Annotated in this window: 145 protein-coding genes, 1 other RNA gene, 1 pseudogene and 1 other annotated feature (1 of these 148 only partly in view); of the genes and pseudogenes, 98 read left to right on the top strand and 49 right to left on the bottom strand. The window is 45.3% G+C overall.

Annotated features, from left to right (window positions below):
* Positions 1-348, bottom strand: a 348-nt coding sequence (locus tag AAA952_RS01925; RefSeq protein WP_338253890.1) for a MutH/Sau3AI family endonuclease, incomplete at its 3' end; no start/stop codon positions are given.
* Between the two features lie 690 nt (positions 349-1,038).
* Between AAA952_RS01925 and rppH the strand changes: the two genes are divergently transcribed.
* The 10 genes from rppH (at position 1,039) to AAA952_RS01875 (ending at position 9,779) form a co-directional block, all read left to right on the top strand.
* Positions 1,039-1,563: an RNA pyrophosphohydrolase gene (gene rppH, locus AAA952_RS01920; protein ID WP_006080762.1), complete on the top strand. Its 525-nt coding sequence runs from the start codon at positions 1,039-1,041 to the stop codon at positions 1,561-1,563.
* 23 nt (positions 1,564-1,586) lie between these two features.
* Positions 1,587-3,821 (top strand): phosphoenolpyruvate--protein phosphotransferase, encoded by a 2,235-nt coding sequence (gene ptsP / locus AAA952_RS01915; protein WP_131523040.1) that lies wholly within the window; start codon positions 1,587-1,589, stop codon positions 3,819-3,821.
* A gap of 59 nt (positions 3,822-3,880) precedes the next feature.
* The gene (locus AAA952_RS01910) at positions 3,881-4,681 is read left to right on the top strand and encodes a sulfite exporter TauE/SafE family protein (RefSeq protein ID WP_028760835.1); all 801 of its coding nucleotides are present in this window, start codon (positions 3,881-3,883) and stop codon (positions 4,679-4,681) included.
* Between the two features lie 42 nt (positions 4,682-4,723).
* Complete coding sequence (lgt, locus tag AAA952_RS01905; protein WP_263196434.1) at positions 4,724-5,533, top strand: prolipoprotein diacylglyceryl transferase; 810 nt, start codon at positions 4,724-4,726, stop codon at positions 5,531-5,533.
* On the top strand, positions 5,530-6,324 hold the full coding sequence (gene thyA / locus AAA952_RS01900) for a thymidylate synthase (RefSeq protein WP_263205999.1): 795 nt from the start codon (positions 5,530-5,532) through the stop codon (positions 6,322-6,324). Before lgt ends, thyA begins: the two co-directional genes overlap by 4 nt.
* Before the next feature lie 117 nt (positions 6,325-6,441).
* Complete coding sequence (gene nhaA / locus AAA952_RS01895; protein ID WP_338253884.1) at positions 6,442-7,611, top strand: Na+/H+ antiporter NhaA; 1,170 nt, start codon at positions 6,442-6,444, stop codon at positions 7,609-7,611.
* A 2-nt stretch (positions 7,612-7,613) separates the two neighbouring features.
* Positions 7,614-8,000 carry a hypothetical protein gene (locus tag AAA952_RS01890; RefSeq protein ID WP_105249860.1) on the top strand — a complete coding sequence of 129 codons (387 nt, stop codon included), beginning with the start codon at positions 7,614-7,616 and terminating at the stop codon, positions 7,998-8,000.
* Positions 8,001-8,115: 115 nt separating this feature from the next.
* Complete coding sequence (nhaR, locus tag AAA952_RS01885; RefSeq protein ID WP_028760830.1) at positions 8,116-9,024, top strand: transcriptional activator NhaR; 909 nt, start codon at positions 8,116-8,118, stop codon at positions 9,022-9,024.
* A gap of 85 nt (positions 9,025-9,109) precedes the next feature.
* The gene (locus AAA952_RS01880; protein WP_028760829.1) at positions 9,110-9,358 is read left to right on the top strand and encodes an FAD assembly factor SdhE; all 249 of its coding nucleotides are present in this window, start codon (positions 9,110-9,112) and stop codon (positions 9,356-9,358) included.
* Entirely contained in the window at positions 9,339-9,779 is a 441-nt protein-coding gene (locus AAA952_RS01875; RefSeq protein ID WP_263180808.1) for a protein YgfX, read from the top strand. The genes AAA952_RS01880 and AAA952_RS01875 overlap by 20 nt, the downstream gene beginning before the upstream one ends.
* A 34-nt stretch (positions 9,780-9,813) precedes the next feature.
* Here the strand turns inward: AAA952_RS01875 and nadB are convergent, their stop codons facing one another.
* Positions 9,814-11,427: an L-aspartate oxidase gene (gene nadB, locus AAA952_RS01870; RefSeq protein ID WP_338253878.1), complete on the bottom strand. Its 1,614-nt coding sequence runs from the start codon at positions 11,425-11,427 to the stop codon at positions 9,814-9,816.
* A gap of 190 nt (positions 11,428-11,617) precedes the next feature.
* On the opposite strand from nadB, the gene rpoE reads away from it, so the two are divergent.
* The 12 genes from rpoE (at position 11,618) to AAA952_RS01810 (ending at position 21,709) form a co-directional block, all read left to right on the top strand.
* Positions 11,618-12,196 carry an RNA polymerase sigma factor RpoE gene (gene rpoE, locus AAA952_RS01865; protein WP_028760826.1) on the top strand — a complete coding sequence of 193 codons (579 nt, stop codon included), beginning with the start codon at positions 11,618-11,620 and terminating at the stop codon, positions 12,194-12,196.
* 41 nt (positions 12,197-12,237) lie between these two features.
* Positions 12,238-12,864, top strand: a complete 627-nt coding sequence (locus tag AAA952_RS01860) for a sigma-E factor negative regulatory protein (protein ID WP_338253876.1) — start codon at positions 12,238-12,240, stop codon at positions 12,862-12,864.
* A gap of 12 nt (positions 12,865-12,876) precedes the next feature.
* Positions 12,877-13,809: a MucB/RseB C-terminal domain-containing protein gene (locus AAA952_RS01855; RefSeq protein ID WP_306682788.1), complete on the top strand. Its 933-nt coding sequence runs from the start codon at positions 12,877-12,879 to the stop codon at positions 13,807-13,809.
* A gap of 10 nt (positions 13,810-13,819) precedes the next feature.
* A complete protein-coding gene (locus AAA952_RS01850) occupies positions 13,820-14,293 on the top strand; it encodes a SoxR reducing system RseC family protein (RefSeq protein ID WP_306682787.1) in 474 nt (157 codons plus the stop codon).
* Positions 14,294-14,459: 166 nt separating this feature from the next.
* The gene (gene lepA, locus AAA952_RS01845; protein WP_028760822.1) at positions 14,460-16,250 is read left to right on the top strand and encodes a translation elongation factor 4; all 1,791 of its coding nucleotides are present in this window, start codon (positions 14,460-14,462) and stop codon (positions 16,248-16,250) included.
* Positions 16,251-16,433: 183 nt separating this feature from the next.
* Complete coding sequence (lepB, locus tag AAA952_RS01840) at positions 16,434-17,351, top strand: signal peptidase I (protein WP_113940664.1); 918 nt, start codon at positions 16,434-16,436, stop codon at positions 17,349-17,351.
* A gap of 1 nt (position 17,352) precedes the next feature.
* A complete protein-coding gene (rnc, locus tag AAA952_RS01835) occupies positions 17,353-18,033 on the top strand; it encodes a ribonuclease III (RefSeq protein ID WP_012088603.1) in 681 nt (226 codons plus the stop codon).
* Positions 18,030-19,046 (top strand): GTPase Era, encoded by a 1,017-nt coding sequence (era, locus tag AAA952_RS01830; RefSeq protein WP_028760819.1) that lies wholly within the window; start codon positions 18,030-18,032, stop codon positions 19,044-19,046. Before rnc ends, era begins: the two co-directional genes overlap by 4 nt.
* A gap of 28 nt (positions 19,047-19,074) precedes the next feature.
* Entirely contained in the window at positions 19,075-19,785 is a 711-nt protein-coding gene (gene recO / locus AAA952_RS01825) for a DNA repair protein RecO (RefSeq protein WP_212599987.1), read from the top strand.
* A gap of 70 nt (positions 19,786-19,855) precedes the next feature.
* Positions 19,856-20,593 (top strand): pyridoxine 5'-phosphate synthase, encoded by a 738-nt coding sequence (gene pdxJ, locus AAA952_RS01820; protein WP_248084318.1) that lies wholly within the window; start codon positions 19,856-19,858, stop codon positions 20,591-20,593.
* Positions 20,593-20,976 carry a holo-ACP synthase gene (gene acpS, locus AAA952_RS01815; protein WP_028760816.1) on the top strand — a complete coding sequence of 128 codons (384 nt, stop codon included), beginning with the start codon at positions 20,593-20,595 and terminating at the stop codon, positions 20,974-20,976. The genes pdxJ and acpS overlap by 1 nt, the downstream gene beginning before the upstream one ends.
* A 208-nt stretch (positions 20,977-21,184) precedes the next feature.
* Positions 21,185-21,709 (top strand): Mpo1 family 2-hydroxy fatty acid dioxygenase, encoded by a 525-nt coding sequence (locus AAA952_RS01810; RefSeq protein WP_338253869.1) that lies wholly within the window; start codon positions 21,185-21,187, stop codon positions 21,707-21,709.
* A gap of 130 nt (positions 21,710-21,839) precedes the next feature.
* Here AAA952_RS01810 and AAA952_RS01805 read toward each other — a convergent pair whose 3' ends face one another.
* Both AAA952_RS01805 and AAA952_RS01800 read right to left on the bottom strand, forming a co-directional pair.
* Positions 21,840-23,114, bottom strand: a complete 1,275-nt coding sequence (locus AAA952_RS01805) for an HlyC/CorC family transporter (RefSeq protein ID WP_338253867.1) — start codon at positions 23,112-23,114, stop codon at positions 21,840-21,842.
* Between the two features lie 99 nt (positions 23,115-23,213).
* Complete coding sequence (locus AAA952_RS01800) at positions 23,214-24,002, bottom strand: cytochrome C assembly family protein (protein ID WP_028760813.1); 789 nt, start codon at positions 24,000-24,002, stop codon at positions 23,214-23,216.
* 289 nt (positions 24,003-24,291) lie between these two features.
* On the opposite strand from AAA952_RS01800, the gene ffh reads away from it, so the two are divergent.
* The 11 genes from ffh (at position 24,292) to AAA952_RS01745 (ending at position 35,295) form a co-directional block, all read left to right on the top strand.
* Positions 24,292-25,665 (top strand): signal recognition particle protein, encoded by a 1,374-nt coding sequence (gene ffh, locus AAA952_RS01795; protein WP_006080787.1) that lies wholly within the window; start codon positions 24,292-24,294, stop codon positions 25,663-25,665.
* A gap of 217 nt (positions 25,666-25,882) precedes the next feature.
* Complete coding sequence (gene rpsP / locus AAA952_RS01790; protein WP_006080788.1) at positions 25,883-26,134, top strand: 30S ribosomal protein S16; 252 nt, start codon at positions 25,883-25,885, stop codon at positions 26,132-26,134.
* Positions 26,135-26,154: 20 nt separating this feature from the next.
* Positions 26,155-26,685: a ribosome maturation factor RimM gene (gene rimM, locus AAA952_RS01785; protein WP_006080789.1), complete on the top strand. Its 531-nt coding sequence runs from the start codon at positions 26,155-26,157 to the stop codon at positions 26,683-26,685.
* A 15-nt stretch (positions 26,686-26,700) separates the two neighbouring features.
* Positions 26,701-27,447: a tRNA (guanosine(37)-N1)-methyltransferase TrmD gene (trmD, locus tag AAA952_RS01780; protein WP_028760810.1), complete on the top strand. Its 747-nt coding sequence runs from the start codon at positions 26,701-26,703 to the stop codon at positions 27,445-27,447.
* Between the two features lie 34 nt (positions 27,448-27,481).
* On the top strand, positions 27,482-27,835 hold the full coding sequence (gene rplS, locus AAA952_RS01775) for a 50S ribosomal protein L19 (RefSeq protein ID WP_006080791.1): 354 nt from the start codon (positions 27,482-27,484) through the stop codon (positions 27,833-27,835).
* A gap of 260 nt (positions 27,836-28,095) precedes the next feature.
* The gene (locus AAA952_RS01770) at positions 28,096-29,187 is read left to right on the top strand and encodes a 3-deoxy-7-phosphoheptulonate synthase (RefSeq protein ID WP_263146076.1); all 1,092 of its coding nucleotides are present in this window, start codon (positions 28,096-28,098) and stop codon (positions 29,185-29,187) included.
* A 27-nt stretch (positions 29,188-29,214) separates the two neighbouring features.
* Complete coding sequence (tyrA, locus tag AAA952_RS01765; protein ID WP_338253854.1) at positions 29,215-30,354, top strand: bifunctional chorismate mutase/prephenate dehydrogenase; 1,140 nt, start codon at positions 29,215-29,217, stop codon at positions 30,352-30,354.
* A gap of 216 nt (positions 30,355-30,570) precedes the next feature.
* Positions 30,571-32,235 (top strand): hydroxylamine reductase, encoded by a 1,665-nt coding sequence (hcp, locus tag AAA952_RS01760; protein WP_338253851.1) that lies wholly within the window; start codon positions 30,571-30,573, stop codon positions 32,233-32,235.
* Between the two features lie 74 nt (positions 32,236-32,309).
* Complete coding sequence (locus AAA952_RS01755; protein ID WP_263146081.1) at positions 32,310-33,485, top strand: hybrid-cluster NAD(P)-dependent oxidoreductase; 1,176 nt, start codon at positions 32,310-32,312, stop codon at positions 33,483-33,485.
* A gap of 156 nt (positions 33,486-33,641) precedes the next feature.
* Positions 33,642-33,977: a hypothetical protein gene (locus tag AAA952_RS01750; RefSeq protein WP_105249849.1), complete on the top strand. Its 336-nt coding sequence runs from the start codon at positions 33,642-33,644 to the stop codon at positions 33,975-33,977.
* A 43-nt stretch (positions 33,978-34,020) separates the two neighbouring features.
* The gene (locus tag AAA952_RS01745; RefSeq protein ID WP_338253847.1) at positions 34,021-35,295 is read left to right on the top strand and encodes a cation:proton antiporter; all 1,275 of its coding nucleotides are present in this window, start codon (positions 34,021-34,023) and stop codon (positions 35,293-35,295) included.
* Between the two features lie 174 nt (positions 35,296-35,469).
* Here the strand turns inward: AAA952_RS01745 and AAA952_RS01740 are convergent, their stop codons facing one another.
* Together AAA952_RS01740 and hpf (AAA952_RS01735) are read right to left on the bottom strand one after the other, a co-directional pair.
* A complete protein-coding gene (locus tag AAA952_RS01740; protein WP_338253845.1) occupies positions 35,470-37,464 on the bottom strand; it encodes a chorismate mutase in 1,995 nt (664 codons plus the stop codon).
* Positions 37,465-37,505: 41 nt separating this feature from the next.
* Positions 37,506-37,622, bottom strand: a sequence feature (Phe leader region).
* Between the two features lie 1,634 nt (positions 37,623-39,256).
* The gene (hpf, locus tag AAA952_RS01735) at positions 39,257-39,613 is read right to left on the bottom strand and encodes a ribosome hibernation-promoting factor, HPF/YfiA family (RefSeq protein ID WP_028760802.1); all 357 of its coding nucleotides are present in this window, start codon (positions 39,611-39,613) and stop codon (positions 39,257-39,259) included.
* Positions 39,614-39,912: 299 nt separating this feature from the next.
* Here hpf (AAA952_RS01735) and AAA952_RS01730 point away from each other — a divergent pair, with 299 nt between their 5' ends.
* Positions 39,913-40,605 carry a cytochrome b/b6 domain-containing protein gene (locus AAA952_RS01730; RefSeq protein ID WP_338253843.1) on the top strand — a complete coding sequence of 231 codons (693 nt, stop codon included), beginning with the start codon at positions 39,913-39,915 and terminating at the stop codon, positions 40,603-40,605.
* Between the two features lie 73 nt (positions 40,606-40,678).
* Here AAA952_RS01730 and AAA952_RS01725 read toward each other — a convergent pair whose 3' ends face one another.
* The gene (locus AAA952_RS01725; RefSeq protein WP_028760800.1) at positions 40,679-41,128 is read right to left on the bottom strand and encodes a c-type cytochrome; all 450 of its coding nucleotides are present in this window, start codon (positions 41,126-41,128) and stop codon (positions 40,679-40,681) included.
* A 190-nt stretch (positions 41,129-41,318) separates the two neighbouring features.
* Between AAA952_RS01725 and trpR the strand changes: the two genes are divergently transcribed.
* Positions 41,319-41,594, top strand: a complete 276-nt coding sequence (trpR, locus tag AAA952_RS01720; protein WP_028760799.1) for a trp operon repressor — start codon at positions 41,319-41,321, stop codon at positions 41,592-41,594.
* Positions 41,595-41,658: 64 nt separating this feature from the next.
* Here trpR and AAA952_RS01715 read toward each other — a convergent pair whose 3' ends face one another.
* Both AAA952_RS01715 and slyD read right to left on the bottom strand, forming a co-directional pair.
* Entirely contained in the window at positions 41,659-42,030 is a 372-nt protein-coding gene (locus AAA952_RS01715; protein WP_028760798.1) for a hypothetical protein, read from the bottom strand.
* A gap of 237 nt (positions 42,031-42,267) precedes the next feature.
* On the bottom strand, positions 42,268-42,924 hold the full coding sequence (slyD, locus tag AAA952_RS01710) for a peptidylprolyl isomerase (RefSeq protein WP_028760797.1): 657 nt from the start codon (positions 42,922-42,924) through the stop codon (positions 42,268-42,270).
* Between the two features lie 641 nt (positions 42,925-43,565).
* On the opposite strand from slyD, the gene thrA reads away from it, so the two are divergent.
* The 6 genes from thrA (at position 43,566) to AAA952_RS01680 (ending at position 53,681) form a co-directional block, all read left to right on the top strand.
* Positions 43,566-46,034, top strand: coding sequence for a bifunctional aspartate kinase/homoserine dehydrogenase I (gene thrA / locus AAA952_RS01705; protein ID WP_338253839.1), 2,469 nt, complete (start codon positions 43,566-43,568; stop codon positions 46,032-46,034).
* Positions 46,031-46,993: a homoserine kinase gene (thrB, locus tag AAA952_RS01700; RefSeq protein ID WP_338253836.1), complete on the top strand. Its 963-nt coding sequence runs from the start codon at positions 46,031-46,033 to the stop codon at positions 46,991-46,993. The genes thrA and thrB overlap by 4 nt, the downstream gene beginning before the upstream one ends.
* Before the next feature lie 70 nt (positions 46,994-47,063).
* Complete coding sequence (gene thrC / locus AAA952_RS01695) at positions 47,064-48,347, top strand: threonine synthase (protein ID WP_338253835.1); 1,284 nt, start codon at positions 47,064-47,066, stop codon at positions 48,345-48,347.
* 284 nt (positions 48,348-48,631) lie between these two features.
* Positions 48,632-48,925 carry a hypothetical protein gene (locus AAA952_RS01690; protein WP_028760793.1) on the top strand — a complete coding sequence of 98 codons (294 nt, stop codon included), beginning with the start codon at positions 48,632-48,634 and terminating at the stop codon, positions 48,923-48,925.
* A 280-nt stretch (positions 48,926-49,205) separates the two neighbouring features.
* Complete coding sequence (locus AAA952_RS01685) at positions 49,206-50,063, top strand: substrate-binding periplasmic protein (RefSeq protein ID WP_338253832.1); 858 nt, start codon at positions 49,206-49,208, stop codon at positions 50,061-50,063.
* A gap of 333 nt (positions 50,064-50,396) precedes the next feature.
* On the top strand, positions 50,397-53,681 hold the full coding sequence (locus tag AAA952_RS01680) for a S41 family peptidase (protein WP_338253830.1): 3,285 nt from the start codon (positions 50,397-50,399) through the stop codon (positions 53,679-53,681).
* 106 nt (positions 53,682-53,787) lie between these two features.
* On the opposite strand, the gene AAA952_RS01675 is transcribed toward AAA952_RS01680, so the two are convergent.
* The 5 genes from AAA952_RS01675 to AAA952_RS01655 form a co-directional block, all read right to left on the bottom strand.
* Positions 53,788-54,228 carry a hypothetical protein gene (locus AAA952_RS01675; RefSeq protein ID WP_113940647.1) on the bottom strand — a complete coding sequence of 147 codons (441 nt, stop codon included), beginning with the start codon at positions 54,226-54,228 and terminating at the stop codon, positions 53,788-53,790.
* 220 nt (positions 54,229-54,448) lie between these two features.
* On the bottom strand, positions 54,449-54,886 hold the full coding sequence (locus AAA952_RS01670; protein ID WP_131523019.1) for an OsmC family protein: 438 nt from the start codon (positions 54,884-54,886) through the stop codon (positions 54,449-54,451).
* 87 nt (positions 54,887-54,973) lie between these two features.
* Positions 54,974-55,324, bottom strand: a complete 351-nt coding sequence (locus tag AAA952_RS01665; RefSeq protein ID WP_113940646.1) for a DUF3325 domain-containing protein — start codon at positions 55,322-55,324, stop codon at positions 54,974-54,976.
* A complete protein-coding gene (locus tag AAA952_RS01660; RefSeq protein WP_263206039.1) occupies positions 55,321-56,991 on the bottom strand; it encodes a PepSY-associated TM helix domain-containing protein in 1,671 nt (556 codons plus the stop codon). The genes AAA952_RS01665 and AAA952_RS01660 overlap by 4 nt, the downstream gene beginning before the upstream one ends.
* Before the next feature lies 1 nt (position 56,992).
* Positions 56,993-57,367 carry a DUF3649 domain-containing protein gene (locus AAA952_RS01655; protein ID WP_131523016.1) on the bottom strand — a complete coding sequence of 125 codons (375 nt, stop codon included), beginning with the start codon at positions 57,365-57,367 and terminating at the stop codon, positions 56,993-56,995.
* A gap of 428 nt (positions 57,368-57,795) precedes the next feature.
* On the opposite strand from AAA952_RS01655, the gene AAA952_RS01650 reads away from it, so the two are divergent.
* Both AAA952_RS01650 and hpf (AAA952_RS01645) read left to right on the top strand, forming a co-directional pair.
* On the top strand, positions 57,796-59,364 hold the full coding sequence (locus tag AAA952_RS01650; protein ID WP_173497036.1) for a methyl-accepting chemotaxis protein: 1,569 nt from the start codon (positions 57,796-57,798) through the stop codon (positions 59,362-59,364).
* Positions 59,365-59,612: 248 nt separating this feature from the next.
* The gene (gene hpf, locus AAA952_RS01645; protein WP_028760784.1) at positions 59,613-59,969 is read left to right on the top strand and encodes a ribosome hibernation-promoting factor, HPF/YfiA family; all 357 of its coding nucleotides are present in this window, start codon (positions 59,613-59,615) and stop codon (positions 59,967-59,969) included.
* A gap of 93 nt (positions 59,970-60,062) precedes the next feature.
* On the opposite strand, the gene AAA952_RS01640 is transcribed toward hpf (AAA952_RS01645), so the two are convergent.
* Together AAA952_RS01640 and AAA952_RS01635 are read right to left on the bottom strand one after the other, a co-directional pair.
* A complete protein-coding gene (locus tag AAA952_RS01640; RefSeq protein ID WP_263140430.1) occupies positions 60,063-60,713 on the bottom strand; it encodes a response regulator transcription factor in 651 nt (216 codons plus the stop codon).
* A 29-nt stretch (positions 60,714-60,742) separates the two neighbouring features.
* Positions 60,743-61,936 (bottom strand): sensor histidine kinase, encoded by a 1,194-nt coding sequence (locus AAA952_RS01635; RefSeq protein WP_338253816.1) that lies wholly within the window; start codon positions 61,934-61,936, stop codon positions 60,743-60,745.
* A 183-nt stretch (positions 61,937-62,119) separates the two neighbouring features.
* Between AAA952_RS01635 and AAA952_RS01630 the strand changes: the two genes are divergently transcribed.
* Positions 62,120-62,626, top strand: a complete 507-nt coding sequence (locus AAA952_RS01630; RefSeq protein WP_338253814.1) for a DUF2141 domain-containing protein — start codon at positions 62,120-62,122, stop codon at positions 62,624-62,626.
* Positions 62,627-62,640: 14 nt separating this feature from the next.
* Positions 62,641-64,299 (top strand): carotenoid oxygenase family protein, encoded by a 1,659-nt coding sequence (locus AAA952_RS01625; protein WP_338253812.1) that lies wholly within the window; start codon positions 62,641-62,643, stop codon positions 64,297-64,299.
* Positions 64,300-64,364: 65 nt separating this feature from the next.
* Here the strand turns inward: AAA952_RS01625 and AAA952_RS01620 are convergent, their stop codons facing one another.
* The gene (locus tag AAA952_RS01620; protein WP_028760779.1) at positions 64,365-65,087 is read right to left on the bottom strand and encodes a YebC/PmpR family DNA-binding transcriptional regulator; all 723 of its coding nucleotides are present in this window, start codon (positions 65,085-65,087) and stop codon (positions 64,365-64,367) included.
* Between the two features lie 434 nt (positions 65,088-65,521).
* On the opposite strand from AAA952_RS01620, the gene AAA952_RS01615 reads away from it, so the two are divergent.
* Both AAA952_RS01615 and AAA952_RS01610 read left to right on the top strand, forming a co-directional pair.
* Entirely contained in the window at positions 65,522-67,090 is a 1,569-nt protein-coding gene (locus AAA952_RS01615; RefSeq protein WP_338253809.1) for a methyl-accepting chemotaxis protein, read from the top strand.
* A 332-nt stretch (positions 67,091-67,422) separates the two neighbouring features.
* On the top strand, positions 67,423-67,647 hold the full coding sequence (locus tag AAA952_RS01610) for a TIGR02922 family protein (protein WP_028760777.1): 225 nt from the start codon (positions 67,423-67,425) through the stop codon (positions 67,645-67,647).
* Between the two features lie 176 nt (positions 67,648-67,823).
* Here the strand turns inward: AAA952_RS01610 and AAA952_RS01605 are convergent, their stop codons facing one another.
* Positions 67,824-68,405: a TetR/AcrR family transcriptional regulator gene (locus AAA952_RS01605; RefSeq protein WP_028760776.1), complete on the bottom strand. Its 582-nt coding sequence runs from the start codon at positions 68,403-68,405 to the stop codon at positions 67,824-67,826.
* A gap of 133 nt (positions 68,406-68,538) precedes the next feature.
* Here AAA952_RS01605 and AAA952_RS01600 point away from each other — a divergent pair, with 133 nt between their 5' ends.
* On the top strand, positions 68,539-69,606 hold the full coding sequence (locus tag AAA952_RS01600; RefSeq protein WP_338253807.1) for an alkene reductase: 1,068 nt from the start codon (positions 68,539-68,541) through the stop codon (positions 69,604-69,606).
* A gap of 72 nt (positions 69,607-69,678) precedes the next feature.
* Here AAA952_RS01600 and AAA952_RS01595 read toward each other — a convergent pair whose 3' ends face one another.
* Positions 69,679-72,096: a Lon protease family protein gene (locus AAA952_RS01595; RefSeq protein WP_338253805.1), complete on the bottom strand. Its 2,418-nt coding sequence runs from the start codon at positions 72,094-72,096 to the stop codon at positions 69,679-69,681.
* 519 nt (positions 72,097-72,615) lie between these two features.
* Between AAA952_RS01595 and AAA952_RS01590 the strand changes: the two genes are divergently transcribed.
* Together AAA952_RS01590 and AAA952_RS01585 are read left to right on the top strand one after the other, a co-directional pair.
* Positions 72,616-75,336, top strand: a complete 2,721-nt coding sequence (locus tag AAA952_RS01590; RefSeq protein WP_338253803.1) for a putative bifunctional diguanylate cyclase/phosphodiesterase — start codon at positions 72,616-72,618, stop codon at positions 75,334-75,336.
* A 99-nt stretch (positions 75,337-75,435) separates the two neighbouring features.
* Entirely contained in the window at positions 75,436-76,674 is a 1,239-nt protein-coding gene (locus AAA952_RS01585) for a DEAD/DEAH box helicase (protein ID WP_113940634.1), read from the top strand.
* A 174-nt stretch (positions 76,675-76,848) separates the two neighbouring features.
* On the opposite strand, the gene ssrA is transcribed toward AAA952_RS01585, so the two are convergent.
* Positions 76,849-77,204: a transfer-messenger RNA gene (gene ssrA, locus AAA952_RS01580) on the bottom strand.
* A 71-nt stretch (positions 77,205-77,275) separates the two neighbouring features.
* Positions 77,276-77,767 (bottom strand): SsrA-binding protein SmpB, encoded by a 492-nt coding sequence (gene smpB, locus AAA952_RS01575; RefSeq protein WP_006080832.1) that lies wholly within the window; start codon positions 77,765-77,767, stop codon positions 77,276-77,278.
* 278 nt (positions 77,768-78,045) lie between these two features.
* Between smpB and AAA952_RS01570 the strand changes: the two genes are divergently transcribed.
* Positions 78,046-78,483, top strand: a complete 438-nt coding sequence (locus AAA952_RS01570) for an SRPBCC family protein (RefSeq protein WP_338253794.1) — start codon at positions 78,046-78,048, stop codon at positions 78,481-78,483.
* The gene (locus tag AAA952_RS01565; RefSeq protein WP_106651167.1) at positions 78,473-78,805 is read left to right on the top strand and encodes an RnfH family protein; all 333 of its coding nucleotides are present in this window, start codon (positions 78,473-78,475) and stop codon (positions 78,803-78,805) included. Before AAA952_RS01570 ends, AAA952_RS01565 begins: the two co-directional genes overlap by 11 nt.
* 89 nt (positions 78,806-78,894) lie before the next feature.
* Here AAA952_RS01565 and AAA952_RS01560 read toward each other — a convergent pair whose 3' ends face one another.
* Positions 78,895-79,386, bottom strand: coding sequence for an outer membrane protein assembly factor BamE (locus AAA952_RS01560; protein WP_028760727.1), 492 nt, complete (start codon positions 79,384-79,386; stop codon positions 78,895-78,897).
* Between the two features lie 430 nt (positions 79,387-79,816).
* Between AAA952_RS01560 and AAA952_RS01555 the strand changes: the two genes are divergently transcribed.
* From AAA952_RS01555 to AAA952_RS01540, 4 genes are all read left to right on the top strand, one after another.
* Positions 79,817-80,608 (top strand): SAM-dependent methyltransferase, encoded by a 792-nt coding sequence (locus tag AAA952_RS01555; protein WP_028760726.1) that lies wholly within the window; start codon positions 79,817-79,819, stop codon positions 80,606-80,608.
* A 58-nt stretch (positions 80,609-80,666) separates the two neighbouring features.
* Complete coding sequence (locus tag AAA952_RS01550) at positions 80,667-80,879, top strand: hypothetical protein (RefSeq protein ID WP_105249796.1); 213 nt, start codon at positions 80,667-80,669, stop codon at positions 80,877-80,879.
* Between the two features lie 63 nt (positions 80,880-80,942).
* Complete coding sequence (locus AAA952_RS01545; RefSeq protein WP_338253912.1) at positions 80,943-82,676, top strand: tetratricopeptide repeat-containing diguanylate cyclase; 1,734 nt, start codon at positions 80,943-80,945, stop codon at positions 82,674-82,676.
* A gap of 331 nt (positions 82,677-83,007) precedes the next feature.
* Positions 83,008-84,777 (top strand): monovalent cation:proton antiporter-2 (CPA2) family protein, encoded by a 1,770-nt coding sequence (locus AAA952_RS01540; protein ID WP_105249794.1) that lies wholly within the window; start codon positions 83,008-83,010, stop codon positions 84,775-84,777.
* A 92-nt stretch (positions 84,778-84,869) separates the two neighbouring features.
* Here AAA952_RS01540 and AAA952_RS01535 read toward each other — a convergent pair whose 3' ends face one another.
* Entirely contained in the window at positions 84,870-87,335 is a 2,466-nt protein-coding gene (locus tag AAA952_RS01535; RefSeq protein ID WP_338253787.1) for a TonB-dependent receptor, read from the bottom strand.
* A gap of 860 nt (positions 87,336-88,195) precedes the next feature.
* On the opposite strand from AAA952_RS01535, the gene aceB reads away from it, so the two are divergent.
* From aceB to AAA952_RS01520, 3 genes are all read left to right on the top strand, one after another.
* Positions 88,196-89,845 (top strand): malate synthase A, encoded by a 1,650-nt coding sequence (aceB, locus tag AAA952_RS01530; protein ID WP_338253784.1) that lies wholly within the window; start codon positions 88,196-88,198, stop codon positions 89,843-89,845.
* Between the two features lie 140 nt (positions 89,846-89,985).
* Positions 89,986-91,311: an isocitrate lyase gene (gene aceA / locus AAA952_RS01525; protein ID WP_198572101.1), complete on the top strand. Its 1,326-nt coding sequence runs from the start codon at positions 89,986-89,988 to the stop codon at positions 91,309-91,311.
* A gap of 529 nt (positions 91,312-91,840) precedes the next feature.
* On the top strand, positions 91,841-92,209 hold the full coding sequence (locus AAA952_RS01520; protein WP_006080843.1) for an acyl-CoA thioesterase: 369 nt from the start codon (positions 91,841-91,843) through the stop codon (positions 92,207-92,209).
* Positions 92,210-92,289: 80 nt separating this feature from the next.
* Here AAA952_RS01520 and AAA952_RS01515 read toward each other — a convergent pair whose 3' ends face one another.
* The 3 genes from AAA952_RS01515 to yiaY form a co-directional block, all read right to left on the bottom strand.
* Positions 92,290-92,496 (bottom strand): hypothetical protein, encoded by a 207-nt coding sequence (locus tag AAA952_RS01515; RefSeq protein ID WP_028760719.1) that lies wholly within the window; start codon positions 92,494-92,496, stop codon positions 92,290-92,292.
* Positions 92,497-92,784: 288 nt separating this feature from the next.
* Positions 92,785-93,150, bottom strand: a complete 366-nt coding sequence (locus AAA952_RS01510) for a hypothetical protein (RefSeq protein WP_028760718.1) — start codon at positions 93,148-93,150, stop codon at positions 92,785-92,787.
* 850 nt (positions 93,151-94,000) lie between these two features.
* Entirely contained in the window at positions 94,001-95,149 is a 1,149-nt protein-coding gene (gene yiaY / locus AAA952_RS01505) for an L-threonine dehydrogenase (protein WP_028760717.1), read from the bottom strand.
* A gap of 600 nt (positions 95,150-95,749) precedes the next feature.
* Between yiaY and betI the strand changes: the two genes are divergently transcribed.
* From betI to AAA952_RS01475, 6 genes are all read left to right on the top strand, one after another.
* Positions 95,750-96,361 (top strand): transcriptional regulator BetI, encoded by a 612-nt coding sequence (gene betI, locus AAA952_RS01500; RefSeq protein ID WP_338253778.1) that lies wholly within the window; start codon positions 95,750-95,752, stop codon positions 96,359-96,361.
* Positions 96,346-97,815 carry a betaine-aldehyde dehydrogenase gene (gene betB, locus AAA952_RS01495; RefSeq protein WP_338253776.1) on the top strand — a complete coding sequence of 490 codons (1,470 nt, stop codon included), beginning with the start codon at positions 96,346-96,348 and terminating at the stop codon, positions 97,813-97,815. Before betI ends, betB begins: the two co-directional genes overlap by 16 nt.
* Positions 97,816-97,824: 9 nt before the next feature.
* The gene (gene betA / locus AAA952_RS01490) at positions 97,825-99,510 is read left to right on the top strand and encodes a choline dehydrogenase (RefSeq protein ID WP_338253774.1); all 1,686 of its coding nucleotides are present in this window, start codon (positions 97,825-97,827) and stop codon (positions 99,508-99,510) included.
* Positions 99,511-99,895: 385 nt separating this feature from the next.
* The gene (locus AAA952_RS01485) at positions 99,896-101,113 is read left to right on the top strand and encodes a BCCT family transporter (RefSeq protein ID WP_338253773.1); all 1,218 of its coding nucleotides are present in this window, start codon (positions 99,896-99,898) and stop codon (positions 101,111-101,113) included.
* 14 nt (positions 101,114-101,127) lie between these two features.
* Positions 101,128-101,832, top strand: coding sequence for a TorF family putative porin (locus tag AAA952_RS01480; RefSeq protein WP_338253771.1), 705 nt, complete (start codon positions 101,128-101,130; stop codon positions 101,830-101,832).
* A gap of 101 nt (positions 101,833-101,933) precedes the next feature.
* Positions 101,934-102,410, top strand: a complete 477-nt coding sequence (locus AAA952_RS01475) for a MarR family winged helix-turn-helix transcriptional regulator (RefSeq protein ID WP_006080852.1) — start codon at positions 101,934-101,936, stop codon at positions 102,408-102,410.
* Positions 102,411-102,497: 87 nt separating this feature from the next.
* Here the strand turns inward: AAA952_RS01475 and AAA952_RS01470 are convergent, their stop codons facing one another.
* On the bottom strand, positions 102,498-103,127 hold the full coding sequence (locus tag AAA952_RS01470) for a peptidylprolyl isomerase (RefSeq protein ID WP_028760712.1): 630 nt from the start codon (positions 103,125-103,127) through the stop codon (positions 102,498-102,500).
* Positions 103,128-103,693: 566 nt separating this feature from the next.
* On the opposite strand from AAA952_RS01470, the gene malQ reads away from it, so the two are divergent.
* The 9 genes and pseudogenes from malQ (at position 103,694) to AAA952_RS01425 (ending at position 122,481) form a co-directional block, all read left to right on the top strand.
* Entirely contained in the window at positions 103,694-106,120 is a 2,427-nt protein-coding gene (gene malQ / locus AAA952_RS01465; protein WP_338253767.1) for a 4-alpha-glucanotransferase, read from the top strand.
* Between the two features lie 128 nt (positions 106,121-106,248).
* Complete coding sequence (gene glgB, locus AAA952_RS01460; RefSeq protein ID WP_338253765.1) at positions 106,249-108,480, top strand: 1,4-alpha-glucan branching protein GlgB; 2,232 nt, start codon at positions 106,249-106,251, stop codon at positions 108,478-108,480.
* 1 nt (position 108,481) lies between these two features.
* Positions 108,482-110,699 (top strand): annotated as a pseudogene (gene glgX, locus AAA952_RS01455) (glycogen debranching protein GlgX).
* Positions 110,692-113,226, top strand: coding sequence for a glycogen/starch/alpha-glucan phosphorylase (locus tag AAA952_RS01450; RefSeq protein WP_212600350.1), 2,535 nt, complete (start codon positions 110,692-110,694; stop codon positions 113,224-113,226). The pseudogene glgX and the gene AAA952_RS01450 overlap by 8 nt, the downstream one beginning before the upstream one ends.
* Positions 113,227-113,409: 183 nt before the next feature.
* Positions 113,410-114,672 carry a glucose-1-phosphate adenylyltransferase gene (gene glgC, locus AAA952_RS01445; RefSeq protein ID WP_006085131.1) on the top strand — a complete coding sequence of 421 codons (1,263 nt, stop codon included), beginning with the start codon at positions 113,410-113,412 and terminating at the stop codon, positions 114,670-114,672.
* A 103-nt stretch (positions 114,673-114,775) separates the two neighbouring features.
* Positions 114,776-116,395, top strand: coding sequence for a glycogen synthase (locus tag AAA952_RS01440; RefSeq protein WP_338253756.1), 1,620 nt, complete (start codon positions 114,776-114,778; stop codon positions 116,393-116,395).
* Between the two features lie 128 nt (positions 116,396-116,523).
* The gene (locus AAA952_RS01435; protein WP_338253754.1) at positions 116,524-119,571 is read left to right on the top strand and encodes an EAL domain-containing protein; all 3,048 of its coding nucleotides are present in this window, start codon (positions 116,524-116,526) and stop codon (positions 119,569-119,571) included.
* Between the two features lie 129 nt (positions 119,572-119,700).
* A complete protein-coding gene (locus tag AAA952_RS01430; protein ID WP_338253752.1) occupies positions 119,701-121,119 on the top strand; it encodes a DEAD/DEAH box helicase in 1,419 nt (472 codons plus the stop codon).
* Between the two features lie 255 nt (positions 121,120-121,374).
* A complete protein-coding gene (locus tag AAA952_RS01425; protein ID WP_338253749.1) occupies positions 121,375-122,481 on the top strand; it encodes a CobW family GTP-binding protein in 1,107 nt (368 codons plus the stop codon).
* A 78-nt stretch (positions 122,482-122,559) separates the two neighbouring features.
* On the opposite strand, the gene AAA952_RS01420 is transcribed toward AAA952_RS01425, so the two are convergent.
* Positions 122,560-123,321 (bottom strand): substrate-binding periplasmic protein, encoded by a 762-nt coding sequence (locus AAA952_RS01420; RefSeq protein WP_338253747.1) that lies wholly within the window; start codon positions 123,319-123,321, stop codon positions 122,560-122,562.
* 384 nt (positions 123,322-123,705) lie between these two features.
* Between AAA952_RS01420 and AAA952_RS01415 the strand changes: the two genes are divergently transcribed.
* On the top strand, positions 123,706-124,230 hold the full coding sequence (locus AAA952_RS01415) for a DUF3087 domain-containing protein (RefSeq protein ID WP_338253745.1): 525 nt from the start codon (positions 123,706-123,708) through the stop codon (positions 124,228-124,230).
* Between the two features lie 100 nt (positions 124,231-124,330).
* On the opposite strand, the gene AAA952_RS01410 is transcribed toward AAA952_RS01415, so the two are convergent.
* A complete protein-coding gene (locus tag AAA952_RS01410) occupies positions 124,331-125,872 on the bottom strand; it encodes an MFS transporter (RefSeq protein ID WP_028760700.1) in 1,542 nt (513 codons plus the stop codon).
* A gap of 400 nt (positions 125,873-126,272) precedes the next feature.
* Between AAA952_RS01410 and AAA952_RS01405 the strand changes: the two genes are divergently transcribed.
* The 4 genes from AAA952_RS01405 to AAA952_RS01390 all read left to right on the top strand — a co-directional run bounded on the left by AAA952_RS01405 (position 126,273) and on the right by AAA952_RS01390 (position 130,580).
* Positions 126,273-127,628 (top strand): MATE family efflux transporter, encoded by a 1,356-nt coding sequence (locus AAA952_RS01405; RefSeq protein WP_028760699.1) that lies wholly within the window; start codon positions 126,273-126,275, stop codon positions 127,626-127,628.
* A 388-nt stretch (positions 127,629-128,016) separates the two neighbouring features.
* The gene (gene bdpA, locus AAA952_RS01400; RefSeq protein ID WP_113941018.1) at positions 128,017-129,528 is read left to right on the top strand and encodes a BAR domain-like protein A BdpA; all 1,512 of its coding nucleotides are present in this window, start codon (positions 128,017-128,019) and stop codon (positions 129,526-129,528) included.
* Between the two features lie 121 nt (positions 129,529-129,649).
* Positions 129,650-130,117 carry a DUF6386 family protein gene (locus AAA952_RS01395; protein WP_242068337.1) on the top strand — a complete coding sequence of 156 codons (468 nt, stop codon included), beginning with the start codon at positions 129,650-129,652 and terminating at the stop codon, positions 130,115-130,117.
* A gap of 109 nt (positions 130,118-130,226) precedes the next feature.
* Positions 130,227-130,580: a hypothetical protein gene (locus tag AAA952_RS01390; protein ID WP_242068336.1), complete on the top strand. Its 354-nt coding sequence runs from the start codon at positions 130,227-130,229 to the stop codon at positions 130,578-130,580.
* 11 nt (positions 130,581-130,591) lie between these two features.
* On the opposite strand, the gene AAA952_RS01385 is transcribed toward AAA952_RS01390, so the two are convergent.
* From AAA952_RS01385 to nadK, 7 genes are all read right to left on the bottom strand, one after another.
* Entirely contained in the window at positions 130,592-131,770 is a 1,179-nt protein-coding gene (locus tag AAA952_RS01385; protein ID WP_338253737.1) for an AAA family ATPase, read from the bottom strand.
* Between the two features lie 634 nt (positions 131,771-132,404).
* On the bottom strand, positions 132,405-132,974 hold the full coding sequence (locus AAA952_RS01380) for a LutC/YkgG family protein (protein ID WP_263180905.1): 570 nt from the start codon (positions 132,972-132,974) through the stop codon (positions 132,405-132,407).
* 1 nt (position 132,975) lies between these two features.
* A complete protein-coding gene (locus AAA952_RS01375) occupies positions 132,976-134,370 on the bottom strand; it encodes a lactate utilization protein B (RefSeq protein WP_287479840.1) in 1,395 nt (464 codons plus the stop codon).
* A 10-nt stretch (positions 134,371-134,380) separates the two neighbouring features.
* Positions 134,381-135,124 carry a (Fe-S)-binding protein gene (locus AAA952_RS01370; RefSeq protein ID WP_338253729.1) on the bottom strand — a complete coding sequence of 248 codons (744 nt, stop codon included), beginning with the start codon at positions 135,122-135,124 and terminating at the stop codon, positions 134,381-134,383.
* A 310-nt stretch (positions 135,125-135,434) separates the two neighbouring features.
* On the bottom strand, positions 135,435-138,239 hold the full coding sequence (locus AAA952_RS01365; RefSeq protein WP_113941023.1) for an FAD-binding and (Fe-S)-binding domain-containing protein: 2,805 nt from the start codon (positions 138,237-138,239) through the stop codon (positions 135,435-135,437).
* A gap of 77 nt (positions 138,240-138,316) precedes the next feature.
* Positions 138,317-139,960 (bottom strand): L-lactate permease, encoded by a 1,644-nt coding sequence (locus AAA952_RS01360; RefSeq protein ID WP_049821741.1) that lies wholly within the window; start codon positions 139,958-139,960, stop codon positions 138,317-138,319.
* A 1,016-nt stretch (positions 139,961-140,976) separates the two neighbouring features.
* Positions 140,977-141,855: an NAD(+) kinase gene (nadK, locus tag AAA952_RS01355; protein ID WP_081729057.1), complete on the bottom strand. Its 879-nt coding sequence runs from the start codon at positions 141,853-141,855 to the stop codon at positions 140,977-140,979.
* A gap of 100 nt (positions 141,856-141,955) precedes the next feature.
* Here nadK and grpE point away from each other — a divergent pair, with 100 nt between their 5' ends.
* Positions 141,956-142,576, top strand: a complete 621-nt coding sequence (gene grpE, locus AAA952_RS01350) for a nucleotide exchange factor GrpE (protein WP_113941025.1) — start codon at positions 141,956-141,958, stop codon at positions 142,574-142,576.
* Positions 142,577-142,703: 127 nt separating this feature from the next.
* On the opposite strand, the gene dxs is transcribed toward grpE, so the two are convergent.
* From dxs to xseB, 3 genes are read right to left on the bottom strand one after another with little or no spacing between them, the layout of a single operon-like run.
* Positions 142,704-144,572 carry a 1-deoxy-D-xylulose-5-phosphate synthase gene (gene dxs / locus AAA952_RS01345; RefSeq protein ID WP_338253723.1) on the bottom strand — a complete coding sequence of 623 codons (1,869 nt, stop codon included), beginning with the start codon at positions 144,570-144,572 and terminating at the stop codon, positions 142,704-142,706.
* 21 nt (positions 144,573-144,593) lie between these two features.
* Entirely contained in the window at positions 144,594-145,475 is an 882-nt protein-coding gene (gene ispA, locus AAA952_RS01340; protein ID WP_212600336.1) for a (2E,6E)-farnesyl diphosphate synthase, read from the bottom strand.
* A 2-nt stretch (positions 145,476-145,477) separates the two neighbouring features.
* Positions 145,478-145,717, bottom strand: coding sequence for an exodeoxyribonuclease VII small subunit (gene xseB, locus AAA952_RS01335; protein WP_006080884.1), 240 nt, complete (start codon positions 145,715-145,717; stop codon positions 145,478-145,480).
* Positions 145,718-146,031: 314 nt separating this feature from the next.
* Here xseB and pomA point away from each other — a divergent pair, with 314 nt between their 5' ends.
* The 3 genes from pomA to thiI all read left to right on the top strand — a co-directional run bounded on the left by pomA (position 146,032) and on the right by thiI (position 149,634).
* Positions 146,032-146,799, top strand: a complete 768-nt coding sequence (gene pomA / locus AAA952_RS01330; RefSeq protein ID WP_263196241.1) for a flagellar motor protein PomA — start codon at positions 146,032-146,034, stop codon at positions 146,797-146,799.
* A 3-nt stretch (positions 146,800-146,802) separates the two neighbouring features.
* Positions 146,803-147,729 carry a flagellar motor protein MotB gene (locus AAA952_RS01325; protein WP_338253717.1) on the top strand — a complete coding sequence of 309 codons (927 nt, stop codon included), beginning with the start codon at positions 146,803-146,805 and terminating at the stop codon, positions 147,727-147,729.
* A 450-nt stretch (positions 147,730-148,179) separates the two neighbouring features.
* On the top strand, positions 148,180-149,634 hold the full coding sequence (gene thiI, locus AAA952_RS01320; RefSeq protein ID WP_028760687.1) for a tRNA uracil 4-sulfurtransferase ThiI: 1,455 nt from the start codon (positions 148,180-148,182) through the stop codon (positions 149,632-149,634).
* A gap of 135 nt (positions 149,635-149,769) precedes the next feature.
* On the opposite strand, the gene AAA952_RS01315 is transcribed toward thiI, so the two are convergent.
* Positions 149,770-150,006, bottom strand: a complete 237-nt coding sequence (locus AAA952_RS01315) for a hypothetical protein (protein WP_212600335.1) — start codon at positions 150,004-150,006, stop codon at positions 149,770-149,772.
* Between the two features lie 227 nt (positions 150,007-150,233).
* On the opposite strand from AAA952_RS01315, the gene AAA952_RS01310 reads away from it, so the two are divergent.
* From AAA952_RS01310 to rlmM, 4 genes are all read left to right on the top strand, one after another.
* Positions 150,234-151,145 carry a transcriptional regulator GcvA gene (locus AAA952_RS01310; RefSeq protein ID WP_105249769.1) on the top strand — a complete coding sequence of 304 codons (912 nt, stop codon included), beginning with the start codon at positions 150,234-150,236 and terminating at the stop codon, positions 151,143-151,145.
* Positions 151,126-151,800 carry an alpha/beta family hydrolase gene (locus AAA952_RS01305; protein WP_338253711.1) on the top strand — a complete coding sequence of 225 codons (675 nt, stop codon included), beginning with the start codon at positions 151,126-151,128 and terminating at the stop codon, positions 151,798-151,800. Before AAA952_RS01310 ends, AAA952_RS01305 begins: the two co-directional genes overlap by 20 nt.
* A 28-nt stretch (positions 151,801-151,828) precedes the next feature.
* Positions 151,829-152,221, top strand: coding sequence for a DUF423 domain-containing protein (locus AAA952_RS01300; protein WP_173497065.1), 393 nt, complete (start codon positions 151,829-151,831; stop codon positions 152,219-152,221).
* Between the two features lie 168 nt (positions 152,222-152,389).
* On the top strand, positions 152,390-153,475 hold the full coding sequence (rlmM, locus tag AAA952_RS01295; protein WP_011846285.1) for a 23S rRNA (cytidine(2498)-2'-O)-methyltransferase RlmM: 1,086 nt from the start codon (positions 152,390-152,392) through the stop codon (positions 153,473-153,475).
* A gap of 220 nt (positions 153,476-153,695) precedes the next feature.
* Here the strand turns inward: rlmM and AAA952_RS01290 are convergent, their stop codons facing one another.
* On the bottom strand, positions 153,696-154,703 hold the full coding sequence (locus AAA952_RS01290) for an isocitrate dehydrogenase (protein WP_113941031.1): 1,008 nt from the start codon (positions 154,701-154,703) through the stop codon (positions 153,696-153,698).
* Positions 154,704-154,957: 254 nt separating this feature from the next.
* Between AAA952_RS01290 and AAA952_RS01285 the strand changes: the two genes are divergently transcribed.
* Positions 154,958-157,792 carry a S9 family peptidase gene (locus AAA952_RS01285; protein ID WP_338253704.1) on the top strand — a complete coding sequence of 945 codons (2,835 nt, stop codon included), beginning with the start codon at positions 154,958-154,960 and terminating at the stop codon, positions 157,790-157,792.
* A gap of 99 nt (positions 157,793-157,891) precedes the next feature.
* Here AAA952_RS01285 and AAA952_RS01280 read toward each other — a convergent pair whose 3' ends face one another.
* The 5 genes from AAA952_RS01280 to AAA952_RS01260 all read right to left on the bottom strand — a co-directional run bounded on the left by AAA952_RS01280 (position 157,892) and on the right by AAA952_RS01260 (position 164,535).
* Positions 157,892-158,314: a DUF3192 domain-containing protein gene (locus AAA952_RS01280; protein WP_028760680.1), complete on the bottom strand. Its 423-nt coding sequence runs from the start codon at positions 158,312-158,314 to the stop codon at positions 157,892-157,894.
* A gap of 110 nt (positions 158,315-158,424) precedes the next feature.
* The gene (xni, locus tag AAA952_RS01275) at positions 158,425-159,231 is read right to left on the bottom strand and encodes a flap endonuclease Xni (protein WP_338253701.1); all 807 of its coding nucleotides are present in this window, start codon (positions 159,229-159,231) and stop codon (positions 158,425-158,427) included.
* A 21-nt stretch (positions 159,232-159,252) separates the two neighbouring features.
* The gene (gene ppnN / locus AAA952_RS01270) at positions 159,253-160,608 is read right to left on the bottom strand and encodes a nucleotide 5'-monophosphate nucleosidase PpnN (protein ID WP_338253699.1); all 1,356 of its coding nucleotides are present in this window, start codon (positions 160,606-160,608) and stop codon (positions 159,253-159,255) included.
* Positions 160,609-160,664: 56 nt separating this feature from the next.
* Positions 160,665-162,221: a GGDEF domain-containing protein gene (locus AAA952_RS01265; RefSeq protein ID WP_105249767.1), complete on the bottom strand. Its 1,557-nt coding sequence runs from the start codon at positions 162,219-162,221 to the stop codon at positions 160,665-160,667.
* A gap of 151 nt (positions 162,222-162,372) precedes the next feature.
* Positions 162,373-164,535: a tetratricopeptide repeat protein gene (locus AAA952_RS01260; protein WP_338253694.1), complete on the bottom strand. Its 2,163-nt coding sequence runs from the start codon at positions 164,533-164,535 to the stop codon at positions 162,373-162,375.
* A 134-nt stretch (positions 164,536-164,669) separates the two neighbouring features.
* Between AAA952_RS01260 and AAA952_RS01255 the strand changes: the two genes are divergently transcribed.
* Positions 164,670-166,481 (top strand): M61 family metallopeptidase, encoded by a 1,812-nt coding sequence (locus tag AAA952_RS01255; RefSeq protein ID WP_338253692.1) that lies wholly within the window; start codon positions 164,670-164,672, stop codon positions 166,479-166,481.
* A gap of 171 nt (positions 166,482-166,652) precedes the next feature.
* Here the strand turns inward: AAA952_RS01255 and rdgC are convergent, their stop codons facing one another.
* A complete protein-coding gene (rdgC, locus tag AAA952_RS01250) occupies positions 166,653-167,567 on the bottom strand; it encodes a recombination-associated protein RdgC (protein WP_338253688.1) in 915 nt (304 codons plus the stop codon).
* Between the two features lie 291 nt (positions 167,568-167,858).
* On the opposite strand from rdgC, the gene AAA952_RS01245 reads away from it, so the two are divergent.
* From AAA952_RS01245 to AAA952_RS01225, 5 genes are all read left to right on the top strand, one after another.
* Complete coding sequence (locus AAA952_RS01245) at positions 167,859-168,827, top strand: porin (RefSeq protein WP_168823290.1); 969 nt, start codon at positions 167,859-167,861, stop codon at positions 168,825-168,827.
* Positions 168,828-169,013: 186 nt separating this feature from the next.
* Positions 169,014-169,703 carry a phosphate regulon transcriptional regulator PhoB gene (phoB, locus tag AAA952_RS01240; RefSeq protein ID WP_006085167.1) on the top strand — a complete coding sequence of 230 codons (690 nt, stop codon included), beginning with the start codon at positions 169,014-169,016 and terminating at the stop codon, positions 169,701-169,703.
* A gap of 80 nt (positions 169,704-169,783) precedes the next feature.
* A complete protein-coding gene (gene phoR, locus AAA952_RS01235; protein WP_105249762.1) occupies positions 169,784-171,082 on the top strand; it encodes a phosphate regulon sensor histidine kinase PhoR in 1,299 nt (432 codons plus the stop codon).
* Positions 171,083-171,493: 411 nt separating this feature from the next.
* Entirely contained in the window at positions 171,494-172,465 is a 972-nt protein-coding gene (locus tag AAA952_RS01230) for a PstS family phosphate ABC transporter substrate-binding protein (RefSeq protein ID WP_113941039.1), read from the top strand.
* A 613-nt stretch (positions 172,466-173,078) separates the two neighbouring features.
* On the top strand, positions 173,079-174,932 hold the full coding sequence (locus AAA952_RS01225; protein WP_338253677.1) for a M1 family metallopeptidase: 1,854 nt from the start codon (positions 173,079-173,081) through the stop codon (positions 174,930-174,932).
* A gap of 1,000 nt (positions 174,933-175,932) precedes the next feature.
* Here AAA952_RS01225 and AAA952_RS01220 read toward each other — a convergent pair.
* Positions 175,933-176,418: a glutathione peroxidase gene (locus tag AAA952_RS01220; protein WP_028760673.1), complete on the bottom strand. Its 486-nt coding sequence runs from the start codon at positions 176,416-176,418 to the stop codon at positions 175,933-175,935.
* A 152-nt stretch (positions 176,419-176,570) separates the two neighbouring features.
* Between AAA952_RS01220 and AAA952_RS01215 the strand changes: the two genes are divergently transcribed.
* The 3 genes from AAA952_RS01215 to AAA952_RS01205 all read left to right on the top strand — a co-directional run bounded on the left by AAA952_RS01215 (position 176,571) and on the right by AAA952_RS01205 (position 179,257).
* A complete protein-coding gene (locus tag AAA952_RS01215; protein ID WP_028760672.1) occupies positions 176,571-177,941 on the top strand; it encodes a magnesium transporter in 1,371 nt (456 codons plus the stop codon).
* A gap of 91 nt (positions 177,942-178,032) precedes the next feature.
* On the top strand, positions 178,033-178,551 hold the full coding sequence (locus tag AAA952_RS01210; protein ID WP_338253674.1) for a GNAT family N-acetyltransferase: 519 nt from the start codon (positions 178,033-178,035) through the stop codon (positions 178,549-178,551).
* A gap of 166 nt (positions 178,552-178,717) precedes the next feature.
* Complete coding sequence (locus tag AAA952_RS01205; protein ID WP_028760670.1) at positions 178,718-179,257, top strand: YfaZ family outer membrane protein; 540 nt, start codon at positions 178,718-178,720, stop codon at positions 179,255-179,257.
* 62 nt (positions 179,258-179,319) lie between these two features.
* Here the strand turns inward: AAA952_RS01205 and AAA952_RS01200 are convergent, their stop codons facing one another.
* Positions 179,320-180,171 carry a DMT family transporter gene (locus AAA952_RS01200; protein WP_338253670.1) on the bottom strand — a complete coding sequence of 284 codons (852 nt, stop codon included), beginning with the start codon at positions 180,169-180,171 and terminating at the stop codon, positions 179,320-179,322.
* Positions 180,172-180,416: 245 nt separating this feature from the next.
* Between AAA952_RS01200 and AAA952_RS01195 the strand changes: the two genes are divergently transcribed.
* Positions 180,417-181,883, top strand: partial view of a diguanylate cyclase gene (locus AAA952_RS01195; protein WP_338253667.1) — the 5' portion only. 207 nt of this gene lie beyond the right edge of the window; 1,467 of the gene's 1,674 nt are visible here — the first part of the coding sequence; its start codon is at positions 180,417-180,419; its stop codon lies beyond the right edge, outside the window.

Here is a 181,883-nt window from a genome sequence, read left to right as displayed (position 1 = left end):
TACTCGCTGTAACTTATGGCAGACTAAGCTGTTTTGCCAGGTTAATCCTTGGATATTTGATAGCGGCGCCACGCAGACATAAGTGGTCTCCAGCGGTCGCCCTTGTGTATCAATGGGGATAGTTTTTAGCTCGACTCCTAAATGTAGAAAATCTTGCTCAGGTTTAGAACCCGCCGTTGCGCCTAATTCCATTTCGATTAGTTGACCGACCCAACCTTTATCGCGTTTAAGATCCTTGGGGACACGAATGCTTCTTTGGCTGGCTATCTGCGCCAAACTCACGCCCGCCATCATGTTGGCACGTTCGAGTAGTTCAGATAGATTTTCGGGGGGGATAATTCGATTCATGGCTGGATTTTACTTAAAAATAACCGCTTAGCAATGGTGGTTAAAAAACGAGCTCTACAGGGTGGGTTAACTTGTACCGAATGTTTTTATTCTAAGTGACTGATTTTCAATTTTATATCCGTGTTAACCCCCGTTTTGCAAAAAAGTGTTCAAAGTTACTCTCTGCTTTCCCTTGCGTTCCCCACATACTTATCCACAGATATTATGGATAACTCAGTAAAGTGAGCCTCTTAACCTAATAAAAATCCTAAGTCAATGCGAATAAAGTGCATTTATTCTGGCTTTTGTGGACAGTTGTGGACACTATTTGTGTATAAAGTTGAGTAATATCGCGAGAATGATAGAAATACTTCTTGCTGGTCAAATAATGAGCTTTATTGGTTTTTTAGTCTAAAATAAATCATGATTAATGTGCAAGCTTATGAATTTGTTTGCTATTAAGTTTTAACGCTAAATTTAAAAAACGATGGTAAATAGATGTTTTTTGAACGTTATAACAAGTTCACCTGAGTTTCAAACAGAGATATCCACAGAAAATGTGGATATCCCCGGATTCCATCTCCTAGCATTGTTGATAAATGTCTTTTAAGTCAGATGTTATCCAAAGCTTAGGATAAAATAGAGGTTTGCTGAGAGACTAGCTTTATGAAACAATCAGTTTATTAAAATTTAATGTGATTTGGAGTCCATGTGATTGATAGCGACGGCTTTCGCGCAAATGTGGGCATTATAATTTGTAACAGATATGGCCAAGTCATGTGGGCTAGACGTTTCGGTCAACACTCATGGCAATTTCCTCAAGGTGGCGTCGATGATGGCGAGACTGCAGAAGAGGCTATGTACCGTGAGTTGTATGAAGAAGTGGGCCTAAGACCTGAACACGTGCATATATTAACCTCGACCCGTTCTTGGTTGCGCTATCGTTTGCCAAAGCGTTTAGTGAGGCAAGACAGTAAACCTGTGTGTATCGGGCAAAAACAAAAGTGGTTTCTGTTACAACTGAAAAGCCAAGATAGTGCGATTAATTTGAGTTCTTCTGGGCATCCTGAATTTGACGATTGGCGCTGGGTAAGTTATTGGTATCCTGTGCGGCAAGTTGTGTCATTTAAGCGTGATGTTTATCGTAAGGTGATGAAAGAGTTTGCGGTAACGGCATTGTCATTCCAAACCCTAGAAATACCTAGGAAACGGGGAAGACAAAAAACAACGGGCTGATTTTCAAAAGAGGATTGAAAACAGTGTTAAATACGCTTAGGGATATTACTCAGGCTGTGGCATCTGCCCACAGTTTGGAAACCGCATTAGAAATCTTAGTTTCATCGACTAAAGCGGCGATGGAAACCCAATGTTGCTCCATCTATATCCTAGAAGAGCAAGAACTCGTGTTATCTGCAACCGATGGTCTTGAAAAAAGCGCCGTTGGTCGAGTACGTATGCCGCTGACTGAAGGTTTAGTTGGACTTGCTGCTCAGCGAGAAGAGGCCGTTAATTTAGCCGATGCTCGGCTTCATCCAAGGTTTAAGCTTTTTCCTGAAGTCGCCGAAGAAGAATACCGCGCTTTTTTAGCTGTACCTATTATCTACCAGAAGGCTGTGGTTGGGGTGATAGTGGTACAGCAGGCGAGTGCTCGCCAATTCAGTGAGGGCGAAGAAGCCTTTCTGATGACCCTCGCTGCACAGTTAGCGATGGCGGTGCGTGGGTTAAAACAAAAAGCTCAAGTCAGCTCCCATCATCAACAAATTCTGTTTCAAGGTACTTCAGCGTCAAACGGTATCGCCATTGCGTATGCCTTCGTACTTGGTGGGGAAATTCCCCTTGAACAGCCTGAGGTGCGTTCTGACGATATTGCCTATGAATCGAGTCGCTTAACCACGGCTATGGTGCGTTGTAAAGAAGCGATAGGTGCCTTATCTCAACGGTTTGATCGCGAGCAAGATGACGAAGTTGTCTCCATTTTCAATGCATTACAGTTACTGCTCGATGATGCTAGTTTAGGCGGCGAATATACCCGTGAAGTGCAATTAGGCTGGGTTGCTGAGTCGGCGGTGAGCCGAGTGTCTCTACGTTATATTCAACAGTTTTTAGCAATGGAAGACCCTTACCTTAAGGAGCGGGCTAGCGATATTCGCGACTTAGGTCAAAAAGTATTGCGCCAACTTATTGAGCCAGAACGTCTAGAGCTTGAGCCCGATAAACCTGTAATCCTCATTACCCGTGAAGCCGATGCGACTATGTTGGCTGAGTTCCCAAGGCAAAAGCTTGCGGGTATTGTCACTGAGCTTGGTGGCGTAAACTCCCATGCCGCCATTTTAGCCCGTGCCTTAGGTGTGCCTGCTATTACAGGTGTCGAGCAACTGTTATCCGCCAATATTGACCAAAAACTTTTAGTCGTAAACGCAAGCCGTGGTCAGTTATTGGTGTCGCCATCACCTGCGATTGTCGGTGAGTATCGTAGCCTGATTTCGGCACAAAAAGCCTTGCAACGCCAGTATGCCCAAGAATTAGCGCTGCCTTCTGTAACCTTAGATGGTTCACGTATTCGCTTGTATCTCAATGCGGGATTACTCAGTGGTGTGGCCTCTGAAATTGCAGAGGGCGCCGACGGTATTGGGCTTTATCGCACTGAAATTCCTTTTATGTTGCAACAGCGCTTCCCGAGTGAATCTGAGCAAGTCAAAGTCTATCAACAGGTCTTATCGGCCGCGTCCGGTCGACCTGTGGTGATGCGTACTTTAGATGTGGGAGGCGATAAACCTTTACCGTATTTCCCGATTAAAGAAGACAATCCTTTCCTTGGATGGCGCGGTATTCGCTTGTCTCTGGATCATCCTGAGCTTTTTTTGGTGCAGTTACGGGCCATGCTACAGGCTGGGGGAGACGGTAAACAGTTAAGTATTTTGCTGCCTATGGTCAGCAACTTAGATGAAATCGATCAATCCTTAGAATATTTGCAACAAGCCTATGTCGAATTAAAAAACGATGTTAACAGCGACATAGTGATGCCACGAATAGGCATTATGCTTGAAGTGCCCGCCATGCTATATCAGTTGGATGATGTGGCAAAACGAGTGGATTTTGTCTCTGTTGGTAGTAATGATTTAACCCAATATTTGCTGGCTGTTGACCGTAATAACCCGCGGGTGAGCTCGTTATTTGACAGTTATCATCCTGGAATATTGCGGGCTTTGCATCAGGCGCACCTAGATTGTCGATACCATAAACTCGATATTAGTATCTGTGGAGAGTTAGCGGGCGAACCTATGGGGGCCATTTTGCTGGTGGCTATGGGATACGATCAGTTGAGTATGAATCAGGGCAGTTTAGCGCGGATCAATTATCTATTGCGTCGTGTTGCGCGGGCTGATTTAGATCAATTACTTGCTAAAGCGCTGAGCCTATCAAACGGCTTCCAAGTGCGTGAGCTGGTTAAAGAATATTTGACCCAGCAGGGTCTCGCAACAATTCTTAATTAACTAATGCTGTGTTTTGCTTTAAGCTAAGGCCCTCAATTTATCACGCTGTAGGTACTCGTGTGGATAGTTTGTTGTTGGTGTTCTTTATTTGCTTGGCTTTAGGCGCATTTGTCGGCTTTATGGCAGGATTATTAGGTATCGGTGGCGGCTTGATTGTAGTGCCGGCACTGCTTTATATTTTGCCATCGGTCGGTATTAGCTCTACTCAGCTCCCCCATATTGCAATTGCCACTTCGCTAGCAGCCATTATTCTCACCTCTATTTCGTCGGCACGTGCCCACCATAAGCGTGGCAATGTGCCTTGGGATTTATTCAAATCAATGTTACCGGGCCTGATTATAGGCGCGCTGGCTTCAGGTTTTATTGCTGAGCGTATTCCCGCTGATAAGTTACAACAAGGTTTTGCCATCTTTGTGATTTTAATGACAATTCAAATGGCTTATCCCGTTAAGGCCGAATCAAATCGTCAATTACCTAATTCAGTAGTGCTTTTTGTTGTATCGGCTTTTGTTGCGGTTTTGGCAGGTTTGACCGGGATAGGTGGCGGTATACTGATAGTGCCATTTTTGACTTTTTATGGTTTACAGATGCGTCAAGCCGTGGGCTTTTCTGCGGCGATGGGCTTCTTAATCTCTCTTTCTGGCAGTTTCGGCTATATTATTGCAGGAATGAATGCCCCTGAGTTGCCCTATGGTACCTTAGGCTATATCTATTTACCTGCATTGTTTGGTTTAGTGATCACTTCTGTCTTGATGGCGCCTGTGGGGGTAAAAGCGGCGAGCACTTGGCCAACACCTGTACTTAAAAAGATATTTGCACTGTTACTTCTATGTGTCGGCCTTAAGTTAATTCTGACCTAGTTTTTATGTTTATCTCAGTTTGAGGCTGCTAATGGATGTGTTATGGCGTTGAGTTTCCCCAATATCGATCCCGTGATCGTTTCATTTGGACCGTTTAATCTTTTTGGACAAACCTTTGAACCGGCACTGCGTTGGTATGGTTTTACCTATTTAGTCGGATTTGTTGCGGCCATGTGGTTGTTGAACCGCCAAGCCGACCGTTCAAAGGGGATATGGACGCGGGAGCAAGTTTCAGATTTACTCTTTTATGGTTTTCTTGGGGTGATTTTAGGTGGCCGTATCGGTTACGTGCTTTTTTATCATTTCGATTATTTCCTCGCCAGTCCCCTCTATTTATTTAAAATCTCTGAAGGTGGCATGTCCTTCCACGGCGGTTTGATGGGCGTGATTACGGCGATGCTCTATATCGCGTGGAAACAAAAACGTACTTTTTTTGCTGTCGCCGATATGGTGGCACCTGTTGTGCCTATTGGTTTAGGCGCTGGTCGTATTGGTAACTTTATCAACGGCGAGCTTTGGGGACGAACCACTGATGTGCCTTGGGCTATGGTGTTTCCAACTGGTGGGCCTGACCCACGTCATCCATCCCAGTTGTATCAGTTCGCCCTTGAAGGCGTAGCATTATTCCTATTACTTTACTGGTTTAGCAAACGTACCGATAAAGTCGGTGCCGTCTCTGGTATGTTCTTAGTCGGTTACGGTATGTTCCGTATTATGGTTGAAACTGTGAGGCAACCCGACACACAGTTGGGGCTCTACTGGGGATTTATGACTATGGGGCAGATACTCTCTGTGCCTATGGTGTTAATCGGTTTGTATTTGATTTTTCGTAAGCAAGGTAAGCAGCAATGAAACAGTATTTAGACTTAATGAAGCACATATTAGCCGAAGGCGTGGATAAATCGGATCGCACAGGTACTGGGACTCGCTCGGTATTTGGCTATCAAATGCGCTTCAATTTGAGCAAAGGTTTTCCTTTGGTGAGCACCAAAAAATGCCATATGCGCTCTATCATCCATGAATTGCTGTGGTTTCTGAAGGGTGAAACTAACGTTGCCTATTTACGCGAAAACAAGGTCAGCATTTGGGACGAATGGGCCGATGATAATGGCGATTTGGGCCCAGTTTATGGTGCCCAGTGGCGCAGCTGGCCAACCCAGAGTGGTGATGCTATCGATCAGATTTCGCAAGTTATCGCCCAGATAAAATCTCAGCCAGATTCTCGCCGTCTTATCGTTTCTGCGTGGAACGTGGGCGAACTGGATAAAATGGCTTTGGCACCGTGCCACGCGTTTTTTCAGTTCTATGTAGCCGATGGTAAATTATCTTGTCAGCTGTATCAGCGTAGTTGTGATGTGTTTCTTGGTTTGCCATTTAATATTGCCAGTTATGCTTTGTTAACTATGATGGTCGCCCAGCAATGTGACTTGGCCTTAGGTGATTTTGTGTGGACGGGTGGCGATACCCATTTATATTCTAATCATATGGAACAGACGGCACTGCAGTTAAGTCGTGATCCAAAACCGTTGCCGACCATGACTATTGTACGCAGACCTGAGTCGATTTTTGACTATCAATTCGATGATTTTGAATTAACAAACTACGCTCCACACCCTCATATCAAAGCCCCTGTTGCTGTGTGATGTATGTTTTTTAACCTAACACTTCGGGATAACCGAGGTGTTAGGGAGAAACTTACGATTATATTTGTTATTACAATTCGTCTACACTCAATTCATTATGATTTTTAGGAGTGCAAGATGGAAAAAGCAATTAGAAATTTTCTAAGCCAAGAGTCGGCTGGCGGTATCCTGTTATTGGTTGCTGTTGCCTTAGCCATGCTGATGGCCAATTCCCCCTTATCTGGACTTTATCAAGGCTTTTTAGGCACTGACGTTCAAGTCAAAATTGGCGAGCTCAATATACACAAGCCACTCATCCTGTGGATAAACGATGGCTTGATGGCCATATTCTTTTTGCTGATTGGTTTAGAAGTGAAACGTGAGTTACTTGAAGGCGCCTTATCGAGTGTCGCTCAAGCTTCCCTGCCTACCTTTGCAGCCATTGGCGGCATGTTAGTCCCTGCTGGTGTGTACTTACTGTTTAACTACGGTGATCCTGTCACACAAGCGGGCTGGGCGATTCCTGCCGCGACCGATATTGCCTTTGCCTTAGGTATTATGGCGCTGCTCGGAAGCCGCGTTCCTGTTTCACTGAAAGTCTTCTTACTTGCTTTAGCTATCATCGATGATTTAGGCGTCATAGTGATTATCGCGCTATTTTACAGTACTGACCTATCAACCATCAGTTTAGTGGTTGCCAGTTTAGCGATTGCGGGCTTGGTTGGGTTAAACCGCAAAGGGGTTACTTCACTTTTACCCTATGGCATCTTAGGGTTAATTCTTTGGGTTGCCGTACTTAAGTCTGGAGTGCATGCGACTCTGGCTGGCGTCATCATTGCTTTTTGTATTCCATTGCGGGCAAAGGATGGCAGTTCACCCTCAGAAGGCTTAGAGCATAGTTTGCATCCTTGGAGTACTTTCCTCATTTTGCCAGTGTTTGCTTTTGCCAATGCGGGCGTTTATGTCGGCAATATGAATTTGGATACGTTAATTTCTCCTGTTCCTGTTGGTATTGCATTGGGCCTGATGTTAGGTAAGCCAATCGGTGTAATGTTATTTAGCTTTATTGCGGTGAAACTAAAATTAGCGCAATTGCCCGATGGCGTGGGTTGGAAGCAGATTGCCCCCGTCGCGGCCATGTGCGGCATTGGTTTTACTATGTCTATGTTTATTGCGTCGTTAGCCTTTGAACATGCAGACCCTATGTACGGTGACTTAGCACGCCTAGGAACCTTAATCGGTTCGATTATGGCAGCGTTAGTCGGGTATTTCTGGTTATCAAAAGTGTTACCTAATAAAGGAGTATAACTATGATAAAGTTGAAATTAATGGGAATAGCAACGCTCTTATGTTTATCGACAACCGCGACGGCATCGCAAATTTCGGCCTGTAATCAGGATGCAAACTCGCAGACTTGCCAAAGCTATCTTGAAGGGATAGTGGATGGTGCTTTGATGTTTAAATCTGATTCCTTAGGGGCGAGATTAGAAACTAATGGTTATGAATCGAGGGCACTTAAGTATCGCGGTGGTAAACGTTTCCAAGAAGCGAATCGAACCTATTGCGCCGAACGTATTCCTGAACGTAACGTTTTAGTTTCAGGAGTCACTGAAGCGGTAAGTCTGGGGAATGCTGCCGATTTGGAGCAGTTACAAGGCATAGTTACTAACTTACTCGACTGCCAGCGTTTAAAGTAACTTGACTGGTAATCATCAGGTTTTTAATCATCTGATTTTAAACTAATCGAGTTTAAAATAACACAGTAACCCCTCAGCGCTTTGGCGTTTGAGGGAGCATTAACAGCGGGTTAGCATGCTGCACTTGAATTATAACCACTTGTATTATTTTTGGATGATTAAGAAAAAGGGCTCAGTCGCGAAGGCGGCCGAAGCCCTATGTTTGACGCCGCAAACGATAACGGGGCAAATTCGTGCCTTAGAAGATAGGTTAAACGGCAGTCTGTTCAAGCGAGTCGGGCGGACATTGGAGGCGACAGAGTTAGGTGAATTGGTGTTTCGCTACGCCGATAAGATGTTTAGCCTTAGCTATGAAATGCTCGATTTACTTAACTATCAAAAAGCGGATGCCATGTTATTCGAGGTGGGTATTGCCGATGCCTTATCTAAAGCTTTAGTCAGCCGAGTTTTATTATCTGTAGTGCCTAATGACAATTCTATGCACTTAGCCTGCTATGAGGCGACTCACGAGAGCCTAATGGCGCGTTTACGTGAGCATAAACTGGATATGATCCTTTCGGATTGTGCCGGTGAGTCACTGAAATACCCTGAAATTTTATCTAAAAAATTGGGCGAGTGTGGCGTGAGTTTTTTCTCCGCTGAGACTTATAGCGCTGATTTTCCTGCTTGTTTAGAGCAAGGCCAGCTATTAATCCCCGGCCGCAGAACCTCACTTGGACAACAGCTATATCGCTGGTTTGACGAGCAAAACCTTAAAGTCAGTATTTTGGGCGAGTTCGATGATGCGGCCATGATGAAGGCCTTTGGTTACCTTAAACGAGGTATTTTTGTCACACCGTCGATTTATCGCCAAGAAGTGATTTCCCATGGTATGAATTTGCTCGGTGAAACTACCGATGTGAAAGAGGAATACCATGTGATGTTTGCCGAACGTATGATCCAACATCCTGCGGTAAAGCGATTATTGGATACAGATTTTAGCGATCTCTTTGAGGGGCTCGATACGCAAGTACAACAATGCTAATTTTGTAAGTCAATATGAAGGGTTAATCGACACTTTAGTCAGTGAACTGATAGACTAATGCCAAATCTGTGTTGGGAGAAATACCTTGGAATTAATGAACATCGCAAGGGTTCGCTGGGCATGTCGCCGTGGGATGCTGGAATTAGACGTCTTGCTTCAACCTTTTGTTGAAAACTTCTATCAAGAAATGTCCGATGAAGATAAAACCGTGTTTATCCGTTTGTTGGAATGTGAAGATCCAGAATTGTTTGCTTGGTTTATGGGCCATGAAGTGTGCCCTGATACTGAACTGGCTCGTATGATAGTAAAAGTCCGTGGAAGACCGGCACCATAGTTTCAGCGTAAAAGCTTCTTTCGACCAACGACTCTCGTTGGTCGTTTTTATTTGTGTCTGTTCTAGCTCATTTCTGCTTTGGCCCCAAAGCGACATTATCGCCTTATCTCTGCTTAAATATTTGTTTATCGTACTTGTCAGTATTTTTTTGCTGTCGCAGTTGTGGCGACTGCAGCATTGGCGTTTAGATTTTGTGCTGAGTGATAAAGGCGAGGGACGTTTGTCAACGGGGGAGCACTTTCAGGTACTAAAACGCACTTGGGTCACGCCCTTTGTTTGCTTGATTTATATCGAAGTGGATACTCAGCTACGGCTCTTGCTGGTTTGGGCTGATATGTTAGACGATACTGACTATCGACATTTATGTCGGCTGTTGCTGCGGGCTAAAATGCAACAGACTAAACCTCATTCTGAGATTTAGTCTGTTTATGATGAAGTCACCTATGCGTATGCGGTTACTTTTCTGGTAGTAAAATAGTCGGGCGAGGCGCGTCTAATTTCTCTGGATGATCGATATTAAAATGCAGCCCACGGCTTTCTTTACGCTCCATGGCACAGCGAATAATTAATTCGGCCACTTGCACTAAGTTACGTAATTCGAGCAAGTTATTGCTAACCCTGAAGTTACTGTAATATTCCTGAATTTCTTGCTGTAACATCAGGCATCGGCGCAGTGCTCGCTCCAGACGTTTATCAGAGCGTACAATTCCAACGTAGTCCCACATGAATAACCGCAGTTCGTGCCAGTTATGGGCGATGACCACTTCCTCATCCGAGTTCGACACTTTACTTTCATCCCATGCGGGTATTTGTCCCGGGATTTGAATTTTATGCAGTTGGCTTTCTATGTCCTGTGACGCCGCACGGGCAAACACTAAACATTCGAGTAGTGAGTTACTCGCCAGACGATTGGCGCCATGTAAGCCCGTATAGGCAACTTCACCAATAGCATAGAGACCATTGAGATCCGTCTGACCGTGAATATCTGTCATCACACCACCGCAGGTATAGTGAGCAGCAGGCACGACAGGGATAGCATCTTTAGTGATATCGATTCCCAGCTCTAAGCAACGGCTATAGATGGTCGGAAAATGCTTCATCACAAAGTCAGCATCTTTATGGCTGATATCTAGATAGACGCAATCGGCACCGAGACGTTTCATCTCATAGTCGATGGCGCGGGCAACGATGTCACGGGGAGCGAGTTCAGCGCGTTCATCAAAGTCCGGCATAAAGCGGCTGCCATCAGGACGACGCAGATAAGCCCCTTCACCACGCAGGGCTTCGGTGAGTAAGAAGTTGCGCGCATCTGCGTGGTACAAACACGTCGGATGGAATTGGTTGAACTCCATATTCGCCACTCGGCAACCTGCACGCCATGCCATGGCAATACCATCGCCGCTGGCGACATCAGGGTTTGAGGTATATTGATAAACCTTAGAGCTACCACCAGTCGCTAATGCGACAAACTTAGCCTTAACGGTTTCGACGTGTTCTTCATTGCGATTCCAGACATAAGCGCCTAACACACGATTACCTGGGCGATTTAATTTACGGGTGGTGATGAGGTCGATGGCGTTATAGCGTTCTAAAACTTGAATATTGGGGTGGGCGAGTGCGCGTTCTTGCAGTGTGGTTTGCACTTCTTTGCCTGTGGCATCGGCAGCGTGCAGAATACGTCTGTGGCTATGGCCGCCTTCACGGGTTAAATGGTAAGGTGCATCTTTTGCGTTCCCGTCGGTGGTTTCTTCTTTATCGAAGGCGACGCCACATTCGATAAGCCATTGCATCGCACTCTTGGCATTTTCAGCCGTGAAAGTGACAACGTCTTTGTCACATAAACCCGCCCCTGCGATTAAGGTGTCTGCAACATGGGATTCGATAGTGTCACTTTCGTCGAAGACGGAGGCGATACCGCCTTGGGCGTAGTAAGTCGACCCTTCCGAGAGTGGGCCTTTTGAAAGCAGAATTACTTTTGCTTTTTCAGCAAGATGCAAAGCTAGTGTCAGACCTGCGGCACCGCTACCTATGACTAATATGTCAGATTGGTGTTCAACTACTTGTTTCATCGGGTATCATGATGTGACTGAAGAGTGCCAACTATGGTAAACCAACTCACCGATTATGGGTACTTTCCTTTTTACCTTACTTTTTTTGTATAATTTTTAGAACTTTTTCAAAGCCCGCGAGTCTACATAAGTGAATATGATTCGAGCGACTGAGAAATCAGCATTTTAGATTTAGGAGAAGTCGGCTCGGATGAGTGGACAATTAAGTGATCAACAATTAGTTGAGCGCGTACAACAAGGTGATAAAAACGCTTTTAACCTGTTAGTGCTTAAATATCAAAGTAAAGTCATTAGCTTGATATCCCGTTATGTACGGAACCAAGCGGACGTTGCTGATGTGGCACAGGAAGCGTTTATCAAAGCTTACAGAGCTTTGCCAAACTTTCGCGGTGAAAGTGCATTTTATACTTGGTTGTACCGCATCGCAGTAAACACTGCGAAGAATTATCTCGTATCACAGGGGCGTAGAACGCCTGCGAATGATGTTGATGCAGAAGATGCCGAATATTACGAAGGCAGTGACGCGCTGAAGGAGTTTGCCTCCCCAGAACGGCTAATGTTATCGGATGAAATTAAAAAAGTGATTTTCGATACATTAGAGACCTTGCCTGAAGAATTACGAATGGCCATCTCATTGCGTGAACTCGATGGTATGAGTTACGAAGATATTGCCATAGTCATGGATTGTCCTGTCGGGACCGTAAGATCACGTATCTTCCGGGCACGAGAAGCAATCGATAAAAAGCTCCAGCCTTTGCTGGAAGCCTAAATTCTTATTTTAAGAAACCCTTATATTTAGACAGGTGAAAAATGGATAAATTAGGTCAAGAATGGGTATCTGCCGCAGTCGATGGAGAGACTGATGAACAGACCATGGCAGAGTTATCTGCTGATACACATTCACATGATAAATGGCATAACTATCATATGATAGGCGATGCCATGCGTGGCGAATTGCCGCAGACTATTGTGTTAGATCTCTCTGCTAGCATTGCTGCCGCCATTGAACTTGAGCCAGCGATAGTTGCGCCTAAGCATCATGCGTCTAACGTTGCTGCACCTGTAACGCTACAAATTGCCGCCAATTCGGAGCAAAGCCGCGTCATACCTTTATTTAAGCAATTTGGTCAATATGCCATTGCTGCGACGGTTGCTATGTTTGCGATTGTGGGTGTGCAGAATTACAATCAAACCGCCGATGATGCCGCGTCACCATCGCCCGTGTTAATTACAAGGCCGCTTATTGGTAGCGCATCACCTGTGAGCCTACAAACCGGTCCTGTACAACAGAATCAAGGCTATACCAATGATCAGGTGAATGAGCAACGTCGCCGAATTAATACTTATATCCAAGATCATATGTTGCAACAACGATTGAATACTGGTGCGGTTGTAGAGGACAATACCGAGGTCGTACCCGTTCCGGTCAATCAATAACGAGGAGTTAGCTTGCGTCTAATCCTGTTGGCTTTATTAGCCTTGGTCTTTCCTGCAACCGCGCAGGAGGACATGCCTGCCAAAGCTTGGCTCGAGAAAATGAGTCAGGCTTTACGAGAGAAAGAGTTTAAAGCATCGATTATTCAACTTCAGGCCGATCATATTCGGCCTTTGGTTTACCTGCATGGTAAGGTGAATAATCAAGAAGTTGCCTTTCTAGAATACCTTAACGGTCCACCTAAAAATGCAGTGCGTGTCGGTAATCGTGTCACCTTTATTGAGCACGATGAGCCTGCGTATAGTATCATTTCTAATCATATTCAAGGTGTCTGGCCCGCTGCTTTCTCTGCCAATATGGCGGACTTAGAAGTGGGTTATCAGTTTGTACTCGGTGGCCGTACCCGTATCGCTGGGCGTCCAGGGCAGATGATCCGTCTGTTGCCCAATGATGAATTCCGTTATGGCTTTCAAATTTGGCTTGATATGGAAACCTATCTGCCGCTGAGATACGACATGCTGACTCAAGATAAGCAATTACTTGAGCAGATCATGGTGATTGAACTCATTGAATTCAGCGAGCCGCCAGCCATTTTGCAAGAGGCTTATAAGCAAGAGTGGCCGGCAGTTATCGATCAAGCCGAGCGCCAAGACGGTCAAAACTGGCAATTTGCTTGGTTACCCGCAGGTTTTACTGTGGTAGTGCGCGACCACCATAGATTAATTGGCAGTCACGAAGCGGTGGAATACATAGCACTGACCGATGGACTAGCAAATATTTCTGTTTATGTGGCGCGTGCGGGCACGAGTCCATTGCCTGAAGAATTAATTACCCGTAATGGCTTGTCGTTAGTCTCAGAAAAAGTCGGTAATGCCGAAGTGGTTGCTGTGGGTAAAGTGCCGACAGAAACCCTAACGCGCATTGCTAAAAGTCTGACGCTAGAATAGGACGCCGATTATGATGGAAGAAATTGCCAGAGTCGTCTCCAGTGATAGTCAAGGCTGGTTGACGGTTGAAGTGGAACTTAAGAGTACTTGCAAGAGCTGCAGTAACAGTGAGTCTTGCGGGACCTCTGCTGTCGCTCAGGCTTTTTCCTCGAAAACCCAGCAATTTTCTATTCAGAGTGACCGCCGCTGTGAGGCTGGTGAATTACTCAAATTAGGCCTTCCCGAGAGCGTGATCCTCAAAGCCGCGGCATTAATCTATTTAATGCCGCTGTTTGGCCTGTTTGTCGGCGCAGCGTTAGGACAATTTTTAGGCCAGTTGCTTGAGTTTAATCCTAACCTAGGTGCCATGGGCTTTGCTGCCGTTTGTGCCTTGATTGCGTGGTCTTTTGGTAAGCAACAGGCTAAACGTTTAGAAGTTGATGCTCAGCCTGTGATTTTGGCCTATTTAGGTAGGAGCATCAATTTAAACGAATTAGCCCAATAATTTCAATGTGTTATTTTTTATCAAATAGCAGCTAACTGCGGTTTTGGGCGTTGTTTTATCGGCCTGTCTTAAGTAGGAGTGAATGTGATTGGTATTGAAACCGCAATCAGGTACAATTTCGCTCCTTTGAACCGTATCCATTTTCAGTATTAGTCATTGCAGCATAATGAAACAAATTAGAAACTTCTCAATTATTGCCCATATCGACCATGGTAAATCGACGCTATCAGATCGTCTTATTCAGGTTTGTGGCGGTTTAACCGACCGTGAAATGGATTCTCAAGTTTTAGATTCTATGGATCTAGAACGTGAGCGTGGTATTACGATTAAGGCACAAAGTGTCACTTTGGATTATAAAGCCAAAGATGGCCTTGTCTATCAACTCAACTTTATTGATACCCCTGGTCACGTTGACTTCTCCTACGAGGTCTCGCGCTCATTAGCTGCCTGTGAAGGTGCTTTGCTGGTGGTTGATGCGGGTCAGGGCGTTGAAGCTCAGACACTGGCAAACTGTTATACCGCGCTGGATATGAATCTAGATGTGGTACCCATTTTAAACAAGATTGACTTACCACAAGCCGATCCAGAACGTGTTGCTGCCGAGATTGAAGATATCGTCGGTATTGATGCGATGGATGCTGTGCGTTGTTCGGCTAAAACCGGTGTCGGTGTCGATGAGGTTTTAGAAGTCATTGTTGCCAAAATTCCACCGCCAGAAGGCGATCCTGACGCACCATTGCAAGCCTTGATCATCGATTCTTGGTTTGATAATTACTTAGGCGTAGTGTCGTTAGTGCGAATTAAACACGGTAGCCTGAAAAAAGGTGACAAGTTTAAGGTCATGTCTACAGGGCAAAACCACACTGCGGATCGCGTGGGTATTTTCACGCCAAAACAAACTGACAAAACCGAACTTAAAACCGGTGAAGTCGGCTTTGTGATTGCGGGTCTGAAGGAAATTCACGGCGCGCCCGTGGGCGATACGTTAACTTTAGCCAAAAATGGTGCTGAAAAGCCGTTACCTGGTTTTAAGAAAGTGAAGCCACAGGTATACGCTGGCGTATTCCCAATTTCGACCGACGAATATGAAAACTTCCGTGATGCGTTGAACAAACTCAGCCTGAACGATGCGTCATTATTCTTTGAACCTGAAAGTTCATCGGCACTCGGTTTTGGTTTCCGCATTGGCTATTTAGGCCTGCTCCACATGGAAATCGTACAAGAGCGTTTAGAGCGTGAATACAACCTAGAGTTGATCACCACTGCGCCAACCGTAGTGTACGAAGTTGTCATGACCAGCGGTGAAACGATTTACGTTGATAACCCGTCTGATCTGCCTGCGATTAACAACATTGAAGAAATGCGTGAGCCGATTGTTGAGGCCAACATTTTAGTGCCAAAAGAATACTTAGGTAACGTGATTACCCTGTGTATTGAAAAACGTGGCACCCAAGTGAACATGGTTTACCACGGTAACCAAGTGGCTGTAACTTACCATCTGCCAATGGCGGAAGTGGTCATGGATTTCTTCGACCGTTTGAAGTCCACTAGCCGTGGCTATGCATCCCTCGAATATAACTTTATTCGTTTCGATCCTGCAGACATGGTGCGTTTAGATATTCTCATCAACGGCGACCGAGTCGACGCCTTGGCTATGGTTATCCATAGATCAAACATTCGTCACCGTGGTTTAGCCTTAGTGGATAAGATGAAAGAACTTATTCCACGTCAGATGTTTGATATTGCGATTCAAGCGGCGGTGGGCAGTCAAATTATTGCACGTTCAACCGTGAAAGCCCTGCGTAAAGACGTAACGGCTAAGTGTTATGGCGGCGACGTTTCTCGTAAGAAAAAACTCTTAAATAAACAAAAAGAGGGTAAGAAACGGATGAAGCAAGTAGGTAACGTTGAGGTGCCACAAGAAGCATTCTTAGCGGTACTTAAGCTAAACGAGTAATCGTTAGTATAAGAAGTGACAATTTAGTTGACTATTGCGCCGCTGTTTGCGGCGCTTTAGTTAGGTTATCGCATTGGTTTATCACTTTGGTTTACCAAGGTCGAATACGGTAAGTTAACTAAAGTATAATATTCGCTGAGTTAGGCACCTTTAATTATTTTTAAGGCAGGAGTTCAATAAGCAATGGCAGCGTATTTTTCCATTATTCTAGTGCTAATCACCCTGATCTCAGGACTTATTTGGTTAGTCGATGTGCTCGTTTTCGCCCCAAAGCGTCGTGAGAGTTTAGCGTTAGCAAAGGCATCACAAGCGAATTTAACTGAAGAAGCTGAGTACCAAATCATTCGTGAGTCGACCATAGTCGAAACCGCGCATTCTATCTTCCCTGTGATTGCCTTTGTGTTGATCCTACGTTCATTCATTTATGAACCATTTCAAATCCCATCGGGTTCTATGATGCCAACCCTCTTAGTGGGCGACTTCATTCTGGTGGAAAAATTTAGTTATGGGCTTAAAGATCCCGTATGGCGCACTAAACTGGTTGAAACTGGCGAGCCCAAACGCGGTGATGTGGTGGTATTTAAATATCCTGAAAATCCGCAAATTGACTACATTAAGCGTGTTGTCGGTTTACCGGGTGATAGAATTATTTACCGTAACAAGCAGTTGATGATCCAGAAGGCCTGTGGCGTTGAGCAAACAGCTTGCCCAGAACCACAAGTTATCGCTCGCACAGAGATCAGTCGTGGTGATTACAGCCAAGATGGCGTGCCATTACTGCGTTACACGGAGCAACTGGGCGAGGTCGCCCACGATATTTTGATCAACCCAAGTCGTCCCGACATGCTGGGATATTTTAAGCGCGAAGGTAATTTACCCGCGGGTGAGTTTTTAGTGCCAGAAGGCCATTACTTTGCCATGGGCGATAACCGCGATAACAGTACCGACAGTCGTTTCTGGGGCTTTGTGCCAGAAGAGAACCTTGTTGGTAAAGCGGTAGCGATTTGGATTAGTTTTGAATTTGACCGTTCAAAAGCCGACTTCCTCCCAACTTGGGTGCCAAGCGGTGTACGTTTTGAGCGTGTAGGTGGAATTAAATAGCATGGAACCGATTAAAAATTTGCCACGTTTGTGTCGTACTTTAGGTTATGAGTTCAAGAATATTGAGCTTTTGACTCAAGCGCTGACCCACAGAAGTGCGGCAAATAAACACAATGAACGCTTAGAGTTTTTAGGTGATTCAATTTTATCTATTGTGATTTCTGATGCTTTATATCATCAGTTTCCGAAGGCAACCGAAGGCGATTTAAGCCGGATGCGTGCCACCTTAGTTCGCGGTGATACCTTAACTATCATCGCCCAAGAGTTTAAGCTCGGCGATTATTTATATCTCGGTCCTGGCGAGTTGAAAAGTGGCGGATTTAGACGCGAGTCGATTCTTGCCGATGCGGTTGAAGCCATTATTGGCGCCGTTTACCTTGATTCCGATCTCGAAGTTTGCCGTGCATTACTGTTGAAATGGTATGCCGAGCGTTTGGCCGAAATCCAACCTGGGATCAGTCAGAAAGACGCTAAGACATTACTGCAAGAACATTTACAAGGGTTTAAAAAGCCGCTGCCTGATTACCAAGTAATCAACATAGAAGGCGATGCCCACGATCAGACATTTACCGTTGAATGTCGTATTGAAGACTTGAGTCAAAGCGTCATTGGTGTGGCGAGTTCACGCCGTAAAGCCGAGCAAATCGCGGCCGCTCAAGTATTGGAGTTACTAAAGAAATGACCAAAAAAACAGACTTGTCAGGTATCGATGCTGCAAAAGCGGCAACTGAGCCGAGTTTAGATGAATTACTGGCAAGGATGAATGCGGCCGCGCCAACGCCGTCGGCCCAATACGATGTCACTTATTGCGGCATGGTGGCGATCATTGGTCGCCCTAACGTCGGTAAATCAACGTTAATCAACCGTTTGCTTGGTCAGAAGGTGAGTATTACTTCTAAAAAGCCACAAACAACGCGCCACCGTATCATGGGTATTCATACCGATGGTCCGAAGCAAATCGTGTTCATCGATACACCTGGTTTACACATAGAAGAGCAGCGGGCGATTAACCGCCTGATGAACCGCGCAGCAGCCAGTTCGCTTGCCGATGTGGCTATGGTGATTTTTGTGGTCGATGGCATGACGTGGACCGCCGATGATGAGATGGTGTTGAGTAAATTACGCCGTGGCGGTGAAGAGCGTCAGACAATTCTGGCGATCAATAAAGTCGACAATATCAAAGACAAAGAATCGCTGTTCCCGTATTTGGAAGAAGTCGCCAAAAAATATCCTTTCGATGAAATTTTGCCGATTTCAGCCAGTAAAGGTACCAACGTTAAGCGCATTTTAGAGCTAGCGGCGGCGTCGATTCCTGAAGGACCTTTCTTCTTCCCTGAAGACTATGTTACCGATCGTTCGCAACGTTTTATGGCGTCGGAAATTGTGCGTGAAAAACTGATGCGCTTCTTAGGTGATGAATTACCCTATGATGCGACAGTTGAGATTGAACAGTTCAAGATGATGGAAAATGGTGTTTATCAAATCAATGCCTTGATCCTTGTTGAGCGTGAAGGTCAAAAACGTATGGTGATTGGTAGCAAGGGCGAACGTATTCGTACTATCGCAACTCAAGCTCGCTTAGACATGGAGACCTTGTTTGATAATAAAGTTTTCCTCGAAGTGTGGGTGAAAGTGAAATCCGGTTGGGCCGATGATGAACGCGCCTTGCGTAGCTTAGGTTACGGCGACGATTAAGCATTAATTTCAGCGAGCGCGCTTACCGATGAAACGTGGTTACGTTTTACATCATCGCCCATATCGAGAGTCCAGTGTCTTAGTTAACCTGTTAGTTGACGGCATTGGACGGGTTGATGTGGTTGCCCGAACCGGCAGCGGTAAGCGCTCTATCAAGAGTATTCTCCAGCCCTTTCAACCGCTGATCTTCGAATTTAGCGGTAAGTCTGAATTAAAAACCTTAACTCAAGTCGAAGCCGCTGCGCCTGCTGTGCCTCTTTCTGGTCAAAGCTTGTTTGCTGGCATGTATATCAATGAGTTATTGGTTCGCACTTTGTCTGTACAGCACAATGCCGAAGAGTTGTTCCTCATTTATCATCAAGCTTTAGTCGGCCTTGCCGCGAAGTTTTGCCAATCCCAACTGCGTTATATTGAGCTTGCCTTGCTGCGGGAATTAGGTTTTATGCCTTCTCTTAGCCGCGATACTCAAGGTGAACCACTCGTGCCTGACGATTATTACCAGCTCGTGCCTGAGTTAGGTTTTCAATTTGTGCTTAACTCCCGTGCTCGCAACGCCTACCAAGGGGCAATGTTGACGGCGCTTAACGATAACCAGCTCACCGAAGCACATTTTTTGAGCGCGAAGTTGTTGATGCGCTCCCTGTTAACGCCATTACTCGGGACTAAACCTTTGTTGAGTCGACAATTGTTCGTCAGCACTGCCGTACCAACTAAGATTGATGGGAATAATTCGCCCTAGCTCCTGTTTTTTAGCGTGAGCCTAAGTACAATAGGCCGCAATATCAGCGTTAAACATTAAGGAGTTCCCGATGAGCCGTATCTTATTGGGCGTGAATATCGACCATATTGCTACTCTGCGCCAAGCCCGTGGCACCAGTTATCCTGATCCTGTGCATGCTGCTGCCGTTGCTGAACATGCTGGCGCCGATGGCATCACTATTCATTTGCGTGAAGACAGACGCCACATCATAGACCGCGATGTATATTTGTTGGCAAAAACCTTGAAAACCCGCATGAATTTTGAATGCGCTGTGACCGAAGAAATGCTTAACATCGCCTGTGAAATTAAGCCGACCTATGTCTGTTTAGTGCCAGAAAAACGTCAAGAAGTCACCACTGAAGGTGGCTTAGATGTGGCGGGACAATTAGATAAAATCACTGCTGCAGTTAGTCGTTTAGCTGCTGAGGGTATTCAAGTCTCCTTATTTATCGATGCCGATAAAACTCAAATTGATGCCGCTGTTGCCTCTGGCGCACCGCTTATTGAAATTCATACGGGCTGTTATGCCGATGCTAAAACGGAAGCAGAAGAAGCCACTGAGTTAGCGCGTATTAGCGAAATGGCAAAATACGCCCATGGCAAAGGTTTAGTGGTTAACGCAGGTCATGGTCTGCATTATCACAACGTGAAACCGATTGCGGCGATTCCTGAGTTATATGAACTCAATATCGGTCATGCGATTGTCGCACGTGCCGCCATTGACGGTTTAGCGACAGCAGTGAAAGACATGAAAGTGTTAATGCTTGAAGGTCGTCGAGGCGAATAATGGCGATTGTCGGCCTAGGCACAGATATCGTCGAGATTGAGCGTATTCAGGTCCATGTGGCACGCGCAGGTGACAAGCTGGCGAAACGTGTGCTGACCGAGTCTGAGTTAGCCATTTATACTGCCCATAGTCAGCCAAGTCGTTATCTTGCCAAGCGTTTTGCGGCAAAAGAAGCCGCAGCCAAAGCCCTCGGTACGGGTATTGGCCGCGGTGTGTCGTTTCAGCATATTCACATTGGCAACAATGAGGATGGTGCACCGACGATTCACTTTACCGAGGGTGCGCTGACGCGCTTACAGCAGCTTAAAGCGACGGTTGGGCATATCTCTATTGCCGATGAAAAATCCTATGCGATTGCGACGGTAATCATAGAGTCTCAATAAACCCGAGTTTGCGTCTGTTGGTGGTAAAAAAGGAACCTTAGGGTTCCTTTTTTCATTTCTGGATGGGTATCTAAATAAATGCAAAATCAGTGAATGCAACAATTTATTTACTTTTACTGTTCAGTTTAATTGTTTTACGTTAGTTTATGGCTTGCGCGTCGCTCAATTTGGCGCAGGTAAAGCAGGGGCAAATGAAGAGGAACCCAACATGAAATCCGCCGCAGAGCAGTTATCGACCTACAAAAGTGTGCATTTAAATCAGCGTAATATTCAGACCCATTTTATTGGCATCCCACTGATTATTTGGTCTGCTTTCCTGTTGCTGGCCACAGTGCGTATTCCGCTGGGGAGTATGGGGGAGACAAGTTTAGCAGTGATAGTCGGTATATTCGTGTTGGCCTATTATGTCCGTTTACACTTAAGGCTTTCAATGGGGCTCATCTTATTTATGGTACCTGTGCTGCTCACGACTGAGTGGGCGGCGCATATCGCCAGTGCCACTTGGCTTGCCCTAGGGGTATTTGTGGTGGGCTGGGTGTTCCAGCTAATCGGCCATCAATATGAAAAAGCCAAGCCAGCCTTTGTGGATGACTTAAATCAGCTATTAATTGGGCCATTTTTCTTAATGGCGGAAGTGTATTTTATGTTGGGCTTAGAAAAGGCGCTGAATGCCCAGATAACGCCAATGGCGCTTGAGAAGCGTCGTATACTTGAGGCGAAAAAGTCTGCATAGCTTGGCTAGATAGTGAATTAGAGTAGATAGATTTATAGCTTGGGGGAGCATCATCGCTTGGAGGAAATCGTCGGCCGGACCACATCTTAACTCGCGTGGTTCGGCCAATTTTTATGCTCAAAATTGAGGGTTAAACTCTGGGGGGATGATAATACAGCGGGATAATTTTCACTGTATTAATCATATTCTCTGACACATCAATTATCTCTAATGGATAACCTGCTAAACGTAAACTGGTATTCGCAGAAGGAATTTCCTCCAGATACTCCAGAATCAGACCATTGAGGGTTTTAGGGCCATCGGTGGGAAAGTTCCACTTCATTTCTTTATTCAAATCGCGGATCGTAATGCCCGCATCGACTAAGTAGCTGCCATCTTGCTGGACCTTAATGTCTTCACTCGGGGTGGTCAACATAGAAGTGGTAAAGTCACCGACAATTTCTTCGAGAATATCTTCGAGTGTTACTAGACCTTGAATATCACCATATTCATCAACGACTAAGCCGATGCGCTCTTTATTTTGTTGGAAGTTAGCTAGTTGCACATTGAGTGGCGTACCTTCTGGCACAAAGTAGAGTTCTTTCACTGCACGTAGCAAAGATGACTTGCTAAATTGCTCTTTAGATTGGAGGCGCAGGGCATCGCGTAGATGAATAAAGCCCACTGCATCGTCTATGGTGTCGCGATACACTAACACTCGGGTATGTGGACTTTGGATCACTTGACGATTGATAACCTTAAATTCGTCATTGACGTTAATTCCGTAGATATCTGAGCGTGGCACCATAATATCTTCAACGGTGACTTTCTCTAAATCCAAGATAGATAACAGCATTTCTTGGTGGCGTCGGGGGATGAGTGCCCCAGCCTCATGTACCACTGTGCGCAACTCTTCTTGGCTTAGTGCATCGCTACTATTAACTGTTTTTATCCCCATCAAACGTAAGATACCTGTGGTTATTAAATTAACGCTTGAGACAACATAGGCAAAGGTCGAGGAAAGTATAAGTAGCAGTATGCTAGAGGGAAAAGCAATACGCTCAGGATTTAGCGCGGCGATAGTTTTTGGCGTGACTTCAGCAAAAACGAGCACGACTAATGTAAGCACGCCAGTTGCAACAGCGACCCCTAAGTCGCCCCAAAGACGCATCCCAATGATAGTCGCAATAGCAGATGCGGAAATATTGACTAAGTTATTGCCAATTAAGATCAATCCAATCAAACGGTCAGGACGCTCAAGTAACTTCAAAGCTCTAATCGCCCCTTTATGGCCATTGTTGGCTAAGTGGCGTAGACGGTAACGGTTGAGAGTCATCATTGCGGTTTCTGAGCCTGAAAAATAGGCAGAGAATAGGATAAGCACTAGTAAAACGATCAGGAGTGCGCTTGTCGATATAGCGTCCAAAAAAGGCTCCAATGTGGCCAGTAAACTTAAGTAAATACCGACATTTAAAAAAAGTGTCAAGTCGGCCGCAGCAATAACTGCCCCAGCCGACTTAAATGTTTAGTTGAGGATTAACTCTTTGACAATGCGCGCGCCAAAATATGCGAGCGAAAGTAAGGATGCGCCAGTCAGAGTATAAATGACTGCGGTACGAATTTTACAACCGACCCAATACTGTTGCCACAGCATAGTAATGTATACAAACCAAGCCATTATCGACAGAATTGCCTTATGACCTTTACCATCGGCGAACATATCTTCAAGGAAGATAAAACCAGTCGCGAGCGACAAACTGAGCAAGATAACGCCGATAATCACTAGGTGATACAGTTGTTTTTCAACTGTCATCAGCGGCGGAATGCCAGGGCTCAGCATAAATTGTTTTTTCTTCAGTTTATTTTGGATCATCGCCAGTTGTATTGCATATAGGGCGGCAATCATCAGGGCGCTGTAGGCCATGAGTGACAATACGACGTGGGCTAATACTTCAGGATAAAGCTCAAAATGCGTGATGAATTTAGGCGGCAATAACCAGAGTAGGGCAACCGAAAGTACTGAGCAGGCGTAAACCACGGGCACGACGACGATGACTTTCAGCCTGAACATCAATATCGTAAAAGTAAAAGCGATAATCCAGTTCACTAAGGAAATCACATTCGTCAGGCTAAAGTTTTGGCCATCTGTGGTGAAAATCACTTGTGATAATGCTGCGGCATGTAAAATAACCGCAATAGCGGCAAAACCTGCGACAGCACGGCGATTCGGACCGTCTGGGTGAAACAATCTACTCGTCACTAGTACCAATGCAATGCAATAAAAAAACATGGCTGAGGCAGAAAAGATGACCATGGGTAATTAACCTATTTGTGTAGTTAAAGGTGCCTTAAAAACGGGGCATACAGATCAATATTTTCCCTAGAATAACATGAGCAGTCGGCAAATGGGCAGTGACATGAGTTGCAAAATTTAGCAGATTCTTATTGTTAGGGTTAAATAGTGTGTCGATGACAATAAAACATGACTCAGCGCAAGTAAAACACTTAACCACAATCAAGATGGGTGCAGCAGTAGCATAATGCGCATGCATCGTTATAATACAGCCCATCAATCGAGATTCTTAAAGGTATAGAACAGGACGATGTTTGAGAACCTAACCGACAGACTGTCACGCACACTGAAAAATATCAGTGGCCGTGGTCGCTTAACTGAAGAAAACGTTAAGGAAACCCTGCGCGAAGTGCGTATGGCACTGCTGGAGGCCGATGTTGCCCTGCCTGTGGTGCGCGAATTTGTTAATAACGTAAAAGAACGTGCCGTTGGACAAGAAGTCTCTAAAAGCTTAAGCCCAGGTCAAGCCTTTATTAAGATAGTTCAAAGTGAACTTGAAAAATCCATGGGCGAGGCGAATGAAGCCCTAGATTTAGCCACTCAGCCGCCAGCTGTGATTATGATGGCAGGTCTGCAAGGTGCGGGTAAAACCACCAGTGTGGCCAAACTGGGTAAATTTTTACGCGAACGCCATAAAAAATCGGTATTAGTCGTTAGTGCTGACGTTTATCGCCCCGCGGCGATTAAACAGCTTGAGACGTTAGCGCAAGAAGTGGCGGTGGAGTTTTTCCCATCGGACGTTAGCCAAAAGCCAATCGACATTGCGAAAGCGGCGATTGCCCACGCTAAATTAAAGTTTATCGATGTGGTGATCCTCGATACCGCGGGTCGTCTGCATGTCGACGAAGCCATGATGGACGAGATCAAAGGCTTACACGCAGCGGTTAAGCCTATCGAAACCTTGTTCGTTGTTGATGCTATGACAGGTCAAGATGCGGCAAACACCGCCAAGGCCTTTAATGAAGCTTTACCACTGACTGGGGTTATCTTAACTAAAGTCGATGGTGATGCGCGCGGTGGTGCGGCGTTATCGATTCGCCACATTACGGGCAAGCCGATTAAATTCCTTGGTGTAGGTGAAAAGACCGACGCGTTAGAGCCATTCCATCCAGACCGTATTGCCTCACGCATTTTGGGCATGGGCGATGTGTTATCGCTTATCGAAGAAGTTGAGCGTGGCGTCGATAAAGAAAAGGCCATGAAGCTGGCTTCGAAAGTGAAGCAAGGTGGCAGTTTCGATTTAGAAGATTTCCGTGAGCAGTTACAGCAAATGAAAAACATGGGCGGCATGATGAATATGCTGGAAAAACTGCCCGGTGTCGGTCAATTGCCCCCTGAAGCCTTAGCGCAAATCCAAGACGGCAAGATGACAGGCCAAATGGAAGCCATCATTAATTCGATGACTTCCAAGGAGCGTAAGAACCCTGATTTAATCAAGGGCTCACGCAAACGTCGCATCGCAGCTGGTTCTGGCACGCAAATTCAAGATGTAAACCGTTTATTGAAACAGTTTACTCAAATGCAAAAGATGATGAAAAAAATGTCTGCTAAGGGCGGCATGCAAAAAATGATGCGCGGAATGCGCGGCATGATGCCGCCAGGAATGAAGTTTCCGGGACGTTAATCGGGCATTTTTAGTTAAACTTAGCACTTTATCAGTCGGTTGACTCTGGCAACAATGAACCGCTTACTGAGGACACAGGCGTAATAATCGCCATCTTTGGTTGCATTCGTTGGAAAGTCAGGTAAAATCTTCCGGCTTTCTATCTGGGACTCTTCGCGAACACGGGGTTCCAGTTTTTATTTTTGCTTCAAGCAAATCATTAGAGGATTGAAAACGCATGGTTACCATTCGTTTAGCTCGTGGCGGCGCAAAAAAGCGTCCATTTTACAACATCGTTGTTGCTGATAGCCGTAACGCTCGTGACGGTCGTTTCATCGAGCGTGTTGGTTTCTTCAACCCATTGGCCCGTGGCCAAGAAGAAACTTTACGTTTAGACCTAGCTCGCGTTGAGCACTGGGTTTCTAACGGTGCAGCTGCTACAGAACGTGTAGCAAAACTGATCAAAGACGCTCGTAAAGCAACAGCTTAATAGCGTTAAGGTATAGATTGATGAGCAGTAACCAACAGCCAGTCGTACTGGGGAAATTAGGCTCCTGTCATGGCATTAAAGGTTGGCTGAAAATCACCGCCTATACCGATTCTGTTGAAGGTATCTTTGACTATTCACCTTGGCTTATTAAAGAAAATGGTGAGTGGCGCGAAATAAAGGTCACCCAGTGGCGTTATCAAGGCAAGGCCGTTGTTGCCTTACTTGATGGCGTAGAAACACGGGAGCAAGCGCAAATGCTCACAAATTGTGAGATTGCGATTTTGCCGGAACAGATGAACGATTTGCCAGCAGATGAATTCTACTGGCGTGATCTCATCGGTTGCGAAGTGGTCAATACAACAGGCTATAACATGGGGATTGTCGATCAGATCGTGGAAACAGGATCGAACGACGTATTACTCGTTAAAGCCAACGCTAAAGATAGTTTCGGCAAAGTGGAACGTATGATCCCCTTTGTCCCTGAGCAGTTCATCAAAACGGTGGATCTGCAAGGTAAACAGATTTTAGTGGATTGGGATCCTGACTTCTAAGTCGAGGTACAACAGATGTGGTTAGGGGTAATAACCCTGTTCCCAGAGATGTTCCGTGCCGTGACAGACTTTGGTGTTACGGGTCGAGCCGTGAAAAACGGCCTGCTCGAGTTGCACACGTGGAATCCCCGTGATTTCACCCATGATAGACACAATACGGTAGATGACAGGCCTTACGGCGGTGGTCCCGGAATGTTGATGATGGTGCAACCCTTGCGCGATGCCATCCATGCAGCGAAAGCCGCAGCGGGTGAAGGTGCGAAGGTGATTTACTTGTCACCTCAAGGACGCAAGCTGGATCAGCAAGGCGTCACTGAGTTGGCTCAATCATCACGTTTGATTTTGGTCTGTGGTCGATACGAAGGTATTGATGAACGCATCATTCAAACGGAAGTGGATGAAGAGTGGTCGATAGGGGATTACGTGCTTTCGGGCGGCGAATTACCGGCGATGACTCTGATAGATTCAGTATCGAGATTGGTTCCTGGCGTGCTAGGAAAACAAGCTTCGGCGGAGCAAGATTCTTTCTCCGACGGTTTACTGGATTGTCCACATTACACTCGCCCTGAAAGCCTTGATGGTCTTGACGTACCGGCAGTGCTGCTAAGTGGCAACCACGAACAAATTAGACTCTGGCGTTTACAGCAAAGCCTTGGTAGGACTTTACTTAGACGGCCAGAATTATTGCAAAATCTAGCTCTGACTGACGAACAAACGACTCTATTAGCGCAGTTCGTTGAAGCAATGAACAAGCATGCTTAGTCGTAGCTCAGTTAATTCTAGAACGGAGTAAGTTATGAACAACATCATTAAAATGCTCAACGATGAGCAAATGAAACAAGACGTACCTGCGTTTGGTGCTGGTGATACAGTAGTCGTTCAGGTTCGTGTTAAAGAAGGCGATAAAGAGCGTTTACAGGCTTTTGAAGGCGTTGTAATTGCTAAGCGTAACCGTGGTCTGCACTCTGCATTCACAGTACGTAAAATCTCTAATGGCGAAGGTGTTGAGCGTGCTTTCCAAACGCATAGCCCACTGATCGCTAGCATTGAAGTTAAGCGTCGTGGTCGCGTTCGTCGCGCCAAACTGTACTATCTGCGTGATCGTTCAGGTAAATCTGCACGTATCCGTGAGAAGCTGGCAACTAAGTAATAGTTACCGCTACAGAAAACAAGACGTAGTGTTCGCACAGAAAACCGCCCTAGTGGCGGTTTTTTGTTGCTGTTTTTTGAGTATTTATACTTGATCTAAAGAGAATGAACAGGCATAGTGGTCGCCTGCTTGTAATGGTGTAGCATTACAAAAGTACATCGCGATGGATTTACGCTATTTTATATCCGAAATGAATGCCCAAGCTGACTTGAAGTCCTGCTTCGACAACTGGGTTAAACACTAAGTCTTAGGTGGTAAGCATGCAACAAGATACGATTAACAACGTACACATCAGTTCAGAGAAAGTCTTAATCACGCCGCAAGAGCTTAAAAATGCCTTGCCACTCTCTGAGCATGCTTATCGCTATATCCTCAATGCCCGCAAAACCGTGGCTGATATTGTTCATAAGCGTGACAATCGAGTATTGATTGTCACTGGCCCTTGCTCCATCCATGATATCGCCGCCGCAAAAGAATACGCTTTAAGGCTTAAAACTCTGCACGATGAACTCAGTGATGAGTTTTATATCTTAATGCGAGTCTACTTTGAAAAGCCACGTACTACGGTAGGTTGGAAGGGCATGATCAACGATCCCGATATGGATGAATCCTTCGATGTCGAAAAAGGCCTGAAAATGGCCCGTGAGCTGATGATTTGGTTGGCTGAGTTAGGACTGCCTGTTGCCACCGAAGCACTCGATCCTATCAGTCCTCAGTACATTTCTGAGCTTGTCACTTGGTCTGCCATTGGCGCTCGCACCACTGAATCGCAAACCCATAGGGAAATGGCATCGGGTCTTTCTATGCCGGTGGGCTTTAAAAATGGCACCGATGGTAAGCTCGATGTAGCGATTAATGCGCTAAAATCGGCGGCCAGTAGCCACAGATTTATGGGCATAAACCAGCAGGGCCAAGTCGCATTATTGCAAACTGCGGGCAATCCCGATGGCCATGTGATTTTACGCGGTGGTGCAACGCCCAACTATGATGCGGCGAGTGTGGCAGAGTGTGAAACGCAGCTCCATAAAGCCAAACTCAATGCACGTTTGATCATCGATTGCAGCCATGGCAATTCATCCAAAGACTACAGCCGCCAAAAGCCTGTCTGTGAAAATGTGTTCGAGCAGATTTTTAACGGCAATAAGTCGATTATTGGCGTCATGCTAGAAAGTCATTTAAATGAAGGCAATCAAAGTTGTGATAGGCCATTAAGCGAGCTAGCTTACGGTGTTTCTGTAACAGATTCTTGTATTAGTTGGGAAAAAACAGAAACCATTTTACGGGAAGGCGCTGCGAAGTTATCTTCAATACTTCCAACGCGTTTCGATATGCTTAAAGTAGCTAACGCTTAAATTAGTTACAGCTTAATGGACTCAGGTATGAATGAAAAAACAACGGCCGAATTAGAACACCTTCGCGGCCTGATTGATGGTGTTGATCAGCAATTACTGCACTTACTGCGTAAGCGCTTGGATCTCGTGGCGCAAGTGGGCACGGTGAAACACGGCGCCGGTTTACCTATTTATGCACCTCAGCGTGAAGCAGCCATGCTGGCTAAACGCCGTGAAGAAGCAAAAACTATGGGAATCGAGCCGCAGTTGATCGAAGATATTTTACGCCGCTTGATGCGCGAGTCTTATCTCAATGAAAAAGATGTTGGCTTTAAGCAAGTTAAAAAAGATCTTGGCTCAGTGGTGATTGTCGGCGGTAAGGGGCAACTCGGTGGATTGTTTTCACAAATGCTGACCTTATCTGGCTACCAAGTGAATCTGCTCGATAAAGACGATTGGCAGCAAGCAGATAGCCTATTTGCCGATGCGGGCATGGTGTTAGTGACAGTGCCGATTGCGATTACTTGCGAGCTTATTCGCGAAAAGCTGGCCCAATTACCAGCCGACTGCATTCTGGCGGATTTGACCTCCATCAAGACAGAGCCGGTTAAAGCCATGCTTGAGGCGCATTCTGGTCCTGTGGTCGGTTTCCATCCTATGTTTGGTCCCGATGTGGGCAGTTTGGCGAAACAAGTTGTGGTGGTGTGCCACGGCCGCTCGCCGGAGAAATACCAATGGTTGCTTGAGCAGATCGCTATTTGGGGCGCACGGATTGTCGAAGCAGAGCCCGAACGTCACGACAGTGCAATGCAGTTAGTGCAGGCGATGCGCCACTTCTCGACCTTTGTGTATGGTTTGAATCTGTGCAAGGAAGAGGCAGATATTGATACTTTACTGCAATTTAGCTCGCCGATTTATCGCTTAGAATTGGCTATGGTAGGGCGTTTATTCGCCCAAAGCCCAGAGCTTTACGCCGATATTATTTTTGCCCAGCAAGAGAGCCAGCATGCTATTGGTGATTATTTAGATAACTACCGTGAAGCGTTAGAGCTACTAAAACGGGGTGACAGGAACGAGTTTATTAAGCAGTTCCAAAGTGTCGCCAAATGGTTTGGGGATTTTGCCCCTCAATTCCAACGCGAAAGCCGTATTATGCTGCAATCGGTAAATGATATGAAAACCAATTAATAAATAAACAGTTACTCTTTAAAACGCCCATCATTGATGGGCGTTTTTTTATGGATTTTTAACAGGTCACATTGTATTTATTAGTAATTGCTTAAGGTGATCTTTCTCTAACATTTAGCATCTCACTTTAGAAATGACTGTCGCTTATGGCACGTTTAGGTAGACTAGTTTTAAACATGCAAAAATAAAGCATGAATTTAAATTAGGAGTCTATCCATGTTCTGTATTCAGTGTGAGCAAACCATTCGTACACCCGCTGGCAATGGTTGTAGTTATTCCCAAGGTATGTGTGGCAAGTTGGCGGCAACGTCCGATCTGCAAGACTTGCTGATTTACATGCTGCAAGGCGTGTCTGTATATGCGGTTAAAGCTCGCGAGCTGGGCATTATCGATGCTGAAATTGATAGTTTTGTGCCTAAAGCCTTTTTCGCGACCCTCACCAACGTCAACTTCGATGATGAGCGCATTATGGCCTATATCCAGCAGGCGGCTAAGTATCGTGCTCAGTTAAAAGCTTCTTACGAAGCGGCTTGTGAACAAGCCGGTATTGCTGCTGAGCAAGTGCCGCAAGTCGCTCAGTTAGTGCTGGGGACCAGTAAGATTGAAATGCTAGCGCAGGCACCGATTGCATTGCTGAATAAAGATAAGCATGAAGTTCATGAAGACATCATGGGATTGAGGTTATTGTGTTTATATGGTCTTAAGGGCGCGGCTGCTTATATGGAGCATGCTCGCGTGTTGGGTCAGACTGATGCTGATGTGGCAGGGCGCTTCCATGAAATTATGTCTTTCTTAGGTGAGCCGAGTGTTGATGGCGATAAGCTGTTTACTACGGCTATGGACATAGGTCAGTTGAACTACCGCATAATGGCAATGCTGGATGCGGGTGAAACTCAAGCCTTTGGTCATCCTGAGCCAACTGTGGTCAACACTAAGTCAGTTAAGGGCAAAGCCATACTAGTTTCTGGCCATGACATGAAGGATTTAGAGCTTATTCTCGAGCAGACGGTAGGCAAGGGTATCAATGTGTTTACCCACGGTGAAATGCTTCCTGCACTGGCGTATCCTGCCTTTAAAAAATATGCACATCTTGTCGGAAATTACGGCAGTGCTTGGCAGAATCAACAGCAAGAATTTGCCAATTTCCCTGGCGCTGTAGTGATGACATCTAACTGTATTATCGATCCAAATGTGGGTAGTTATAGTGATCGTATCTTTACTCGCAGCATAGTGGGTTGGCCTGGTGTGGTGCATATCGAAGGAGATGATTTCTCGGCTGTCATTGATAAAGCGTCAGCCTTAGAAGGCTTTATCTATGATGAAATCCCACACACTATCACTATTGGTTTTGCCCGTAATGCCTTGATGGCCGCAGCGCCCGCCGTGGTTGAAAATGTGAAGAGTGGTGCGATTAAGCATTTCTTCCTTGTTGGCGGTTGCGATGGTGACAAAGCCGACAGAAGCTACTTCACTGAACTTGCTAAATCCACACCTAAGGATTCAATAATCCTGACGCTAGGCTGTGGTAAGTACAAATTCAATAAGCTCGAATTTGGTGACATTAACGGTATTCCACGTTTGCTCGATGTGGGCCAATGTAACGATGCCTATTCAGCGATTCAGTTATCGATTGCATTAGCTGAAGTGTTTGAATGTGATATCAATGAATTACCTCTGAGCTTAGTGCTTTCTTGGTTTGAGCAAAAAGCCATTGTAGTACTGCTGACGCTGTTGTCACTTGGCGTTAAAAATATTCGAACAGGCCCGACGCCACCTGCGTTCCTGACGGCCAATTTAGCCAAAATTTTGGAAGATAAGTTTGGCTTGCGTAATACCACGACAGTCGAAGCCGATTTAAAAAATATGTTAAACGTGGCTTAAATCAACCAAGAATTGTTGCTGAACTGCGGTTTTGGCTTGTTTACTGAGGCCGCAGTGTTTTGTGGGTAAATGCTATGAACATGAGTGTGATAGCGGGAGCGCGGGCATTATCGGTTTCGCCCCATAAACCCGGAAGTGTTAATCAATTAGTGTGCGTCGAACGCTGGAATGAAACCTCGGATGTCGTGAGTTTTCGTTTTCAAGCGGGCGAGCCGATGAAGTTTGACTATAAGCCCGGTCAGTTTATGACCTTTGTGCTTGAGATTAATGGCGAGCAAGTGTGCCGCAGTTATACCTTGTCATCATCGCCATCTAGGCCATATTCCTTGATGGTGACGATTAAGCGTGTTGCGGGTGGACTCGTATCTAATTATCTTATCGACAATCTATTACTCGGCCAGAGTGTGCGAGTGCTGCCGCCCGCGGGGCAATTTAATCTGTTTGATATTGCTCGGCTAAGCCATAAACAGCCAGAGACTGAAAAGTTAGATGCTAATCTGTTAGCTATAACGGCGCAGAAATACCTTTTTTTGAGTGCTGGTTGCGGCATTACCCCCATGTACTCTATGTCGCGTTATCTGACTGATACGCAAATTGATGCCGATATTGCCTTTGTGCACAGTGCGCGATCAGAGAATGATATTATTTTTAAGTCATCATTGGCGACTATGGCCAACCGTTTTAATGCATTTAAGCTCAGCTACGCACTTGAGACTGTCACTGAAACACTGGGGTGTTCACCAAAGATAGCATTCGATTTCGGGCGGTTAAGTGCACAGATGCTAAAAACCTTAGTACCTGATTTTGCAGAGCGTACTATCTACCTTTGTGGGCCAGAACCCTATATGCAAGCGGTAAAAATCTTATTGGTCGAACTCAATTTTGATATGAGTCGGTTATACCATGAGAGTTTTGCCACGGCCGAGAAAGTTGCCCGCAGTCAGCTTATGCAAGCAAACTCGTCAGATGGAACGAGTGAAAACCTACCTGAAGGGGCTTTTACCTTGTCTATTGGCGATCGAAGCACGACGCTAAATCAAGGACAAAGTCTGCTGGAGGGAATTGAGGCCGAAGGGTTGCCGATTATTGCAGCCTGTCGTTCGGGCGTTTGCGGCGCGTGTAAGTGTCAAGTCTTGGAGGGAGAAACGGTATCGACAAGCGTGATGACACTGACTGCTGCAGAAATTGAGGCCGGTTTTGTACTCGCTTGCTCCACAACATTAGCATCCGACGTGACACTTAAACTTTAACGTGCTGCTAATTAGCGTCATTTACTTGTGACTTATTTTTAAATGGATGGAAATATTTCTAATCCTTAGTTGCGCTTATCTCAGTGAGAACGTAAGGTTAATGGCAAGGGCGTATGATGTTTGCGCCCAGTCTATTAGTCTGGCTGGAGTCTCTCAATGACAATGACAACCACTTATGCCGCAAAAATTGAAGACCGTACTCTGGGACATTTGTTGTACGCCTTGATGTCGGGTTTTCCCTTATTATTACTTCCTGTGCTGCTAAGTTTGTTCATTAATGTTTCCCAACGCCAATTCCATGGTAATCCATTATTGGCGTCGCATTTACGTTGGCAACGGCATTCTAATCTCGCCTTTCTTGGCTTGCTAGTGCTCGGCTATTGCGTTCCACTGACTTGGCTCAGTCTTTCGATTTATCTCTTTGGGATCATTTGGTTTTGCCACAGGATCATTAAAGGGTGGTTAAGTCTATTGGATGGTTTAGAAATCTAAACTTGTGCTAGAGTCTCTAAATTGATGATTTTTAGAGGCTCTTATGTCCAGCTACCAAATTCTGTGTGTCCTCTGCGCGTTGGCGCTAGTGACTTCGGTTATTTCCTCTCGCGTCCATAAACTGCAGGAAACTGTGGCCATTACTGCTATTGCCCTAGGAATGAGTTTGTTGTTGCTCCTTGGGGGAAAGGCCTTAGGTGGGGACGTTTATGTGTATTTTGTCTCTGGCTTAGAGAAACTCGATTTTCAAGCTTTACTGCTCAATGGCATGCTCGGTTTTTTACTCTTTGCTGGCGCATTACAAATCCGCTTAAAAATACTGAGGCATCAAAAGTGGGAGATCCTAATCCTTGCTTTTATAAGCACCTTATTGTCGACATTTATTATAGGTGGGCTGTTATTTTGGTTCGCGCCTATGCTGGGTCTCCCGCTACAATTCAGCCACTGCTTACTGTTCGGCGCCTTGATTTCGCCCACCGATCCTATCGCTGTTTTGGCTATTTTAAAGAAAATGGGTGCGCCGGAAGATATTGCGATTCAAGTAGAAGGAGAATCTTTATTTAACGATGGCATAGGGTTAGTGATTTTTGTGGCAATATCGCAATTGGCTTTCTCCACCGAGCCACTGACGTTTATCCATATCTCTGAGTTATTTATTCGTGAGGCGGTAGGTGGGGTTATTTACGGTGGAGTGCTTGGTTTTCTGCTGCATCATTTTTTCCGCTACTGCGAGGAAGAAACGCAATTAATGCTGGTTACCCTGCTGATCCCAACCGCGGGATATGTCATGGCGGATGTACTTGGTGTTTCTGGTCCTTTAGCTATGGTGAGTGCGGGGATCATCATAGGAAATTTCAGCGTGCCTAAGTTTTTTGCTCGTAACGAGCGAGTGAAACTATTTACTTTTTGGTCGCTGATTGAATCCTTCTTTAATGCCTTACTCTTCCTATTGCTTGGTTTATTACTTTTGTTAGTCACTTTTAAAGCGCCATTATGGTGGTTTATGTTTGTGGCTATACCAATAGTGTTGTTGGCGCGTGCAATGAGTGTGTTATTACCTTATTTAGGCTTTCGATTGTTTAAGTCATACAACCCCTATGCTGAGACGATTCTGATTTGGGGTGGCTTAAGGGGAGGATTAGCCCTCGCTATGGCGATGAGTTTGCCTGAGGGGATCGTCATAGATGCTATTGGTGGTGTGGAGCTGCGGGAGTTGTTGTTAGTGATGACCTATGCCGTCGTCGTATTTTCGATTCTAGTGCAGGGCTCAACCATGACAGGGCTTATCCGTAGGAGTAATGTCGTTAGCTCTTCTTAAAATGCATAAAGGATCACTGCGCTGCAATACTAAACAATATTAAGCCTGCTAGTCATCACACTGGCTAGCAGGCTTGTCTGAGTCAATTAGGAATAAAAGAAGCCTCATTTATCCCTTAACACACTTCGAACTAACCACATTTCACTTTAAATTAAATCACTCAAGATCAAAGCTTTAGTTCGCCCGATATAATTCCCGTACCACAGCGCTTATTAAGTTAAGCGACTCATGGTCATCACTGCTAGCTAGTGGACAATTGAGTATCAATCCATCCACTTTAAGCTGTTTAATTCCTTGTGTTTGAACCAATAGGGCATCATCTGATACGGCATAACTTGGGTTGATCAAAATCGGCAAATGGCTCGTGGCTTTAATCTGGATCAGACTCGCTAAATCGAGTGAAGGTAGATTGGCGTTATTTAAGGTTCTAATGCCTGAGTCACACAGAACCAGTTGCTGATTGCCTTGGCTTAAAATGACTTCTGTTGCCGTGAGTAATTCTTCAAAACTTGCCATATTGTTACGCTCAAGTATTAAAGGTATCGGTAGGGTTCCTGCTTGAGTCAGTAAGGTTTGATTAAACATCTGCTTGCCAGCGAGGAATAACATATCGGCGTGCTGGACTGCTAATGGCATATCGGCTTCTTGTGCTATGGCAATAATGCATACTAGGCCATATTGATGCAGGATTTGGCGTAGTTTAGCGAGAGTAATTTCTGCCATAGTCAGTTGATTAACAGCGCTGAGCAAAACGGCTTGGAATCCCGCTTCTTTAAGCTGCTTCACTTGCTGCTCGAAAGCCGATAATGCTAAATGTGAAATGTCATTATTCAGTGTGATTTGGGCTATGGCACAGACATGCCCTGCACCGATTGTCATTGCGCCGCAGTTGATTTCACTGGCTTGCTCTTTATAGGCTTTGCTATATCGAACTGGACTGGCATTAGTACCATTTTCGCTGATGACTTGATCCTTAGAGGTGCTGGGCTCAATCAGTAGCTGGCTGTTGCTCAGCTGTGTGGGCTTGACTGTCTCACAAGGATAACAGCCTAATACTTTGATAAAACGGGTGATCCGCTCGAGTTGCTTTAAACCCGCCTGCATAGATTCACTGGAGATATTCGCGTCGATATCCAAATAGAACATCTCTTCCCAAGGAGTCCCTGGAATCGGGCGTGACTCTAATTTGCTCATGTTTAACTGATGCGCTTTTAGAACCAGTAAGGCTTCCACTAAAGCACCGGCTTTTTGGCCTGTTGCCATGATCAATGTAGTCTTAGCGGGTAACTGCTCTGGTACGGCAACGGCTTTGCGAGCAACAACGATAAAGCGACTTTGATTGATCTTCTGATTAGCTAAACCTGCTTCTATGGACTCAAGTTGATAGAGTGCACCACCTTCGGCGCTGCCAATCGCTGCTGCACTGTTATCTGGACTTTGGTTTACCTTTTCCATTGCTTCTGCGCTGCTTGAGCAGTATTCCAGTCTCAAGTCTTTGTGTTGAGTTAAATATCTGCTGCATTGGCTAATAGGCTGAGGGTGGGCATAGACAGTTTTGATCTCAGCTAATTTACTGCCAGCTTTTCCTAGTAGGCAATGGCTGACTTCAATCGTCGTTTCGCCAACAATCGACAGACTGGTGTGCTGCAGCACGTCGTAGACTTCGTTGATTGAACCTGAAGATGTGTTCTCAATCGGCAGGAAACCATAATCAGCATGTCCAGACTCAACGGCTTGCACTATTTCATCGAAACTTTGGCAACCTAAGTCCAGCATTTCAACTTGGCGACGTTGGCAATAGCGTGTAGCTGCGAGATAAGAGTATGAACCTCTAGCACCGAGGTAAGCGATACAATACTGTTGTTTTTGTGTCTCTGGATTGGCGCGGCCGTGAAGGTAAGCTTGTTGATTCAATACTGAATCTTCAATGATGCTCTGGTAAAGGGAGACAACATAGTGGGCATCTAATCCTTTCTCTCTGCCTTCTTTCACGAGTCGAGCGAGCAGTTCTTTTTCCCTTTGAGTATCTCTGATGGGCCTAACATCCACTTCTTTGCTACGGGCTACTTCTAAACTTAAGCGACGGCGCTCTGCGAGTAATGCCAGCAGTTCATTATCCAGATGGGTGATCTGCTCTCGGGTTTGATTTAAAGGCTGTGGTGTATGCATTCTGACCTCAATTGCCGCCATGTATTTTATCAATCGTTTAAGACAAAAAAGCCTCCCAGTTGGGAGGCTTTGGATTTTTACTTTCGTTTTTACACAGTAAATCCGCCTCCTAGAGTGGGGGTGTAAAAAAGAAAGTAAAAAAAGCTGCTGTTATCATTTTCATGGTCTTAAAACTAAAGGGCTAGGGCTTAGCTGTCAATCAAAACTTTCTTAAAGGTAATCTAAAAAGAAAGCGCACCCGAGGGTGCGCTGGTTTGGTTCAAGTATGTATATGGTCAAGCGAGTTTATCCTCCTTATGGTCAGTGTGGGACAAGGTAACACATTCGTTTATCTTACATTTACGTGTAACAGTAAAACGTTGACAACTCACTAGATAACGACTTGCATTTACAATGAACATTAACAAGTACTTTATGCGGCATAGCGTATAACCTTGAAACTATGCAGTTTGCAGTACCAGCGAGCTTACGTTGACATGTCTTGCACTTATATTTTAACAATTAACACTTGCATGGAGCTATAACATTAAAAACTAACACTAACAAAACGAACATTTAAAAATAAACGATTTACGGCTCATTGGTTGTACTAGGTACATTTTGCTGTAAGAACAGCTTAGCCTTGTCACGCGTTTAGGTGTTGCTACTTACATTATTACCATTATTACTTTTTACTTTAAAACCTAACATGTTAATACATGGAGCGTATAAAAAGCTCTCGTTTACTGTTATTACAATTTTCGTCAAGTCTAGATTTCCTCCTTTTTAGTTGATAAGTAAACATTATTTAAGGTGTCTATAAATATCAAAACTCAACTAATGGTAAACGTTAACACATTACATAAATAAACATTTATACGTTTTACAGTTTTTACTATACAAATAACACTAAGTAAACTAATGACTTTTAATCAAACCAACGTATTGCACTTACATTAAACACCTACATTAAATCTCACGCTAAAAACGCTAACTTATCATATCAGTGTAAATATGACTCTCTTTATATAAATAATCTACATCTCTACATCTAACTAAACGTGACAGTTGTTACCTCATTTATCTCAGTGTTTAGCACGCATTGGTGCTGGCCCATTTTACAATAAACGCTTTTATTCATGTAGCTTTTGTAAATGTGATTTTTGTTTATGTTTACCTGAGCCTCCATTGTGAATATAAACAATTTGATAGTTAAAGGTTTTGCTAATGTACTCGTTGTACTGTACTCGGCTCCTTATGTTAACTCTGGTATTCAGCAATGCCGCTTGTTTCTGGTGGTCATCCTGATATTGGGTCAAAATTGAGTACTGCTTTTAGTGAATGCCAACATACTTGATTGTTTCTAAAATCAAATTGTTCGCTCTTGTGTTGCCTCCTTTCCAAACTTGCTATTGTAAAGTGGAACCTAGTTGAAAATAAAAGTTGAACTTTTAAACGTAGAAATTATAAGTAAAATTAATCATTAACAGTAAACCTTAGTACTTAAAACTATATAGCTTAGATTAGTAGTGCTCCTTAGTTATATCCAGTAACGTTACTTAGAACTTAAGATCTGTTAATCAATATTTGTAAATCAAAATTTAAAGTAAATCAACATTTGAAACGATTTAAATCCGCACCACTTCGATTCTTGCTGTCACTTTGTAAAGTGTAGTAGGTATTTAGTCAAAAGAACTGTTTTTTTTATCATTAAAATGATTGCACTAAGCTTTTGTAAAAACTGTGATCTGATTAAATATTTCTACTTTATTGCTCTCAAAGTGATGCGTTTCTCGCACTCACCAGATTTAAATTATGCCGCATCTTCCTCCTCGTACTCATCGTCAATTTCAATAACATTATTAGTCGGTGTTAGTGATGTGGAGCGTTGAGCTTCAGGTTTGTGTGTTATGCGATTGAGCTGCTTCTCTAATTTTTGGCCCATAGCGTTAATCGCAGTATATAAATTTTCATGTTTTGCTTGAGCGAAGAGTTCTCCATTTGGGATGCCAACCGATGCTTCAATTTTGAAACCAGGTTTCTCCTCCGTAATGATTACATGGGGATTTATCATTTGCACATCATGCCTTGAAAGTTTTTCAAAACGGCTTTCAATACGTTCGCGAATAGGAGATGTGACTTCAAGTTGCTTGCTAGTAATCTTTAGCATATTTCGAACCTTCTGTTGTTTCCTTGGATTTCAGATTACCAAGGTTCGCACTATAAAACGAGATGTAGATCACGTTTTTATGTCCATTAGATACTGTTCGTTGGATATTTGATCACTTAGACAAATATCAATAATTCTTGGCCGAAAAGCCTTGTATTGCCAGCTAAATGGGCCCATATTCGATGGGATAACTCCGCAGTCTTTGCCCTTATTTACTTATATTTACTTTAAGTTTCATCCCGAATCCCGATAAAATACTTCTACTTATTCCATTCGGTCACTTTGAGTTTGCCCATTTTATGAATACTGAACACGTTAAAATTAAGGTCTGGGATTTACCCACGCGAATTTTCCATTGGGGTATGGTGTGTCTGTTGGCACTTTTATGGTGGAGTGCCGATGCGGGCGAAATGCAGTGGCATCAAATTTTTGCTTATAGTTTGCTGATCCTTATTGGATTTAGGATCCTCTGGGGGCTCATTGGTAGCGATACGGCAAGGTTTAGCCACTTTGTTCATCACCCCAAAGTTGTACTCGACTACTTGAGATCGATTCGAACTAAAGGGATGTCTGTGGTACTTGGACACAATCCTATCGGTGGCTATATGGTCATCGCGTTGATTGGGATCATTAGCCTTCAATTAGTTACAGGCCTTTTTGCGACCGATGATATTTTTACCGAAGGTCCGCTATATAGCTACGTCAATTCAGATATCAGTGGATTTTTGACTTGGTTACACAAAACGAACTTTAACCTTATTCTCTTGCTGAGTGCCATTCATGTACTGGCTGTGATTATTCATGCCATGAAAGGGGATAAGTTAGTTGGTGCTATGATCAGTGGTTACAAGAAAGTCTCGAAGGTTGCTTTTTCATCAAGTGCGAAGAGCGAGCTTCGATTCAAGTCTGAGTGGCTTGCTTTAGTGCTGTTCACAGTATGCGCCGCTGTGGTCTTTGGCTATTTAATGTGGCCAATAGTGCAAGTTCTGTAGATTTATACTTAGTTTGGGAACAACAAAAAGCCTGCTATTTAGCAGGCTTTTTGATGGGAAAAACAACGTCAAACTAATCTTTCTTATAAATGTCGTGACAACTTTTACAACTTTTTCCTGTGTCCATAAAGGCTTGTTTGATTTCAGCTTGATTACCTTTTTGAGCTACAGTAGCCAGAATGGCAGCATTTTCTTGGAAGGTTTTCATTTTTGCATCAAAATCAGCTCTGTCTTGCCAAACTTTGGCTAGGGCTTCGGTATCACCTTTGTCTGAGCCATCAATAAAACCTTCGAAAGGAATTTTGGATAATGCAGCAACATTCGTTGCGCGCATTGCGAAGGTTTCTGCTTCGAAAGGTTTTTTGCCTTTCATCATGGCAGCCATATCGCCGAAGTTATAAGCAATAAGACCAAATGCAGATTGGCGGTATTCAATTGCATCTTTAGAGTCTTCGAAATTGTGTGCTTGAGCAGTTGAAGCCAATAAGGTACTGGCAACGAGAGTAAGTAGTAATTTTTTCATCGTATTCTCACAAATTAGCGTCGAAGTGTGACATTGCACGTCTATTGTACACAAATTAACTTGATGTACTAGAAGCAATTTTGTCAGTTTTTGTCTGGATAAGACGACTAAACGTAACAATTTATTTGTAAGTAGGCTAAATCTGTTAGACTGCTAATGTAATGCTTGAACAGTACTTATGAGGGTGATTATGCGAGCTAACTGGGATCTAGTATTAGAAAAAATTTTGAGCCACAGCAATTATGAAGATCTTTCTGTGTTGTTTCATTTACTGTTAACCGAAGAAGAACGTAGTGCCGTTGCCGGACGTTTGAAGGTCTTTCAATTGCTGCTAGACGGGGAAATGAGTCAAAGGCATATCGCTGCGGAATATGAAGTCAGTATTGCAACGATTACACGTTGTTCTAATTATTTGAAGAATATGTCTTCTGAGCATAGGGCGAAAGTTCAAAAATTAATTGGTTAGTGTTCATGTGGATACAACTCTTGTGAATATCATCTGCTCCTACTGTGGTGAATAGAACTAAGCCTTAAGGCGTGATGGGAAGCTTATGACGACGATAGAGGGAACGACGAACCAGAATGTATAAGCCGTAGCTGAGTAAACAGATAGCCAGAATTGGGTAAAGATCCTTGGGAAGGAATTTAAAGATAGCCAGCGCCGCTAAGAGATAGATAAAAGGTAGAAAGTTATAAATTATCTCGGGAAGATAACCCGATTTACGCCGCTTAGCCGAGTCTGTTCGACGGTTTTGAGAACGCATAACGTAGATCCTCGCACCTAATACAAATACCACAGTTGCCGCTATCAAGGCATAGTTGATGTCGAGTGCAATAAAACTCGAACTACCGAGCGCCATGTAGCCAAAAGGCAAAATTTCGTAAAGTGGTTTGGTTAACATAAGCACTCCGTCGCTTAACTTAGGTTGATATCAATATCTAATTGAAAATATTCATATAAAATTTGAATACTTCAATTTACCAGTCAGTTATTTATCTATTACGAATATTATAAACGCTTGTGTATAAAAAATGCACGACCTTAAATTAAGGGCGTGCATTTTAAAAGGTTAAACCATGGCAGTTTAATCACTTACGGATAAACAACTTCTCGTTTAACTTCTGGTATCAGGCTTTGTTTAGCCGCGGCAACCACAGCCGCCATTGCCGTCACAGCCTGTTTTAGGTGTGTCACAGGCTTCGTGCTCTTCATGGTGGTGTCCATGATCGTGGTCTGAACCACCACAACAGCCGCCCGCTTCTTGTTTGCCTGAACCGCCACAGCATCCACCGCCGTGGTCGTGATCATGTCCATGGCTTCCACAACCACCTTGGGCATGAATGTGGCCATGAGCGATTTCTTCGGCTGAGGCTTCACGAACGTCAACGATTTCGACGCTGAAATTGAGCGATTGGCCCGCTAAAGGATGGTTGCCATCGACGATAACCACATCGTCTTTCACTTCCATGACTTGAACTGGGCGTTGACCCATTTCAGTTTCAGCGATGAAGCGCATACCTGGGACGATATCTTCGATATCACCAAAGGCTTCTAATGGCACGGCTTGACGTAGGCCATCGTGATAAGGCCCATAGGCTTCTTCGGCACTAATAGTGACATCGAGTTTTTCGCCTTTGCTTTTACCATCTAATGCGGCTTCTAAACCTGGGATCAGGTTTTCAGTGCCGTGTAGATATAGCATAGGTTCAGAGTCGAAAGAGTCTTCTAATAGTCTGCCTTCTTGATCTGATAAACGGTAATGAATGGTTACCGCGCTGTGTTGAGTGATCTTCATATCGCCTCCAATTCGTAATGTGCGCGCATAATAACGTGCTTTTTTAGTGCTGGCGATAATTTGAAGTGGCTTATGTTAGATATCGCACAGGTTTTTTTTAGGCAAATTTGTCGGTGCTTTACGGTAGAAAGGATGAGTAATGTGTTTTTTGCTCGTTAGCCTGTTAATTTAGCCTGAGTGATGAGGTAGAACAAATAACGCATTATTTTAAAATGCATTATAAATAATCAGATGTAAAACAAGTGATTATCTAATGTTTTTCGTACAGTGTTACGTTGACGTCAACAGTTATCTGTTGCGTAAATCGCATTTTTACCCCTAGAAAACTTCATATTAACGAATCTTGATGCAGTATTTTATCGAGCGTTAATATTTGCCTATAAATAATCCATTTTAGGGGTTGACAAGCGCGGGTAAAAAAAGCAATTCTGTTTATCAAGAAATTAACATGGATTAGCCCAAACACATGCATAGCCTAGGTTTCGTAGTAACTACCATTATTACAACCACCACTACAACAACAGTGGGGGCGGGCTGATACACCCTAAAGAATTTTAACGATGAGCCCGCTTCCCACAAAGAAGCGGGCTTTTTTGTTTCTAGCTCTTATTTCTAAGTCGGGCGCGGTACAGGAGAACAAGATGAAAGTAATGAAATTTGGTGGTACCTCGCTTGCAAATTGGCAGCGATTCTCGATGGCGGCGGATATCGTTGCTAAGTCATCTAAGCTTGAACCCATAGCCACTGTGCTATCGGCCCCGGCGACTGTGACAAATGCGTTACTAGAAATGGTTGATGTAGCAGTCAAAGGTGAAGATTATTCGCCTGTGCTGCAGCATGTTGAGCGGGTATTTACCTCGCTATACCAAGATGCTGTTACTTCAATGTTGTCGAGTGAGCAGAGTGAACAGCTCTTTTCTGGACTTAATGCACAGCTGGTGATTTGGCAGGATAGATTACGTGGCATTAGCTTACTGCAAGAGTGTCCCGATGGCATACGTGCTGAAATCGTGGTGGCAGGTGAGCGTTTATCTGCAGCCTTGATGGAACAAGTGATGCTATCTAAGGGGATCACGTCTGCTCAACTCGATCCGCGCGCCTTGTTTCTAGGTCGTGGTCGGCCGTTAGAATCCGTGGTCGATATCGCTGTGAGTAAGCCAAGGTTTCGTGCGTTGGCATTAGGTGAAAAGCGCGTATGGGTAATGCCGGGTTTCACCGCCGCCGATGAACAGGGCAAAGTGGTGACATTAGGCCGTAATGGTTCTGACTATTCTGCTGCAGTGCTCGCCGCCTGTTTAGATGCGTCAAGTTGTGAAATCTGGACCGATGTTGACGGCGTTTATAATACTGATCCCCGTGTGGTTGCCGATGCTAAGTTGTTGTCACAACTGAGCTATCAAGAGGCTATGGAGCTTTCCTATTTTGGTGCTAAGGTGTTGCATCCTAAGACTATTGCACCTATCGCCCAGTTCCATATTCCCTGTTATATCAAAAACAGTTTTAACCCTGATGCGCCCGGCACTCTGGTATCAAACCAAGCCGATGAAACCGGCTTACAGGTTAAAGCTATCTCCAATTTAGATAACCAGACCATGTTCGATATTTCAGGCCCAGGCATGAAAGGCATGGTTGGCATGGCGAGCCGCACTTTAGCGGCGATTTCCCGCAGCGGCGTGTCTGTGTCTTTAATCACCCAAAGCTCCTCTGAATACAGTATTAGCTTCTGTGTGGCGACGTCTGACTCGGCCAAAGTGAAGTGGGCTTTAGAGCAAGAGTTTGAATTAGAAATAAAAAGTGATTTGCTTGAACCTATCGCTATGCGTCATGAACTCGCTATCGTTTCTTTGATTGGTGATGGCATGCGCACCCATAAAGGGGTGGCGGCTCGTTTCTTCCAAGCGTTAGCGCAGGCGAGCGTGAACATTATCGCTATCGCCCAAGGATCGTCCGAGCGCTCAATTTCGACGGTGATCGAGCAGCGTAAGACTAAGCATGCGGTGGCGGCTTGTCATCAAGGCTTTTTCGATGTGCAGCAATATTTAGATGTGTTTTTAGTGGGATGCGGCAACGTGGGTGCTGGTCTGCTCGAGCAGATAAAACAACAGTCCGCCATGCTTAAAGAGCAGCACATCAGTATCCGTGTTTGCGGTATAGTGAATTCGAACAAGATGTTACTCGACAGTGCGGGTATCGATTTAAGCAACTGGTCTAGTTTGCTTTCCGATAGTCAGCAAGCCTGTGATATTCCAGCGTTACTTGCATGGGTGAAAGAGCAACAATTACTGAATCCTGTGCTGGTGGATTGCACTTCGAGCGAGCAAGTATCGGATCTGTATTTGGATGTGATGAACTCTGGTTTGCATGTGGTCACGCCCAATAAAAAGTCGAACACTCGCGATTATGCTTATTATCAAGCACTGCGCCAAACGGCATTAAAACAGCGTCGCCAATTCTTATACGAAACCACAGTCGGTGCGGGTTTACCTGTGATCGATAACCTGAAAAAACTGTTATTTGCGGGTGACAAACTGCATAAATTTAACGGTATTTTATCGGGCTCTTTATCCTTTATCTTCGGCATGCTCGATGAAGGTATGACGCTTTCTGAAGCGACTGGTCTGGCACGGGAAAAATGTTTTACTGAGCCCGATCCCCGTGATGATTTGAGTGGTATGGATGTGGCGCGTAAGGTGCTCATTCTTGCCCGTGAAGTGGGACTAAAGTTAGATCTCAGTGATGTGCAGGTTGAATCTGTATTGCCAGCCGAGTTTGATGATTCAGGTGATGTTGAAAGCTTTATGGCACGATTACCGCAAGTTGATGCTGCAATTGCCGCAAAAGTGGCGCAGGCCAAAGCTCAAGGTAAAGTGTTGCGTTATGTTGGGCAAATTGAGGATGGTGTGTGCCGTGTGCGTATCGCCGAAGTGGATGCACAGGATCCGCTTTATAGCGTTAAAGGCGGTGAAAATGCCTTGGCGTTCTATAGCCGCTATTATCAGCCTATTCCCTTTGTGCTACGCGGCTATGGAGCAGGGACTGAAGTGACCGCTGCTGGTGCCTTTGCCGATGTATTAAGAACCTTGAATTGGACTCGTGAGGTGAGTGTATGAGTTTGACCGTTTACGCTCCAGCCTCTATGGGTAACGTGGGCGTCGGATTTGATTTACTTGGCGCTGCTTTGGCGCCGATTGATGGTAGTTTACTGGGCGATAGAGTGACTATCGCCCCGGCAGCGTCGGGTGTGAGTTTGGCGCAGACTGGTGCTTGGGCCCATAAACTGCCTGAAAATCCGAAAGACAATATAGTGTACCAATGTGCCGAATTCTTCTTAACAGCCATGAGTAAGGAGTTTTTAACTGCGCAGGGTAAAGCAGATGAAGGCGTGGCACTCACACTGGAAAAGAACCTGCCCGTCGGTAGTGGCTTGGGGTCGAGTGCCAGCTCTGTCGTGGCGGCGTTATATGCCTTGAATGAACATTTTGATAGACCCTATAACGAGCAAGCACTGCTGGAACTGATGGGCGAGTTTGAAGGGAAGATCAGCGGCAGTGTGCATTATGACAACGTCGCTCCTTGTTACTTGGGCGGCATGCAATTGATGCTCAATGTGCCGGGTACAGTTTGCGAAGCAATACCCAGCTTTAAAGAATGGTATTGGGTTGTGGCCTATCCTGGGATTTCACTTTCAACGGCAATGATGCGCAAACTCATGCCAGATCAATATGATAAAAGTGTCACTATCGATTTTGGCCGTTATTTAAGCGCCTTTGTGCATGCGTCTTACCAGCAGAATGCCAAGCTTGCGATCAGCGTATTAAAGGATGTGTTAGCCGAGCCTTATCGCGCCGCCGCGATCCCGGGTTACGACAAGGCCAGAGCCGCTTTAGCCGATTTAGGCATGTTGACTACGGGGATTTCGGGCAGCGGCCCAACGCTGTTTTCAATAACCGATGATTTAGCCACGGCAAATACCGCTAAAGCTTGGTTAGAACTGCATTATCTCACTGAGGAGGGTGGCTTTGCCCACGTGTGTCGCCTCGATGAGCAAGGCACGCGTAGAGTCGATTAATAGTTAATTTAGCTACGACTAAGTACCCCAAATTAGCATTTAAGGTTTAGCATCAAAAGGTTGAGTGAGCATGGAACTATATAATTTAAAACACCCTTCGCAGAAAGTGAGCTTTAAAGAGGCGGTACAGCTGGGGTTAGGTAAAGACAGAGGTTTGTTCTTTCCTAGTCAAATACCCGTATTAGACGATATTGAAGGGCTGCTGGCGTTGCCATTCGTTGAGCGCAGTAAAAAAGTACTCGGCGCATGGCTTGCCTCTGAGTTAGGCCAAGATGCGGTCGATAAATTAGTTGAGCGTGCCTTTAACTTTGATTTACCTTTGGTTGCCGTCGATGAGCAGCGCGCTTGCCTCGAATTATTCCACGGTCCAACACTGGCATTTAAAGATTTTGGGGCGCGTTTTATGGCGCAATGCGTTAATGCCTTTGTGGGTGACACGCGCTTAACCATTTTGACTGCGACCTCGGGCGACACTGGCGCTGCGGTTGCCGATGCCTTCTATGGACTAGAGAAAGTCAATGTCGTGGTGCTCTATCCTAAGGGCAAGATCAGTGAACTACAGGAAAAGATGTTCACGACGTTGGGCAAAAATATCCATACAGTTGCCGTCTCGTCCGATTTCGATGCCTGCCAAGATCTCGTTAAACGCGCCTTTGATGATCCCGAAGTCCGCGATGGTTTGAGCTTAAACTCGGCAAATTCTATCAACATCAGCCGCTTACTCGCGCAAATTTGCTATTACTTTGAAGCGGTTGCCCAATCTAAACAACGCCATGAAGCCGATCCTGTGATTTCGGTGCCAAGTGGTAACTTTGGCAACCTCACCGCAGGTTTATTCGCTAAAGCGATGGGATTACCAGTTAAACGCTTTATTGCCGCGACCAATGCTAACGATACTGTGCCGCGTTATTTAGACAATGGCCAATGGCAGCCCAATCCGACTCAAGCGACTATGTCCAATGCCATGGATGTGAGTGAACCCAGTAACTGGCCGCGTGTGGAAGCCATTTGTGAGAAATTAGGCTGGCCACTGAGTAGCTTAGTGGGTATTCGCTTATCGGAGGAGCAAACGTCACAGGCATTAGCCGAGTTACACGCTCACGGTTATGTGTCTGAGCCCCACGCGGCGATTGCGGCTAAGGCCTTATCTTTAACCTTAGTGCCCGATGAAGTGGGTATATTTTTGGGGACGGCGCATCCCGCTAAATTTAAGGATGTTGTGGATAGAGAATTAACGCTTAACTTACCCTTGCCGCCTGAGCTTGAAGCTGTTGCGAGTAAGCCCATCTTATCCGCGGAATTAGCGGCAGATTTTGCTGCATTAAAAGTGCATTTATTCAAAATATTAGCTTAAGGGCTTTAGCCCTACTGATGTCTGCCTAGCAGTGGAATAACATGGCGTAAAAGCAGGAAGGGAGCTTGGCTCCCTTTTTTTACAAGTGTGAGTTTTATGGTGAGGAATTGATGAGCTTGTGTTACCAGTGAACATAAAACAACCCTTAGTTAACTACATGATATTTAATTAATATTTGTAACCTTCTGTATTATCCTTGGTTTCTTATATGTGACATTGTTCACAATTTTATCTATTGCAATTAGTTATGTTCACCCGCGTGTTTAATCTGTGGGTTAATTGATTTGTCTAAATTTTTTCTGTTAAGTACATGTTTTTGCGTTTTAATATCTGGATGTGCGACCAAGCAGCATGAACTATATCGTCGCATTAACGTGGCCTACGATTTTGAAGTCACCCACTGCGATAGTTTTGCTTTAGTTACTGGGGTGAGCCGCCATGAAAACCGGCTTGATGAAGCTAAAGAGTCCGCCACGGCTCAGGGGGAGGAATTGGGGGGGACACATATAGTTTGGTTACAAGTCGATATGGGGGATCCCACTAAAGTTGTTGCTATTATTTATAAGTGTCTGATTTAAATTTATAAAACTTTATTTTATTTCCTGCGTTCAGGCTTAGCCTTTATCGCAGTATAGTGAGTCGTTTAGATCTCACTCTTGGCTGTTGTGCTTTTTTGTTATTATCCCCCGTCCTTTTTTAGGCTAATTACTGTGATCTCGCCGGTGTTTATGGCGCGCTATCTAAGTGACAACTACGCTTACTGAGGTAGAACCCCCTCGCGGAAGTCTGACACTGAATCGTTATACTTCATCTTAATCAAGAGAGGATCATCAACTTAAGAGGCAAGTAACTTAGCCTATGCCATGGTTTAAATACGTTCCTGTCTTATTTATGTTTTTTTTAGTCTTGCCCGCTGTAAGTGCGTCGCAGGTCAATAGCCCTTTACCTTGTAAGAACACGATTAAAGTCGGTTACAACGATTGGCCTCCCTATGCTTGGCAAGATCCTCAAGGAGAAGCCCAAGGCTTAGATGTGGATCTGATGCGGGCATTTGCAGTGTATCTTGGTTGTGAAGTTCATTTTATTAATGTGCCCGCTAAGCGCTCGCATCAGATGTTGCGAGCAGGACAGTTAGATGTGTTGATGGGAGCGACTATGACGGATGAACGTCAAAACTATGCTCTTTTTTCAACCTATTACCGAGATGAAGAGCTACGCTTATTTGTACTTTATGAGCAAAAAGATCAGATTAATATCGATAAATGGGAGGACATTTTTACCAAAAAATTGCGTCTACTTGTCCCTTCTAGCGGTTGGTATGGTGCAGATTATCAAGAATCTCAATATCGATTAGAGCAGGAGCACTTGTTAGTATTAAGTCCAGACTCAAATAAGTCTGTGCAAATGCTTATCTACGGTAGGGGAGATATGATCGTCGGAGATACCTTAGCCATGCCCTATATCGCCAGCCAGCATCAACACATCAAGCTAGTGCCACTTAAGTTAGTGTTAGATCAAAACCATATTCATTTAATGTTCAGTAAAGCGAGTATCAAGACAAGCCAGTTAGAGCAGTTTAATCATGCGATTAAGGCATTGATGGATAACGGTGAAATTGCACGAGTGATCAATAAATGGCAACAAATGACACTGGCGAAACAGTCTAATATGAGCCGCCTAAACAGTCCGCTAAAGACGCTGTATGTCAGCCCTTAACATTAGCCACTCATGTCCGACTCTGGTATATTTTTATCCGAGTGCAATATGGTAACGCTATGATCTTTGATGTTTTCCTCTAAAGAATCTTGTCTTTTATTCAGTTGTTCCTCCGCGATTTAAGATGTGACACATTTGCTAAAACTTCTCTGACTTGAAGTTACTGAACTCTCTATCAAATTCTGCTAGCTTGTTGGGCTCAATTGCCATGCTTTGGACTTGATTGTGGTTTTTTACAAAAGCCCATGGCAAGAATTTCTTCGCTAAATCTGCTAGCAAAATCTCGTAGTAAAGAGTCTATTGCTAAAAATAACAATAGGATAGAGGTCATACATGAAACTTCGCCATTCTGTCGCCTGCTGTATGCTTGCCCTAGGCACATTAACAGCGTTCCAAACCATCGCTGCCGATGCGGTGAGCAATCAAGGGTATTACCGTGCGCCCGCGTTGCACGATCAAACCTTAGTCTTTACTGCAGAAGGGGATTTATGGACTCAGACCTTAGGTCAAAAAGCGGCGACTCGCTTAACGAGTTTACCTGCGGAAGAGCTAGGGGCGACTATTTCGGCCGACGGTAAGTGGGTTGCTTATGTTGCCAACTATGAAGGCGCGAGCGAAGTGTATGTGATCCCCATTACGGGCGGTGTTGCTAAACGGGTGACTTTTGAGAATAGCCGTGTACGAGTTCAGGGCTGGACTGCCAAAGGCGAGATTTTATATTCTACCGACACTGGTTTTGGTCCTGCTAATAATTGGATGCTGCGCAGCGTCGATCCTCAAACCCTCACCACTACAGATTTACCCTTAGCCGATGCGGTCGAAGGTGTGATTGATGATCGCAACGAATACGTGTACTTCACCCGCTTTGGTCTGCAAGTGACTGGCGATAATGCCAAAGTGTACCGTGGCGGTGCAAAAGGTGAATTATGGCGCTTTAAACTCGGCAGCAAAACCGAAGCACAGTTGCTCAGCGGCCAACACGACGGCTCAGTGCGCCAACCTATGCTATGGCAGGACAGACTCTATTTTATTAGCGACAGCGATGGCAACGACAACCTCTGGTCGAGTGCGCTCGATGGTTCAGATGCAAAACAGTTAACACAATTTAAAGATTGGCAGGTCCGCGGTGCGCGGATGGACCAAGGCAAAGTGGTATTCCAGTTAGGTGCGGATATCCATGTGTTTGATATTGCGGCCGCTAAAGACTCGTTACTCAATATTGAACTCATTTCCGATTTTGCCGAGCGCCGTGAGCATTGGGTGACAGAGCCTATGGATTACGCTTCTTCAACTAATTTGGCCCCCGCTGGCGATAAAGTGGTGATTACCGCCCGCAGCCACGTGGCGATCGCGGGTGTTGATGGATCGCGTTTAGTTCAAGTTGCACTGCCGGGGACTTATCGCGTTAGGGAAGCGGTGTTGAGCCAAGATGGCAAGTCGGTTTATACGATTAGCGACATGACAGGTCAGCAGGAAATTTGGCAATTCCCTGCAGATGGCAGCAGTGGCGCTAAACAGTTAACCAAAGACGGTCATACTTTAAGAATGAGTCTTAATTTGTCCAGTGACGGTCGATTTATCGCCCATGACGATAACGATGGTAACGTTTGGCTGCTCGACTTAAAGAAAAATACCAATCAAAAAATCATCACTAATGGCGAGGGACTTGGGCCTTACGCCGATATCCGCTGGTCCGGTGACAGCCGTTTTATTGCATTAACTAAGTCGGAAATCGGTAAACAACGTCCGCAAATCGTCCTGTATTCTGTGGATGAAAATAAGGCCGAGACGATCACCAGCGACAAATACGAGTCCTATTCGCCAACTTTTAGCAGTGACGGCCAGTGGCTATATTTCCTGTCAAACCGCCAATTCAGCGCAACACCAAGTTCACCTTGGGGCGATAGAAACATGGGCCCTGTGTTTGATAAACGCAGCCAAATTTTTGCCATCGCACTGGTCAAAAATGCCAAATTCCCCTTTAGTAAACCCAATGAACTCGAATCGAATCAAGTTGAAAAAACCGATGCTAAGGATAAACCGAGTCCAGTGAAAATCGATTGGGCAGGGATCTCCCAGCGTTTATGGCAAGTGCCTGTCGATTCAGGCAATTACAGTAAGCTGCGCGTCGTCGATGATAGACTTTATTTGTTAGATCAAGCTATTGGCGACGATGTCGCCCCTAATTTAATGACCATCAAATTTGACCGATTAAGCCCCAAAGCCGAGGTTTTTGCCGAGGACATTGGCCAATATGAGGTTTCTGTCGATGGTAAAAAGCTGATGCTACGTAAGCACAGTAATGAGAAATCACTCCTGATTGTTGATGGCGGCGATAAATTAGGTGATACGGATAATGCCAAAGTGCAAACGGAACAATGGCAGCTAGCGATTTCTCCCCAGCTTGAATGGCAGCAAATGTTTGAAGATGCGTGGTTGATGCACCGAGAATCTTTCTTCGACAAGAAGATGCGTGGCCTCGATTGGCAAGCCACTAAGGCTAAGTATCAGCCTTTGCTCGATCGTCTGACCGATCGTAACGAACTGAACGATATCTTCATGCAAATGATGGGCGAATTAGATTCATTGCACTCACAGGTGCGCGGTGGTGACATACCTCAAGATCCCGATGCGGCTAAAGCGGCAAGCCTTGGCGCGCGCCTACAACAAACTGCAGATGGCGTGAAAATCGCGCACATTTACAGTAACGATCCTGAGTTACCGGCTAATGCTTCACCGTTAAATCGTATCGAAGTCGATGCTAAAGAAGGTGATATGCTGCTGGCTATCAATGGCACGCCAGTGGCGAATGTGGCTGACGTCACGCGTCTTTTACGCAATCAACAGGATAAGCAAGTATTACTACAGCTTAAGCGTGGTAGCCAAACCCATAAAACTATCGTCATGCCCGTTAGCGCTGTGGTGGACAGTCAATTACGTTACTTAGATTGGGTGAGCCATAACGCGGCAGTGGTCGAGGATGCAAGTCAGGGCAAGATGGGTTATTTGCACTTATATGCCATGGGCGGTGGTGATATTGAAAGTTTCGCCCGTGAGTTTTATGCCAACTACGATAAAGAGGGTTTGATTATCGATGTTCGCCGTAACCGCGGTGGCAATATTGACAGTTGGATTATCGAGAAGTTACTACGCCGCGCTTGGGCGTTTTGGCAACCGACCCACGGTACGCCAAACACCAATATGCAACAAACCTTCCGCGGTCATTTAGTGGTGTTAACCGATGAACTGACCTATTCCGACGGCGAAACCTTCTCCGCAGGGATTAAAGCACTCGGTATTGCGCCCTTAATTGGTAAGCAAACGGCAGGGGCGGGCGTGTGGTTATCTGGGCGAAATGCGTTGACCGATAAAGGGATGGCGCGGGTGGCCGAGTATCCACAGTATGCAATGGATGGCCGCTGGGTGCTTGAAGGCCATGGCGTAACGCCGGATATTGAAGTCGATAACTTACCTTTTGCTACCTTTAATGGAAAAGATGCGCAGCTTGAAACTGCAATAAGTTATTTAAAGGATGAGTTGGTTAAACAGCCAATCCCAGCCTTAAAAGTGCAACCTTTGCCTGTAAAAGGTATGGCACAGGATATGAAAGCTAAGTAATTGATATTTAAATTCAGTATTTAACCGAAATTTAAGGTATCTCGGCTAGCATGTCCGCGTACAAAGTTAGGGTGTTGTCTCTTGGTTCCCGAGACAACACCCATTTTTATGCCCATTCATTAATACTTCTATTCCCATTTTTACTTGTTTCCGCATAGGTTTGCATAGTGTTCACTTGCTGTTGTTGGGCAAGGTGATTAACTGTCATTGCTCTCGCATCTTCGTTATGGCTTAGATAATAGGCCGTTGGCGCTGAAATCCCTTGGCTCGTTCCTGTCGCTAAATTGGTCATGTCGGCGATCACTTGATACTTCATCTTCGCGTGTTTCAATTCGACTAAGGTTTCTATGTTATCCCTCAGTGCTGGCATTTCTGCTGGTTTTTGCGCATTCGCCGCCAATTGTTTTGCATCGCTAGAAAGCGTTACTGTATCAGTTGATGCTGGTGCGCTGGTTTGAACTGGATTTTTAACCTGTGCAAATTCAGCAGTGGAGACATTTTTTTGTGGGCTGACAGACGGGGAATTTCGCAGTGGTTGAATGTGCATCTTTTAACTCCAACAGATGATACCAAGCATTGGCTTATATCGTACTGTTTAAAAGCTGGACCTGAGCTGAATAATGGTGAAAAATTAGACTCTGTGGATGGTTAGGTGGCGCGGATAATTCGGTGATAGCAATGATTCAGACAGGTATTGAGTTACGGTGCGGCAATAAAAAAGCCCGTTTAGGAAAACCATCTGCGGGCCATAAAGATCTGCTCAAATCCTAAAACTTGATTTGAATATCTGTTGCTAAACTATTAGCGATAAAGCAATTTGCATGTGCTTTCTCGTGAATTTTCTCAAGGGTTTCTTGGCTGACTTCGACCCCTTCAGCGAAAATGACCTTAGGATTGAGCACCATCTTAGTGACGGCCAACTTGCCCGCGTCGTTTTTACCCAGCTCTGCAGTGGCATTATCCACATAGGAGGTTACAGGTAAGCGCTTAAGATGCGCAATTGCTAGAAAGGTCAACATATGGCATGAGGATAATGCAGCCAACAGGCTTTCCTCTGGATTGACATTTTGCCCATTGCCTTTGTATTCCGGTGCCGACGAGGCTTGAATCGTCTGGCCGCTGCCAAAGGTAATACTGTGGTCTCGACAAAATTCGCCTTCTTCGGCGGGCGAGGTTTGCCAGTTAACCGTTAAGTTAAAGCCCATTATTTTCTCCTATCTGAAGGACATCAGGGCACTATAGCCTAGCGGTGCTCACTTAGCCATGATCGCCATGCCAGTGTTAGCTGGACATTAGATCCCAGCACTCAGTAATAGAGTGCCAGTGAGCACGCTGCCAGTGACGATTCCTATCGGTAAATGGCGCGGGCTGTAGCTTAACGTTAGGATGACCAGCATTGCCGCGAGGGAAATTATTCCCATAAACAAAATGCTCCCGTAGGCCCAGCCTTGATCGCTCGCGCAGGCACTTAAGCTAAATGCCAGTAGTAACCAAGCAAACAAGGTTAGCAAACGACTTTGCCATTGTGCTGGTGGACGATTGAACACATCCTTGAAGTGACCAAATTTAGCTAAGGCAAACAGGGCGAGGGAAAGATAACTCAAACCTAAGATCCCAAGTAGGGGAATAAATTCTGGCATCATGATTTGGCTTCCTCCAATGAAGATGACGAACTAAGGTCGCTGGCAAGGGATGTTTGGGATTCGTTTCTACGTGCATTTTTTGCTTTTGCTGGGCGTTTAACGGGGGCCTTAGCAATCAAAGTCACTCTTTTACTGGCAAATAGCATAGCGCCACCAAGTAGCACTGCGAGCACGTCAAATCCGACTAAAGCCCATTGATGGGATTGGATATTGTCGATGATATTGCTTGGTGATGTGAAGGCATTGAGCACGGGCAGCGCACAGCACAAAGTCCCTGTGAGTCGTAATGCGGTTTGCCACTGGCGACGTGAACGACCCAAGAAAGCCCAAACTCCCATTGCCGCTAACGCGATAAAGAAACTGTGAACTTCCCATTCAGAGCGGCTTGCAAAACTTGTCGATAAGAGACGATTGGCATAAAAGAAGGCTACAGTGCCTAAGGGGAGTCCTAAGATAAACATGAAGTTTAACCCTTCAACTAAACGTAATCCAAAGCTTGGTTTCTCGCCTTTATCGATCAATTTTTGCTGTTTTTGACGTAGACGAATGGCCCACATCAAAGTGCCTGTCGCGATCATAGCGCAGCCTAATAAACCGCAGAAAAAGAATAAAAATCTTAGCAGCGGTGCGGCAAAACGTGCCGTGTGCAGCGACATCATAGTATCGTAAGTCGCGGAGGCTCCAGAGGCTTCGTGCGGGCTGGCATATTTAAGCTCACCATTTACCCCGTTGAATATCAAAATATTGGCTTCATCGGTCACATCTTTACCTGTGTTTTGGTAAAAGGTCACTTGGCTATTTTGATCTTTAGGGTATGACACTATCACTTGCTTAATTGGCGCATCGCCCCATGCGGCTTTCACTTGAGGTAGTAATTGGCTCAGTTGCACCTGTGGCGCACTAATCCCTGCAGCTTTCTCGGTTTGTCTGGCGGGATTAAGTTCTTTTAAAAAAGCTTGGTTATCACCCGAATAGGCGGTATTAACCGTCCATGGGATATAGATAAGCATTAGGGTAATAAGCCCTGTATAAGTGATCATCAAATGATAGGGCAGGGCGATGACAGAGCTCACATTGTGCGCGTCTAGCCAAGAGCGAGCGCCTTTATCCCGTCTAAAACTGAACAAATCTTTGAAGATCCGTTTGTGGATCACTATGCCACTGATAAGGGCGATCAGCATAAACATAGTGCAAACGCCGACGATATAACGCGCTGTAATAGCGGACATATAGTGCAAGTCAAAGTGCAGACGATAGAAGAAATCACCGCCGCGACTCTCACGCACTTCAGAGATCATGCCGCTGCCATCTGCTAAGGCTACATGTTCTTCAGTCTTGCCACGACGCTGACCTTTTTCTGGTGGCAGTTGCCAGCTAACGCTTTGAAAGGGGGTTCGTTCAGTTGGAAAACCTATCATCCAGCGCTGCGCTGTTGCCGGCGAATGCGCTTCTATGTAACTTTGACCTTTATCTAATTGGTTTTCGAGTGTATCGGCTCGGTAGTCTTGATAAACCCCTTTGTGTAATTCGGGTTCATTCCAAAGGCTGATCTCATGGCGAAAATAACTCAAGCTACCCGCAAAAAAGATCAACAATAATACCCAACATACCAGCAAGCCTGCCCAGGTATGTAGCCAAGATAAAGTTCTAAAAAATGTCTCTTTCATCTTATTGCCCACATACCTTGATCAATCCAAAACATAACAAACTCACTAAGCCTAAATCTCGCCACGCATGCCAGGTTTTACGCACACAAAAGGCATAAATAATAGCAATGGCATAAAACAGGAAAGCTAACATATTGGCTGTTATCGTGCTTTCAAAGCGCGGCATAGGTAGCACTAATGTCAGCAGGCAAGCCAAGGTTGCTGCCGCAACATAACCCGCCAGTAGAGCGGCACTCGCACGCGCAAAGACTTTGAAGGCAAACTGCGATTGCTCTTGCTTAAACCATTGCACAATTCCCCGCGAAATCAGCGAGAACGAGCGCATTTGAGTTGTAGAAGATTGCGTTGAGGTTTCAAACGCGGGTGTATTAGACATAAGTGCCACTTCTCATTTCGAGCCAATATGGGTCTGTTATGGCTATCCGTTACTGTTGATTCTGCAAAGTGTGCTTGAGCTTTTTGGCTTAACGACGAATGCATTTCTATAGCAGTAGATAGCTAACCGCGAGAAGTATAACTTAGTTAATTCAAATGATAAACGATATCATTTAGATTCGAATGTGAATTTGTGATCTTAAGCTGATCTGCTTTAGCGAGTGTAGGGTGGCGAGTTTAACGTATGTAGCGTAACGAGCGCTCTGTCACAATTGTTTGTTTTTATTTGTTGATATGTGTTTAGTGGTTACTACTTGTTTAGCATTAGGTTAATTTTTATGCTGCCAATGTGAGCTTTATCAATTTTGATAGACGACGGTTTTGGCAGAATGCGTTATCTTTTTTACCGAGACCTAGCCTGATAACCCTATGCATAAAAATTCTACAAATGGTGAAACACACCTGTCAGATAATGCGATTTTACTATCAACGACGGATCTGAAGGGAAACATTAAATATGTGAATCAGACCTTTTCGCAGATCAGTGGGTTTAGTGTTGCTGAGTTGCAAGGGAATCCACATAACATAGTGCGCCATCAAGATATGCCTGCGGCTGCATTTAAGATCCTCTGGGAGCGAATTAAGCAGGGCAAGCCTTGGATGGGGATAGTTAAAAATCGCACCAAAACGGGCGGCTATTATTGGGTGAATGCCTACGTCGCGCCAGTGTATGAAGATGGTAAAGTTCATGAGTATCAATCTGTTCGTCGCCAAGCTACCCCTGAGCAGATTAAAGCCGCTGAGAGTATTTACCGTGATATTAATCAGGGCAAGCAACCTAAAGTGTTGCGTAAAGATAGGTTAGGTTTCAGTGGCAAAATACTACTGGCCATGTTGGTTTCGATTACGGCTACGGCGATAATTGCCAGTTATTCCCCCATAGTTGCCGCGATGGTGGGAATGAGTCTCGCGTGCCTAGCATGGTATTACCTGATGCAGCCGCTGCAAAAGCTTGTGTCTATGGCAACTAACATTATTGACGATCCCGTCGCTACGGGCGTGTACACCGGCCGCCAAGATGAGATCGGTAAATTAGACCTCGCCCTACGTTTTTTGATCACTGAAATTGGTGGCGTTGTTGGCCGTATGGCTGATTCTGCCAGTGAGATCCAAGCACAAAGTGTCAGCCTTAAACAAACCATTACAAACACTTGGGAGCACGCCGATAGTCAGAGTGAACAAACCACGCAAGCTGCGACTGCGATGGAGCAGATGAGTGCCAGTTTTGCTGAAGTAACGGGAAACATTCATCGCACTGCCTCGGAAATGGTGTCGAGCCATGAGGCGGCTCAACGCGGTCATTCACGTTTAGAAACAGTTATTGATGCGATACATCAGTTAAGTGTACAAGTGAGCCACTTTTCCGATGTTGTACAAGCTATTGAACAAGATAGCCGTGCGATTCACCAAGTGCTCGAAGTCATACGTGCTATTGCCGACCAAACAAACTTATTAGCCTTAAATGCGGCAATTGAAGCGGCGCGGGCAGGGGAGAGTGGTCGTGGTTTTGCCGTGGTGGCCGATGAGGTCAGGCAGTTATCGAGCCGTACTAGCCAATCCACCTCGCAAATCGAGTTAATTGTTAGCCGTTTTAGGGAAAGCACTCAAAGGGCGACCTCGACCATGATGGCAGGGCAGGAACAGGTAAAACGTTCGGTAAGCTTAGCGCAAGATGCGAGTGTGGCTTTTGGCGAGTTGCTTTCATCTATTTCGCGAATTAATTCTTTGAGTGATGATAATGCGGCGGCGATGACGCAGCAGACTTCGGTGGCCGCAGAAATTAGCCGAGCTATCCATGTGATCAGCGACTTGGCTCAGCAGAGTTTAGAGCAGACGCTCGATGCGGCGGCGCGGGGTGATCAAGTGTCGCGTTTATCGACCAAGACGCATCATTTGTCCCAACAGTTTTGGCAGCAGAGTGTGCAACGTAAATATTAAGCGTATTTACCTTATGTCGTATTGCATTTTGTGATTGATTTATTATTAATGCCTGTTTATAAATCAATCACTTAATCATGTTTTTCTCGCTGTTTTATTTTTGACTTCTTGATGGAGGTCACATTTAGGAGATGCTAATACCTGAGTTGACCGAAATATTTGCCAATAACCCTTGTGTTTTATCCTGCATGCCCCAAGCTCTATTAGTGAAGCAAAAATAAAAGTAATGACACTAAAAGGGACAACCTATGAAAATAAATATTTCTGGTCACCACGTCGATGTTACTGATTCTATTAGAGAAGATGTTAACGAAAAATTTGCAAAAATCGCCACCCATTTCCCCTCTCTGATCGCACTGGACATTATTATTGCGAAAGAGCATGGCGAGTATCAGGTTGAGCTTCGTACGAATTATGAAGGAAGCCGTATTTCTGCTTCAGGTACTGATGAGGTTATGTACCCAGCAATCAAAGCCGCATCGAAAAAATTAGATGCAGCACTTAAGCACCGTAAAGGTCAGCTAAAAGCGGATTTGCATGAAACCCCGAGCTGTACAACGCCAGCTATTGCCCATGAAATTATCCAAGAGATGGATCTTCGTTAGGTTTTAGTCATAACTCATCGCTTTAGATGAGCACAAAAAGGGCCTTAAATGGCCCTTTTTGTTGGCAATCGGGTTTGGTTTAATGCTAATGGGTTAAATCAATGCCAGTTGTAATCCCTTGAGCACAGCTTGGGTACGGTCTCGGCAATCGAGTTTAGTGAGTATGTTAGAGACATGATTCTTCACTGTGCCCTCGGCTAAAAATACCGCATTGGCGATTTCCTTGTTGGAGAAGCCGCCCGCCATAAAACTGAGAATTTCCCGCTCCCGTTCCGACAATAATTCATTTCTAGTTACCCCAACGCTAGGTGCAGGTTTAGGCTCACTCATCTGTTTGAGCACCGAAGGCTCTATCAAGTAGCCGCCTTTGGCGACGGTTTCGATGGCGTGCAGTAACTTGTCGAGTGACACGTCCTTGAGCAAAAAGCCGTTGGCTCCCGCCTGTAAACTATTGAGGAATAACTCACTGTCGTCGAAGGTGGTTAACATGATGACAGGTAAGCGATTGGCACTTTGCCGTATCTGTTTGAGCATGGCGATACCATCAAGATTTGGCATGCAGATATCACTGAGCAGTACATCGACGGGATTGCTGGCAAGCTTTTTGAGTGCATCTTGGCCGTCTTCGGCCTGCCATAACACGCGAATGTTGTCGGAAATGGCGAGCAGGCTGGCGATACCTTGGCGAACCAATTGTTGATCTTCTACTAAACCGACACTGATAATGTTGTTTTGCGTATCCATAGAGATCCCAAAGCGTTTTTAATAAAAAGTTAAGCGAGTGCAGGGAGTGTGAGGGTGAGTTGGCAACCGGACGCCGAGTCATTTGCCCTTAACTCCAAGGTGCCATTAAAGGGTTGTAGCCTTTCCTGCATGCCGCCGAGCCCAGTACCGAACTGCCTAGTGCCGAACTGTCCTGGACCGTTTAGCTCTGTGCCGCTTTTAGCTGATGCGTTTCGCGCGGCTCCCCGTGTTAGCCCCACGCCGTTGTCGCTTAGTTGCAATACCAGCGCGCTTTGGGAGTCTTGCATGCTCAATTGCAGTTGATTCGCCTTGCCGTGACGAACGGCGTTGCTGATGCCTTCTTGCAGCACTAACAGTAGTGCCTGAGTCAGTTCGGCTGATTGCAGTGGCTTCATCCCTTTGCAGTGAAGAGTCACGCTGGGTAAGCGGGTCATCAGTGCCTCTAAAGGTGGGACTAAATCCAATCCCACTTGCACTCTTTGAGCCCTGACGACGGCGCGAATACTTTCAAGTAGCTCTTTAGCTAAGGATTTACTTTGGTTAACTTGAGGTTTGAGCTCCTCGGGCGCGGTATGGCTTAGTACTTCCAATTGCAGGGAAAGCGCTGTGAGTTGGTGGCCGAGAATGTCGTGCAAATCGCGTGATATCCTTAATCTTTCTTGCTGTTCGCTGGCTTGGCTCAGTAGGGCGCGAGTGGCAATAAGCTGTTGGTTTAGCTGTTCTTGTATCAAACGTGATTTACGTTCAGAAAGCCTTGCTTGGCTACTGCTGTAGGCAAAGAATTGAAAGCCAAGATAAATCAAAATATTGAACACATTGCTTTGTTCATGCAATTGCCATTGCAGCAGCGCGTAATAAACAAGGTTGGCTAGCAGCAGCTGTGAAATGGCTTGGCGACGACTAAAAAACTCAGGCAACAGTGACGCCCAAATGACGAAGAGGATCGGCAGCAATGCATGGTTTGCCGTGAGTAATAAGCTCAGTACGATCAAGGGCATTGCTAGCGTGGTTATGCGGCGAAGTCGAATATTATTATGCGCAACTTTATCGGTAGCTATCAGTATAAATTGCACTACAAACAGCCCATACAGTACGGCATTTAGCATGCCTTGCCATGTATGCAATGCGGCTTGATTTATCCCAACCCAAGCGACTAATGCCCAAGTGAGCACTCCTGCAGCAATCAACATGTTTTCTTCTTTCGCTAATCGATTTTTTAGCACGAATGACGATTCCTTAATCCAATTCTGCCGACCATTCTAAGGTATCAGCGCCAGATGTCACTATGCCAAAAGTCATCTTGTTAAATTTTTGTTTCATGACTTTTGGCACCTGTTTTTCGTCCTGTGATTTTTTAAGCTAACTCCATCGCAGTCACTTATCAGCGCAAATAACAGGAGTAAGACATGAAACACGTGAACTCGGCTATGACAACACAGGTTCGCCAAGCTAATAAGACGAAAAGGACGTTATCGGCGATTTGGGGCGCAGGCTTAGCTTGCTTACTCTTGTCTGCAGGAAGTGTGTCGGCAGGAAGCATGTCGGCTGAGAGCCAGACACATACCCTGACTGTCAATATCGATAATATTCAAGTACAAACGGGCGCCTTAATGGTTGAGCTTTACGCCAATGCCGAGGATTACGCCGCAGGCCACAATCCCAGCGCATCTATGATAAAGCCCGTCACTAAGACAGAGCATAGGCTGGTATTTAGCGAACTCGTATATGGCCAATATGCGGTCAAGGTCTTTCACGATGAAAACGGTAATCACAGCTTAGATACCAATATGTTAGGTGTGCCGAGTGAAGGCTATGGCTTTAGCAATAACGCCGGCAGCTTTGGGCCTGCGAGCTTTAAAGACGCCAGCATTAGTTTGAAGGCCGATACTCAAATCACTATACATATTCGCTAAGGGAGGGCTGCACCATGGATAGACGTCAATTTTTAGCAGGCTCTACCGCCCTCATGACGAGTGCTGTTTGGGCAAGTTCGGTTGATAAATTATTGGCGCTGGATAGCGCACAAACGGTCGCACGTGAGCCATGGGCCATAGGTTTTAACGGGGCGCAAGGCGACTATCCGCCACTCACTATGCAGGTTTCGGGCGAGTGGCCAGCGCAGTTGAGTGGGAATCTATATCGTAATGGGCCAGCGAAAATGTCTCGGGCAGGTAAGGCATATCAGCATTGGTTCGATGGCGATGGCATGGTGCAGCAGTTTAGTGTGAGCAATAGGCAAATTCAGCATCAGGCTAAGTTTATCCAAACAAAGAAGTTTAAAGTCGAAGAGGCCGCTGGCGCGTTTAAGTACACCACTGCAGGCACTGTGATCCACAATGCTTTACCTATTCGAAATAACGATGACTTGAATGTGGCCAATACCAGTTTATTGCCGCGCCACGGCGAGTTGCTCGCTTTATGGGAGGCGGGTTCACCCTATCGACTTGATGCTCAGACCTTAACCACGCTTGGCGTGAAAAGCTTTGGTGACAAATTTAAGGGCTTGCCCTTTTCTGCTCACCCACTCGATGACGGACAAGGTGGACTGTGGAATTTTGGCGTTTGGTATGTCGGGGGGGAGAAGCAATTACTTGTGTATCAAGTGGCGCCCGATGACAGCATAGCCAGAATGGAAGTGATTGAATTACTACAGGCGAGTTATTTACATGCCTTCGCGCAGAGTGAGAATAAGCTGGTGTTTTACATTTCATCCTGCGTGTATGAAGAGGGCGAAACCTATGTTGATGCCTTTAAATGGCGCCCCGAATTGCCATCGCAATTACTGGTTATCGACAAAGCCGATTTTAGCGTGCGTCAGTTACACCAACTGCCTGCAGGATTTGTGTTTCACTTTGGTCAAGCCATTGAGAAGAATGACGAACTTTCTGTGCAGCTTTGCCTCTATCCCAATTCAGCTATTTTAACCCAAGGGATGAAGGGGTTACTGACGGGGGAGCGAAAAACTAAGACACCCCATGCAGAGTTAGTGACGATCACAGTACCGCTCACAGTAGCATTTACAGCAGCTAGCAAAGCGCAGTTTGCAAAGACCTTGTCTTTCTCTGCACGTATTAAGCGCAGCGGCGTGATGATGGAGTTCCCCCAGTTTTCGCAGCACATTATGAGTAAGAAACAAACTAGCGGTGAAAAAGCGTTTGCAGAGAAAACAGGCGGGGCTTCGGAGTTTGTTCCGTTATTTGGCGTTGGAGCAAGATCAGATTCAGCAGTTAACTCTGGCTCCAGCTCTAACTTTAAATATGAAGCAGAATCTGAATCAGGGCTAAGTAACACTTTGTATTGTATTCATAATGCAAAAGACAGTAGCAAGCACAGTGCGGATACACTTGGTGACGCGAGCTATAGCGCGTTTTATCTTGGCAAAGGCAAGGTTGCCGAAGAGCCGCTCTATATCCCCGCCACTGAGCAGCACGAAGCTTATTTACTGATGACTTGGCTCGATTACCATAATGCACAGTCTGGTTTGTCTTTGTTTCGTGCCAGTGATATCAGTGCGGGCCCCATCGCTTCGGCTCAAATGAACAGGGTATTGCCACTAGGGTTTCATGGCTGCTTTATTGAAGCTTAATATTTTGATCTATAAATAAAAAACGCAGCTATTAGCTGCGTTTTTGTTTCAGGCGAAAGAAACGTTTAGTCATCAATTTCCGCATTGTGATAGACGTTTTGTACGTCGTCACAATCTTCAAGTGCGGCAATAAACTTTTCAAACATAACGACATCTTCACCTTCAACTTTAGTCATGTCCTGCGGTACGAAGGTGATATTGTCAAATTCAAAGTTAACCTCTGGCATCGCTTCGGTCAGCGCAGTTTTGACTTTAAAGTATTCAGTGTGTGGTGCGTATACTGTGATTAAGCCATCTTCAAGCTCAACATCGCTTACATCAACGTCAGCCATCATCAGCAGTTCTAAAATCGCATCTTCGTCATCACCCGCAAACACGAACACGGCTTGATGATCAAACATGTGGCCAACTGTACCTGGGCCGCCGAGTTTGGCATCGTTTTTCACGAAGGCTTGACGCACTTCGGTGAAGGTACGTTTTACGTTATCGGTTAAGCAGTCAACAATGACCATGCAGTTGCCAGGACCAAAACCTTCGTAACGGGCTGTATCGTAATCTTCACCGCCGCCGCCTTTGGCTTTTTCAATTGCGCGTTCAATAACATGCGCAGGCACTTGGTCTTTCTTAGCGCGTTCAATTAAGCGACGCAGTGATAAGTTTCCATCGGGCTCAACGCCGCCTTGCTTAGCGACAACGTAAATCTCTTTACCGTAGCGTGAATAAATGCGGGTTTTTTGACCGGCTGTTTTCGCCATGGATTCTTTCTTGTTTTGATATGCTCTGCCCATCTTGATCTCGTTAGCTCAAAAAATTGCGCCGATATTAGCAGTTTTCTTGGCATAAGTGCAGTCGTCCCTATGTGATTTATTACCTAGAAGGCGACGGGGCACGCATTTCAGGGCAAAGTTAGTTTTTTCAAGGAAGATCCGCTTTTAGATAGGCTAGGACTATATCGCGATAGATTAATACTAATGTCTAATGCCATACGCTCGTGAGACTGTTGATGATAGCTAACTTCTACTTTGTTTATTTAGCGAGATAAATTATCTAGCTTATTCAGAGAAATAGACTAAAACTATAAATCTTGAGCGCTATCATAGTTAGTCCTCCCTCGTCAGTTGTAATAAATAGTCGCTGTAATTGATACTAACTGAACGAAGGCTAATGATCCGACTCTTAGCATTTCCCTTTCATTTTTACCTTGCGCAGTTACGGGAAGTATATGGAAATACAGCACAAAATTTTAATTTTCATCAGTTTTACGCTGGTCACTCTGGGGAGTTTATTACTTGAGGGACTGCATCTTCCGAGTATTGTGCAGGCGGTGATCTTGGGCGTTCTTGCCTGTGGCTTAGTGGTGAGGGTGTGTTTGCGCGCATCTAAGGCTAAGCTCGACACCGATGAGGCAAACATTAAGGCATTACAAGAGCAAAGCATCCCCGCCCACGACATTAGTGTGCAAACCAGCAAAATGGCTATCGGTTCGGCTGAGGTGTCGCATTTTATTGATTTATTGAATAAATCAATTGAATCAAATGGCGAGCATGCCAGCGCCATTGCGGTTGCCGCGGGGCAATTGAGCCACACTACGGCCCAACTTGGTGATAATGCAGCCGACATTTTAGGCCAAGCTCAAGAGGCTGAGCGCGTTAGCGTGCAGGGACGAAGTCAAGCTCAGAAAGGTGTTGCGGCCATTCGTTCACTGAGTACGGATATTGATACCGCCGCTGAGCAAGTGCAGGCGCTTAAATCAAGAGCCGAAGAAATCCAAAAAATTACCGAGGTGATTAACTCCGTTGCCGAGCAAACGAATCTGTTGGCGTTAAATGCGGCCATCGAAGCGGCTCGAGCGGGAGAGCAGGGTCGAGGTTTTGCGGTAGTAGCTGACGAAGTACGCAGCCTTGCGGGTAAAACCGCGGGTGCAACCCAAGATATTGGCAAAATGCTATTAGAAATCCGCAGTGAAACGGATAAAACTTCTGGGCTGATGGAGCGAGTCGTGACGCAAACCGCCGATGTGGTCGCCGCCATGGGCGAGTTAGACGCGCACTTCACTGAGATTTCGGCTTCTGTGACCCAATCGGCCCATGCCTTAGGTGATATGGAAGATTCACTCAAACAATATAACAACACTACTAACGACATTAGCCGCTCGGTGACTCAAATACGTGACTCGTTAAATTCGACGGGTAAACAGAGTCATAGCGTATCCGAGCAGGCCTTTACTTTATCCTTGACCACTGAGGGTATTTTTAAAGCGTTGTCTAAATGGGATACACAAACCTTCGATCAGCAGGTTCTGCAATTGGCGAATGTTGCCGCTAAAGCGTGCGGTGACAAGTTAGCACAAGGTTTAGCCAGTGGCAGTTTTAGCGAGGCTGATTTGTTTAATCCTAAATACCAACCTATTACCAATACTCAGCCGCAGAAATACAGCACGGCTTTCGATCGTTATACCGATCAGCATTTTCCAACAATTCAAGAGCCCATTCTGGCAAAACACAGCGAAATTATTTATGCGGGAGCCGTTGATAGGAAAGGTTATTTTCCGACCCATAATAAACGCTTTAGCCAAGCGCTGACAGGCAAAGTTGAGGTTGATATGGTGCACAATCGAACCAAACGCTTGTTTAATGATCCGACAGGGATCCGTTGCGGCGCCCATACTGAACCTGTGCTATTGCAAACTTATAAACGCGATACGGGCGAAGTGATGCACGACTTGTCGGTGCCCATTTTTGTAAACGGTAAACATTGGGGCGGATTTCGAGTGGGATTTAAAGCTAAGTAGATTACTGATAACTCAAATTTAGGTTATTTACTCTAAAAAATGCATAAAAACGCATCTTTATTTGTGTCTTATATGTGATCGATAGTAGGTAATCGATTAACATAATAGAAATAGATTGGCATCTTTTTGCCGAAGTGCTTAAATAGCCCAAGGTGTACAGTATAAGACAGTATTGTATCCAATAAAAAATCATAAAATTTGAATAAGACCTTAAGTAATTGATTTAAAATGTTTAAAATATCTTTCTGGATATTTTAAAATGTTGAGGACAGGGAGCTCTCTTGCGATGTAAATATAACGCAGTAGATGCTGCTTAATGTGAGTTAAATGTGATGCAAGCAAATCAAGCGACTGTAACTGTTTTATATTATGATGCGCCCGTAGGGTTAATTATGCACAACGCCGTATTAGGTAATTTACCAGTGAGTGAAGCTGGGCGTGTGATGATACCTGCAAGTTTCCGCAAGGGAAAATCTATCATTGCTGTACTTGAAGGTGAGTGTAAGATATTGAATTCATTAGGAGAGCGAGTGTTTGCTCAAGCTAATATAGGTTAACATTTTAAACTAATCGTCATTCTTGGGACGAATAATTCGCTTTGCTAAATTATCGTCCCGACATCTTCTGCAAAAATTCTATTCAATCCATCTATTTCTATTAATGTTAGCGTTTGTTCGCCTAATCATATTCGGTTAGTCATTCAGATATTTACTGTCCCACAAATTAACGCACTTTAATGGCAGACTTCTGCCAATAATTGGTCTGCAAGGTACTGTAAGGTTTCGGCATTAGGATGGGTGTGGGCGAAGGTTCTTAAACCATAAATTCCCATCATTAAATATTGGGCTCTTTGCTCGCTGCTGCGATTGCCTTGGAGGAGTCCTTGTAACGTTGCGGTGGCAAATTGTAGTGTGAGTGCTTGCTGCCAAGATTGTAGATACTGATTGATGATGTCTCGAATCTCAACATCTTGCTCTGCAATTTCATTTAACGCTTTTGTCAGTAAGCAAGCCTGGGCGCTATCGCAACTCAGACATTCAATAACGAGATGATCTAAGTAGGTTTTCAAATTAGTCAGCACATTCTCGCCATTGCCGAATAGATTGTTGAATTGCTCGTTTCTGTCGAGTTGATATTGCTCAATGGCCGCGATTAGTAATCCGCGTTTATTGGTGAAGGCACAGTAAATCGACCCCGGATGTAATCCCGTGGCTTGAGTAAGATCTTGCATGCTCGTTTTGGTGTAACCCTTGTGCATGAAGGCGGCCATAGCGCCGCGAAGTACCTGTTCTCGGTCGAACTCTGCATTACGCATCGAATTTAATTCACTTGTATAGAAACGCTTAGGCCAGATTCTACCTAAATTTGAACAAACATTCAAAAATGAACTTGAATGATCGTTCAAATAATAATATCTTGAATGCATATTCAAGAATGGAACTGAGAAAATGACCACACAAACCACGCCAAATTCATTGGTAAATCTGTTCGATACCTACTCACTTAATGACACTATTACCTTAAATAATCGTATCTTAATGGCACCTTTAACCCGTTGTATGGCGGATGCCGATTTAGTGCCGACCGATGATATGGTTGCCTATTATGCACGCCGCGCCGAAGCGGGTTTGATCATCACAGAGGCGACTATTATTCGTCCCGATGCTCAAGGTTACCCAAATACCCCTGGTATTTTTACTCAAGCGCAAATTGCTGGCTGGCGTAAAGTGACCGATGGGGTACATGCCAATGGCGGTAAGATTTTTGTGCAGTTATGGCATACGGGCCGTGTTGCTCATCCACACTTTTTCGGTGGTGGTGATGTGCTTGCGGCATCAGCACAGAAGATTGAAGGCAGCGTGCCAAGAATGCGCGAACTGACATATGTCACGCCAAAACCTGCCACACTTGAGGATATTCAAGGCCTAGTGCGTGATTACGCCAAAGCGGCGGAAAATGCCATTGAAGCGGGGTTCGATGGCGTCGAAATCCACGGTGCAAATGGTTATTTAATTGATACCTTCTTACACCATGACAGCAATCGCCGCACTGATGAATACGGTGGAACACCTGCCAATATGTCCCGTTTTGCGCTTGAGGTTGTCGATGCTGTTGTGGCTCGTATCGGCAAAGACAGAACCGGTTTACGGATTTCTCCAGGGGCTTATTTCAATATGGCGGCAGATAGTCGTGACCGCGAAGTATTCGATTACTTCTTGCCTGAGCTGGAATCCCGCGATATCGCTTTTGTGCATATTGGGATTTTCGATGACAGCATGGAATTCGATTATCTTGGTGGCAAAGCTTCAAGCTATGTGCGCGCCCACTATGGCAAAACCTTAGTGGGTGTTGGAAGCTACAGCGCTGAAACCGCCAGTGAAGCGATTGCGGCGAATAAGTTTGATTTGATTGCTATCGGTCGTCCATTCATTGCTAACCCTGACTATGTTGCTCGTGTGCGTGATGGCGTTGAACTTGTTCCTTACAGCGACGAAATGCTTGCAAGCTTAGTATAATTTCGCTTAATAGTTTTATAAAGAAAGGGTTAGCATGTGCTAACCCTTTTCGTTTGTCTCTCTCGTTTTTATTTAATCCGCTTTAACTAAGGATCTGAGTGCGGTGAGCTTTTGCTGAGCGATGCCAAAAATGCTCTCGGGAGAATATTGCCCTTGGCTAGGTGTGGCCGTTTGCGGCAAACTTCCTGCGGTTTTACCGAGCAGTAACTCCATTGCTTGAGTCACATGGGTAATAGCCCAAATATGGAATTCTCCCTGTGCCACTGCATCGACAATGTCTTTGCGCAGCATAAGGTTGGCCATGTTCGAGGCAGGAATAATCACCCCTTGTTCCGGCGTACGGCCTTTTATTTTGCAGACATCGAAGAAGCCTTCAATTTTTTCATTCACGCCGCCAATGGGCTGAGCCTCACCAAATTGGTTCATCGAACCTGTGATGGCAATATCTTGCCTAATTGCTTGCTCGCTAATAGCCGAGATAATGGCGCAGCATTCGGCCATCGACGCGCTGTCACCGTCCACACCGCTGTATGATTGCTCAAAGGTGAGGTAAGTGGTGAGCGGGATTTGCGCCGTCTTACCTAAAACTGAGGCTAAATAAGCGGTTAAGATCAACACGCCCTTAGAATGGATCCGGCCTCCAAGTTTGACTCTGTGCTCGATATCCATCACTTCACCCTTACCAAACGCTGTGGTTGCAGTGATGCGATTGGGCATACCAAACTGATGATCTGAGGTCGAGATGACGGATAAGGCATTGATTTGCCCAACCACTTTGCCCTGAGTGCTAATCAAGGTCGTGCCGTTGGTAAAGCTCTGCATTATGTTATCGTGCAGACGCGAGACTCTTTGTTCTTGATTTCGCAGTGCTTGCTCAACGTGCGGCACTAAAATTTGCTGACTGCCTGCCGATTTAGCGCAGTAGTTTGATTCCCGCAGCAGGTTGGCAATATTGGCCGAGTGTAGCGACAGTTTTTGCTGATCTTCGGCTTCCCGCGAGCTGTATTCGATGATGCGCGCTATGGCGGCGCGATCGCAGTGCAGCATATTGTTGTCGTGGACTATGCTCGAAATAAAGCGGGCATAGTGCGCCTCAGAGGCAGCGGTTCTGTCCATCACATCTTCAAAATCGGCGGTAACGCGGAACAACTCACTAAAATCAGGATCATAGTGCTGCAGCAGCTGATAGGTTTCATGATCGCCAAACAGAATAATTTTCACATCTAAGGGGATTGGCTCAGGCGCCAATGAAATAGTGCCCGACAGTGACACTTCCCGTTCGAGTGAGCTTAAATCCAGTTTGCGTGAACGCAGGGCGCGTTTTAACCCGTCCCACACGTAAGGGCGTTCTAACACTTTTACCGCATCCATCAATAACACGCCGCCGTTAGCTTTGTGCAGACTGCCAGAGCGGATAAGTGAGAAGTCGGTGAACACTGTCCCCCTGAAGGTGGCGTTTTCCACATAGCCAAATAGGCTGTGATAACTTGGGCTTTCTTCTACAACAATAGGGAATTTTTGAGTCCCTTGAGCGACCAAAACGTTAACTTGGTAGCGGCGGGGCATTTTCTTTTCAAGGGAAGCGTAGGCTAGGCCCAGTTGTTCTTCACTTTCTTCTAAAAAGATATCTAAATTGTCTAAGATATCCGCCTGCATACCGGTTAAGAAAGTCCGCGCTTCGGGCTGGTGCTTGAACTTATCTTTGAGTGGCTTAATAAAATGGATTAATACTTCTTTGGCGACTTGTTCGTCATGCTCTTGCTGCTTGTCGCTGAATTCTTCTTCCCATTCAGTGATTTGGCGAATAATACCGCGTAGTTTAACCTCTAGGCCATTGATATTACTTTCAAATTGACTACGTTCAGTCTCTGTCAATGCTTCGAATGAAGCTTCGTCGTGGGGTTCTTCACCATTGAGCGCTACCATTTGATAGTCGCCCTGCATGGTTAAACTGAGGCTGATGCCTTTTTGTTTTGCTTCTTCGGTTAATTCAGTGAGTGCGACTTCTTGTTTCTGTGATAATTGGCTTTTGAGCTTTTCAGTGCGGGCATAATACATTTCATTATCAAAGGCTAAAGGCATAGCTTTGACAAGTTTAAGCATCAACTTTTCGACGGCTTTTTTAAATTCAAGCCCAGTCCCTGCGCTCAGTTTGAGCACTTTAGGGCAACGGGTATCATCGAAATTAACCACATAGCACCAATCGTACAGGGTATGGTCGTTTGGCTCGTGACGGCTTAGGTAACGCAGCATCATAGTTCGTTTGCCGAGGCCGTTCTGACCTATGGCGTAGATGTTGTAACCCTTTTCTTTAATTCCCATTGCAAACTCTACTGCTTGCTGGGCGCGTTCTTGGCCGACAATATCATTGAGAGGTGTGAGTTCTGCTGTCGATTGGCAATCTGTGCTTAATTGGTCGAGTTCGCAAATGCGATATAATTGTTTACTGTTGAGCAGGGTAGCTTGGCTTGATACGACGTCAGTGGGCATAAATATCCTTGGTTTTTCAGCCTTATTATTTCCATTGTAGACAATAAGATAGCATTTTTGTCAATCAAAACTCTGTTATTGCTGATATATGTCTTTAGGGATGGTTTTCTCTCGCTAAGAAAGTGCTGAATTATCGGGGGAAGACTTAATTGATTAAGTCTAACTAATTGTTACTCAATAAACTTATCGCGATACTGACACTAAAATTTTGTGCTAAAGTAGCAAATGCAATGTTAGTTGGATTTACCCGTGCAAGCAGTCTGCTGAGTGTGAGTAAGTTAGTGTGAATTTTGATGGTTTGACCTCTACCACCCTAAAAGGTGGATATGATGGAGTAAGTTTTAGATCCAACCTTAGTGCCAATTGAGATGTATTGATTTGATGTTAAACGTAAAATTTTATGAGATTTTACTGCTTGGTTAACGTTTTCCCTCTGTAGCAATATTGGGCATGTGTTTAAGGTCTTACGGTATTCTCGCTGTAGGCCGATTGAGCAGTAACGAGATCTGAGTTGGCAAGATGATGATAGATGTACCTATTACGCAGCAACAGCTGGATAACTGGTTGAGTGACTTAAATTTAGTCGCTGAGATATCAAGCAGTAAAGCAATGTTATTAGCATGGAATGCTGCGGGTGAACTTAGCAGCATGTTAAGTTCAGACTCTGCGGCTGAAAGTGAAATACAGGCAATACTCAGCCACCTAAGTGGCAATCATTTGGCTAACCCCCAGCCTGTTATAAGCCAGTCCGTTGTGATGCCCTCAATGCTCACACCATTAGAAGTTGTTCCAAATCCCTTTGATATTATTGATAAATCTACTACGCCCTCGCTAAGCAATGCTAAGTTGTCCAGCCTGAGTGAGCCAATTTCAGCATTGCCCCGATTAGGCCGTCATCAAATCACGGCTGCATTATCTGTATCACAGCTAACTGAGCAGGTACGTGAGCCTCTGTTAATTATGGATACTCGGCAGCACTCAGATTGGCACACTTGTAGCGCAATCGGCAGCGTGATTTGTTTGTCTCTCGCTTGGCCATCTGGGGCTAATTTTGGCTTTTTATGCTTCTATCACAACGAGGCTCACGGCGTAGATTCAAAAACGCTACAATTTGCCAAGCTTATCAGCGATAGCATTCAACACCAGTTAGGCGAGATATTGAGCCAACATAATGCGGCTGAAACATTAAGCCGAGGTTCACCGAGTCGTGTCGAAACGGTCGATTTACAAACTTTTATCGATAGTTTTGACGAACATATTTGGATGAAAAATGCCGCTGGCATTTACACTCTTTGCAATCGTAGTGTTGAGAATGCGTGGGAAATGCCCCGTAGTGAGATTGTTGGTAAATCCGATGTCGAACTCTTTGGTGCTGATATTGCAGAGATTTTTCTAGAGGGTGATAGGCTCGCTATCGAGTCTGGTACACCTATCATTGTCGCTGAGTGTTTAGATGGCAGTGAAGCTAAAAATCATCTTTGGCTAGAAACGCTAAAACTCCCAACACTCAATGCCCTGGGTGAGCTCGTGGGCGTTATCGGTATGACTCGCAACATCTCCAAGCATAAAGCAGTTGAAGAACAACTGACACTGGCGACCAATGTGTTTAAAAACTCGGTTGAAGGTGTCGTTGTGACCGACCGGCATGGCAATATTACCGACGTTAACGGTGCATTTTTTGAGATCACAGGTTATGTGAGGGAAGAGTTACTCGGCCAGAATCCTCGGATTTTTAGTTCGGGTCGGCATGATAAAGATTTTTTCGATAAACTCTGGAATGCCTTGCTTACTCAAGGTAAATGGAATGGCGAAATTTGGAATCGGCGTAAAAATGGCACGATTTTTCCGCAAAATATCACCATAAGCACTATTTATGATGACGTTGGAGATGTGCGTTATTTTGTCGCTGTATTTGCCGATATTTCAGCCCAGAAAGAGAACGAAGCGCAACTCACGCACTTAGCGTATTTTGACCCGCTAACGCATTTGCCCAATCGCATGAAGTTCATGATGCAGCTTAAGCAAGAAGTGCGACAAGCTAAGCGGCTGAATTTGCAATTAGCGACTGTGATGATTGATGTCGATCTGTTCAAGCATATCAACGACAGTTTTGGCCACAGTATAGGCGATGAAATGTTAGTTGAGCTTGCCAAGCGTTTACGCAGCCAAGTAGGCGATCAGGATGTGTTATCACGGATTGGTGGCGATGAGTTTGTGGCATTGATTTCAGGGATTGACAATAGTGCCGATGCCGCCGTTGCCATAAATCAATTGCGCCAAGTGTTTGAGCAACCTTTTATTGTGAGCACGGGCGACCACTTACGTTTAACGGCGAGTATGGGCGTTTCTTTGTATCCAAATGATGGAACCGATGCGGACACTTTACTGCGTAACGCCGATGCGGCCATGTATCGCGCCAAAAATGATGGCCGCAATAATTATGCTTTTTATACAGAGTCCTTAACTCAACAGTCTTTTGAGCATCTTAAGCTGCAAAGTGCCCTCTATGGCGCGATTGAGCAAAATGCCTTGTACTTAATGTACCAGCCAAAACTTGATTTAGTGACTCGACAAACCGTGGGATTTGAAGCATTACTGCGTTGGCACGATCCTCAACTGGGTTTGATTTCGCCCGCGATATTTATTCCTGTGGCAGAAAAAATAGGTCTTATCCATGAAATTGGCTTATGGGTGTTAGAAACTGCTTGCCGTCAGGGAATGCGCTGGCTTAGTGAAGGCAAACACTTTGGCCGCATTGCCGTGAACGTGGCAGGACAACAGTTACAGCGCAGTTCCTTTGTGGATGATGTGAAACGTGTCTTAGCTGAAACGGGTTTGCCCGCCAAGCATTTAGAGCTTGAAGTGACCGAAAGTGTGATGATGCAGAATCCTGATCTTGCTATCCGTGACTTAAAGCGACTTGGCGATCTGGGTATCGAATTATCGGTTGATGATTTTGGTACTGGCTATTCATCGCTCAACTATTTGAAAAAACTGCCTATTCATAAATTGAAAATTGATCAATCTTTTGTGCGAGATATTCCCTTCGATACCAACAATACCGCTATCGCTAAGGCTGTGATTGCGCTTGGACATGCGTTGAAGCTGGAAATTATCGCCGAAGGGGTTGAAACTAAAGAGCAAGCTGATTTCCTACAACAAAACCAGTGCGATCAAGCCCAAGGTTACCTTTTTAGTCGTCCGCAACTAGCTGCAGATCTCGACGCATTTTTATCGTAAAACAAGTTTGCATATAACAATAGGACTAGCGCTATGCCGCTAGTCGCTTAGGGTTGTGTCTGCTAAAATTCTAGCCATTATTTTCAGTGGTTAACCGCAATGTCTTTTAGTGCCTTATCCTTAAACTCCACGTTAGTGAATACCTTAGCGGCTCTTGGCTATGAATCGCCAACGCCTATCCAGTTAGAAGCGATCCCTGCCATCTTAGCTAAACGGGATGTGATGGCTGGCGCCCAAACGGGTACAGGCAAAACCGCTGCGTTCGCCTTGCCTATCTTGCATCATTTGATGACACTCAGCCCTTCGCAAGAGTTAACGGCTGTGAGACCCGTACGTGGATTAGTCTTAGTGCCGACACGTGAACTGGCGGTGCAGGTACAGCAGAGTTTTGTTAAGTACGCTAAAGGGACTGATATTCGTATCGGTATCGCCTACGGCGGCGTGAGTATCGATGCGCAGGTCGCTGTGTTTAATGCAGGGATTGATGTGTTAATCGCAACACCGGGTCGCTTACTTGACCACCTTAGGCAAGGTGCATTAAATCTTAAGCAATTGAGTGTGCTTGTTTTTGATGAAGCCGACCGCATGCTCGACATGGGGTTTATGGATGAAATTCAAGCCGTGCTCAAGCAAGTACCGAGTGATAGGCAAACCCTGTTATTTTCTGCCACTTTAGATGCCGCTATCTTCAGCTTAAGTAAAACCTTACTGCGCGATCCCAAGTTGATTGAAGTTGCCAAGCGCAACACGACCGCTGCCGAAATTGAACAAGTGGTTTATGCCGTCGACGCCGACCGTAAAACCGAACTCGTCAGCCATCTGGTACGCAGTAAAAACTGGCATCAAGTGTTGATTTTTAGCCGCACTAAGCAAGGCGTCGATAAACTGGTTCAGCAACTCAATAAAGCCGATATTATCACTCAGGCGTTTCACGGTGACTTGTCTCAAGGCGCGCGCGAGAAAGTTTTGCAGGAATTTAAACAAGGCAAAATTCAAGTGCTAGTGGCAACGGATGTCGCCGCCAGAGGCCTAGATATCGTCGAGCTTAAATATGTGATCAACTTTGAGCTGCCTTTTATCGCTGAAGATTATATTCATCGTATTGGTCGCACAGGTCGAGCGGGTAGTGCAGGGCTTGCCATCACCCTCTTTAGTCAAGAGGACGCCCTATTATTGGAAGAAGTTGAAGTTGTGCTCGACAAGCGTCTACCACAACAATGGTTACTAGGCTTTGAACCCGACTTTAATAAGATGGATACCGAACCTAGACGTAACGGCAAAGCGGCTCAGAAGCAAAGAGCGAAGAAACGGGCTTTGGGTGGAAAGGGGAAAAGGTAGGTTTTTAGGTGCGGCGTCTGAATGGCTGAATCTAATAGAGATTAGATCAAGTGGTGACATAATTCATTTATCGACGCCAGTTCAGTTCCCGCCGCCGCATTTGAATCGTTAGCAATCATTTGAACACCCAAACAAAAAGGGCTTAACCTTGCGGTTAAGCCCTTCTGGTAAAATTGGTGGAGGCGGCGGGACTTGAACCCGCGTCCAGAACACCTACATCCAAGGCACTACATGCTTAGTCTCTCTTTTAATTAACCCGAATAAACTCCGAAAGACAGGATTTCATCGGGCGAGTCCGGTACTATTTCGCGGTTCACCCCCGGACGGAGTTCCCTCGCTATCAAATGTAAGATGACCATCTGTATACACCGCCCATTTGAGAGACCTGTGTCAGATGGCTAGCTAGCCTAAGCTGCTAGAGCGTAGTTATCGTCGTTTGCAACTATAACTGTGCGGCTTTTTACGAGGCCAACCGCCCCTCGGCATGCTCCCAGGGTTTCGTGAATCCTGTCGAATCCAGAATCGCCCCCAAGAATTTGATTGTAACCCGTAGCACTATGATCACCTAGCATCATTTGCTTCAAGTTCAATCGTTTGTTCATTATCCGTGCGTTTTTTCTTTTTTCATCACGCGGGCTTTTTCAACTTCCCATTCACGCGCTTTAGTATCTTCGCGCTTATCGTGATCTTTCTTACCTTTACCTAGGCCAATTTCCACTTTTACCCATGCACCTTTACGCCAGTACATTGAGATAGGAATAATAGAGTAGCCTTGGCGCTCAACTAAGCCCGCTAGTTTATCTAGCTCTTTACGGCTGAGTAGCAGTTTTTTCAAACGTAGGGGATCGCAGACAACGTGTGTCGATGCCGTATTCAAGGGAATAATGGTGCAGCCATGCATAAAGGCTTCGCCATTTTTCAGGAATACGTAACAGTCGGACAAGTTGACCTTACCCATACGGATAGATTTCACTTCCCATCCCATGAGGGATAGGCCGGCTTCCATTTTCTCTTCGAAACGGTATTCGAAGGTTGCGCGCTTATTACGTGCGATAGTCGCAGGCGCGGCTTTGCTTGAATTTTTCTTTACCATAGTGGCGCCATTATACGCACGGTGAATCAATTTGGTATTGATATAAGGGTTTATTTAGTTAATTTCAAGCCTCTATCGTGTTGTTGCTGTTTTTTTGAACGTGATTAGGGTGTTGAGTATCAGCTTAAGTGCACAAGGGGTGCGTTTTTTACGTATCGTGATAAAATCCGTGCAAATTTTGATTGCTGGCCTAAGTTGTTTATTGCACGTGCGTTCTTTTCGTGCGTTTGAGTTTGCTTAGGTCGCTGTGAATACGTTAGTGAAGAGTACTAAGTCCTATGCCGCAAATTTCTCGAAGTGTGTTAGTCCGTTTTAGTGCGATGCAAATGTATGACTTAGTGAATGATGTCGAGTCGTATAAGGAGTTTTTACCCGGTTGTGTGGGTGGCAAAGTCTTAGAATTTGATGGCAAGACTATGCTGGCATCTGTTGATGTGAGTAAAGCGGGGATCCGTAAGACATTTACGACTCGCAACCAAGTGCTTCCTGGTAAGAGTATTGATTTAACATTGGAAAATGGGCCCTTTAAGCATTTATTGGGGCAGTGGCGTTTTACTGAGCTGACTGAAGAGGCCTGCAAGGTAGAATTCGAGCTGAGTTTTGAGTTTTCAAGTTCGTTAGCCGATATGGCCTTTGGTAAAGTGTTTAATGATCTTATGGTATCAATGGTGACGGCATTTACGAGTCGCGCTAAGGTGATTTACAGTGACAAATGAGACAGATAAGTTTGTAGTTGATGTGGTTTACGCCTTGCCTACACAGCAAAAAGTGATTTCGGTGAATGTGAATCCCGGCACGTCGGCGATTGAGGTGGTGCGTTTAAGTAACATAGTGAGTTTTTTTCCTGAGATCGATTTAGAGACGGTTAAGCTCGGTGTGTTTAGTAATGTGGTTAAGCATGACCAAGTGATTTTACCGGGGCAAAGGGTTGAGATTTATCGTCCTTTGATTGCTGATCCTAAGGATGTGCGTCGTCGCCGAGCAGATAAAGCTAAAGATGAAGGCCGCGCGAATAAAGTGACGGGCGGACGGGCTTAAATATTGACATCATTGCTCAATAAAAAAGCGCCCTTGGGCGCTTTTTTGTATTTGATTGACTGAGAAGAGCATAAGCAAAGTTTAGGATATTACTTAATTGGTTTTTGAACTTGCGCTTCAGCTTGATTTTCTTTCACTAATGGCTTTTCATCGGCGCGCTGTGCTGGAATTTGTGGCACTAGCTCAGTTTTATTACCTGTTGGCAAGCTGCTTTGTTCTAGCGGCGTACTAAATTCTTTGCTCAGTTCATAATCGCCTTTCACTGAGGTAAGTTTATCGCCCGTAAAGTGCAGTATGAGTTCTTTATGCGTAATGCTGGCATCACGCCCACTCTTGTAGTGATACACATAGTACCAAGTATCGTCGGCAAAACTATCTCGTAATACCGGACGGCCGAGAATGTATTCGGCTTGTTCTTTGGTCATGTCAATGCGCAACTTTTCAACTTGTTGCGGTTCCATGTAGTTGCCCTGTGGAATGTCAGGCTTATAAATCAACCAATCGAACACGCTACAGGCACTGAGCGAAACAGAGAGCGCCACAGCGCCCAGTAGGGTAAGACTTTGCTTTTTATTGATCATTGTATGCGCTACTTCTGAAAATCTGGCGGCCATAATACCCAAGCATTCCCCCTCATGACAAGGGCAATCGGGCTTTGCAACCGTCATAGATCGAATTGTGTGACTTTTCGACCCAGTATGTTGGCTTTAGTTCTCAATCTTTAAGGATATTTATTCGCTAAAGTCATATGGGGCTATGAGTATGATTTTCGGCTTCTAGAGCCGTACAGGTTTACTGTTGGCTGGATTGGGAAAAGAGTAAATGTGAGCGATTTCTTCTTTAAAGCCAAGCAATTAGTTAGTAAGTCGATAGACAGTATGTGTGGCGATAAACATAGTAATCTCATTAAAATCAGATTAAAGTTACCGATATGTTTTTATTGTGTTCTTGTACTGTGGCTTTTTTGCCGTAAGTTTGCAGTGTTCGAAATAAAATAGTGGGATAGATGCATTGGGTTCTTTAGTTTGCGTAGGTACGGGTTTACAACTGGCCGGACAGATCAGTGTGATGAGTCGTAGTTATATTGAGCACGCTGATGTCGTGTTTTCACTCTTGCCCGATGGTTTTTCGCAGCGTTGGATCCAGAACATTAATCCCAATGTCATCAATTTACAGCCGTTTTATGCACAAAATGGTGAAGTTAAAAATCGCCGAGAAACCTACGAACAAATGGTTAATTCTATATTGGAGGCCGTAAGGGCTGGCAAAAAAACCGTTTGTGCGCTCTATGGTCATCCTGGAGTCTTTGCCTGTGTTTCCCATATGGCGATTACACGGGCGAGGGCAGAAGGGTTTTCAGCGAAGATGGAGCCGGGGATTTCGGCCGAGGCGTGTTTATGGGCTGATCTGGGTATTGACCCCGGCAGCTCTGGGCATCAAAGCTTTGAAGCTAGCCAGTTTATGTTTTTTAATCATGTGCCCGATCCGACAACCCATTTATTGTTATGGCAAATTGCGATTGCTGGTGAACATACCTTAACTCAGTTTCATACTACGAGTGACAGGCTGCAGATTTTGGTTGAACAACTGAATCAATGGTATCCGCGAGATCATCAAGTGGTGATCTACGAAGCTGCTAATCTGCCAGTTCAAGCCCCTAGAATTGAGTATTTGCCGTTGAGTAAGCTGCCCGAGGCAAACTTGTCTCCGATCAGTACTTTACTGATCCCGCCAGCAAAAAAACTCGAATACAACTATGCTATTTTAACTAAATTAGGCATTAGACCTGAAGATTTAGGCTAATTGTGAGTGCTGTACTTCTGAGCTGAATTCGGGAGTCATCATATAAATAAGGAAAGGTATGTCTGCATTATCGGATTTTTTTACCCAGTTAGGTCAAGATGCACAACTGATGGAAGCGTATCAACAGGACCCGGAGGCCGTAATGCGCGCCCATGGGTTAACTGATGAAGAAATTAGCGCTGTAATGACAGGGGATATGACAAAACTAAAAGTTTTGAGTGGCGACCAAAATTATCAAACATTTGTTTTAGTCAATCATGGTAATAATTAACTCATCTTGAAACGGTTACGTTGTGCCCTATTAGCCATCTTCGCCTTGTGTTCGACAGCTTTGATGGCTAACTCTCTCTATTTTGATCAGGCACTCAATGAGCTTGATGTATTACTGCAATCTGATCTTAGTGCTGCGCAGAAAAAACTTGCCGAATATGAGAAAGAATTCAGTCGTTTAACTACAATACAACAAGGACGACTGAGGATAGATAGAGCGATAGGTTATTTTTTCACTGGTGAATACACTAAAGCGTTAGATGATCTACACCAAGCCGAAACCTTAGTGCCAAATACTGATTTATTGGCGTCAGTTTATAGTTACAAAGCCACGGTATATATAGGTCTGCGTGACTATGACAAAGCCTTGGCTGCAGTCGCTCAAGCATTAGCCCTAGTGGTGAATATTGATGATGTCACGATTAAACGGCACTCATATTTAAGAATTGCCAATATTTATTCCGAAATGGATGCTTATAGCGATATGGGCCTTTATGCCAATAAGGTGCTACAACTCGCAAAGGAAACCGATGTCCGCGATATTTGCCATGCCAAATTGTTGCGCGCTATTTATTTACTCGGCGTGAAAAATCCCGACGCCTTCGATGCCTTCGAAGATAGCCGTCAATACTGTGATGCGAAGCAATTCCCCCTTCTGGCGACTATGTCGATGAAAGGCAAAGCTATGGTTTTGCAGGAGCGGGGCGACTTTTTAGGCGCGAGAGCGATTCTGCTATTAGCCTTAAAAGGGTATGAAGCTTTTCAATTTCAGTTAGAAATTAGCCATGTACATGCACTACTTGCCGAGAATTACTTTGCCATGGGTGAGCAGGTTCAAGCGAAAAGTCACGCCGTTAAAGTGCTTTCATTCCCCGATGATAATAGTTACATCGAACATAAGCATATTGCATATAAGGTATTTGCCGAACTGATGGTGGCGGATAAACAATTTGAGCAAGCCTATGAATATACAAGAAAAGAACAATATTATAATCAATTGATTTTTGACCAATCTAGAATGAAAACCCTCGCTTATCAGGCGGCTAAGTTTAATGCTGATGAACAGGCGCGTGAAATCAATTTACTCAATAAAGAGCGTGAACTTTACATCGCTCAGCAAATGGTAAAAGAGCGGGAATACACCAATATGCTGATGTTTATCACTATTCTAGTGGGTGGGCTGTTCTTCCTTGGGATTTTGTTAGCCGTAGGTCAGATGCAGAAACGTAAGTTTATGCGTATGGCGAGAATGGATGCCTTAACAGGCATATTGAATCGTGGTGCAGGGCAAGAGTTGGGAGAAAACCTTTTTGTGCAAGCCATGGCTCGTAGCGGGGATTTCTGTGTCATTTTATTCGATTTAGATTTCTTCAAACGTATCAACGATTCTTTTGGTCATGGAACTGGCGATTGGGCGCTTAAAAAGGTGGTTGACTCCCTTAAATCCCATATCCGAAATGGTGATGTTTTTGCTCGTATCGGCGGTGAGGAGTTTGCAATTTTATTACCTTATGCCGATGAAGAGAAAGGCATGGAAGTGGCGGAGCAATGTCGAGCTCGTATCGAGGCCATTGATACCCAACATTCAGGGCATAAGTTCGTCATAACGGCAAGTTTTGGTGTGAGCGGTTTAATGGCTGATGATCTGAGTTTAGATCCATTATTTCACCGAGCCGACATGGCGCTCTATGCCGCTAAGGCCAATGGCCGCAACACCGTAGTACGCTATTCTGACATATTAAAATGTGACAAGCAGGCAACTGATTTACGGCCTCATATCGCATCGCCCTCTGTGTAATGCAAGTCGAGTGAGCATTTAGTCTCATCCAGAGTTGGCAAGCCCTTACTGGTTTTATCCTTCCTTAGTTTATTGCTCGTTTTTTATTTTGCAGCCACTCACTAAAATGCAATAACAGTCTAAGGTGTCTCTAAGCGCTCTTTTACTCTGCTTTGTTGCTCCAGTTGATTTCCCCCACGCTTAAGTGTTTTTCGTATCAAAAATTTCTCATTTTTAATGAATTGCCTTGACCTTGTTAATAAATAAATGGGATATCATAGCTGATAATTGCCTAGCTATTGCTGGGGCCTTACATAGAACAATGCGCATTCCTTTTTCCGTTGGAGCCTTCATGGAACAGTCGAGTTTACTCACGTCGGTGCTGCTATTTTTATTGGCGGCGGTTATTTTTGTTCCCTTGGGTAAACGTTTTGGCGCGGGCCCTATTCTTTCCTATTTGGCCGCAGGGATTATTTTAGGCCCAGGTGGCATGGCGTTGGTTTCTGATCCTGCAGCCGTGTTGCATTTTGCCGAGTTAGGTGTGGTACTTATGCTGTTTGTACTTGGACTCGAATTGAATCCAAGTAAATTATGGGAACTTCGCAGTGCTATCTTTGGTTTAGGCAGTGGTCAGCTGTTGTTGTCATGGGCTGCGATTGGAGGTTTGGCTTGGGGCTTTGGCTTGTCTATTGAGGCGGCTTTAGTGGTTGGCGCCGCGCTATCTTTATCATCGACAGCCTTTGCCGTGCAGTTAATGAGTGAGCATAGGTTGCTTACAACCCCACTTGGACGTGATGCTTTTGGTGTCTTGTTAATGCAAGATCTTGCGGTTATCCCTATGTTGCTGCTGACAGCATATTTGGCGCCCAATTCTGCTCAGATTGAACATCATGCGGTGCCTTGGTACTGGACGTGTCTTGCGCTCGTTGGTTTTGTGTTAGTGGGAAAATATTTACTGCCTAAATTCCTTAAACTAGTGGCAAGCAGTGGGGTGCGTGAAGTGCTCACCGCTTTTGCATTATTGCTGGTCATGGGTAGCGCTGAGTTAATGGAGTGGTTGGGACTTTCTGCGGGCATGGGGGCATTTTTGGCGGGTATTATGCTCGCTAACTCAAGTTATCGGCACCAGCTCGAAACTGACATAGAACCTTTTAAAGGCTTATTGCTTGGGCTGTTTTTTATGGCTGTAGGTATGAGTATGGATTTGAAATTATTGATATCTGATCCGTTACTTATTCTGGGTATTTTAATGGCTATGTTGCTGATTAAAACCTTTGTGCTTATGGTGTTGGGTCGCATTCGGCACCACAAATGGCGGCCTAGTATTGCACTAGGTTTGATCCTTGCTGAAGGGGGCGAATTTGCCTTTGTGCTTTTATCTCAGGCGCAGCTATCTGGTATTGTCGGCGATAAAATTGCGCAAGTCCTTGTGCTTGCTATTGGTTTGTCTATGGCAGTAACGCCTCTATTGTTTACTTTGTTCCGAGCAACTAAAGCCAAAGTGGTGGATACTCGTCTGCCAGATACGATTAATGTCACCGAATCTGAAGTGGTGATTGCTGGATTTGGTCGAGTAGGCCAGATCACGGGTCGTATTTTGGCCTCATCAGGTATCCCTTTTGTCGCCTTGGATAAGGATGCGAGTCATGTGGATGTTATTCGTAAATACGGTGGTGAAGTGTATTTTGGTGATGCCAGACGCTTAGACATGTTGATGTCGGCGGGGATTGCTCGGTCTAGATTACTATTGCTTGCCGTGGACAGTGTTGAGGATTCCATTGAAATTGCTCAGCAAGTGAAAACGCATTTTCCCCATATCAACATAGTCGCGCGGGCGAGGGACCGTAACCATGCTTATCGTTTGATGAGCCTTGGGGTGACGGATGTGTTTCGTGAGACCTTTGGTTCGGCGCTATCGGCCAGTGAGAAGATTCTCCAAGGTCTAGGTTTATCGCAGGTACAAGCCAATGAGCGGGTAAAAATCTTTGCTGAGCATGATAAGAAACTGGTGATTGCGAGTGCGGCCCATCAAAATGATTTAGCGACGTTAATCAATCTATCGAATAAGGGTAAGGCAGAGTTGGAATCCCTCATGCGTGGCGATAGGGAGAATGTGAGTTAATGTTGTCGCTCTGATTTGGATATAAAAAAGAGAGCATAAATGCTCTCTTTTTATTGGTTTAGAACATCAAATTTAACGCTGATGTTTAGGTGTTAAAAGCTATAGCTGTATTGCAGTTTGACGTTGCGTTCTTCACCCGGCATACCTCCGAGGAACATGGCTTTACTGTAATAGTCTTTATTGAAAAGGTTATTGATGTTCAGCTGGATTTTCCAAGAATCCGCGTTGTAGCTCACTGCCGAGTCAACGACGGTATAGCTAGGCACGTAACCGTCTGGAATACCAAATGAGCTTGAGTGCGTACTGCGATCATCGACAAATTTTGCACCAAGGCTCAGCTCGATTGGGCTTGATAATCTAAACCAATCCGCGCCATAGGTAATCCAAGCACTGGCAGTGACATAAGGCACACCTTTTTGACGGCTGTCGTAATTTGCGACGTCATTCGGGTTTTGCTTATCCCTTGCATCTTGGTACATGCCATTAAGGTTAACGCGCCATTGATCATTCAGGTGGGCATTGAGATCGAGTTCGACCCCCTGAGTATCTTCGCTGCCATCGTAAAAATACACGGGAATATTAGGGGTTAATATGCCATTGGTATAATCAGGGTTGTTATAGGCGACATTAGTACGCGAGCTTTTAAAGAATACCAGTGAGCCAAGTAATTGATCCTCAAATGCTTTAAAGCGCATGCCTAGATCATTGCTAATTGATTCTGAATCATCTCGGTCGGTAGCATTATCTTTTACTGCATCAAGTACACTGTAAGCGGTGCGTCCTTTAGAATGGTTGATGAAAAATGATAAATCCTCAATCGGCATGTAGGTTAACCCTAGGTTATAGGTCATACCGTTATCTGTGGTATCGGCTTCTGGTGTCGCTTGGGATTGGCTAGTGCTATAGCGTGGATCAACACCAAAGTGCTCATAGGCTTGTTTAATCTCATTAAAGGCAACACCAATACGCGTGGTAAAGCCGTATGGTAGATAACTGACATGTTGTAAACCTACGCCCCAAGCACTGACTTTTTTGTCATAGTTAGCAGTTTTGAGTGGGTCATAGTCCTCGAATTTACCTGTGCCCCAGTTAGGATTGCGGATGTCGTATATATAAGGCAGAGATCCTTGGTAAATGATTTTGCCATCTTTGTTTTTATAGATTTGATCGGCATCGAAGATAGAATATTGCTGGAAGCGAATATTACGGTCTTCGTAGTTGGCATTGACCAATAATTCATTGTCTATATTGCCAATTTGGAAGTCATAACGTAAATCGGCAAAGTACTGCCACGAAGTCTCGTCGGCATCCACTTTACGGTATTCCTGACGTCTTGCAGCAAAAGGATAAAGTACGCCGTTTTCAACTAAAGGCGATCTAGGCTCTTCGTTAATCACGTCGGTAGGTACGTTTTTAATCTTGATGTTACGCTTCCAATAGACATAGTTATAGGCACCAGTTTGGCGGGCGAAACCTGACGTATAGTCGCGATACTGCAATTGTTGATTGAGGAACAAATTGTCGCTGAAATAGATATTATGGGTCAGTTTAAATCTTAACTCTTCACCCTCATTGTCCTTCGCCATTGGCGAAATCAGCCCTGCATCACCAAACGAATAAGGGGTTAAGCCGTCAGCGCCAGATAAAGAGGCCGCTAACTGCTGACGCTGTGCATCGGTGAGTTGTAGACCATTACCGTTGGGATCATTAACCAGATCTTGCCACGTGACCTCGCCCGCGCTCTTACCGCCGACTGAATCGGCATTGTAAATTCGAATCGGGTGGCCAATAGAGTCAACGGCGATAGCATCTTTAATGTAAGCACCTGAAAGCATTACATCTTGGCTATCACTTAATACCCATTTTAAGGCGCTATAGATTTCGTCTCTGTCTGTACCTATATCGCGATAGCCATCACTGCGGCCGGATTTTGCCACTAAACGGTAGGCGACATCATCGCTCAGACCGCCCGTGCTATCCAGAGCAAGGGAGTAGGTATCCCATTGTCCAACTTCGGCGGTAAATTTGTTTTTTGACTCGAATTGCGGTTTTTTCTCAATTAAATTGATGACGCCACCAGCACTCCCCATGCCATAGAGTCCAGTCGCTGGGCCTTTTAATACTTCTACGGATTCAACGTTGGTTAAAGAGCGCGTGGGGTTGAAAGTGTTACCAAGGCCAGCACCGCCATACATACCGTCATAGGTGTAATTTGCGCCTAAACCACGGATGACTATGTTGTCACCGATGCCATAGTTATTACCCGCTTGAGTCACACCACTAATGTTACGGATCAAGTCTTGCACATTATCTGTACCTTGGGTTTCGATCAGTTCTTGGTCAACAATTACAACTGCAGCGGGTGTTTCCATGAGAGACATATCGGATTTAGTCGCCAGCCCTGAATTCTTCACTACTGAGTTTTGTCTGCCATAAACCGTGATGCGCTCAACGTTGGCTTCAGCATTTGCTGATACCGAGTTAGCTTCGGCGGATGCAGTTTGCGATAAAACGGAAAGGCAGGCGAGTGCAGTTAGTGACAAACGAAATGATTTCATTAATGGTTCCCCCAAATAAATAGGTCGCGAATAGTAATGATTTGCATTTAAGTTGGCAACATATGTTTCAGATGTCGTGGTTGAAATGTGCAGTGCTGCGAATAAGTGTTACGAAAAGGCATGTATTTGAGGAAGTAAGATATGGGTTCTCGCAGGAGAAAAGCTTCATAAAAAGTCGCGTCTAAGCTCCATCCCGCTGTAATGTCAAATTTGTTTCATTTTTTTTATAAAAAAGTGATTTATTTTTTGAGTTAACCATCACATCCCACCTTGTTGATCGGGAAACGCAACCTGGCACTTAGTTTGAATCGCACACGACACTTATTTCGTTTACGTAAACGTCAAAATGAAACGGTCGTTTTAATTTGCAGCAATAGCAACAGTCTTTATCATTATGATTTATATGATTTTATCTGACTTACCTCTAGGTTAGTTCAAAACATTGAGCATTTTCTACTTAGGTCTAATAGAGTAAAAATGCTGTATTTATAAACTTACTATTGGTTATTTAATTACGTAATTAATTACTTTGCGTATTGATTGGTAAAGTTGTCTGACAAGTTTCATTTAACTGCAATTGTCATATGTGATTAAAATGTTTAATTGAATATTTATCAGTTATTTGTCGTTAATTTTCTTGCTTGGTCAGACCAATTTTAGCATGGTTTTTACCTAGGTTAATGCATGTTTTTGTCAATCTTGGACTGTTGCAAATACAAACGTTTGTCGGTAAGTTTTAGTTCGAAACAAACATTTGATGGTTTTTTGGTGAGTTTATAAGCTGTGGTGATTGGGGATGCTACTGCTTTATATGTCAGCGTTAAGCCTGTGATAGTGGAGCCTCTTGGGAGGGCATCAAGATGACGGAACACACTTTGAGTGAACAGCAATTGAATTCAACACTGGGTAAAGCTACAGCAAACGCCACGCTGAATATTGTGGGGCGTGACATTCCAGGCCAAGAAGTCATTTTTACCGAAGGGGCTGTCGCCTTACTCGAATCCCTTTGTCGTGAGTTTGCCGACGAAGTACCTGCCTTACTCGCTAAACGTAAAGATAAACAAGCACGTATTGATAAAGGATCATTACCTGACTTTCTGCCTGAAACCCGCGCTATCCGTGATGGTGCATGGCAGATTCGCGGTATTCCCGATGACTTGCTTGATCGCCGCGTGGAAATCACAGGTCCCGTTGAACGTAAAATGGTGATTAACGCACTCAACGCCAACGCCAAAGTGTTTATGGCCGACTTTGAAGATTCCTTAGCACCGAGCTGGGAAAAAGTCGTCGAAGGTCAAATCAATCTACGTGATGCCGTGCGTGGTGATATTGAGTACACAGCACCAGACACTGGTAAGCACTATAAATTAGGGCCAAATCCTGCAGTGCTTATTTGCCGCGTTCGTGGTCTGCACCTTAAAGAGAAACACGTGCAGTTTAATGGCAAAGCGATTCCTGGCTCACTGTTTGATTTCGCACTGTATTTCTACCACAACTATCGCCAACTTTTGGCCAAGGGCAGTGGTCCATATTTTTATATTCCTAAGTTAGAAAGTCATATTGAAGCGCGCTGGTGGGCAAAAGTATTCGCTTTTGTTGAGGACAGATTCTGTCTGCAAGCGGGCACGATCAAATGTACTTGCTTGATTGAGACTTTGCCTGCCGTGTTCGAAATGGACGAAATTCTCTATGAACTACGTTCCAATATCGTCGCACTGAACTGTGGTCGTTGGGATTACATCTTCAGCTATATCAAAACATTAAAACGTCATATCGACCGAGTCTTACCGGATCGCCAAGCCGTCACTATGGATACGCCTTTCTTAAGCGCTTATTCAAGACTCTTGATTAAGACCTGCCACAAACGCGGTGCCTTAGCGATGGGCGGCATGGCAGCCTTTATTCCTGCTAAAGATCCTGCTCAGAACGAAGCGGTATTGCAGCGAGTTCGTCGAGATAAAGAGCTTGAGGCGCGTAACGGTCACGATGGCACTTGGGTCGCGCACCCTGGCCTTGCCGACACCGCTATGGGGATTTTCAACGAATACATAGGCCAAGATCACTGTAATCAATTACATATTACCCGTGATGTAGACGCGCCGATCCTTGCCAGCGAGTTACTTAAAACCTGCGACGGTGAGCGCACCGAACAGGGGATGCGTCTGAACATTCGTATCGCACTGCAGTATTTAGAGGCGTGGATCAGCGGCAACGGTTGCGTACCTATTTACGGCTTAATGGAAGATGCGGCTACGGCTGAGATCTCTAGAGCCTCAATTTGGCAATGGATCCAACACGGTAAGTCGCTGTCAAACGGCAAACTCGTGACCAAGCAACTCTTTAAAGACATGTTGGTTGAAGAGCTGTCGAACGTGAAAAAAGAAGTGGGTAGCGACAGATTCACCCATGGCAAATTCACCCAAGCAGCCGTGTTGCTTGAAGACATTACCACTTCCGACGAGCTGGTCGATTTCTTAACCTTACCCGGTTACGAAATGCTGACAGCTTAGAATGAACTCATTTGCTTGAACCGTTTTAGGTAAACCAGATTTAGCTGTGGCGGGGCTACCGCCAACCAAACAATTTAGCAGAGTGAAACTGGGGGGCAGTTTCATGATAGCTACAACATCAAAGAGAAAGGAGCGACACTATGACTAAGGCAACGACTCAGACTTCACGTCAAGAGCAGATTGATGCAATCAAGCGAGATTGGGCAGAAAACCCACGTTGGAAACACGTGCGTCGTCCTTATACCGCAGAAGAAGTGGTTGCGCTTCGCGGTTCAATCGTGCCTGAGAATACTATCGCTAAGCGCGGTGCTGCTAAGTTATGGGAATTGGTTAACGGTGGCGCTAAAAAAGGCTATGTGAATTCATTGGGTGCGTTAACGGGTGGTCAAGCGGTACAACAGGCGAAAGCGGGTATCGAAGCGATTTACCTTTCAGGTTGGCAAGTGGCAGCCGATGCTAACTTAGCCGGCACTATGTACCCAGATCAATCTTTATACCCAGCCAACTCTGTGCCCGCTGTGGTATCACGTATCAATAACTCTTTCCGTCGTGCTGATCAAATTCAGTGGGGCAATGGCGTTAATCCAGAAGATGAAAAATTTGTTGATTACTTTCTGCCAATCATTGCTGACGCAGAAGCGGGTTTTGGCGGCGTATTAAATGCCTTCGAACTGATGAAGTCGATGATCGACGCGGGCGCTGCCGGTGTTCACTTTGAAGATCAGTTAGCTTCAGTGAAAAAATGTGGCCACATGGGTGGCAAAGTATTAGTGCCAACCCAAGAAGCGGTACAAAAGCTGGTTGCTGCACGTTTAGCGGCGGATGTGAGCGGTGTCGATACACTGGTTATCGCACGTACCGATGCTAACGCGGCCGATTTGTTAACTTCAGATTGCGACCCATACGATCGTGATTTCGTGACTGGCGAGCGCACCAATGAAGGTTTCTACCGTGTTAAAGCTGGTCTTGACCAAGCGATTTCTCGTGGTCTGGCTTATGCTCCGTATGCGGATTTGATTTGGTGTGAAACCGCTAAACCGGATCTTGAAGAAGCGCGTATTTTTGCTGAAGCGATTCATGCTCAGTACCCAGATCAACTGCTTGCTTATAACTGTTCGCCTTCGTTCAACTGGAAGAAAAATCTGGACGACGCCACTATCGCGCGCTTCCAACAAGCATTGTCAGACATGGGCTACAAGTACCAGTTCATCACTTTAGCCGGCATCCACAACATGTGGTACAACATGTTCGACCTCGCTTACGACTATGCGCGCGGCGAAGGTATGAAGCATTATGTCGAGAAAGTTCAAGAAGTTGAGTTTGCTGCAGCGAAGAAAGGTTACACCTTTGTGGCGCATCAACAGGAAGTGGGCACAGGTTATTTCGACCAAGTGACTACGGTTATTCAAGGTGGCCATTCTTCAGTGACTGCACTGACTGGGTCTACCGAAGAAGAGCAGTTTTAAGCAGTAAGCAGCGCTTAGGATGATCCATTGTGATTGTGGATCACTCCTTAGCACGCCTTATGCTGATGTTTGTGGTGAGGCGTGGTTAAAAACTCGAAATAGAGGGCAAGGCGGACTGTGATGAGTTACTGAGCTTGCAGCTTAAATCTCGAGTGTGAAAGAGTGTTACCTGTAAACCTGTGTTTAGCTGCTTTGCAGCTGTTGTCCCCGTACAGTTCTCCTACATGTGCTGTGCGGGTTTTTAAGTCAAACCTTGTGACTTAACTTCCTACCCAGTAAGTTTTTGCTTGCCTTAGCTTGGCGACTCTATGAGTCGCTATTTTTTTGCTTATTGGTTCACTATTGTGCTGATTAATATGGTGCAACTCTGATACGACTTGGTGCAATAATCGGATTATTTTACAGCAGCTTATTGCTATCTCATTGTTATTTAATGGCTATCAATAGTGGCCTGAAAAATGCTCTGAATAATGTGGAAAGTTATAGCGTATTAAAGCTGATTATTGGCATTCACATTGAGGTCACCGCCATGAAATATTACAGTCGCCGTTTAGTTAAACCTGAACATTTAAATCCAGCAAATACCCTGTTTGGCGGTCAGTTGCTCAGTTGGATAGATGAGGAGGCCGCCATCTTTGCAGCCTGTCAGATGAAGAGCACGAGCCATGTGACTAAGCTGATTTCTGAAATCAACTTTATGACGCCAGCGCATCAAGGGGATGTGATTGAGTTTGGTCTGGAGCTCGTGAGTCTCGGCCACAGTTCTATTACCGTGAGCTGTCAAGTTCGTAATAAGATGACGCAGGCGCCAGTGGTGAGTATAGATAAGATGGTGTTTGTGCATGTGAATGCCCAAGGATTGCCTGTGCCCCATGGTATTCGGGCGAATGCGGCTTAAGGGGCGTGGCGCTTAAAATGCGTGATGCTTAAATGTATAAGATGCTTAAAATGAGCAGTGACGCCTAGGCGTCACTGTCATTAGTCTTTGGTTAAATCTTCTTTTACCGATTTGACCGCATCCCGTGAAGCATGACCTATGGCTTTTGTCGTGTCTCGAGTCGCGTGGCCTATCTCAGTGGTGACTTCTTTAGTCGTTGTGCCGATGGCACGGCCTGCGTCCTTTAAATCCGCACAGGCGGATGTAGCGAGTAATAAAGGAATAATAATGAGCGTCGCTTTATTCATTGTGATGCCAATCCTCAATTTAAGTTCGTAACTCAATTTACTGGGCCTTGCCATTTTTACTGTGCAAAATGACATTCGGGACAATATAACAGATCTGGAGCTGAATCACGCTATGGCGACATTATCTGCTGAGCCGCTGTTGCAATGCTTCTGTTCGAGTATCAACCGAGTGAGTGAAACTAAGAGCATTAAATGACGTCGTGGATTGAGTTATCGAACTCGACAAATAAAAACGCCAGTGGCGTTTTGCGCACTGGCGTCTAAGGTCGCTAAATAATACTGCAAAGATTATTCGAGTTTGGCTAAGCGTTGTTGATAGTCTTCAATCAGGTGCTGCATGATTTCTTCTGGCGCCGCATCGTCACAGCAATCGTCTAAAAAGATTTTAAAGGTGACTAAGGCATGGCCGTCATTTTTGAGTCTGTCACTCTGCATTGAGAAGTAAGCATCTTCATTTTCGGCTTTACGAACCACAAACTTATTCGTTTCGAAGGTTTTTTCCCCAGAAAGCTCGTGCCATTTAGTGATGCGATTTAACGCGATCTCACAGGACTGGTTCATTTCAATATGATTTAACCAAGTAACGGGATGTTCAGGATCTTTGTAATGTGGACATCTAACTGTGTAGTTATATACATGGGTGATTGCAGTCATAGCGTACCTACCTGTTCGAGGATATTGTTGCCATCATAGGCATCGTTTTTGAATTCGGTCAATCATTAATTAAGTCTATATAGCCTTGATGTTTTTTGACGGAGAAGGATAGTTACTGCATGAAAATTAACCATTTACTTAATCTGTCATGTCTCTATTTAGCATGAGTTTTATGCCAATAACTTTGTGCTAGATCTCAGTTTTGGGTGAAGTTTCGCTTTTGCTGAATTACTGATTAATAAAGCAACAACTTGGTCGTCAGTAAGTCTTATTGATAAAAAGAGCGAACAGCGGAGTAAATAGGTTAATTAGGCTTTGGTGGGCGCAATACGATTAAGTGGCAGCATAAGTTGTTGCAGAGGAAACGCAGAAGGCAGAATGGACAGAGGCCCATTCGTTAGAACGGGCCTCTCAGCTGGCTTCATCTTTTGCAGGGAAAAAGCGAACTGGGGCCATCTTATCGGATCTGTAACAGTCTGTAACCCACAGAGATCACGTTTTTTATATCATTTTGCTATGAATATTTTAGGTTCAGATCCTTTCTTCTTGAATATGCTGATTTGTGAGTGTTTTGTCAGTGCAAAGGTGCATAGACACTGAGTTTTATGTTGGTTTTTGTTACTCAATTTTTAAGATAGCAACTTACCTCACCATCTTGTTGATACAGGTGTAAAAAAGGCCCCAATAGTGCAGCAATAATCTGTGCACTATTGGAGCCTAAAACGAATTCATTGGAGGATGAAGTCGTGTTTACGCACTAGCAGGACAATAAGTCGTTATCCAGCAAGTTAGCGCACAATTGCAGTGCGATAACTTGCGATTGGTAAGGTATGGCGATTACTGCGCACAATTACAGCGCATTAGTGAAGATCTGACAGATCTCCGCATGGGTCGCTTGTTTTGGATTCGTGAATCCACAGGCATCTTTTAACGCGTTATCCGCAAGTGTTGGAATATCTTCCGCTTTCACGCCTAACAAGGTCAGATTTTCAGGGATCTTAACCGCAACAGACAGCTTTTTGATTGCCGCTATCGCCGCACTGGCACCTTGCTCATCTGTCATCGCAGACACATCCACACCCATAGCCTTGGCAATGTCTTTTAAGCGTGCAGGGACGACCTGGGCGTTATATTCCTGCACATGGGGCAGCAGCAGGGCGTTACACACGCCGTGGGGCAGATCGTAGAAACCGCCTAATTGGTGCGCCATCGCATGCACATAACCTAAGCTGGCATTGTTAAACGCCATACCTGCTAAGAACTGGGCATAGGCCATTTGTTCACGGGCGTTGATGTCTTGACCGTTTTCAACTGCGTTGACTAAGTTAGCTTGAATCAATTCCATGGCCTTGATCGCACAGGCGTCGGTGATCGGGTTAGCTGCAATAGACACATAGGCTTCAACCGCGTGAGTCAGTGCATCCATACCGGTTGCGGCAGTTAGGCTCGCAGGCTTTTTCAGCATGAGCTCAGGGTCGTTGACCGACAGCAAAGGCGTGGTGTGTTTATCGACAATCGCCATTTTAATGTGTCGGGCTTCGTCGGTAATGATACAGAAGCGCGTCATTTCACTGGCTGTGCCTGCCGTTGTATTAATGGCCACTAACGGCAACTGAGGTTTTGCGGATTGATCTAACCCTTCGTAATCCTTAATGCTGCCGCCATTGGTGGCAACAAGGGCGATACCCTTGGCGCAATCATGGGGTGATCCGCCGCCGAGTGAAATCACAAAGTCACACTTGTTGGCTTTTAACAGGGCTAAACCCGCTTCGACGTTCGTCACGGTTGGGTTAGGTTGTACGCCATCATAGATGGTGGAGGTAATGCCATTTTGACCGAGTTTTTCGGCCACTTCACCCACTAAGCCAATCTTGACTAAGGGTTTATCTGTCACTATGAGTGCGTGTTTAAAGCCTAAGGTTTTGATGTCACCGATAGCATCATCCACTGCGCCTTGGCCTAATACGTTGACAGAAGGAATAAAAAATTTAGCAGCCATAAAATCCACCTATTTGCTTGTAAAGATTAAGTTGTGTTCTTTTCTGGTGATCAAGCTACCAATTTGGAGGTAGTGAAAGTGTGAGCTTGATCGAGTTCGGCGCTTATCTGAGGGTAATTTCCCACTAAAGTTGGAACTGGGTAACTAAATTTCGGACTTTTATGACGGGTATTAGTGTTGGCGTACGATATGGTTTTTTAGCGTTGTTAGCGCCCCTGGTGATGCATCATTTCTGTGCATTTTTCGTTTACTTTTTATCCCACTTTCTTATCCAGAGTTTGACGGCTCAATTGTTAAATCTAACAGAGGTTAAACCTCATGAATACTCTCATTTGTAGCATTAACTCCAATTAATTAGTTTGATATCTAATATTAATTTATGCGTGCTGCTGTGGTTGTGGTAGGGCCGTAAGTCAAAGAAATCTATACATTTAACTTGTTTTTACACATTAATTCTTTTTTACATAACTAACTTGTGAGCTTTGTCACTGTGCTATTTTAGGTTGATAGTTACATCACTAATCATTATCATGATTGTTAATTGAACGTTCAATTAACGTCGTTCAGAGTATTGAGAGAGTGGTTATTCCTTGAGTATTTATGCCTAAAGCCGCAATGAAATTGATACGCAGACAGCAGCTTATCGATGCGACATTAGCATCGGTTGCCTTGCATGGATTGCAGCACACGACCATCAACAGCATTAGTCAGTTGGCGGGGATGTCGTCGGGGATCATCAGTCATTATTTCAGTGGTAAGCAGGGCTTGATCCAAGCGACGCTGCGCCACTTGCTCGAACAGTTAAAGCAAGCGTTGCTCAATCGAATCCAAGGACAAGTGTTGGCGCCAACAGAGCGCTTAATGATGATAGTTGAAGCGAATTTTACCGAGTTACAGCGCTCACGAAATGTCACTCACACTTGGCTGAGTTTTTGGGCACAGGCCGTCCACGATCCCCAGTTAGCCCGTTTGCAGAATATCAATAGTCGCCGCTTATACAGCAACTTACATTTTTCCTTTCGGCACGTGTTGCCCCAAGAGTTTGCCCTGATGGCTGCTAAGCAAACGGCGGCGATGATCGATGGATTTTGGTTACGCAGCGCCTTAAGTGAAACCCCTGAGCAGGATTTTGTTCAGGCCGAAAAATTATGCAAAACCTTTATCCATAACGTGATAAAGCAGCATGGAGTTAATACATGTCAGTATCAGTAGAAGTTCAGTACAACTTTATTGCGGGTCAGTTGCTCGCTAACGACAGCGGCGAAACCTTCGACGTCGTCAATCCTGCCACCGGGCAATTGGCGTACCGAGTGCAAGTGGCCGATGAAAAAATTCAGCAAGCGGCCATCGAGAGCGCCAAAAAAGGCTTTGTGATTTGGTCTGCCATGAGTGCCACTGAACGCAGCCGTATTCTGTTAAACGCGGTCGCATTATTGCGCGCTCGTAATGATGAACTCGCGGCAATCGAAGTGTGCGACACCGGTAAACCTTGGCAAGAAGCCTCAGTGGTTGATGTGGTCACAGGCGCAGATGCTATCGAATTTTTCGCCCATATTGCCCCAGGGCTTGAAGGCGCGCAGCAGCAAGTCGGTGGGGATTTTTATTACACCCGCCGCGAGCCTTTAGGCATTTGTGCTGGCATTGGCGCGTGGAATTACCCATTACAAATCGCCTGTTGGAAGGCCGCACCTGCCTTAGCTAGCGGCAATGTGATGATTTTTAAACCTTCGGAAGAAACGCCGCTTGGCGCACTGAAATTAGCGCAACTCTTAAGTGAGGCGGGTTTGCCCGATGGTGTATTTAACGTCGTCATGGGCGATGGCAAGGTTGGCGCTTGGTTAACGGGACATCCGGATATTGCCAAAGTGTCCTTCACGGGCGAAGTCGGTACCGGTAAAAAAGTCATGGCCGCGGCGGCAAGTTCATTAAAAGACGTCACTATGGAACTCGGTGGTAAATCACCGCTTATCGTATTTGACGATGCCGATATCGATAATGCCGTTTCAGGTGCCATGCTCGGTAACTTCTATACCCAAGGTGAAGTCTGTACTAATGGGACGCGAGTGTTTGTTCATGAGTCGGTTTATTCACGCTTTATCGAAAAACTGCTCGCCCGTACCCAAGCCAACATTGTGGTGGGCGATCCTATGGCGCCAGAGACTAACTTTGGCGCCTTGATCTCCAAAGATCACCAGCAAAAAGTACTCGATTATATTCAGCAAGGTATCGACGATGGCGCAACTCTGCTCACCGGTGGCACAGCGTTAACACCTGAAAATGCTCCCAATGGTTACTTTGTCGCCCCAACGATTTTCACCCATTGCACCGACGAGATGCGCATCTGTAAAGAGGAAATCTTTGGCCCTGTAATGTCCGTGCTTACCTTTAAAGATGAAGCGGAAGTGATTGCTCGGGCAAATAATACCGCCATGGGCTTAGCCGCTGGGGTGTTCACCCAAGATATCAGCCGTGCTCATAGGGTCATTCATCAGTTACAGGCGGGTATTTGCTGGATTAATGCCTATGGCGCCTCGCCAGCCGAAATGCCAGTAGGTGGGTATAAGTTGTCGGGTATTGGCCGTGAAAACGGTAGCGAGACACTCAAGCATTACACCCAAGTTAAAGCCGTTTATGTGGGTCTGCAGCCCTTAGAAAGCCCATTTTAAGGAGGCATTTTGACTCAGTCATTAGAGCAAAAATATTATAACTACATCATAGTTGGTGCAGGAACAGCGGGTTGTGTGCTCGCCAATCGCTTGTCAAAGGATCCTAAAAACGAAGTGCTGTTATTAGAAACCGGTGGCAGCGATAAGAGCATCTTTATTCAGATGCCGACGGCGTTATCGATTCCGATGAACAGCCCTAAATATGCTTGGCAGTTTGAGACGCAGCCTGAGCCGCATTTAGATAATCGCAAGATGCATTGTCCTCGGGGCAAAGTGCTTGGCGGTTCATCGTCGATCAACGGCATGGTGTATGTCCGTGGTCATGCCAGGGACTTTGATGAGTGGCAGGCGCAAGGGGCGACCAACTGGGATTACAGCCATTGCTTGCCGTATTTTAAAAAGGCAGAAACCTGGGCCTTTGGTGGCGATGAGTATCGCGGCGAGTCTGGGCCGTTAGGCGTGAATAACGGCAACCAGATGCAAAATCCCTTATACCAAGCCTTTGTGGATGCGGGCATTGCGGCGGGGTATTTATCGACCGTCGATTATAATGCGGCGCAGCAAGAAGGTTTTGGCCCTATGCATATGACGGTCAAAAAAGGCGTACGCTGGTCAACCGCCAATGCCTATTTACGCCCAGCGATGGCTAGACGTAACCTCACGGTTGTGACCCACGCTTTAGTGCATAAAGTGTTATTGGAAGGACAAACGGCTGTTGGCGTTCGCATTGAACACAAAGGTAAAGTTGAAGATATTCGTTGTAACAAAGACGTGATTTTAGCTGCTGGCTCAATAGGTTCGCCGCATTTACTGCAATTATCAGGCATTGGCGATCCCCAAGTATTGGCCGATGCAGGGGTCGAGTTACAACATGAGTTGCCCGGTGTTGGTCAGAATTTACAGGATCATTTAGAGTTTTATTTCCAATTCAAATGCCTTAAACCGATTTCACTCAATGGCAAGTTAGATCCTTTCAGCAAGTTCTTAATCGGTGCTCGGTGGATTTTAGATAGATCCGGTTTAGGGGCCACGAATCACTTCGAGTCCTGTGGTTTTATTCGCTCAAAAGCGGGTCTGGAATGGCCAGATTTACAGTACCACTTTTTACCTGCGGCTATGCGTTACGATGGCAAAGAAGCCTTTGCGGGTCATGGGTTTCAGGTACATGTGGGCCATAACAAGCCTAAGAGTCGTGGTGCCGTGACCTTAGTGTCGGCAGATCCTAAAGCGCCGCCCAGAATTCAGTTCAATTATTTACAGCATCCCGATGATATTGAAGGCTTTAGGGCCTGCGTGCGCTTAACCCGTGAGATCATCAATCAAGTACCATTCGATGAGTATCGCGGTGAGGAAATTCAACCCGGCATACAAGTGCAAACCGATGCGCAAATCGATGCCTTTGTGCGTCAATCGGTTGAGAGTGCTTATCATCCTTCTTGCTCGTGTAAGATGGGCACGGATGCGATGGCGGTGGTGGATCCTGAAACCCGCGTGCACGGATTGCAGAATTTACGGGTAGTGGATTCTTCTATTTTCCCGACTATCCCGAACGGCAATTTGAACGCGCCGACCATAATGTTGGCCGAGCGCGCCGCGGATATGATTTTAGAGGCTGAGATGTTAGTGCCTGCAGATTCCGCCGTTGTGGTTGCCGACGCTTGGCAAACCACACAAAGAAGCACTGCTACACGTTAACGGCGCAAGTTAACGCCATAAGTTAACAACACTACTGCTTGGTCCGTCGTATCGACGGACTGGCGGCTTCAATTTTGAAGTGACTCATTAATTGATGACTCAAAACTCATTAATTGATTACTCAAAAGGGTCATGATTCATTTTATCTAAAGGGTCGGTCAGCCCGCAGTGAGTGTGCAAATGACCGCTTTCACGACTGATCATCTATCAGGGTTTAACTATCGCGGAGTGTTTTTAAGTAACGATATTTAAGGCTTGAGGGCAGAACGCTGCCTTTAAAAATGGATCAGTTTTTATTATTAAATAAAAACATGGAGTTACATTTTATGGATTTATATCCAGATGCCGACTTACACCCAGTATCGACTGGGACTGAGTGCTCATTATGACTTGGTTATTATCCGCAGGGATACTGTTCACTTTTACCGCGATTGCGTTTGTGATTTATCGCTGGGGCAATATTCGCTGTATCGGCGTGACGCCTGTGCGTACTTTTACCTTTATCGCGATTCTGTTTACCTCAGGACTTGATGTCGGCTTGATCATGTTTCCGCTCACCGAGTTTGCGGGTTACGCCAATGTGGCGGCGAGTCCTGAATACGGCTTTAGTAATCCGCTGGCGATTGAGTTTGGCTTCTGGGCCTTCTTGATTTGGAGCTTCTACTTTTTAACCTGTTTTTATTTTTGTGTCATCGAGCCTAGGGTGAGATTCTTCGATATTCCTTGGGTTAAGTTCATCAATAATATCGTGATTATTGGTACCTGTGCCTTTACCGCCTATTTGTTATTAAGCAATTTGCCCTGGTACTTACCCGAATTAGGTGATGGCGAAACCATAGTCGGTAGCTTTTATTTAATCGTATTTATGGTGATTGCCGCGGCGGTATATTCCAGCACTAGCATACGTTATGTGCGTATTTTGAGCTTAGCCAGCACTTGGTTATTTTTAGGCTTGATTGCCATGATGTGGGCCAATGCATTTTTATCGGCTGACTCGAGTGTCGGTGAGTTTTTTACGACCTTTGCCATGTTGGGCGACTACTTCGGCAATATTCAACATTTTGTGTTACCCATCAATGACTACCATGAGTTTTATCTGTTCTGGTGGTTTGCATGGAGCATTATGATAGGCCAATTTACCTCGCGCTTTGTTGGCGGGATGAAAACCTATCAAGTGCTGTTGGCCATGATGGTGTTTCCGTCTATCCCCATCGCGATTTGGTTCACCGTACTTTATTACTACAGCGCCAATGGCTTAGATACTTCGGGCTTCTATAATCTGGCGATGGTGATCGTGGGAATTACCTTTGTAATCAATTCCCTCGACTCATTGGTGCGCCTCTATACCGATAATCTTAATTTGACCATTGAGCGGTTAGGCAAGTTTAAATATGTCAGTTTTAACTTAGTCTTGCTCTGCAGTCTGACATTACTCTTTCAATTAGACTTTCTTCAAATTCAATGGATTGGTGCAATCGCACTGGGCCTGATCTTTAGCTGTTTTGGTTACATCATGATGACGCAATTGCAAACTGTTCGTGCCATTGAGCGCTCGCCAAAAGAGAACAAAATCGACTTTACTAAAATTGAGCTAGCCAACTAATGGAAAAATTAATAATGAAATCAAAATGTTTTTATCTTGTCGCCGGCGGATTATTATTGATGTCGACTGCGGCGAATGCCGGATTATCGGCCACTGTGACGGCGACGTCGGATTACACTTTTAACGGTGTCAGCCAAACGGACAACGGCCCAGCACTGCAAGGCAGTCTGGATTACGGTTTTGATTCGGGATGGTATGTGGGCGGCTTTACCTCGAACGTCGACTTTGGTGGCAGCGATGACACTTGGTTGGAGCTCGATGCCTATGCGGGTAAATACTATCAGTTGAATAAACAATTGAGTCTCGATGTCGGGTTGGCCTATTACACCTACCACGGCGATTCCTTCTCTGATGAGTACAACTATCCTGAGCTGTATAGCAAGCTAGGTTACGACACTTCCCTTGGCCACTCTGAAGCTAAGTTAACCTACACATGGGACTACTTTGGTTTTGGCGGCGGACATTACACTATGTTGCTCGGCCATACGATTAGCGTTGCCGAAGGCCATGATATTCGCTTCAGTGTTGACCGCTCGACGTCACTCGATGAAGACAAATGGTCATGGGATGGTGGCAAATCTTTTAATCATTTCCGTATCGCCTATCTGACCAGCTGGAGTGGCTTTGATTTTAGCCTTGCCGCTGAAGATACCAGCATGAACTTAGATACCAGTGACGAGCGTCTCGTGTTGTCGGTATCGCGTCAATTCATGTTGTAACATCAGGGATTTTGCCGTAAAAGCGCCTCCCGTGGGTGAGTTCAGTCGCGCTTTCTGGTAAGGTGCACTCGTTGCTTAGAATGGGGAGAATGAAAAGAACGATGGAAAAGTACGAACAATTGCTTATTTCGCTGCGCCGAGTGATACGCGCTATCGACATTCATTCTCGCCAGCTGAACAAACACTCAGGTTTAACTGGGCCGCAATTGATGGTGATGCAGAAAATCGCCCAATTGGATGCGCCATTGGCTAAAACCGTGGCGGAAGAAATTACGCTCAGCCCTGCGACTGTAACGACCATTATCGATCGACTCGAGGGCCGTGGTTTAGTGATCCGTCTGCGCAGTGAGACTGACAAACGTAAGGTGCATTTATACCTTAGCGATGCGGGACGAGCGCTGTTACAGGACTCTCCTAAACCGTTACAGGATCATTTTATTAAGCGTTATCAGAATCTTGAAGAATGGGAGCAGAGCCAATTGCTCTCAGCCGTTGAGCGTATTGCGACTATGATGGACGCCGATAAAATTGATGCGGCGCCTATGCTCTTGGTGGGGAAGATCCAAGGGGATGAGTAAGTTTCGTTTTTTCAACGACTAAAGTTATAAGATAAAAAAGCACTGAATTCTCAGTGCTTTTTTGCTTTTAGCCGATTAAGCGTTAGATCAGACAGCAGGGCAGCTTGTTTCTGTTACTGAATTGATGAGGATCTCTTGTACTGGTGTGTCTTGGAAGCCTTCGATATTTTTTGTTGGGACTATGCTGATTTGATCTGCCACCTCTATGCCGTCAACCACTTTGCCAAACACGGCATAACCATAACTACTCGCTGACGCGTCTAGATGTGGATTATCTAATACATTGATAAAGAACTGAGAGGCAGCGGTATCAGGTGCATTTGCTCTTGCCATCGCAATAGTGCCACGTTTGTTGCTAATACCGACTGCGGCTTCATTCTTGATTGAGGCACTGGTCGGTTTGCTTTTGAGACCAGTGGTAAAACCGCCGCCTTGGATCATAAAGTTATTGATGGTTCTATGGAATAAGGTGCCGTTATAGAAAGACTTATCAACATACTGCTTAAAGTTTTTACCTGTGATTGGCATGTTAGTTAAGTCAATGGCAAGTGTGATATCGCCTTTCGTCGTTTTCATTAAATAACACACATCCGCAGCTAAGGCTGGCGGAGTGGGATCGGGCGTCGGTGGCGTCGGCGTTAAATCACCATCTGTACTTCCTTCACAACCCGTCAAGGCAATGCAGCCGACAAATAGTAATCCTGATAACTTCTTCATTTCATATCCTTATTCTCAATCATCATTGGGGTGTTTTTGCTTTAGCATTCCATGGGAGCGAGCCACTGGCGTATATGCGAGGGCATATCAGGTTCCATGAATTTAATGTTGTTATTATGTTTCTATGCTGTAGCGAGACGAGATGTTGACAGAGGAGAGATAGGCTGTTCAAGTTATAAAACACAATTGATACAAAGTGTTGCACTGATATCTGTGGTTAATATGTCACCTGACGTATTTGTTAGTATTAGTCTGAACGCAATGACATAAAAATGACTTACGCTTGTCATGTTATTTCTATCCCTTTGCTCTTTACTTATTGCATGCTTTAGGAGCCATGCTTGCCCTCTTGCTGAACGCATGCCCCAATTTAGTGCATTCCACTCTTTATATCCTGATAGCTACTGAGCGCCAACTTAACTGAGTGCTTCTAGTAAGTTACTGATTTTTTGAAAAAGTTTTTTGTTATTTCTCTGAAATATTTATGTCATCTTCTTGTTACTTTTCGTTGGCATGGTTACTGTATATCTAAAGCTATGGATGAGCGGTCGCGGGGGCGACAAAATATGGGGCTGGAAAAGTTGCTGTATTTGCGGGGAGTTGGAGCAGAATTTACTGATTGTTTTGGCCAAAATATCCATATTTCCGAGGTAGACAGGCAAGGTATCTTGACCTGTATGTTACAGGAAAAAAACAGCGTGGCAGGGACTGCCATTGATGCTCCTGCTACAGAAGCGTTATCGAGTGATGCTGGGCTGACCTGTGTCGATGCGGTATTGACCGAAGCACTGATCGCGTCGCAAATTGATCTACTGGATGCCCGTCCTTGGACTCAGGTGCTACCTGAATTCCATTGGTGTTTTGTGGATGAACCTTGGATAAGCCTTTGTTTACCTGAAAGCTATACCTCAGATCTGAGTGTGGTGATTGAATGCGAACAGAGTGAGTCCATCGTATTTGATGTGCCGTTCTCGGCGCTTAAGTCCATTGGCGATTACCGCATTGAACAAACGCTTTATCTACGTTATCGCCTTGATCTTACGCAACTGGGATTCGCACGCCTCGATTTAGCTGAGGCCAAGCCCCAAGCTTTCCCTGACAACTTAATGCCCGCCGAGACTGAGGCGGTGAATTTAGCGTCCTATTTCCTGAGCAGCCAAGAGTTCACTAACAACCCTGCATTCACAAAAAACCAAGACTCATTTGCGCATGCAGCCGACAAAAATGCGAGTGATTTCTCTGTGTTAGGTTTGGGCTTTCATCGCATAGCCTTAAGCTTAAAACATACCCTATCGACAAGTACACAAGCGCCAAGCTCGGCGCTACAGAGCAGTGTGATGGCTGAGGCTGATACCAGCACTTTGTTTTCTGGCACCTTAATGGTGGCACCGCGGGCCGCTTATCAAGGCGTACTCACGGCTGTCACCCAAGGTAAACGCCATAAACCTTGGGGGATCAGCGTTCAACTCTACAGTTTGCGCAGTGAGAGCCAATGGGGCATTGGCGACTTTGGTGATTTAGAACAACTGATCGGACTGGTGGCGGCGCAGGGCGCGGATTTTATTCAACTCAATCCCTTGCATGCCCTCGATATCGCGGCGCCAGAGCATCCGAGTCCCTATAGTCCGTGCGATCGCCGCAGACTTAATCCTCTTTATATTCAATTACAAAGCGTTCCTGAATACCAAGCTCTTGCCACTGAATTTTTAAGCGCTACTTGGGTAGATGCTATCGCCTTACTGAATCGTGATAATTGGCTCGATTATCCAAAAGTCAGTGAGCTGAAATACCGTGCCTTTGAGCAGTTATATCGCGTTTTTTGTGATACGCATCTGGCGAACGACACGCCCAGAGCGCAAAGATTCCATGAGTTTGTACGTGAGCAGGGCAGTGGGCTACAAGAGTTTGCTCAAGCGGAATATTTACGTAGTCCTAAAGCGTTTGTGCAAGAGGAAGGTTTCTATCTTTACCTGCAATTTGTTGCTGAAAAGCAGTTACACCTCTGTCAGCTAAAAGCTAAAGAGGTGGGGATGGGGTTGGGATTGATCCGTGATTTGGCCGTTGGTGCAGCGCTGCACGGCAGTGAAGTGCAGGCCAATGCCGAGCAGTTTTGTTTGAATGCCAGCATAGGTGCACCGCCCGATCCCTTTGCACCCCAAGGACAAAATTGGGGTTTAACGCCACTCGATCCGGTGAAGTTAAAACAACATCATTTCAGCCATTTTATCGCCTTGATCCGAGCCAATATGGAAAGCTGTGGTGCCTTGCGTATCGATCATGTGATGGGCTTACTGCGACTCTGGTGGTGGCCGCTGGATAAGCAACTCGGTCACGGTGCCTATGTGTATTATCCCGTCGAAACCTTGCTTGCCATCGTTTGCCTTGAGAGCCAACGTGCTCGCTGTGTGGTGATTGGCGAAGATTTAGGACTGGTGCCACCTGACATTATTCATCGTCTCTACACTTCTGGCATTTATTCCAACGAGTTGTTCTATTTCTGCAAAGACCATCAAGGCTTTAAATCACCGGATCAATATAAGTCCCAAAGCTTAATGATGCTGGCGAACCACGATGTGCCGACTTTAGTCGCTTGGTGGTGTGGCAGTGATTTACACCTGCGTCGACAGTTATCCCTGTTTGAAACTGACGAGCAGCTAGGCGAGGCGCTCGCGGGGCGTGAACATGAAAAGCAGCAACTCATTTCACTGTTAGTCGCTCAAGGTCTGTTAGCCGAGGTGGCGATAGCCGAACTCGATATTCAAACCTTGCTCACGGCTTGGATGATCTTAGGAGCTCGCGGTAATAGTGCGCTATACAGCGTGCAACTGTGCGATCTATTAGCCGATCGCCATGCGGTGAACATTCCCGGTACTTGGCTCGAATATCCAAATTGGCAGCGTCGCCTGCCGCTGAATTTAATGCAAGTGTCGACTTCGCCAGAGATACTGCAGCGATTACAAAATATCGCTGTGGCGAGACAGCTACCGAGCTAAATCTAGCACCAGCGAAAGGCTGCCTAAGTCGCACCACATTATGCCATCCCTAAAGATTAGATTATTAGGGGGGATGTGGGTAAAGAGTGCCAATTTGCAAGTTTAATTGACTGATAAACGGAAGAAAAATGATGACTCAAGCCAATGCCTATTTCTACGATGGTGCCGACGTCGCCCTACTTAATGGTCAATACACTGATGTTTTTTCGCTCTTGGGTATGCACAGTGCCAACGAGGGTAAGGCATTAATTGTTCGTTGTTTTTTTCGCAATGCCCTCAGTGTGGATGTGATCAGCATTAAAGATGGCCGCAAAGTGGCGAGTCTGGACAAGGTCAACGAGCAGGGACTGTTCGCCGGCACTTTGGGACGACGCGTCAAACCGTTTCTCTATTTGCTGCGGGTAGAATATCCCCTGTGTCAGTTAGATATAGTCGACCCTTATCAGTTTGATTCATTGCTTAATAGTGACGATATTTACCTGTTTGGTGAAGGCAGCGCCGAGCGCGCCTATGAATTTTTAGGCGCCAACTGGCGTCAGACTCAAGGCGTTGAAGGTGTGCATTTTTGTGTGTGGGCACCCAATGCCAAACGGGTTTCTGTGGTGGGGGATTTCAACCATTGGGACGATACTCGCCATGTAATGCGCCAACATCTTGCCAATGGTTTGTGGGAGCTATTTCTGCCTAATGTGGTTGAAGGCGCCCACTATAAGTTTGATTTGGTTTATCAAAATGGTGAGCGCCATACTAAATCCGATCCTATGGCAACCCAAATGGAATGCGCGCCCCATAATGCTTCTATCGTGCCCCCAAAAGCCCATCACAGTTGGAATGATACCGCTTGGATGAGTAAACGCGCGGCGACTGCTTGGCATAAAGCGCCCATGTCGGCCTACGAAGTGCACTTAGGTTCGTGGCGTCGTAAGGGAGAGCAAGGCGAGCAATATCTTGATTATCAAGACTTGATTGAACAGCTTATTCCCTATGTGAAGGAGCAAGGTTTTACCCACATTGAACTGATGCCGATCAGCGAGTTTCCCTTTGATGGTTCGTGGGGATATCAGCCTGTGGGTCTCTATGCACCGACCCACAGATTTGGCGATGCCAATGGGTTAAAAGCCTTTGTGGATGCCTGCCATCAGGCGGGAATTGGAATCATCCTCGATTGGGTGTCGGCGCATTTTCCTAAGGATCCCCACGGCTTAGTGCGTTTCGATGGCACTTGTTTGTATGAGCATGAAGATCCTCGCAAGGGCACACATCCCGATTGGGATACCTTGATTTATAACTATGATCGCGGTGAAGTGCGCAGTTTCTTGTTGAGTAATGCCTGTTACTGGCTGCGGGAGTTTCATTTCGATGGCCTGCGTCTCGATGCCGTGTCTTCTATGTTGTACCTCGATTACAGCCGCGAGCCGGGCCAATGGCTGCCCAATGCCTATGGTGGACGGGAGAATCTTGAGGCCATTAGTTTCTTACAAATTTTGAATCAACGCCTGTACCAAGCTTTCCCCGGCATTTGCATGATTGCCGAAGAGTCCACCGCTTTTGCGGGGGTGACTAAGCCGACGGATCAGCAAGGTCTCGGCTTTGGCTTTAAATGGAATATGGGCTGGATGAACGACAGCTTAAGCTACTTAGGCCGAGATCCGCTTTACCGCCAATTCCACCATCATCAATTGACCTTCAGTTTGATGTACGCCTATACCGAGCAATTTATGTTGTCCGTGAGTCACGATGAAGTGGTCCACGGCAAGGGCTCGTTGCTACATAAAATTCCCGGTGACGATTGGCAGAAATTTGCGACCCTGCGTGCTTATTTCGGTTTTATGTGGGGGCATCCCGGTAAGAAATTACTCTTTATGGGCTGCGAGTTTGGTCAGCGAAATGAGTGGAACCATAACCAGAGTTTAGATTGGCACTTATTGGCCTATGAACCGCACCAAGGTGTGCAACGTTGGCTTAAAGATCTCAATCACTTGTATCAAGCCATGCCTGCTTTATCGGTTCAGGATTACGAGGGGGCAGGATTCAGTTGGCTAGATTGTGAAAATAGCCGCGATAGCATCTTTACCTTTGTGCGTTACGGGTTAGCGGGTGATGCGCCGTTAGTGTTTGTCATCAACATGACGCCCCAATTGCACACTGGATTCCGTATTGGTTTGCCCTTGGCGGGGGATTACCGCGAATACCTGAATAGCGATAGCCAGATTTATGGTGGCAGTAACCAAGGTAATGCGGGCACTGTCGTTGCTGAGTCGCTGCCGTGGCAGGGCATGGCGCAGAGCGCGCTGATCACTGTGCCGCCCTTGGGTTGCCTAGTGATAGGGCCTGCAACTGGATTGGCTGAGGCGAACTAGTATGCAAAAGCCCACAGCTGATGATATCAAGCTCAACCCTGACGTTAAACATAACCCTTCTCAAAGTGAAAAATGGGCCTTGGGCGCAGGTGAGCCTTTTCCGCTCGGTGCGAGTGTTGAGGGCGATGGCGTCAACTTTGCGTTATTTTCAGCTAACGCGACAGCGGTCGAGTTATGCCTATTTGACGACAATGGCGAGCAAGAAATCGCGCGGATTGCGTTAACTGAGCAAACCCAGCAAATCTGGCATGTGTTTGTGCATGGGCTCAAGGCGGGGCAACTCTACGGCTATCGCGTTTATGGCTCCTATGAGCCTCAGCTTGGCCATAGATTTAACCCCAATAAATTATTGCTCGACCCCTATGCCCGCCAGCTGGTCGGTGAATATCGCGACCATGAGTCTAACTATGGTTACGAGCTGAATCATAAGGATGAAGACTTATCTTTCAGTAAGTTAGATAACGCTGCCTATGTGCCAAAATGTAAAGTCGTAGACATTCGTCCATTAATCGACATCGCCGCTAAGCAGTCGATTCAGCCCCTTGCGACTAGGTTTCAGCCCAAACCTCTAGAGCGCAGTATCATTTATGAGATGCACGTTAAAGGCTTTACGGCGGTGCATCCTGAGATTGAACCCCATAAACGTGCCACCTTTGCGGGCTTAGCGACTCAGCCTGCTATCGATTATTTGGCCGAACTTGGGGTGACGTGTGTCGAGTTACTTCCTGTACAGGCCTTTTTCACTGAGCCCTTTTTGCTCGAGAAAAAGCTCACTAACTATTGGGGTTACAACAGTATCGGCTTTTTTGCCCCTGAGCCGAGTTATCTGTCATCCGACGATATTGGTGAGTTTCGGGCCATGGTGGATGCACTTCACGGCGCAGGTATCGAAGTGATCCTCGATGTGGTCTATAACCACAGCGCCGAGGGGAGTCGACTTGGGCCGACCTTTAGTTTTCGTGGCATAGATAATCTCAGTTATTACCGCCTGCATCCTAACGATAAGCGTTTTTATATTAATGATACGGGTTGTGGAAACACCTTAAATATCAATCATCCACGCATGTTACAGCTAGTGCTGGATTCGCTGCGTTACTGGGTAGAAATCATGGGTGTCGATGGGTTTCGCTTCGACTTGGCGGCTTGCTTAGGTCGCGAGGCTTATGGTTTTGATCCCGGCTCAGGTTTCTTCGATGCGCTGTTGCAAGACCCTGTTTTGTGCCGAGTGAAATTGATTGCTGAGCCTTGGGATATTGGCCCCGGTGGTTATCAATTGGGCAATTTTCCCGTGGCTTTTAGCGAATGGAATGACAGATATAGAGACACTATGCGCCGCTTTTGGCGCGGCGATCACAGCATGTTGCCCGAATTTGCTCGGCGTTTTCACGGCTCGGGGGATTTTTTTTGAGCACAGTGGCCGTCCACCTGCGACCAGTCTTAATTTTTTAACCAGTCACGACGGTTTTACTCTTAAAGACTTAGTGAGTTATACCCAGCGCCATAACTTGGCAAATGGGGAGGATAACCGCGATGGTCACCAAGAAAACTTCAGCCATCATTATGGGATTGAAGGGGAAACCGAAGATAGCTCAATTCTAGAACTTCGCAGTCGTCAACAACGTAACTTATTGACTACGCTATTTTTATCTCAAGGTGTGCCTATGTTGTTGAGCGGTGATGAGACAGGCCGCACTCAGCAAGGCAACAATAATGCCTATTGCCAAGACAATGAACTGAACTGGTTTGATTGGTCGGCAAAGGGCATGGACACTGAGCTGTTGGCCTTTACTCAACAGCTTATCGCCCTGCGCAAACGTTTCCCGCTGTTATGTGCTAAGCGCTTCATTCACGAACAGTTATTGGCTGAATCCTTAGCCGATATTGGTACTCGATTAGATTGGTTTAGTCGCCAAGGTGAACAAATGACCAAGAGCTTGTGGACCGAATCTATGTGCCGCAGTTTGTCTGTGGTGCTTTCCGGTGATTTAGAAGATCAAGGCAAGCAGCAAGCTTTGCTGTTGATGGTTAATGCCGACGACAATCCTCTCGCTTTTACCCTACCGACTTTCGAGCACTTGAGTCCGTGGCAATGCCTTATTCATACCCAAACTGAGCCGCCGGATGTTCAGATCTCTGCGACGCGATACTTACTGCAAGATCGTAGTCTCATGCTTTTTCATGCTGATTTTATAGGAAATGAAGGAATTAACTATGAGTGACAAAAGCGAGCTGAGCCCCAATACCAGCGAAAAACCAGTAACACTAGCTCAGTCAAAAGCCGCGAGCAAGAAAGCTCCCGCTAAACGTCAGACTAAGTCTAAAGCCGCTGAGCCCTGTGAACCCTGCGATGCTTTGCCCGCTTCTTTTGAGCGCCATTTACGTTATGGACTCAGCCGTGGCGAAGGCGTGAGCTGCGAATTATTTCAAGCGTTAGCATACAGCGTGAAAGAACAGATGCTAGATAATTGGCGTCAGACTCGAGTGGATGACAGCCATTTTAAGCGCAAGCAAGTGGCGTATTTATCCCTCGAATTTTTGATGGGCCGGGCGCTAGGTAATGCACTACTGAGTTTAGATTTGCAACAAGATAGCCGTGATGCCTTGAGCAACTATGCGGTATCGTTAGAAGAGTTAGAAGAGGCCGAACATGATGCTGGTTTAGGCAACGGCGGCCTAGGTCGATTAGCCGCGTGTTTCCTCGATAGCTGCGCCAGCATGGACTTATCAGTGACGGGTTATGGCATACGTTACGAATATGGCATGTTCGCCCAGAAGATAGTCGACGGTTACCAAGTTGAACGCCCTGACCGTTGGTTGCGCGAAGGTAATCCGTGGGAAGTGCGTGTCCCTACCCACAACGTAATAGTGCCATTTTTTGGCCATACCGAATCCTATGTCGATAAACAAGGCCGTAGGCACATTATTTGGGTTGAAACCCAAGATGTGCTCGCCGTCGCCTATGACATGCCAGTTCCTGGTTATCGCAATGGGCGGGTAAATACCTTGAGATTGTGGAAGGCTGAAGCGACCGATGATTTTGATTTAGCTGAGTTTAATCAAGGCGACTACACAGAAGCCGTGGCCCGTAAAAACTTGGCCGAGCAGATCACTATGGTACTCTATCCAAATGATGCGAGCGAGAACGGCAAAGAGCTGCGATTACGTCAGCAATACTTTTTATCCTCCGCTAGCTTGCAGGATTTACTCAAACGTTGGGTGAGTCGTCATGGTCATGATTTTACGCAGTTTGCCGCTAAAAATGTCATGCAGTTGAATGACACTCACCCTAGCATTGCCGTGCCTGAGTTGATGCGGTTATTGATCGACGAATACGGTTTGGAATGGGACAGTGCGTGGGCGATTACCAGCCAGACCATGGCTTACACTAACCATACCCTGTTGCCTGAAGCACTAGAGCGTTGGCCCGTGCGTATGATGGCGCAAATGTTGCCACGCATCTTAGAAATCATTTATGAAATCAACGCCCGTTACTTAGATATAGTCGCCCACCATTGGCCTGGAAATAGTGAGAAATTGGCGAGTATGTCAATTATTCAAGATGGCCCACATCCCCATGTACGTATGGCGTATTTGGCGATTGTGGCGAGTTTCTCGGTCAACGGTGTCGCGGGTTTACACACGCAACTACTCAAATCTGGGTTGTTTAAGGATTTCTATGAGTTGTGGCCGCATAAGTTTAATAACCGTACCAATGGTGTGACGCCAAGGCGTTGGCTTGCCCATTGTAACCCTGCCTTAGCTAAGTTACTGACTGCCCATTTAGGTCAAGAATGGGTGACAGACTTAAGCCAGTTAACGGCGCTCAATGCCCTCACACAGGACAATGCGTTTATCCAAAAATGGCGTGATGTGAAGCAAGCCAACAAGGCTTTGCTGGCTAAGATGATTGTTAAGGAATGTGGGGTTGAGTTCGATCCGGCGATGCTGTTTGACGTGCAAGTGAAGCGTATTCACGAATATAAACGTCAGTTACTCAATATCTTGCATGTGATTCATCTCTATCACCAGATCCAGCAAGGCCACACCGAAAACATGGTGCCACGTTGTGTATTGATCGGCGGTAAAGCGGCGCCCGGTTACTTTATGGCTAAGTTGATCATCAAGCTCGCCAGCAATGTTGCTCATATGGTCAATTCCGATCCTATGGTGACGCCTTACCTACGCTTTGCTTTCTTACCAAACTACAACGTCAGCGCCATGGAAAAAATCTGTCCGGGGACTGATTTGTCCGAGCAAATTTCAACCGCGGGCAAAGAGGCATCGGGCACGGGCAATATGAAGTTCATGATGAACGGCGCCCTGACAATCGGCACTATGGATGGCGCCAATATCGAGATGTTAGAGGAAGTAGGTTCAGAGAACTTCTTCCTGTTCGGACTCAATGCGGAGCAGGTCTCGCAGGTACGTAGTCACTATCATCCACGCAGCATTATTGACGATTCACCGGCGTTATCTGAGGTGATGAAGTTACTCAAAAGTGGTCATTTCAATCTGCTGGAGCCGGGGATTTTCGATCCCATTATTGCCGCCATCGAAAGCAGCGACGATCAATGGATGACGGCCGCCGACTTTGACAGTTACCGAGTCGTGCAAGAAGCCGTGGCGCGGGCCTATAAAGATCCGCAGGTGTGGACGCAGATGAGTATTCGCAATACCGCCGCCAGTGGACGTTTTTCGAGTGATGTGACGATCGCGGGTTATCGCGATGAAATTTGGAAACTGTAAGGGCTGGGCTCTGGGTTATAAGTCTTGTTATAGCGGTTGAGTATAAGTGTTTGAAAGGAGTGCAGTAATCAATGGAAGGAATGGGGAATGCAAGTGAGAAATACTCAGGGGAGTACGGCAGTATCTGCCGTATCGATAAGCCATTTATGGGCAATCAGTTTGCCGATTTCGGAGTAAGAGCCTATGTCTAATGTTCGTTATATCAGTAATTTAACTCGTGAAACCTATGCGTTGATTTTAGCTGGTGGGCGCGGGTCTCGCTTGCATGAACTCACGGATTGGCGTGCTAAACCTGCACTGTATTTCGGTGGTAAGTTTCGTATTATCGATTTCCCGCTCTCAAATTGTATTAACTCGGGTATTCGTCGTGTCGGGGTTGTGACTCAGTACAAGTCGCATTCCTTGATCCGCCATGTGATGCGCGGTTGGGGCCATTTTAAGAAAGAGTTAGGCGAGTCGGTGGAGATTTTACCCGCTTCACAACGCTATTCGGAAAACTGGTACCAAGGCACGGCCGATGCGGTATTTCAAAATATCGATATCATTCGCCACGAGCTGCCTAAATACGTGATGGTGTTGTCTGGCGATCACGTGTATCGCATGGATTATGCGGGGTTATTAGCCGCCCATGCCGAGTCGGGCGCAGACATGACAGTCTCATGCCTTGAAGTGCCGATTGCCGAAGCGGCGGGTTCGTTTGGGGTGATGGAAGTCGACGAAGAGATGCGCATTTTAGGCTTTGAAGAAAAGCCGCTGCAGCCTAAGCATTCTCCGGGTAATCCTGAAATGTGTTTAGCATCTATGGGCAACTATGTGTTTAACACAGAGTTTTTGTTTGACCAACTCAAGAAAGATGCCCTAAACGAAAGCTCAGACCGCGATTTTGGTAAGGATATTATTCCTGCGATCATCGAAAAACATAATGTGTTCGCCTATCCCTTTAAGAGCGCTTTCCCGAACGAGCAAGCCTATTGGCGCGATGTGGGGACGCTAGACTCTTTCTGGCAAGCGAATATGGAGCTGTTATCGCCCACGCCAGCACTGAATTTGTACGATGCCAAATGGCCAATTTGGACTTTCCAAGAACAATTGCCGCCCGCTAAATTTGTGTTTGATGACGATGACAGACGCGGTATGGCGTTGGACTCGATTGTTTCGGGCGGTTGTATTATTTCGGGTGCGACAGTGCGCCGTAGCGTATTGTTTAACGAAGTGCGCGTTTGTTCTTATTCGTTGGTTGAAGATTCAGTAGTGCTACCCGATGTAGTCGTGCTGCGCCATTGCAAAATCAAGAATGCGATACTTGACCGTGGCTGCATTATTCCCGAAGGCATGGTAATAGGTTATAACCATGATCACGACAGAGCTAAAGGCTTTAGGGTGTCGGAAAAAGGCGTGACTTTAGTGACCCGTGACATGCTAGGTTTGCCTGTAGGCTATGAATAGTGATTTGAGCATTAAAGTAAATTGATCATTAAAGTAAAAATGGCTTAGGTATAGGCAGCTTAATAAAAGCTGCACAGTTGAAGTAGCGGGAGTATCCAATTAATTGAAACAACGCATTTTGATGGTCGCGGCTGAAAACGGTGCCCTTGCGGGCGCCAAGGTTGGCGGTATGGCGGATGTCATCCGTGATTTACCCGCCGCTCTGGCGGGTGTTGATTTGTGCGCCGATGTGATCATGCCAAGCTATGGCTTTTTAACTGCGGTAGCGAATCAACCCCAAGATCTGGGTGAGTTAACTGTGGCCTTTGGTGGCCGATTGGAGCGGGTGCATGTGTTTTCCATGCCCCATCCCCATGTGCCAGAGGCGATGATTTATCTGCTCGAACATGCATTATGGCAATCCGTACCTGGGCAGATTTATAGCCAAGGCAGTGCCGAGCGTCCTTTCGCCGACGATGCGACTAAGTTTGCTTTTCTTTGCGCGAGCGTCGCGACAGCATTAGTTACTGGCCGAGTGCCTATGCCGGCTGTGCTGCATTTACATGACTGGCATGCTGGCTGCTTAGCCATGTTAAGAGCATTCGTGCCTGAGTTCAGTGCACTCAAAGACATTGAGTGTGTGTTCTCTATCCACAATCTTGCGCTGCAGGGGATACGTCCCTTAAGCCAAGATTCATCCTCTTTTGCGGCTTGGTTTCCCGAGCTGTTTGCCACTTTGACGCAGGGGCAAAAACAGCTGATCACCGATCCCCGTTATCCCTACTGTGTTAACCCTATGCGCATGGGCATAGTGCTGAGCGACAAAGTGCATTTAGTCTCACCCAGTTATGCCAAAGAAGTGTTGCAGCCCTCCAGACCCGAAGCGGGATTTTTTGGTGGTGAAGGGTTAGAGCAAGACTTACAGGCCAAGGCCAATGACGGCAAAGTGGTGGGGATTTTAAATGGCTGTGTATATTCGTCAGTATCGGATTTACCCGCTAAGCCACCTGCGCGTATTCAAGTACCCGAGTTCAAGCAATTGCTCAGTGCGATTGAAACTGCGTTAGTGCAATGGCAGGGGCATCAAACGCAAGTGAGTGGCGTGGACATGATCGCTTTTGCCCGCACCCAAGCCCATTGGCGTCAAGCAATGGCGGAGCAAGTACCGAGTCTGCTATTGACTTCGGTGGGCCGCTTGACCGATCAAAAAGTCTTACTGCTGCGCCATCAATTGTCCTCGGGTTTATCTGTGCTTGAGACCTTACTTAAAGCATTGAAGCAGACAAAACCGACGGCGCTGCTGATTTTACTCGGCAGTGGCGACGCATCGATTGCTAAGTCTTTTCAAGCGTTAGGGGCTAAATACGATAACCTATTATTTTTGCAAGGATACAACGAGGCGTTATCCGAAGCGCTGTATCAGCATGGCGATCTGTTTTTGATGCCAAGTTCCTTTGAGCCCTGTGGCATCAGTCAAATGTTGGCCATGCGCGAGGGACAGCCATGTTTAGTGCATAGTGTAGGCGGTTTAAAGGATACCGTTGAGGATGGCGTTAATGGTTTTGCTTTTAACGGCAATAGCTTAAATGAGCAAGCCGAAGCGTTTTTGCAAAGGTTGGTGCAAGCCATTGCTTGTTTCGAGGGAAAAACATGGCCACAAGTGCGTGCTGCGGCCATGGCACAGCGTTTTGACTGGCATTCTATTGCAGAGCAATATCGTCAACAACTCTATTGCAAAATGTAATGTGGTAAGTCCAAAGTGTGATGCGGCAAAGGGAATTAACGCATGATTTCTAAGTGATTCTGCTACACTTGTGGGGGAATGTTAAAATGGTATCAAGCCCCCTCATTTTTGGAGTCACTCTCTGAGTTATGGATAAAGGTATTCTCTTTCCGTTAGTACAAAATGCGGCTTTATTGCTGGCGTTGGTATTTTTGTACGACGTGATCCCTAAAAAACACCAGCGGCAGTATTTTTTACTGTGGCGCATCATTATTGGGATGCTGATTGGTGGCATTGGTATCACTATTATGAGTACGCCTTGGGTATATTTGCCTGGCGTTTTCTTTGATACCCGTTCGGTTATTCTCTGTATTTCTGGTCTATTTTTCGGTGGTTTACCGACCTTGGTTGCTGTCGTGATGACGGCGCTGTATCGCATCAGTATCGGTGGCGCTGGTATATGGATTGGCGTCGGCGTGATAGTGTCATCCGGTTTAATCGGGGTGATCTGGCGTCAATATCGTAAGTCTCTGTTAGCCAATATTTCAGGTGGAGAAATTTTTCTCTTCGCCTATGCAGTCCATATCGTGATGTTGTTGTGGTTCGTATTTTTACCCAATGGCATCGGAATGCCCTTACTTGAACAAGTCACCTTACCTGTGCTCACCATTTTCCCCATTGCGACTTGGCTACTGAGCCGCCTGTTGTCACGGCGTTTTGAGTTAGAACGTGATGAACAAATTCGCCTGCAGGACGATTTCCTATTTCGCAGCCAATTCAACGCGGGCAACATTGGTATTGCGATAACGGGGATTGACCAAAAGTGGATAAAGGTGAATCCACGTTTATGCCAAATGCTCAAATATTCAGAGGCTGAATTGCTGCGGATGACGTGGGCGCAAATCACCCATCCCGATGATTTAGAAACCGATGCGCTGAAATTTGAGCTCATGCTGCAAGGCGATATCGATAATTACGAGATGGATAAGCGTTTTATCGTTAAAGACGGCAGCGTGGTTTACACCCATATGACAGTCGCCTGCAAACGGGGGGGCAATAACGCCGTGTTGCTTGTTATTGCTGGATATTTAGATATTACTGCCCAAGCCTTTGCCGACCAAGAGGTACTTGCTAGTCGTGAGCAACTCGAACTGGTGCTGAGCAGTAGCGATCTTGGGGTATGGGATTGGGATATTCGTCATGATCGTATCGAACGTAACGCCCGCAGCGCCGATATTCTCGGCTGCGATGTGGATATGCTCAACGCCAACAGTCGCCAATGGATGGACGCGATTGTCGCCGAAGATAGGCCTAAAGTGTTGCATTCGATTGAGGCCCATATTCGCGGCGAAACGGCGCAGCATAAGATGGAATATCGTCTAAATACACTCAATCGCAAAGTACGCTGGATTTTAGACACGGGCAAAGTGGTGAGCCGTGACGCCAATGATAATGCTCTGCGGATGTGCGGAACCTATACCGATATTACCGACGCAAAACTAATCGAAGAATCATTGAAATTGTCGGCGCTGGTATACGACAACAGCTCAGAAGCTATGAGTGTACTCGATGAAAAGGGCGTGATCATTACCGTCAACGCCGCCTTTAGCGTGATGACCGGCTATCGCGAATTTGAAGTGCGGGACCAACATATTCGGCTGCTTTATTGTGACCTTAATGGCCGTGATTTTTACACCAAAATGAATAATGAAATCCGCGAGAAAGGCCAATGGCAGGGGGAAATGTGGCAGCGGCGCAAAAATGGCGAGGAATATGTCATCTGGTTAACCATCAATACGATTAATGATAAAGAAGGCCATCCCTATCGACGTGTTGCCCTGTTCTCAGACATTACCGATAAGAAGCAAAATGAACATCTGATTTGGAAACAGGCTAACTACGATACGCTGACGGGGTTGCCTAATCGGCGCATGTTGTTGGAGTATTTAAGCAGTGAAGTGAAAAATGCCGACCGCAATCGCAACCACTTTGCCTTATTGTTCTTGGATTTAGATTTCTTTAAAGAAGTGAATGACACCTTAGGCCATGCCATGGGCGATTTACTGCTGATAGAAACCGCGAGTCGTTTGAAATCCTGTGTGCGTGATGCCGACGTCGTGGCGCGTCTTGGCGGCGATGAATTTACTGTGGTGTTAAGTTCGATGGAAGACCATAAGGGGATTGAGCGCGTCGCCGAGAATATTTTGCGACGAATTGCCGAACCCTATGTGTTAGGGGAAGAAACCGCTTATATCAGCGTCAGTATTGGGATTACTTTATATCCCGATGATTCGACCAGTATTGAAGGGCTTCTCAAGCATGCGGATCAGGCGATGTATGCGGCGAAAGATCAAGGGCGTAATCGCTTCAACTATTTCACCCCATCGATGCAGGAATACGCCAAATACCGCATGCGCTTGATCCAAGACTTACGTCAAGCGGTCGTGAATAAAGAATTTGAACTGCATTATCAGCCGATTGTTGCCTTAGCAACGGGTGAAGTGACCAAGGCTGAAGCCTTGATCCGCTGGCATCATGCAGAGCGTGGTGCTGTGTCGCCTGCAGAGTTTATTCCTGTTGCGGAAGACACCGGCTTGATTGTTGAAATCGGCAATTGGGTGTTCGAGCAAGCCGCTCGCCAGAGTGCGGCGTGGCGTCATGAATTAGGGGTTGAAATCCAAATCAGCGTCAATAAATCCCCAATCCAATTTCGTGATGAAGGCACGCTGCTCAATGATTGGTTGAAGTTATTGCAAGATCTTAATATTACAGGCGCGGGCGTGTGCGTTGAAATTACCGAAGGCTTGTTATTGGATGCCAGTATGGGTGTAACCGAAAAACTACTGGCCTACCGCGATGCGGGTGTGCAAGTGTCGCTGGACGATTTTGGTACTGGCTATTCGTCACTTGCCTATTTGAAAAAGTTTGACATTGATTATCTTAAAATTGATCAATCTTTTACCCGCCATATCGATACCGATTCAAACGATCAAATTCTCTGCGAGGCGATTATCGTGATGGCCCACAAGTTGGGAATGAAGGTGATTGCCGAAGGTGTCGAAACCGATGCGCAGTGCCAAGTGTTGTTGGCTGCAGGCTGTGACTACGGCCAAGGTTACTTGTTCTCAAGACCTGTGCCTTCGGGTGAATTTAGCCAAAAATACTTACAGGATCCGCTTTTAGTCTCCCATGTCTGAGGAGATATTAACTTAGTGGCGATAATTGCCTATAAAAACGCCGCGGATTTTGCTAGACTCCGCGGCCCCGCGTTGGGGCATTGAGTATCACCTCGCATCAAAGTTTTACTACTTAGCTAAAGAGTCCCTATGAAATTTGAAACACTCGGTTTATCTTCTCCTATTTTGAATGCGATAACTGAGTGTGGCTATCAGCAACTCACTCAAGTGCAAGAGAAAGTGATCCCGCTTGCCTTTGAAGGCAAAGACATTATGGCCTGCGCCCAAACGGGTACAGGTAAGACGGCTTCCTTTGCTCTGCCTGTACTTGAAAAGTTGGCGGCTGATTCTTTAACAAGCGACAGCAATGATAAACCGATTTTACGCGCGTTGGTGATGACTCCAACCCGCGAACTTGCGATTCAAGTCTGCGAAAATATCCAAAAATACAGCCAGTTCCTACCACTGAAAACCTTAGCGGTTTACGGCGGCGCCAACATGAATCCCCAGCGTAAAGGGGTAGAGCAGGGCGTTGATATTTTGGTGGCAACTCCTGGTCGTTTATTCGATATTATCGGCCAATTCCAGTTAGATTTGTCGAGCGTTACCACATTAGTGATTGACGAAGCCGACCGTATGTTAGACATGGGTTTTGTGCGCGACATTGAAAAAGTGAAACGCTTAATTGCGCCGCAGCATCAAACCATGTTGTTTTCAGCCACATATAGCGATGCAGTCAAACAACTCGCCGAGAAAATGCTGAATGAACCTCAGTGGGTGAATGTTGCTGACACGACTACCGCATCCACAGTTGTGCAGGAAGTCTATCGCGTTGATAAACGTCGCAAAGCCGAGCTGTTGTCTGAATTGGTTGGCCGCAACAATTGGCGCCAAGTGCTGGTGTTTGCCAGCACGAAAGAAAGCGCCGAGCATTTATTACAAGAATTAAAGCTTGATGGCATAGCCGCAGGTGTATTCCACGGCGATAAAACACAAGGCGCCCGTAATCGGGTGTTGGAAGAGTTTAAAGCCGGTAAATTGCGGGTGCTGGTGGCGACCGATGTGGCTGCTCGTGGTTTAGACATTCATGCCTTGCCTATGGTGATCAACCTTGAATTACCTTTCCTTGCCGAAGATTATATCCATCGTATTGGTCGTACAGGCCGAGCTGGATTAACCGGCCGCGCGATTTCGTTTGTTTCACCTTCTGACGATGAAATGCTCGCTGAAATTGAAGCCTTGATTGAGCAGAAACTGCCCGTGTCGGTACAACCAGGTTATGAAGAAGGCACGCCTTTACCTGCCCGTTACCGTGATGCGCCCGCGGCACCGATTAAGCCGATTGGAAAGTGGAGCCATAAGGCGCCGCAGGATCGTACTATTGGTCAGTCTCGTCAGGGTAAGTACGCGAAAGGTAAAGCACAGGACAGCAAAGCAGGTGCAGATAAATCCTCTAGCCGTACTAAGCCAGCTTCTGGCTCAGGTAAGCCGTTTAATGCAACTAAACCTAAGTCGAATTTGGTGAGCAATAAGTCAGGTTTTGGCTCTCGCACCAATAAGTCAAAATAGGCTAAGTCAAAATAAGTTCAGTCAAAATAAGCTAAGCCCAACAATCAAGGCTAATAAGTGCAAAGTGCCTATTAGCTTAGCCGTTTAACGGTTGCCTAGTTTGTTGATTAGACTGTTGAATAGTCAGTTGCATATTTTGCTACATAGCCTGTCGCTATTCTAAAAGCGCATCCTCACCGATGCGCTTTTTGTTGAGCTTCAAAGCCAATACTTCTACACTCGAGCGCCAAGCTTTCTATTCGAGCGAGTTTCCTTATGATTATCAAAGCGATTCCTACCAATATCATTACAGGTTTTTTAGGTGTAGGTAAAACCTCTCTGATTAAGCAATTGCTGGCGACTAAACCCGCGGATGAAATTTGGGCAGTACTGGTCAATGAATTTGGTGAGGTTGGCATTGATGCGGGGTTACTTAATTCCTCCGATAACGGCATACAAATTCGTGAGGTTGCGGGTGGCTGTATGTGCTGCGCCGCGGGCGTTCCGACACAAGTGGCAATCAATCAGTTGATTGCGAAAGCGAAACCTGACCGCTTATTGATTGAACCGACTGGGCTTGGGCATCCTAATGAAATCATTAAAGTACTGAGTGCGCCCCATTATCAGAATGTGATTTCACTGCGTAGCACCCTATGTTTGGTGGACGCGCGTAAGATCCACGATCCTCGCTATCGCGAACATGCAAATTTTATCCAACAGTTGCAAGTGGCCGATGTGATCATCGCAACTAAGTCTGACTTGTATGATGCTGAAAATACTAAGTTACTCTATGAATTGCAGACTTATTTAAGCCATATTGAACGTACTGATATTCCTGTAGTGAGCCACTCTAATCAACAGCCTTTACCTAGCGCTTTGCTGGACTATCTTAACCAACCAAGGCGCGTGTCACTCAATATAAATGGGCATGCTAGCGCGGGCCTAAAGCTGGGCAGCCTACCGACGACGGCCCCAAGCTTGTTTCGTGCTGGTGGTTCTCGCTTGAGTGAGTTGAGCCTCTTTGCCGAAGGTGCAATCGAAGCCGCACTTGATTTTGATGATCGCGGTATAGTGCGAAAGCAGAATCAAGGTGAAGGTTGTTTTAGCTGCGGATGGGTGTTTGAACCGAGTCAAGAATTTGATTTTGATAAATTAATGGATTTTATTCAGCGGCAAGCTCAGTCATCCAATGTTGGGCAAGTGTTGCTTAGATTAAAGGCCGTGATGATCACTACTGATGGAATTGCGGGATTTAACTGGATTGACCATGAGTTTACTGTGGTTGAACTCGATGACATCCTAGATTCCAGACTAGAAATGATTACCATGGAGGAGGTTAATTGGGACGAGATTGAGCTGCAGTTGATTGCTTGTCTTAGCTAACTGAGTTCCCCATCACTCTTTATTACAGGTGTGAGCATCGCCAAGAGGGTCAGATTTAACGGGAATAATAAGGTTGGATCAGTAAGGCAAGGTCACGCGGTATTTTTGGCCGAGTGTCGTGAGTGTGCCATTTTGGATCATCTCCTCGAAGAAGCTGTCAAAACGAATTCTTAGCGGATCAAATTTAGCTTGTTTCGGAAAAGCCATAAAGCCGTCTCGCACATCGATTATCGGCATGATTGGCGTAATTGCTTTAGGGATTTTGATTTGGGCGAGCACAGCATTTGTATTGCGACTATTGGTGGCGAGTAAATCTAAATCACCCCGCGAAAGCCGTTCTATGCCACTTTTAATATCGACAAATTCATTGATATTTAATGATTTAGTTTGTTCAGTAAACCGTGTGCCATAACTCCAGCCCTGCATTTTTCCAATCCGTTGCGTTTTAATACTGGCATAGTCGCCATTCCACACTATTTCATTGTCTGCCCGAGCATAAAACACCATATCATCGCGGTAAAATGCCTTCGCCGCAAAAACCAAGTTGGTATTACGCTCTGGGGTATCGTAGGGACCAATAAGAATATCCGCTTGGCCACGTTCAACCATAGATATAGCGCGGCGCCATGGGGTAATTTGATAGTGAATGTTCACACTTTGCTGCTGGGCGAAGCGATTCAAAATATCGACACCTAAGCCTGTATATTCTCCATTGGCTTGTAGTTCGAAAATTTGACTGAAACTCGAACCCACTGCGAGCAGGTCTTTGGCCTGTGCAGTCAAGCAAAGGCTGCTGAGCGCCAAAAAGACGACCTGTGCAAAGCCTTTGCTGAGTATCATGGCATTCCTTGTGTGGTTTGAATGCGGGAGGTTAGAACACTGTCTCTCGTAAAAGCGGCGATATCGTTATGCAATTCACTAGGGTTAAGGTTAGCAAATTTTACTCAGATTTGATTGCACGTTAACATTTTAATGTTTTGAAATAAATGGAAGATTAATCGTAAGGGCATTAAGCCGTTGATCTTCAATCGATACATCATCCTATCCCTCAGCCTGCTTAGTTACGCCTAAAAGTTTCAATTTGTATCGTTTGTAAGTGAGAATGTGAAATGTATTTTTGTTATGCGTTTAAATCAGTTAAGGCCGAATAAAGGGGATTGGGGTATGCTCTGCCATTGATTGATTTATACGCCAATGCTGGGCGGTTTATTTGAGCGGGATGTTATGAAGCTGCAGGAAATAGATAAAACCTTGTATCGTAAAAATATGAATTTATTCATTGTGATTCTAGTTGTTAGCTTAGTCGTGTTATCGCTGATTTTTGGTACTGGACTCATTGCGCTGTTTGGGGCGACGCCTGTGCCAGGTGAGCCTACAGGTAATTTCCATTTGAATCTCTTAGGCGTGATTTTCAGCCTGGGTCTGTGTAGCGCAGTGATTTACAACTTGAAGGATAAATCCTTCTTCAGCGAAATTTATTATGTGTGGCAATTAAAGCAACTCCATAATCGTATCTATCGCAAGTTGATAAAGATTAAAGCCGCTGCGGCGCAAAATGACGTGAATGCTTTGATTATATTGCTGTTTTATTACACCAGTTTAAGACAAGTGTATGCACTCGATGATAATACGCTGACCTTACCGGCACTGACTCATGATCTCAATCGTTTGAATGCACAAATCGAGAGCTTAGGCCTATTGCTTTCGCCCGAACATTTTACGCCTGAACTGCTGACGCGTCCTTTCTGATACTGATGAGGCAAGATGAGGATCGCTCCTCACCTTGCCATCATCTAGCCCTTATCTTGTCTTTGTCGTCCTTGCCCTGAATGAGGTCAGCGAGTTTCACTTAGGCGGCTTGCTGGGCTCTTTGTAGTGTGAGCAACCACTTGCCATAGATGTAAATTCCTACCGCTGAGATAGTCCCTATGGCGGCGATGATGTACCACGCCATGCCAATGTTATGGCTGTGGTACAGCAATTGGGTGAGATCGTGTGCGTTTTCACCTGTGTAACTCACCAAGGTAGTAAAGGCTTCACCTTGAGGAATGGCGCTGACCTCAGTGCTGTTCATACCGCGCTCTAGCAATAAATCCCGCGAAAACAATTCCTTTGATGCATAAATCTCGTAGAGTTTAGGGCCAAAGTAGCCTTCTAATCCCCAGCCGATCCCTTGGGGCAACATCACAAATCCCAAGTACATGGCTTTTTTGCCTTCGGGAGCAATATTACCCATAAACTCGTTTTTCTTCGGGCTAATCATCATTTCGCCAATTGAGAACATGGCTATCGCGAATACGATAAACCATGCCGCATGGAAAGCACCGATAAACACAAAAGCTAAAATACTCAGCAAACAACCAATAAACATAGCGGTAGTAATACGGTATTTAGCCGTCAGCGCCGCGACGATAAAACAGCAGGTCATAATCAGGCCCGCATTAAGGTTGAGCATGCCTTCGGGCATCACCTTAGTGCCTTCGTTATTGAGGCCAAGCCAAAATTGCAGAATGCCGTTACTGGTGCCTTCGCTGCCAAAGAGGGAGGTGACGATTACGCTGGTATCGACCCATTCGGAAATATGGATAGGCAGCACATCGAATAAGGCATTGAACAAGAACCAAAATCCTGAAAAAACGAGCATATAGTAGATTACAATCGGCTTTTTCAACTCGCGCCAAGCATCACGCCACAGGGATTCTTGTTCGACTTCACCTGATTTTATTTGCTTATTGCGTTCCAGTCGCTCGGCTTTACCTGGCTCGGTATAGGTGAGTAAGAATAAGAAGTTGAGTGAGATAATCGCGGCGCAGGCGAAAAATACATTGTCCCACGACAATTGGCGCATATGCACGGCAACTAAGGGTCCGAGGAAACCGCCAATGTTTACAACTTGGTAAAAAATGCCCCAAGCCATTGAAGTGTTATTGCGATTAGTGGACAGCACTAAGGTGCCTTGAATGCCCGGTTTAAATATCCCTGTGCCTATGGCAAGGAGTAATGCACCGACAAGGAAGCCCCAAAAGCTGGGGAAGAATGCCATGACGAGATAGCCAAAGATTTTAATGATGGTGGAGCCGAAGATGGTTTCTTTGTAGCCCACTCGGTCAGACATGCCACCGGTGAACACGGGCACAAAGGTTTGCATGATCGCCCAGAGGGAAATAATAATGCCGTAGTCACTTAGGCTGATCCCAAGGCCGCCCGCAGACTCTGGCGCTTTAGCGTAAAGTCCTGCACTGGCTTTAACACCGTAGTAGGCGATACGCTCGACTAACTCCATACCGCCAACTAACCAAAACACATAACCTAAGCTAGTAATGGAGGCCCACATGCCGAGCTGTTTGACTTCTCGCAGATCGTTGCCTGCATTTGGACTATTCTGACTCATGTCCTTCCCTTATTATTGTTATTGAATTTATTTCTATTTAACCCATTAATTATCAAAAGCTTAAATTTATGAAGTTAATGATTTCATCTTGCTTAAATACGTTAATGGGCTTGCTTGAACGGATACTTTACCTAATTCGGCCTTAAACACCAAAAAAGTAGCAGAAAATGATGAATTAACCCACATCTGTTATTGAACTGTACTGAGTTTGTCATTTGGCTGAAATTGGACTGTTTCTGCTTAAGTCATTGTGATTATTAATCTTTATTGTTAATTATTCATAATGAACATGCTTTGAGTTCTCGCTATTTTTAGGTACAATCCATTGTCGCATTTTTGTTCACCCGATCATTTTTCTAGATAGATACGACTCTAGCCCCCCTTTTTGTGAGAAACGCTAATGACAGCAACAACATCTAATCATGCTCCTGCGGATATGAGCTTGCTCGAGGAGCCGATTGCGAAGCTTTTTTGGCGCTATACCATACCCACCATAGCCTCTATGTTGGTCACGGGCGTATATGTGACAATTGATGGCATCTTTGTTGGCCACTATTTAGGTGAAACAGGGCTGGCGGGGATGATGCTAGCTTACCCTGTGGGCGCGATTTTATACGCTATTGGCGCCATGATAGGTATGGGTAGCGCGGCATTAGTGTCAATCAATCTTGGCCAAGGTAATGTAGTCAAGGCCCGTAAACTACTGGGTAATGCCTTTACGTTATGTTTATTAACGGGATGCTTTTTTGCCCTTGTTGGTGGGATATTCTCGCGAGATATTTTGGTTGCCCTTGGGGCGCAAGGGGAGATGCTCGAAAATGCTAACGAATACTTATTCTGGTATTTTGCACTGTGTCATTTCCCCATAATTTCAATGACCTTCACCACACTGCTGCGTAATGATGGCAGGCCATCCATGGTGACTTGGGTGCTGATTTTGGGTGGTGTATTAAACACTTTCTTAGACTGGCTGTTTATTGTGGTTTTCCCCTTTGGTTTAGCAGGTGCAGCGATTGCGACTATGTTGTCGCAGGCGGTAACGGGGCTTTTGTGTTTACAGCATTTTTTCAGTCCGCGCACTCAGCTTAAAATCACTTTTGAGCAGATGAAGCTCAAGCTCGATAATTGCCTTAATATAGCCCGCGTTGGTTTCCCCAGCTTTTTGATGAATCTGTATTTGTCGATAGTGTTAACCCTGCATAATACGGCTTTTTTGTGGGTTGGCGGTCCATTACATGTGGCGGCCTATGGTGTGGTGAGTTACACAGAAGCGTTTTTCTATCTGATTTTTGAGGGCATTGCGCTTGGTACTCAACCCATTTATAGCTTTAACGCGGGAGCTGGGCGCTTTGACAGGGTAAAACAAGCGCGCAATATTGCCTTTGGTATGACGTTACTCACCGCAGCCTTAGGTTTAGCGCTGATTTATTCTCGCCCTGAATGGTTAGTGTATTTGTTTGCCGGTGATAATCCGAATTTAACACCAGTGGCGATTGAAGGTATGCGCTGGTATTTTTGGGGCTTGCCTATGGAAGGCTTAATCTTAGTTGGTGCGAGTTTCTTCCAAGCGATTAATTGTTCGAAACAAGCTTCTATGCTGACGGGCGCTAAGCTTATTCTTATCGCTGCGATCATCTACTGCTTTGCATGGGCGTTCGGCGTGATTGGTGTGTGGGTGTCGCTCGCGACCTGTAGCACTATCTTGACGATATGGATGTTTTACGCCATGAAGCGAGTCGAGGCACGTCTGCATTAATCCTTGCTTTGGTTTGTATTGGTTTCGCCTGATTTATTGACAAGACAAGGGGCGAGGCAAGTAACCTGTAGCCGGGGCATAAGTGTTTAGTTTTACGTAAATTTTACAATTGGGGTGATTAATGGCCCCGATTGTAATTGCCTACATATCTTTCGTCGTTAAACATGACTTAGGGCTAGCGTGGGATGATGGCCTCTGGTACATTTCGCTGGTTTAATCTGCAATCAAAAATGACTTATCCAAGCGTGCTGTTGAGCCGAGGCTATAGCCCTCAATTAACAGACTGAGTTCGCTTAGGCTTTTGGGTCGATTGATTGTTGATATGACTGGGTATTGAGCCGAATGACTCGCTCGTTGATTTTAGTAATTTATGTTTTATGAGGCCCTTATGCGCACCACTGCAGTCATTTCTATGCTGTTGCTTGGCGTGTTAACGACAGTTAATGCCAGTGCCAAAGAGAATGAGTTAGTGTTTGCCAGCGACTTCGAAGGCAATCGTTTATCTCAACCTTGGTCGTGGATCATGGGTTGTCAATTTGAAGGCGCTGAACCTCACACAGGTGAAAGTGCGCTGCTTTGCGTCGAAGGCAATAGCAGTATCGTCAGTAAGTACCCTATTTCTGAAGCGGGTCTATTAGAGTTTTGGGTCAAAACCCAGAATACTCAAACCCAATATCGAATCAATGTATTGACCTCTCCGGTATTAAAGCTCGATGCCCAGTGGCAGCATGTTGCTTTAATCGATATCACCCCTGGGGCTAACGAATATTTAGCACACCGAGTGTCTATTGATGATCCGAGTCGCCAATATATCCGTCTTGATATTGAGGCCATTAATGGCCCTATCAGTTTGGACGATTTGAGCTTAGGTAAAATTCGCCTTGATATGGCCCTGCAAAAAAATGAGCAGAAAATTATCGGCGGGATTTTAGATAAGCTGAAAGCTGACAAGAATTACGAAGTGCAGTCTGAGTCATTTCGTACTTTAGGTAAAAATTATGCCGCCCAGCTCGAGAGCCAAAGACAATACCTCGAGTATTCGAATGCTATTTATTCAAGTATCACCTTTGTGTTGGCGACGTCTGAGCGCAATAAAATGTCTAACCCTATGGGATATAACACCTTTAGGTCGGTTTTAACTGACGCTAAACGTGTGGCATCGCCTCTCCAACAGGCGCGTTTAGGCTCTATGGTGAAACCCTTTGGTGACTTGGCTACTGCCACCTTAAACGTGGTCAGTGCCGGTGCGTATTCTGCCTTTGCCGAACCCTTTAAGTCATTCTTAGCTGCGACTTTTGATCGTTCTAATTATGACAACAGTGACTTAAGCCGTAGTGATAAAAAGTTTGCTGAAGAAAATGGCCTGAAAATTTATCAGCAGGCCGAACGGTTTATGTCTGAAATCGAAAAAGAACTGCAACAAGTCACTGCACTCGACAATGATTTAGTCAGTATGCAGAAGAACTTAGATAATTTCCGTAAGGATCTCGACAAGCATCTGCGCAGTTACTTACAGCATGCCAGTATTGCCCGCACACCTGAAAATTACAGCCGAGTGATGAGTAAAGACGAGCAGGCACGCGCGCTGGTGATTGCCGAGGCGAGTGCCAATATCAGTGCTAAAGCTGAGGCGCTATTGGCTTCGAACAGCAATGCAGAGTTAGTGCAGTACATGATTAAAACCACTGAGAAGATTGATGAATTTCAAGAGTTCAAGGAACGTTTTAATCAGATCACTTCGGCCATGCTGACCTTCTACGACAAATTTGAGCGCTCAATTGCCGCCGAGCAAAACCCCTTTACCGATCCTAGCGATCGCGCCGTGTGGGAGCAGCACGCCAAAAGCGCCCGTAACTACATTCGCCAGTCGAAGGAAGCGTTCACTAAGGCCTTTATGTAAAGGATTGTTGTAATTAAGTGGTAGTAACGGCCTAAAATTATGGCGATTTTTCTATTTTAGGTTTGGAGTTATCAAGGATAAAACAGGTAGTCAGAATCATTTCTGTTAGTGGGCAAGGATGATGAGTAAACCCTATACAACAACTCGGTTTGACACAGATACCGCCACAATGGCGATATTTGATCCCGCGGCATTAACTCATCGCTGTGAAGATACGGCTGATTGGTGGTCTGTGCCGAGTGACGAAATTTTGGAAATCAATCAAGGTCATGTGCTATTCGTAGGACTTGGCGCCGATGGCTGTTATGAGGTTGAAATTTTCCGTAAGCTAGGTGAGGCTGGGCTCAATTCGAATTATCTCTCTGCAAACTTAACAATATTGTCAGGGTGCCTGTATATTGGCGCCGCCGAGCAAGTTCCAGCAGGAGATCTTGGGCCTGAAACAACCTATGGCGGCGCTTTAATTTATGCTGTGCGAGGGAATATTGAGGTGAGAGTGTATCGGCTTACACCCCATAAACTGGTGGTTGAATATGAGTCAACCTCTGAAGATGTACTAAACGAGTTTACGTCTAGCCCATTACTTTAAGCGGCTTACTTTATTCGCTACCATTTTTAATCCCTATACGGGCTGTTAAACACCAAAGGTAACTTGCTAATCATCAGGAGTAAAAAAGCAATTTAACATTATGAGTTCTATGATGAATAATACTAAATGGCGCGAATGTATGACGCTGTTAGCTTCTCGTCCTGTGTATTTGCAACTACAGTTGGTCGGTGAAGAGGACTTTCCTCTCGATTATGAAGCCTCAAATCAAGTGTTATCCGAGATCATGGCTACTGATTGTCTTTTTGTGCAAAGGTGTATTCGCTATAAATCCATTAACGCGATTAGAATTGCGAAAACCGTTTTTCCCGCCGGTTTGGCGGATGACAATGTATTTCTGCTTGCTGAATTAAAAATCAGATTACAGCAACTCGGCCAGTTACCACTAATTGAAGACGATCAGTTTATTGTTATTCATGGCTATCATGACCTCATGGTTTGTTGAATCCAGAGCATCTACACTGGCTTACAACACACACCATATCTTAAGTTCGCTCTGCGATGGAGTTCATAGACTTCACAACCTAACAATGGCTCAGTTCTATTAAGAACTGCGCCAAAACGCTCAAAGTAGTCTTCATTAACTTGTTTTGCACTGATAAGTGGTACTTCAATACTGACATCTACACGACCTTTACGTATCAACGCTGGGTCAAGATTATCAGGATGATTTGTGGTCATGATTACAAGGCAGTCATCAAGAGGAATGATTCCGTCTAACGCGTTTAGAACGCCACCTAAAGTGAGTGGTGGGTTATCTACATTGCTTTCAGCAGTACGTGATACCGTAGCCTTTACACAGTCACAGTCCTCTATTAACAACATAGCTCCGGGTGGTACCTTTCTAATCGCCTTATGAATAGTGGCATCATTTACAGTCGATAGATTCAATATGTATAGATCGCGATGATACTCAACAGCTAAGGCTCTCGCTATACCCGTCTTACCCGTACCCGTTTTTCCATGTAACAGTATGGTTAGCTTACTTACAACCGATTTCCCTCTACTTGCGAAGTTATCAACTTCTCCCATCAACTTCTGCTTAAACCCTTCATCTAGCACTAATTCACTAAAACCCGATGATTTCAATGTGCCATAGCGACACCATTCGGTTTCTTCGAAAATATTCACTTTCGGCTCGGTAGAGATGTCTCCACGAGTATCTTCTAAAAAACGATATAGTTTATCTTTTGCCCACCATGGTGCACTTACAGTAATAGTATCGTATGCCATCGTACTATCGACCTTAGATCGGGTAGCCAACATGAAACAACCACCGTATTTAAACAGGTGCATACCGTAGCCGATAGACTTAACACTGACACGCCCGTCGTAACTCACACTATAGTCATAGTACACAGCCTCAGAGATAGAGCGTGAAAAAAACGGAATAGTAGTATTACTGATCAAAAAGGACAGTTTATTGAATACCTCTGTGCGCGCCTGATGACTATCGTCTATAGTGAGCCGCACAAACAGCAGACTACTGAGCCAACTTAACAGCTTCGCGGGGACATCTTTTAGCATATAGCCTACGAGTCCAATTAACGTTAATGTTAATACTCCAACAATGACAGCCGTCAACAAAGGATCACCATTGGTGAGCGCCTTTATTTGTAGTAATACCTCGTTCATTTACTCACCTTTACTATAAATGCCTAATAGACATAGTCGAGAATACAGCCAACCGAGTCGAGGATACTACTAAGGTATCCTCAGTATGTGCGCTATCGCACGTGGTTAAAGCGACTTGATAAAGATCCCCTACTTATCACTAGCGATTGCCATAGGTCGTAGCAATATCACATTTTAAATCAACATCTTAATATTGGATTGATATTTAAGTGTTCACTAACGTATGCAGATAAATGTCAGAGATGGCGCCGTTCATCAAAGAGCTGGACGGGGCGACCCTGCATCCGCGGATTGACTTGAACAACATCCGTGTTTAACTACCAGTTCGCTATCTGATAGGCAGGACGCCTGAATGTCGTGCAATGCAGGGATGCATGAGAACGACCATGGCTCTCGTTCATAAGCTTAGAGGCCCTAGGTTTCTATTCACCGAGTCGGCGAGTGAATGCCATGGCAAGCCTGTAAACTGCTCGTCAATAAACGTTAATTGGTAAGCTGTGTTAGTGGTTTATCAGCCTACAACTCAAATATCATTCAGCGAAGTCTCAATAAGAAAGCCGCTAATGAAGGCGGCTTTCGTGTTCGATTGTCCTGTAACCCTTGAATTTTCTCGGTTACATTAAATCTCGAGGCATTAGAGCAAATACACGTTCAAGCTGCAGGCGCCGTGGGCACCGACGACGAGGGCTTGTTCGATATCGGCGGTTTTTGATGGACCCGCGATAAACACCCCGAACTCACCTGAGGCTAACGTGATTTCTTTAGCTGCCTGATGTAGGGTCGGCACAATCTTATTCGCTGGCAGGGCTAAGATCAGGTTTTCACAGATAAAAGGCGTGACTCTGTGGCCTAGATTCTTATTGTTCACCCAAATGGCACCGTTTTCGGCAACGCCAATGTCACCTGGGATCACTGCATAATCTATGTTTTTGAGCTCGTGGGCAGTGGGTGGCATTTCACGGTTTGCCGTGACACCCTCTACAAGGGAGATGACCTGTAACCCTTGGGCGATATGTTCATCGACTTTGGCTTGCAGGGCGACTAAGCCACCATCTTTATGCAGCGTACCCGCGACAGTATTGAGGTTGGTCTCGAACTGGCCGACGAGATTTTCGACCCTTGGCGTCACATCTATGCTTGGCATAGGATGATTTGTTAAGGCCGACAGTTTGAGCGCATTGAGAATTTCAAGTTTACTAGACATCTTATAGGCTCCTGTGTTTCTTAAACCAAGCTTCGAAGCTGGAGTTCGGGGCGACGGGCAGTTCACGGTATTTACCCCATGCACCGCTAAAGGGTTTTAACAGACTACCCGGTAGAATGCGCAGCGCAGTTCTCGCCATACTCATAGAGCAGTTCAGCATGGTTTCGCTTGCCATAAATTTACCCACTAATGGCATGTAACTGTTTTTGCCATAGGGGAGTTTTCCGGCTTCAGCCTTAAGGCGTCTGTGGTGGAAAATAATCTTATCGAGCGGCACCTTAGTTGGGCAGATATAGGTACAGCTGCCACACAAGGTACAGGCCCAGGCAATCGAGTTAGTGTCATCAATCTTAGCGCCCACTGCGATACCAATTGGGCCAGGGATGGTGTAGTTGTAGCTGTAACCGCCGGAGCGACGATACACAGGACAGGTATTGAGGCAACCACCACAACGAATACACTTCAATGATTCTGCGAGGATTTTATCCTTGAGCATCTCAGTGCGGCCATTGTCGACGATAATAATGTGCATCTCACCTTCGGGCTGTGGGCCACGGTAAAAGGCGCTATAAGTCGTGACAGGTTGGCCAGTGGCGTTGCGCGCTAGTGTGCGTAGCAAGACGGCTGCGCTATCGATATCGGGCACCACTTTGTCGATGCCCATTGAATGCAACTGCAACTTAGGCAGGTTAGCACCCATGTCGGCGTTGCCTTCGTTCGTGCAGACCACCACGGCGCCTTTATCGGCAATCGCCATGTTCACGCCTGTCATCGCGGCATCGGCGCTAAGGAACTGTTCACGCAAGTGGGCACGGGCGGCACGGGTTAAATACAAGGGATCGGCTGCCCCTGCTTTAGTGCCGAGTTTCTCATGGAAGAGTTCGCCGACTTCTTCCTTTTTCATATGGATAGCGGGCACGACTATGTGTGATGGTGGCATTTTGGCGAGCTGAATAATCCGCTCACCTAAGTCGGTATCTATGACCTCAATGCCACGTTGTTCTAAGTACGGATTGAGGTGACATTCCTCGGTCAGCATAGACTTAGACTTCACCAACTTTTTGACTTTATGGCGGGATAAAATGTCATGCACGATACGATTGTGCTCTGCGCCATCTTTCGCCCAATGGACTTGTATGCCGTTGGCGATACAGTTTTGTTCAAAGGTTTCAAGATATTGAGCAAGATGGGTTAGCGTGTGGAGCTTAATTTCTGAGCCAAGCTGGCGCAGTTGTTCCCATTCTGGGATGCAACCCGCGGCGCGGTCGCGTTTTTCTCTGAGCATCCATAGCGCTTTTGAATGCCAGTCGACACGGGTTTCGTCGCGGCAAAAAATATCGGCTTTATGGGCATGGACTTGGGAGCCATTAGCTCCGTGATTATGATTGTAAGCCATGGTGAGTCTCCTAGAGCGCGGCGTTTAGCACTTGCGCTATGTGGCGAATTTCAATCGGCAATTGCTGTCTGCGGATCATGCCATCGAGGTGCAGCAGGCATGAGGGATCAAAACCCACCACATACTCAGCACCCGTTGCGGCGTGGGCGTGGGCCTTGTCTTTGCCCATCTTGGCCGACACTGCGCCTTCATCGACGGCGAAGGTGCCACCAAAGCCGCAGCATTCGTCACGGCGGTCTGGATACACTATGTCTATGCCGGCAATATTGGCCAATACAGCTTCGACTTTGTTGAATCTTGGTCCCATTTGCTCACTTGGGGTGGCAAGGCTTAACATGCGAATGCCATGGCAACTTAGTTGCAGGCTTACCTTGTGCGCGAAGGGCTTGGTAAAGGCGGGAATCGGCGCGATATCGTGCAAAAACTCTGTGAGTTCATAGAGTTTGTTGATCACAGCTTGTGCTTCTGGGCTGCTATCAAACTCGTGGAAGTTTTCTTTGGCGGCCACTAAACAAGAGGCGGCAGGGCAAACAATAGCGTCGCATTCCACTCCTTTAAAGGCGTTGAGCAATTTAAGAGTGGTACTGCGTGCTGCATCGAAGCAACCCGAGTTTGTCATCGGCTGGCCACAGCATGTTTGACCCGCGGGTAGAATCACTTGGTGCCCGAGTTTCTCTAATAATTCCAAGGTGGCAATCGCGACCTCTGGCATCATTTGATTGACTAGACACGGGATGAAAAGGGCGATTTTCATTGTGTTTTCTCTTTCTTGTTAGTGAACGACATTGCCTTGCAGTGTGACCCAATATCCACACTAATGCTAAGGTAGTTGATCAAATATAGGCCTATCTTAGCGGAATAAGTAGCCCTAATTTAGTAAATGAGCTTGTAGATTTTTTCAAAAATGAGAATATTTTAACTTGATGATTATATTGATTTTAAAATGTATTTATTCAGGTTTTAAATTCTCAAAAAATACTTAATGACAAATAAATGAGAATAGTTCGCTTATATAAACAAACGGGGCTAAAAATAGCCCCGTTGTTTACTACTGTCATACCAGATTAGCGGCTGCACTCTTCGAGCAGATAAGCTAAGTGGCGGTAGGAAATGCCGCTGTGTTGGGTCAAACCGACTTCGCACATACGGTTGGCGTAATAGCCTTCCTTAATCTCGACAGGAATGAGCTTTTTGATATTACGCAGTGCGCTGGCGTTGATTTCAGGCTTATACAAGCCTTTTTCACCCGCGTAACCGCAGCAGTCAATTCCCGCAGGTTTGAGCACTTGTGCAGAGCAGGCATCGGCGATTGCTTGCATCTTAGGTTCAAGTTTCATCTTGCGTGCGCTACAACCTAAGTGCAGTGCCACATTGACTTTTTTGCTGATGTTGAGCTTAGTCAGTAGCTTGTCGTGCATAAACTCAACTAAGTCGATAATTTGTACTTTTGGATTACCTGACAAAGTGCGGTAGGTGCAAGACAGGGCATCGACGATCACTGGCAGCTTGCCACCATTGGTCATCTTGCTCACGGCATCGATAAGTTCTTGGCGTTTGGCATCGGCGTTTTTAAAGTCGCCCTTAGATTCCCACATCTGGCCGCAACATAAATCGCGGGTTTTTTCTGGCGTGATGACGTTATAGCCAGCACGTTCCAGCAGCGTGACGACCACCTCTGGCAAAGTGCGGTTATCGGGATCTTTTGGCGTCGGACCAAAGGTTCTGCCGCCACAGGCTGGGAAGTAAACCACTGTTTCTTGGCCAACTTTAGCGGGAGATGGTTTTGGCAATTTGCCGCCTTTCGGGAAATCGGGGTTCCAATAAGGCACTTCTTTTGAAATCAAACGGCCGGTTTTCATTAGGGCACTGGTAATGTTATCGCCAGTGATCTTGTGGATCACGCCAAGCATGTCAAAACCTGAACTGATAACCTGGTTAACTGCGCCAAAGTGTTTGGCTTGGAAATCTAAGACTTTTTGTTCAGTAGTGCTGATGTACGGCGTGCGCAGTTTACGCACCAGTTGGCCCATGCTGTTATCCACTGGGCAAGCAATAGTACAAAGCTGGCAGGCGGCACAGGTATCAACTACATCGTATTTAGCGGCGGCGCGCATTTCTGCTGCGGCGGCTTTATCACCGGATTGTTCTAAACGTTCGATTTCACGCAGAGTCGCAATACGCTGACGAGGTGAGAAGTTGAGTGCCGATGTTGGGCAGGTTTTTTCACAGAAACCACATTCGATACATTTATCAACAAAATCATCGACCACAGGGCAGGGCTTGATGTTTTTAACGTGGACATTGCTATCGTCGTTAAGAATAACGCCTGGGTTTAGAATGCCTTGTGGATCAAATACTTGTTTGATGCTCTTCATCAAAGTGTAAGCATCTTGTCCCCATTCTTTTTCGACGAACGGCGCGACAGCACGGCCAGTACCATGCTCGGCTTTCATTGAACCGTCGTACTTGTTAATCACCATGTCGGCAATATCATCCATAAAGGCATGGAAACGATCGATATCGGCTTGAGTCGAGAAGGTGGGGGTAATGATAAAGTGGAAGTTCCCCGCAAGAGCATGGCCATAAATACAGCCTTCAGGGTAACCATGTTTATGGAAAAGCTCAGTGATATCGTGCGCCGCAGCAGCAAGGTGCTCTAGTTCAAAGGCTACGTCTTCGATGATAACTGAGGTTCCCTTTGGACGCTCACCACCTACAATCGGGAACAAGCCTTTGCGCATTGCCCAGTATTTGTCATAAACCGCTGGATTAGTACTAAATTCCATTGGGCGGATAAAGTCAAAGCCGGCGAGTTTCGCGGTGACATCTTGAGTATAATTTTCTAAGGTTTTGTCGTCATCAGCACGGGATTCTATCAGTAGAATAGCGGATAGGGCCGGTAATTCTGATAACCAATCTGGCATGCCAGGCTTGCCCGTTACTGCTTTGATTGATGGCCAATCAAGGAGTTCAGCAGCAGAAACGCTTTCACCGTTTATCAGTGGTATGGCTCGTGCGGCATCTTCCATATTATGGAATACGGCCATAGCTGAGGCTTTAAATTTAGCCTCATTCACTGTGTGATAAGTGACTTCATTAATAAAGGCTAAGGTGCCTTCCATCCCCACCATTAAGTGGTTGATGATGTCAAATGGGTCGGTAAAATCGAGTAACGAATTGATGCCGTAGCCGGTGGTATTTTTAATGGAATACTTTTTACGAATTCTGTCCGCTAACACTGTGTTATGGCGAGTCATGTGCGACAGTTCTGTCAGCGCATCCAGTATTTTTCCATGGGATTTAACAAAGGCAGCTTTTGATTTTTCACAGCCTGTATCGAGTTCAGTACCATCTGCAAAAAGAAGTTTCGCGGAAGCGATAGTTTGGTAACTGTTTTGCGCAGTACCACAGCACATTCCCGAAGCATTGTTTGCCACAATACCACCAATTTTGGCGGAGCCTATGGTGGCGGGATCGGGACCAATTTTGCGGTTAAGCGGCGCGAGTACGGCGTTAGCGTCGGAACCAATGACAGCCGCACCTAAGGTGATTTGTTTGGCATCGCTACTGACTTCAATCTTTCTAAAACCATCATGGCCAAGGATCAACAAAATACCTTCACCGATAGCTTGGCCAGATAAACTGGTTCCAGCGGCCCTAAACGTGACGGGTGCATCATGCTTACGGGCAACGGCTAATGTGAGCTTTACCTGTTCTAGGGTTTCTGCATGGACAACCACTTCTGGGACTATCCTGAAGTAGCTTGCATCGGTGGACCAGGCAAAACGGCGAACGGGATCATCCGTCACGGGATGATCACCTAATTGCGTTCTTAGATCATCGATGACCAGTTTATAGTTAATCGACATAGCATCACTCTCTTTATTAATAGATTAAAGCCGAAGTCACTGGGAGTGACTTCGGGCATTCAATAAAATAAAACGGCTTAGAATCCACCCCACAGGGTAGCTATTGTGCCCGCCAGTAAGGCATAACCAATGGCAACAGGCATTGTTTTACGGATAATTTCTGATTCTCTACCTGCCATACCCACTACTGTTGCAGCGGCAACCACGTTCATTACGCACATCATGTTACCGGCGTTTGCACCGATACCTTGTAGTGCCAATACCAGTGTGTGGTTCATGCCAATATTGTCGGCCACGCTGTATTGAAGGCTGGAGAACATCATGTTTGAGAAGGTGGCTGAACCCGATAAGAAGGCACCAAAAATCCCCACGATAGGCGCCATCCAAGCCCACACTGCGCCCATGGAACCTGCCAACATATCCGCTAAAGCGACAGGCATTGAGGCAAGACCTGCACCATTCGCGCCTGAGTTTAAGAAGATTTTCACCATAGGCACTGATGCGCCTAATGAAATAATGGTTGGCAACATGGACTTACATGAAACACCGACCGTTTGCTGAATCGCAGGGCTTTTCATTTTGAACAGGAAGAAACCTAGAATACACACGGCAACAAAGAAGGCACCTGGTGCATATAAGGTTGCGAAGCTGGCTTTAAGCTCAGTGCCCATTAGGCCTGTCCAGCTGATGTTAAAGCTTGATAACCATGCTTTTAACGGTGCCACTGTACGCGACAGTACCAAAAGCGCAGCCATGATGATGTAAGGTGTCCAAGCGGCAATTTGGGAAAACTTAGCCGTTGTTTCGACTTTTCCGCTTTCTTGACTGTCATTCTCTGCGAAATCATTCCATGGCGTTTTAGGCAGTAAGTAGCCTTTACGCGCAACGGGGATCACTAAGGCCATACCGATCAGTGAACCGATAACCGAAGGGAATTCTGGGCCTGCAAGGTAGTTGATGATCCATGCGGGGACGGTAAAGGCAAGACCTGAGAAAATCGCAAATTTCCAAATTGCTAAGCCTTCCTTAAAGGATTTATTGCGACCAAAGAATCCTGTCAGCATGGTCACCATTACGAGAGGAATTAATGAACCTGTGATTAAATCGATAGTGATCATATGCATGACGATATATCGAGCATAACCAGCATAGTTACCGCCATGGGCAGCAAATTGCTCCGCCGCCATGCTCACGCCACCTTGGATCAGACCCTGTTCCATCCCAAAAAGTACGGGTAGACCAATCGCACCGAAGGATACACAGGCCGAGTCAGCAATTAAAGCCACGACAGCTGCGGCAACGGGTGGTACACCAAGCAATACCAGTAGTGGTGCGCCAATGGCTGCGGGAGTACCAAAACCAGCACTACCTTCAATAAAGGCACCGAATAACCAACAGATGATGATGACTTGTACACGGGCATCGGCACTGATGTTAGTAAACCCAGCACGGATAGTGTCCATGGCACCTGAGTATTTCAGGGTATTGAGTAGGAATACGGCACCAAAAATGATAGTTAACGGTGTGATGGCTGAGAGCAGTCCTTCGAGGACCGATGCCGCCAGTAATGTGGTATCCATTTGCCAAATAAACACGGCGGCGAGCGCTGTGATTATCATGGAGATAGGCATAGCCTTAGATGCAGGCATTCTGAGTAACACTAGAAATAGCATTACACTGAGCACTGGCGTCAAGCTAGCGAGGAGTTGAAGTATTGTCATGCTTGCCTCTTCATAAAGTGGTCTGTCTTATTATTGATATTAGGATTTTTCATCTGCCTTCATGTCGACTTCCCAGACCAATAAATCAGCAGTTAATACTGCAAGTACTTACGGTCTCGACATTCTGTGTTGTGTACTAGACGCTATTGTGAGCTTGACTAATATGATCTAGATCATCTTGGCTGTTATATGAAATGCTAATTTACAGTGCTGCGGGGTGCTTCTCTCGGGGGATTTTCTTATATGTGACAATGATCACTTAGACTGTTGGGTGTATATCTACTTTGGTTATATTAAATTAAATTTGTTGTTTTTCTGGTTATTAAAAGTAGAGCTATCACTCATATTCATCGTCATTATTGCAATTAACTGATCCATTTATTTCATTAATAGTCTGTTATTGGTTTTTTCAGTCATTTTTAAGGTGTGATTAAGGTCGCATAGATTGTTGTGGCTGGATTAACTCATTTACTTCTATTTTTATCAAGCTATTGTAATATTTGCCTAATATGTCCATTTTGGAATGGTTTTTTATAGTGATCTAGAGCACCTTTTAGAATGGTGGGATTTTATTGTGATGGATATCACTTAATGAATTTTACTTTAATATGAAATTTTATAACCATTGTTTAATTTAATTTCAGTTTATTTGAGCGAACAGCCAGCCAAAATATTCAAGTATATTGAGAGAACAACAGAAAAGTTGAAATAAAAAGTGACCGCTTCTAATGGGTTAAGAGGGGAAATTGAGAGAACAGGGTGAAATTGAAGCCGAAATTTTAAGTAACAAAACTAAAAAATACTGTTTGAACTTTTATCAAACTGGTTAGTGTCATTAATGCTTAAACGCCATTAATGCGAATATTAGTCGTTTGTGAGAAGTGCTAAAAAGTTCACCAAAGACTGTGCAGGGGAAAAGATAAGGCTTTAATCGCAACCTTCTAGGTTAAATTTACAAAATAAAAAAGAGACGTGATATGTCTCTTTTATTGGTGATTTAGCCCAAAGATACAGACTTAAAACAACTTGCTGCCCCAGCCTAATTTGGTCCGCAGCACGTGGAAATAGTTGTGTCCTTTAGGATGAATAAGCCGTAAACGTTCAGAGCTGCGGCGCACTATGATTTCATCGCCGGGTAACACGGCTAAATGCACGTGGCCATCACAGCTGACTTCGAGGTTTTCGCCATTTTCAGGTGACACAACCATTTTTATGGTGCTGCACGCATCGACAACAATCGGGCGGCACGACAAAGTGTGCGGGAACATAGGTACTAAGATTAGGGCCTGTAAATTAGGCGTCAGAATAGCGCCGCCAGCGGAGAGGGCGTAGGCCGTTGAACCGGTAGGCGTTGACACTATCATGCCGTCGGCACGTTGGCTGTACATGAACTGATCGTCAATATAGACCTCAAACTCAATCATGTGGGCAATTTTACCCGGATGGAGTACGGCTTCGTTGACGGCGGTGTTGCTCGCCTTGAGCATACCGTGGCGATAGACTTCGGCTTCGAGTAAGAATCTATGCTCGGTATCGAACTCTCCATCGAGTACCTTGGCGAGCGCCTCTTCGAAGGCATCGGGCGGCAGATCGGTTAAAAAGCCTAAATTGCCGCGGTTAACCCCAATCACGCCTAAATCGAAGCGGGCTAATACCCTTGCCGCGCCGAGCATGTTACCGTCACCACCGACGACTATGGCTAAGTCGCAACGCGCGCCAATTTCTAGTAAATCGACCGCTATGATATTGGGTCCTAATTCGGTAGCAACACGCTCTTCCACTAAGACTTCAAAGCCCTGCATTGTCAGCCAATAATGCAGACGCTTTAAGGTTTGGTTGGTCCCTTGGTGGTGAGGTTTGCCGATAAGGCCGATAGTATGAAACTTTGTGGTCATATTTATGCTAGATCTGGCCTTAGGCCTTGAAACGTCAAAATTGATCCCCATAATATGCCCAGAGTATTTCAGAAACAAAGCATTTTTAGCTGGAGTGAAAATGAGCAACGAATCGATTAAAGCAGAACAGGATCTGATCCAAGAGGGTGTAGAGTCTGAAGTATCTACCGCAGAAGCAAGTCTGATCGATGAGCTTACCCAGGCCAATTTCCGTATTGAAGAGCTGGAACAGTTACTCGCTGAAGCTTTGGCGAAAGTTGAAGAGCAGAAGGATTCAGTCATCCGCGCCGCAGCCGAGGTCGATAACATTCGTCGTCGTGCGGCAATGGATGTGGAAAAGGCGAACAAGTTTGCCTTGGAAAAGTTCGCCAATGAACTTTTGCCTGTGCTTGATAACATGGAGCGCGCGCTAATGGGTACAAACCCAGAAGATGAAGCGACTAAAGCGATTTATCAAGGTGTTGAGTTAACTCAAAAAAGCTTACTCACTGCGGTGGCTAAATTTGGTGTTAAGCAAATTGATCCACAAGGTCAGTCATTTAACCCTGATCAACATCAAGCGATTGGCATGCAGCCAAGCGCCGAGTTCCCTGCGAACACTGTGATGTTGGTGATGCAAAAGGGTTATGAGCTGAACAGTCGCTTGCTGCGCCCTGCGATGGTGATGGTGTCACAGGGTGGCCCAAACCAAGAAACTGCGACGATAGATATCGAAGCTTAAGCTTTATTGGATCAGCCGCTGTTATAACAGACAGCAACAAAAAAGGACTGCAATTGCAGTCCTTTTTTTATGGGCGGAATTTTTTATTGATAACATTTAGCGTCTTAACGAGATAAGCAAGTTCAGCCTATTGCGCTAGATAAGCATTGATTTGCGCCAGTATGCCTTCGGCATCCAGTTGCAAATCGTGGATGACTTCCTCTGGCGAGCCATGTTTAATGAACTCGTCTGGCAAACCAATTTGGAGTACGGCTTTAGGCATTTTTAGCTTTTGAAGCTGTTCAAGCACTCCGGCACCCGCACCGCCTATAATGGCATTTTCCTCCACAGTGACGAACACTTCATGGGTTAGTGCCATTTCTTTTACCAGATCAACATCAAGTGGTTTCACAAAGCGCATATCGACAACCGTCGCATCTAAGCTTTCGGCAGCGGTTAACGCCGAGGCTAACAAGGTGCCAAAGTTGAGAATGGCAATGCGCTTGCCCACACGTTTGATCACGCCTTTACCAATAGGTAATGCCGTCATCGCTTCGACTTGCATCGCTCCCGTGGCACTGCCCCTTGGATAACGCACTGCACTTGGACCCGCATCATAGCAATAGCCAGTGTAGAGCATTTGACGACATTCATTTTCATCGGACGGCGCCATGATCACCATGTTGGGGATGCAACGCATAAAGCTTAAATCGAATGCACCTTGGTGAGTTGGACCATCGGCACCGACAATACCGCCGCGATCGATAGCGAACAATACCGGTAATTGCTGTAGCGCCACATCATGAATAAGTTGATCGTAGGCGCGTTGCAGGAAGGTCGAGTAAATCGCCACCACAGGCTTAAAGCCTTCACAGGCAAAACCAGCGGCTAAAGTCACTGCATGCTGCTCGGCAATCGCCGCATCAAAATATTGTTTCGGGAAGCGCTGGGAAAACTCCACCATGCCAGAACCCTCACGCATCGCAGGAGTAATCGCTAACACTTTCTCATCTTGTTCGGCAATGTCGCACAACCATTTACCGAAGACTTGAGAAAAGGTCGGTAAACCGGGTTTGGTGGCCGGCTTTTTAAAGAGTGATGGGTCAAACTTAGGCACAGCATGCCAACCGATAGGATCTTTTTCAGCAGGTTCATAACCACGACCTTTTTTGGTCATGATGTGCAGCACCTGTGGACCTTTCAGATTACGCATATTGCGCATGGTCTCGACCAGAGCGTCTACATCATGGCCATCGATAGGACCTATGTAGTTGAAACCTAACTCTTCAAATAGAGTGCCAGGAACGACCATACCTTTGAGGTGTTCCTCAGTGCGCTTGGCCATTTCTTTGATGACAGGCATACCTTTCAACACTTTTTTGCCGCCTTCTCGCAGTGTGGTGTAGAAACGGCCTGACATCAGTTGTGCTAAATGATTGTTGAGGGCGCCGACATTTTCTGAAATCGACATTTCGTTGTCGTTCAGTACCACGAGCATGTCATTGTGCAAGTCGCCCGCGTGGTTCATGGCTTCAAACACCATGCCGCCAGTCATAGCGCCATCGCCGATCACAGCTACAACTTTACGACCTGCTTGTTCTTTTTCTGCAGCTATCGCCATCGCCAGCGCGGCGCTAATCGACGTGCCAGAATGGCCAACACTGAAAGTGTCGTATTCACTTTCTTCACGCCATGGGAAAGGATGTAAGCCATCTTTTTGCCGAATGGTGTGCATCTTGTCACGTCGACCCGTGAGAATTTTATGGGGATAGGCTTGATGGCCTACGTCCCAGATCAGTCGATCAAAGGGGGTATTGTAGACATAGTGCAGTGCCACAGTGAGTTCTACTGTGCCGAGCCCTGAGGCAAAATGTCCGCTGGACATGCCAACAGACTTAAGAAGGAACTCGCGCAGTTCATCGGCTACTTGTGGTAAAAGTGCCTGAGGAAGCTGGCGGAGCTCATTGGGGGTGTTGGCCTGCGCCAACACGGGAAACTGAGAAATGTCCAAACTCATAGCGAGATACTTCGACTCTTATTATATTCTTCGCTCAATGATATAGCGGGCGAAGTCTGCAATTAACTGGCTATTGTATGGCAATTTAGCCAGCGCTGATAGTGCCTCTTGGATCAGTTGTTTGGCGGTGTCTTGTGCACCTTGTAGTCCAAGTAGTTGTGGAAACGTACTCTTATTCGATTCAGTATCAGAGCCTTGCGGTTTACCTAGCTCTTCGGTGGTGGCTACGATGTCAAGGATATCGTCTTGTACTTGGAAGGCGAGCCCTACCGCACGGGCAAAATCCATCATAGCAGCATACTGATCTTTTGGCGCGTTTGCGGCGATTAACGCTAACTCAACGGCGCAGCTGATAAGGGCGCCGGTTTTCATATTATGTAGCTGAGTTAACGCGTTAAGATCAATATGTTTATCGGTCGAGGCTAAGTCTATCGCTTGGCCTCCACACATACCACGATAACCTGAGGCTTTGGCTAATACTCTTACCATAGCAATATGTTGTTCGCTGCTTATCCCTGCTACGGCTTCGGTGACAATTTCAAAGGCTAAGGTTTGCAGAGCATCCCCCGCTAAAATGGCCGTCGCCTCATCAAAGGCGATATGCACTGTCGGCTGGCCACGGCGGAGCTCGTCATCGTCCATGGCGGGTAAATCGTCGTGGATTAATGAATAAGCATGGATACATTCAATAGCTGCGGCGCAAGCATCTAACTTTTCAAGTTCGACCCCAAACATGCGTCCCACACTGTATACGAGGAACGGTCGAATGCGCTTCCCTCCCAATAAGGCACCGTAAGTCATAGCGGCTTTTAATTGGGGAGCTGTATCTTCAAGCGTACTAAAACGCTGTTTTAATTGATCATCAACTCGTTGTTGATATTCTTGAATGGTACTGACTAACACGCTTATTCGCCCTCAACGGCATAGGGGGATAGGGGCGCATTTTCGTCTTGTTTCAGTAAAATGGCCACTTTTTGTTGGGCTTGTTCGAGTTTTGCTTGGCTATTTCGAACGAGATTGATGCCACGCTCAAATTGTTTTAACGCGTCATCGAGGGAGATATCGCCTTGTTCTAGATCGGCAACGATGCGTTCAAGTTCGCCAAGGGATTCTTCAAAACTAAGATTTTCGGGTTTCTTCGCCACGTTCAGGTTTCCTTTGATTTAGCGGACACAAGGTATATCAGGGCGGCGTAAGGGTCAAATTCAGACTAAAGATATTTGCTCAATAGCACGCTTTGTTACTGAAATTTTTCCAGAAAATATAAATTGTCGCTAAACTTGCTTAGTGTGTGTCCGATAACTGACAATAGTATCATCATTTGTATGGTAATTTTTAACTGGATAAACAAGGCTCGTATGTGTGTCGGTGGGATTATCTTATTCGGTAGAATAACTGAGTGTTCTTGCTTACCCAGAGTAAGTATTATGTCGTTTATTACGAAAATTGAGGAGCCGTTGTGGATTTAGCAACAATAATCGGAATTGTGGGAGCCTTTGGTTTTATTCTCGGCGCTATGGTGACCAGTGGCGGCTTGATGATTTTCGTTGATGTGCCCTCGATCCTGATTGTGTTCGGTGGGTCCTTCTTCGTGGTAATGATGAAGTTCACTCTTAAACAGTTTTTTAGTGCCGTTAAAATTGCTTTGAAAGCCTTTGTATTTAAGATTGATAAACCAGAAGATTTGATTGAGCAGTCCGTGACTATGGCGGATGCCGCCCGTAAAGGGGGTTTTTTGGCATTAGAAGAAGCGCAAATTACCAATACTTTTATGCAAAAGGCTGTTGATATGTTGGTCGACGGTCACGATGGTGAAGTGGTGCGTGCAGCCCTAGAGAAGGATATCGCTCTAACGGAAGAACGTCATCGGACGGGGATTGGCATATTTAGAGCCTTTGGCGATGTCGGCCCAGCGATGGGGATGATAGGTACACTCGTTGGTCTCGTGGCCATGTTATCAAATATGGCGGATCCTAAATCTATTGGTCCTTCGATGGCGGTTGCGTTGTTAACCACATTATACGGCGCTATGGTTGCTAACATGGTTTGTCTTCCTATCGCGGATAAGCTAACGCTTAGGATGGGGGAGGAAATGCTCAATCGTAACCTTATTATGGATGCGGTATTGGCGATTCAAGACGGACAAAACCCGCGGGTGATTGAAGGCTTTTTGAAAAATTATCTCGCTGAAAAAAATCGTAAAATCGATACAACGGACGGAGAGTAGCCCATGGCTAAGTGCAATTGTCCACCGCCCGGAGCACCGCTCTGGTTGGCAACATTTGCCGACTTGATGTCGCTGTTGATGTGTTTCTTCGTATTGTTATTGTCATTTTCTGAAATGGACGTGATGAAGTTTAAGCAGATCGCGGGCTCAATGAAGTATGCCTTTGGTGTGCAAAATAAGGTGGAAGTTAAAGATATCCCGAAAGGGACTTCTGTCATTGCCTTAGAATTTAGACCAGGACGCCCCGATCCGACTCCGATTGAAATCATTAACCAGCAAACGAATGAAATGACTGAACCTGTATTGGATTTCCAAGCGGGTGAAGACGATAGTGCGGGCGGCGTGCAGCAGCAAAATGGTTCTCAGCGGGGGGGCGAAGCCACTGCAACGGCGCAAGAAGTTGCCGATGCGGTTAAAGCGGAAGCGGCAGCGGCGCAAGAAAAGATCAATCAGCAAGTGAAGAAGATGGCGCAGGAGCTCAATAAAGAGATCACCGATGGAGCGATTGAAATTGAGTCATTAGGTCAGCAGATTATTATTCGTATACGTGAGAAGGGGTCATTTGCTTCTGGCTCAGGCTTCCTGCAGCCTCGATTTAAACCTGTGGTGCGCTCAGTCGGCGAATTGTTAAAAGATGTGCCAGGTGTCATCACAGTGTCAGGTTATACGGATGATATGCAAATAAGCGATGAGCTCTATAGTTCTAATTGGGATTTATCCAGCAAACGTGCCGTGGCAGTGGCCCATGAGTTAGTACAGGTCAGCGGCTTTGATTCTAATCGAATGAAAGTGGTTGGTATGGCGTCTAACAATCCGATTGTGCCTAACGATTCTCCGGAAAATCGTGCCCGTAACCGCAGGGTTGAAATTGCTATTGAGCAAGGTAAAGCGAAGGAGTCTGAAGAAATTCAGATCGGTAATTCGCCTTAAGTGTTTAGATAATCTCCTAATCTAAAGCCGCAATAATCTTGCGGCTTTTTTATTGAGCTAATGTGGGCTTTTCCCTTTTAGTTAACGTGTTATGCATCAAATCACAGTGGTTGATTTAAATCCATTTGGGCTTTACGTTAATCAAATTGAGTGTGTAATCCCTAAGTTTCCTTGACCATCCCTCAACGACTTATTGTTAATAATTTATCTCAAATCACTTATTTTAAGCAGGGCAATTCACACCATTCGAATAGGCTTTAGTGACATTATTTCAGCCTAATTAGCTGCCGTGATTTAGTCATTAATACGCAATGAATACGCCATAAATGTGGCCTGTGTCGCTGTTGGCTATGTGCGCTGAAACTCGCCTTTTTAGGTTGCTTGGGTATATAATCCTCCGATTATTCTTTTAACCAATTTTGCTGTTTTAAAATTGCCCGCGGAAATCCCATGAAGTTTATTGTAAAGCTGTATCCAGAAATCATGATGAAGAGCAAGCCTGTACGCATGCGCTTCACCAAAATGCTCGAAACTAACATCCGTAATGTGCTTAAAAAAGTTGACGAAGATGCAAAAGTGCAGCGTCAATGGGACCGCATTATGGTGATGGTACCAAAGGATAAGCCTGAATTGGCCCAAGCTTTTGGTGAGCGTCTGGCGTGTATTCCTGGCATTGCACACGTAGTGCAAGTGGATGAGTACAGCTTTGAATCTGTTGATGATATTTATCAGCAAGTCTTGCCTGTTTACCGTGACCAACTCGCGGGTAAAACCTTCTGCGTGCGAGTAAAGCGTACTGGCGATCATGATTTTAATTCTATTGAAGTTGAGCGTTATGTCGGTGGTGGCTTAAACCAGTTTACTGATGCGCTGGGCGTGCGTTTAAAGAATCCGGACATTACCGTTAATTTAGAGATTGAGCGCGATAATCTTTATATGGTGACTAAGCGTATTGAAGGTCTAGGCGGTTTTCCGATGGCAACACAGGAAGATGTATTGTCCTTGATTTCGGGTGGTTTTGACTCTGGCGTATCTAGCTATCAATTTATCAAAAAAGGCGCTCGTACCCATTACTGCTTCTTCAATCTGGGCGGTGCACAGCACGAAATTGGTGTAAAACAAGTGGCTTACCATTTGTGGAAAACCTACGGTGAATCCCACAAAGTGAAGTTTATCTCTGTGCCTTTTGAGCCTGTGGTTGCTGAGATTTTAGAGCGTATCGATAACGGTCAAATGGGCGTTGTATTGAAACGCATGATGATGCGTACCGCGGCGCGTATAGCCGAGCGTATGGGCATTCAAGCCTTAGTTACCGGTGAAAGTTTAGGCCAAGTGTCTAGCCAGACCCTGACCAACTTAAACGTCATCGACCGTTGTACTGAGTTATTGATTCTACGTCCCTTAATCGCCATGGATAAGCAAGACATTATCAACGAGAGCCGTAAAATCGGCACCGAAGATTTTGCTAAATCAATGCCTGAATATTGCGGCGTAATTTCGCAAAAGCCGACGGTAAAAGCGGTATTAGCTAAGGTTGAAGCGGAAGAGAAAAAGTTCTCTGAGGATTTGATTGATCAGATCATCGCCCAATCTGTCACTATCGATATCAGGGAGATCGCAGAACAAATGGATACTCGGATTACTGAGACAGAAACGGTTGCCAGTATCGATACTAACCAAGTGGTCATTGATATTCGTGCCCCTGAAGAAGAGGAAAGCAAACCGCTGCAAATTGAAGGTATTGAGATAAAGCGCATCCCATTCTTCAAGTTAGCGACTCAGTTTGCCGATCTCGATAAGCAAAAGACTTATTTGCTCTATTGTGAGCGTGGGGTGATGAGTAAATTGCAGGCATTGTATTTAATCGAGCAAGGTTACACGAACGTGAAAGTGTATCGTCCATAAGTCGGGCGAAAACCTGCCCATTGCCGTATATCGTCAGTGGGATTGATTTGCTATTCAAGTACAAAAAAGCCGCATATTAATGCGGCTTTTTCTTTGCTCTTACTGAGCGCGACCTGAGTTTCAGTGTCGTTTAGGTTATTCAGCTTTAACGACTTGCTGATGAGATGTGACATCGTCTGTGGCAATCAACAGAGTGGCTTCTTGCAGCGCTTCTTGGTGCATTTTATTCATTGCAGCGGTTAAATCTGCAGTGATATTGGCTTGCAAGTCGCTTGTGTCAATGACGATTTCGTCAACGAGTACATTTGCACTGGCATTGAAGCTGAGTGCTGAGACTAATATTAACGCAAATGCCGATTTTAAATTGAACATAGTCGCCTCCGGGCTGACAAATTAACGCTGTCAGACATTCCCATCATCAACTTTGAGATTGTCTAACTTAGGTATTTCATAGCTATGGATGTTTCATCGCTATTGGTGTTTCGTTGATAAGCTGTTTCATTGGCGCAAAATTTAACCAAAAACGCTGGCCTTTACAAACGATTAAATGTAACAATACGGATTAGAAAAACTAATTAAAAAACGAGACTGAGATCACTATGTCGAGACGATTACCACCGCTTAATGCGGTTAAGGCTTTTGAGGCAGCCGCGCGGCATTTGAGCTTTACGCGGGCAGCGGAAGAATTGTTTGTTACACAGGCTGCGGTGAGCCATCAAATAAAGGCATTAGAAGATTTCCTCGGATTAAAATTATTTCGTCGAAAGAACCGTTCTTTGCTATTAACCGAAGAAGGGCAAAGCTATTTTCTCGACATCAAAGATATCTTTATTCAGCTTGCCGATGCTACCGACAGATTACTCGCCCGCAGTGCGATTGGTTCGCTGACGGTCAGTATGTCACCCAGTTTTGCGATTCAATGGCTAGTGCCACGTTTGGCTAAATTCAGTGAGAAAAATCCCGATATCGATGTGCGAATAAAGGCCGTTGATACCGAAGCGAGTTCATTAACCGATGATGTGGATGTGGCTATTTATTATGGCTTAGGTAATTGGCCTGGGCTACGTGCAGATAAGCTCAGAAACGAAGTGCTTATTCCCGTGTGTTCGCCCATGTTGCTCAACGGTCCTAAACCACTCTCAAAACCGAGCGATTTAAAGTATCACACGCTATTACATGATATGAATCGTCACGATTGGCAGGCGTGGTTTAGGCAATGTGGCATTACCGATATTAATGTGAATCAAGGACCTATTTTCAGTCATTCGTCTTTGGTATTGCAGGCGGCGGCCCACGGTCAAGGGGTTGCTCTGGGTTACAGCGTGCTGGCACGCCCCGATATCAAAGCTGGGCGGCTTGTGTGTCCATTCCAAGAAGTCTTGGTCAGTAAAGATGCTTACTACTTAGTTTGCCAGCAAAACCATGCTGAGCTGGGTAAAGTGGTGGCGTTTCGTGAATGGATGTTAGACATGTTTGCCGAGGAGTCTCGCAGTGAGTTGTTGCCCGGATAAGCCGAGTTATGTATTAGAAGGGGAGCCTGCGAGTACTTTGATTTTATTGGCCCACGGTGCGGGTGCTAACATGGATTCTGATTTTATGCAGGCCATGTCGGCGGGATTCGTTGCTCAGGGCTTCCGAGTGATGCGCTTTAATTTTCCTTATATGCAGGCGAATGCAGTCGATGGCAAATGGCGTCCACCGGACCGTGCGCCTAAATTGCTCGCGTGTTTTACACAGATGCTCGATATCGCCCACTCACAACCACAAGTTGAACGTGTGGTGTTAATGGGGAAATCCATGGGCGGTCGTATGGCGGCCCTATTAGCCTGCGATCCTGCATTAGCGGCGCGCATCGATAGGGTGATTTGTTTAGGTTATCCTTTTGTGCCACTCAAAGGCGGCGAGCCTAGATTGGAACCTTTGAATGAATGCCAAGTCCCAGTATTAGTCGTACAGGGGGAGCGGGATAAGTTTGGTGGCAAAGCGCAGATCCCAAGCTGGCCCTTGAAAGCTGAGATAGGATTGGCTTGGATAACCGACGGCGATCATAGTTTTGTCCCAAGAAAGTCGTCAGGCACCAGTGAAGCCGCTAACCTTGCACGTACTATTGATTTATCAAGTGATTTTATTCGTGAGCTTGATGTTGAGCGAATAAATGTTGAATGAGTTAATCCCATTCCAGCAGGAGCGTTAAATGCGTAAAGGTTTATTGTTACTCGCCGCCGTGAGCGGATTCTTAGCCGTCGCTTTAGGGGCTTTTGGTGCCCATGGTTTAAAAGCGGTCGCGCCACCAAACTTAATTGAAGTCTTTAACTTAGGCGTGCAATATCATTTCTACCATACCTTCGCCCTCGTCATGGTTGCCTTCTCGGGCCAATGGTTAACCTCGCGTTTACTGGACTGGTCGGCATATCTCTTTGTCGCAGGCATAGTACTATTTTCGGGCTCACTATATGGACTGGCCTTGTTTGGGACTAAGTGGTTAGGTCCTATTACGCCTATGGGTGGTGGTTGTTTCTTACTCGGTTGGTTATTATTTGCCGCCGCGGTATGGCGTCACAAAGTTATCGACGGTCATGAGTCTTAATCACTGATGCTTATGTGAGTTAACAGGCTTAGGGTGCACCTAAGCCTTTTTTATTTCTCTAATCGCAACGCAAGTAGGCAAATAGGGCATTTGTGGATTGAAATTGGTATACTGGCACCCAAATCGATAGTCAGCCAATGCTTTGGCTTGGATTTCTCAGGGATCCCCATGAAAAACCTATTTTTATTTTGCCGCGCAGGCTTTGAAAAAGAATGCGCTGCAGAAATCCAACAGCGAGCCGGTGAGCTCAATGTGGGTGGCTTTGTTAAGGCCAACAATAACGACGCTTATGTTGTATACCAATGTTTTGAAGACGACGCTGCCGATACATTAGTCAAACAATTACCTTTAGATTCGCTCATTTTCGCCCGCCAGATGTTTGCTGCTAGCGACTTGTTAGTCGACTTGCCTGAAAATGACAGAATAAGCCCAATCGTTGCGGCGCTCAGTGACGTCAGCAAAGCGGGTGAAGTGCGGGTTGAAACACCTGACACTAACGAAGCGAAAGAGCTCTCGGCTTTTTGCCGTAAGTTCACTGTGCCTTTACGCCAGCATTTGAAAAAATCGGGTAGCTTGCTAGCGCAGGAAAATCCAAAACGTCCGATTATCCACGTGTGTTTTATTGGCCCCGGCCGTGCCTATGTGGGTTATTCCTACAGTAATAACAGTTCGCCACATTTTATGGGCATTCCACGCCTTAAAATGGCGGCGGATGCACCGAGTCGTTCTAGTCTGAAACTCGACGAAGCCTTTGGCCAATTCGTGCCTAAGGAAGAGCAAGAAGAGCGTATTCGCAGTGGCATGAACTCAGTGGATTTGGGCGCTTGCCCTGGTGGCTGGACTTATCAACTGGTGCGTCGCGGCATGTTTGTGTCGGCAGTTGATAATGGCCCTATGGATGAAAAACTGATGGAAACGGGCCAAGTGAAACATTACCGTGAAGACGGTTTCCGTTTCGAACCGCAACGTAAAAATATCTATTGGCTGGTGTGCGACATGGTTGAGAAACCTGCGCGTGTTGCCGAACTGATTGAAGCTTGGGCGATTAACGGTTGGTTTAAGGAAGCGATTTTTAACCTTAAATTACCGATGAAGAGCCGTTATAAAGAAGTGACAGCTATCCTTGAGACCATGCAGACGATTCTTAAAGAGAATGGTGTGACCGATTTTAAAGTGCAGTGTAAGCATCTTTATCACGACCGTGATGAAGTGACAGTGCATTTATGGCTACGTCCTAATACCGCGTGGAATTAATTGCTGCGCTAACCCTGCGGTGATCTTGTTGTCGCTAGAATGGTAATAGTCATGCGGGTTTAAAGCCACGCAGGTTTAAAAGCTAGATAACAAAAAGCCCCAAAGGAAACTTTGGGGCTTTTTTGTGTTTACTCATTTGAGTTTCAAGCGCTTGCTTCTTTTAAGCTTTTGCTTGAACAAGCGCGTTATAGGCTCGTCTTAAACGCGCTTAGCATTGAGATCACAGACGCTCAAGCACCGCTTGCGTGAAGTCAGTCGTGCCGTGAGTGCCGCCTAAATCGCGAGTCGTACGGTCGCCTTCTTCGATCACTGCAGATACCGCTTTACGGATTTGCTCAGCTTTGTCAGCCATACCTAAGTATTCCAGCATTTGGATAGACGCTAAAATTACTGAGGTTGGGTTTGCGAGGTTTTTGCCAGCGATATCAGGCGCACTACCGTGAACGGCTTCGAAAATTGCAGCATCACGGCCAATGTTTGCGCCAGGTGCCATACCTAAACCACCTACTAAACCGGCACACAGATCCGATAAAATGTCACCGAACAGGTTAGTCGTCACGATCACATCGAAGTTTTCTGGGTTCATCACTAACTTCATGCACGTTGCATCGACGATCATTTCTTCTGTCTTGATGTCTGGGTAACGTAGGCTCACTTCACGGGCCACTTTCAGGAACAGGCCTGACGTTGACTTCATGATGTTGGCTTTGTGTACAATAGTGACTTTCTTACGGTTTTCTTTGCGAGCTAGTTCGTAGGCGAAAGTGGCGATTTGCTCGGCACCTTGGCGAGTGACGATACTGGTTGCTTCGGCTGTTAAACCATCTTCAGACACTTTTTGACCATGGCCAGAATACATGCCTTCGGTGTTTTCACGTACTGTGATGATATCGATATTTTCGTAACGGGCTTGGGTACCTTTGAAAGACAGTACTGGGCGTACGTTAGCATACAGACCGAATTTCTTACGCAAGGTTACGTTGATAGAAGTAAAGCCTTCACCAACGGGAGTCGTCAGCGGCCCTTTCAGCGTGATACGGTTTTTTTCAATGAGTTCTAAAGTGCGTGCTGGCAGTAACTCGCCTTGCTTTTCAAGTGCAGTCAGGCCGGCATCGGCAAATTCATATTCAAAATCACAGCCCGCTTTATCAAGAATTTTTAAGGCTGAATCAATAATACTTGGGCCAATTCCATCACCTGGAATTACGGTTATCGTTCTTTTTGACATGGAGAAGTCCTTCCACGGTTCGTCGTTACTGCAATTGTCTGCACCAGTGCTAACTGGATAGCAGGACTATGAATTTGGTATTTTTTCTGCCTATTATTTTAACCATCTTTGGTCAAACTTCACAGGAAATAGTGAGCAATATCACGATTTTTTATGTGGTATAACTTGTAAAAATACTGGGTTCTCACCATGATGGAGGGCCAATGGTTAAAAAAGTCTACTTTAGTCTAACAAATATATAAAAGAGGAAGACATTGAAGTTAATACCTATCACATCTCTGGTTTTGTTATCCCTTGGAATATTGCCAGCAGTGCAGGCTGAAACCAGCACTAAACCGCTCACCCTAACAGACATTATGCATTTTGAGTCCCTTGAAAAGCCGGTTATCTCAGACAAGGGGCAAGTCATCGCGGTCGAGTCTGCGCCCGATCGCGGGGATAGTCACGTCATTGTGAAAAATGTCCTGTCGCAGCAAAGCTATCAAATCTCGGGGGGGTCAGCTCCCTTGGTGAACCATGATGGTCGTTACGCGGCTGTGGTGGTTAAACCGAGTTTGCTCACGGGTGAAACGAGTGATGCCAAGGCGAAGAAAAAACTTAAGTCCGACATGGTGTTGCTCGATACTCAAACTGGCACGCAAACTCGCTTCGAGCGTGTGAAGGAATTTGTGTTCAGTGATGACGGTAAGCATCTGGCGATTTGGTTTGAGGCTGATGAAGAGTCCAAAAAAGATGCTGGGCCTAAAACTACCGAAAAACTCGCTGAAGCAGGCACACAAAGCCCTGCGAATATTGATAAGCCAAAGGTCGATAAGTTTGACCAAGGTCGACGTTTTACGTTGCTCAGTTTAGAAGACCAAACAAAGCGAATTGATGTCGAGCAGGTTACTGGCTATGTTTTTGATAAGGCAAGCCGTAGACTCGCGCTGGCAGTGAACGATATCACCAATAAGCAACATCAATTGCAGTTAGTCGATTTAAACACTCACAAAAAAATCGTTGTCTTTGATTCGCTTAGCCAACAGATTGGTGCGTTAGCGCTGGCTAAAAATGGTCGTTGGCTTGCATTTACGCAGGGCAAAGACAGTGAATTGCCCTATGGCCGCAGCTATCAGTTATCGCTGGTCGATTTGCAGTCGGGCAAAATCAGTAACCCCCCTGAATCACCCGAGTGGAAACTGAATCGCTACACTAGCTTAAGCTTCTCATTGGATAGCGAACGGCTGTTCTTTGGCCGCGTACCTGAGGTGAGTCAACAGCTCAGTTTGCAGAAGATCACCGAAGAAAAAGACCTGTTCGATACAAATATTGTCACCGGACAGCGTGGGCTTAAGGTGTGGCATGGGGATGATCCTCGTATTAAGCCTAATGAAATCAAGCAATATGAGGATGAGCAAAAACGCACTTACCTTGCGGTATTGCATTTAGGCTCAAATAACGTGGTGCAGCTTGGCGATAAAACTGTTCCAGATGTGACGATGTCACAACATAAACGTTTTATGTTGGCCAGTTCAGATTTGCCCTATCGCAAGATGGCGACGTGGGCAGGGTTCTACCAAGATTATTATTTGGTCGATATTAATACTGGCAGTAAAGTGCCATTTTTGACACAACAGCCGAGTGATGCCGAGCCTACGCTGTCGGGAAATGGCAAGTATGTGGCTTATTATCAGCAAGGTAATGTGTATCTCTATGATATTGCACAGGACCGTCGCACTAATCTCACAAAATCCCTAAAGGTCAGTTTTGCCGATGAAGACCACGATTATCCATCCAGTGCTCCAGGATATGGTTTTGGTCCTTGGCTTAAAAATGATGCGGGTTTCTTGGTTTACGACAAATACGATGTTTGGCAGTTTAATACCGAATCTAAGGCGGGTTTTGCCTTAACCGCAGGTAAAGGGCGCACCCAGAAAATTCAATATCGGCTTGAGGGCTTAGTCGATAATCCCGATGAGCCGACAGAGCTTGCCTATAACGCTACGGTTTTACTCCACGGTTATAGTGATAAAACCAAGGCCGATGGTTTTTATCAAGCCACCTTGGGCGAAGCGGGCGTGAAGACGTTGATGCAAGGTGAGTATAAGCTGACAGTATTGGGACGCAGTAAAGACGCTGACACTATCGTGTTTTCTAAGGAGCGTTTTGACTTATTCCCTGACTTGTATACGGCTAACTATAGCGCACCGCAAAATGCAGTTAAGCAAACCGATTTAGATAAGCAGCGTCAAGCCTTTAACTGGAGCCAATCCGAGTTAGTTCACTGGACAAATGGCGATGGTAAACCGTTAGATGGCGTGCTGATCAAGCCGACCAATTATCAAGAGGGTAAGCGCTATCCTGTACTGGTTTATTACTATCGCTTTATGACGGATAGACTGCATGCCTTCCCGCAGATGAACATTAACCACAGACCTAACTTTGCTTGGTACATCAATAATGGCTATGCGGTGTTTCTACCGGACATTCGCTTTGAAATTGGTTACCCAGGGGCGAGCTCAGTACAAGCGCTCACGTCTGGCGTGCAAAAGCTGATTGAGATAGGAATTGCTGATCCCGATGCTATTGGTTTGCAAGGTCATTCTTGGAGTGGCTATCAAACGGCGTTTGCCATTACTCAAACTCAGATGTTTAAGGCAGCGGTTGCAGGTGCTCCAGTATCGAATATGACCAGTGCCTATAGCGGTATTCGCCACGGCACGGGCATTGCGCGTCAGTTCCAATATGAAACCGGACAGAGTCGTATTGGCGCAAGTTTGTTTGCCGCGCCGCAAAAGTATATTGAAAACTCGCCAGTATTTTATGCTGACCGTATTCAAACGCCTTTGATGATCATGTTTGGTGATAAGGACGATGCAGTGCCTTGGGAACAAGGTGTTGAAATGTACTTAGCCATGCGCCGTGCGGGTAAAGAGGTGGTGTTCTTGCAATACGAGGATGAGCCGCATCACTTGAAAAAGTACCCGAACAAGCTCGATTACAGCATTCGCATGATGCAATATTTCGACCATTATCTGAAGGGGAAACCCGCGCCAGAATGGCTCAGCAAAGGTGAAGCCTATGTCGAGTATAAGGCCGATGATGAATAGGCAATTGGTTTAGTTGTTTTACAACTGAGTCAATTCGTTGATTGTCAAAATAAAAACGCCACCGATTCGGTGGCGTTTTTATTTAACTGTCAGTCGTATTTATTTACTGGTTAATGTCTCTTGGGCAGAGCTGAGGGCTGTGTCAGTATCTGCATCGAGATATTGCTTATAGGTATCTTGGCCCCAAGCAATCAATTGATCATTTTCAAAAATAAGTGGGGTACATTCCTCTTTCGTGGTTACACCGTCTGATTTTTCATGGTGAGTGCGATAAAAGAGCACCTGTAGCTTGGTTTCTTTTACGGCTTTGGCCTCTGAAAAGTCAGCTTTACCTAGTAACTGTTTTACTGAAACGATATTTTGCCCTAGCGCTAACTCGTTCATTTTTTGGCTGTTATAGGACTGTCGGTCCTCCCAACTCATGTCATCTGGCGTAGGTTCATAAACGAGTACCACCACAGCGACAAAGGCGACGTAGGCGGCGAAAATGCTACCGATGATTACCGAAACTTTTGATTTCATTTACAGTTATTCCTTTACCTCATTAAATGAGTCACGTTATTACGTCCATAAAATACGCTTTTGTTGTTCTAAGGTAAATGCGTTAATTGCAACTTTATATTAACAGATGTTTAGGCTGGATTGATTGGGTTTTCAGGCAGGCAGTTATTATCAGGCAAGGAGTTCATCACGCGAAAATCTTTTAAATTAATATTGAGTGGCAGGTCTGTTTGTAACTGTGCGAGCTTATAGCTGAGTCTTGCCATCTCCTTACCTTCGGCAAGTTTTTTGGCTTGTTTAGCGCCTAAGTTAGATAGCGATGAAAACAAGGTTGGTAAGCTTCTAAAGGTTTTCAATAATTCGGCGGCTGATTTAGGGCCTATGCCTGCAATTCCGGGAATTTTATTACCGCTGTCGCCCGCTAATGCCATCAAGTCGAGAAATTGACTGCGTTCGACACCGAGTTTTTGTTCCAACGCAGCGATATCTAAGTGCTGCTGATTAAAGTGATCCCACTGGCTGATTTGGCGATGATTGAGCTGACTAAAACCTTTGTCGGTGGACACTATAATGGCTTCCCCCTGCGCTTTGGCGGTTTTTATCGCTAGAGTGGCAATCACATCATCGGCTTCAGCCGCCGCATAAATAGATCCAATGTTCATCATGGTTAAGTGATCTTGCAGCGCAGCAAGGCCTTTTGCCAGCGGCTCAGGCATAGGTTTACGGCCTTTCTTATAATCGGGGTAAAGCTGTTTACGCCATGAGATTTCATCCCCATCCCACACGATAGCTACATGGGTTGGGCGATGCACACGCAGCAGTTTAGTGCACGCAAAACTGACGCGCTCTGTGAGGCTTTGCATATCGGATTCATCGGGGATCGCCGCATAGATGCGGCGAACCAAGTTGAGACCATCGATGATTAAAAACTTGTTCATGGGCTGTTGTTGCTTCGCTCTCTATTTCACTATTTGATAGCAAGGAATATAGGCGCTTCCTGGAAGCTTCATTCTTTGTTGTTGTACAAATGCACTTAAGAGTTTATCCATCATATCCATGAGCTTAGGATCGCCTTTTAATTGGAAGGGGCCATCACGCTCTATGTGCTTGATTGTTTCCGACTTGACGTTACCCGCCACTATACCCGAAAACGCTTTACGCAGGTTGGCGGCAAGTTCGGCTTTATTGGTTTGGAAGTGTAGATCTAAGTTTGCCATCACTTCGTGGCTTGGGATAAAAGGTAACTGAAACTCAGACTCTATCTTCAGTGCCCACTGATATTGGTAAGCATCACCCGTTGAGCGGCGATAGGCTTTTACTTGCTCCATTCCTTGCTTCATGATGCGTGCCACTTCAGTGGGATTATCTATGATAATTTGGTACTTTTTCTGGGCTTCGGGTCCTAAGGTTGAGGCAATAAACTCATCAATCTTAATGAAGTAATCTGCGCTCTCCGTTGGGCCTGTGAGTATCAGGGGGAAAGGCGTTTGTTGGTTTTCTTCGTTAAGTAAAATACCCAATATATAGAGCAATTCTTCAGCCGTGCCAGCACCGCCAGGGAAGATAATAATGCCGTGGCCTAAGCGCACGAAAGCTTCGAGGCGCTTTTCAATATCGGGTAAAATCACCAGTTCATTGACTATTTGATTCGGTGGCTCGGCGGCAATAATACTTGGTTCAGTTAAACCAATATATCGTGCATTTTTAATCCGTTGCTTGGCATGGCCTATCGCCGCACCTTTCATCGGACCTTCCATCGCACCAGGACCACAGCCTGTACAAATATCTAATTCCCTCAGGCCAAGTTGATAACCTACCTCACGTGTGTACTGGTATTCGATGGCATTAATACTGTGTCCGCCCCAACAGACGACCACATTAGGGTCTTTCATCGGTGCTATCGCCCTCGCATTACGCAGAATATCAAACACCACATTGGTGATATGGTGGGCATTGGTCAGATTAATGTGTTTTAGTGAGTCATATCTATCACTGATATAAAGGATATCGCGTAAGACAGAGAACAGATGTTCCTGAATTCCCGTGATAATTTGACCATCGACAAAGGCTTGTTCGGGGGGATTGACCAGTTCTAATTTTACACCGCGCTCCCGTTGTAGAACGTTGATGTCGAAATCATGGTATTGCTCGAATAGGGCTTTAGAGTTGTCGGTTTTTAAACCCGCGGCAAGCACTGCTAAGGAGCAGTTGCGGTACAGTTGGTATAGGGCACTTTTGGCACTATTTTTGAGTCGATCAACTTCAAGTTGCGAAAGCTGATCCATGCTGCCTTTTGGGCTGACTTTTACTATCATTTACCACTCCTTCGTCATGACAGGAGTGATTAGAGGAGGCGTATAGTGGGGCTTAATTATACGTCAATCACAACCCTGTCTCTGCTTTCGTGTTTCGCTTTGTAGAGTGCTGCATCGGCGCGTTCAAAGGTCTCATGTATGAGTTCACTTCCCATAACTTGCGCAGCCCCTATAGATACTGTAACTGTAATTCTCTGATTTTTAAATTTAAATGGAATATTTTTTACTTTCTCGCGCACTCTGTTTAAAAGTTGAGCGATATCAGCAGGGGCCACATCAGGTAATAGCAGTACAAATTCTTCGCCGCCATAGCGGGCTACAAATTCTGTATCTCGCAGGGAGTTTTTCAATGCCATTGCTATAACTTGCAAGGTTTTATCACCTGTGCTGTGGCCAAAACTGTCATTGATGGTTTTGAAGTGATCGATATCGGCAACGGCAACCCACAACGGGGACTTATGCCGTTGATAGTTACGGTATTCTAGCTCCATGCGCTCTTCTAATGCAGCACGGTTAGGCAATTGAGTTAAGCTGTCGAGTAAGTTGAGTTTTTGTTGTTCAAACAAACGCTCTTTGTAGGTGTTAGCCTCACTACTTAACTCATTAAGCTCTTTGCGCATTGTCTCCATCGACTTGCGCAGCAGAGCTTGCTCTCTTTGCTCTAGGGCTTCTTTACGGGCTAATGCCGAGCGGATAGAGTTAAGTTGCTCTGTTAGTTGAGCTTTAAGGTCAACGACGTCTTCCACATCGATAATGATTTCACCTGCGTTATCGACGCGGGTGTTAATCTCACGATTCAGCTGGGTTTTTAATTGGAAGCTACGTTGATTGTGATTGTAAGACTCGCTCACCACCTCACGTACCGCGGCTAAGGCATCGTTGAGGGCAAACAAAAACTCTTGGGATGCCGATTTCTCGCGGGCGATATTATCAAGCAATAACGCTAAAATGGTTTGGTAGGCTTCGAGCAAGCTATCAACTTCAATCTCAGAAGAGAGTACTTCTTTGATCACTAATACTTGGTCACGTTGATCTTTACGGAACTCGATTTCCGAAATCATCTGTGCCAGCTCATGTGCTAGCTGCCTGTGCTTTGGTAAGACATCAAGCTTTTCAGATTCGCTAAATTGTAGCTGTAATATGGTTTCGTAGAAGCCAATGATTTGCTTAACTTTAGGTATATATTCCCACACAGTATGAAAAGGTTTAGCCAGATCTTGCTTGAAGTAATTGACTTCTTTTTTGAGCTTTTCAGGTGCAGAGTTAACGCGTTGGATCTGACGGATCACCTGTGACAAACCAGTACGACTCTCTTCGAGTTGTACCATCACATGGTGATATTGGCCTTTTAGCAGGCGCTCGACATCAACTAATTCTGGCAATGCCTCATCGACTCGCTCAAACGTATTTAAGTTATGGCGCAGTTTGGCGAGTTTATTATCCAGCTCAAGATTTTGCCCTTTACAGGCGAGGCTTAAGTGACCAATAAATTGGAGTAATGTCTGTAACTTTGCATTTCTATCTTCATTAACTTCATCAAGGGCAAGTTTGGCCGAATGGAGTTTCTGTTGCAGCAAGGCAAGTTGTGAAACTGTAGCGCTTGAATCCTTCATCCTGAGTATTGTCCTAACTCTGCAAGGCTAAAAAACATGACAATCCTATGTCCAGATTAGCTGTTAACTCATATGATACTAATGTTATAACACTGGGCGTAGAGTGCAAATGCGATTTACCTGTGACTCTGTGATTAATTACCGATATTGATCAAATATTTTCCAGTAATTGCCTATCTTGGTTATTTTCCCAGCAAGGCCAGCGAATATCCTCTTTATTGCCGTTGGTCTCTAATCTGATTAATCCACGCTCAATGCCTTTTTCAAGGTGCAAAAATAACGGATTTGCAAATAAGCTCAAAGGAACAAAGTCGAGGGCTCTGAGAGCGACATAATAGTCGTTATTGCCACTTAAACTACGGGCACAGGCAAGCGCCATCTGCACTGTTTCAAATTTTAATTTCGCGGCCATTTTAATTTCTGATTTCGCTAAAAGTGGCAAATGCGCAAAGCCAAGACGGAAATGATGTGTGATTTGCTGTTCATCGAGTTTCAGGCGTACTTGGCTGAGTATTTGTGTCGGCTCAATAGGTTGCGTGAACCGAACCGCAAATACCCCTTGGCGTACCACATAAACAGATGCTGCAAGTGCATCCGTTAGATGATTGGCAATTTGCGCTGTTACTGCATCACTAAAATATTGGCCATAGTCCAGATCCGCCGTAAGTTGGGTGGGAAAGGCCATAATCGCGAGTGCCGTTGTGGATTCCTGACTTTGATTATGGCTTAAGTGCGCTAATAATGCGGCATACCCTAAATTGTGAGTGAAGGGTTCCTGCAGCGTTAATTGAGTTAATGCCGCGTTTTTAGCCATTATTTTGCGACGATTTTGTAGCATGAAAATAATCACGAGCAGCAAGAGTCCGGCAATAAGGCTGCAAATGAGCAGTAGCGTGTGAGTGTTGTTGCTTTCTTTCACTGTCTCAACGAGTTTTCCCTGTAGCATGTTGAGCTCAAGTTTTAGCTGTTGCTCTGCAAGGGCAGAGGCCGACACAGGGGAGTCTTTATCTGTCTCAGCTGGCTTTTTACCTAGCTCAATGATACGGGCTTGGGCATCGATGGTTTTTGCTAATTCACCTAATTTTTGCGCCGCCGAGGCGATAAGTGTGAGTGCGGATTTTTGTTCATCGACCAGTTTTAAATCGACCGCGAGTGCTAATGCGATATCGGCATGGGCCATCATCAGCGGCCAATCTTGGTTGGTTTGGGCGATTTCACCAATTAAGAGTTCGTTATAAACTTGATAGTGATGGCTTTGTTTTTCTTTGAATATTTGATTGGCCATCAGTAAATATTTTAGGGCGTTAACATTGTCTTTAATATTTGAGTAGGCTTGTCCTAAATTATGGAAATTAAGCCCTTGTGCGATGTAGTTACCGCGTTTTGCATCTAATTGCTGGGCATTTAGGTAGTAATCAATCGCTTTATGCCAATCCCCTTGTTCACCATAGACCATAGCGATCACTGTCATACAACTTGAAAGATAAGTGTCATTGCCCATTTTTTTAAATCCAGCCGCGGCTTCATGAGCGTTTTTAAGCGCTTCATCCCACTGCTTTAAATCACGATATACCTTAGAAAGTTGTAATTGCAGATTGGTTTTCATTGATGGGTAATTAGAACGATTGGAGATCCGAATCGCTTCACTATAATGCTGTAATGATTTTGTAAGCTGCTGGTTAAAATTGTAATAAAAGCCAAGCCTCGCTTCAGCCGCCGCGATTAAGTAATCGTTTCTGAGTTTATAGGCAATGTCGCGGTATGTGTGGAAGTGCATCAGTGCTGGCACTTCTTGACGGATCAATAAATGTAAGCCACCTAGATGTTCATGAATATTGTGTTTAAGAATTAATGCTTCGATGTCATAGCTGTCGTTGATGCGGGTGAGCGCTTCATTATAAAGACCAATCGCTTCTTGATATTTCTGTTCCGTACGGCCAAGGTAACGGCCATTTAACATGGCGACCATGGCAAGTTCGTAGGGCGATTGCGCCGCAGTCGATAGGAGTTCAATCAAGCTTTTTGCGTTTTGAAAATCGACCTTGGTTTTAACGTTTGGCTCCATATTGAGGCGGGCCAGTAAATACAAAATCTGTTCAAATTCGAGTGGATTGTAGCCTTGCTCTTGGGCTGCGCGCTCAAATTGGTCACGGTTTTGAAAAGCGAGGGGAAAGGAAATCGTTTTGTTGAGCGCATCATACATTTGCTGCGGTGATTCTCTTAACTCAACCTCATCCGCTTCGAGATCTCGGCTTTGGACTGTAAAAGGCAGTGACAGCAACAGAGTAAATAAAATAACCGTGAGTTTTTGCATTTGAACTGTGATTCCTCATTCCTTTAGTCAAGGAACTTATTTTGTTAGCTTTTGTTAGCGCCTAATGAGGATGCTACATCGACTTGTTATACTTGGAAAAATCATAAGAAGCATAATAACAGAAGGAAGCAAGAGTGAAACCCAACAGACTATCAATCTTGATATTGAGCGCATTATTTTCGGGTCAAGTATTGGCCGATGTGAAATACCAAATCGACCTTATTAAACCCGAACACCATATTGCCCAAGTGAGTGTCACTTTTCCTGAAGTGAAGACGAACGATTTTACGGTGAATCTCCCTGTGTGGCGGACGGGCAAATATCAAGTATTGCCTTTGGCCGATGGTGTGCGCTTATTTAGTGCTAAAGATAGTCAAGGTCATGAACTGCAATGGAAGCGCACCGCGAGCGGTGAATGGCAAGTGGCGCTCACGCAGCCAACCCGTGTTACCGTCAGTTATCAATTGTATGCTAATGAATTAGGCCAAAGGGTGCGCCATATTGACGCGAGCCATGCCTATTTAGATGCTAGCGGTGTGTTTATGTACAGTCCGCAATTTCGCTCTGAACCAATATCCGTAGAATTAAAAGTGCCTAAAAATTGGCAAAGTTACTCTGGGATGTCATCGGGTAAGGCCGCTCATTCCTTTATTGCCCCTAATTATGATGTGTTGATCGACTCCCCGATTGAAACCGGTGTGAGTACTCATAAACAATTTAGTGCTAATGGTAAAAACTATGAATTGGTGTTTTGGGGTGAAGGTAACTATGACACGGATAAAATAGTGAAAGATCTTAAAGCCTTAAGCGGTCAAGCCAAGGTGATTTGGGATGATTATCCTTTTGATCGTTATGTTTATATGGTGCATGCAACGAGTGGTGCCAGTGGTGCGACTGAACATTTAAACTCTACTGTCATTCAGCTGCCGCGCTTTAGTTTCCGTGAACGCAAGGACTACCTGCGCTTTATTAGCACGGTATCCCATGAGTTTATCCATACCTGGAACGTGAAGGCTTATCGCCCCGAGGGATTAGTTCCCTACGATTATCAACATGAAAACATGACGGAATTACTGTGGATGGCTGAAGGTTCTACCAGTTATTTTCAAGATCAGTTGCTGTTGCGGGCTGGAGTGATAACAGTTAAAGAGTTCCTCGAAGATTTAGCCAAGCGCGTCGAGAAAAACCAACTCAATCCGGGTCGTGAAACTCAATCTGTGGCAGAGGCGAGTGCAGGGGAGTGGATCAGTATCGGTGGCGATTATGCCATTAACCACAGTGTAAATATTTACTCAGAGGGCTACTTAACCTCTTTAGCCTTAGATTTTTCATTACTGCAAGACTCCGAACTTAAGTATTCATATCGCGATGTGCACCGTCGTTTATATCAAGAACATCGCGTACCAAAAGGCTATGGTGTTAGTGATGTTCAGTACATTCTTAAAGACTTATCCGGCAAAGATTATGCACCTTGGTGGCAAGCCAATGTGAATAGTCCCATGAGTTTAGATTTCCCCGAATTATTATCACAGGCAGGGTTAAATCTGTCCTATGGTAAAGATTCAAAAGCTGAGGCATTTGCGGGAATGACCTTGAGCAGTACCCATGGCTCTTTAGTGTTAGACCAAGTGTTGCGTAATGGTCCTGCTTGGCAAGCGGGCATAGTTGCGGGGGATGAAGTATTAGCGATTAATGGTCTCAAGGTGACTGCTGCGGGTTTCTATAAGCGCATCAAAGACTTTAAGGTTGGCGATAGTGTAGAGGTGATATTATTTAGCAACGATAAAATCAAGCAAGTACAGCTCATCCTTGGCGAGCAGCAAAGCGGTAAGCTAGTGCTCAAGGGGGATGCAAAAGCGACTAAACAGCAAAAAGCTTTCTTCAAGACTTGGTTAGGCATTGATTGGCCGTTTGACAATAAAGGCGAGTTAGCAACTAAAGCTTAATGTGGTTAGGGCTTCATCTTTAGCATCTAAATGCCTTTGTCTTAAAACCACCTTAAGTAAAATCATCATAAAAAAGGCGCAACCATTATTTTGATGGGGGCGCCTTTTCTTATCTTGTACGGCTCAGTCTAACAAGCGAGTTGCAGATCTCGTCTGCTTAACGAGTTTTGCTTAAACTTGTGCGTCTTCGAGTCCACCAAGGGCGGCCACGAGTGCATGCATCAAGGCGACTAACTCGCTGCCCATTAGGGCAAAGTCTGCATCTAAACGAGCCATAGGATCGTCAGTGCCGACTTCATCGTTCCCAGCTCTAAATTCTTCAGAGAATTTAAGGCGCTTCACGCTAGCATCTGATTGCAATAATAGTGCAATCGATTGGCCGAAATGCAGCGCTAACTTGTGTACTTGCTTACCTGTAGCTAAGTGAGCTAACACTTCGTCTTCTTTCAAATCCTGCTGCTTAAAGCGCACAATTCCGCCTTCATCAGCTTCAGATTTTAGCTCGGCTTCGTCTTGCATTTCAAAGGGTAATGGTGCGCTGCCAAGTTTTAACCATTCAGTTAAATTGGATTCGACTGGCGCTTTAAAGCTCAGTGGGATCACAGGTAAACTGCCGAGAGCTTTACGTAATAACGCTAATAATTCTTCGGCCTTAGTGGCACTTGAACTATCAACGAGGAGCATTTCTAGCTCAGGCAAAATCAAGGCGTGGGTTTGGCTTCGGCGCGAGAAAGCACGTGGCAGTAGGCTAGTGATGATTTCATCTTTTAGCGCATCTTTTTCTTTTTTCGCCAGTTTACGATTTTCTTCATCTTCAATGAGAGCCACTTTTTCTTCTAAGGCTTCTTTGATGACTTGGCCTGGCAGAATTTTCTCTTCTTTAGTCACGCAGATCAGATGACGATTGTCAGCGCTATGGACCAAAGAACTGCCTTTTTTGCCTAACGCATTTGAGAAACCAAATTTACTGACATCTTGGCTTGAGCAGGGGGAGAAAGTGAAATCGGCCAACGCAGTTTCTAGCGCTTCGGTTTCGACGGCAAAAGGTTTATTGAAACGATAAAGAGTAAGATTTTTAAACCACATAAGAGGCGCCCATTGAAAATTAAAGTGGCAGTTTACGGCATAGTTTGGACGGGGTAAACCTGTGTTCAATAGCTGATTTTTAACTGAGGATCAGAATTCATTAAACTGTAACATAATAATTAGCTTAGCTGCAGCCTGCATTTTTACTGGGTTTTGTGCCTGGCTTCACGTCAGCTTTTTTGCTCGCCAACGTTAATGGTCACAATTGAAATAAAATTGAAACACATTCATTGCAAACTTTCGGTCGTTCCAAACCAATAACCAAGACGAACATAACGTCGAAAGGATTAAATGATGAACGTTTTTTGTAAAACTCTACTTGCTTCTGCGCTAGCTTCTGCAACTCTGGCTTCAGCTAATGCCGCTGAGCCACTGACTGTTTATGGTAAGTTGAATGTCACTGCTCAATCAAATGATGAGAAAGGTGATGCTACAACAACTATTCAAAGTAATGCTTCTCGTTTTGGTGTGAAGGGTGATTTTGCGCTGTCTAGCTCGCTGGAAGCTTTCTACACAGTTGAATATCAAGTTGATACAGGTGCAGCATCAAGCGATAACTTTACTGCACGTAACCAATTTGTTGGTTTGAAAGGCGCATTTGGTTCGTTCTCTGTGGGTCGTAATGATACCTTGTTGAAAATTTCTCAAGGTGATGTTGATCAGTTTAACGACCTTTCAGGTGACTTAGGTAAGCTGTTCAAGGGTGAAGTTCGCGCTGCTCAAACGGCGACTTACCTTACGCCTTCCTTTGGTGATTTTGTATTCGGTGTTACCTATGTTGCCGAAGGAAATGATGTAAAAGGTCAATTTGCTCAAGATGGTTTTAGCTTAGCGGCCATGTATGGTGATGCGAAACTGAAGAAAACACCCGTTTATGCATCTCTTGCTTATGACTCAGATGTGTCTGGATATGAGATTGTTCGTGCCAGCTTACAAGCTAAGTTAGCCGGTATTAAACTGGGTGGTATGTACCAGCAACAAGAGCAAACCTATAAATTTGATTCTGCAACGTCGATGCCAGTTGAAGTCACTGCAGAAAGTGCTAACGGCTATCTATTAAGCGCTGCCTATGATATCGATGCTGTTACTTTAAAAGCTCAGTTCCAAGATATGGAAGAACTTGGTGATTCATGGTCGGTAGGTGCAGACTACAGCTTAGGTAAGCCAACTAAACTATTCGCTTTCTACACGAACCGTTCGTTAGAAGCGTCTACAGATGATGACAAATACATTGGTGTTGGCTTAGAACACAAATTCTAAATCTAGCATTAAAACTCAATTAAGGAGGCATATAGCCTCCTTTTTTATTGCTATAAACAAACAGTTATATAAACTTATTATGACAAATATTACTACTATATGGCTCAAGCGGCGTGCTTATTCATAAATCTGTAATAAAAATGACTAATAATAGCCGTGTTGACATTCACTGACAGAAAATCACTTATGACTGCAAGGATATTGATAGTAGAAGACGAGTTGGCCATCCGCGAGATGCTGACTTTTGTAATGGAACAGCATGGGTTTACCACCTCTGCGGCGGAAGATTTTGATTCGGCCATTGCGCTGCTAAAGGAGCCTTACCCCGATCTGATTTTATTGGATTGGATGTTTCCTGGCGGAAGTGGTATTCAATTGGCGAAACGCTTAAAGCAAGATGAGTTTACGCGCCAAATTCCGATCATTATGTTAACCGCCCGCGGTGAAGAGGAAGATAAAGTCAAAGGCCTTGAAGTTGGCGCCGATGATTACATCACTAAACCTTTTTCCCCTAAAGAGCTGGTCGCACGTATTAAAGCCGTATTGCGTCGCAGTGCACCGACTCGTTTAGAAGAAACCATTGATGTACAGGGCTTAATGCTCGATCCTGTGAGTCACAGGGTGAGTGTGGGTGAAACTGTATTAGATATGGGCCCAACCGAATTTCGTTTATTACACTTTTTCATGACCCATCCTGAGCGTGTTTACAGCCGTGAACAGCTGCTCGATAATGTGTGGGGCACCAATGTGTATGTTGAAGACAGAACCGTTGACGTGCATATCAGACGCCTTCGTAAAGCCGTTGAAGAGTCTGGTCATGATCGCTTGATCCAAACGGTTCGTGGCGCTGGTTATCGTTTCTCTACACGCATTTAGTGCTGAATAACTGTTAGGCACAAGTTAGCTTTTACGCTATCTTGTGCTCCTCTTATTTAGCCTGATGTTTGGGTTTATTTATGTCTGACTCTTATTCAGGGTATCGGTTGTTTACGCGCTTAGGTTTATATCTACTGCTTTGCGCGCTAATAGGTTTATTGGTAGGGAAACTTCTCTGGATACTCTTTATCGGCACGCTAGGGTTAGTTTGCTGGCATTACCGACAATTATCACGGCTTAACTTTTGGTTATGGCGGGATAGGAAACTCACGCCGCCGCAGGGCAGTGGGAGCTGGGAAGGTGTATTTAACGGTATTTATCGCCTTCAAGGGAAGAATCGTCGACGTGTCGGTCAACTGGCCGCACTGCTGGCACGATTTCGTCAAGGTGCTGAGGCGTTACCCGATGCCGCTGTCGTGCTTGATTCAGAGCATAATATTTTATGGTGTAACAAGTTAGCGCAACTCATTCTCGGTTTTGTGTGGCCACAGGATAATGGTCAACGAATCGATAATTTAATCCGTCATCCTGATTTTTCTGCTTACATTAAATCCGCACAATACAAAGAGCCGCTGGAGTTACCTTCGCCAGTATCGGATAGGCGTTTGCTTGAAATCCGTATCATGGCTTACGGTGACAGGCAGTTACTGTTAATTGCGCGGGATATCACTCGTATACGTCAGCTTGAGGGAATGCGTAAAGAGTTTGTCGCCAATGTGTCGCATGAATTAAAAACGCCGCTCACTGTGTTACAGGGTTACCTCGAAATGATGCAAAGCATGGCTGAGCCTGATTCGATGAACGTCAAGCCGTTAGCATTGATGCAGCAGCAGACGCGACGAATGCAATCTATGGTCGAACAGCTATTGATGTTATCGCGAATTGAAGATGCGGCTGATATTAACCTCGAAAACACTGTGAATATGACGCAGTTGATGGAGGTGCTCAAGGAGGAAGCTAAGGCGCTGGCACAAGATAAGTATGAATTGAGTTTCTATTGTGAGCCTGGACTTGATTCTCACGGCAATGAATTACAGCTGAGAAGTGCCTGTTCTAACTTGATTTCTAATGCGATTCGTTACACAGAACCTGGCGGGAAAATTACAGTGCAGTGGTGCAGTGTGGCTACGGGTGCCATCTTTAGCGTAACGGATACGGGTGAAGGTATTGCGGCTCAGCATATTGGTCGATTAACGGAACGCTTTTATCGGGTAGACAGTGCGCGCTCAAGGCAAACCGGTGGTAGTGGTTTAGGTTTAGCGATAGTAAAACATGCGCTTAACCACCATCACAGTAAGCTTAAAATCAGCAGTGAAGTCGGTAAAGGCAGTACTTTTAGCTTTATTATCCCTTTGCATCTTATCGAACGTAAGAAATAGTATGTGTGAGTGAAATATTTACAATAAATAATAAAAACAGGCCATTAGGGCCTGTTTTTATTTCTAGGTTTATTGAGTCTTTATTATACCAATAGTATTAAATATCTGTTCATTCAGCGCGTTGAAATCTGCCCTTCGGGAGCCACACAGGCATCCCACTCCGGTGTTGCATTGACTTAAAAGGGAATGACCATTTCTGCGTCAATGCGCCTTGGATTGAAATGCCTGTGAGGCTCTGAGCTGATTAGATATTTAATGTGATTGGTATTAATGACAGAAAAAAGCGATAAATAGTGCATTGTCATTTAAGTGTCATATCACGGACATAGAATTGTCATTGTAGCGATTGATACTGGCTGCGTCTGAAGAAACTTAAGTTACAAATTAGTTAGCTTACTACTGGAGCACATAATGAAACTGAAAAAGCTTGTCGGCGCGATTACTCTAACAGCCGCTGGTGTATTCTCTGCCACTGCGATGGCATCGATTGATCCATCTTTGCCTACTTATGAAAAAGCGAGCGGTGTATCTGGCAACTTATCATCTGTAGGGTCAGATACCTTAGCCAACATGATGACACTTTGGGCAGAAGAATTTAAACAAATGTACCCTAACGTCAACATTCAGATCCAAGCGGCGGGTTCTTCTACTGCGCCACCAGCGTTGACTGAAGGCACTTCACAGTTCGGTCCTATGAGCCGTAAGATGAAGCCTAATGAAGTTGAAGCGTTCGAAAAGCATTTTGGTTATAAGCCAACTGCGATTCGTGTAGCTATCGATGCTTTAGCCGTATTCGTGCACAAAGATAACCCAATCAAAGGCTTAAGCGTTGAGCAAGTTGATGGCATTTTTTCTTCAACTCACAAATGTGGTAGCAGTGACATCCAACGTTGGGGCGATTTAGGCTTAGACGGTAACTGGTCTGCCAAAGACGTTCAACTTTACGGTCGCAACTCAGTATCGGGCACTTACGGTTACTTTAAAGAGCACGCGCTTTGTAAAGGTGACTTTAAAGCTAACGTAAACGAGCAACCTGGTTCAGCTTCTGTTGTGCAATCTGTTTCTCAATCTCTGAATGCGATTGGCTACTCAGGTATCGGTTACAAAACTGCAGGTGTTAAAGCTGTTGCCATCGCTAAGAAAGGCAATGAGTTTATCGAAGCTACAGCTGAAAACGCGGCTAATGGTACTTACCCACTATCACGTTACTTATACGTTTACGTGAACAAGCAACCAAACAAAGACTTAGCACCAATGGAAAAAGAATTCCTGCGTTATGTGTTGTCTAAGCAAGGTCAGCAAGTGGTAGAAAAAGACGGTTATGTGCCAGTGCCTAATAGCGTAGTTGCTAAAGATTTAGAGCAAGTAGGTATTCGCTTGTAAGCCAAACGGCTTGTTAATCAAGGACCTCTCAGGAGGTCCTTTTTGTTTTTGTGGTTTTAAATGTGTGATGATGTCGAATTTAGAACAAATTAAAGACATAAAAAAAGCAACCTAAGTAGGTTGCTGTAAATTCCAATTCGGAATCTTGGGACGGTCGCGCTAGAAACCATCTAAAGGAGAATGATGATGAACGAAGAAACTCATTACAAAGATTCGGTTCATAATATCTGACTCAGCATCATCAAATTAGTTCAGGGAAAGTGCGAAATATTTTAAATAATTTTGCATTTTGTTTTTATAAAAAGAGGCTGACTCGATTTTTGCCAAGTTTGCACGTCTCAATTTTAGCTGCTTCTACTGTGACTACCGATAAATCCAGCAAGCTAGAGATAGCTTATTGCAAACTCGGTACCTACACCCAAAGATGAACTGTTACAAAAAACTTGTTCCTAAGGAGCTCTAGAGCTCAGTTACGATTTGCCTCTGAGTAAATTTGCAGTCGATAATACCTTCTAATGATTAGTGATAAGTTATCAAGCCCGTCAACACAGCAAGGTAACTCATAACTCACTATTTAGAACATACCGCTCAAAACTTGAATATCGAGGCGACAGTGTTGCAACCAACTAAGAGTACATTAGCTGATGTAGCCCCTTGGGATTTAACCCGAGATTACCATTCTTTTGCGAATACCGAACAAGTGCAAGTGACCCATGTCTCTTTGGATGTCATGGTGGATTTTGACGCGCAGCGTCTTTTCGCTAAAGCGACGCTGTCCTTGGATTTTCTTGAGTGTGATGTAACAGAGCTTTGGCTTGATAGTCGAGATCTAACCATACTCGCTGTGACTTGTTTTAATGCTATAGAGGGGGTGAATGCATTAACAGAAATGGATGAAGCACCGCTCGACTTTGTGCTTAATGAAGCTGATCCCATACTCGGGCAAAAATTGTGTATCACTTTACCAGAATCTCCTTGCAAGCAGGTTTGTATTCACTATCAAACCTCGCCGTCCGCCCAAGGATTACAGTGGCTAGCGCCTGAGCAAACCGCGGGTAAACAGTTACCTTACCTCTTTAGTCAATCGCAACCGATCAATGCCCGCAGTTGGGTCCCATTACAAGATACGCCTAAGGCGCGGATCACTTTTGATGCTAAGGTGCAAGTGCCCAAAGGCATGCGTGCCGTTATGAGCGCGATGAATCATCCCGATACGCCACTTAATGGTGTGTTTCACTTTGAGATGGAACAGCCTATTCCGACCCATTTAATGGCCTTGGCTGTGGGTGATATTGCCTTTCAAGCGATAGGTCCAAGATGCGGCGTGTATACCGAGCCGAGCATGTTAGTGGCCGCCACAAAAGAGTTTGAAGATACTGAGCACATGCTCGACGTTGCCGAGTCATTGTTAGGTCCTTACGTATGGGGCCGCTATGACATGATTATCTTGCCGCCGAGTTTCCCATTCGGTGGAATGGAAAATCCGCGTTTAGCCTTTTTAACGCCCACACTCATTGCTGGTGATAAAAGCTTAGTGTCAACCGTTGCCCATGAGTTAGCGCATTCTTGGACGGGCAATTTGGTCAGTAATGCGACTTGGCGTGATCTCTGGTTAAACGAAGGTTTCACGACCTATTTTACTAACCGTATTGTCGAGGCTGTCTACGGCAAAGAACAGGCAGAATTAGAATGGGTAATAGAGTTTGGTCGCTTAAAAGAAGAAATAGCATCTTTGCCTAAGGATAAGCAAACTTTACCCGCTAATGTGCAGCAGGACGATCCTAATCTTGCCTTTAATCGTTTTACTTATGATAAGGCTTCGATGTTTGTCCATGATTTAGAGCGTAGGCTAGGGCGAGTAGAGTTTGATAAATTTTTACTCACTTACGTGAATCATTTTGCGTTTAAAGCCATTACCACCGAAGTGTTTGTCGAGTACGCAAAACAAACTTTATTGCAATTACACGCAGATAAAATCACTGAAGCTGAACTATTAACGTGGATTTATGGTGAAGGCTTACCTAAGGGCTATTGCGGACCAACATCTATGAGTTTAGATAAAGTCGATGATGCGCTGGCGTTTTTTCTACAGGGAACAGCAGCGGGTCGGTTAAGCGTTAAAGATTGGCGAGTGCACCATTGGCAATATTTTCTGACCCAATTACCTGAAGTTGTTAGTCAAGTTCAATTGATGGATCTGGATGAAACCTTCCAATTAACCCAATCGACTAATGCAGAAATTGCCTGTGATTGGTTTCGAGTCGCGATTCGTAATCATTATGATCCTGTGTTGCCGGCATTAAGTGCCTATTTAGTGCGTATTGGACGCGGTAAATTTGTGCGGCCACTCTATGCTGAGTTACAAATTGCGGGATATCACTCTGAATTAAAAGACATCTATACAAAGGCGCGTGCAGGCTACCATCCTTCGATTCAAGTTCAATTGGACAAATCACTCAGCTTATAGAAATTTAGGTAAAAAAAATGGCAACCTATGGGTTGCCACAAAGAAATCAGTGTGGGATACAAATAGAATTCAATGCGCTAGCGTGTTTTCTATTGTGTCCCAAAAGGGAGATGATGAACGACCAACTAATTCGACTCAATGCGATAAAACAGAAACTGTGTCATTTGAGTGCATGAAACTGCGACTTCACATATTTCATTCTCAAGGTGCATTTAATCTTATCCGTTAATCCTTACCTATACTCAGAGTCGCCATTTTTAATTAAGTTCACTGATATCAGAAAAAAATCCCAAAAAGTTTCAAAAAGATTTTCTGGGGAATACTGAGTGCTTACACTTAAGTTTTACATTTTTTTACATTAAAATCATGTGGATAAAAAATTAAACGTATGCCAGATTTATTAATCTATGAGCTAGCGTTAGCGCTTGTTGAAATTTGAGCAAAAAAAATGGCAACCTAAGGTTGCCACAAGGAAATCAGTGCGGGATACAAATAGAATTCAGTGCGCTAGCGTGTTTTCTATTGTGCCCCAAAAGGGAGATGATGATGAACGACCAACCAATTTGACTCAATGCGATAAAACAGAAACTGTGTCATTTGAGTGTATGAAACTGCGACTTCACATATTTCATTCTCAAGGTGCATTTAATCTTATCCGTTAATCCTTACCTATACTCAGAGTCGCCATTTTTAATTAAGTTCACCGATATCAGAAAAAGATAAAAAAAGTTTTTGAGAGATATTGAGTGCTCATACTTAGTTGTTACATTTGTTTTACATATAAAATGATGGGATAAAAAAAGGCAACCTAATGGTTGCCTAATGACCTATTCCTAGGTCAAGGGGACTGCGCTAGAAGCCCCAGGGAGATGATGAACATGAAAAAGACATTCACTGTTCAATACATTTGAGGGGCCTTGTACGGTTAAAGTTCCATAAAAAATTTAAAATAAATCTAAATTTTTATAAACTGTAAGATTTCAAATAGATAGTGATTAAATTATTTTAGCAAAGCAGCAATTTTACTTTCTAATGCTTCGGGTTTGGTCGTTGATGCAAATCTTTCGATTGCTTCGCCTTGGCGATTAACTAAAAATTTAGTGAAATTCCATTTAATACCTTGAGTGCCTAATACGCCGGGAGCGGCTTTCTTAAGGTATTGATAAAGTGGATGGGTATGTTCGCCATTCACTTCTATTTTAGAAAATAGCGGAAACGTCACGCCAAAATTCAATTCACAAAAGGCTTGAATGCCTTGTTCATCGGCTTTTTCTTGGGCGCCAAATTGATTGCAAGGAAAGCCCAAAATCACTAATCCTTTATCTTTGTATTCTTGATATAGCGTTTCTAATCCCTTGTATTGCGGTGTAAATCCACATTCACTGGCGGTGTTGACGATTAAGAGTACTTTGCCCCGATACTGCTCTAAGCTTACCGCGTTGCCTTGAATGTCTGTTGCTGATTGGCTGTATATATTCGTAGTCATGTTCACCTCCGTAGGATCTTAGCCAAACAGCATAAACCTTAAAATAATTTTCAGCAATATAATTGCGCGCAATTTATTTTTGTGGGTTTGCTAATTTACTTAATTATCAATATAGTTACAGCAATTTTGTGGCTAAAGAAAAGGGCATCTGTGTGATAGAAAATGACGCAGAATACGAAACAAACATGCAAGCGGATGTGGGGCAAGTAGTTCAACAACTCACTGAAGTTGAAGGCGAAGAACAGGCTGAAGTGTTTAGTGAAATTCTGAATGACTCAGAACCTGGAACCATAGCCTTAGCGCTTGAATCCTTGCCCTTGGATGAGCGTTACGAGCGTTGGCAGCAAGTTGAATTTGCTGACCGAGTGACAGTGTTGAGCTTAATGCGTGCCGATCCGCGCATGGGGATCCTGAAGCGGATGCCTGACAATGAAGTGGATCTGTTATTTGCGCAATTAAGCCCAGAAGATTTAATTGAGTGGAGTGATTATCTCCCTGAAAGTTTTACCGATCGTGCCTTGGCTCAGATGGGGGAGCGTCAACGACAACGATTCGAACTTTATGATCAATACTCTGAGAATGAAATCGGCCGTTATACCGATCATCAAATGTTGGTGCTCAGTGATAAGGCGACAGTTGCTCAAGCGCAGCGCTTCTTTCGCCGTATAGAGCTCGATTGTAACGACAATTTGTTTATCGTTGATGATCTGGATAAGTATCAAGGTACTGTTCGTCGTTATGATATTTTTAAACATAATCCCGATGAGTTATTGATTTCACTTTTGTCTGAGGACTGCCGTGCGTTATCCGCCGATACGAGTCTTTTGGAAGCGGCCGAAGCGATAGAGCACAGCCGCGAAATTGAATTGCCTGTGATTGATGAGTCCGGAGAGTTAATCGGCCGAGTGACGCTACGAACCGCAACGGCATTAGTGCGTGAGCATTATGAGGCGCAGTTGATGGCAACAGCGGGTATGGATGAATCCGACGACTTGTTCGCCCCTATTATGAAAGGTGCTCAGCGCCGTGCAGTATGGCTTGGGATCAATTTACTGACGGCTTTCCTTGCCTCAGCGACCATTGGTTTATTTGAAAATGTCCTATCGCAAGTGGTCGCATTAGCTGTGTTGATGCCGATTGTCGCTTCTATGGGCGGTATCGCGGGGAGCCAGTCTCTAACGCTAATGATCCGTGGCATGGCCATGGGACAGATTTCGGCGGGTAACTTGTTTTCGCTAATGAAAAACGAACTCGGCATTGGCATAGTTAACGGATTTTTGTGGGCGATAGTGATAGGTTTAGTCTCTGGCTGGTGGTTCGGTGAAGCGACGATAGGTATAGTGATTGGCTGTGCGATATTGATTAATATGGCCGTTGCCGCTATTGCTGGGGTGATAGTGCCTATGGTGTTGCAGAAGTTTAATCAAGATGCGGCGTTATCGGGTTCAGTGATCTTAACGACTGTGACCGATGTGGTGGGTTTCTTTACTTTCTTAGGTATGGCGACGTTGTTATATCTGTAGCGTAGGTTCTTGGGTGAGTTTGGAAGATGAATGCACGGCAATTTGGTGTGCATTCACCGTATGTTGGGAACATTAACGGTTTAATCTGGATATGAATAACATTCAGTTTGTTATAGGTAAAAAGCCGGAAGAATTAGCGCTGGCGGCACAATTAATTGATGGGCGTGATGATAATGCTCATCCGTTGGATCATCAGGTCTTTTTCCATTCCCGTGCGGTGATCTTAGCGAAAACTATCGAGGGTGAGATAGTCGGTTGCGCCGCGATAAAAGCTGGTAAAGGCACTGTCGATAAAGGCACTGTCGGTGAACTGGGTTATCTGGTGGTGTCGCCCCATTATCGACGTCAAGGCATAGCACAAGGGTTAACTCATAAACGGATTGAGGTGGCAAAGGCCCTAGGAATGTCGATTTTATACGCCACTATTCGCGCCGAGAATACGTCGAGTCAAGCTAATTTATTGAAGGCAGGTTTTCAGTTTTGGCGTAATTATTTGAGTATCCGTGGCACAGGAAATACTGTGGGTTGGTATTACTTAGCTTTAAGCGTTAATGTCGATGTTGAAGCGATAATGCAGTCTTTAGTTGGCGATCGTACCCCTGTGGTCTAATTGTGTTGTAAGTGAAAGGACTTAGATCTTAATGTGTTTTTATCTTGTTTTACATTTGTATATTCCTCGCAAATAATCCCTCTTTATACGCAAATAGGCTGATTTTCTTTATTTATTCGGTATGATCCGCGGCTATTACCCACAGTCATTATTGAGGTGTTTTTTTATGGCTAAGTTCAGAGTAGCAAGTGTCTTATTATTGAGTGCAGCAGCGCTGCAAGTGAATGCGTCAGAATTTAATCTTGGGTTGAACAATGATGTGGTTTCAACTGAGTTAGAACTGCAATTGAACAAAGATACTAACGCGGTTTTGGGTTATATCTATGCGGATGAAGGCGGCCATATCGCTCAAGGTGCAATGCACATGACCCATGATGCGGGTGTGCATCACTTTGAGGTCGGTGCTCAGTTAAGCCAGCTTTGGTCTGACTATTCACCCAATGGCAGTGCTGTTTCTGTTGGTGGTCGTTATGCACTATCAATGGGACCCAATATTTCACTGCACGCTGCGGCTTATTATGCACCGTCTGTATTGTCATTTGGCAATGTTGATGGTCATTATGAATTAGACTCAAAAGTGCAATACCGTATAACGCCAAACATGGCACTTTATGTTGGTTACCGCAAGATTGCCTTCGAATACGATGATGCCCGCAATTTTACTTTCGAAGATGGTGTGTATATTGGCGGTAAATTCCGTTTCTAAGCACAAGGCATATTGATTTAGCTGTATTGCGATCGAGATGTCGAATTAAAGAGCCGGCGAGGTTAACTTCGCCGGCTTTTCCATTTCGCCTTTAGCTCACTGTAGCTTGGTAATATGGATGAGAAAATGACCAATCCAATCCCGATTAAAATCACTAGGCTGAGTTCTTCATCGAGTATCCACCAGCCTAACAAGGCTGCAAAAATCAATCCTGTATATTCTACTGGTGCCATTTGGCTCGCATCGGCACGTCGATAGGCATGGATGATGAGATAGGTCATGGCAATGTAAAATAGTCCCAAAGTCAGCCCCACTTGCGCCACTGGTAAACTAAATTCGGCGCCTTCGTACAAGGTCGCAGGTATCAGAAATATCATCGCAAAGGCATTAGACCAAAAGGGCATGGAAAAAGGATGTTCATGGGTCGAATAGGCCTTTAAAATCAAACTATTCAATGCTGATGTCATGGCACCGAAAAAGGCTAAACCTATATACAGGTTAAATTCTGTTGGTTGGCTGATAAGCAAAATGCCGCTAAAGCCGATAAGACCAGCGACCGTGCGTCGATAACCAATACGTTCATTTAAAAAAATGGCCGATTGTACTAGCAGTAACAAGGGTGAGGTATAAATCACTGCTGTTACTGTTGCGAGCGGAAGATGCAGAATAGCAAGCATAAAAATGGCGTTGCCCAGTCCAATCAATAGCGCGCGGGCGATATGCACTTTGTAAAAAGGACTGAGTTTAAGATTACCCTGTAAGTGCCACACAAAAGGCAGTACAAGCAGAGTGGCAAATAATTGCCTGTAGAGCACCAGTTGAAAAACAGGCACATTGGTTTCAAGCAACTTAACCAATACGTTACCGCTGGCAATCAGTAGTTGTGCGGCTAAAATCATCAATAGAGGCTGCATAGGATCCCAGCAAAAATAAGTCAGTATTAAGGTGTATCTTGAATTTCATGCCGCAGTTTGGACTTTGAGACTAAAATAGCATCATAAGGCATGGTATATCCGACTAATTTAGCTTAACTGATTGTAAAAAACTAAATGTAGCCATAAAGTTAACCTACAAATCCAACTATCGACTAAGATTGACAGCATTAGCATTTTCTTCATCGCTGTAAAAATGATCTATGGCCCTTTAACTAAATAAGCCGATGAACAAACTTAAACAAACTCTATTTTGGTGTTTTTTACTTTTCTTGTGGACATTAAGTCCCTCTGTATTAAGCGCTGAAATTGCGTTGGACTCCCCGTATTTGTTCCATGCTAAAGCGGATCAACAGCCTCCTGATCGGTTTGAAACCGTGCCCCATTGGATGGGACAACTCGACGAAGCTAGTTCGGTCAGCTTAACCGGTGGCGATTATTGGATGATTACACCTGTGATGGTCAATCAACGTCAATCAAACTGGGTAGTGGATGCAAGTAATTCGATTATTGAATCCGTAGACTATTGGATACTCGGCAGTGACGGCAGCGTACAACATGCCCACAGTGGCTACACTGCTCCATACCAGTTTTTATTCGATTATGGCCGTAAGGTCACCTTGAATATGGGCACGGATTATTGGTTGGTGGTGAAGCTGAGTAGCCGTTATTACTCATCTCCCCCTGAGATAGCATTGCAAAGTGTGGCGGATCATCAACTTATGTCTGACCGTCTCGCAATGGCAGTGCTGCTGTGTTTAGGCGGATTATTGTTTATCGCTTTATATAATATTTTGATTTATATCTCTATTCTTGATAAAGCGTTTCTCTACTATGGTCTTTACGTATTTGCCTATTTTGGTGGCTGGGCACTGACTTTCCATTTGCCTGCACACTTATTTAATTTCCATTACCTCGAGTTGCATCATCTGTTTTTCATCAGTTTGCCCATTTTTAATATCATGTTTTACAAGCACTTCCTGCAGTTACCTAGTTACTCTCCGCGGCTGTGGCGTCTTAGTCAGTATTTAATGTTTGCCTGCATTGTGGCTCTGCCGACCAGTATTTGGTTGTTATCCTATACGGCAATTATTGCTTCTGTACTGATTATGCTATGGATTGCTTTAGCGATTACTTGCGGTAATGTGTGCTTGATGAAAGGCTTTGCTCCTGCGCGTTATTTTATTCTTGCCTTTACTTGCTTGCTGTTGCCTGCGGTGATTATTTTACCCGGAAATATGGGGTTAACCCCTGATTTTATCGAACATGCTGAGCTGGCGACACTGATGGGCGGCACGGCCGATGCGTTGCTGCTGTCCTTAGCGTTAGCGAATAAGCTGAAATTACTTGCTGAGGAACGTAAGGCGCATATTGAAGAGTTAGCGATTGCATGGGAAAAGGCACGTTTAGATGGATTAACGCGAGTCGGTAATCGTTATGCTTTTGACGAATATATGAACTCACAATTAGGATTTGCCGATAAAGTCGTGCAACCGATGGCGTTAGCACTATTGAATATCGATAGTCTGAAAAGTGTCAATGAAACACTCGGCCATCAAGAAGGCGATAGATTATTGCTGTTGATAGTGCAGTTATTGCAAGCAACAGACTTAGCGCACATGAAGGTTTATCGTATTAGTGGTGACGAGTTTGTGATTGTGACGCCTTCTGCTGGTATCCAGTTATTACAGAGT

This window comes from Shewanella sp. M-Br (assembly GCF_036245925.1).
In the GTDB taxonomy this organism is placed as follows: domain Bacteria; phylum Pseudomonadota; class Gammaproteobacteria; order Enterobacterales; family Shewanellaceae; genus Shewanella; species Shewanella oncorhynchi.
Note: the sequence above shows the minus strand (reverse complement) of the source record. Positions and strands in the feature narration are given on the sequence as shown.

Coding starts and splice junctions, on each gene's coding strand:
- betI (WP_338253778.1), top strand. CDS start 95,750: ATGCCTAAAGCCGCAATGAAATTGATACGCAGACAGCAGCTTATCGAT.
- grpE (WP_113941025.1), top strand. CDS start 141,956: ATGAGCAACGAATCGATTAAAGCAGAACAGGATCTGATCCAAGAGGGT.
- AAA952_RS01310 (WP_105249769.1), top strand. CDS start 150,234: ATGTCGAGACGATTACCACCGCTTAATGCGGTTAAGGCTTTTGAGGCA.
- AAA952_RS01685 (WP_338253832.1), top strand. CDS start 49,206: ATGCCATGGTTTAAATACGTTCCTGTCTTATTTATGTTTTTTTTAGTC.
- AAA952_RS01810 (WP_338253869.1), top strand. CDS start 21,185: ATGAAATCCGCCGCAGAGCAGTTATCGACCTACAAAAGTGTGCATTTA.
- AAA952_RS01545 (WP_338253912.1), top strand. CDS start 80,943: ATGGCTAACTCTCTCTATTTTGATCAGGCACTCAATGAGCTTGATGTA.
- AAA952_RS01540 (WP_105249794.1), top strand. CDS start 83,008: ATGGAACAGTCGAGTTTACTCACGTCGGTGCTGCTATTTTTATTGGCG.
- thyA (WP_263205999.1), top strand. CDS start 5,530: ATGAAACAGTATTTAGACTTAATGAAGCACATATTAGCCGAAGGCGTG.
- AAA952_RS01675 (WP_113940647.1), bottom strand. CDS start 54,228: ATGCACATTCAACCACTGCGAAATTCCCCGTCTGTCAGCCCACAAAAA.
- AAA952_RS01220 (WP_028760673.1), bottom strand. CDS start 176,418: ATGACTACGAATATATACAGCCAATCAGCAACAGACATTCAAGGCAAC.
- AAA952_RS01660 (WP_263206039.1), bottom strand. CDS start 56,991: ATGAAAGAGACATTTTTTAGAACTTTATCTTGGCTACATACCTGGGCA.
- nhaA (WP_338253884.1), top strand. CDS start 6,442: ATGGAAAAAGCAATTAGAAATTTTCTAAGCCAAGAGTCGGCTGGCGGT.
- AAA952_RS01425 (WP_338253749.1), top strand. CDS start 121,375: ATGATTATCAAAGCGATTCCTACCAATATCATTACAGGTTTTTTAGGT.
- AAA952_RS01740 (WP_338253845.1), bottom strand. CDS start 37,464: ATGCATACACCACAGCCTTTAAATCAAACCCGAGAGCAGATCACCCAT.
- dxs (WP_338253723.1), bottom strand. CDS start 144,572: ATGAGTTTGGACATTTCTCAGTTTCCCGTGTTGGCGCAGGCCAACACC.
- AAA952_RS01205 (WP_028760670.1), top strand. CDS start 178,718: ATGGCTAAGTTCAGAGTAGCAAGTGTCTTATTATTGAGTGCAGCAGCG.
- AAA952_RS01325 (WP_338253717.1), top strand. CDS start 146,803: ATGGCTAAGTGCAATTGTCCACCGCCCGGAGCACCGCTCTGGTTGGCA.
- rpsP (WP_006080788.1), top strand. CDS start 25,883: ATGGTTACCATTCGTTTAGCTCGTGGCGGCGCAAAAAAGCGTCCATTT.
- AAA952_RS01715 (WP_028760798.1), bottom strand. CDS start 42,030: ATGTTAACCAAACCACTTTACGAAATTTTGCCTTTTGGCTACATGGCG.
- AAA952_RS01390 (WP_242068336.1), top strand. CDS start 130,227: ATGATGAATAATACTAAATGGCGCGAATGTATGACGCTGTTAGCTTCT.
- tyrA (WP_338253854.1), top strand. CDS start 29,215: ATGAATGAAAAAACAACGGCCGAATTAGAACACCTTCGCGGCCTGATT.
- AAA952_RS01600 (WP_338253807.1), top strand. CDS start 68,539: ATGACCACACAAACCACGCCAAATTCATTGGTAAATCTGTTCGATACC.
- AAA952_RS01650 (WP_173497036.1), top strand. CDS start 57,796: ATGCATAAAAATTCTACAAATGGTGAAACACACCTGTCAGATAATGCG.
- AAA952_RS01480 (WP_338253771.1), top strand. CDS start 101,128: ATGAAATCAAAATGTTTTTATCTTGTCGCCGGCGGATTATTATTGATG.
- AAA952_RS01730 (WP_338253843.1), top strand. CDS start 39,913: ATGAATACTGAACACGTTAAAATTAAGGTCTGGGATTTACCCACGCGA.
- AAA952_RS01620 (WP_028760779.1), bottom strand. CDS start 65,087: ATGGGCAGAGCATATCAAAACAAGAAAGAATCCATGGCGAAAACAGCC.
- phoB (WP_006085167.1), top strand. CDS start 169,014: ATGACTGCAAGGATATTGATAGTAGAAGACGAGTTGGCCATCCGCGAG.
- AAA952_RS01550 (WP_105249796.1), top strand. CDS start 80,667: ATGTCTGCATTATCGGATTTTTTTACCCAGTTAGGTCAAGATGCACAA.
- era (WP_028760819.1), top strand. CDS start 18,030: ATGACCAAAAAAACAGACTTGTCAGGTATCGATGCTGCAAAAGCGGCA.
- nadK (WP_081729057.1), bottom strand. CDS start 141,855: ATGACCACAAAGTTTCATACTATCGGCCTTATCGGCAAACCTCACCAC.
- malQ (WP_338253767.1), top strand. CDS start 103,694: ATGGGGCTGGAAAAGTTGCTGTATTTGCGGGGAGTTGGAGCAGAATTT.
- AAA952_RS01585 (WP_113940634.1), top strand. CDS start 75,436: ATGTCTTTTAGTGCCTTATCCTTAAACTCCACGTTAGTGAATACCTTA.
- AAA952_RS01860 (WP_338253876.1), top strand. CDS start 12,238: ATGGATAAATTAGGTCAAGAATGGGTATCTGCCGCAGTCGATGGAGAG.
- AAA952_RS01590 (WP_338253803.1), top strand. CDS start 72,616: ATGATGATAGATGTACCTATTACGCAGCAACAGCTGGATAACTGGTTG.
- AAA952_RS01605 (WP_028760776.1), bottom strand. CDS start 68,405: ATGCGTAATGCAGAGTTCGACCGAGAACAGGTACTTCGCGGCGCTATG.
- AAA952_RS01670 (WP_131523019.1), bottom strand. CDS start 54,886: ATGGGCTTTAACTTAACGGTTAACTGGCAAACCTCGCCCGCCGAAGAA.
- AAA952_RS01850 (WP_306682787.1), top strand. CDS start 13,820: ATGATGGAAGAAATTGCCAGAGTCGTCTCCAGTGATAGTCAAGGCTGG.
- AAA952_RS01260 (WP_338253694.1), bottom strand. CDS start 164,535: ATGCAAAAACTCACGGTTATTTTATTTACTCTGTTGCTGTCACTGCCT.
- thrC (WP_338253835.1), top strand. CDS start 47,064: ATGGAACTATATAATTTAAAACACCCTTCGCAGAAAGTGAGCTTTAAA.
- hpf (WP_028760802.1), bottom strand. CDS start 39,613: ATGCTAAAGATTACTAGCAAGCAACTTGAAGTCACATCTCCTATTCGC.
- aceA (WP_198572101.1), top strand. CDS start 89,986: ATGACTAAGGCAACGACTCAGACTTCACGTCAAGAGCAGATTGATGCA.
- AAA952_RS01470 (WP_028760712.1), bottom strand. CDS start 103,127: ATGAAGAAGTTATCAGGATTACTATTTGTCGGCTGCATTGCCTTGACG.
- AAA952_RS01890 (WP_105249860.1), top strand. CDS start 7,614: ATGATAAAGTTGAAATTAATGGGAATAGCAACGCTCTTATGTTTATCG.
- AAA952_RS01475 (WP_006080852.1), top strand. CDS start 101,934: ATGGAAAAGTACGAACAATTGCTTATTTCGCTGCGCCGAGTGATACGC.
- AAA952_RS01380 (WP_263180905.1), bottom strand. CDS start 132,974: ATGTCTAGTAAACTTGAAATTCTCAATGCGCTCAAACTGTCGGCCTTA.
- AAA952_RS01520 (WP_006080843.1), top strand. CDS start 91,841: ATGAAATATTACAGTCGCCGTTTAGTTAAACCTGAACATTTAAATCCA.
- AAA952_RS01625 (WP_338253812.1), top strand. CDS start 62,641: ATGGATAGACGTCAATTTTTAGCAGGCTCTACCGCCCTCATGACGAGT.
- glgC (WP_006085131.1), top strand. CDS start 113,410: ATGTCTAATGTTCGTTATATCAGTAATTTAACTCGTGAAACCTATGCG.
- lgt (WP_263196434.1), top strand. CDS start 4,724: ATGGCGTTGAGTTTCCCCAATATCGATCCCGTGATCGTTTCATTTGGA.
- nhaR (WP_028760830.1), top strand. CDS start 8,116: ATGCTGCACTTGAATTATAACCACTTGTATTATTTTTGGATGATTAAG.
- AAA952_RS01430 (WP_338253752.1), top strand. CDS start 119,701: ATGAAATTTGAAACACTCGGTTTATCTTCTCCTATTTTGAATGCGATA.
- rlmM (WP_011846285.1), top strand. CDS start 152,390: ATGAAAAACCTATTTTTATTTTGCCGCGCAGGCTTTGAAAAAGAATGC.
- acpS (WP_028760816.1), top strand. CDS start 20,593: ATGGCGATTGTCGGCCTAGGCACAGATATCGTCGAGATTGAGCGTATT.
- phoR (WP_105249762.1), top strand. CDS start 169,784: ATGTCTGACTCTTATTCAGGGTATCGGTTGTTTACGCGCTTAGGTTTA.
- ppnN (WP_338253699.1), bottom strand. CDS start 160,608: ATGATAGTAAAAGTCAGCCCAAAAGGCAGCATGGATCAGCTTTCGCAA.
- AAA952_RS01290 (WP_113941031.1), bottom strand. CDS start 154,703: ATGTCAAAAAGAACGATAACCGTAATTCCAGGTGATGGAATTGGCCCA.
- AAA952_RS01655 (WP_131523016.1), bottom strand. CDS start 57,367: ATGTCTAATACACCCGCGTTTGAAACCTCAACGCAATCTTCTACAACT.
- yiaY (WP_028760717.1), bottom strand. CDS start 95,149: ATGGCTGCTAAATTTTTTATTCCTTCTGTCAACGTATTAGGCCAAGGC.
- bdpA (WP_113941018.1), top strand. CDS start 128,017: ATGCGCACCACTGCAGTCATTTCTATGCTGTTGCTTGGCGTGTTAACG.
- nadB (WP_338253878.1), bottom strand. CDS start 11,427: ATGAAACAAGTAGTTGAACACCAATCTGACATATTAGTCATAGGTAGC.
- AAA952_RS01755 (WP_263146081.1), top strand. CDS start 32,310: ATGAACATGAGTGTGATAGCGGGAGCGCGGGCATTATCGGTTTCGCCC.
- AAA952_RS01610 (WP_028760777.1), top strand. CDS start 67,423: ATGCAAGCAAATCAAGCGACTGTAACTGTTTTATATTATGATGCGCCC.
- aceB (WP_338253784.1), top strand. CDS start 88,196: ATGACGGAACACACTTTGAGTGAACAGCAATTGAATTCAACACTGGGT.
- rpoE (WP_028760826.1), top strand. CDS start 11,618: ATGAGTGGACAATTAAGTGATCAACAATTAGTTGAGCGCGTACAACAA.
- AAA952_RS01435 (WP_338253754.1), top strand. CDS start 116,524: ATGGATAAAGGTATTCTCTTTCCGTTAGTACAAAATGCGGCTTTATTG.
- rdgC (WP_338253688.1), bottom strand. CDS start 167,567: ATGTGGTTTAAAAATCTTACTCTTTATCGTTTCAATAAACCTTTTGCC.
- AAA952_RS01375 (WP_287479840.1), bottom strand. CDS start 134,370: ATGGCTTACAATCATAATCACGGAGCTAATGGCTCCCAAGTCCATGCC.
- thrA (WP_338253839.1), top strand. CDS start 43,566: ATGAAAGTAATGAAATTTGGTGGTACCTCGCTTGCAAATTGGCAGCGA.
- AAA952_RS01420 (WP_338253747.1), bottom strand. CDS start 123,321: ATGATACTCAGCAAAGGCTTTGCACAGGTCGTCTTTTTGGCGCTCAGC.
- hpf (WP_028760784.1), top strand. CDS start 59,613: ATGAAAATAAATATTTCTGGTCACCACGTCGATGTTACTGATTCTATT.
- AAA952_RS01680 (WP_338253830.1), top strand. CDS start 50,397: ATGAAACTTCGCCATTCTGTCGCCTGCTGTATGCTTGCCCTAGGCACA.
- AAA952_RS01745 (WP_338253847.1), top strand. CDS start 34,021: ATGTCCAGCTACCAAATTCTGTGTGTCCTCTGCGCGTTGGCGCTAGTG.
- thrB (WP_338253836.1), top strand. CDS start 46,031: ATGAGTTTGACCGTTTACGCTCCAGCCTCTATGGGTAACGTGGGCGTC.
- slyD (WP_028760797.1), bottom strand. CDS start 42,924: ATGAAGATCACTCAACACAGCGCGGTAACCATTCATTACCGTTTATCA.
- AAA952_RS01485 (WP_338253773.1), top strand. CDS start 99,896: ATGACTTGGTTATTATCCGCAGGGATACTGTTCACTTTTACCGCGATT.
- AAA952_RS01230 (WP_113941039.1), top strand. CDS start 171,494: ATGAAACTGAAAAAGCTTGTCGGCGCGATTACTCTAACAGCCGCTGGT.
- AAA952_RS01615 (WP_338253809.1), top strand. CDS start 65,522: ATGGAAATACAGCACAAAATTTTAATTTTCATCAGTTTTACGCTGGTC.
- trmD (WP_028760810.1), top strand. CDS start 26,701: ATGTGGTTAGGGGTAATAACCCTGTTCCCAGAGATGTTCCGTGCCGTG.
- AAA952_RS01750 (WP_105249849.1), top strand. CDS start 33,642: ATGACAATGACAACCACTTATGCCGCAAAAATTGAAGACCGTACTCTG.
- smpB (WP_006080832.1), bottom strand. CDS start 77,767: ATGGTAAAGAAAAATTCAAGCAAAGCCGCGCCTGCGACTATCGCACGT.
- AAA952_RS01245 (WP_168823290.1), top strand. CDS start 167,859: ATGATGAACGTTTTTTGTAAAACTCTACTTGCTTCTGCGCTAGCTTCT.
- trpR (WP_028760799.1), top strand. CDS start 41,319: ATGCGAGCTAACTGGGATCTAGTATTAGAAAAAATTTTGAGCCACAGC.
- AAA952_RS01510 (WP_028760718.1), bottom strand. CDS start 93,150: ATGACTGCAATCACCCATGTATATAACTACACAGTTAGATGTCCACAT.
- AAA952_RS01385 (WP_338253737.1), bottom strand. CDS start 131,770: ATGAACGAGGTATTACTACAAATAAAGGCGCTCACCAATGGTGATCCT.
- AAA952_RS01640 (WP_263140430.1), bottom strand. CDS start 60,713: ATGGATACGCAAAACAACATTATCAGTGTCGGTTTAGTAGAAGATCAA.
- rnc (WP_012088603.1), top strand. CDS start 17,353: ATGGAACCGATTAAAAATTTGCCACGTTTGTGTCGTACTTTAGGTTAT.
- lepA (WP_028760822.1), top strand. CDS start 14,460: ATGAAACAAATTAGAAACTTCTCAATTATTGCCCATATCGACCATGGT.
- AAA952_RS01265 (WP_105249767.1), bottom strand. CDS start 162,221: ATGAAGGATTCAAGCGCTACAGTTTCACAACTTGCCTTGCTGCAACAG.
- AAA952_RS01300 (WP_173497065.1), top strand. CDS start 151,829: ATGCGTAAAGGTTTATTGTTACTCGCCGCCGTGAGCGGATTCTTAGCC.
- hcp (WP_338253851.1), top strand. CDS start 30,571: ATGTTCTGTATTCAGTGTGAGCAAACCATTCGTACACCCGCTGGCAAT.
- AAA952_RS01725 (WP_028760800.1), bottom strand. CDS start 41,128: ATGAAAAAATTACTACTTACTCTCGTTGCCAGTACCTTATTGGCTTCA.
- AAA952_RS01315 (WP_212600335.1), bottom strand. CDS start 150,006: ATGTTCAATTTAAAATCGGCATTTGCGTTAATATTAGTCTCAGCACTC.
- AAA952_RS01200 (WP_338253670.1), bottom strand. CDS start 180,171: ATGCAGCCTCTATTGATGATTTTAGCCGCACAACTACTGATTGCCAGC.
- AAA952_RS01800 (WP_028760813.1), bottom strand. CDS start 24,002: ATGGTCATCTTTTCTGCCTCAGCCATGTTTTTTTATTGCATTGCATTG.
- AAA952_RS01415 (WP_338253745.1), top strand. CDS start 123,706: ATGAAGCTGCAGGAAATAGATAAAACCTTGTATCGTAAAAATATGAAT.
- AAA952_RS01410 (WP_028760700.1), bottom strand. CDS start 125,872: ATGAGTCAGAATAGTCCAAATGCAGGCAACGATCTGCGAGAAGTCAAA.
- AAA952_RS01365 (WP_113941023.1), bottom strand. CDS start 138,239: ATGTCGATTAACTATAAACTGGTCATCGATGATCTAAGAACGCAATTA.
- AAA952_RS01665 (WP_113940646.1), bottom strand. CDS start 55,324: ATGATGCCAGAATTTATTCCCCTACTTGGGATCTTAGGTTTGAGTTAT.
- ffh (WP_006080787.1), top strand. CDS start 24,292: ATGTTTGAGAACCTAACCGACAGACTGTCACGCACACTGAAAAATATC.
- glgB (WP_338253765.1), top strand. CDS start 106,249: ATGATGACTCAAGCCAATGCCTATTTCTACGATGGTGCCGACGTCGCC.
- lepB (WP_113940664.1), top strand. CDS start 16,434: ATGGCAGCGTATTTTTCCATTATTCTAGTGCTAATCACCCTGATCTCA.
- AAA952_RS01210 (WP_338253674.1), top strand. CDS start 178,033: ATGAATAACATTCAGTTTGTTATAGGTAAAAAGCCGGAAGAATTAGCG.
- AAA952_RS01570 (WP_338253794.1), top strand. CDS start 78,046: ATGCCGCAAATTTCTCGAAGTGTGTTAGTCCGTTTTAGTGCGATGCAA.
- xni (WP_338253701.1), bottom strand. CDS start 159,231: ATGAACAAGTTTTTAATCATCGATGGTCTCAACTTGGTTCGCCGCATC.
- AAA952_RS01280 (WP_028760680.1), bottom strand. CDS start 158,314: ATGAAATCAAAAGTTTCGGTAATCATCGGTAGCATTTTCGCCGCCTAC.
- AAA952_RS01515 (WP_028760719.1), bottom strand. CDS start 92,496: ATGAATAAAGCGACGCTCATTATTATTCCTTTATTACTCGCTACATCC.
- recO (WP_212599987.1), top strand. CDS start 19,075: ATGAAACGTGGTTACGTTTTACATCATCGCCCATATCGAGAGTCCAGT.
- AAA952_RS01405 (WP_028760699.1), top strand. CDS start 126,273: ATGACAGCAACAACATCTAATCATGCTCCTGCGGATATGAGCTTGCTC.
- AAA952_RS01560 (WP_028760727.1), bottom strand. CDS start 79,386: ATGATCAATAAAAAGCAAAGTCTTACCCTACTGGGCGCTGTGGCGCTC.
- AAA952_RS01395 (WP_242068337.1), top strand. CDS start 129,650: ATGAGTAAACCCTATACAACAACTCGGTTTGACACAGATACCGCCACA.
- AAA952_RS01595 (WP_338253805.1), bottom strand. CDS start 72,096: ATGCCCACTGACGTCGTATCAAGCCAAGCTACCCTGCTCAACAGTAAA.
- betB (WP_338253776.1), top strand. CDS start 96,346: ATGTCAGTATCAGTAGAAGTTCAGTACAACTTTATTGCGGGTCAGTTG.
- pdxJ (WP_248084318.1), top strand. CDS start 19,856: ATGAGCCGTATCTTATTGGGCGTGAATATCGACCATATTGCTACTCTG.
- AAA952_RS01535 (WP_338253787.1), bottom strand. CDS start 87,335: ATGAAATCATTTCGTTTGTCACTAACTGCACTCGCCTGCCTTTCCGTT.
- AAA952_RS01630 (WP_338253814.1), top strand. CDS start 62,120: ATGAAACACGTGAACTCGGCTATGACAACACAGGTTCGCCAAGCTAAT.
- thiI (WP_028760687.1), top strand. CDS start 148,180: ATGAAGTTTATTGTAAAGCTGTATCCAGAAATCATGATGAAGAGCAAG.
- rimM (WP_006080789.1), top strand. CDS start 26,155: ATGAGCAGTAACCAACAGCCAGTCGTACTGGGGAAATTAGGCTCCTGT.
- AAA952_RS01360 (WP_049821741.1), bottom strand. CDS start 139,960: ATGACAATACTTCAACTCCTCGCTAGCTTGACGCCAGTGCTCAGTGTA.
- rplS (WP_006080791.1), top strand. CDS start 27,482: ATGAACAACATCATTAAAATGCTCAACGATGAGCAAATGAAACAAGAC.
- AAA952_RS01770 (WP_263146076.1), top strand. CDS start 28,096: ATGCAACAAGATACGATTAACAACGTACACATCAGTTCAGAGAAAGTC.
- AAA952_RS01370 (WP_338253729.1), bottom strand. CDS start 135,124: ATGAAAATCGCCCTTTTCATCCCGTGTCTAGTCAATCAAATGATGCCA.
- AAA952_RS01450 (WP_212600350.1), top strand. CDS start 110,692: ATGAGTGACAAAAGCGAGCTGAGCCCCAATACCAGCGAAAAACCAGTA.